The organism is Enterobacter hormaechei subsp. hoffmannii (assembly GCF_001729745.1).
Taxonomy (GTDB): domain Bacteria; phylum Pseudomonadota; class Gammaproteobacteria; order Enterobacterales; family Enterobacteriaceae; genus Enterobacter; species Enterobacter intestinihominis.
Window position 1 is genome coordinate 1,889,856 of record NZ_CP017186.1, and the last position, 230,686, is coordinate 2,120,541.

Sequence of the window (230,686 nt, forward strand, 5' to 3'; positions counted from 1 at the left end):
TTATTGGCATCGATGGGATTAGTCTGACCGTCGGTGAAGTGACGCCAACGCGTTTTTGCGTGCATTTAATTCCTGAAACGCTGCAACGTACTACGCTTGGCGCAAAAAAACTGGGGCAGCGCGTAAATATCGAAATTGATCCGCAGACCCAGGCGGTCGTGGATACCGTTGAGCGCGTGCTGGCGGCGAAAGAGGCGGCGATAATAAAGGCCGTGGAAGAAGAATAAAAAATAACCCCGGGTAACCGGGGTTATTTTTCAGCGGGCCACGCGCAGGCCGTGCTCAATCCCACGACTAAACACCACCTGCCACAGCTGTATATCCCGCGAGCGGAACGCACCCGCGCAGGCATTCAGATAATAGCTAAACATCCGTTTGAATCGTTCCGAATAGTTGTCGGCGATTTCAGGCCATGCAGCCTGGAAACGTTCATGCCAGGCCATCAGCGTGGTGTCGTAATCTGCGCCGAAGTTATGCCAGTCTTCCACAATAAAATGCGGTTCGCTGGCGTTCGCAATCTGGCGAACAGAGGGTAAACAACCATTCGGGAAGATATATTTGTTGATCCAGGGATCCACATTGTTATCGGTGCGTTTAGAGCCGATGGTGTGTAGCAGGAAAATTCCGTCAGGCTTCAGGTTATGGTCGGCGACGTCGAAATAAGTCTTGTAGTTCTTTGGCCCCACGTGCTCGAACATACCCACGGAAACAATCCGATCAAACTGCTCATTCAGGTCGCGGTAATCCTGAAGCCGAATATCGACATCCAGACCCAGACACCGTTCCTGTGCCATCTTCTGCTGTTCAGATGAAATCGTGACGCCGACTACGCTGACACCGTAATGTTTCGCCATAAACCAGGCAAGGCCGCCCCAACCACAGCCGATGTCCAGCACGCGCATGCCGGGCTGCAACTGCAACTTATCGCAAATCAGCTGTAGCTTATCCTGCTGCGCCTCTTCCAGGGTTGTCGCTTTTTTCCAGTATCCGCAGGAGTACTGCATTAACGGGTCAAGCATACGGCTGAAAAGATCGTTGCCCAGGTCATAATGCTCTTTACCGACGATCCACGCGCGCTTTTTACTTTGCAGATTGAACAGGCGGGCGGAGGCGATACGTAACGTATCTTTGAAATGACGAGGGAGCTGATTTTCAAGACCGGCGCGTAAAACGCTGGAGAAGAACATATCCAGCCGCTCACACTCCCACCAGCCGTCCATATAGCTTTCACCCAGCCCTAACGATCCCTCCTGTAACACGCGTTTGAAAAAATCGGGATGTTTAATCTGGGGGTCGGAGGGGGATGAGCCATTAATCGTAATGCCCGCACGTCCCAACAGTTCACTGACGATCCGGGACCAGTTATCGTCCGGAACGCTGACTTCTTCTATACACGATGAACTCATAGCTTCTCCATCACCTTGCTGTGATCAGAACCTTAAAACAGCGTAGACGCTTTTTTGGTTTGTGAGAAATCTCACGGTAAATGCCCGCGAGGCTAATATCCGACGTAGAACAGAGGAAGGGAGATAACCCTTGCCGAAATGCCTTCCATGGTAAAACGGGAGCGCTCCGGCTCCCGTTAACACTTAATATTTATCGTATTTAATCGAACCAAATTCAGTATAGGCCGCAAAATTTGGTGATTCAACAGAAAATTGTTAGCAACCTAATCAATGGTTTTTAACATAGTTTCCCGCGTAATCAGGCGTGCGACGTTTCTGTCTGCGCGTTTTCACTCTGCTCGCGATGGGCGGAGGACTGCATGCGATAACCCAATCCTGCCAGCACAACGGTGACCAGCATCACGCTGGTGGTGGTGAGCAGCGGGGTTGCAATCAACGCAGAGACCACGAGACTTGCCAGGAAGCACAGGCCAAGTTGCAGGGTATTTTGCAGCGCGGCAGCGCGGCCTGTCGCCTGCGGGAATGGACGCAGCGCCTGGGCTACAACGATAGGGTAGATGGCCCCGTTAGCGATCGCCATGACGCAGAACGGAATCAAAATTTCTGCAAGCCCGGCGCCGGGAATAAAGCCGACAGCCCAGGTCGCAATCACGCTTAGCGCATACAGCACCAGCAGCCAGGGCAGCATCTGCTGGCCTTCCCATTTTTGCAGCGCGGCGCGACAGCCATAGCCACCCACCAGGAAGGCGATGGTCTGTGGTACATAGCTCAGGCCGATAGCCGCCGGGCTGTAGCCCATGTCATGCAGAATGAACGGTGAACCGGTAAGCCAGGCAAAGAAGCTGGCAGAGCAGGCGGCATAAATCAGCACGTTACCGCGATAGGCTTTCGCCCGCAGTAAAGAGGTAAAGGTGATGGGCTTCGCGTCCGGATGCGTCTCTTTTTTATGCGCAGGTTTAAGCCCGAACGCGGGCAGCATCAGGACCAGCGTGATCGCAAAGAGCGTGGCGAAAATGGCCTGCCAGTCGAAATGCGCCAGGATCCAACTGCCCAGCAGCGGAGCGAGCGCCGGAGACAGGCCGACCAGCGGCATGATGGTGGCGAAGATGCGGTTAGTGCGTGAGGCGGGGTAGTAATCGGTCACCAGCGCCTGCCAGGTGACCGCTGCGGCACAGACGCCGACCGCCTGAATAAAGCGCAACACCAATAACCAGGCGGCATCGCGGACCCACATCATGCCCAGACAGCCTACGGCAAAAATCGCCAGTCCCAGCAACAGGACGGGCTTACGGCCAAAACGATCAGAGAGCGGCCCCCAGAGCAGTTGCGCAAAAGCAAAGCCGGCGAGGAACAAACTCAAACTGGCGCTGATGGCGGCGGCAGGGGTTTGCAAATCTTCCTGCATCGCGGCGAATGCGGGCAGATACATATCGGTCGCCAAAAAGCCCAGCACGCTTAAGCCGCCGAGCCAGACTAAAAATCCTTTCCTGGGTTGCACTGTTTTTTCTCCTGAGGAGGCAGGTGTACGTTGGCGCAGAGTGTAGGGAGTGCAAAGCGGCTTGTGAAACGCTAATATTTGGTGGGTGCATTCAAAAAATTTGCAGGCTAAAGATGTGGTCAGATTATTCCCTTGAAGTGGTTGATGCCGTGGCGCGTAACGGCAGCTTTACTGGTGCCGCCCAGGAGTTGCACCGCGTTCCCTCGGCTATCAGCTATACGGTGCGCCAGCTGGAAGCGTGGCTGGCGGTCCCGCTGTTCGAGCGGCGTCATCGCGACGTGGAGCTCACGCCTGCCGGCGCGTGGTTTTTGAAGGAAGGCCGGTCTGTTATCAAAAAAATGCAGATCACCCGTGAGCAGTGCCAGCAGATCGCCAACGGCTGGCGCGGGCATCTCGCTATCGCGGTGGATAACATCGTTAAGCCGGAGCGGACCCGGCAGATGATCGTCGATTTCTATCGTCATTTTTCCGACGTCGAACTGCGTGTGTCGCAGGAAGTGTTCAACGGCGTATGGGATGCGCTGGCGGACGGCAGGGCGGAGATGGCGATTGGTGCAACCCAGGCGATCCCGGTTGGCGGGCGCTACGCGTTCCGCGACATGGGCATGCTGAGCTGGACCTGCGTGGTCGCGCGCGATCACCCGCTGGCGGCGCTGGACGGGCCGCTGAGTGATGACACCTTACGCAACTGGCCCTCGCTGGTGCTGGAAGATACCTCCCGCTCGCTGCCCAAGCGCATTACCTGGCTGCTGGATAATCAGCGCCGCGTGGTTGCGCCGGACTGGGAGTCGTCAGCCACCTGTCTGAGCGCGGGGCTGTGCGTTGGCATGGTGCCGGTGCATTTTGCGCGCCCGCGCATCGACGCGGGAGAGTGGGTGGCTCTGACGCTGGAAAACCCTTTCCCGGATGCTGCATGCTGTCTGACGTGGCAGCAAAACGACGTCTCGCCCGCCATGGCCTGGCTGCTGGATTATCTGGGAGACAGCGAAACGCTGAACCGGGAGTGGTTGCGGGGACCAGCGTAGCTGGCCCCGTAAAGAGATTAACGTCGGTAGTCGCGGAACGGACCGTCGGCAACGGAACGGCGTTCAATCAGGCGCGGGTGGACCTCAATGGACTGGGACTGTTCTCGCTTGTTGACGATCCTGTCCATCAGCATATTGAAGGCCGTTTCACCCAGCGAATCTTTCGGCTGGTGAATGGTGGTCAGCGCCGGGGTAAAGAAACGGGCGTTGCGAACGTTATCATAGCCGATCACCGAGATGTCCTGCGGAACGCGCAGGCCGAGTTCATCCGCCGCGCAGAGCGCGCCCATTGCCATGATATCGCCGCCGCAGAACACAGCGGTAGGGCGATGCGGCTGGGAGACGATCTGCTGCATGGCGCGATAGCCCGACTCCGGCTCGAAATCGCCCTGGACAATCCAGTTTTCCGGCACGGTAATCAGCGCCTCTTCCATCGCTTTCATGAAACCGGCCAGACGGCCAGCACCGGTGTTACGCTCCAGCGGGCCCGGGATCACGCCAATTTCACGATGCCCGCGTTCTACCAGATAACGCCCGGCCATGTAGCCGCCTTCAAAGGCGTTATCAATAACAGAGTCGGTGAAGTCTGCGCGCGCCTCGCCCCAGTCCATGACCACCATCGGAATGTGGCGATACTCTTCCAGCATGGAAAGCACCGACTCAGGGTATTCAGAACACATGACCAGCAGGCCGTCGACGCGCTTTTGCGCCATCATCGACAGGTAAGCGCGCTGTTTTTCAATGTTGTTCCATGCGTTGCCCAGAATCAGGGTATAGCCTTTCTGAAAGCAGTTTTTTTCAACGGCTTCGATGATTTCAGCAAAGTAAGCCGCTTCACTGCTGGTGGCCAGCAGGCCAATCGATTTGGTGTGATTAACCTTCAGGCTACGGGCGACCGCACTTGGCGAGTAGTGCAGTTCTTTGATTGCTGCCCAAACGGCATTACGCGTCTCTTCTGCGACGAAACGCGTTTTGTTAATAACATGTGATACGGTTGTAGTGGAAACGTTTGCGCGTTTTGCTACGTCTTTAATTGTTGCCATTAAATGTCACTCCAGACCATATCCTAAGCTCCTGAAAAAAATGAAGGTAAACGTTTGCCTTCTCTCACCCTTATTACGCAAACATGAGTTGCGACACGCCGGGAAAACGACACAGGACGTCAGGAGGGGGTCAGTGGCCGGTACGCTAATAAATTTAGCGTGGAATTTTGTCCTATCTTGATGAAAAGGGGAAGAGGTAAAGTGGATATCCGTTTAAATCCTGGAAGATTTTTGACCTGAACTGTGTAAAAATGAGCAAGCTCACTTTTCGTAGGGTGAATAAAAGGAGAAAAATTGATGAGTACCGATCTGAAGTTTTCGCTGTTTACCACCATTGTTGTTCTTGCCCTGATTGTTGCGGGTGGTTTAACCGCTGCGCTGCACTGATTTAGGTGGAGGGAGAATTTTCTCCCTCGCTTGCCGCTATTGTTATCTTTCCGGCAAAAATCTTTTGCCAAAATGTTAACTTCTCATTTTTTGTGATTGATGTCATGCTTTTGACTTCTTAGTTCTGTGCCGGGTAACGGCACGGTATCCGGAGTTTATTCATGAAAATCAATTTTCCCCTGCTGGCCCTGGCGATTGGCGCCTTTGGGATTGGCACCACTGAATTCTCCCCGATGGGGTTATTGCCTGTTATCGCCCGGGGCGTGGACGTCTCTATCCCTGCGGCCGGTATGTTGATCAGCGCCTACGCGATCGGCGTGATGGTGGGTGCGCCGCTGATGACGCTGCTGCTTTCGCACCGCGCGCGACGCAATGCGCTGATTTTCCTGATGGCAATTTTTACTCTCGGAAATGTGCTTTCCGCGATTTCGCCGGATTACACCACGCTGATGCTTTCCCGTATTCTGACCAGCCTGAACCACGGCGCTTTCTTCGGGCTGGGCTCGGTTGTTGCCGCAAGCGTAGTGCCAAAACATAAGCAGGCCAGCGCGGTAGCCACTATGTTTATGGGCCTCACCATCGCTAATATCGGCGGCGTTCCCGCTGCCACCTGGCTGGGAGAAGCCATCGGCTGGCGTATGTCTTTCCTCGCAACCGCCGGACTGGGCGTGGTCGCGATGGTCGCGCTGTTCTTCTCGCTGCCGAAAGGAAGTGCGGGAGAACGTCCGGAAGTACGTAAAGAGCTGGCGGTGCTGATGCGTCCTCAGGTGTTGTCCGCGCTGCTCACCACGGTGCTGGGGGCAGGGGCGATGTTTACGCTCTACACCTATATCTCCCCGGTGCTGCACGACATAACCCACGCAACGCCACTCTTTGTTACCGCGATGCTGGTGCTGATTGGTGTCGGGTTCTCGATTGGCAACTATCTCGGCGGGAAATTTGCCGACCGCTCCGTCAGCGGGACGCTGAAAGGTTTTTTAACGCTGCTGATTGTCATCATGGTGGCGATCCCGTGGCTGGCGCGTAACGAAGTGGGCGCCGCGGTCGCCATGGTGGTGTGGGGCGCCGCAACCTTTGCCGTGGTGCCGCCGTTGCAGATGCGCGTGATGCGTGTTGCGCATGAGGCGCCGGGGCTTTCTTCGTCCGTGAATATCGGTGCGTTTAACCTGGGCAATGCGTTGGGGGCCGCAGCGGGCGGGGCGGTGATCTCCAGTGGTTTGGGTTACAGCTTTGTGCCGGTGATGGGGGCGATCATTGCCGCACTCGGCTTGCTGCTGGTGTTGATGTCCGGGCGTAAACAGCCAGAAGCGGTGTGTACGGCGGAATAAATAAAAACGCAGAAGGGTTGCCCCTTCTGCGTGTCCCTTATGCGGCGAAGTTCTTCGCAACAAATTCCCAGTTAACCAGTGCCCAGAAATGTTCCAGGTAGTTCGGGCGCGCATTACGGTAATCAATGTAATAGGCGTGTTCCCATACGTCCACGGTCATCAGCGGCGTTGCGCTGGTGGTCAGAGGGGTACCCGCATTAGAAGTGGAAACGATAGCCAGTTTGCCATCAGCCTCTTTTACCAGCCAGGTCCAGCCGGAGCCAAAGTTTTTAACGGCTGCGTCAGTAAATTTCGCTTTGAAATCCGCGAAACTGCCGAACGCGGCGTTAATCGCTGCGGCCAGCTCACCGGTAGGTTCTCCGCCTGCATTTGGAGCCAGGCAGTGCCAGTAGAAGGTGTGGTTCCACACCTGGGCGGCGTTGTTGAATACGCCACCGTCTGAACTGCGCACAATCTCTTCCAGCGTTTTGCCTTCAAAATCGGTGCCCTTGATCAGGTTATTCAGGTTGGTGACATAGGTCTGGTGGTGCTTGCCGTAATGGTACTCCAGGGTTTCCGCAGAAATGTGCGGAGCCAGGGCGTCTTTTGCATACGGTAGTGCAGGTAATTCGAACGACATTGCTACTCTCCTTATAGTTTTATACGTTGCCAATAACCCTACAGACAACAAGGACAGAATAGCAAATTGAAAGAGTATGCAAAAGAGGAACTTACCCCGCCACGGAGGCGGCAGGGCAGGGTCTAGCGAATGGTTTTTGGCGTCATCACTCGGCGCGCACCCACATAGTGGCGCACCCAATAATCTTCGCTGAGGGAGGTGATCTGTATGTCCTGACCGCTGCGCGGTGACTGGATAAATTTACCGTTACCCACATACACCCCAACGTGATCGGCCGTGCCGCGTCCCTGGGTGCGGAAGAACACCAGGTCGCCATTTTGCAGTTCGCCACGGTTTACAGGCGCGGCGTCGCGCAGATGGTACATCTCATTGGCGGTGCGTGGAATGCGAAACTTCACCAGATCTTTATAGGCATAATAAACCAGCCCACTACAGTCAAAACCGGTGCGCGGAGAGGTGCCACCCCAGCGATATGGTTTACCTATTTGCCCCATCAGTTTATTCATCGCCGTTTTTTGCGCTTTCTGCATACGCGCTTTATGCACGTCAGCCAGCTTCGTCACTTTTGCGCATTTCGTTTTATGGCCTTTGCGCACGGTGCATTTATCATTCACCAGGCTGGCGGTCGTGCGAGTGGTTTTGTGCGTGCCGGAACGGAGAGTTTTGGTTTTACTGGAGGCGGTCTTTTTGGTGTGAGCGGTGGTTTTCTTCTTTACTGTTTTGCTGGTGGTTTTTTTCTTACGTTCTGTGGTTTTTGCCAGATGCGTTTTTTGTACAGCAGAATGCCGCGCCTGTTCGGAGGCGTTCGCCGCTGGCGTAAATGGGAGTGTGGTAAACAGTAAAGCACAGAGCGTCATCGAGATTTTAGTTATCCGCGCCACTGGGCAGTCCCCTGATAAGTGCGAGCCAAAATACATACCCGCATGAGATTTACAAAACCAGTCGATTCTAATCCATAAAATCGGAATAAGTTAATAGCATTTTTCATTCAAAAAATGTGTTTCGTTAGCAAGTGCAAAAAAATTCACCATTCTGTCGCACTCTTGTTCGCTCCTTAAGCAAAACCGCACGGCGCGCAGCCTTAAACGTCATTATCAATGCAACTTTACGCGATAGCGGATAAAATAATGAGACGTGACAAAAATGTTATTTTCCGATGTCGGCCTGACCCGCTACAATGTCAGACTGATGCCGTAACAGAAGTTAAAGGAAGCAAGACATGAGCACCACTATTGAAAAAATTCAGCGCCAGATCGCTGAAAACCCGATTCTCCTGTACATGAAAGGTTCTCCGAAGCTGCCAAGCTGCGGCTTCTCCGCGCAAGCGGTTCAGGCGCTGTCCGCCTGTGGTGAGCGTTTTGCTTACGTTGATATCCTGCAAAACCCGGACATCCGCGCTGAGCTGCCAAAATACGCAAACTGGCCGACCTTCCCACAGCTGTGGGTTGACGGTGAACTGGTTGGCGGCTGTGATATTCTGATTGAAATGTATCAGCGCGGCGAACTGCAACAGCTGATCAAAGAGACTGCGGCGAAGTATAAAACCGAAGAGCCGGACGCAGAATAAGTTTTCTGCGGATATAAAAAAGCGACCACATTATGTTGGTCGCTTTTTTTTGTCCTGTGGGGCTGTTGATTACCCAGTCTACGATTGAAGATCGGCCTCGTCGCCCATCGGCAGCGGCCAGCCACCCAGACGTTTCCAGCGGTTGACGATCTCACAGAACAGCTCCGCCGTACGCTCGGTATCGTATAACGCGGAATGCGCCTGAGTGCCGTCAAACGCAATACCCGCCGTGATGCAGGCTTTAGAGAGCACGGTTTGCCCCAGCGCCAGGCCGCTCAGCGCGGCGGTGTCGAAGGTCACAAACGGATGGAATGGATTACGCTTTAGCGAGGCGCGCTCGGCGGCAGCCATGGTGAAGCTGTGATCGAACGTAGCGTTGTGGGCCACCATGATGGCGCGGCTACAGTCATTCTCTTTCATGCCTTTGCGCACCATTTTGAAAATGGCGTGCAGCGCCTCGTATTCGCTTACCGCCCCGCGCAGCGGGTTTGTCGGATCGATACCGTTAAAGGCCAGCGCCTCTGGCTGTAAGTTTGCCCCTTCAAAGGGTTCAACGTGGAAATGCAGCGTGGTGTCCGGTACAAGCCAGCCCTGTTCATCCATCTTCAGCGTGATGGCGGCAATCTCTAGCAGCGCATCGGTTTTAGCGTTAAATCCGGCTGTTTCTACATCAATGACAACGGGATAAAAACCACGAAAACGGTCGCACAGACCGGTAAATTGAGCGTTATCGGACATCAGGGTCTCTTACAAGGGGGAAAAAGCAGTGCGCATTATGGCAAATTTTGAGAGGGGATGCAGCAAAACAACGGGCGCATAGTGCGCCCTGCGGGATCAATTGCCCAGACCGCGACCAGCGTCTTTAGCTTCGATCAGTTCGATTTTATACCCGTCCGGATCTTCAACAAACGCAATCACGGTGGTGCCACCTTTAACCGGACCGGCTTCACGGGTGACGTTACCGCCATTGCTGCGGATACGTTCGCAGGCTTCAGCCGCGTTATCCACTTCCAGCGCGATGTGGCCGTAAGCCGTACCCAGCTCGTAGCTGTCCACGCCCCAGTTGTAGGTCAGCTCGATGACCGCTTCTTCAGATTCCGGGCCGTAACCGACAAACGCCAGAGAGTATTTATATTCCGGATTTTCGCTGGTGCGCAGCAGCTTCATGCCCAGAACGTTAGTGTAGAAATCGATGGAACGTTGCAGGTCGCCAACGCGCAGCATGGTGTGAAGTAGGCGCATAATTTCCTCATTAACCAGTGGAATGGATTATCTTTTTGAACAGAAACGATGTTTTAGTATAGCGGCGAAAGGTCGCCGCTATCAATGTACAAAGCGGGATTACAGTGAAGGGTAGTCGGTATAACCTTCCGCGCCGCCGCCATAGAAGCTTTCAGGGCGCTGCGGGTTCAGTTCGGCTTTCTTCTGCAAACGGGCAACCAGATCCGGGTTAGCAATGTAATCACGGCCAAAGGCCACGGCGTCGATCAGACCTTTACCGATCAGATCCTCGGCTTTCTCTGCCGTATAAGCGCCCGCCCCGATAATCACGCCGTGGAAGCGCTCGCGAACTTTCTGGCGGAAGGCTTCGCTGTAGGGCTTGCCGCCTGCCCAGTCCGGCTCGGACATGTGCAGATACGCGATACCGCGTTTAGCCAGCTCTTCAATCAGATACAGCGCATCCGCTTCTTCGTTCGGACCGTTGTCGACGTTCTGGAAGGTACCAATTGGGGAAACTCGAATACCAATGCGATCTGCGCTCCACTCATTACACACGGCATCTACCACTTCAAGCACCAGACGCGCGCGGTTTTCAACGCTGCCGCCGTACTGGTCGGTACGCTGATTGGAAGACGGTGACAGGAACTGGTGCAGCAGGTAGCCGTGCGCAGAGTGCAGCTCAACCAGGTCGAAGCCCGCTTCACGGGCGTTGGCGACGGCCTGACGGAAATCATTCACGATCCCCGGGATCTCGTCCAGCTCAAGCGCGCGTGGCGTGGTGGTGTCGACGCGAATAGCATTACCGTTTTCATCGCGCAGGGAAGTGCGGGTATTCGCATTCAGGGCAGAGGCAGAAACGGGCGCCTGACCGCCAGGCTGGATGCTGCTGTGCGAGATACGACCGGTGTGCCACAGCTGAACCGCAATACGGCCATCTTCAGCATGAACGCCTGCGGTGATTTTTTTCCACGCGGCGATCTGTTCCGGGCTGTGCAGACCCGGCGCACCGGCGTAGCCTTTGGCCTGGGCAGAAATCTGCGTGGCTTCGGAAATAATCAGGCCCGAGCTGGCGCGCTGACGGTAATACTCACCCATCAATGGCGTTGGGATATCTCCCGGCTCGATGCTGCGCAGACGGGTAAGTGGGGCCATAAACACGCGGTTTGGGGCAGTAACGGCACCCACTTTCAGTGGGGTAAATAGCTTTTCAGCGGACATAATGGCTCCTGAGTAGACCAGTCGACTAGTAAAAGGGTAAATAAAAACGCCGGCTACACGCCAGGCGCGGTAATACAGTTTTTCACATGCGCCAGCGCGCTTTCGAGCGGCACGGCGCTGCGAGACATTTTTGCCTGCAGGTTGGCGCCTAACCAGAGGGAATAGAGCACCTGTGCCTGCGTGAGCGGATCACCGGAGAAGGAGAGCGTTGTTTCATCGCGGCCTTTTTCCAGCGCCTGAGCCAGCAGAGCGATTACGCCGCTGGCCCCTTTATCAATGGCGGTGCGCATATCTTCGGAGAGATCGCACACTTCGGCAGACAGTTTTACCGTCAGGCACCCGCTGATGATGCCCTGCTGACAGAACTGCGTCAGCGTTTCCTGATAGTAGTTCAGAACACGATCCCGGTAGTCACCTTCGCCGCTGGCGAAGTGGGCTGCCAGGCGCTGATGGTAGCTGGCGTAGTGCCGCTCCAGCATGGCTACGCCAAACGCCTCTTTGGATCGAAAATAGTGATAAAACGATCCCTTAGGCACTTCAGCGGTTTTTAATAACTCGCTCAGCCCCATACCGGTAAACCCGCGATGCATGCAAAGGCGCTCGCCGGTAGCCAGCAAATGTTCTCGTGTATCGTGTTCTGTATGTCTGCTCATGCCTTTACTCTAATAGACCGTTCGGTCTAATGCAAGCCCGCTTAGCGACGACATTGCGACAAAATATCCAGCTGCGGCTGATAAACCACTGATTTCACGTCCATCATGCCCAGAACCGTGGCAAACAAATTGTCCTGTGAAACTGCCTCTTTTGCAGCATGGTTACGCAGGCAATCCGTGTTTACGCCGAAGTTTTTCGCATAGTCCGGGGAGAGCCAGAACATAAACGGAATATGCGTTTGCTGCTCCGGGGCCAGCATATACGGCGTACCGTGCAGGTAAATTCCGCTTTCGCCCAGCGATTCGCCGTGATCGGAGAGGTAAATGAGCGCTGTGTTCATACTGGCCTTCCGGGCTTTTAGCGCGTCGATGGTTCGGCTGAGCACGCTATCGGTATACAGAATCGAGTTGTCATAGGTATTGATCAGCGACTGATGATCGCAATCCTGAATTTCATTGGTATCGCAGGTTGGGGTGAATTTCCGGAAGCGGTCCGGGTAACGGTTGTAATAAGCCGGACCGTGGCTGCCCATCAGGTGTATCACCAGTACGGTATCCTGCTTTATTCCGTCCAGCACGTTGTCCAGGCGGTACAGGTTGACGTCGTCGATACAGGATTTGTCCTTACAGAACTGATCCAGTTTCCACTGGGTCATATCCGTGTGCGGCACACGGTCGCAGGCACCTTTACACCCGCCGTCATTGTCGCGCCACAGCAGGTTGAACCCGGCGTGGTTAAGCACATCGAGCAGTCCTTCCTGATGATGGGCGAGGTCCGCGTCATATTTTTTTCGCGTCATGCCGGAGAACATGCAGGGGACGGAAACGGCGGTTTCCGTGCCACAGGAGGAGGCCTGTGGGAAGTTGATGACATCCCGCTTTTTCAGCTCGGGGTTGGTTTCACGGGGGTAACCATTTAACGAATAGTTTGCAGCGCGGGAGGCTTCGCCCACCACCAGAACCAGCACGGTTTTCTTACGTTGGCCGGAAATCAGCGCCCCTTTATGGGCATCCTCGCCAATGCGGACCAGCGTCTGGTCGCCGGCAAACCAGCGCATTTTGCTGTACTTCACAACGGCGCTCACGTAGTTCGCCGGAGTGACCATTTTGACGATGCTTTTGTTATTGCGGAACAGCGAAGCATAGTCTTTATAGAACACTGCCGCGACGAGAATGATCACCAGCAGCGCACCGAGTATAGCGGCGAAACGTGTTAGCAGGGCATACCACCATTTTCCGGTTCGAATGCGCGTCAGGGCTAAGATGACGGAAGGGACCAGACCCGCGACGGCCAGCCACAGGATCAGCTGCGGCGTTACCAGGGCTGTCGCTTCCTGGGAGTTAGTCTCAAACACGTTCACAATCATGTTCTGATCGATAACCGCGCCATAGGTGTACATAAACCAGGTCGCGGCGGCGCATCCTATGGTCAGGGCAATCATGAGCGGCTTGCGAATAAAGGGAATATTCAGCAGGCTAAAAACAATGACCCAGCCGCAGAACAGAACCAGCGGCACACTGGCGGCAAAAAGCACGTCGTGCAGACGGGCAGGTGCGATAATTGACCAGCTGCGCTGGATAAACAGCGCATTGAACACGGTGAAGAAAAGCGCACAGGCGAGGGTAAATTTCGTATCGTTACAGTGTAACTTTTTAGTGAGCCACATGATGACCAGACCATTCATTATATCAATGCGGCGAGTATAAGAAGGGAAGATTAGCGAAACCTTAATGCCCTGTTTGTGACGGACACTCCTTGCATGCAGGCCATTTAGGGTCTTCACTGTAGGGAATAATGACGTTCTGGAGGTAGGTGTGGCAGAGCAACTGGAATTTTTCCCTGTCCAGAGCCCGTGCCGGGGTATTTGCCAGGTTGATGAACGAGGATACTGCCGTGGCTGCATGCGCACACGCGATGAACGTTTTAACTGGCAAAATTTCAGCGACGCGCAAAAGCAGGAGGTCTTACGGCTCTGCCGACAACGTCTGCTGCGCAAAATTCGTGCAAACAAAGCGGTTGAAACTGAAGAACCTCAGCAACCTTCACTGTTTTAGCAGGGTAATTGCGTATACTGGTGACATGACTTCCTTGAGGAAAATGTTATGGTTCAGCGTATTACCCTTGCCCCGCAGGGCCCGGAATTCTCCCGATTCGTTATGGGCTACTGGCGCCTTATGGACTGGAATATGTCTACGGTCCAGCTGGTGGACTTTATAGAAGAGCATCTCGATCTCGGGATCACCACCGTCGATCACGCTGATATTTATGGCGGCTATCAGTGCGAGGCCGCTTTTGGCGAAGCGCTGAAGCGTGCGCCAGCGCTGCGTGAACGTATGGAGATTGTGACCAAATGCGGTATTGCCACCACAGCAAAACCGGAGCATGCACTTGGGCATTACATCACTGACAGCGCGCATATCGTTAAAAGCGCTGAGCAGTCACTGGTCAACCTGGCCACCGATCGTATCGACCTGCTGCTGATCCACCGTCCCGATCCATTGATGGATGCGGATGAGGTTGCGGAAGCGTTCCTGACGCTACACCAGAGCGGCAAAGTGCGTCATTTTGGCGTGTCTAACTTCACCCCGGCACAGTTTGCGCTATTGCAGTCTCGCCTGCCGTTTACGCTGGCGACGAATCAGGTGGAGATCTCGCCTGTTCACCAGCCGCTGCTGCTGGACGGAACGCTCGATCAGCTGCAACAGTTACGCATTCGTCCGATGGCCTGGTCTTGTCTCGGCGGCGGTCGCCTGTTTAACGATGAGGCCTTCCAGCCGCTGCGAAACGAGCTTGAAACCGTGGCCCGCGAACTGAATGCGGAAAGCATCGAGCAGGTGGTTTACGCCTGGATCCTGCGCCTGCCGTCTAAACCGCTGCCAATTATCGGCTCCGGCAAAATTGAGCGCGTACGCGCTGCGCTGGTGGCTGAAGAGCTGGATATGTCGCGTCAGCAGTGGTTCCGCATCCGCAAGGCGGCTCTGGGCTACGACGTACCCTGAGTGCGTGGAGTCTGACTTTCCGGTGAAATCTGCGCCTCTGGTATAGACTTAAGGTGCAAAAAATAACCCGTGGAGGTCATATGAAGCGTTTTGCTCTGGCAGTGGTCACGCTGGTTGTTTGCGCAGGAGCGCAGGCAGCCAGCGAGGACGTTGAAATGAATCTCGTCACTTCTCAGGGAGTAGGCCAGTCCATCGGGACGGTGAAAATCACCGAAACCGATAAAGGGCTGGAATTTGCTCCCGATCTCAAGGCTCTTCCACCCGGTGAACATGGTTTTCACGTTCATGCCAAAGGCAGCTGTCAACCTGCAATGAAAGAGGGGAAACCTTCAGCCGCTGAGGCCGCTGGGGGGCATCTGGATCCGCACAACTCTGGTAAGCATGAAGGCCCGGAAGGTATGGGGCACCTCGGCGATCTGCCGGTGCTGGTGGTGAATAACGACGGTAAAGCCACCGATCCGGTTGTTGCGCCCCGGCTGAAAAAGATTGACGAGGTCAAAGGCAAGGCGCTGATGGTCCATGTGGGCGGCGATAACATGTCCGATCAACCTAAACCGCTTGGCGGCGGCGGGGCGCGCTATGCCTGCGGGGTGATCTGATCGCCAATTGTTCCGGGTGGCGGCGCCTGTTCAAGCTGTGACAGGGAGCAGTGCAGCCGCCAGATAATGGACGCCAGATCGCGGGCCGCAGGCTGATGGTGGTGCGCCAGAGCGTCGCAAATACGCTGAAGCTCGGCGAGCGTGACGCTCAGGGGGCGTTGCTGAACTCCGCGCTCGCTCATCACATCGCGGAGCATGGAAATACAATTATCGCGGACCTGCGAAAGCGGGTCGGAACGCGTCTCCCAGGCACGCAGCTGCCACACCACGTGCGAACAGTTCAGCAGCACCACGCCCCAGCGCAGTAGCCAGCGACGGGAGAGGGAATCCTGGCTGTTGTTCAGCTGGCTGACATGATGGTAAACCAGCGATTCATACTCGCTTTCACGCAGATGCGGGCTGCGACTCAGTTGATCGACAAAACCCCTGCGCAGCTCACGAATATGCCTGCGGCTTTTACGCGCATCCGAGCCCGGGCGTAGCACGGCGAAAGCCAGCCACGCCAGCCCCACGCCGAGGATCTTCGCCAGGTTATCATTGAGAAAACCAGCGTAATCGTAAACCGGAGGATTCGTTACAGAGATAAATGAGCCCATAAAAACAATCAACTGCCCCCACAGACCGGCCAGTTTTGGCATTTGCAGTTTGAGCAACTGCATGGTGGTTAACAGCGGGAACAGAAACAGCAGAAATTGCCAGAGGTCGGTTATCTGCACCATCAAACCAAATTTCACCACGAAGCTGAACAGCGACAGCAGTACCAGCGTACGCAGCAGAAGCGTCAGGGAATTAAACGGGGAAGCTGCGACGGAATAGAGCACGCAGCTGATTGCCGCAAGCGTCAGGGCTGCACTGCCCGCATCCCATTGGGTGGTGATGGCCCATGCGCCCACGGCCGTCAACGCGCAAAACGTACGAAAACCGCTCCACAGCGCCTCCATTGCGTCGGTATGGCGCGCCAGAGCTGGGCTACCGGGAACGGAAAATTCGGTGACGGGCGTGGCATTTTCGACGGCTTTTAACCAGCGGCTGCTGCGCAGATACAGGCGGCAGAAATAGTTCAGACGCTGCCAGAAGGCGCGGTGCCGGTAATCATATTCATCCGTTGGGGCGAGCGGCGCGATAATGCGGGCCACGGTATAGATATCGGCATCCGGACGCGCAAGGGCGGCGAGCAGCGCCTCGATAACTTCCCGGGTATGGGCTGGCGGCGCAGGCCAGTTCAGCAACATCCGGCGAAGGCTTGAGATCGCACTCGTCATCCGCAATTGCTGGTGCAGTAAATAGTTCAGGAGCGTGTTCTGGCGACGAAAACGGTAGTGGCTCCAGAATGCCTGGATGCGTAACAGGTTCATGGTCAGGATCTGGCCGATGACCTTTTCGTGTGCTAGACGGATGTTATCGCTGCTATCAGGCTGCCAGAGCAGGCTGGCATGTTCCAGCAAACGCGCGTGCATCGTTTTAAGGGCGGTGATAAGCGTAGTGCCATCCGAGGTGCTGGGCAGGATCATCATCATGACGCCGCCGCACAGAATGCCGACCATCACTTCACATACGCGTGCCTGGGCGATGTCCCATAGCTCGGTGGTATCCAGCACGTTGACGACCGGAAAGGCGATAATGGCTGCAGTGTAACCTGCCAGTTGAAACGCGTACGCAACGTTGTTGGTAAAATGGGCGCAGGCCCAGGTGCACAGCCCCAGCCATGCCGACATGCTTAACAGAAAGAGCCAGGGATCGTTCAGGGTATGGCCGGCAAGAAGCAGTGCAGCGGTCGCACCCAGCAGGCTACCCGCCACGCGCCCGAGGCTTTTACTGATAACGCCCCCGACGGTAGGGAAGCTGACGACCGCCGCAGAGGTCATCGCCCAGTAAGGCTCATCCAGATTCAGATAATAGGCAACCGTAAGCGCAAGGCACATGGCGATGCCGTTACGCAGCGCGTAACGCCACTGCGGCCGTGTCGCTTTTATCCACGGCGTATTGCGCCAGGAGAAAGCTCCCAGGTTCATCATCGCGATCCGATGGCGACGGTGCAGGTTGTGCCAGAGACCAGAGTAATGTCTTTCGGCAGTTGCTCTAACTCGACGCGAACAGGCACCCGCTGAGCCAGACGCACCCACGGTACGTTGGGTTTGATGTCAGGCACCAGACCAGAATCGGTTTCCACGCTCTGATCGTAAATTGCCCGACCTATGCTACTAACGTGACCCTGTAACGTCTCTGCACCGCTGTAAAGCGTGATCCGGGCAGGCGCACCCTCGCGGATATGCCGCAGCTTGGTCTCTTCAAAATAACCTACAACATAGAAAGAGTGGCTATCTACCAGGGCAAAGACCGGCTGGCCTGTGGTGGCGTAATCCCCCACACGGGTCGACAGGCTCGTGATCCATCCATCCACCGGAGCTTTGACAACGGTCTGGGTCAGTTGCCACTCGGCCTGTTTCAGCGTTGCCTCTGCAACCTTCAGGCTGGCCTGCATGGCTTTTACATTGATATTGGCGGTATCGAGATCTTCCGCAGAGATGTAATTCCTCGACAGATGTCGGCGACGTTCGGCTTCGTTATTGGCTTTTGCCAGATCTGATTGAGCTTTTGCGAGCTGCGCCTGGGCATTGAGCACCGCAATGTGGAAAGGGGTCTCATCGATGCGGAATAACACATCGCCCGCATGAACAAACTGGTTGTCCTTCACCAGCAGCGCGCTGATACTGCCGGACACCTGTGGCGTGATGCTGACCTGTTCTGCGCGGATCTTGCCGTCACGCGTCCAGGGCGACTGCATGTAATAATTCCAGAGCCACCAGCCGGCCATAAGCGCCAGCGCTAAAACGAAAAGAGTGGAAAAATATTTTAACGTTTTCAATGCTATTCTCACCACACGGTTAACACGGCAAGGCCAAGACAGACGGAAAGGGTAAACAGGGAGAGATCCATTAACATCGGGTGCCAGATTTCACCGGAATACATCCAGTCGCGCAGCAGACGATGCGCAATGAGCCAGATCACAAAACCGACCATCACGGCTTTAAACAGTGGCGGAAAGTAGACCGATGCGCCGACAATCAGATCCTGGAGGGGCAACCCTGCGGAGAGGGAAAAGAACGTCACAAGCAGTGATCCTTTGCAGTGGGGTGAGGGCCACAATGGCATATTTCAATGCGATGGCGCATTACCGTTCAGTGTAAATCATCCTTTCAGGAATGATGAATACCGTGATTGCATTTGTTTTGGCAATACAAATACTGCAAACTATTCTAAAATCACTATAATCACTTAGCAAGCTAATTATAAGGAGATGAAATTGGAATCGCCATTAGGTTCTGATCTGGCAAGGTTGGTACGCATCTGGCGTGCTCTGATTGACCATCGCCTGAAACCTCTGGAACTCACGCAGACGCACTGGGTTACGCTGCATAACATTCATCAGCTCCCGCCCGACCAGTCACAGATCCAACTGGCAAAAGCGATTGGCATTGAGCAGCCGTCACTGGTGCGCACTCTTGACCAACTGGAAGAGAAGGGACTTATCTCCCGACAAACCTGCGCCAGCGACCGTCGCGCCAAGCGGATCAAATTGACGGAAAAAGCGGCCCCGATTATTACTGAGATGGAAGCCGTCATTAGTAAAACGCGTGGGGAGATCCTTGAAGGTATTTCCCCCGCTGAGCTGGAGATGCTGATAGGACTCATCGCCCGTCTTGAGCAGAACATCCACGATCTGCAGTCTCGCGACTGACCGAACGTAAAGGCCTTGCGAAATCAAGGCCTTTCTTATTATCTGAACACCACCACCCGGTTGCGCCCTGTCTCTTTTGCCTCATACATGGCTTTATCCGCGCTCTCCACGCAGGTTTCCGCACTGGTTTCCGGCGAGGTTGCAGTGAATACGCCCATGCTGATGGTAATGGGTTCCGGCAGATGACCGCCGCTGCTGGCTTTATCAAACCCGCTCAGCTTGAGGCGAATGCGCTCGGCCACCTGCCGCGCGGCGTCTGAAGGGGTATTTGTCAGCATCAACACAAACTCTTCACCACCGATTCGGGCCGCGATATCCTGGGGGCGCACGGAATCCGTCAGCAGATTAGAGACGAACTGTAATACCTTATCGCCCTGCAAATGCCCGTAACAGTCGTTGATACGCTTGAAACGGTCAAGGTCGCTTACTACCACCGATACCGGGCGTGCCTCCGTTGCAGTGCTGAGGGCGTAGTTTAATGAATCATAAAAATAGCTGCGATTATAAAGACGGGTAAGCGGGTCGCGGATTGAATTTTGATATGACTGCTGGTATTTGACGTGCGAGTCACGATACAAATTAAAGACGTCGGAAAGCAAAATGAAAATAATCATTAATGTCGCGACAGTTTCGAATAACCGGGCGCGGTACCATGATACATCTTCTACGTATCCACCTAACAACAGCATTAACAGCGTGACGACATAACAGACGCATAAAAAATTGCCGCCCGCCCAGAACAAATTTCTTATCCGAGTCACGACCATCAGGGTGATTAATGTGACAACCCAAAGAATGACCAAAATGATGTTGATGGTCTGGCTCCAGAGAATCATGAACTGCCGGGTTTCATTATCCACAAGATCCAGGGTTAACGTCGTGGAATGGCTGGAATAGAACCACGCCAGCCAAAGCATGCAGCCCGTAAAGAGAGCCGATCCGACAACAATACCGATGTGGGTGCTTCGTGAAAGGGGGGAAACGCGAAGCGTATAAAGTAAGGCTGAGGCCATCATGAGCACCGCCATTAAGAGGTGTCGGAACATATAAAAGATCATCGCGTCATTATAGTTCGCCTCGTTGAACTGATAGAGATCCAGCCAGCCTGGAAAACTGGATAGCGTACCCACCATCAGCAGTGCTGAACCGGCAAAGGCTGACGCAATCGGAACGAGATATAGCCGTTTTTTATCACACCAGTATTTCATTGCCATAAAACAGGCGATAAACAGATGGAATACCAGAAGAAAAATAGTGAGCGTAGGGAAAAATAGCGGAGAGAATGAAGGAACCCATTCAACAAGTTTTATAAAACAACCTTGTAACACGGCAATGATAAAAATGCACCCAAGTGCAAAGGCCACAAAGCGGTTCATTACAAATCGACAGTTCGCAAGCATAGAATGTTAAAAAATTAAAAAGAGGAAAAAGAGAATCAGACGAGTCTAAAGGAGGGAAATAAAAAATACTTTGCGCAGGAACAATATCAGAGGGAATTAATTATACGCCGTGTGAATGTATTTTTATAAATACATTTTTTAAAATGATAGTTTTTGTAAATGGATGCGGCCCGAAAGGACCGCATCCGTCGGGATATTAACGCGGGGAGACGGTGACCTGGCTACCGTTGCTTGCCAGTACAACACGCTGGCCTGCAGAGAAGCGAGTATTACCCTGTTTCTGCACAACCATAATGGTGCTGCCATCGTCTTTACGGATTTCCAGCTCAACGCCCTGAGTTTTGTTCATCGCACCCTGAACGCCCTGACCCGCTACGCCGCCTGCAACTGCGCCTGCTGCGGTAGCCAGAGAGCGACCGGTGCCGCCACCAATGGTGTTACCCAGGAAACCACCCAGCACAGCACCACCGATTGCGCCCACGACGTTCGTGTCATCACCACCCTGAATCTGAACAGGACGGGCATTAACGATAGTACCGTAGGTCACGTTCTGTACCTGTTTAGCTTCAGAAGCACTATATACGTCGCCGGAGAGTGAATTGTCGTTCACACAACCCGCCAGTGTTAAACCAATCAGCGAAACGCCCAGTACACGTAAAATCATTTGACTCTCCTGTTCACCAAAAAACGCCCGGTTGGGGCATCCGTTATGGCTAAATTATATGGCATTCCTGACCACAGTTCATATCTTTGCATGCCGAATAGATAAATTTTACCTGAACGGGGCTTAACGGGACATAAACAAAAACCGTCTGTGCTACAGGTCTGAGATTGTTAAAAAATATTATCACCGGATAGCAAAGCAGCGTTATTTATGATGGAGTGGTTGCACTTAGCCCATGTAACGTAAGGAAAGCGCATGAAATCGGGTCGCTATATCGGTGTGATGTCTGGTACCAGTCTTGACGGTGTGGATGTCGTTCTGGCCGCCATTGATGAAAACATGGTGGCGCAGCAGGCAAGCCTGACCTGGCCTATTCCGGTCTCGTTAAAAGAAGAGATCCTGAGCATCTGCCAGGGGCAACAGCTGACGCTTTCCCAACTGGGCCAACTGGATGTGCGTCTGGGGGCGCTGTTTGCTGATGCGGTATTGGCCCTGATGCAGCAAGAAAGACTTCATCCGCAGGATGTCGTGGCAATAGGCTGCCATGGCCAGACCGTCTGGCATGAACCTGTCGGCGAGGCGCCGCACACGATGCAAATTGGCGATAATAACCAGATTGTGGCAAAAACCGGCGTGACGGTGGTGGGGGATTTCCGTCGTCGCGATATGGCCCTCGGCGGGCAGGGGGCGCCACTGGTTCCGGCATTTCATCAGGCGCTGCTGGCGCACCCGGTGGAGCGCAGAATGGTTCTGAACATTGGCGGGATTGCCAACCTGTCGATGCTCATTCCCGGGCAGCCCGTGCGTGGATACGATACCGGGCCCGGTAATATGCTGATGGATGCCTGGATCTGGCGTCAGAACGGTAAACCCTACGACAAAGACGCGCAGTGGGCCAGCCAGGGGAAAGTGATCCTTCCCTTGCTGCAAGCCCTGTTAAGCGATCCATTCTTTGCCCTGCCAGCGCCGAAAAGCACGGGGCGAGAGTATTTCAACTACGGCTGGCTTGAACGTCATCTGGCACGCTTCCCCGGCCTTGCGCCTCAGGATGTGCAGGCTACGCTGACTGAGCTTACCGCCGTGTCGATTTCTGAACAGGTGTTGCTCAGCGGCGGGTGCGAGCGTCTGCTGGTATGCGGAGGCGGAAGCCGCAACCCCCTCCTGATGGCACGCCTCGCCGCCCTGCTGCCGGGCACCGAAGTCACGACCACTGACGAAGCCGGGATCAGCGGAGACGACATGGAAGCGCTGGCCTTCGCCTGGCTTGCCTGGCGTACGGTTGCCGGTCTGCCCGGGAATTTACCCTCCGTCACCGGTGCGCGAGAGGCGAGCGTCCTCGGTGCTATTTTCCCGGCAAATCCGCGCCATAATCAGAGTTAACTGAAATTCAGCGGGAGGCATAACCCGTAAAATAGGGAAAAACAGGAGGGCGGTTAGGCCCTCCAGGACCAGGATAGTCTTCGGAATCTGCCCATGAAAAAACTTCTTCTCATTGCTGTACCTTTTCTTATGACCGGATGCAGCGTCTATAACCAGTTCGTTGAGCGTATGCAAACCGATACGCTGGAATATCGTTGTGATGAAAAACCGCTGACGGTGAAGCTGAACAACACTCGCCAGGAAGCCAGCTTTGTTTATGACAATAAGTTGTTGACGCTGAAGCAGGGGATGTCCGCCTCCGGGGCGCGTTACACGGATGGGATCTACGTCTTCTGGTCAAAAGGTGACAGCGCCACCGTCTATAAGCGAGACCGCATTGTGCTGAACAATTGTCAGCTGGAAAATCCGAAGCGTTGAGATTTTTGAAGGGGACGCGCACAATAGCGCCACCCAATCTCACTTTCAGCTAACGCCATGTCAGATAACGCCGAACTACAGCAAATTGCGCATCTGCGCCGTGAATACACCAAAGGCGGTCTGCGCCGCCAGGATCTTCCCGCCGAACCGCTGGTGCTTTTTGAACGCTGGCTGAAACAGGCCTGCGAAGCGAAACTGGCCGACCCGACGGCGATGGTCGTTGCCACGGTTGATGAAAACGGTCAGCCGTATCAACGCATCGTTCTTCTTAAGCATTATGACGAGAAAGGGCTGGTGTTCTACACCAACCTTGGTAGTCGTAAAGCGCATCACCTGGAAAATAATCCGCGTATTAGCCTGCTCTTCCCGTGGCATATGCTTGAGCGCCAGGTGATGGTTACCGGCAAGGCAGAGCGCCTCTCTACGCTCGAAGTGGTGAAATATTTCCACAGCCGACCGCGCGACAGTCAGATTGGCGCCTGGGTTTCTAAACAGTCCAGCCGAATCTCGGCCCGCGGCGTACTTGAAAGTAAATTCCTCGAACTCAAACAGAAGTTTCAGCAGGGTGAAGTGCCGCTGCCGAGTTTCTGGGGCGGGTTCCGCATCCCCATTGAGCAGATGGAATTCTGGCAGGGCGGTGAGCACCGCCTGCACGATCGCTTTTTATACCAGCGCGACAACGGTGGCTGGAAAATAGACCGACTGGCACCGTAATCCCCAAAATTTGTTGATTTAAGCGCTAGCGCACACCGCGCTGGCGCTTTATTCTATGGTCCTTTCGCATCAGGCGAAAAGTCGTGTACCGGCAAAGGTGCAGTCGTTTATACATGGAGAATTTGATGGCAAGCAGTAACTTGATTAAACAATTGCAAGAGCGGGGCCTGGTGGCCCAGGTGACGGACGAGGAAGCGTTAGCAGAGCGACTGGCGCAAGGCCCGATCGCGCTCTATTGCGGCTTCGATCCCACCGCTGACAGCTTGCATTTGGGGCATCTTGTTCCATTGTTATGCCTGAAACGCTTCCAGATGGCGGGTCATAAGCCTGTTGCCCTGGTTGGCGGTGCGACTGGTCTGATTGGCGACCCAAGTTTCAAAGCCGCTGAGCGTAAGCTGAATACCGAAGACACCGTGCAGGAGTGGGTGGATAAGATCCGTAAACAGGTTGCACCGTTCCTGGATTTCAACTGTGGTGACAACGCTGCGATTGCGGCGAACAACTACGACTGGTTTGGTGGCATGAACGTGCTGACGTTCCTGCGTGACATCGGTAAACACTTCTCTGTTAACCAGATGATTAACAAAGAAGCGGTCAAGCAGCGTCTTAACCGTGACGATCAGGGTATCTCTTTCACCGAGTTCTCCTACAACCTGTTGCAGGGGTATGACTTCGCCTGCCTGAACAAGCTGCACGGCGTGTCGCTGCAAATTGGCGGTTCTGATCAGTGGGGTAACATCACCTCCGGTATCGATCTGACCCGTCGCCTTCACCAGAATCAGGTGTTTGGTCTGACCGTGCCGCTGATCACCAAAGCAGACGGTACCAAGTTTGGTAAAACCGAAGGCGGCGCAGTATGGCTTGATCCGAAGAAAACCAGCCCGTACAAATTCTACCAGTTCTGGATCAACACGGCGGATGCCGATGTTTATCGCTTCCTGAAATTCTTCACCTTTATGGATATCGAAGAAATCAATGCGCTGGAAGAAGAAGACAAGAACAGCGGTAAAGCACCGCGCGCCCAGTATGTGCTGGCCGACGAAGTGACTAAACTGGTTCATGGTGAAGAAGGTCTGGCAGCGGCGAAACGCATTACGGCGAGCCTGTTCAACGGGACCCTGAGCGATTTAAGCGAAGAGGATTTCGAACAGCTTGCTCAGGATGGCGTGCCGATGGTGGAGATGGAAAAAGGCGCCGATCTGATGCAGGCGCTGGTGGACTCCGAGCTCCAGCCGTCTCGCGGTCAGGCGCGTAAAACCATCGCCTCTAACGCGATCACCATTAATGGCGAAAAACAGGCCGATCCGGAATACACCTTTACCGAGAACGACCGTCTCTATGGTCGCTACACGCTGCTGCGTCGCGGTAAGAAAAATTACTGTCTGGTCTGCTGGAAGTAATTAAAAGTACGCAGGGGCGTGGGAAACCACGCCCCTTTTGTTTTGACAGGGTTTGGTAAGTACAACATGAAGAACATCCTCGCCATTCAGTCCCACGTTGTTTTTGGACATGCTGGCAACAGCGCTGCGGAATTCCCGATGCGCCGCCTCGGGGCCAACGTCTGGCCCCTCAATACCGTCCAGTTCTCGAATCACACCCAGTACGGTAAATGGACCGGTTGCGTGATGCCGCCTTCGCATCTGACGGAGATCGTTCAGGGGATTGCGGATATCGACCAGCTTAAACGCTGCGATGCCGTACTGAGCGGTTATCTGGGTTCGGCGGAGCAGGGGGAACATATCCTCGGCATTGTGCGCCAGGTGAAAGCGGCAAACCCCGCGGCGAAATATTTCTGCGATCCGGTGATGGGACATCCGGAAAAAGGCTGCATCGTCGCGCCGGGCGTTGCGGAGTTTCATGTCCGTCATGCATTGCCTGCCAGCGATATTATTGCGCCCAACCTGATTGAACTTGAGATCCTGTGCGAGCATCCAGTCAACAGCGTAGAAGAGGCTGTACGCGCCTCTCGCGAGCTCATCGCCCAGGGGCCAGAGATTGTGCTGGTTAAGCACCTGGCACGCGCAGGGTTGAGCCAGGACCGTTTTGAAATGCTGTTGGTGACGAAGGATGAAGCCTGGCACATCAGTCGACCGCTGGTGGATTTCGGTACACGTCAGCCTGTCGGGGTTGGGGATGTGACCAGCGGTTTGCTGCTGGTGAAGCTATTGCAGGGCGCAAGCCTGCGCGATGCGCTGGAGCACGTAACCGCAGCCGTTTATGAAATCATGATTGCGACGAAGACGATGCAGGAATATGAGCTCCAGGTGGTCGCGGCGCAGGATCGCATCGCGAAGCCCGAGCATTATTTCAGCGCAACCCAATTGTAAGAGCAGGGATAGTGTAGGCCGGGTAAGCGCAGCGCCACCCGGCAATACAGCGCGCTCGGATTAATTCAACCCTTCTGCCTTCAGCGCCGCTGCAACCGCAGGGCGTGCCGCTACGCGTTCCATATACGACGCAATATGATCTAATCCTTCCAGGTTCAGCTTCACCGCGCGCGCCCAGCGCAGAACGGTAAACAGATACGCATCAGCAATGGTGAAACGCGCACCGCAGATCCACTGATCGTCTTTCAGTGATTCATTAATGTACTGCATCTTTTTCTCAAGTAACGCACGTACGGTCGGTTTGTACTCTTCCGGAGTATCCGGGCGGAACAGCGGCGTAAAGCCTTTGTGCAACTCGGTCGCGATGTAGTTAAGCCACTCAAGGGTTTTATAGCGAGAGATACTGCCTGTTGGTGCCAGCAGCTGACGATCAGGCACGTTGTCGGCCAGGTACTGCATTATCGCCACGCCTTCGGTCAGCAGCGTACCATCATCCAGCAGCAGGGCCGGAACCTGCCCTTTTGGGTTAATCGCAAAAAAGTCATCCCCGTTTTCCAGGCGCTTTTTCATCAGGTCAACGCCGTCCAGCGTGAAATCCTTACCGCTCTCGCGAAGGGTGATATGCGAAGCAAGAGAGCAGGCGCCCGGTTTATAGAACAGTTTCATCGGTAACTCCTTTTTGCTGAGGTTCCCGCTATGTTAGTGCGCGTTCAGATAAAAAAAAAGCCGCTAATCAATTAGCGGCTTCTGTTCAGTCGTTTCCCGATGACATTACGCGTTCGCGGTGTTGGTCGCTTTAGCGGATTTGTCGTCGTCCTGCGTCATACGATTGAGTTTTGGTGCGGTGAGCAGCATCAGCACGGCAATTACGGCTGTCGCGATACCAATTTGCATGAACACGGTGCCGTAGACGTTCAGGGAGACCAGCGGGTCGGTAACGTTGTCCGGTACCGCCATCAGGTTCGCAATCTTACCTGCAATGATGGCTGCGCCAGCGGTCGTCAGGAACCAGCTACCCATGATGAAGCCCATCAGACGCTGAGGGACCAGCTGTGCAACCATCGCCAGGCCCAGACCGGAGATCATCAGTTCACCGATGGATTGCAGCGCATAGCTCAGGATCAGCCAGTTAACAGACACGATACCCGCGTCGGTCGCGAATTTCGTCCCCAGCGGCAGCACCAGGAATGCGCCAGAGCACAGCACCATACCGATAGCGAACTTGTGCGGCATCGGCAGACGGTCGCCCATCTTGTTATAGATAGCGGCCAGAATCGGGCTACCAATCATGATCCAGAACGGGTTCAGTGCCTGGTACTGCTCCGGCTCGAACGCGATACCCAGGATGGAGTGCTCAACGTTGCGGATTGCGAAGAAGTTCAGGGACGTTGGCATCTGGCTGTACAGGACGAAGAAGATAATCGCTTCCAGCATCAGGATGAACGCCACAATCATCTTACGACGTGCGGCACCCTGCATCGCGAAGGCTTCTTTAGCGAAGATAATCACGATACCCAGCGCAACCACGGCCAGTACGGCACGTGCAATACCCTGGTTGTGCAGCAGCCAGGTAGCGACAGCGGCCAGGATCACAATGCCGACGATGGTTGCCAGCAGTTTGCCCATATGCACGGGTTCGAAGTCTGGTTTAGAACCATAATCTTTAACCCAGCTGCGGCAGAACAGGAAGTTCACAACGGTGATCAACATACCCACGAAGCTCAGCGCAAACGCTACGCTCCAGCCGAATTTCGCGGCCAGCCATGGAGTTGCCAGCATAGAGAAGAATGAACCGATGTTGATGGACATGTAGTACATGGTAAATGCACCGTCCAGACGCGGATCATCTTTGTTGTAGCAGGTAGAAAGCAGGGAGGAAGGGTTAGCCTTAAAGAGGCCGTTACCTACCGCGATGGTAGCCATGCCCATGTATACCACGCCCGCATCGTGCCCGGACCATGCAACCAGACCATAGCCAATCGCCAGAACAACGGCGCCCAGCATAATGACACGTTTCGTACCGAGAACTTTATCGCCTAACCAGCCGCCGATGGCGACCAGGCCATAGACCAGAGCGCTGAAGGACGAGAACAGCGTGATGGAATCGGCTTCGGACATACCCAGTTGCTTAACCAGGTAAACGGCCATAATCCCTTGCAGGCCGTAGTAGCCAAAACGCTCCCACAATTCGATAGAGAAAATGAGATAGAACGCTTTAGGCTGTTTGAAAGCGTTAAGACTTACGCTCTCATCTGTTGGTTTATTGTTTGCAGTAGACACATATACCTCTTTTTTTACATCCCATATTAACGGGGGTGTTCATAGCGTGATGACCGCAGTCCATCCGCTTTATAGTTATATTGGGAGGGGAAACGGCGGGTAATGTTCACTATCCAGCCCCATCTGGCAATACGTTTGTAATAATCTGTTACATTTAACTGTGGCGGTATAATCATCGGTTCACGCAAATGTTATGCAGCGTTAAATTTCATCCGTTGAGAATTGGTGGTTTTTTTCACTGTAAATGACCCTGATGAATGGCTGTATGGCGATATGTTCTGCTATTTTGGGTGAAAGGCAGTGATATAGCCCATATTCTGAAAAATGACTGGTCTTATATGCGGTGAGTAAAGGATGAAATCTTGTCTGGCAAAGGCGTGGAGAGGCTTTTAACAACAAAAATCCAACATCAAGTTATCAGAGTGATCGCGATCACAGATGTATAGAAATTTTTGGTGATGAAAAAACTATTAACCTGTTTGAGTGTTAAATATCCGCAGAATCGACAACACTTTATGGACAATGAGAGGGAAAATTACGGCCAAGGGAGAAGATATCAGAGCCCTTGTTTAATCTAAGGGCTTGAACAGTAACAAGTGGATGTACCTTCAGGGATAGACTTTTTCTTTGTATTCACAGAGATCTTCGATAATGCAGGAGCCGCAGCGTGGCTTACGTGCAATACAGGTATAGCGCCCGTGAAGGATTAGCCAGTGATGGCAATCCACCTTAAATTCCGCAGGGACCACTTTTAATAGCTTTTCTTCCACCTCTTCCACGTTTTTACCCGGCGCGAACCGGGTGCGATTAGAAACGCGGAAGATGTGAGTGTCCACGGCGATCGTCGGCCAGCCAAACGCCGTGTTGAGCACGACATTTGCCGTTTTACGCCCGACGCCTGGCAACGCTTCCAGCGCTGCGCGATCTTCCGGGACTTCACCGCCGTGCTGCTCAAGCAGGATCCGGCAGGTCTTAATGACGTTTTCGGCCTTACTGTTAAACAGGCCGATGGTCTTGATATAGGATTTTACCCCTTCAACCCCCAGCTCCAGCATAGCCTGCGGCGTATTGGCGACAGGGTAGAGCAGGGCCGTGGCTTTGTTGACGCTCACGTCAGTGGCTTGCGCAGAGAGCAGCACCGCGATCAACAGTTCAAACGGCGAGTTAAAATTCAGCTCTGTCGTTGGATGAGGATTCTCATCGCGCAGGCGCGTCAGGATCGCAATGCGTTTCTCTTTATTCATACTGCTTTCTCGGGGATCCCTTCCTGTACGCTGCGTTCAGCGGCGCGGCGTTTACGTTTTTCATCAATCAGGTATTTTAACGCCAGCATCATCCCAAGGCCAATGAAGGCGCCTGGCGGTAGCATGGCCAGCAGGAATGGGGTGTCCGTATGGAACACCTCGATACGCAGCGATTTCGCCCAGCCGCCAAGCAGCGCGTCCGCACCGTCGAAGAGCGTACCGTTGCCCAGAATTTCACGCAGAGAGCCGAGGACGAACATGGCGGCAGTCGCGCCCATGCCGATGGAAAACCCATCCAGCGCGGAAATTGCCGGGTTGTTTTTCACCGCGAAGGCTTCAGCGCGTCCCACGACAATACAGTTAGTCACGATAAGCGGAATGAAGATCCCGAGCGACTGGTACAGGCCAAATGCGTAGGCGTTAATTAGCATTTGCACGACGCTGACCACCGATGCAATGATCATGACATAAATCGGAATACGGATTTCCGATGGCGTCCAGCGGCGCAAAACAGAAATGGAGAAGTTGGTCAGGGTCAGCACCAGCGTGGTCGCCAGCCCCAGCCCGAGCGCGTTGGTGGCGGTAGACGTCACCGCCAGCAGCGGGCACAATCCCAACAGCTGTACCAATGCCGAGTTGTTCTTCCAGAGTCCCTGGACGATAACCTCTTTAACCTGGCTCATGGTCACTCCTCACAGGCGGAAAGATGATTGATCTGCGCGGGCAGCGTTTCGGCATACAGACCGGCGCGTTTGACGGCGTTGACGACCGCGCGGGGCGTAATCGTGGCGCCCGTGAACTGGTCAAACTCACCGCCATCTTTTTTCACCGCGAAAGCAGGATCGTCCTCGCCATGAATCATCTTACCGGCAAAGTGTAAAATCCAGTCGCTCAGGCGTGTTTCAATTTTGTCGCCAAGGCCCGGCGTTTCGTGATGTTCCGTCACGCGCGTACCCAGCACGGTGCCGGAAAAATCGCTGCCTACCAGCAGCTGAATTGCGCCAGAGTAACCGTCCGGCGCGGTGGCTTCCATGATGGCACCCACCGGGTTCTCGCCCTTACGGGCAATATAAACGCGGTGGCTTCCTTTACCGAGCTGCGGGGCCTGCACGACAAAGCAGCTTTTTTGCAGGTTATTATCATAGAAGTCTGATGGGATCACCTGATCGAACAACGCCTTTTGCTGCTTCATTGCCTGCTCTTCAATGGTGCTTTTCGTCAGTTCATTTACCAGCGCAGTCAGCCCGGTGAGGGCGGCGGCGAAGATCGCCAGCGTGACGCCGTGTTTTTGCATAGTCTTTAGCATGGCGTAACCCTTAGCGATGACCGTACACGCGTGGACGCGTGTAGTAGTCGATGAGCGGAACGGTGATGTTAGCCAGCAGTACGGCAAATGCCACGCCGTCCGGATAGCCACCAAAGCTGCGAATAAGCCAGACCAGCAAGCCCGCCAGCGCGCCGAAAATCAGACGACCTCGGTTGGTGGTAGAGGCGGTGACCGGATCGGTCAGAATAAAGAATGCCCCGAGCATGGTCGCGCCGGAGAGCAGATGGAGCTGCGGGCTGGCCAGTGACTCAGGTGAGATGACCCAGCCGAGCGTTGAACAGACGGCCAGCGTCACCAGGAAGCTCACTGGAATATGCCAGCGGATCGCTTTTTGTTGCAGCAGGAAGGCACCGCCCAACAGGTAGGCCAGATTGACCCACTGCCAGCCCGCACCCGCCAGTACGCCGCTGTAAATAGACGATTTCATCACCTGCTCGACGCTGTGGCCGGCACGCAGGGAGGTTTTGAAGGTATCGAGCGGGGTGGCCTGGCTGATGCCATCCACGCCCATGCGAAGCGCGTTCATATCCGCGCCCATCGCGGTGTGGCCAGTAAAGATAACGTTCAGGGCATCCATAAAGCCGGGCACCGTGGCGGCGATCTCATGCGGCGGCAGCCAGCTGGTCATCTGTACCGGGAAGGAGATCAGTAGCACCACGTAACCAATCATTGCCGGGTTAAACGGGTTATGGCCCAGCCCACCGTACAGCTGCTTGGCGATGATCACCGCAAATACCGTTCCCAATACTACCATCCACCACGGGGCGAACGGGGGAATGCTGATGGCAAGCAACAGGCCGGTCAACAGGGCGGAGTTATCGCTCAGGATGCGAGTCACCTCCATTTTGCGCAGCTTCAGGATCGCTGCTTCCGCTGCGACGGCACTGGCGCAACCCAGAACTAACTGGAAAAGCGTACCCCAGCCGAAAAACCAACACTGTACGGCAATACCTGGCAACGCGGCCAGGCACACCAGCATCATAATACGCGATGTCTGGCGCTGGTTATGGGTGTAAGGGGAACTTGCAATTCTGAAAACCATTTAATCCTCGTTAACGGCTTGCTGCGCGGCTTTCTTTGCCTGAACACGCGCAATCGCGGCGGCGACTGCGGCTTTGCGTGGATCGTCGTTGGCGGCCGCAGGCCGTTCGTCCTGCTGTGCCGCTTTTCGTGCTTTGGCACGGGCGATGGCCGCTTCAACGGCGGCTTTACGTGGGTCGACAGGCGCTTCACTCTCTTCGGCAGGCTGAAGCTGTGCCGCTTTACGTGCTTTGGCGCGGGCGATAGCGGCTTCAACGGCCGCCTTGCGCGGATCGGTCGCTTCCTGTTCAACCACCACTGTCTGCTGACCGGCTTTACGGGCTTTTGCCCTGGCGATAGCCGCTTCCACCGCCGCTTTACGCGGGTCTGTGTCGGCTTCCGGTTTGGCGTTTTGCGCCTTCTCCGCCTGACGTGCGCGCGCTTCGGCTTTACGCGCTTCGCGGGCGGCAATCGCTTCGCTATTGTCCGGCTTTTGGCCAGACACGATCGCCACCGGCTGAGCGGCAGTCGCGTTCTTCTCCCGCACACGGGCGAGGGCAGCGTTAATCGCATCCTGATCTTTCGCCGCAGGCTGCACGGCAGCCTGCTTATGGCGTTCCTGACGGGCTTGTTTCTCGCGCTCCAGTCGCGCCTGGCGCGCTTCGAAGCGAGCCTTCGCTTCAGCGGCACGTTTTTCTTCCATGGAGATAGCGTAGATTTCGGCTTTCTCCTGACGGAAGTACTGCACCAGCGGAATATTGCTTGGGCAGACCCAGGCACAGGCACCGCATTCAATACAGTCAGCCAGGTTATGCGCCTGGGCTTTATCGTGCAGCTGGCCTTTGCTGTACCAGTACAACTGCTGCGGCAGCAAGTCTGCCGGACACGCATCCGCGCAGGCGCTACAGCGTATACAACCTTTCTCTTCCTGCGTTTCGCCCATCTCCGTTGGGGAAGGGGCGAGCAGGCAGTTGGTAATCTTCACCACTGGCACATCCAGCCACGGCAGGGTAAAGCCCATCAGCGGGCCGCCCATAATGACCATCTGCTCGCTCCCCGGGCAGAAGCCAGCCTGTTCCAGCAGATGATGCACCGGCGTACCCAGACGCGCCCAGACGTTGCCGGGACGGGAGACGGACTCGCCGGTCAGCGTGACGACGCGTTCGGTCAATGGCTCTCCGTCAATCACCGCACGTTTCACCGCGTAGGCAGTACCCACGTTTTGCATCAGCACGCCGATATCGGACGAACGGCCCCCGTGGGGAACCTGTTTTCCGGTCAGGATCTGCGTCAGCTGCTTCGCCCCGCCGGATGGGTATTTGGTCGGGATCACGCGCAGGGCGATATCATGGCTGTCCGCCAGTACCGCACGTAGCATCGAAATGGCCTGCGGTTTGTTGTCCTCAATACCGATCAGCACTTCGCGGGGTTGCAGGATATGCGCAAGAATGCGAATACCTTCCACCACCTGCGCGGCACAGTCCTGCATCAGACGATCATCGGCGGTGATGTACGGTTCGCACTCGGCGGCGTTAATAATCAGCGTTTCGATTTTATCGCCGCCGCCGTGAAGCTTGGCGCCGGTCGGGAAGCCAGCGCCTCCAAGACCTGCTACGCCAAACTGATGAATGCGTTCAATCAGCGCTTCACGGCTGCGGGAACGGTAGTCGCTCCAGCCGTCACGATCGATCCAGAGATCTTCCCCGTCGGCTTCAATGATGACGCTCAGCTCAGACAACGCCGAGGGATGGGCAACGGTATGGGGGGCAACAGCCACCACCTTGCCCGAAGTCGGGGCATGTATCGGCAACATACGTCCACGACCAAAGGTCAGCGGCTGGCCGCGAAGGACGGTATCGCCTTCTTTCACGCACAGCTCGCCTTCCGCGCCGATGTGCTGTTTCAATGGCATCACGTAGCGGGTCGCCAGCGGAATTTGACGCAGCGGCGTACCGTTTGACTGGGTTTTCATTTCCGGGGGATGGATACCGCCGTCGAAGTCCCAGATCTTCTCTTTTCTGAAAGCAGAAAATAACTTAAGCATGTTGTTCCACAGGAATATTGCGAACCGGAATGGTCTGAAGATTCCATTTCCAGCTTTCGGTCGTCGTTTCAACCGGGCGGAGTTCTATACACTGCGTCGGGCAGGGGGCCACGCAGAGGTTACAACCGGTGCACAGGTCCGCCACAACGGTGTGCATGGCGCGGGTTGCGCCTACAATGGCGTCGACAGGGCACGCCTGAATACATTTGGTGCAGCCGATGCAGTTGGCTTCGTCGATAACAGCAAGGGCACGAACGGGCTCCTGCGCCTGTTCATCGCCGTCGACAGGCTGCGGATCGACATTCAGCAGGGCAGCTATTTTAAGCATGACCGCTTCGCCACCCGGCGCGCAGCGGTTGATCTTTTCTCCCTGCACGCCCACCGCCTCAGCGTAAGGACGGCAGCCAGGGTAGCCGCACTGCCCACACTGGCTCTGCGGCAAAAGCTCATCAATTTTTTCAACCACCGGATCGTCCTCTACCGCAAACCGGCGGGAGGCATAACCCAGAATGATGCCAAAGACGAGTCCCAGTACGCTGATGGACGCGATGGCAATCCAGATAGCACTCATTACAACTTCACCAGACCACTAAAGCCCATAAAGGCCAGAGACATTAAACCTGCGGTCACCAGAGCGATGGCGTTACCGCGAAACGGCGTGGGAATATCCGCCGCTGCCAGACGCTCGCGAATCGACGCGAACAGGACCATAACAAAAGAGAAACCGACCGCCGCGGAAAAACCGTACAGCGCCGACTGCATGAAATTATGCCCAAGGTTGATGTTGAGCAGCGCCACGCCCAGCACAGCACAGTTGGTGGTGATGAGAGGCAGAAAAATACCCAACAGGCGATACAGGGCAGGGCTGGTTTTACGCACTACCATTTCGGTAAATTGCACCACCACCGCAATGACCAGAATAAAGGACAAGGTGCGCAGGTAGAGCATGTCCAGCGGGATCAGGATCCAGGTATCAATCAGCCATGCGCAAATGGAGGCCATCGTCATCACGAAGGTGGTGGCCAGCCCCATGCCCATTGCCGTCTCCAGCTTTTTGGAGACCCCCATAAACGGGCACAGGCCAAGGAACTTCACCAGTACGAAGTTATTAACCAGCACAGTTCCGACAAAGAGCAGTAAGTAATCGGTCATTATTTAGCCTGAAATAAAAGAGCCGCCTATTATCGGATAAACGACAACAGGCCACAACAGGTTAACTGTAAGGTTATTACGGGTTAACGAAGGTCTTCTTAACGCGCGTCGACCGCTTGAAATAGGGCACCAGAAGCGCCGTCGCAAGCAACGGAAATAGTAGCTGGCGAACCGCCAGTGCATCAGAAACTGGCGAAAAAGCGAACGCTTTGACGGCAAGCAGCACGGAGACCAGCAGCCAGATAATGTAATGTTTCGGCACGCTTTTGCGGCGTTTGAAGAAGGCGATGGTCAGCCAAAGCGTGTAGTACCACATCGCGATTGCGAAAACGAACGACACAAACCACGTCGCAATATTGAGCGCACTCTGAGACATCAGTGTCTGGATAGCATGAGGAGTAACCAGTGCAGTGGTGTAAAGCAACAGCGCCAGCGAAGCGCTTAATAAAGCCACCAGCAGCCATGCCAGCGGGGCGATTAACCAGCCCCCAATTCTCTCTCCAGGCAATGCGGTCATACGCTCTCCCATAGTCTGCGCGAAATGTTATACAGAAATTTGCAGGGCGGAGAGTATATAACATTTCACGCCGAAGGCTACTTTCTTATACAACGTAACGCCAGACAGATTTAGGGACTTCCCCCACGTTGAACAGACGACCGCCAGAGACGAGTTCGGCGCGACGATGGTCAGCCGCGCGGTACATATTGATGATGTCCTGATTATCCGACAGCGTGTAGTTCAGATGGTCAAACAGTTTTTCCAGGCTTTCGAGGGAATTGATCTTGCGAAATTTTAATAAATAGTCCTGAACTGTCATATTAATAAGTTTCCATATAAAAGGGTAATACCCATAAAGGTAATGCGTTCGAATAATAAACGGATTAATAAAGACGTAAACTGTCCACTCGGGTAACGCGACGAAATTAGGAGTTTTCTTTGCGAAGATTCAGGCATCAGCAGATGCCTGGAAGAGAAGGGTAACCCCGTTCATTACGGCTGGCAATACGTTCCATGACGTAATGTGTCACGCTTTATGACGATGCGGCTTACTTTTGTTGAGCAACAGTAACAGGCTCCGGCGGCTGGTAGTTATCGATATGGCTGGCAATGCCGAGCAACACGACTGAAACGCCAAGGACAATCCATCCCGCTAATTCAATGATTCGATTAATTATTGATGACATATTTTGTGTTTGTAATTTATCCATAAATACAGATTACAAATGTTACAGCGGCCTTTTCGACAGAGCAAGCGCTTTGGGAACGATTCCCGGGCCCCATATACACACTTTAATGCGAGGTAACAAAAAAAGCTGTCGCGAGATGCTATTTTAACTCACAGGGCACATTATTAATCTGTGCGTTAAGCACAAGGCCAGTGATAAATAAGCGCACAGCGAGGGGGCATACGATGAGTGAAAACATCCGCGTCGGTCTTATTGGCTACGGGTACGCAAGCAAAACCTTTCATGCGCCGCTGGTTGCCGGCACGCCGGGAATGGAACTGGCGGCTATCACAAGCAGCGATGAAACCAAAGTCCATGCCGACTGGCCAGCCGTGCCGGTGGTAACGGAGCCTAAGCATCTGTTTAACGATCCTAATATTGACCTTATTGTCATTCCCACCCCTAACGACACCCATTTCCCCCTGGCGAAAGCGGCGCTGGAGGCTGGCAAACATGTCGTTGTCGATAAGCCTTTTACCGTGACGTTGTCACAGGCGCGCGAGCTGGATGCGCTGGCGCGAAGCCTGGGTCGGTTATTGTCGGTCTTTCACAACCGACGCTGGGATAGTGATTTCCTGACGATCAAAGCGCTGATAAACGAAGGCACGCTCGGCGAAATTGCTTTTTTTGAGTCTCACTTCGATCGTTATCGTCCGCAGGTGCGAGATCGCTGGCGCGAGCAGGCGGGACCGGGCAGCGGCATCTGGTATGACTTAGCGCCGCATCTTCTCGATCAGGCCGTTCATCTGTTTGGTCTGCCCGTAAGCATGACGGTCGATTTAGCGCAGCTCAGGCCGGGGGCGCAGACCACCGACTATTTCCACGCCGTTTTGAGTTATCCGCAGCGGCGCATTGTGCTGCACGGGACAATGCTTGCGGCGGCGGAATCGGCCCGCTATATCCTTCACGGGGCGCGCGGCAGCTATGTGAAGTTCGGCCTGGATCCGCAGGAAGAGCGCCTCAAAAATGGCGAACGCTTACCGCAGGAGGACTGGGGCTACGACATGCGGGACGGGGTGGTGACGCGTGCGGAGGGGGAGGTACTGGTTGAAGAGACGGTGTTGACCCAGCCTGGGAACTATCCGGCGTATTACGCCGCAATTCGTGACGCGCTGAACGGTTCAGGTGAAAATCCGGTTCCGGCGAGCCAGGCAATCCAGATTATGGAGCTCATCGAGCTGGGGATCGAATCTGCCAAACATCGCGCAACGCTCTGTCTGGCATAAGTGCCAAACGCTTTCGTAGGCCGGGTAAGCGCAGCGCCACCCGGCAGTAAAGAGGACTACTGAGCAACTTTATCGCGCAGCGCCTGTTTCTCTTCAGGCGTCAGGAAGGCGATCTCCAGCCCGTTGATTTGCGCCTGACGGATCTGCTCGCGGCTCAGCCCGGCCTGCGGCGCGGCGATGTTGTATTCGTGAATAATATCCACGCCCTGAACCGCCGGATCGTCCGTGTTCAGTGAAGCCAGCACCCCGTGTTCAAGGAAGGTTTTCAGTGGGTGTTGCGCCAGCGACGCCACTGTACTGGTCTGAATATTGGAGGTCAGGCAGGATTCGATCCCAATACGTTGTTCGGCGAGGAAATCCATCAGCGCGCGATCTTCAATGGCTTTCACGCCGTGACCAATACGTTCCGCACCCAGTTCACGAATGGCCTGCCAGATGCTTTCCGGCCCCGCAGCTTCGCCCGCATGAACAGTTATATGCCATCCTGCATCACGTGCGCGGTTGAAATGAGACAGGAACAGGCTGCCCGGGAAGCCCAACTCATCACCGGCCAGGTCGATGGCGGTGATCTGGTCGCGATGCGCCAGTAACGCTTCCAGCTCCTGAAGACAGGCCGCTTCACCGAAGGTACGGCTCATAATGCCGATCAAACGCGCCTGAACGTCAAAGGTTTTGCAGCCTTCACGCACGCCTTCAATGACCGCTTCAACCACGCCCGCTACGGGGAGACTGTGGGTCATCGCCATATAGCCCGGAGAGAAACGCAGTTCGACATAGTGCAGGCCGTTGCGAGCGGCATCTTCGATGTTTTCAAAGGCGACACGGCGACAGGCATCGAGCGAGGCCAGCATCTTCACGCCCCAGTCAAGCTTGCTCAGAAAACTTACCAGATCCGGCTCGTTCGACGTCACCTGGACATGGGGGATCAGGGTTTCAAGCGTTTCGGCAGGAAGCGTTAAATTGAACTGGCGACCAAGATCGAGAATAGTTTGGGCACGAATGTTCCCGTCGAGGTGGCGGTGAATATCAGTTAAAGGCAGGCGTGTATCAATCATGGTCGCACTCTTTGCTGGTTAAAGTGCGCCATATTATAAAAACAAAACGGGGGAAAAAGCTATTTGCGCAAGGGAATATTCCGTTGCGCAAATAATTTACAGCAGAGTGTTGATGCCAGCGATAAGGCGCTGAACGCCCTGTTCAAGCTTACTACGCGGACAGCCAGCGTTCAGTCGCACATAGCCTTTTCCTTCATCCCCATAAGTATATCCCGGCATGATGGCCACTTTTTGCTGTTCAATCAGCACGTTTTGCAGCGTATTGTCATCAATACCGAGTGGGCTGAGATCAATCCAGGCCAGATAGGTGGCCTCTGGCGGTTGCCAGTTGAGTGTCGGAAATGCAGCATTCAGTTCGTCAGCAATGTAGCGCAGGTTTTCTTCGAGATAGGCCCGCAGCGCGTCCAGCCAGGGTTCGCCCTGCCGGTAAGCAGCAATGTGCGCGGTCAGCGCCAGCACGGAAGGGGAAGAGAGTCCGTCCCGACCTTTTAATGCATTCAGATAGGCGTTACGGCTGTCGTCATCGGCGATAAGCCCCCAGGCGCCCGTCAGTGCCGGAATATTGAAGCTTTTAGAACCCGAGGTCAGCAGCGCCCATTTACCGTCCGCAACCTCATTCCACGGGGTATGGCGATGCGTGCCCCATACCATGTCCATATGAATTTCGTCGCTGATTACCGCCACATCATGACGGCTGCAAAGCGTTGCAATAGTGGCCAGCTCTTCCCGCGTCCAGACTTTGCCGGTCGGATTTTGCGGGCTACACAGCAGCAGAACCGTGTTTTCCGGTTTTGCCAGCGCCGCTTCCAGCGCGGCCATATTGCCGTCCCAGCCACGCGCCGTTTTCTGCATCGGCACGGAAACAACGGTACGCTGGTTGCCTTCAATGGCTTTATAAAAGGCATCGTAAGCCGGGGTATGAACCACCACACCGTCGCCAGGCGCGGACCATATGCGGATCAGCTCCGAGACCATATAAATGACCGACGGCCCATACACTACGGTTTCGGTATCAATCTGACTGTTAAAGCGTTGCCGGAACCAGTGCGCCACGGCAGCCAGAAATTCGTCATTTTTCCAGCGGCTGTAGCCAAACACGCCGTGGTTGATGCGCTGGTGCAGCGCATCGGTAATACAGGGAGCGGTGGCGAAATCCATATCAGAGATGGTGAAGGGCAGCAGGTCGGCAGCCCCAAAACGGTCAGCGACATAATCCCACTGGGTACACCAGGTGCCGTGTCGATCCACGACGGTAGAAAAATCAAACATGACGGTGCTCCGTAAAGTAAAACCCCCTCATGACGAGGGGGGCGAGGCATCAGGCTTCGACGGTTCGCATCAGGGTTGCCAGCTCATCCTTCACTGACTGTACCTGCGGGCCAATGACGACCTGCAAATTGTGTTGATTTAACTGTACCACGCCGATAGCCCGGTTAGCTTTAAGTGCATTTGTATCCACTTTGGACATGTCCGCCACCGACAAACGCAGGCGGGTGATGCAGTTATCCAGAGAGGTAATGTTATCCGCACCGCCCAGCGCCGCCAGAATAGCCGGCGTGTTATATCCGGATTTCCCAACGGTACCGGCCACTGCCTGTTCAACGCTGGTGGCCGTATCGGTATCGCGGCCAGGCGTTTTCAGGTTAAAGCGGGTGATGGCGAAGCGGAAGATCCCGTAGTAAACCGCGAACCAGATGGCGGCCACAACCGGCACCAGATACCACTTGGTGGACAGGCCGTGCAGGATACCGAATACCACGAAGTCAATCACGTTACCGTCAGTGTTACCGATGGTTACACCGAGCACAGCCATCACGGTGAAGCCCAGGCCTGTCAGTACGGCGTGGATGAGGTATAACACCGGTGCCACGAACAGGAACAGGAACTCGATAGGTTCTGTCGTACCGCCCACCACGCAGGCAATAACGCCGGAGATCAGCAGGCCTTTAATTTTATGACGATTTTCCGGGCGGGCGCAGTGGTACATCGCCAGCGCAGCGCCCGGCAGGCCGCCGAGGAAGGCAGGCATTTTCCCCTGAGAGAGGAAACGCGTCGCACTTTCAGAGAAGCCGTGCGTGGTCGGGCAGCTCAGCTGGGCCTGGAAGATGGTCAGCGCGCCGCTAACGGAATGACCGCAAACGTCCATAGTGCCGCCTGCTTCAGTAAAACGGATCAGGGCAACCAGGATGTGCTGTAAACCAAATGGCAGCAGCAGACGTTCACCCGTACCGAAAATCATCGGGCCGAAATCACCCGCGCCGTTGATAATGCGGCCAATACCGGTGATCCCCATGGCAAAAACCGGCCATATCAGAGGGATGATCAGACCAAACAGACCCATCACAACCAGCGTAATGATTGGCACAAAGCGGGTGCCGCCGAAGAAGGCCAGCGCATCGGGCAGGCGGATGTTATGAAAGCGCTCGTGCAGCATCCAGATGATCACTCCCGCGATCACGGCTCCAAGGATCCCGGTATCGATGGACTGAATTCCAATCACGCTCTGAATGTTATTGGCTTTCAGTACCGCCGCGTCGGTCGTGGGCAGGATCCCTTTGGCGGTCAGCCAGAAGTTAACCGCAAGGTTCATGACCGCATAGCCAACGAAGCCCGCAAACGCCGCCACGCCTTTGTTTTCGCGCGCCAGACCCAGAGGAATGGCGATACAGAACATTACCGGCAGGAAGCTAAAGGCAAAAGAGCCGACCTTGCTCATCCAGATGAAGATCGCCTGAAGTACCGGATTTCCGAGGAAAGGGATTAGGGTAATGACGTCATGGCTGCTTAACGAGCTGCCGATCCCCAGCATGATCCCGCAAAAAGAGAGAAGCGCCACGGGCAGCATAAAGGTTTTGCCCAGTTGCTGGAAAAACTCCCACAGCGATATTTTTTGTGCTGCTTTCGTCGTCATAAAACGACTCCTTAAATGGTAGAAAGAGATTTAACGACCGCGATGGGGCGAGAAGATAAAACGTTTTATCAAACTTTAGTGCGCGCTAAATCACATTCTCAGGCTTTTACTGGTAGTATAAAGATAACGTATTGATAAAACGTTTTAGCGATCTCATTATCAAGGAGTCACGCCACCACATGGCTGTAGCGAAAAAGATCACCATCAACGATGTCGCGCTGGCGGCGGGGGTTTCCGTCAGCACCGTTTCGCTGGTATTGAGCGGGAAGGGGCGCATCTCTCCTGCTACGGGTCAGCGCGTCAACGAGGCCGTTGAGCAACTGGGCTTTGTGCGTAATCGCCAGGCGTCGGCGCTGCGCGGTGGGCAAAGCGGGGTGATAGGGCTGATTGTTCGCGACCTCGCGTCGCCGTTTTATGCAGAACTGACCGCCGGGCTTACCGAGGCGCTTGAAGCGCAGGGGCGAATGGTTTTCCTGCTCCACGGTGGGCGCGAACCGGAGCAGCTGCTCTCCAGGCTGGATATGCTGCTGACGCAAGGGGTGGATGGGGTGATCGTGGCCGGCGCGTCCGGTGTGGGCAGTGAATTGTGTGAGCGCGCGGCGCAGAAAGGCGTACCGCTGGTGGTTGCGTCACGCGCCAGCTATCTCGACGAAGCCGATACCCTTCGGCCGGATAACATGCAGGCCGCGCAAATGCTGACCGAGCATCTTATTCATCGCGGCCATCAGCGCATCGCCTGGCTCGGCGGTAAAAGCTCGTCCCTGACGCGTGCGGAGCGGGTGGGCGGTTACTGCTCCACGCTCATCAAATACGGCCTGCCGTTTCACAGCGAATGGGTGGTGGAGTGTGAGTCCAGCCAGAAAAAAGCCGCCGAAGCCATCGGCACGTTGCTTCGCAACAGCCCGACAATCAGCGCGGTGATTTGCTATAACGATGTGATTGCGATGGGGGCGTGGTTCGGCTTGATCCGCGCCGGACGCCAGAGCGGTGAGGGCGGGGTAGAAACGTTCTTCGGCCATCAGGTGGCGCTGGGGGCATTTGCGGATGTCGGTGAAAATGCGCTAGACGATCTCCCCATCGTCTGGGCGACGACGCCGGCTCGTGAAATGGGGTACACCCTGGCAGACCGAATTATGCAGCGTATTGAAAATACGGACGTGCAGGCCGGGCATCAGATTGTGGCGGCGCGGTTAGTGACGGTGAAGTAATCTCCGCTGCACATCGCCTGGCAATAAAAAAACCCCTCATGCGAGGGGTTTTTCGTTTACTGCTGCGGTACTGCCGGCGGCGCTGCCGGCGGCGCTGCCGGTTCAGCCGGTGCCGGAATGCCCAGCGTCGGCATACCAAACATGCCGACAAAATCTTCCAGCGGCATTTTGTCGCCGTTGAGCGTTACCTGGCCATTAGCATATTGCAGGCTGGTGGAAATGGTGTTGTCTTCCACCTTCGTGATGCGGAACATCTGGCCCATCGCCGCCAGGCCTTTCACCTGTTGGTTTGCCAGTTTACCTGCATCTTCTTCACCATACCCTTCGAGTTTCGCAATCTGCGTCATGAACTCGGTTGCCATATCCATCGGGATGGTCAGCTTGCTGTCGAGCGATTTCACGCTGCGGTCAACTTCCTGCGCCAGGGTCTGCGGCTCGCCGGTCGCGGCCGCCGGATCCTTCAGGAACAGCGACAGGTTGAAGTTGGTTTCGCCTTTGTCGTTTTTCCAGCTCAGTGGCGCAACGGTAATTACCGGCTCGCCTTTCAGCAGGATCGGCAGGTTATTAAACAGCACGGCCATCGCCTGCTGCTGGTACGCCTGCGGGTTCTGTTGCAGGGCGGCATCGGTCAGCAGAGCCTGGCTCTCTTTACTGTATTTCTGGCTAAATTCGTGCCATGCCTGGCCGTCAATGTTGCCAATTTTCAGTGACAGCTTGCCGGTACCCAGGTCCTGATTCTGTACTTTCAGGCTTTTCAGGCTGTAATCCAGCTGGGTGTTGATGCTTTTACCGTCTTTGGAAACGTCAGACTTGCCGTCCAGATCCATGCCTTCCAGCACTGCCATCTCTTTACCTTCAATCGCAATGGCGATCTTATCGAGGCTCAGCTTCTGATCGCCAATACGCTCGTCAAAATCGGTCATACGGCTATTGCCGCTGGCTTTCAGGTTGTTGAAGGTAAGCTGAACCTTCTGGTTATATTCATTGACTGAATTCACCAGGCCGCTGGCGGCATCGCCGGTCAGAGAGACATTCTTGCCGTCGCGATCGGCATCAAGCTGGAAATTACCGCCGCTGAAGGCGACTTTATCGGTGCCTTGTTCGTAATTCAGCGCTTTCAGGTCGATGTCGGAACGCGTATCACCGGCATAGCTGATGCGGGTATTGATCTCAAACGGCGACTCATTTTTCGCCATATCGAAAATTGGCTTTGTCACCTCGTTATTTACCAGTACGGTTCTGGCGGATGCCATAGAGGGGATCAGGTTAAACTTTTTCAACTGCGCCAGCGGGAACGGACCGTGGCTGACCACTTCATCCAGTACCACGCTCTGGCCCGGTTTCAGCCAGGCGTTCTGATTGCCCGCTACCGGCTTCACCACCACCTGCATATGGCTGGTAAAGACGCCACGCTGGTAGTTCTGGTAGCTCAGCTCCAGACCTGCTTCAGGCGCGCTGCGCTTAATTTCGCTGTTTGCCTGTGCCATCATCTCTGCCAGACGGCTTTCCAGCTGTTTCCCGGTATACCAGGAAGCACCCGTCCAGATCACGCCTAAAGCAACAATCACTCCTACCGCTACGACCGATTTTTTCATTGCGATTATCCCTAAAATGAAACCAGGCGGTTAAAACCGCCTGGTGTTACAACGCCTGTTACTAGCTTAGCAAGAGTTGTTAAAAAATTCAGTAAGTCCCTAAAGCTTATTAAAAACGCGCGCCAGGCGACCAGTGCCGCTCACGAAGACAGGCGACTCGTTTGCCGGGACAAAAGCGGACTCCCCCGGTTTAAGCAGCAGACGCTCGCTACCGTTATGCAACGTCGCTTCGCCTTCCACACAGAACAGGATCGCGGCGCTCTCCTGTGCAATGGCGGTTTCGTCTGCGCTGAGGTCATGCAGGGAGAAGGCAAAATCGTCAACCGGAATCGGGAAGTCCAGCTCTGCGCCGTTTTTCACCGGCTGAGTAAGCAGCTCCGCAGCAGGTTTCGCCACGAACTTCACGTTGGCAACCAGCTCAGGGATGTCGATGTATTTTGGCGTCAGGCCCGCGCGCAGTACGTTATCGGAGTTAGCCATCACCTCCAGTGCCACGCCATTCAGGTAGGCGTGCGGGGTTTCAGCGAACAGGAACATTGCTTCGCCCGGGTTGAGCTTCACCACGTTCAGCAGCAGCGGAGAGAAGAGGCCGCTGTCGTCCGGATAAAACGCGGAAATTACGCGAATGGTGTCCCATGGCTCACCCTGCTGGCTGTTCAGCGCGGCTTTCAGCACCGCCAGCGCGTGGGATTTTTCCTCGCCCTGCATATTCAGCAGGCTGGCAAACAGCGCGCTCAGGGCTTCTGCGTTCGGGTTTTCCAGGAAGTGGGCGATCGCGTTGTGAGCCCCAGCGACCGGTTGCAGCAGGGATATGATCTCGGAAAACTCGCGGAAGGCATTCATCGCCAGGAAAGGGGTAAGGGCGAAAACCAGTTCCGGCTTGTGGTTAGGATCTTTGTAGTTACGCTCTGCGGCGTCTAACGGAATACCGGCGGCATTTTCTTTGGCAAAGCCCAGCTCAGAGGCTTTTTTGTTCGGGTGAACCTGAATGGAGAGCGGCTGGTCGGCGCACAATACCTTGAACAGAAAAGGCAGCTCACCAAAACGATTCGCCACTTTATCGCCGAGCAGCGCGGCTTTGTCGGCATCGATGACATCACGCAGGCTGCGCACCTGGCCGCTGGCATCTTCAATTTTTGAGCTGCTCTTCGGGTGCGCGCCCATCCACAGCTCTGCCATCGGCAGGTTGTCCGGGTTGGCGATACCGTAGAGATCCGTTAACGCAGTTTGACTTCCCCAGGCGTAGTTTTGCACTGAGTTGATGAGTTTTTGCATTATCAAGCCCTGATTCATATGTGGAATTAACTTCGCGTATTAAAGCAATAAACCGAATGGAAGTAACCTGCGGATGTAAAAAGTCGTACTAGTCTCAGTTTTTGTTAAAAAATTGTGTAGGATAAGCTGACTCGCTTTTAAGCCGGGCAGCGGAACATCTGCCCTGAATAAACAGACCGAAGCAGTAAGTGAGAGAACAATGTCGAATAAACCCTTCCATTATCAGGATCCTTTCCCCCTCAGTCAGGATCGGACCGAGTATTACCTGTTAACCCGCGATTACGTTTCTGTCTCTGAGTTTGAAGGGCAGGAGATCCTCAAAGTTGACCCGCAGGCGCTGACGCTGCTGGCGCAGCAAGCCTTCCACGATGCTTCCTTTATGCTCCGTCCGGCGCATCAGCAGCAGGTTGCCGATATTCTGAGCGACCCGGAAGCCAGCGAGAACGACAAATACGTTGCCCTGCAATTCCTGCGTAACTCTGATATCGCGGCGAAAGGCATTCTGCCGACCTGCCAGGACACCGGCACGGCGATTATCACCGGTAAAAAAGGCCAGCGCGTCTGGACCGGCGGCGGTGACGAAGCGGCGCTTGCGCGCGGCGTCTACAACACCTATACCGAAGACAACCTGCGCTATTCGCAAAACGCGGCGCTGGATATGTACAAAGAGGTGAACACCGGCACCAACCTGCCTGCGCAGATTGACCTCTACAGCGTCGACGGTGACGAGTACAAATTCCTCTGCATTGCCAAAGGCGGCGGTTCAGCCAACAAAACCTATCTTTACCAGGAAACCAAAGCGCTGCTTACCCCGGGCAAGCTGAAGAACTATCTGGTTGAGAAGATGCGCACCCTCGGCACTGCGGCCTGCCCGCCGTACCATATCGCGTTTGTGATTGGCGGCACGTCTGCTGAAAGCACCCTGAAAACCGTTAAGCTGGCCTCAACCAAATACTACGATGGCCTGCCAACGGAAGGTAACGAACATGGTCAGGCGTTCCGCGACGTGCAGCTTGAGCAGGAATTGCTGGCCGAAGCGCAGAATCTGGGGCTGGGCGCGCAGTTTGGCGGCAAATACTTCGCGCATGACATTCGCGTGATCCGCCTCCCGCGCCACGGTGCATCTTGTCCAGTGGGGATGGGCGTGTCGTGCTCTGCGGATCGTAACATCAAAGCGAAGATCAACCGCGACGGCATCTGGATCGAAAAGCTGGAGAACAACCCGGGCAAATACATCCCTGAAGAACTGCGTAAAGCGGGTGAGGGCGAAGCGGTACGCGTTGACCTGAATCGCCCGATGAAGGAGATCCTGGCGCAGCTTTCGCAGTATCCGGTTTCAACGCGCCTTTCCCTGAACGGGACGATTATCGTGGGCCGCGACATCGCCCATGCGAAGCTGAAAGAGCGCATGGACAACGGTGAAGGGCTGCCGCAGTACATTAAAGATCACCCGATCTACTACGCAGGCCCGGCAAAAACGCCTGATGGGTATGCTTCCGGCTCGTTAGGCCCAACCACGGCGGGCCGTATGGACTCCTACGTCGACCAGTTGCAGGCCAACGGTGGCAGCATGATCATGCTGGCGAAAGGCAACCGCAGCCAGCAGGTGACGGACGCGTGCCACAAGCACGGCGGCTTCTACCTCGGCAGCATAGGCGGCCCGGCAGCGGTGCTGGCGCAGGGCAGTATCAAGAGCCTGGAGTGCGTGGAGTACCCGGAACTGGGTATGGAAGCGATCTGGAAAATTGAAGTGGAAGACTTCCCGGCGTTCATTCTTGTGGATGACAAAGGTAACGACTTCTTCAAACAGATCCAGTCTTCCCAGTGTTCGGCGTGTGTGAAGTAATTCTGCAAATTGCCGGGTGGCGCTGACGCTTACCCGGCCTACATCCTCGTAGGTCGGGTAAGGCGCAGCCGCCACCCGACATCAAAAAGAGCGCACAAAGCGCCATAACGTTTCTCAGAAGTCATCAATACTTATCTCTTAAGCATGTGAGCAATCCCATCTTTGTTATCAAGGAGTAAGTAATGACAATGAATCGCCGCGAGAAAGACTCCATGGGCGCCATCGACGTCCCGGCCGACAAGCTATGGGGCGCGCAAACCCAGCGTTCGCTGGAGCATTTCCGCATTTCGACAGAGAAAATGCCCGTCTCGCTAATCCAGGCGCTGGCGTTGACCAAACGTGCTGCCGCCAAAGTTAATCAGGATCTGGGCCTGCTGGATGCCGATAAAGCCTCGGCCATCATCAATGCCGCCGACGAAGTGCTGGCGGGCAAACATCCCGACGAATTCCCCCTTGCCATCTGGCAGACCGGCTCAGGCACCCAGAGCAACATGAACATGAACGAGGTGCTGGCGAACCGCGCAAGCGAGCTCCTTGGCGGCGTGCGCGGCATGGAGCGGAAGGTTCACCCGAACGATGACGTGAATAAAAGCCAGAGTTCCAACGACGTGTTCCCGACGGCCATGCACGTGGCGGCCGTCATCGCTATCCGCGAGCAGCTTATCCCGCAACTCAACGTGCTCAAATCTACGCTTAACGAGAAAGCGCAGGCTTTCAGCGACATTGTAAAAATTGGTCGTACGCACCTGCAGGACGCCACGCCGCTGACGCTTGGCCAGGAGATCTCCGGCTGGGTGGCGATGCTGGAGCACAATCTTAAGCATATAGACAACAGCCTGCCGCATCTGGCGGAGCTGGCGCTCGGCGGAACGGCGGTTGGCACCGGGTTAAACACCCATCCCGAGTACGCGGTGCGCGTGGCCGAAGAGCTGGCGAAGATCACCGGGCAGCCGTTTGTTACCGCCCCGAATAAATTCGAAGCGCTGGCGACCTGTGATGCGCTGGTCCATACCCATGGCGCGCTGAAAGGGCTGGCAGCCTCGCTGATGAAAATCGCCAACGACGTGCGCTGGCTGGCCTCCGGCCCGCGCTGCGGCATCGGCGAAATCAGCATTCCGGAAAACGAGCCGGGTAGCTCCATTATGCCGGGTAAAGTAAACCCGACGCAGTGCGAAGCCATGACCATGCTGTGCTGTCAGGTGATGGGTAATGACGTTGCGGTCAACATGGGCGGCGCGTCGGGTAACTTCGAGCTTAACGTCTATCGCCCGATGGTGATCCACAACGTACTGCAATCGATTCGTCTGCTGGCCGATGGCATGGAGAGCTTTAACGAGCACTGCGCGGTGGGCATTGAGCCTAATCGCGAGCGAATCAGCCAACTGCTGAATGAGTCCCTGATGCTGGTCACGGCGCTAAACACCCATATTGGTTATGACAAAGCGGCCGAAATCGCTAAAAAAGCGCACAAAGAGGGGCTTACCCTGAAAGCCTCTGCGCTGGCGCTGGGCTACCTGACGGACGCCGAGTTTGATGCCTGGGTCCGCCCGGAAGCGATGGTGGGCAGCATCAGGTAATCACTGCGCCACATACAGGTGCAGCCGCGGGATAATCAGCTGTAGCGGCTGTGCCTGGGGTTTATAGCGATGCTGAACGTTTTCAGCATCGTAGTTCAGCAGTTCTCCGATATCCGGCACCACCGCACCCTGATCGGCATCGTAGAGCGCAATCAGCGGTGTCGGGCAGGCGTATTGCACCTGCTTTTGCTGTCCGGCATACCAGACACGAGCGATAGGCTGCACCTTCACCGGACGCTTTATTTTAAGACGGGTATCAGCCGGCAGGGAGGCAATGCTGTGGTACTCCTGCTCCAGCCGTTCAATCCACTGTTCCCGCGACCACGGGGCGACCGTTCGCGGCGATTTCAGGCTTTTCTCCAGCTGAGCCAGGATCTCGTCGCGCGTGAAGTTTTTAATGATGTGCTTGTTGGCCCAGCCGAAGCGCAGCGTGGCGGGGTGGCGCAGTACCGTCAGCGTACGGTAAGCATTCAGGGTGATCAGCCCCGGAAGCTGGCGATGCACCCATTCAAAACGGGCAGCCGGTGCCAGCCCGGACTCAACGGTCACGATTTTCTCGAAGGCGGCTTTCAGCGTATTAATATGCGTAATTTGCGCCTCAATGGCTTCACGCGTTGCGGTATCCGTTTGCAGACAGATGACGCCGGGCAGGCGAACGGCGGCCTTACTGCTGCGATTTTCGGACTGCTGCTGGATGAAAAGGCGGCGATAGTGCTGCAACGTCAGTTCCAGCGCCACTTTACCGATATGCTGCGTTACCTCAATGGTGTTCAGCGGGTCGTGTTCCGCGCCTTTCGCCACCTCGGGCAGGGAAAAGACGCGGGCGGCCAGCAGGCGGCAGCCCTGTAGTTGCGCCGTCAGGGTCAGTAACGCCTGCTCTATTTCCCGAAATGTGGTGTTAAGCCTTTCGATGAGATCGTAAGTCGCCATAATAGCCCTTAATTAGTTACAACATACTACTGATATAGCACAACACGCCGGGTCAGGCCAGCGTGCGGTTTAGTTCAGGCAGGTACGGGAAGAGGAATGTTGTGATAGATCGGCCAGCTAAAGACGAACCGGGCCCCGCCCAGCTCGCTCGCTTCGCAGCGAACCGAACCGCCCATCGCCTGGGCAATAGAACGGACAATAGCCAGCCCCAGACCACAGCCGCCGGTAGCACGGTCGCGGCTGGGGTCGAGGCGCACAAACGGCTCGAAAACTTTTTCACGCTCCGCTGGCTCAATACCGGGGCCATCGTCTTCCACACACAGAATTGCCTGGCTCCCCTGCAAATCTAAACCTATGCGCAGCGTGGTTTCGCTGTAGCGCATGGCGTTGTTCATCAGATTATCCAGCACGCGTTCCATCAGGCGCATGTCCAGCGCGCCGTACGCGCCGGGGGTAATGGCTGTAAGCAGTTTTCGCTGAGGGTTAACGCTCTGCACATCGTTAATATGCGTCTGTAGCCAGACGGGAAGATCCGGCGTACTGAGGTGCAACTCCGTCTGAGGCCGATCGAGGCGGGCATAGGTCAGCAGCTCTTCAATCAGCGCTTCAAGCTGGCCAATATCCCGATTGAGGGCCTGCGATTCTGCGGCGGTGAGGTTCTCGCTCATCTCCAGGCGATAACGCAGGCGTACCAGCGGAGTGCGCAGTTCATGCGCAATGCCGTCGATAAGCTGCTTCTTGCTGGCAATCAGGGCGTTGATGTTATCGGCCATCTGGTTAAAGGCAATACCGAGACGGTCAAAACTGGAACCACTGTCGAAATGTATGCGTTCAGTTAAATGACCCTCCCCAAAACGCTGTGCGGCGGATTCCAGTTTCAGCATGTCCTGCCAGTGCGGTCGCATCCAGATGAACACAGGGAAAGCGAGCGAGATGGCAATAAAGCCCAGCAGGGCGAGATCCAGCAGGCGCATCTGGTGCAGGTAATAGAGATAGGGCACTGGCCCGACGGCCAGGACATAGTGGCTGCGCGGAATACGCTGAATGAAGGTATATTTCTCGTCCAGGGCGACGATGTCTCCGTCGCGCAAACGCTGCATCGCCGGCGGCGCTAAATCAAAATCCTTCATGGGTTCGATACGCAGATCAAACGACAGATTCAGATCCAGCTCTTTTAACGTACGTGCCCAGTCATGCGGAGGAATTTCGCGCAGCTCGCTACGCATCAGGTAGAGCGAGCTTTTCATCAGATCGTCCAGGGATTGTCTGCCCGCACGCTCTGCGGTGAACTTATAGACCAGCCCGACCAGCATGGTCATCACCAGAAAGCAGACAAACAGCAGTAAATAAAACTGAACAAACAGCTTCTTCATTAATTTCACCGAAACAGGGGCTTCACTACACGTCTTTTACCAGCAGGGTCGCTATGGGCGCAAGTCAGGCATGATGCGTTGAAAAGGGGTAATCGTCGAAAGGTAATAAAACACGGCATCGCTTTATTCCATCAATGCCCGGGTAATCCGTTTACGCTTCGCTATACGAGTTTATTTGCGATTGAGAGTATTTGTGAATCAGAATAACAATAACAAAGGCCACCTGCGGGTGGCTTTATTTATGGCGTTTACCAGTGAGAGGTATCCGGCGCAAACGGTGCGACAAAGATACTTATCTTTGTAACCTGAACATTACCAACATTCGTTAATGTCTGGATTTGACTGTGCTGACAATCAGTGGATTCGTGGCAAACCCATGCGGACACTTACGCGCGTTGCAATGCACCGCGTAGGTACATATCTCCTCTTCCTGGTTTCGATTGTATGGGCAGGCCATCTTGTTTTTAATTTCACTCCATAACATCTCGTTGTAAGGGGAGATGTTGTATATCGATATTGGCTTGAAAACACCATTAATGAAGACGCCATTCTTTGTCGGATATATCCTATCGCCGGGGTACAAATAGACATCGCTTTCATACCAAATGATGAGTTTCAAGAACTTGAGTCCCAAGATGCTTGAATAAACGATTCCCGTGTTAGGACAAATTACCGAGCTAATGACTCTCCATGACATTGCTATACCTCGTTCATTAAATAATTGAGAGAGTATAAGGTTTAGCATGAGAATTAGATTTCTGCAAACACGTAAGCTATTGAAAAAGATCGATATTATTTATATGCTAACTATATCCCCTTTGTTTTCATAAGGATAAGATAATAATTTAGTCAATTGTAAAGTTCATTTTTAACACAATGTGCATTTAAGTGACGGATTTTTGATCGATAATGGTTCCTGAACTGCTGAATATATATTGTACTATAGCAATGAAATACATTAGAGCTACTTTTGTTTACGCGAAAAATGCACATCGAAATTGAACAGGTAAGAGGAATGTGATCAAGGGATATTTCATGACTAACGATGCATATAATCGAAAACTTACGACGTATACCGATAACAATCCTTATGCATCGCAAGTTATTTTTCGAAATTTACTGTGTAGTTTTTTTTCAGGTTTCCCATGCGTGCGGGGCAAACAGGTAGCCCTTATTACGTACGGTTTTAATGCGGTAGGGCTCGGTGGCGCTGTCCTGCAGTTTTTTTCGCAGGCGAGAAATCGCCACATCAACGCTACGATCCATTCCGTCGTAACTTACGCCGCGCAGATTTTTCAGCAATGCATCCCGGTCCATAATTTGCCCGGCATGAGTTGCCAGCTCCCACAGCAGGTCAAAATCTGCGGTTGAGAGCGCAATCAGCTCCCCGGAAAGCATAACCTGTCGGTTGACCGGGTCGATAGAAAGCGTGCCGAACCGCATCGCCTTATGCGGCGTTAAAGAGGGCGCAGGCGCTTCACGCTCAGCGCTGGCACGCTGACGCAGATGAAGGCGCAAACGGGCAAGCAGGACCGCCGGCGGCGTGGTTTTCAGGATGTAGTCATTCGCGCCCATCTCAAGGGACAGAATATGATTCATATCGCTGTCGAGAGAGGTCAGCAGCACGATCGGGCCGTCCCATTTCGCGCGCAGATCCCGGCAAAGCGTCATGCCATCTTTTCCGGGCAGCATAATGTCCAGCAACACCAGGTCCGGATTTTCGCGGGTGACGACGTCTTCAGCGCGATCGCCACGAGGTTCGACAACCACTTCAATATCATGTTTACCCAGATAAGCGGCGATCAATTGACCCACTTCGGGTTCATCTTCAACATAAACAATCTTATTCATACTACGTCTGTCATCGCGAAAAACGTCAACATACACCGCACAACCTTAACCTTCCATTAATCTTTCATAATTAGCCGGAGTTCCGTTATCCTGCACGGGAATGTTATTTGATTGTTAAGGGAAAAGAATGGGGCTGTTGATCAAAGCCGCGCTGGGTGCGCTGGTCGTGCTGCTGATTGGGGTGCTGGCTAAAACGAAGAACTACTACATTGCCGGGCTTATCCCGCTGTTTCCCACCTTTGCGTTAATCGCGCACTATATTGTGGCCTCTGAGCGGGGTATAGAGGCGCTGCGTGCCACCATTGTATTCGGGATGTGGTCAATCATCCCGTATTTCATCTATCTGCTGTCGCTGTGGTACTTCACCGGTTTTCTGCGTCTGCCCCTGGCGCTGGGCGGGGCGGTGGTCTGCTGGAGCCTCAGCGCCTGGGTGCTCATCTTCTTCTGGAGCCGCTTTCACTAGCGCAGCGGGCGGCCACCGTCCACGGCAAACGTCCTTCCCGTGACGTAACAGCTGGTCAGCAGATAATCGATCAGGTCGATCACCTCTTTCTCGCCGGGCGCAATTTTCATCAACGATTTGTTAAGCGCCTGCTGACGATACTCGGCATCATCGCCCTCGTTAAATAAAATCATCGCCGGGGCAATCGCGTTGACTTTTACCTCGGGGGCCAGCTTGCGCGCGAACGAGCGAGTCATATTATCCAGCGCGGCTTTGCTGGCCGCGTAGGCGATGTGTTTATCGCTGCCTCGCTCCACCACGTAATCGGTGAAATGGATAATGTCGCCTGCGGCATGGCCGTGTCCGCGTAGCAGATCCTGTAGGGCATGGTTGAGCAGATAAGGCGCATTAACGTGGATCTGCATCATGCAGGCGAGCGTTTCGCTGAGCGAATGTCCTGCTTTTTCAGGAAGCCAGGTACTGGCGTTGTGAATAACCGCCCGCAGCCCGGGGGTGGTCGATTTCACTTTTTCCGCGAAAGCAAGAATACCTTCATCCGTGGAGAAATCCGCCTGAATGCAGACGGCTCCGGCATGTCGTAGCCCTTCAATGGAGGGATATTCCGTGCGGTAACTGACGATAACCGGATGGCGAAGATTGAGAAAGTGATGGGCGAGGGCGAGGCCGATGCGACGGCCTGCGCCAGTGATCAATATTGGGCGTTGCTGCGTGTGTCCCATCGTAATCTCCTTTTCAGTTCAACAATGGGACAGGCGGCGCTATCCCATTAACATCCACGTTGCCGGTACGGCAGCGACTAACAGCAAACCTATCAACGCCATTTCGCGGCGCTTAAGGGCATTATCAAGCTGATGCGTACGGCGAGCGTAGATAAACACCAGCAGGCCTGGCGCGTAGAGCACCACGGACAGCAGCAGATGCATCGGGCCGGAAGCATACAATAACCATAGACCGTAAATACAGGCACCTACGCCTACCGCATAGTGTGCCGGGCGGGTCGCAATTTTTAGCAAATATGCGCCCACTAAGAAATAGGGTACCAGAATCATCTCGGAGGCGATGGTCAGCAGCGTGTTATAGTCCGAACCTGTGAGCCAGATCAGCACCAGACAGACCTGCACGCTGATGTTGGTGAGCCACAGAGAGGCCGATGGCGCACTGTTTTTATTCTGACGGGCAAACAGGCGCGGGAACGCTTTGTGCGTGGCGGCCAGGAACGGAACTTCCGCTGCCATAATGGTCCAGCTCAGGTACGCGCCGCAGACGGAGACAATCAAACCCGCCGCGATAACCACATCACCCCAGGGACCGAGCATTTTCACCATCAGCCCGGCCATGGACGGATTACGCATCTCCGCCAGTTCAGGGCGGGCCACCACACCGAGCGACAGCAGCGTCACCAGCAGATAAACGCCCAGCGCCGCCAGGACGGCCAGCAGCGTGGCGCGTCCCACGTCGCGTTTGTTACGCGCGCGGGCAGAGACCACGACGGCACCTTCAACACCGATGAACACCCACAGGGTAATCAGCATGGTATTTTTCACCTGCTCCCAGACGGGAACGCCCAACGCAATACCGCTGAAATCGAGCGTAAAGACATCGAGACGGAAGGCGAGGAAGGCCAGCACGACGAACAGGCCAAGCGGCACCAGCTTGGCCAGCGTCGCCACCAGGTTAATGCTGGCCGCGGTCTGAACGCCGCGCATAATCAACCAGTGAACAATCCACAGCAGCACCGAGGCGCCGACGATGGACTGCCAGGTATTGCCGTCACCAAACAGGCGCAGTTCGGGCGTATCGGTAAAGAAACTGAGCGCCGAGAAGACGATAACCAGATAGGAGACGTTGGCGATCACCGCGCACAGCCAGTAGCCCCAGGCGGAGCAGAAGCCAATCAGCTCGCCAAAACCTTCACGGGCGTAAGTGAATATTCCGCCGTCCAGATCCGGTCGGATACGCGTCAGCAGCAGCATGGCGAACGCCAGCAACAAAATCCCGACGCCGGTGATGCCCCAGCCAATCAGTAATGCGGCCGGGCTGGCGACGGCCGCCATGTTCTGCGGCAAACTGAATACGCCCGCGCCCAGCATTGAGCTCAATACAAGTGCAGTTAACGCACTCAGGCCAAGTTTCTTTTCCATTGGCTTCCTGTTATGAAAAGTCCAAATCCAGAATAATTATTTCGCTAAGGCGCATAAAAATGGTGGATCACGCTAAGGCGCGGGATTTTACGGAGTGTGACGGATGCATGCAATGACATGGGGCAGAAATCAGAAAAAAAGTAACAAAAAAGGCGGCACTGCGCCGCCTTTATGAAACCGTTTTGTTACTTGTACAGATCGGCACTGATGGTCAGGTTGTTGCCACGTTCCTGCCACTGGCGGGTGATGTGGTAATACTTCGCGCCTTTCTTCGCAGCACGCTTCGCCACCTGATAGGAGATTTCTGTCATGTTGCCATAGTTGCCCGTAAACTTGATGCTGTCGAACGGCACCATCTGCGCGGCAGTGGCTTTGTTCAGCTCTTCAATTTTCGTGCCGTCTGGTAACGTAACGGTATAACGACCGCCTTTGGTGGATTGGGTTTCAAAGAAACGACCCACTTCTGCGCTTGGTGCCGCAGACGTTGCTACGCCCGGAATTTCAACTTTCTTCGCTTCTTCACCGCCTTTTGCTAACGCAGCACGACCGGCTTCTGAATCCGCTGGAATCGCATCCGGGCTTTGCACTACGCGTTTTTTCGCATCTTGCTTATAGATGAAGGCGGTAATGCGCTGGTTTCCGCCCTGGTTGGCATCAACCTGACGCACGATATAAAACGCGTAAGCGCCTTTTTCTCTCGCGGCTTTGGTGATGGCATCGTTAACTTCAGGCTGGCTGCGGTAGAAGCCCTGAACGGTCACGGTGTCATACGGTTCCAGCTGAACAGCCTGATCTTTCGGCAGTTCAACAATGCCGTTAATCACGCGGTTTTTCTGTTCATCTGCCTTTGGGGCATTCTCTTTGTACAGCGCAACAGTCACGCGCTGGTTACCGCTGTTGCCCTGATCGGACTGGTCAACAACGTAAAACGAGGCAGCGCCGTTTTTATCGGCGGCTTTTGATGCGGCGGCGACGGCATCGCCAATGGAATTATACCGACCCACAATGACCGTATGGTCAAAAGGTTTTAACGCTGCCGCTTGCTCCGGCGTCAACTCTGTCGCAGCATTCGCTGACAGGGCGGTCGCGGAAAGAAGTGCGGACGCCAGGAGTGTGTTCTTAAGCTTCATAAAAATAATCCTTCGCCTTGCGCAAACCATGTACTGGTGTTGTTGTTAATTTGAGACGGTCCCGATTATGGCATTTAACACCCGTCGCTGTCTGCGGCATTTTTCACAGCCTGTGCTCAGCAAAGGACCTGATTCGATAACATTTTGTGATATGTGGAAAAAACAGGCGTTTCACAAGAAAAACTGATTAAGCATATGACTTTTACAAGTTAATTTAATGTTAATGAGTTGTTCTTTTATGGCGCTATATCATGTTTTTACCGCTTCGCTTGCGCGATTTATCGGTCCTGAAGGCGAATTTAAGGTAAATATCTCTGTCAGTGACCCCGATCGCTTATTTTTCACAGATAAAATAAGAAATAGTGTTTTCTGGCGGTAGATCACGGGCGCTATTTTCAGTAGGTTATAGAAAGTTTGTTACTGTTTTATTTTCCGGGGTTAATCATTCTCCGTCGTTATCGCGATGGTGAAAATTGATACGAACCGCGGGCAATTATCGACAAACCATCATCACAAACCGATGGAAGGGAAAACTATGCGTATTGGGGTACCAAAAGAACGGTTAGCCAATGAAACCCGCGTAGCGGCAACACCAAAAACGGTGGAGCAACTGCTTAAACTGGGTTTTACCGTCGCGATTGAAAGCGGCGCGGGCAAACTGGCGAGTTTCGATGACGAGGCCTTTATTCAGGCTGGCGCGGACGTAGTGGACGGTGCTGAGGTCTGGCAATCACCCATTATTCTGAAGGTAAACGCACCGGAAGAGAATGAAATTGAACTGCTGAACGCGGGCACGACGCTTGTGAGCTTTGTCTGGCCAGCCCAAAACCCGGAGCTGATGGAGAAGCTGGCGGCACGCGGTGTCACCGTGATGGCGATGGATTCCGTGCCGCGTATTTCGCGCGCGCAGTCTCTGGATGCGCTGAGTTCTATGGCAAACATTGCCGGCTATCGCGCCATTGTCGAAGCTGCGCATGAGTTTGGTCGCTTCTTTACCGGTCAAATTACGGCCGCAGGCAAAGTACCACCCGCGAAGGTGATGGTAATTGGTGCCGGTGTGGCAGGTCTTGCCGCTATTGGGGCCGCAAACAGCCTGGGCGCTATTGTTCGTGCGTTTGATACCCGGCCGGAAGTGAAGGAGCAGGTGCAGAGTATGGGCGCCGAATTCCTTGAGCTGGACTTCAAGGAAGAAGCGGGCAGCGGTGATGGTTACGCGAAGGTCATGTCTGAAGCCTTTATTAAGGCGGAAATGGCGCTCTTTGCGGCGCAGGCAAAAGAGGTGGACATCATTGTCACCACCGCGCTTATTCCGGGTAAACCGGCGCCGAAGCTGATCACCCGTGAGATGGTGGATTCCATGCAGCCGGGCAGCGTGATTGTCGATCTGGCGGCGCAAAACGGCGGTAACTGTGAGTATACCGTGCCAAATCAGGTCACGACGACCGCGAACGGCGTGAAGGTGATCGGTTATACCGACCTGCCAGGACGTCTGCCAACCCAGTCCTCTCAGCTGTACGGCACGAACCTCGTTAATCTGCTGAAGCTGCTCTGCAAAGAGAAAGACGGCAACATCACCGTTGATTTTGATGATGTGGTGGTGCGCGGCGTGACCGTGGTGCGTGAAGGGGAAATCACCTGGCCTGCACCGCCGATACAGGTTTCCGCTCAGCCTCAGGCTGCGCCGAAAGCGGCGCCTGAGCCTGCAGAACCAGCGAAACCTGCGTCGCCGTGGCGCAAATACGCCATCATGGCGCTGGTCATTATCCTGTTTGGCTGGCTGGCGGACGTCGCGCCAAAAGAGTTCCTTGGCCACTTCACCGTCTTCGCGCTCTCCTGCGTGGTGGGTTACTACGTCGTGTGGAACGTTTCCCATGCGCTGCATACCCCGCTGATGTCGGTTACCAATGCCATCTCCGGGATTATCGTGGTTGGGGCATTGCTGCAAATTGGTCATGGCGGCTGGATCAGCTTCCTGAGCTTCATTGCAGTGCTGATCGCCAGTATCAATATTTTCGGTGGTTTCACCGTGACTCAGCGCATGCTGAAAATGTTTCGTAAAGGCTAAGGGGTAGCATATGTCTGGAGGATTAGTTACAGCCGCATACATTGTTGCTGCAATCCTGTTTATTTTCAGTCTGGCGGGGCTTTCCAAACACGAAACGTCTCAGCAGGGAAATAACTTTGGTATCGCCGGGATGGCGATTGCGCTGATTGCCACCATCTTTGGGCCGGACACCGGCAACGTGGCGTGGATCCTGGTGGCGATGATCATCGGTGGTGCGATTGGTATTCGTCTGGCGAAACGCGTTGAAATGACCGAGATGCCGGAGCTGGTTGCTATTCTGCACAGCTTCGTGGGTCTGGCCGCGGTGCTGGTGGGCTTCAACAGCTATCTGTACCACGAACCGGGTCTGGAACCGATTCTGGTGAACATCCACCTGACCGAAGTGTTCCTCGGCATCTTCATTGGTGCGGTGACCTTCACCGGCTCAATCGTGGCGTTCGGCAAACTGCGCGGGAAGATCTCTTCCAAACCGCTGATGCTGCCTAACCGCCACAAGCTGAATCTGGCGGCGCTGGTCGTTTCCTTTGTGCTGCTGGTGGTCTTCGTGCGTACCGAAAGCGTAGGCTTGCAGGTGCTGGCGTTACTGGTGATGACCATTATCGCGCTGGCCTTCGGCTGGCATTTGGTGGCGTCTATCGGCGGGGCAGATATGCCGGTAGTCGTCTCCATGCTGAACTCCTATTCCGGTTGGGCAGCGGCGGCAGCAGGCTTCATGCTGAGCAACGACCTGCTGATTGTCACCGGTGCGCTGGTCGGTTCTTCCGGTGCGATCCTGTCTTACATCATGTGTAAGGCGATGAACCGCTCGTTTATCAGCGTCATCGCGGGTGGCTTCGGTTCTGACGGTTCATCAACCGGTTCTGATGAGGAAGTGGGTGAACACCGTGAAATCAGTGCGGAAGACACCGCAGAGATGCTGAAAAACTCGCATTCCGTTATCATCACCCCGGGCTATGGCATGGCGGTGGCGCAGGCGCAGTATCCGGTGGCGGAAATCACCGAGAAACTGCGCGCGCGCGGTATCAAGGTTCGCTTTGGTATTCACCCGGTGGCGGGGCGTCTGCCAGGCCACATGAACGTGCTGCTGGCGGAAGCGAAGGTGCCTTACGACATCGTGCTGGAAATGGACGAGATCAACGATGATTTCGCCGACACCGACACCGTGCTGGTCATTGGCGCCAACGACACCGTTAACCCGGCGGCGCAGGACGATCCGCGCAGCCCGATTGCGGGTATGCCTGTTCTCGAAGTGTGGAAGGCGCAGAACGTCATTGTCTTCAAACGCTCTATGAACACCGGCTATGCTGGCGTGCAGAACCCGCTGTTCTTTAAAGATAACACCCACATGCTGTTTGGCGACGCCAAGGCCAGCGTGGATGCGATTCTGAAATCTCTTTAATTCCGCTTCAACCTGACAAACCGCCCCCGGGGGCGGTTTCTTATTTCTGCGGTCAGCCATTCTCCTCTGTCTATACTTTACCCTTTGTGTAATACGAGGAGGTGTAATGCAATTTCTGTCCCGCTTTGACATCATCGCGCTGATGATGACGCCATCATTCTGGATTGGCGTCGCCACGGTAGTCTTTGTAACTCTGCTGGTGTACTGGCTGCTGACGCGCCTGATCGCCTTTGTTAAGAAAGGGATCACCACCTGGGGCGACAAGCATCCCACCACCAACCGGATGCGTTTTATCCTGACGGATATGCTTAACCGCACCAGCCGCTTCCTGCTTTTTGTCGTGGCGCTGCTGTTCAGCCTGCGTTTCGTCGACTTACCGGATCATCTCTTTGGTACCGTGAGCCACGCCTGGTTCCTGGTCTTCGCTATCCAGGTGGCGCTGTGGATGGATCAGGGGGTGGTGTCGTGGCTTCGTCACGTCATGCTGGCGCCGGGAAGCCATAAAAACCCGGTGACGCTGGTGATCACGGGGCTTATCCTCCGTGCCATTGTCTGGTCAGTGATGCTGCTGTCTATCCTTGCTAACGCGGGCGTCAACATCACTGCTCTGGTTGCCAGCCTTGGGGTAGGGGGTATTGCTATCGCCCTCGCGGTGCAAACGATCCTGAGCGACGTGTTTGCATCGCTCTCCATCGGTTTTGATAAGCCGTTCGAAATCGGCGATTTTGTGGTGTTTAACGATGTCGCCGGGACGGTAGAGCACATCGGCCTGAAAACCACCCGTATCCGTAGCCTGAGCGGGGAGCAGATTGTCTGCGGGAACGCCATCCTGCTGCAACAGACGCTGCATAACTACAAGCGGATGCAAACGCGCCGGATCGTCTTTACCTTCGGGGTCGCCAGCGACACGGCGCCGGAAAAACTGCGTTCAGTGGGTGATATGGTCAAACAGATCATTACCGACGTCGGGGAAACGAAGTTTGACCGCGCCCATTTCCTGGGCTTCGATCGCGATCGCCTGACCTTCGAGGTGGTCCATATCGTTAATACGGCGGATTACAACAAGTACATGGATATTCAGCAGGAGATCAATATTCGTATTCTGGAGGGGCTGAACCAGCAGGAGATCAAGCTGGCGCTGCCGAGCATGGTTCTGCACGCGCCCTGGATGAATGCTGGCGACGAGGCACCGGCGCAACGGTTGAGCGAAGCGCAATAAAAAAAGCCCGCCGTTACCGGCGGGCTTTCATTTTGGGGTCAATCGTCTTCCTCATCGTCCAGTTCAACCGGCGTCTGATACTGATCCGGCTTGATAACCAGAAGGTCGCAGCGAAGATGGTCGATCACCTGCTCGGCGGTATTACCCAGGAACGCGGCAGAAATACCGGTCCGGCCAATGGTGCCCAGCACCACAATCCCGGCCTGCAAATGCTCCGCCAGATCCGGAATAACCTCTTCCGGTAACCCTTTTTCTACGTGGGTCATGTTCTCATCGATACTGAATTTCTGGCGCAGCGCTTTCATGGCCAGCAGATGCTGACCGCGAATCGCATCGTTATACACGCTCGGGTCAAATTCAGGCAGCTCGATGGCGATATTGATTGGCGTAACCGGATAGGCTCCCACCAGATGGACTTCGGTATGGTTAACCTGGTCGGCAAGCTGAAGGGTCTCCTTCACCAGCTTCTCGTTCAGCGAATTGTGATAATCCTCTTCGCTGGCCAGATTGACCGCCACGACGGCTTTCCCGCCCTCAGGCCACGGCTGATCTTTCACCATCCATACCGGACAAGGGCATTTGCGCAGCAGGTGCCAGTCGGTCGGGGTGAAAATCACGGATTCCAGTTTGTCATGCTGGTGCGCCATTTTCAGCAACAGGTCATGCCCACCGGCCACCACTTCCTGAATAATGGCTTCAAAAGGACGGTTGTGCCAGACCACCTTGATATCGATAGGTACGCCCGCTTCCAGATAATACTTCGCCTGCTCGCGGATCCACGCGGTACGCTGGCTGATCACTCCCTGACGCATAGCGGTGCGCTCGTCAGGCGACAGAAGGGTGGTCATCTCGTATGAGAAGTCATAAATCGGCAAAAAGGCTTTAATTTTGCCACCAATCCGTTGATGTAAATACACAGCACGTCGTAATGCTGGCTGATCGTCCTGATTCGGATCGATAGCCACCAGCATATTTTGATACTTTGCCATACAGGTCTCCTTACTACTGTCACCACAGTCTGTAAGTAAAAGAGTAACCTATATATCTTGAATGAAACAGGGGGGAAGTTTTTGCCAGATCAATAATCATGAAAATTTATCGACCTGGCATAAGATATCCGGGAGAGTTATGCCACGTTACGTGAGTGACCCGCCAGAATGGCCAGCGCTTCACCGTTTTCAATGGTGATGTACTTACCTTTAACCGCCAGCATTCCGCTCTTCTGGAAACGACCCAGCAGACGGCTGATGGTTTCCACGGTCAGGCCCAGATAGTTACCAATATCGCCACGCGTCATGGTCAGACGGAATTCGCGTGGGGAGAAGCCACGTTCCGCGAAACGGCGGGAGAGGTTATAGATAAAGGCGGCCAGACGCTCTTCGGCATTCTTTTTGGAAAGCAGCAGGATCATATCCTGATCGCCTTTGATCTCACCGCTCATCAGACGCATCATCTGCTGTCGCAGGTTCGGCATCTTACCGGACAGATCGTCCAGCGTTTCAAACGGGATTTCACAAACCATAGAGGTTTCCAGCGCCTGAGCAAAGCTCGGGTGATGGCCACTGCCGATGGCGTCAAAGCCGACTAAATCGCCCGCCAGATGGAAGCCAGTGATCTGCTCGTCGCCCTGTTCGGTAATGGTGTAGCTTTTGATGGTGCCAGAACGGATAGCATAGAGCGATTTCAGTTCGTCTCCCGCTTTAAACAGCGTCTGCCCTTTCTGAATAGGCTTTTTGCGCTCGATGATATTGTCAAGCTGATCGAGTTCATGCTCATTCAGAGTAAACGGGATACAGAGCTGGCTGATGCTGCAATCCTGGCAATGGATAGCACAACCGCCAGACTGAATGCGTCGTATAATTCGCTTTTCCGGGATCATAGGTTTGCTCAAGCCTTAATTGATATTGGTCAATTTTAACATCTTTTTGGTAAGGACGTAAGTCTGGCAAACCCCCAATAAAGACAAGAGACGGCAGCGAGTTGCCATCTCCTTGAAATTCCACAGAATGATTAAGGATTATTAGCCTAACAGGAAGAAAATTAAGCACAAAAAGCCTGGGAATTACAGCAGAAAATACCCTTCGTGACGCAGCAGCCACTCTTTACGCTGTACGCCCCCGGCATAGCCGGTGAGGGTGCCGTTGCGCCCGATCACGCGATGGCAAGGCACCACAATGCTGACGGGATTTGAGCCATTCGCCGCACCGACTGCGCGCGCCGCGCCGGTACGGCCAAGCTGCTCTGCCAGCTGACCGTAGTGCATCACCTGCCCGCAGGGAATGTTACGCAGCGCCTGCCACACCTCGCGCTGAAAAGGGGTACCCGCCGTGGCGGTTGGCAGGGTATTAATAATGCTGAGATCGCCCTCGAAGTAGGCCGTCAGTTTATCGCTCAGCCCGCCAGGATTACGGGCTGTAATACGCTCGTAACCCTCGGCGCGATAATGAATGTTGAGCAGCTCAACCATCCGGTCGCTGTGCTCTTCCCACTCAACAGCGCGAAGATTGAACGCTTCATCCGCGATAACCCACAGCGGCCCCAGCGGTGTCGCAATCTTGTCTTCGAGTAATCTCAGCATCAGTATTCCTTAGTTCAGCCTCGGGTAAATACCCGGTCCAATCGGCAGACCGAGAAGATACCACGCCACCAGCATCACCAGCCATACCCCTAAGAAGATAAGCGGATAGGGCAAGACCAGCGAATAGTAGGTACCCAGCTTAGCCTCCGGTCTGTAGCGTTGCAGGAAGCCTAAAAACAGCGGAACGAAGGGTGACACGGGCGCCAGCGGGATCACCGAAGAATCGGCGACACGGAACAGGATCTGGGCGAACGCCGGATGAAAGCCGAGCATCATAAACATGGGGACAAAGATGGGGGCCAGAATCGACCAGATGGCCGACCCGCTGGCAATAAACATGCACAGCAGGGACGACAGCAGCGCCAGGCCGACAAACGCCGGAACCCCGCTCAACCCCGCCGCCTCCAGCGCGTCCGTCAGGCTCACGGCCATAAACTTGCCCATGTTGCTCCAGTTAAACATGGCCACAAACTGCGCCAGCGGGAACACCATCACGATAAAACCCGCCATCTCCTTCATCGGCTCGATCATCAGGTGCGGCAGATCTCCCTGACGGCGGATTTTACCGGTAGCGATGCCGTAGGCGAGCGAAACGACGAAGAAGAAGAGAATTATCAGCGGCACAATACCCTGAATAAACGGCGAGGGAAGTACGGTGTGTTTGATCGGATCGCGCAACACGCCATTCTCCGGCACCACCATCAGCGCCACAGCCGCAATGAACGCCAGCGAGACGATCCCGGCGACGCGCAGGCCGAACTGCTGCTCTTTGCTCAGCGTCTCCAGCTTTTCATCGCTCCGGCCTTCCCATTTACCCAGGCGCGGCTCAACGATCTTATCGGTAATCAGCCCCCCGACAATCGTCAGGACAATCACCGAACTGGCCATAAAGTACCAGTTGTCGATCACGCTGACGTGCATGGCCGCATCGATGGTGCTGGCAGCCTCCGTGCTGATGCCGGAGAGCAGCACATCGGTGGTCACGATAAGCAGGTTAGCGGTAAACCCACAGCCGACGCCTGCGATCGCCGACAGCAGGCCCGCAACAGGATGACGGCCAACGGCGAGGAAAATCAGCGCCCCCATCGGCGGCATGATCACCAGCGCCGCGTCGGACGAGATATGGCTGAAGAAGGCAATAAACAGCACCATATAGCTGGCATAACGCGCGCTGACGTGCGAGGCCATTTTCACCATCAGCGCGGGCAGCAGACCCACACGTTCGGCCAGACCCGCGCCTAACACCAGCGCCAGGATGGCGCCCAGCGGCGCAAAACCGCTGAAGTTTTTAATCACGTTCGGCAAAAACCAGTGCAACCCCTCCACGCTGAGCAGATTTTTTACGGCCACCATGCTGCCGTCGGCCGGGCTGCGCACGCTCACATCAAAGGCGGACAGCACGGCTGTCGCGACCATCAGGATGACAATTAAATAGATAAAAAGCAGGAAAGGGTGCGGCACTTTATTACCGATCCTTTCAACCCAGCCATAGAGCTTACCGGATGGGGAATGCGAAGGTATGGAAGACATACTCATGGGCGTTCCTCGGGACTGTTGTTGTGTTGTGTTGTGTTTTTTTATTTTAAAGGTGACGGTGTCACGTCCTGTGGGATCGGACACTCGTACGGTTTTTGTGTTATGTGTTGTTCAAATTCTTCCCGACATTTTCGCAGCAGGTCGGCATCCTGAAGCAGATGCAGCGCGGTCGCGCCCATCACTTTTCCGGCCAGCAGCATGCCTTTATGGGCAATAGAGGTACGCCCCTGCGCCACCAATTGCCAGGTATGCAGCGGGGTGCCGACGGTAAAACAGGGGCTAAAGCACTGTGCGACAGGCATCTTCCAGCTGACATCCCCCACGTCGGTGGAGCCAGCCAGCACGTTATCGGTGATGGCGTAAGGGGCAACTTCATCCACCAGCAGCGTCTCCTGATGGCGTCGGGCAAAAGCTTTTCCCTCTTCGGCTCCCGTTGCGGCAATGTTTTTCAGGCTGTTTTGCAGGTCGTTTGCCGTGAGCGTGGCGCGGATTTCACGGGCAAATTCGCGTTCTTCTTCCGTCCAGTCCGGCGTGCCGTAATGCTGCAATGCGCGGTACATGGCCGCTTCGAGCGTACGGTTCGGCAGATAGCTGGAGCAGGCTTTATCAAAGCGACACTCGACTGTGGTTTCGGTCATCATCGCCGCGCCCTGGGCGATTTTCTCGATGCGCGCGTAGATCTGCTGCGCATCGGCCATCTCCGGAGCGCGGATCAGGTACAGCACTTCTGCCTGAGCCTGCACCACGTTAGGCGAAATTCCGCCGGTATCGGTGATGGCGTAATGAACGCGCGCTTTTTCAATGATGTGTTCGTTGAGGAAGTTTGTGCCGGTGGTCATCAACGTCACGGCATCTAGCGCGCTACGTCCCAGATGTGGGGAGTTTGCGGCGTGGGCGGCGATCCCCTTAAACCGCCAGGCGGCCTGAATATTGGCCAGCGTGCTGACGTTAAACATCCCGGCAAAGGCTTCCGGATGCCAGGTCACGGCAGCGTCCACATCGTCAAATAATCCTTCACGCACCATAAAGGTTTTACCTGAGCCGCCTTCCTCGCCGGGGCAGCCGTAAAATCGTACCGTTCCGCTGCCGCCGTGCTGTTCCAGCCAGCTTTTCACCGCCACCGCACCGGCAAAGGCAGCAGTACCCAACAGGTTATGCCCGCAGCCATGGCCGTTAGCCCCCGGGGTGGCGGATTGCGCCGTCGCGCAGTGCGCCTGCTGGCTCAACCCGGCCAGGGCGTCATATTCGCCCAGAAGGGCGATAACGGGCTTGCCGCTGCCGTAGCTGGCAATAAAGGCGTTGGGAATGCCTCCGGCTTCCCGCATCAGGGTAAAGCCCTCGGCTTCCAGCGCGCTGGCAAGCCGTTCGGCGGACCAGAACTCTTCAAAGCGCGTTTCGGGATGATCCCAGATGTCGTCGGCAATATCGGTAAACGTCTGACATCGCGTGTCGATGGCATCAGCGATAAAAGCGTAGTTCTCCTGCATTACACACCTCGCGTCCACGGGAAATTAAGCGCAGTTCGCGCCAGTGTTTCGATGGCAACGTTCATCACCTGCTCATCAAAATCGAATTTTTCGTTGTGATGTCCGGCGCTCAGTTCGGTGCCGAAGACCATATACGAGGCCATGCCGCCGTTCTGCTGCACGCGGGCCATCATTAGCGTGGCATCTTCGGAGCCCGCAGGCGCTTTGACCTTATTAATGGCATGAGTCACGCCGGGCACCTGGCTTGCCTGTTCGCGCAGATAATCGACCCAGGCCGGGGAGGGGGCACTGGAGGTCGCCGCCCCCATCAGGTTTATCCCGGCTGTTACGCCGTAGAGCGCCGCCGCGCCGGTAATCACCGCCTGCGCGCGATCGAAGACATACTGATTAATGGCCTCGCTTTCGCCGCGGGTTTCAACCTTAAGCAACGCATCAGCCGGAACCACGTTGCGTCCGCTGCCCGCCTGCATGACTCCGACGTTAACCCGGGACGCACCTTCGCTGTGTGGCGCGATGCCATGCAGCGCGATTGCGGCCTGGGCCGCCGCGAGCAGGGCGTTACGGCCCTCTTCCGGTTTACCACCAGCGTGTGCGGCAACGCCGGTAAAGCGCACGTCAAATTTGGTGGTCGCCATGAAGTTATCGCTGCCGCAGATCACCGTCCCTTCCGGAACGCCGGTTCCAATATGAATGGCGGTAAAGTAGTCCACGTCGTCCAGCGCCCCTGCAGCGACCATAGCGCGGGCGCCGCGCGTACCCTCTTCGGCAGGCTGGAAGATCAGTTTGATGGTGCCGTTGAGCTGGGCTTCATGCTGCTTAAGCACCTGCGCCAGCCCCAGACCAATGGTGGTGTGGCCGTCATGCGCGCAGGCGTGCATCATGCCCGGGTTGCAGGAGGCAAAACCGTCGCGGTACGGCCGGTGGCTGTCGTCATGCGCTTCGCTCAGATCAAGCGCATCCATGTCCACGCGAAAGGCCAGCGTCGGGCCGGGGCGACCGGTATTCAGGGTCGCGACAATGCCGGTGAACCCGCCTTCGAACGGCGCGAGCCATTTTTCCGGTGCGCCTTGCGCGCGGGCGCGGGCAAATTCCCGCGCCAGGGTTGCATCATCGGGCAACCCCATCCGGCTTTCGGCATCCACGACATCGCGACCCATCGCCAGCTCGTAACCCAGCGAGTCCAGGATCTCCGAGACTTTCGCGGCAGTGCGAAACTCCACCCAGCCGGATTCCGCGAAATGGTGAAAATCGCGACGCCATGCGCTCAGTTGGGGGGCTAATGTGTGGATGTACTGCGCCAGTGCGTTCATATCTTTTCCTGTCATCATTAAAATATGTGAACTGCTTCACGCTGTGATAGTTTTTACTTATCACTAAGCGATTTTTCACAGTTTTAACCGTTCAGGAATTACCCTCGCACATCCGATTCCATTAAAGTAGATGACAGTTTCTTTACTCTGATAAACAACGGTTATCGGTCGGGCTATGTCATTCCAGATTAAATTTCATCAAATTAGGGCTTTTGTCGAAGTGGCGCGTCAGGGCAGTATTCGCGGAGCCAGCCGGGTGCTGAATCTTTCGCAGCCCGCGCTGACTAAATCCATTAAAGAGCTGGAAGAGGGCATGGCGGCACAACTGTTTGTGCGCCGGAGTAAAGGTGTCGCCCTGACCGAGTGCGGGGAAGGGTTTTATCACCGCGCTAATTTGATTCTGGAAGAGCTTCGCGCAGCGCAGGATGATATCCGTCAGCGTCAGGGGGAACTGACCGGGCAGATCAATATTGGGATGGGTGCCAGCGTGGCGCGCAGCCTGATGCCCGCCGTTATCTCCCGTTTTCATGCGCAGCATCCTCAGATCAAGGTGCGGATTATGGAAGGTCAGCTGGTATCAATGATCAATGAATTACGCCAGGGTGAGCTGGACTTTACCATCAATACCTATTATCAGGGGCCTTACGATCACGAATTTACGTTTGAAAAACTCTTTGAGAAACCTTTTGCGGTATTTTGTCGGGAAGGACATCCGGCGTTGGGGGCTACCTCTATTAATGAACTTCTTCATTATAACTGGACAATGCCAACGCCGCGGGGAAGTTATTATAAGCAGCTTGAGGATATATTTCATCATCGCTCGCAGATACCGCGTATTGGCGTCGTTTGCGAAACCTTTTCGTCCTGTATTAGCCTTGTCGCACAAAGTGACTTCCTGAGCGTGCTGCCGCAGGAGCTGGGCTGCGACCCGCTGCTGGCGCACCGGCTGGTCATGCTGCCGGTTGTGGAAACACTTCCCAGAGCGGCCTATTATTTAATTCAGCGCCGTGATGCACGCCAGACGCCCCTGGCTGAATCATTAATTACACAATTCAGAAGGGAAGCGAGAAAAATAGTTTTATCGTGAAATTGCCAAAGAAAAAATAGAGCCTGTCCGACATCAGACAGACCCTACAGTACACACAGCAGTGCGTCCTTTCGCAAATCCTGGGTATTATATCCATGAGGCAGGTATATTTAGGTATAACATCTTTCCTGAAAAAAGAAAGGCGGCACGTCATTGGTTTTACAAAATTTCAACGCAAATCACTTGTTTTAACTCTGCTGTAGTTTTAGTTAAGTAATATTTAAATAACTTTAATGGTAGCTATATATATTCATCAGATTAATATTTATCTTGCCCCTTGCGGTAAGGGTTATTGAGGCCCCTGCCCAGTGCAGGTATAGTACAAGCCCCGATGTGCCCGGAGGATTTCCATGAACCCTGACGACAAATCACTTTTTCTTGACGCCATGGAGGATGTCCAGCCCCTGAAACGCTGCACCGATATCCACTGGCAGCAAAGCCGTAATACCCGGGTTCGCCAGGAGATCGATACCGAGCAGCTCGACAACTTTCTCACACTGGGTTTCCTGGAACTCTTGCCGCTTGAAGAGCCGCTGATGTTCCAGCGCGAGGGCGTTCAGCAGGGCGTTATTGACAAGCTGCGCTCGGGTAAATACGCCCGACAGGCCAGCTTAAATCTGTTGCGTCAGCCCGCCGAACGCTGCCGCCAGATGCTGTACGCCTTCATTCGCCAGGCCAGCCGCGACGGTTTACGTAACCTGATTATCATTCACGGAAAGGGCCGCGAGCAGAATTCGCACCCGAACGTGGTGCGCAGTTATCTTGCCCGCTGGTTAACTGAGTTCGAGGACGTGCAGGCTTTCTGCGTGGCGCTGCCGCATCACGGCGGCAGCGGGGCATGTTATGTTTCACTCCGAAAATCCGATGAGGCGAAACAGGAGAACTGGGAACGTCACGCCAAGCGCAGCCGTTAACGGTAAGGCCTAGAACGTCTCCCAGTTTGTGTCACCTGAGGCACTGACCGTGGCGGGACGCAACAGTTGCGGTGCTTTTGTATTTTTTGGCCGCGGAGCGGTGTTTTCCTGCATGTTCAGCCGGAATGCCGCCACGGCCTGGCGCAGCTGTTCAGACTGATCTTCCAGCGCCGCCGCCGCCGTTGCCGACTCCTGTACCAGCGCGGCGTTTTGCTGCGTTACGCTGTCCATCTGCGAGACCGCCAGGCTGACCTGTTCAATACCGCGGCTTTGCTCGTCAGACGCCGACGAGATTTCAGCCATAATATCGGTTACGCGTGTCACGGCCGCGACGATCTCTTTCATGGTCGCACCCGCCTCGCTCACCTGTTCCGAGCCGGTATTCACCCGGCTGACGGAGTTTTCAATAAGCCCTTTGATCTCTTTTGCCGCCTGCGCGCTGCGGCTGGCCAGCGTCCGTACTTCGCCTGCCACCACCGCAAAGCCGCGGCCTTGTTCGCCGGCACGGGCGGCTTCAACCGCCGCGTTGAGCGCCAGAATGTTGGTCTGGAAGGCAATGCTATCGATAACGCCGGTGATATGCGCAATTTGCTGAGAACTGTCGGCAATGTCATTCATGGTACGCACTACATTATTCACCACCTGGCCGCCGCGTGCGGCGGTTTCAGACGCATTCTTTGCCAGCAGCGTCGCCTGACGAGCGTTATCCGAGTTCTGTTTCACCGTGGCCGTCAGCTCTTCCATGCTGGCGGCGGTCTCTTCCAGCGAGGCTGCCTGCTGCTCGGTTCGGGCGGAAAGGTCGTTACTCCCGGCGGCAATTTCTCCTGCGCCCGTGTAGATAGAATCTGTGCTGCCGCGCACGGCGCTGACGGTGCTGACCAGCGACTGTTGCATCTCATGCAGACCGGCGGCCAGCTGGCCCATTTCGTTGCGCCCGGTAATCGCGACGTTTTGCGTCAGATCGCCGCTCGCGATGGTGCGAATATGGTTCATGATGGCGTTGAGCGGTCTCAGGAGCAGGTGCTGTAAACCCTGCCAGATCACCACCAGCACGGCGATAACGGTCAGGAAGATCGCCGCCAGCGTCCACTGCATCTGGGTAAAGCTGTTCTGGTTCTCTTCGGCGGCGGCTTTCAGCAGCACGTTGTTTTCCGCGCGCCAGCGGGTATAGACCGCCTCCATCTCATCCTGCGCCTGCTGGGCGTCCAGGTCGCCATAGGCCTGATAGTTATCGGCGCGCAAGTACGCAATGGACAAGCGCATTACCTCGTGCATGTTCTTCCAGGCTTTCTGCATCTCTTCGGTGAGCGCGGCATTTTGCCCCTTCACCTGCGGAATCGCCTGCCAGTTTTTGTAATAGTCTTCGGCTTTGGCCAGCGAACCGTTCGCGGTGCCCAGCAGCGTATTGATTGCCGCGAGAGAGGCCGGGTCGCGCTGGTTTTTCAGGTAGCGGATCGCCACGCGGGTGACGGTAACGCGCGTTTTCACCAGGGTGTTCACACTGTCGCTCAGGCTCTCCTGCTGGGCATTAAGCAACCCGGAGTTCTGAAAGTTGTGACGATCGTTGTTAACGGCAGAGTAGAACAACCCTCCCGTGACAACTTGCAGCAGACAGAATATGGTGAGGGCAAAGATAATACCGGTAATCACGTGCAGATTTTTCAGCATGGCGGTCATCCGTAATAGAAGAGGCAGGGTTACATCAATACTATCGTCGTAGCGAATTTAAACTTTAATTTTACTATTGCTTAACTAATGGTTTCGTTGCGGAACCTGTTGTAAACCCGGATCATTTTTATGAGGAAGGTCAGCATGAGCAGCATAGATAAATGCGGAACATTCACGCTCGGAACGCGTACGGTTAAACGGTTTGGCTATGGCGCGATGCAGCTTGCCGGACCTGGCGTTTTTGGTCCGCCAAAAGACAAAAATGCGGCGCTGGCGGTGTTGCGTGAAGCGGTAGAGTCGGGGGTAAATCACATTGATACCAGCGATTTTTACGGCCCCCATGTGACCAACCAGCTTATCTGCGAGGCGCTTCATCCGTACCGGGATGACCTTACGATTGTGACCAAGATCGGAGCCCGACGCGGCGAGGACGCCTCCTGGCTGCCGGCGTTTTCCGCCCAGGAGCTGACGCAGGCGGTGCATGACAACCTGCGCAACCTGAAGCGAGATGTGCTGGACGTGGTTAACCTGCGGATCATGTTTAGCGCCCACGGACCAGCGGAAGGCTCGATTGCCGCGCCGCTAAGCACCCTCGCGGAGCTGCAACAACAGGGGCTGGTTCGCCATATTGGGCTGAGCAACGTCACCGCTTCGCAGGTGGCTGAAGCGCAGAAGATGGTTTCCGTGGTATGCGTACAGAACATGTACAACGTGGTGAATCGCGGTGACGATGCGCTGGTAGATTCGCTGGCGCAGCAGGGGATTGCCTGGGTGCCGTTCTTCCCACTGGGTGGTTTCACGCCACTGCAATCTTCCGGGCTACAGGCGGTGGCGGATTCACTGGATGCGACGCCTATGCAGGTGGCGCTGGCATGGCTGCTGCAACGCTCGCCAAATATCCTCTTGATCCCGGGTACTTCTTCGGTGGCGCATCTGCGTGAAAACCTGGCGGCAGCCGATCTGGTATTGCCGCCTGAGGCGCTGGAGACGTTAAATACGCTGGTAGAGTAACCCAGACAGCAGCAAAAGCCCGGGGGGATTTTTCGGGCTTTTGGTGTTTATGACACAATCTGATTCCTTTGGCGGTGAAGTGCTAACGCTTCCGCCACGATTTCCTGCTTACTTTTCCGTGTTTCATACGCAGTAATGCGGATGTACTCCATCAGCGCTGGATCGATGCGCGCACTTAACATCCTGAGATCGGCCTCCTTTGCTACACCGCGAGCAACACGCTTGTCGGGATAATCACGGGCTGGCATAGAAAACGTCCTCCAAAAATTGTCTTGTTAATTTGTGCTGTAAAATATGCGCTAGTCTTGGTGTAAAGTCAATGGCTAGTGAAGGCGCAGTGAATTACTGTTTGGATTTTCTGTGATTCAAGACTTCATTAAGTGATTTAATAGTGTTTGTATTGTCACTCTGTGAGTCCGCTTTGATGCGGAAAGTCACATTTTCAGTGCTGATAATGACGGAATGTTCAACGCACCAGACGCTCTAAAATTATTGATAATTTCTTCCTGAAACTTAACTCAGGTTTATCCCTGTGCTTATTCATGGTTATTGCTTAATTAAATCTTCTGTTTGAAGGCTCAGCTGTAAAAATCTGACGCTATAAGACCGGCCTTGGGGGAATCCTGATATTAATCCTTTAAGCAACTTCCGGCTGGTCATATATTCCAGCATAGGTGACGTAGTTAGCGATATTCGCTATTTTAACCCTGTTAAACCCATGTAATTTCGCTGGTTTTCATTTCTTCCGACATAATAGATTTTGTCTACGGTCTCTTTTTAATTTATGCTTCGCATACGAACAATTAGCGTTGTGCAGGGTTTTAACATCGTGGCAGTTAATAAAACCCTGCTTTATATAAAGTAATCAGGAGATTCATTTTTATGTCAGACAATAATCCCCGCCCATTGGGCTGGTTAGGCCCGTGGTGCCTGCTGGTGGGTGTGGTACTTCTTGTGACGGGGCTGTTTTTTGCCATCGGCGGTTTTAAACTGGTTTCCCTGGGGGGGAGTTGGTACTTTCTCATTGCCGGGGTTTTCACGCTGCTCTCTGCAATTCAGTTTTTCCGCCGCAAATCCTCTGCCGTAGGGCTGTTTGCTCTGGTGTTTCTTGGCACCCTGATTTGGGCATTTTTCGATGCCGGACTCGACTTCTGGCCCCTGGTTTCCCGATTAATGGTACCCGCCGGGCTGATGGTGCTGGCAGCAGCCACCTGGCCTGCATTGCGTAAGCGTGAAGGAAAACCGTCCTCTACGAAAGGGGCGATGGCGGTCTGCGCGGTCCTTATTATCGGCATGGGCGTCACCTTTGTTCAGATGTTTCAACCTCATCCGACCGTGCCGTTTAGCGGCGAAAAGCGCCCGCTGGTGCCGGTAAAAGAAGAGGCGAAACAGCAGAACTGGGATCACTACGGTAATACGGCTGGCGGTAGTCGCTTTGTGGCGCTGGACCAGATAACCCGTGACAACGTGAAAAACCTGAAACCGGTCTGGACCTACCATACCGGTGATATTCCGCAAAGTCCGGATGGCAATGGCGCAGAAGATCAGCAAACGCCGCTACAGGTAGGCGATCGTGTCTTCCTCTGTACGCCGCATAACAACGTGATCGCCGTGGATGCCGATAGCGGGAAAGAGATCTGGAAAGCGGAAATCAACGCTAAGTCTGCCATCTGGATGCGCTGCCGTGGCCTAGCGTACTTTGATGCCACCAAACCGCTGGCACAGCCAACGGTAGCCGGCTCCACACCGGTTCTGCCAGCGCAGGTCGCACCGGGCGCGGCATGCCAGCGCCGTATCCTGATGAATACCATTGACGGTAAGCTGATCGCGTTAGACGCCGATAACGGCAAATTCTGCCCGGATTTCGGCACTGACGGCAGCGTTAACCTGCATGAAGGAATGGGCGACGCGTCAGATCCAACCTATGTGTTGACGTCGGCCCCGACGCTGGCGGGTACCACGGTCGTGGTTGGCGGCCGCGTTGCGGATAATGTCAGCACCGATATGCCGGGAGGCGTAATACGTGGTTATGACGTGATCACCGGCCAGCTGCGCTGGGCGTTCGATCCGCGTAATCCGGATCCGAACTACGTTCTGAAGCCGGGCGAACACTACAAACGCAGCTCCGCAAACTCCTGGGCCCCTATGTCCTGGGATGCGTCGATGAATACCGTGTTTATCCCGATGGGAAGTTCCTCTGTCGACCTGTGGGGCGCTGACCGTATTCCGGAAGATCACAAATACGCCACCTCAATCCTCGCGCTGGATGCGACTACCGGGAAAGAGAAGTGGGTATACCAGACCGTGCATAACGACCTCTGGGATTTCGATATCCCGATGCAGCCGAGCCTGGTTGATTTCCCAACGAAAGAGGGCAACAAGCCCGCGGTGGTGGTGGGCACTAAAGCGGGGCAAATTTACGTTCTCGATCGCCTGACGGGTAAACCGCTCACTGAAGTGAAAGAGGTTCCGGTAAAACCAGCGGATATTCCACGTGAACAGTACCCGGCAACGCAGCCTCGCTCTGTGGGGATGCCGCAGATTGGCGCAGAAACCCTGAAAGAATCGGATATGTGGGGGGCGACGCCGTTTGACCAGCTGGCCTGTCGTATCAGCTTCAAATCAATGCGTTATGACGGTCTGTACACGATGCCGGGAACCGATATTTCCCTGAGCTTCCCGGGCTCGCTGGGGGGAATGAACTGGGGCAGTTTGTCCACCGATCCGAACAACCAGTATATCTTCGTCAATGACATGCGTCTGGGTCTGTGGGTTCAGCTGATTAAGCAAGATCCGCAGAGCGCGGTGGCAAATACGGGTGGTGAAGCCGTGAACGCCGGGATGGGCGCCGTTCCGATGAAAGGAACGCCTTATTCGGTCAACAAAAACCGTTTCATGTCACCGCTGGGCATTCCGTGCCAGAAACCACCGTTTGGCTCTCTCTCCGCCATTGACCTGAAAACGCAGAAAATCGTCTGGCAGGTGCCGGTCGGTACCGTACAGGATACCGGTCCGTTTGGGGTAAAAATGCGTATGCCAGTGCCTGTCGGTATGCCGACGCTGGGCGGTACGCTGGCCACGCAGGGCGGTCTGGTCTTCATTGCGGGAACCCAGGATTACTACCTGCGCGCCTTTGATTCCTCTACGGGGGAAGAAGTGTGGAAAGCGCGTCTTCCGGTGGGTAGCCAGGGCGGACCTATCAGCTATGTATCACCGAAAACCAGCAAACAGTACATTCTGATCTCTGCTGGCGGAGCACGCCAGTCGCCGGATCGTGGTGACCACGTGATTGCCTACGCGCTGGATAAATAACAGCGAAATAAGCAACCTGGCCCCGTCGAAGTACGGGGCTTTTTTTTGACTAAAAACCACGGATATGAAGAAAGCGGCGGGTCCGGTCAGCCCGTGAAAAGCACCCGCCAGCGACGGCGATGGCGAGTCATCTCGCGCCATAGTGCGATTATCTCGTCATGTTGCAGGGCATCAACAGCCTGCGGTGTTAACACCGGTAAACCATAGCGCTGGCGCAGGGCGGCTACTGCCGTGGCGCTGGCATTCATCGGTGACCGGATTTGCGTCGCCAGCTGCTGTCGCAATACGCTGAACGCCGTCTCATCGCACAGCGTCAGCTCACGCAAAAATTGTTTGCAGCAACCCAACAGGTTCACGGGAGAGCGGTCAGGCGACTGTAACGCCAGCAGCAGGCCATCGCGATCGGCAATACGCTGATAACGACAGCTGACCACGTAGCCAATCTGCTGTTCCACGCGCAGGCGCTGGAAAAATTGCGGTTCGCAGCATAACGCCAGCAGCCGCAGCGCGGCGAGCGACGCGCCCGGCGGCAGGGGAATAAACACCAGCAGCGCCGAATCCGCGCTGGCGTGCGGAATGTGTTCGATCCCGCCGGGACAACCGCTTAATGGCGTCGGCTTAGCGTTAACCGGCGCCCGGAGCAGGCCAAGCTGCCGGGCTAACCCGTGCGCGTGCGCGACGCTGCCGCCAACTAGCGCCGCCAGCCAGCCGTCTCGTGGCGGATCCGATGCCAGACGTTCAGGCAATTGCTGAAGCAGCTCACGGATGGCAATACCTTCTGGCACTGGCGTAAGAGCCGGGGCGGGGTGGGAGAGGCTATCGATTATCGCCCCGATGATGTGTTCCGCCGTCACCACGGCGTCAGGAAGCCGCAGGGTGAGCTGCCAGCTACCGTCAACCGTTTGCCACTCGCCGCTGCCGTCAATATGGCGCAGTTCAGCAAGAAGAGGGCGTAACTGTTTGCCCATCGCCACCCCCTGCGCCCGTTCCAGGCACGAATAAAAAGGCCTGCGCAGGATCAGCGTTGGCGGTTGTGTCTGCGCCGACAAATGCAGCAGCGGAGCGGCTTCTGACGTCGGGGCTGGCGTAACATACCTGGCAGTCTGCGGGTAGAAGGAAAACGCGATGGGGCTATCATCTGCAACCGGCTGGCGACGCCAATGGCTAAGCGGCAGAGCAAACCCCTGACTGGCGATAATTTCAGCGGTTTCAATTTTTTTGCAGGCCAGATACGAGGTGGGCGCCGCCAGTAAATCGGCACAAAAGGCAGAAAAACTTACGGGCGCCGCACCGGGCGCAAAACCGAACGCCCGCTGGCGCAGCTGCTCCAGCGTCGGCAGGGCGCTGAAACGCTGCTGTGCCAGCCGATAATAATGCCGCTGCTGCTCATCCGTCGTTTGCTGTAGCGCCCGTAGCCAGTGGGTAATATGCGGGTCACTCTCCTCGGGTCGTTCGCTATCAACCGTTAGCGCCAGCCAGCCGTTATCGTTATCCTGATAAAGCCAGTTCAGTGTGATATCTTCTGCCAGCCCTCGCGCCCGCAGCCCGGCAATCAGGCTTCCGGGGGCGTCGTCCAGTAAAAACTCCCGAAATAAGGTGACGTTGTCACTTTTTCGAATTAACGGACAACGCCACAGTGCGGGTCGCTCTGTCACTGCCAGCTGAAAATCTGCTTCAGCGCTAAGACGCAACGGGGGAGCGGTTTCAGGCATGCCACCAGAAGCAAAACCGGACGCAAACGTATGGGCAAGCTCGGCCAGCGCATCCAGCGTTTGCGGCCCTTGCAGCCACAATTGCAGGTGTCCGGCCACATAATAGCGCCGATGAAAGTCGCGCAACGCGGTTTGCAGCGATCCCGGGTCCTGCCCCAGAGAATCCTGGCTACCTACCTGAAAACGGCGAAAAACTGTGGGTTCTTCCATCGCGTGGCGTGCCGCCGCTTCGCGCCTGGCGGAATCATGCTGCTGGATGAGCCGGTTTTCCGCATCAATGACCGCCACTTCGCGCTGTATGTCATCGCATGAAAGCAGCGGCGCCTGCAACATATCCCGCAGCCGCGCGACGCCGTCGGACAGGTTATCGGCGGCCACATCGAAGAAAAATGCGCTGTGGCGAGCCAGCGTGGTGGCATTGACGCTACCGCCCTGACGCTGGACCCAGGCCATGAGTCGATCGTCGCCCTGATAGCGCTGGCTACCGCGGAACAGCAGGTGCTCAAGTAAATGCGCAAGACCGGCGAAGCGCGGTGGCTCGTGATGGCTTCCGGCACTCACGCGCGCCAGCGCCGCCGCGCGTGTCGCCTGCGGCTGATGCACCAGCGTTGCGCGTAAACCGCCTGCCAGCTCCACGATGCGGGTGGTCATTATCGCTACAGTTCCCGGGTTTTATAGATAAGCTGCGAACGGGTACGGTTGCGGAACTGAAGCTGGCCGATTTTCATGTCGCTACAGGCTGCTTCGCGTCGCGCGTCCAGAATTTTATGATGATGCGGCGATTTGCTGCACACCGGATCGGCGTTATCAGCATTCCCGGTGAGCATAAAGGCCTGGCAGCGGCAGCCGCCGAAGTCCTTCTCCTTTTCATCGCAGGAGCGGCACGGCTCCGGCATCCAGTCAAACCCGCGATAGCGGTTGAAGCCGAAAGAGTCATACCAGATGGATTCCAGACTCTGATCAAGCACCGAGGGGAACTCCACCGGTAGCTGGCGCGCGCTGTGGCAGGGCAGCGCCGTGCCTTCCGGGGTCACGCTGAGGAAAATCGACCCCCAGCCGCCCATACAGCCTTTTGGTCGCTCTTCGTAATAATCAGGGGTGACGAACAGCAGGTTGGTCAGATTGCCGCTGGCGGCCATTTTTTGCCGATAGTCGGCAACCACGCGTTCCGCTCGGGCAATCTGTTCCCGCGTCGGCAGAAGCCCCTGACGATTAAGGAACGCCCAACCGTAGAACTGGCAGGTGGCAAGTTCGACGTCGTCGGCGTCCAGTTCGATGCACAGCTCGATGATTTTATCGATCTGGTCGATGTTGTGCCGGTGCAGGACGAAATTCAGCACCATCGGGTAATCGCGCGCTTTGACCGCTTTGGCCATCGCCAGCTTCTGCTGGAAGGCTTTTTTATTCCCCGCCAGCGCGGCGTTGAGCACTTCATCGCTGGCCTGGAAGCTAATCTGGATATGGTCCAGACCGGCCTCGCTGAACGCGTCGAGCTTGCTTTCCGTCAGGCCAATTCCCGAGGTGATCAGGTTGGTATAAAAACCGAGATCGCGGGCGGCGCGGATCAGCTCCGGCAGATCTTTACGCGTCAACGGTTCGCCGCCGGAAAAACCTATCTGCACGCTGCCCATCGCCCGCGCCTGGCGGAAAACCTCAATCCACTGTTCAGTGGTCAGCTCCTGATCCTGCCGGGCAAAGTCCAGCGGGTTAGAGCAGTAAGGACACTGTAGCGGACAGCGATAGGTCAGCTCCGCCAGCAGCCACAGCGGTGGATTGACGGTGGGTTTATTCTGGCTCACGGAAAATAATCCACTTCTGTTGATAAGCGATTTGCAGGAATTCTACGACGTCGTCATCCACGCCGCCGGCTTCCGGGAACCGTTCGTTGAGTATGGCAATGATGGCCGCCGCGTCGCGTTGGCCATCGACCAGTTCGAGGATTGCGGCGGCGGTCTCATTGAGTTTAGCCATGCCTTCCGGATAAAGGATGACATGGCTGTCCTGAGCGGCTTCCCATTGCAGGCGATAGCCGCGACGAAAAGCGACGATGGAGTTTTTTTGCATGCTTATACCAGTCGGGTTGTGTGCCAGGCCGCTTTGTCGGTGACCGTGTGATAAGGCGGACGCTGTAGCGCGTAGGCCATGGTCATCGCGTCGAGCATCGACCACAGGATATCGAGTTTGAACTGAAGGATCTCCAGCATCCGATTCTGCTTTTCTGCGCTATCGCAGTAACTCTTCGCCAGCTCCAGACCGTGTTCAACGTCGCGGCTGGCCTGGCTGAGGCGGCTGCGAAAATAAAAATAGCCTTCCTCTTTGATCCACGGATAGTGCTGCGGCCAGCTGTCGAGACGCGACTGATGAATTTGCGGGGCAAACAGTTCGGTGAGCGAACTGCATGCCGCCTCCTGCCAGTTGGCGCGGCGGGCGAAGTTAACGTAAGCGTCCACGGCAAAACGAACGCCGGGCAGCACGTGGCGTTCGCTGATTAAGTCGTCGCGGCTAAGCCCTACGGCTTCGCCCAGCTGTAGCCAGGCTTCGATCCCGCCGTCATGACCGTTTCTGCCGTCGTGATCGAGGATCCGCTGCACCCATTTGCGACGCGTGTGCGGATCCGGGCAGTTCGCCATAATGGCCGCATCTTTCAGCGGGATCGTCGTCTGGTAATAAAACCGGTTCGCCACCCAGCCCTGGATCTGCTCGCGGCTGGCCTCGCCGTTATGCATCGCGATATGGTACGGATGGTGAATATGATAGTAGGCGCCTTTCGCCCGGAGGGCGTGTTCAAACTCTTGCGGCGAGAGCGTTTCACGAATGTGCATAGTTAGTCCTGAAGCGTGATGGTCATCCCGTCCCAGCTCACTTCAATTCCCTGCTGCGTGAGGGCGTGACGCTGCGGCGACTGCTCGTTAAGGATCGGGTTAGTGTTATTAATGTGAATCAGAATCTTGCGCTTTGCCGGCAGCGAGGCCAGCAGCGCCATCATGCCGTGTTCATCGCCGAGCGCCAGATGGCCCATATCGCGGCCGGTATTGCGCCCGACGCCAGCGGCCTGCAGTTCATCGTCCTGCCAGACGGTGCCGTCAATCAGCAGACAGTCCGCTTTTTTAAGCCACGGCAGGATGTCGTCATCGGGTTCACCGAGACCCGGCGCGTAGAACAGCGTCTGACCGTTGCGGCGGTTTTCGATAAACAGCGCCACGTTATGCCCCGGCAGCGGGCGGTCGCGCCACGGCGAATAGGGCGGTGCGTTACTGGCGATGGGGACAGCGGTAAACTGCAAATCAGGGCAGGCTTCCACGCTAAAGGCGGTGAGCGGTGCGATCGGATGATGAATCAGGCCGCCGTTCCAGTGCCGGAGCATGGTAAAAATCGGGAATCCGCTGGAAAGATCTTCATGCACCTCCGGCGTACACCATACCTGATGCGGGCACCCTTCGCGCAGGCTGAGCAGCCCGGTGGTGTGGTCAATCTGGCTATCGGTGAGAATAATGCCGCCAATATGCGTGCCGCGCAGAACCTCTTTCTTATTCAGTTCTGGCGTATGGGCAATCTGCTGGCTGATATCGGGCGAGGCGTTACACAGTATCCACTCTTCGCCGTTATCGCTGACGATGATCGACGACTGGGTGCGGGGGGTCGCCTGAAGGGTACCGTTGCGCAAACCCTGACAGTTGGCGCAATTACAGTTCCACTGAGGGAAACCGCCGCCGGCGGCGGAACCGAGGACTTTAATAAACATGAAGATAGGCCAGGTAGTAAAACAAAAATGCCCGCACGGATGGCGGGCTGAGCGATTAGCGGTTGGAAATGTACAGCGTCACTTCCAGGCCAAGACGTAAATCAATAAAAGCAGGTTTCTTCCACATCGTTTTTTCCTCTTTAAAAATGCAGCACCAACACCATTGTTTGTGCCAGTTTTGTGATGGTCATCAAATAATGCGTCACAGTGGGGCAAAGCTCAACCCGAAAGATGTAAGGAATTAACGTAACGTTTACAACGTAACCTATTGTTGCCAAACATTTTGCAATACCTTTTGCCAGTTGCCCCACAGCAGCTTATTCAGCACAAATTGATCATAGCCGCTGTCACGCAACGCGCTGATTAGCCGCGGTAAACCACTCACATCATGCAAATCATCAGGTAACGTAATGCCGTCAAAATCGGAGCCCAGCGCAACATGATCTTCGCCCATGATGTTAATAAGATAGTCGATATGGCGAACGATTGTGCTCAGCGGGGTATCGCTATCGCGTTTACCGTCGGCGCGCAGAAAGGCGTTGCCGAAATTGACCCCTGCCACGCCGCCGCTGTCGCGGATAGCCAGCAGTTGCCGATCGGTCAGATTACGCGGTTGCGGGCACAGCGTATGGGCGTTGGAATGGGTGGCGACCAGCGGTGAAGAGGAATGACGAGCAGTATCCCAGAACGCCTTTTCATTCATATGAGAAACGTCAATCAGCATGTTCAGGGCGTTAGCGTGCTTAATGAGGGCGATACCCTCTGCGGTAAGCCCTGGGCCGCTGTCCGGGCTGCCGGGAAACGCCCCGTTAACGCCGGTGCCAAAACGGTTAGCAATGTTCCAGAAAGGCCCAATGCTGCGCACGCCAGCGGCATAGAAAGCCTGTAGATCGCCACCCTCGCCGTCAAAACCGCCCGCACCCTCAATATGCGCCACCATCGCCAGCACCTTATCCTGACGGCAGCGTTCGATATCTGCCGCGCTCAGGCACAATCGCGCCCGCCCATCGGAGTGTGCGACAAGCTGCTTGAGGATCGTCAACTGCTGCCAGAGAATGTCGATCGGTTGCCACGGCTCGCTGGCGTAGTGCGGCGCCATGCGGGCGATATACTCCTGCGGCGGCACGAACAGCGCGAACAGCCCGCCGGAAAATCCGCCTTGCTGCATGCGCGGATAATCGAGGTGTCCGTTCTCAATGCCGGAAAAGAAGGCCGTTACCGGATCCTGGCGATGATGAAGCCATAAATTAAGCAACAGGTCATTGTGACCATCAAAAATCGCCATAGCGCATCCCACTGTTTTTTATTGCTGCGAAAGTTGCCTGGCACGATAACCGATTTGTCCGGTCCGGCAAGGAGAAACTTACAACTTAGCAGCAATTGTTAATAACGCTTAACCCTGAGGAGATCCGCACATCATATTGCGTGGCGAGATAAGAGCATTTCCCGTTCCATCTGCGATTGCATCGCGTACGTTCCCTGAGCTACCGGGCTACGCTATACTTCGCCACTTTGAGTTATGCGTGGCAGGTAACGAAATATGCGGGAGAGCATTAATTTTATTTTCGTGGTGCTGTCTTTCACGGCACTGATTATGCTGATGCGCTTTTTCATCAGGCGTATTCGGCATCCAAAGCGCATCGTTGCCGACAGCCGGGGAATGAAAAAAATCTCTACCCATCCTTCCTGGTTTGGCGGATCGTCAGGTAAAACCTATTTTTATGATGAGCAGTATTTATACGAGGTCATAAATAGCGTCACCCGTAAAATTGAGCTGGCCGCTATCGTAAAAATTAAGCCGGGCTCGACAGTGGTAAATAACAGGCGGATCTGGTCTGTGAGCTATCTTGAGGGAACCCGTGAAAAACAGGTGCAATTTTATAATAATCTGACGGTGTTTAATCAAAACTTTGCTGCGTTTTTAGAGGCTGTAAAACGCGTGAATCCTGAAGCCGATATTAAGGCCGTCTCCTTGTTCAATCTGTGACTGGAATACATTACCTTTATCTTTCTGACTGCCCATACGGCAGGTATGGGCAGTAAAGCCGCCGATATTACTTCTTCTTGTTCATCATCGCCTTGAGATCGGCAAAGGGGTTAAACGTGGCGACACCCACGTCTTTTTGCGCATCCTCACCTGCGACAACGGTGGTGCCATACTGATCCGCTTCGGTGTACTTTGAGTGTTCGTGGTCATGGCAAAACAGGCACAACAACTCCCAGTTACTGCCATCTTCCGGATTATTGGTGTGATCGTGGTCGATATGGTGGACCGTGAGTTCACGAAGATTCGAATACACAAACTCCCGCGAGCAGCGTCCACAGACCCACGGGTAAATTTTTAGCGCTTTTTCACGGTAGCCGCTTTCCAGCCGTGCGTAGTTTTTGGGAATCAGAGCCATTGCTGATGTTACCTGTTAAAAAAGAGAACAGTTCACACTATATCCCATTTTGAGATGCCAGGAGAATGCCTCCTCTGCGGGAAGGCAGCGTGCGATTTGCGTATTTCTGTCAGTTTATTTGAAGCATTCCGTTAAATAATCACCATTTATTCTCATCGGTTAATGCGTAGAGTAGGGATAACGCAATGCTTTATCAGGATACTCCACTATGAAAAAGATCGGATTTTTGTCGTTTGGTCACTGGACGCCGTCTTCCCAGTCCGGCACGCAAACCGCAGCTGACACGCTGCTACAGTCCATCGATCTGGCTGTCGCCGCTGAAGAGCTGGGCGCGGACGGGGCTTATTTCCGCGTGCACCACTTTGCCCGCCAGCTCAGTTCGCCATTCCCCTTGCTGGCTGCGATAGGCGCGAAAACCAAACGCATCGAAATCGGTACGGGCGTGATCGACATGCGGTACGAGAATCCGCTGTATATGGCGGAAGATGCTGGCGCGGCAGATCTCATCTCCGGCGGGCGATTACAGCTTGGTATCAGCCGGGGCTCCCCGGAGCAGGTGATTGATGGTTGGCGTTATTTTGGTTACGTGCCGCAGGACGGGGAAAACGAATCTGATATGGCGCGCCGCCACACTGAGGTACTGCTTGATGTATTACGCGGTGAAGGGTTTGCGAAGCCTAACCCACAGCCGATGTTCCCAAACCCGCCGGGATTGTTGCGTCTGGAGCCGCATTCAGAGGGCTTACGCGATCGTATCTGGTGGGGGGCTGGCTCCAATGCAACGGCAGTATGGGCGGCAAAACTGGGGATGAACCTGCAAAGCTCAACGCTGAAAGATGATGAAACCGGCGAGCCGTTCCATATTCAGCAGGCAAAACAGATCCGTGCCTACCGACAGGCCTGGGCCGAGGCAGGGCATACCCGTCAGCCACGCGTTTCGGTCAGCCGCAGTATTTTTGCCCTGATGGACGATCGCGACCGGATGTATTTCGGTTCAAGCCGCAATGAGAGCGACAGCGTTGGCTATCTGGATGAGAAAACGCGGGCCATTTTCGGACGCAGCTATGCCGCAGAGCCAGACAAGCTGATTGAACAGTTGAGAAAGGATGAAGCGATCGCGGAAGCGGATACGCTGTTGCTTACCGTGCCGAATCAGCTGGGCGTGGAATACAACGCACATGTGATCGAGTCCATCCTGAAACATGTCGCACCGGAAATGGGATGGCGCGATCGCAATGCGTAATCTGGCCCTCTGGTATCGCCGGTTTGGTGAGCCTGAATCGGTACTGCAAGCGGAAACCACACCATTGTCACCGCGACAGCCGGGAGAGATACGTGTGCGCATGCTTTTTTCTCCGGTGAACGCCTCCGATCTCATCCCCATCACCGGGGCATATCGCCATCGCACGCCGCTGCCCGCAATAGCCGGTTATGAAGGGGTCGGAATAGTGACCGAAACGCCCGCCGCTTACCCGGCGCTGCTGGGCAAGCGGGTCCTGCCGTTACGGGGGCAGGGAACCTGGCAGCGCTATGTCGACTGCCCGGTGGCGTATGCGGTTCCCGTCCCGGACGACGTCGACTCGCTTCTTGCCGCGCGGGCGTATATCAACCCGCTTGCCGCACAGATGATGCTGGACCGCTATCCTCCGGTCGGGAAAACGGTGCTGCTCACCGCTGCCGGTTCTGACTGCGCCGTTCTGCTCGGGCAATGGGCACGCCAGGTGGGTGCAGAGGCGGTTTACGGGATCCATCGCTCGCCCGTGCACGCTCAACGTCTGGCTGAAATGGGGATCGTCCCGATTGCGCAAGATGATACGGCCGCCGTCAACGCTGCCGCCGCGCAAGCGGAGGTGGTGTACGACGCCACGGGCGGCAGCCTGGCGGAGGCGATCCTGAGCGTGATGCTCGAAACCGGTACCTTTGTCTGCTACGGGCTACTCTCCGGGCAGACCTTCCGGCAGCAGCGGCCGTTGCCGCGCGTGGCGTGGTTTCACATTCGTAACTATCTGGACGCGCTGAGCGCTGAGGCGTGGCAGGCGGAGTTTCGGCGCATCTGGCCTAAACTGCGCGCCAGCCAGTGCAGCGATGTTACCCTCTACCCGCTGTCGGAATGGCAGCGGGCAGTGGGCAACTACCGCGAAGCGGGAAGAACGGGCAAGCCTATGCTGTCGATGGACAATTAATCGGCCTTATGGCTCATGTCGCTCAGCAGTACAGCGATACTTTGTCCACCGGCGGTCTGCTCCAGGCCAATTTTGACAATAATTGTCAGCGGAACGGAGAGCAGCATGCCGACAGGCCCGAGCAGCCAGCCCCAGAAAATCAGGGACAGGAACACAACAAGAGTTGAAAGCCCCAGCCCGCGTCCCATTATCCGTGGTTCGAGAATGTTCCCGAAGACAAGGTTAATCACCAGATAGCCTGCCAGCAGAATCAGGGCATCATACAAACCGCTGAAAACCAGCACCTGAAGGATAGGGGGGATCGCCGCCAGCACGGAGCCAATGTTAGGAATATAGTTGAGCGCAAAGGCCAGCAGCCCCCAGACGAAGGCAAAACGCACATCCAGCGCGGCAAGCATCCCCCAGACCACTAATCCCGTCACCAGGCTGATGGCCGTTTTCAGCACCAGATAGCGTGAAACGCTGTCGAGCGCGCGCTGAATAGCACCCATTCCCTCTACCGGACGCACCATGATGTGCTGGAGTTTTGCAGGCAGCTGTGGAACTTCCAGCAGCATAAACACAACCGTCAGGAACAGCAGGAAAATCGAGGTCATGGCGTTGGAGAGCTGTGCCAGCAGGCTGGTGACAATCGTCATGGCGGCATTCGGATCGATGTATTTAAGCAGTTCCTCAACCGAGACTTCGATACCCGCGCGTTGCAGCCAGGGTTCAATTTGTAGCAGCGGGGTCGCCAGGGAAGAGCGGTATGTCGGCAGCGTCCGCGCCAGCTCGTTCAGGGAGGTTCCCAGATAGGCGACTAACAGCACCATCGCAACGATAATAATACTGATAAGCAGGCTTATCGCCAGCACACGCGGGATGCGCAGCCGCACCATTCGCTGCACCAGTGGATTGAGGATCACCGCGATAAAAAGCGCCAGGATAAAGGGCACGATGATATCGGCCGCAAAACGAACGCCGGTCAGAATGATCACCAGCATGCCCAGCATGATGACGATCTTAAGCCCGTTGAGGGTGATAATGGGTTTGGCCATGGACGTTCCTGAACAGTTTTTTATTTATAATAGAGGGGAAAGCAGATTAAAAAAACTAACCAAAATCAAACAGACTGGGTAAAGAAATGAAAAGGCTTTGAGTAAATTCCTGGCTTATGATACAAATCAGGCGTGTTCAACTACTGAGGACAATTTTCATCCGCAAAGACGAGAAGCAACACCGCGGATAATTGTAATTTTATGGACAATTTGTTCAGGACGTATTTTTCAAACAACTCTGCTCTGTTTTCTACCTCCCTCTGCACGCTTTCCGGTGAACAACACTGGCGTTCCGCGCTATAGTCACGTCTTCTGCCTGAGCTGGCGCTATGCGCTTAGCTAACTGATTTAATTCCCACTTTTTTGGTTTGCTGTTCGCAGCGAGCCTCGATGGATTATATTCTCAAGCAGGAGAAAAACATGTTTTACTGGATTTTATTAGCTCTGGCTATCGTTGCTGAAATTACTGGCACCTTGTCGATGAAATGGGCGAGCGTGAGTGACGGCAGCACCGGATTTATTTTGATGCTGGTCATGATTACGCTTTCCTATATATTCCTCTCTTTCGCGGTTAAAAAAATCGCGCTGGGCGTGGCATACGCTTTGTGGGAAGGTGTTGGTATTTTATTGATTACGCTGTTCAGCGTCATGATATTTGATGAAACCCTGACGACAATGAAAATTGCCGGGCTGACGACCCTGGTCGCAGGTATCGTGCTGATTAAATCGGGTACGCGCAAACCAGCCAAACAGCAGAAGGAGCAGACCCATGCAGCAGTTTGAATGGATCCACGCGGCCTGGCTGGCTTTCGCCATCGTTCTGGAAATTATTGCGAACGTCTTTCTGAAGTTCTCCGACGGTTTTCGTCGCAAAGCCTACGGCCTGTTATCGATTGCCGCGGTTCTGGGGGCGTTTAGCGCCCTGTCGCAGGCGGTGAAAGGCATCGATCTGTCCGTGGCCTACGCGCTGTGGGGCGGCTTCGGTATTGCCGCCACCTTGGCGGCAGGCTGGATTATGTTCGGGCAGCGTTTAAACCATAAAGGCTGGATAGGGCTGGTATTACTGCTCGCTGGCATGATCATGATTAAACTGGCCTGAGTGACCTACTGCTGCGCCAGGGCTTCCAGCCGGTCGCGAAAACCGGTCACCGCCAACGCTCGGTTATCGGCGCGCCAGCGGTCTTTCGCTGCCGGAGCAGAACTCTGAACGCCAATCAGTTGCCAGCCGTTAACGGTTTTTAACATCAGGGGCGATCCGCTATCACCCGGTAGCGTATCGCACTGATGCGAAAGCACGCTGTTTTGCGCCCAGCCCGTCACCACGCAGTCCGTATGGGTGTACAGCGAATCGAGGTGATCAACAGGGTAGCCTGACTGCGTCACTTTTCGATCGGCGGCTTTCAGGGCGGCGGTGAGCGCGTCTTTGTCACCATTAAAGAGCGGTAGCGGAGCGATCCCGGACGGCGGGTAACGTAAAACGATCAGACCGAAATCCCAGGAGGCCGCCCCGGGCGGCACAATCCAGCCATCGCCATCCGGTTTCAGGCGTTTCCCGAGCGACGGATCCACCCGCCCCTCAATACCGTGAATTTCGTAGCGCCAAATCCCTTTCTGCGAGACAAAGCGCAGGGCGATCGCTTTATCCGGTTTGCCTTCGGGCGGCATTAACAGGCAATGACCCGCCGTCAGCGCAAGGCGTGGCGTTATGAGAGTTGCGGTACATAGATTGCCGCTGGCGGTTTCCAGTTGCCCGATGGCATCCCAGGGCGCTTCGGTAGGATCGGTGACACGCGTACGATCGTCATGACCAAAAAACAGCGTCTTTACCTCTTTGGCGCTGATGGCGTCATCGTCGCCCTCATCCGCATGTGAAAAGCCTGCAAAAAGGCTAAACGTTCCCAGTAACAACACAACAGATTTACGCATATCACACTCTGGTGGGGGTAATTATGATTATTAAAAGTGAACCCTATGAAAATACTATAGACGCGACGGCGAGAAAGTGGGAGTAAAATCAGCGTGCTACATTCAGGAAAGATAAAAGTGGCTGGCGATGAGCGCGCATAAAATTAGCAGGATAAGAATGAACTCAAACCGATAGCGCCGCAGCATACGCCCTCCGGATAAAAAAACGGCGCTGACCGCAATCCCGTTCAGCGCCGGTTTACCAACGTGCCCCGAAGGGCACGGTTAAGCTTGTACTCTTACGCTGCTGGCTGTGCAGCAGGTTTAGCCGCTTCGTGTTTTGCCGCTTTTTTGTGATGCTTTTTAGCCGCCTGGGCTTTCTGCTCTACCGCAGGTTTTGCCGCTTTTTTGTGGTGCTTTTTCGCGGCCTGCGCTTTCTGTGCTGCCGCTGGTTTAGCCGCTTTGTGATGTTTTTTATGGTGAACCGTTTTGGCCGGAGCAGCGGTGGATGCAGCAGGCGCTGCGGTGGCGGTAGTTTCAGCCGCGAATGCAGCGGAAGAAAGACCCATAGCAGCGGCAACAACCAGAGCTAATACTTTTTTCATTTTCATACCCTCGAATTTGGTTTTTCATTTAACCCCACTGCGGGGCCGTTGAAATAACTATATCCCTGTAAATTCGGGGTTTCCGTGAGTGATTGGTATCGGCTTGTAACCATATGTACAACGCCGGGGTGGCCCCCGGCGCGTTCGTTTACAGGTAGCGGGACGTCAGGTGTTCGCGGAAGTAGCGGATATTCAGATCTTCACCTGTGGCCTGGGTGATGAGCTGCGACGTGCTGAAACGGCTGCCGTGCTGCCAGATATTCTGACGCAGCCAGTCAAACAGCGCCGAGAAATCGCCCCCGGCAATGGATGCCTGCAACCCGGGCAGCGCAGTTTTGGCGGCATGAAACAGCTGTGCCGCATACATTGCCCCCAGCGTGTAAGACGGGAAGTAGCCAAAACCGCCGTCGGTCCAGTGTATGTCCTGCATACAGCCGTTGCGGTAGTTATCTTTGGTGGATAATCCAAGCCAGGCCTGCATTTTCTCATCCCATAACGCGGGGATATCATCCACTTCGATTTCGCCATTGATCAGCGCGCGCTCAATCTCATAGCGCAATACCACATGCGCCGGATAGCTCACTTCATCTGCGTCAACGCGGATGTAGCCCGGTTTCACGCGCTGATTCCAGGCAATAAAATTCTCTTCACTGAATGCCGCCTGGCTGCCGAAACGGGCATGGACCGCCGGAAGCAAATGCTTCAGGAAAGCCTCACTGCGGCCCAGCTGCATTTCAAAGAACAGACTTTGGGATTCATGGATCGCCGTAGAGCGCGCCAGCGCAACGGGCTGGCCGTCCCACGCTCGCGGAAGGTTTTGCTCGTAGCGGGCATGTCCGGTTTCGTGGATCACGCCGAAAAGCGCGCTGAGCAACTCGTCTTCATCGTAACGCGTGGTGATACGCACATCTTCCGGAACGCCGCCGCAGAACGGGTGGGCGCTAACGTCCAGACGACCGCCGTTAAAATCGAAGCCAAGCATTTTCATCGCTTCCAGGCCCAGCTCGCGCTGCGTGGCGGTCGGGAAGGGACCCTGTGGCGGAACGAACGATCGTTGAGCCTGTTTTTCCACAACCTTTGCCAGCAGCTCCGGCAGCCAGGACTTCAGATCGCCGAACAGCACGTCCAGGCGAGCGCTGGTCATGTCGGGTTCAAAGATATCCAGCAGCGCGTCGTAAGGCGTGCAGCCTTTAGCCTCGGCGCGCAGGCGGGCCTCTTCACGACTGAGCTTCACCACCTCTTTCAGGTTGGCTGAAAAGCCCTGCCAGTCGTTGGCCGGACGCTGAGTACGCCAGGCGTGTTCACACCTGCTGCCCGCCAGCGATTTGGCCTCTACCAGCGATTCCGGCAGTAAAGTGGCCTGCTGGTAGTGGCGCGTCATTTCACGCAGGTTGGCCTGCTCAACGTCGTTCAGATCTTCTTCTGCCGCCGCCGCCAGCCATTCACCCACTTTTTTATCGGTCAGGATCTGATGTTGCAGGACGCTCATCTCCGCCAGCGCTTCACCGCGCGCGGCGCTGCCGCCGGGCGGCATCATGGTAAACATGTCCCAGCTGGCGATGGAGGAGAGGTGAGAGAAGCGGGAGAGACGCTGGAAGGTGCGGGTGAGTTGTTGATAGTTATTGTTTTTCATGAAGTCCTCGTGTCTGAATCAGCCGATGACAAAAAATTAGCATCGGCTCGATTTAAACACGAAGAGGGCTGAATGTTAATGCAGTCGTTTATGCAGGCTCGCGCCCACCAGCAGTGCCGCACACAACATCAGCGCGATAAATCCGCCCACGCCGTTCCAGCCGTAGTTATGCCAGAACACCCCGCCGAGAGTCCCGGCAATGCTGGAACCGAGATAGTAACTGAACAGATACAGAGACGAAGCCTGACCTTTAGCGCGGCGCGCGCGTGGGCCAATCCAGCTGCTAGCAACAGAATGCGCGGCAAAGAATCCCGCAGAGAAGAGCAGCATTCCGGCAAAAATCAGCCACAGGGAAGAGACAAGCGTCATCAGCAGCCCGAACAGCATCACGGCTGTGGACACCAGCATCACCGGACCACGGCCGAAGCGCGCGGTCATGGCGCCCGCTTTTGGCGAACTCCACGTCCCGGTGAGATACGCCACAGAGAGCAAACCCACCAATGCCTGGCTAAGATGCCACGGTGAAAGCATCAGCCGGTAGCCAATATAGTTAAACAGCGTGACAAATGACCCCATCAGCAGGAATCCCATCAGAAATAGTCGCGGCAAACCTTTGTCGCGCCAGTGCAGACGGAAGTTGATAAACAGTGTTTTCGGACGCAGAGAAGTCGGGCGGAAATGGCGCGATTCCGGCAGGATTTTCCAGAACATCAGCGCCGAAGCGAGGGCGAAGCAGCCGATTACGGCCAGCGCAATGCGCCAGTTAAAGAAATCGGTAAACACACCGCTGAGCAGGCGTCCGCTCATCCCGCCGATAGAGTTCCCGCTAATGTACAGCCCCATGGAGAAGGCCACGAAGCTTGGGTGGATCTCCTCGCTGAGATAGGTCATCCCGACCGCCGCCACGCCGCTGAGGGATAACCCAATCAGCGCGCGCATGACCAGAATGCCGTGCCAGCTGGTCATCATGGTGGACAGCAAGGTACACACGGAGGCCAGCATTAACGCCGTTACCATGACCTGCTTACGCCCGATGGCATCTGAAAGTGGCCCGGTGAACAGCAGACCGATCGCCAGCATCCCGGTTGAAATGGAGAGCGAAATACTGCTGCTGGCTGGCGACACGCCAAATTCATGCGACAGGACCGGCAGGATCGGCTGAACGCAGTAGAGCAGGGCGAAAGTGGCGAGACCCGCTGAAAAGAGCGCCAGCGTGACGCGCATAAACTGGGGGGTACCACGTTTTATAAACTGAACCGGCTGCGGTACTGCGGGTAAATCATCAATGTCGCTGGCCGGCGCGATATCAACGGTCGTTGTACGGCTCACACATAATCCTTGCTTAATCTTCCCCGTGGTTTCTGGTGACGGGTATGACCACAAGATTAGGGTAGGAAAATGTAAATATTCTGTCTAATATATTAATAATCTCAAATGATACTTTAAAAATATGAATATCGAGCTGCGCCATCTGCGCTATTTTGTCGCCGTCGCTGAAGAGCTCCATTTTGGTCGTGCTGCGGCAAGGCTGAATATCTCCCAGCCACCGCTGAGCCAACAGATCCAGATCCTTGAGCAGCAGGTTGGGGCGCGTTTGCTGGCGCGAACCAACCGCAGCGTGAGCCTGACGGCGGCGGGAAAACAGTTTCTCGCCGATAGCCGACAGATCCTGAGTATGGTGGTGGACGCCGCCGCCAGAGCTGAACGGCTTCATCTCGGGGAGACGGGAGAGCTGCGCATCGGGTTTACCTCGTCGGCCCCATTCATCAGCGCTGTTTCACAAACGCTATCCTCGTTTCGCAGTAACTTTCCGGATGTGCATATTCAGACGCGCGAAATAAATACCCGGGAGCAAATATCGCCGCTTAATGAAGGATCGCTCGACCTGGGGCTAATGCGTAACACGCAGTTGCCTGATACCCTGGCGTGGCAGGTGATCCTCCGCGAACCGCTGATGGCGATGATCCCCCGGGATCACCCGCTCGCCGCGCAGCATAGCGTCACGCTGGCTGAACTAGCGAAAGAACCCTTTGTCTTTTTTGACCCACAGGTGGGTACCGGATTGTATGACGATATTCTTGGTCTGATGCGGCGATATGGCCTTGTCCCGACTATCGCGCAGGAAGTGGGGGAAGCCATGACGATCATTGGTCTCGTTGCCGCAGGACTTGGCGTGTCGATTCTTCCGGCCTCGTTTAAACGGGTACAACTGCCGGAAATGCGCTGGGTGAATATTGCCGAGCAGGATTCGGTCTCGGAGATGTGGCTGGTGTGGTCTAAACATCATGAACAGAGCCATGCGGCACAGCGTTTCAAAGAACAATTAATTACCGCTTCTCACGGGCGTTATTTATAGGGAAAAGCGGGCTAAAATGTGCAGTAAATCACATGGCTAAGTAAAAATTTGACGTCAGCCATTGAAGTGCTTCACCATAGCCCTCAGTTTATTTCGAAGCTCGAAAATAAGGGAGTACGAGGTGGTTGCTGATAGTCAGCCAGGGCATATCGATCAGATCAAGCAGACCAACGCGGGCGCCGTTTATCGCCTGATTGATCAGCTGGGTCCGGTTTCGCGTATCGATCTTTCGCGCCTGGCACAACTGGCACCCGCCAGTATTACCAAGATTGTCCGCGAAATGCTGGAAGCCCATCTGGTTCAGGAGACAGAAATTCAGGAGCCGGGCAGCCGTGGCCGTCCGGCGGTAGGGCTGGTGGTGGAAACGGAAGCCTGGCACTACCTGTCGCTGCGAATTAGCCGCGGGGAAATCTTCCTCGCGCTGCGCGACCTCAGCAGCAAGCTGGTGGTGGAAGACCGGCTGGAACTCCCGCTTGATGCAGAGCAACCACTCCTCGATGCCATTCTGACCCACATCGACCAGTTCTTTATTCGTCACCAGCAGCGCCTTGAACGTTTAACGGCGATTGCGATCACCCTGCCGGGAATTATTGATACCGAAAATGGCATTGTGCACCGCATGCCGTTTTATGAAAACGTCAAAGAGATGCCGCTGGGCGACGTGCTGGAAAACCACACCGGTGTGCCGGTCTACATTCAGCATGATATCAGCGCCTGGACGATGGCGGAGGCGTTATTTGGCGCTTCCCGGGGCGCGCGCGACGTGATTCAGGTGGTGATTGATCACAACGTTGGCGCAGGTGTGATCACCGACGGGCGTCTGTTGCATGCTGGCAGCAGTAGCCTGGTGGAGATTGGCCATACGCAGGTCGATCCGTACGGAAAACGCTGCTACTGCGGTAATCATGGTTGTCTGGAGACGATTGCCAGCGTCGAAAGCGTGCTGGAGCTGGCGCAGGTGCGGCTCAGCCAGTCAATGAGCTCCACGCTGCACGGTCAACCGTTGAGCGTCGAGGCATTGTGCACTGCGGCAAGGCAGGGCGATCTGCTGGCGAAGGACATCATTACCGGCGTGGGCAATAATGTCGGACGCATTCTGGCCATTATGGTGAACCTGTTTAACCCGCAAAAAATACTGATCGGCTCCCCGCTCAGCCAGGCGGCGGATATCCTCTTCCCGGCGATTTCCGCCTGCATCAACCAGCAGGCGCTTCCCGCGTACAGTAAAAACATCGTGGTGGAAAGTACGCAATTTTCCAACCAGGGTACGATGGCTGGCGCCGCGCTGGTAAAAGATGCGATGTACAACGGCTCGTTACTGATTCGTTTGCTTCAGGGCTAACTCTTTTCCATAGATGTACGAAAAATTGCGCTATCTCAAGCCGGGTAGCGCACGCTTCCCGTAGACTTTCCCCACTGAATTATTTACCTGGTTTATATTTTTTGAAGCATACCCAAGAGGTGGAATGAGTCATGCTTAAGCGTTTCTTTATTACTGGTACGGATACGTCTGTCGGGAAGACCGTCGTATCCCGCGCGTTACTTCAGGCCCTGGCGGCAAGCGGTAAACGCGTTGCAGGATACAAGCCGGTAGCAAAAGGCAGTAAAGAGACGCCAGAAGGGCTGCGCAATAAGGACGCCCTGGTTCTGCAAAGCGTCTCGTCTCTGGAACTGCCTTATGATGCCGTCAATCCTATCGCGTTAAGCGAAGAGGAAAGCAGCGTCGCTCACAGTGGGCTTATCAACTACAGTCTGCTCTCTGATGGCCTGGCAAATCTGAGTGAAAAGGTTGATCACGTTGTCGTTGAAGGGACCGGTGGCTGGCGCAGCCTGATGAACGATTTACGTCCCCTTTCCGAGTGGGTGGTGCAGGAGCAGCTGCCGGTGATTATGGTCGTGGGCATTCAGGAAGGGTGCATCAACCATGCCTTGCTGACGGCGCAGGCTATCGCTAATGACGGCCTGCCACTGATTGGTTGGGTGGCGAACCGTATTAACCCGGGCCTTGCGCACTACGCAGAAATCATCGACGTGCTGAGCAAAAAGCTGCCTGGCCCGTTGGTAGGCGAACTGCCTTATCTGCCCCGCGCCGAGCAGCGCGAATTAGCGCACTATATCGATCTCTCGGCTTTCGGCGGTATGCTGGCCGTAGATCGAGTCGTGGCGTAGCGTTCTCGACAATACCGACGCCACAACACAGGCAACCAGCAAACCGGGAAGTAAAAAATACTGCCCGGTCATCTCACATACCATCAAGGCCGACATGATTGGCGCATGCGTTGTGGCGGCGAGCAGCGTCGCCATACCCGCCAGCCCAAGCAGGATCGCCGTCTCAGAGCCAGGAAACCACAGCGCAAAGATCTGCGCAAACAGCATTCCCGTTGCCATACCAACGAACAAGGTTGGCGTAAACACGCCTCCCGGTGCGCCGGACCCGCTGCTTGCCAGCACCGCCAGGAGCTTGCAGATAAAGACGCCGGCAATTACCGACAGCAGCGGCGGCGACTGCAAAAACGCCTGAACCACGCTGTAGCCATTCCCCCATACCTTCGGCGTCAGCAGCGACAGCAGCCCGACGATCAGACCCCCCAGCGCCAGCTGCCACGATGGTGAGAGTTTGAGACGCAGAAAAAGAGAATGGCTGAAAGCCATTAGCCACATCAAAAGCGGGCCGCACAGCCCAGCCAGCAGACCCACGCCAACGATCAGGAAATAATCCACCGCCGTAAGCATCTCGCTGAGATGGACATCATAAAGCGTATTCGCGCCGGGACTTAACAGGCGCGTGGTCAGCAGGGCCACCACAGCGGCAATCACCACCGGGCCGAGGGAGGCCAGCATAAGTGTGCCAAACAGGATCTCTGCGATAAACAGGCTGCCCGCCAGCGGCGCATGATAGGCGCTGGCCATCCCGGCGGCGGCACCGCAGGCGATCCACAGTTTCCATTCGGATTTCGGCGTACAACGTTGTGCAAAAAAGGAGGCAGCGAGGGCGGCAAGCAGGATCATGGCGCCTTCCCGGCCGATGGCGCTGCCGCTGGCGACCACCAGCAACGAGGCGAGGGATTTCACCAGGCTGGCGCCGTAATCAAACTGGCCATCACCCGTCTCCAGCGCCTCCATATAATCGGTCGGGGCGTGGGGACGTTGTGCCGTCATGCGCTGCCATCCCCACAGTAGCACTCCCGCGGCCAGACCACCCAGCGCAGGCGTGAGCGCCCGCCGCCAGGGCGATAACGCGGCAGCGGCGTTCACCAGGCTTCCGCTTTCGTTGCTGAGAAACAACCACTCCAGCAGATACATGCTGTGGCGGAACACCGCAACGGCCAGCGCTGCCAGCACGCCGGTGACGGTAGCAATCAGGAGACGGCGAAACATCGCGCGGATGTCGGGGTATGCGTGAAGACGTTGCATGAAGTCGTGATTAACGGGGACGATACGATATTGTGGCGGGAAAACGTGAGGTTAGCAAAAGGTATGCGTGCGGAAAAAGGCCGGGCAGTACCCGGCCTGAATGCTTAACTCTCGCTATGAATATTCAATGCCCGGCGCGTACGCCCGGAACTCAAATACTCCGCAATATAATCCTGGGATATCTCGCCGTTATAGCGTCCGTCCTCGTCCACAATCGGCATCCAGCTGGTGTTGCTCTCATACAGGCGAGAAAGCACCACGCGCAGGTTATCCTCGGCCTTACCTGTCATGCGGAACGGATGCAGAATATCACCGCAGCTGCCGCTGGCATTACGCGCTTCGCGGCGCTTCACAAAGCCCAGCGGTTTGCCGAGATCATCAACCACGGTAATGGCGCGAATATCGTTGTCATCCATGGTGGCGAAGGCCTCTGGCAGCGGCGTCGATTCGCGTACCGTAATCGTCGGCTGCTGGTCGGTGACGTCGCCCGCGGATACCAGCAGCAGGCGTTTTAACGTCCGGTCCTGACCAACAAACGAGCCGACAAATTCATTGGCGGGTTTCGCCAGCAGCTCGTCCGGGCTGGCGCACTGAACAATACGCCCCTGACGGAAGACGGCAATACGGTCGCCCAGCTTCAGCGCTTCGTCAATATCGTGGCTCACCAGCATCACGGTCTTTTTCAGCTTGCGCTGCATCTCCAGGAACTGGTTCTGGATCACCTCACGGTTAATCGGGTCAACCGCGCCGAATGGTTCATCCATCAGCAGGACCGGAGGATCCGCTGCCAGCGCGCGGATGACGCCGATACGCTGCTGCTGACCGCCGGACATTTCGCGCGGATAGCGGTGAAGGAATTTATGTGGATCCATTGCCACCATATCCATCAGCTCCTCGGCACGGGATTTACAGCGCGCTTTGTCCCAGCCCAGCATGCGCGGCACGACGGTAATGTTCTCTTCGATAGTCATGTTCGGGAACAGGCCAATCTGCTGGATCACGTAGCCAATGTTGCGGCGCAGGGTCACGGTGTCCATCCCGCTGGTGTCTTCGCCGTTAATCAGGATCGTCCCGCTGCTTGGCGTAATGAGACGGTTAATCATCTTCAGGGTAGTGGTTTTCCCGCAGCCGGACGGGCCGAGCAGCACGCACATTTCCCCTTCAGGCACGTTCAGGTTGACGTTGTCGACGGCCTTAAACGTCTGGCCGTGCTTCTGTGAAAATTGTTTGGTGAGGTTTTCCAGTTTTATCATTATCGAATCCCCTTCGGAGTCAGTACCACCTGCAAACGGTGCAGCAACCAGTCGAGCACAATCGCTAAAAGACAAATCATCAGCGCGCCCGCAATTAACATACGAATATCACTCCCGCCAATACCGTTAAGCAGCAGCAGGCCCAGACCGCCCGCGCCAATCACGGCAGCAATCGCCATGACGCCGATGTTCATCACCACGGCGGTGCGGATGCCGCCAAAAATCACCGGCAGCGCCATTGGGATTTCCACCCAGCGCAGACGCTGCCAGAAGGTCATGCCGATGCCGCGTCCCGCTTCGCGCAGGCCGGGTGGCAGGCTGTCGAGCGCCGTGTGGGTGTTGCGCACAATCGGCAGCAGTGAATAGAGGAACACCGCCGTAATCGCGGGCAGGGCGCCAATGCCCTGACCGATCAGCGAAAAGAGCGGGATCATCAGGCCGAAAAGCGCAATTGACGGGATGGTGAGCACAATGGTGGCAATCCCCAGCACCGGCGTTGCCAGCCATTTATGGCGGACAATTAAAATGCCCAGCGGCACGCCAATAACAATCGCCAGGCCCACGGCGAGTGCCACCAGCCAGAGGTGTTGCAGCGTCAGGGTTAAGAGATAGTCCCAGTTGTCGAGAATATAGTGAATCGTCTCCATAGCGCCTCCTACAGCAACTGTTTGCTACGCAGGAAATCACGGGCGACCTGCTGCGGTGACTGATGGTCGATATCAACCTTCTTATTCAGTTCGGTGATAACGTCGTTGTTGAGCTGGGCTGAGAGGGTGTTCAGCGCCTCCTCCAGCCCCGGGTTAGCCTCCAGCGTGTCTTTTCGAACAACTGGCGTCACGGCGTAACTCGGGAAGAAGCCTTTATCGTCTTCCAGCACTTTAAGATCGAAGCCCTTCACGCGCCCGTCGGTGGTGTAGATCAGCCCGGCATCGACAAACCCGTCGCGCACCGCGTTATAGACCAGCCCCGGATCCATCTGGCGGATCTGCGGGCGGTCCAGCTCCATGTTGTAGGCCGCCTGCAACGGTTTCATCCCGTCGCTACGCCCGGCAAATTCCAGGTCAAGGCCCAGCAGCCAGTTGTTATCTGGATCGGTTTTACGGATCTGCTCAATCTTTGCCACCATCTCAGACATGGTATTGATATGTTCAGCCTCGGCGCGCTTGCGCTGCATGGCAAAGGCATAGGTATTGTTCATATCGGCAGGTTTAAGCCACACCAGACCGTGCTTTGCGTCGAGGCGTTTCACCGTCTCGTATGACTCCTGCGGCGACATGCGTTTGTTGATATGGTTGAAGATGATCAGCGACGTGCCGGTGTACTCCCAGGTCATATCAATCTGCTTGTTAATCATCGAGTTACGGGAAATCACCGTCGCAATATTAGTCTGCGGCTGCACCTGAAATCCTTTCTTTTGCAGATACTGTACGGTCATGGCCGAGAGAATGTGCTGCTCGGTAAAGCTCTTTGTTGCCAGGATCAGCGGCGCGGCGAGCGCCTGGCTGGTGAAGAGCGCGGCGGCGCACAGCGCCGTCAGGCCGGAAAACAGTCTCATAGAAGCTCCTTGTTATAATTATCGCGCGAGATGCGGGCTCAGTAGTCGACCCAGTGCCGCCAGCAGCGTATCCAGAATCAGGGCGAACAGGGCGGTGGCCGCCGCGCCCAGGATCAGCGTCGGGAAGTCATTCAGATAGATCCCCGGGAAAATCAGCTCGCCGTAGCTGCTGGCGCCAATCAGGAATGCCAGCGGTGCGGTACCGACGTTAATCGCAGTGGCAATGCGAATACCGGAAAGCATCACCGGCCAGGCGTTAGGAATTTCGACCTGATGCAGGCGCTGCCATTTGGTCATGCCGATGCCGTTTGCCGCTTCCAGCAACGACGCGGGAACAGAGCACAGCCCGGCATAGGTGTTACGCACAATTGGCAGCAAAGAAGCGAGAAAGAGGGCGATAATGGCCGGTTTATCACCGATGCCAATCACCACCATCGCCAGCGCCAGAACGGCCAGCGGCGGCAGGGTGTTGCCCACGTTAAAGATTTGCATCACGTATTCGGCGATACCCCGTGCCGCCGGACGGCTCAGCAGAATACCGCTTGGAATGCCCACCAGCAGGGCAAAGAACATTGATGAAAAGACCAGAATCAGGTGCTGTTGACCGAGGTAGAGCAGGTCAACCTGGCGCGCCTTAATCGTCTCCAGTCCAATTCCCCAGGTGAGGAGAGCGAGGACCACGATAATCGCGCCGACAAAAAGCAGCGAACGTTTAAGTAATGGGTGCATTGCGGTGTGTCTCCCTGTGCGCATGCGTTATAGCAACCACCTGTTGCGGTTGCCTGTTGTTATGCCATGTTTCGGCAGGGGTACTTCACCTATAGCAAGCGAAACGGAAGGGTTCCAGCAAAGGGGGTAAAACAGTAACCCTATGAAATTAGTGACAACCTGAGTTAAGCCTTATGGCGTAAGGGCTGTCAGTGGGAAGGCAGAATAGTCTTAAAGAAGCACGCCTCAAGTGACAACGTCACTTGAGGCGTGCTGATCACCCTATCGACTAAGCGCGGCGCGTACCTTTCGAACGCGCCACGAGATACGAACGATTGAAAAGGCGGCGATAAACACCAGCATCAGGCCCAGTGCCAGCATCGCGTGGAATCCAAACTCTCTGAAGAGGATCAGCCCCGCAATCCCGCCGGTAATAAACGAGAAAAGGGTGGTTAAATGGGTTTTGAGCTGGCTCTTTTGCGCGGCCGTGTCTTTGGAATAATCCCGGCGCAGCATGGCGACCATAACGGAGGCCAGCGAAATGCCGGCATCGGTCAGCGTGCCGGTAATGTGCGTGGATCTCACCCGACCGCCGGAAAGCTGAGTTGAGGTGGAGTTATGAATTCCCATCAAACCGCACAGGAAAAGAATAATCTCCTGATTCGTGGCGAAGGAGTGAAAATACATTTCATAAAGGGATACCCCGGCAAGTAATAGCCCTTCAACAAATAAAACCTGGCTGAATATCAGCCTGACGTTATGGATAATTCCCCAGATAACAATAATCCGCGCAACAATGGCGCCAGTGACAAACGACAGAATAATGGCGCCAAAAAAAAGAATATCACTGAGATCGGTGGAGGAAACTTCGCTGGATAACTGCGATGTATTACCCGTCATATGAGAGGGGAAAAAGCCGAACGCGCCCAGCGCAATGGCATTCAGCAGTCCCGCGGAGGTCGCCAGCCAGAGTGCAAGACGACGATCCTCCTGATGCGTTCGTTCTTTCTTTAATTTAATCAGCAAAGAATACCTCCAGTTTGAGCTTTGCCTGACTTCTCAAGCTAACAAAGCGATGTCGCCGACTGACCAGGATATTGCTTAATTATTATTTCAACGGGAGGTATTCGAGGTTTTGTAATTAAATAAAATAACCCTGTTAATATAATGCCTTATTGCAGATGCCACGAGCAGACTTACGGGCAAAAATACTGTCCCAGTGTGCATGCTCGCTGTAGCGGGATGGGATTTGATTCAGTGTAGACATAGGTGTCATTCACGACGATGAGAAGAGATGCCCCCGTGATTTCCGGGGGCTTAGAGTGTTATTTCAGACTGGTTTTGAAGAACTGCTCAAACTGCGCGAACGGGATTTTTCCTGCGACGTTATCGTAGAGATCAACATGGTTTGCACCGGGAACAATCACCAGCTCTTTCTCTTTGCTGCCGACGGCCTTGAACGCATCCTCCGCAAAATAACGAGAGTGTGCGTTTTCACCGGTCACAATCAGCGTTGGGATAGTGATCTCCCCGGCATAGCTCAGCAGCGGCATATTCATAAAGGATAACGGCATGGTCGCAGTCCACGCGCCGGTGGAGTTTACGGAACGGGCATGGAAACCGCGCGGCATACGGTAGTAATCATAGAACTCTTTCAGTACCGGATGCGGATCGGTGGGCAGTGCTTCCGGCAGAATGCGCTCGGCCGCCGTCACCTTGCCATTCTCATCGACATTAATATCGTGGCCGCCATGGGCGAAAGTGCCGCTTTCAGCATCTTTCCAGCGCTGCGCGTTCAGATACTGCAACACGGCCCGACGATCGGCCGCTGAATAGCGATCTTTCCCGTTGCCCACGCCGTGACCCATCGCGCGGCTCATATCGTACATTACGCTGGTGGCGACCGCCTTCACGCGGGTATCCATGGATGCCGCGTTCAGCGCCATACCGCCCCAGCCGCAGATACCAAGAATGCCGATACGGTTACGGTCGACTTCTTTCTGTAACCCCAGGAAATCCACAGCGGCGCTAAAGTCTTCGGTGTTGATGTCAGGGGAGGCAACGTTACGCGGCTGGCCGCCACTTTCCCCCGTGTAGGATGGGTCGAAGGCCAGGGCCACGAACCCCTGCTCAGCCAGAGTCTGGGCGTACAGACCGCTGGATTGTTCTTTAACCGCGCCGAACGGCCCACTGACAGCTATCGCCGCCAGTTTATGGTCGCCGTTGTTCCTGGGAATGTACAGATCGCCTACCAGAGTGATCCCGTACCGGTTCTGGAACGTCACTTTGCGGTGGTTGACTTTATTGCTCTCGGCGAAGGTTTTATCCCAGGTTGTCACCATCGAAACGGGGGCGTTAGGATTTAGCGTTTCTGCATAACTCATTGTTGTCACTCCACTTAATGATGCGCATAACAGCAGCGCAACGGACAGTTTTTGGGTGAATGTTTTCATAAGAGGTACCGTGTGTTGTTGTAATGAGGCCATTATAGTTAGCAGAAATAATGCTGATTAGAGGCCGAAAGCTGCTAGGATTAATATCATTTTGTTATGAATTGACGAAGCATGATGGCGAAGCGGGAAAACTATAATGAGCTGTATCTCTTTATCCAGGTGGTGCGGGAGGGAAGCTTCACGGCAGCCGCACAGCGGCTCGGGCTGGCGCAATCCGGCATCAGCCGATCGGTTCGCGAGCTGGAAGAGCGGCTGGGCGTGCAGCTTCTGGTGCGTACTACGCGCAAGCTGTCGCTGACACACGCCGGGGAACAGCTTTACCAGACCGCCGGCTCCGCCTTTGATGCGCTTGATACCGGGTTGACCAGACTGGCGCATTACCGCCAGACGCCGTCCGGCACGGTGCGCATTAATGCCAGCCAGCACGCCATCGAGAAATGTCTGCTGCCAAAGCTCGCTATCTTCAAACAGCGTTACCCGGATATCCGTCTGGAATTGATGAATGAGAGCCGGTTCGTGGATATCATTGCCGAGCGATTCGACGCGGGCGTCCGGCTGGGGCCGGAGGTGGGACAAGGAATGATTGCGGTGCGCATCACGCCCGATATGGAGATGGCTGTGGTTGCCGCACCGGCGCATTTTCGGCGCTATGGTTTCCCGCAGACGCCCGCCGATCTGGATGCTCATCCCTGCATTGCCTACCAGTTTGCAGACGGTAACCACTATCAATGGGAGCTTGTTCAGGACGGGAAACGAGTTACGCACCGGCCTGAGGGGCAATGGGCCTTTTCCGACAGCTACATGGAGGCCGAAGCGGCCCGGCTGGAACTCGGGCTGGCCTATGTCCCGGTTGAGCTGGTGTCTGACGATCTGGAGCGTGGCACGCTTATACGCGTCTTACAGCGCTACAGCCTGCGGATGGAAGGGCTTTACCTCTATTATCCGCACCGCAACGTGTCCCCGGCGCTGAGAGCGGTTATTGATACGTTGAAAATTTAAGGCAGCCTCTGCTCGACGGTCTATACAGCTCCTGGGTTTGTGGTACGCTACTATTTTATATAGCGCTGCTTAATTAAGGCAAAGAAATGACAAAAATAACGCCAGAATATACGGCTGTAGACTTATCGAGTTGGGCAAGGAAAGAACATTTTGAAGTCTTTCAGAGCTTTGCTCAATGCACGATTAACCAAACGGTTCAGCTGGATATCACTGCGCTGCTGAAACATATCAAACAGGTTGGCTGGAAATTTTATCCTTCGATTATTTCCCTTATTTCGACAGTCGTTAACCGCCATTCTGAGTTCCGTATGGCTATGAAGGATAATGAGCTTGTAATATGGAATGAGGTGCATCCCAGCTATACCCTTTTCCATAAAGAGACGGAGACGTTTTCATCATTATGGAGTCACTTCGACGGGAATATTCATCACTTTCAGAACGTTTATGCAGAAGACGTTTCTCGCTATGGTGATAATCTTGCCTACTGGCCTAAAGAAGAGTATCGGGAAAATATATTCTTCATATCGGATATTCCGTGGGTCAGTTTTACCAGTTTTAATATCAACGTGGCTAACATGCAGAACTTTTTTGCGCCCATGTTCACGTTTGGAAAATACTTTAACCAGGATGGAAAAGTCTTGTTGCCTTTCGCCGTTCAGGTTCATCATTCTGTCTGTGATGGTTTCCATGTGGCCAGACTAATCAACGAGTTGCAAGAGTTGTGTGATAATTTACCGCACTATTAAGCCGCGAGCCGTTTCCGGCCCGCGGCAGCAGGACAGGTGATGAGTCGTTCTGACGATCAGGCGGCTTTGACGGCCCGGATTTTTTTGCTGCTATCCGCCTCCTCTGGCGCTGTTTTATCCGTTGCAGCATTGAGCTCGGGAAGCTTGCTGGTACGCAGGATATGCTGCACGGACTCTTTCTGCTCGGCAAGATACAGACCAAGGTTTTCCGCCTGCGTTTCATCCATCTGCATTCCGCTTTGCAGCAGCCAGTCGGTGAACGCTTCTGCCATGTCGAGCAGTTTGTCGTGAGCGTCAGCCTCTTTCTTACTGGCAAAAGTCATTTTCTCTTCACCTTTTCTTACGACCACGAATTTTGTTTCAACAGCCATTTTGCACCTCCAGTACTGTAATTATATACAGTATAGCAGTTCCGGATCTGCGTTGCAGCAAAAATGTCCGAACCTGGCTTACACAACGGATGTACAAGCCAGGAGCTGTTATCGGTACAGCGTTTTTTCTGCAATCGGGATCAGCAAAGTGGACTGCCATTCTGCCAGCGTCAGCTGGGCAAGTTTACCCAGCGCCGTATAGAACGGATGGGCCGCGTTTTCAACGAATACGCTAAGGAAACGCGTGCTCCACGGCAGCAGATGCCAGGCCATAAGCTGGTCGCGTTCTGTGTCGCGACCGTTCTCGGCAAGCCATGCCGCCAGCATCAGCAACGTTCCGAAGTGATCTTCCGGCTCATTCTGCTGCATCTCAAAGGCGATATGGTTTTCACACATCCACTGGCGCAATGCAAGGGTCGAATCGCCAAACAGCACGGACTCGCGATCGAGCCAGACGGAGCCCCACGGGGGGGCGGGCAGAGCATACGGGCCAATAAACAGACGCTGCCAGGCGTCTTTCAACGCTTCGTCCGACGGGTTCTTAAACATACTGGCCACGGGCTGCAGGCTTTCCTGCGCCAGCGGCCAGTCCTGCACCCAGTCACCTGCGGTCAGGGCACTCACCAGCGGTGCGGTCTGCTCGCTGTCCGGGGCAAAATAAAACAGCGCGCCCAGTACCCGGGCGCTGAACGCGAACGATTCGCGGTGTGAGACGTCATTCATTACAACTTTCCTTACTTGTGCGCGGGGGCAGCCCGCGCACCTGTGTTAACCTGCAATTGCTAACCCTGCGGTCATATGCAAACCATAAAATAGCCCACGGCCAATCATTTCACCCACCGCCACCAGCACGAAACCTGCAAACAGGCCGAGCGTTTTCGGTTCCTGACGACGAATAAGTGGACAGATCCAGCAGCCTAAACCCGCCGCCAGCAGCGCGATGCGCCATACCTGAAGCGAACCATAATCCGGCAGCAGGGCGTTAGCCTGCTGGATAGAACTCTGGATCGTCCCCAGCGTATTGCTTTGCAACACGACGACCGCCACGCAGGCGATGAGTGCCAGTACGCTGACAGACGCGGCAAGGGTACTTTTGTATGTCACGTTTGCGACCCGCAGAAGCAGCGCGGCCAGCATCGGGCCAGTAAGAGCCATCGTCAGGAAGAAGGCCAACGTGGTGTAGCCCGTATACCAGGTCGGAACGGTATCGATCTGATAGACCCGGGTCATAGCCCAGACAAAAACGACACCCAGGAGCTGGCTGACAACCATCCAGATTTTGCCTAAAGCTGGGGGCATTTTACCGATAACCGACACCAGCCACCAGAAACCGCCCACGGCAAAGAAGATCGAACCCGCCGCGATCTCATTACTCAGCGCTGACGCTCCCACGCGGTTAAGCGAGTTGAAGGCGCGCAGCGGGGAGCCAAGATGCAGTACCGAGGCCATAAACCCAATACCCATTACCAGCCAGAGAAAAAACAGGCTGCGCACGATGCGTATTCTGGCCTTGTCATCACGTTCATTCAGCCAGGCGAAGCCCATCACGATTAATGCGCCAGCCACGCACTGCCCGAAAACGGTGAAGATCACCAGCGGCCATTCATGCCATCCACTTCCCATCTCACACCTCCTTCGGGTTTGCCAGGTAGCCGGTGGTATCACCCGTCGGACGGCTGTTGGCGTTAGGTTTAATCACAATACTCGGCTTCGTGAAGTGCGCAGACGGCAGCGGCGCGACCGCAGCAAGCTGGCCGTGTTTTTTGCGCAGCTCTTCAATCGGGCCAAAGTCCAGCGCGCGCAGCGGGCAGGACTCGACGCAGATGGGCTTTTTTCCGTCCGCCACGCGGCTGTGGCAGCCGTCGCACTTGGTCATGTGGCCTTTAGCCGCGTTATACTGCGGCGCACCGTACGGGCAGGCCATGTGGCAGTAGCGACAGCCGATGCAGACATCCTCGTTCACCACCACAAAACCGTCGTCTCGCTTGTGCATTGCCCCGCTCGGGCAGACCTTAGTGCAGGCCGGATCTTCGCAGTGGTTGCAGGCAATCGACAGGTAATAGGCGAAGACGTTCTGATGCCAGACGCCGTTATCCTCCTGCCAGTCGCCGCCCGCGTATTCATAAATACGACGGAAGCTGACGTCCGGGGTCAGATCTTTGTAATCCTTGCAGGCCAGCTCGCAGGTTTTACACCCGGTGCAGCGGCTGGAATCAATAAAAAATCCATACTGGGTTGTCATCGGTTAATCCTTATGCCTTCTCGATCTGCACCAGGTTCGTGTGCTGCGGATTGCCTTTCGCCAGCGGTGACGGGCGGTGTGTGGTCAGGGTATTGATGCAGGAGCCGTGATCGACACGATCGCCGTTCATGTTGGCGTCATGCCAGGCGCCCTGGCCCATCGCGCTCACACCAGGCATAATGCGCGGGGTGACTTTGGCGGCAATGCGCACTTCGCCGCGATCGTTAAACACGCGCACCGTGTCACCGTTTTTAATGCCGCGCTTCTCGGCGTCTACAGGGTTAAGCCACACCTCCTGGCGACAGGCGGCCTGGAGCACATCCACGTTGCCGTAGCTGGAGTGGGTACGGGCTTTAAAGTGGAAACCGAACAGTTGCAGCGGGAATTTGCTGCGCTCGGGCGCGTCCCAGCCTTCAAAGGTTGAGGTATAGACCGGTAGCGGGGTGATGGTTTCGTCTTTTTGCAGTTCCCAGGTTGCCGCAATATCCGCCAGCTTGCTGGAGTAGATCTCGATTTTCCCCGACGGGGTTTTCAGCGGATTGGCATCCGGATCGTCACGGAATTTTTTATAGGCCACAAAATGTCCATTTGGATCTTTGCGCTTATAAATACCCATTTTTTTCAGCGCGTCGTAGGACGGCAGCAGCGGATCTTTGGCAACCATTTTGGCGTAAAGGTAGCGCAGCCACTGCTCCTGCGTACGGCCTTCGGTGAATTTCTGATAGACATCCGGTCCGAGACGTTTCGCTACTTCGCTCATGATCCAGTAGATGGGTTTGCGCTCGAACTTCGGGGCGGTAACCGGCTGGAGGAAAATCAGGTATCCCATGTTGCCGGCGTAATCGTTGGGGATGATATCTTCCTGCTCAACGGTCATCAGGTCCGGCAGGACAATATCGGCATACTTCGCGGACGAGGTCATGAAGTTGTCGATAACGACGATCGTTTCGCACTTACTCTCATCCTGCAAAATGTCGTGAGTTTTGTTGATATCAGAGTGCTGGTTGATGATGGTATTACCCGCATAGTTCCAGATGAACTTGATCGGCACATCCAGCTTATCCTTACCGCGTACGCCGTCGCGCAGGGCGGTCATCTCCGGTCCACGCACGATGGCATCCGTCCAGCTGAAGCAGGAGATTTGCGTTTTCACAGGATTTTCCGGCAGCGGCATACGTTCGATGGTGATGGTGTAGGTCGATTCGCGCGCGCCGCTGTTGCCGCCGTTAATGCCGACGTTGCCGGTCAGGATCGGCAGCATGGCGATGGCGCGGGATGTCTGCTCGCCGTTGGCCTGACGCTGCGGGCCCCAGCCCTGGCAAATGTAGGCCGGTTTTGCCGAACCGATTTCACGGGCCAGCTTAATGATGCGATCGGCAGGAATGCCTGTAATGCGCGACGCCCATTCCGGGGTTTTCGCGGTTCTGTCATCACCCTGGCCGAGAATATAGGCTTTGTAATGACCGTTAACAGGTGCGCCTTCCGGCAGGGTTTTTTCGTCATAACCTACGCAGTATTTATCGAGGAAGGGCTGATCGACGAGGTTTTCATTAATCAGCACCCACGCAATACCTGCCACCAGTGCGGCATCGGTGCCCGGACGAATCGGGATCCACTCGTCTTCGCGGCCTGCGGCGGTGTCGGTGTAGCGCGGATCGATAACGATCATTCGTGCGTTAGACCGTTCACGTGCCTGTTCAAGGTAGTAAGTGATCCCGCCGCCGCTCATGCGCGTTTCTGCCGGATTATTGCCGAACATCACCACCAGTTTGGTGTTTTCGATATCCGATGTACTGTTGCCGTCGTTGCTGCCGTAGGTGTAGGGCATTGCGCAGGCGATCTGCGCGGTGCTGTAGGTGCCGTAGTGGCTGAGGAAGCCGCCGTAGCAGTTCATCAGGCGTGCCACCAGCGAGGCGTAAGGGGAGGAGCGGGTGATATTGCCGCCGACAATTCCGGAGGAGTAGTTAATGTAGACCGCTTCGTTGCCGTATTTTTCGACCACGCTTTTCAGGCTCGCGGCGATGGTGTCCAGCGCTTCTTCCCAGGTGATACGTTCAAACTTGCCTTCTCCGCGTTTGCCCACGCGTTTCATCGGATAGTTCAGACGGTCTGGATGATTAATGCGACGGCGAATTGAACGGCCTCGCAGGCAGGCGCGAACCTGATGGTTGCCGTAAACATCCTCGCCGGTATTATCCGTTTCAACCCAATAGACTTCGTCATCGCGAACGTGCAGACGTAGCGCGCAGCGGCTACCGCAGTTTACCGAGCAGGCGCCCCAGACGACTTTATCTTCCGCTGGCTGAATAGCGGTCTGCACTGCGGCGGCGGCGCTTTTCAGACCAAAAGGCAATGCGATCCCACCGGCGGCAAGCGCCAGAGATCCTATGGCAGTAGATTTAACCAGAGTTCGACGGCTTATCCCGTCGTGATGTTCAACTTCGGACATAACTCACCCCATCATTGTTAATAATTATTTTCACCCGTGACTACAACCGGGCTAATGATGGGGGGAGTGTTACTTATTTAGAGGTATTAAATATTAATCCTCGTCAACTCAGGGGAATTGAGTGGGAAAATCATTGCGGCTCAGCGGGTGCATTCTCTTGCGTACCTGCGCCGCTCACCGGGTAGTTGCCGCTACTGGTGCGGGTGTACAAAATTTTGAAAGTATCGTTGGCACAATGCCCAACGACCTGCGCATCCGGCTGATCGGCCTGATCGTTCGGGACGATGTTCAGGGTAAAGCCAGACTCCGGTACGCCGTTGTTGATAATCTTCTGCTGAATGTCGCTTTTCACGCGCTCGCAGGAGTCCGGGGCCGCAAGAAGAGCGGGTGAAGCACTCATTAACAGCAGGGCGGTAATCCAGGGTAACCGTTTCATCTGTAGCTCCTTTTCACTGTGTAGACTGTAAGCATAGCAGGGTTAGGGTAAGCTTTTGTTTTTGTGTCTCTCTTTCTGAATTGTCCTGGAGCCGTAATCATGTTGAAGAATGTTAGATTATCCTTTGCCCTGATCGATTATTTGATTCAATAAAGGAGTTATGGCTCTTCGATAACGGTGGCGAAGCTTTGCAGCTAACGGCCTTTCCCGCATAAGTAAATTCCAAATTTTTTTCTTTTTGGCATCCAGCATGGCATCACCTTTTGATTCATTAATTGTTGAAACATTGGCTTCTTCGGAAAGGCGTACTGGATAAGGTACTATAGAGTGAATTTTAGCCAGTGATAGGTCTTCGAATAAACTCCATTTATCGGCAACCATCCATACAGGATAAAGGTTATCCAGAAGGCTTCTAGCAGCTTTTTGATTGATAATGTATGCATGAGTAGTCGTGGCATGCTGAGTCTTATGTATATTATATGAGCCGAAAATGTGTTTGAACGGTTTTTTGTAATATTTATTGACCCGACTCAGAAGAAGAATCTCAGGTTTTGTTTTGCTGAGCGTAACGCTATTAAGTATCTCACGCAGATCGCTGTTTAGTACAACATCATCCTCAAGGATAAGAGCGGCGTCGATATTTTCATCTATTATTCTTTTGTATATTTTTTGATGGCTTAATGCACAACCCACTTCTCCCGGGAGAAAAGCATAATTTGTCTCCCGTGTGACATTTCTTAGTTCAGTTTCAGTCATTTTTCGACCATCTACTGCTTCAATAAACTCGTATGCAATGTTCAATTCGGACAATTGACATTCCATTTTCGCACGACGTTCGAGCGAGTGTTTGAGATTGACTATAAAAGTTCTCATCCTTTTAGCGTTCCTTAAAGACTTAATAGCTGGGCCAAATTCATACATTTTACCAGTATTCGAACCAATTCAACATCGCTACCATACTATTTGCTACTATGAGTGCCACAATCCTTTCATTCTTTTGGTAAATGACGTGAATAAATACGCAGCGATAACGCTACTGGCAACGGTACTGGTGGGATGTGACAACAACACCGCGCCGCTGTCATTTACGCCGGAGATGGCGAGCTTTTCGAACGAGTTTGACTTTGACCCTCTGCGCGGGCCGGTGAAAGATTTTACCCAGACGCTGTTGAACGATAAGGGTGAAGTCTCTAAACGCGTGACCGGAACGATGTCGTCGGAGGGGTGTTTCGATACCCTTGAACTGCACGATCTGGAGGCTAACACGGGCGTTGCGCTGGTGCTGGATGCTAACTACTACGTCGATGCGGAAACCCAGCAGCAGAAGGTGAAGTTGCAGGGAAAATGTCAGCTGGCGGAACTGCCGTCTGCCGGCCTGACGTGGGACACCGACGATAACGGGTTTGTGGTTGCCGCGCACAGCAAAGAGATGGAAGTGAAGTACCAGTATGATACCGACGGCTACCCGCTCGGTAAAACCACGGTCTCCGGCGACCAGCGTTTATCGGTCAAATCGATGCCGTCGAAAGATCTGCGTAAGCGCATGGATTATACGGCGGTAAGCCTGTTGAACGATAAACCGATGGGCAATGTAAAGCAGAGTTGCGATTACGATCGCCACAACAACCCGGTGAGCTGCGAGCTGGTTATCGTCGATGACAGCGTTAGACCTGCCATTGAGCGCAACTACACCATCAAAAACAGCATTGAATATTATTAAGAATAATACCGCGCAGGTTACTGCGCGGTGGGTTTAAGCAGGTTGGCGGAGGAGGATTTATGCCCGGCCAGATGCTGATGCTGGAAAATGCACATGCGGATGGTGTTACGGTATTCGCCATTAATAAAGAACTCATGGATCAGTTCACCTTCCACCATAAAGCCGAGCTTACGGTAGATATGAATCGCTTTTTCGTTCTCTTTATCGACGATGAGGTAAAGCTTGTAGAGATTCAGGACGTTAAACCCATAATCCATCGCCAGCTTTGCCGCCCGCGACGCAAGACCTTTCCCCTGGTGCTCCGGTGAAATAATGATCTGAAATTCCGCCCGACGGTGAACATGGTTGATCTCAACCAGTTCAACCAGCCCGGCTTTCTCACCTTCGCACTCCACCACAAACCGGCGTTCACTCTGATCGTGGATATGCTTATCGTAGAGATCGGACAGCTCGACGAAGGCCTCGTAAGGCTCTTCAAACCAGTAGCGCATTACGCTGGCATTGTTGTCGAGCTGGTGGACAAAGCGTAAATCTTCGCGCTCCAGCGGACGGAGCTTTACGTCACACGGCATCGACATTACGGTGCTACCGTGCGGCCAGTGCGACGATCCAGACAGCGCAGGGTGTTAGGCTCCCAGTAAGCGTTGACGTTGGCACTTTGCTGGCATTTGTCGCGGGCATCAAACGCGACGTCTTCTTTATCCCACTCTTTTTCCACGCGCTTATTCACTTTCTGACGCAGGCTGCGGGTGTCATTCCATTGTTCTTTGTCCATGGCAGCATTCTGGCGGCTTTGCGCGCTGTCACCAGACTCAATGATGAGTTTGCTGGTTTCGGCTGATGCCGTTGCGGCAAAGGCGAACGAGGACAGCGCCAGTGCGGCTGTCAGACAAAGGCGTTTGCTTAATGTAGTCATAGCGTTTCCTTTAAACGGGTGCAGACAATCGGATTACCCCGTTGGATTCTACACCAATCCGAAAGGGTGTCATACCCGCGCGGCAGGTATGGGAACGATGAGAGCATTATCGCGTATGATGTCTAAATCAATCCTCACGAAACGAGAAAAATGTTCAAAACGACGCTGCTTTTTTTCGCGACCGCGCTGTGTGAAATCATCGGATGCTTTTTGCCGTGGCTCTGGCTAAAGCGGGGCGCTTCCGCGCTGCTGCTGATCCCGGCGGGTGTGTCCCTGGTCCTTTTCGTCTGGCTGCTCACCCTGCATCCGGCCGCTAGCGGGCGGGTTTATGCGGCCTACGGAGGGGTGTACGTCTGTACTGCGCTGGTGTGGCTGCGCTTTGTCGATGGCATCAGGCTAAGCCTGTATGACTGGGCAGGCGCGCTGGTTGCCCTGTGCGGCATGTTGATCATCGTGGCCGGCTGGGGACGCGCATAGTCGTCCTCATAGTGTGATCGCCCGCTGATTTTTCGATCGTTATACTTGTATGGTAGTAGTGTAGTTGCGTAAATTTCCTGCATCACAACGAGCGATGTAAGGAAATGGATTATGAAGATTGTCGGGGCTGAAGTATTTGTCACCTGCCCGGGGCGTAACTTTGTCACCCTTAAAATCACCACCGATGAGGGCATTGTCGGCCTGGGTGATGCCACGCTTAACGGACGTGAACTTTCCGTTGCCTCCTACCTGAAAGATCACCTGTGCCCTCAGCTGATTGGCCGCGATGCGCACCGCATCGAAGATATCTGGCAGTTCTTCTATAAAGGCGCGTACTGGCGTCGTGGCCCGGTCACCATGTCAGCGATTTCTGCCGTGGATATGGCGCTGTGGGACATCAAAGCGAAAGCCGCGAACATGCCGCTCTATCAACTTCTGGGCGGAGCCTCCCGGGAAGGGGTGATGGTTTATTGTCATACCACCGGGCACACCATTGACGACGTACTGGAAGATTATGCCCGTCATAAAGAGATGGGCTTCAAGGCTATTCGCGTGCAGTGCGGCGTGCCGGGGATGAAAACCACCTATGGTATGTCTAAAGGAAAAGGGCTGGCGTATGAGCCTGCAACCAAGGGCGACTGGCCGGACGAGCAGCTTTGGTCCACCGAGAAATACCTCGACTTTACGCCGAAACTGTTCGACGCAGTGCGCAGTCAGTTCGGCTTCAACGAACATCTCCTTCACGACATGCACCACCGTCTGACGCCCATCGAAGCGGCGCGATTCGGCAAAAGCATTGAAGAGTACCGCCTGTTCTGGATGGAAGATCCGACTCCCGCTGAAAACCAGGAGTGTTTCCGCCTGATCCGCCAGCACACCGTCACGCCCATTGCGGTGGGGGAAGTGTTCAACAGCATCTGGGACTGCAAGCAGCTGATTGAAGAGCAGCTCATTGACTATATCCGCGCCACCATAACCCATGCGGGCGGCATCACCGGGATGCGTCGCATTGCTGACTTTGCCTCACTCTACCAGGTGCGCACCGGCTCACACGGCCCGTCGGATCTGTCGCCGATTTGCCACGCCGCGGCGCTGCATTTTGACCTGTGGGTACCGAACTTTGGCGTGCAGGAGTATATGGGGTATTCAGAGCAGATGCTGGAAGTGTTCCCGCACAGCTGGCGCTTCGATAACGGCTATATGCACCCGGGCGACAAGCCAGGGCTGGGCATTGAGTTTGATGAGAAGCTGGCAGCGAAATACCCGTACGAACCGGCCTGTCTGCCGGTGGCCCGTCTGGAAGACGGCACCCTCTGGAACTGGTAAACGAGGAGCGAATGATGAAAAGCGTAGTGATCCAACAGCCGAATGCGCTGGTGATTGAGGAGCGTCCTCTCCCGTTGCCGGACGCAGGCGACGTCCGCGTCAGAATTAAACTCGCCGGTATCTGCGGTTCAGACAGCCATATCTATCGCGGGCATAACCCGTTTGCGAAATACCCGCGGGTAATCGGTCACGAGTTCTTTGGCGAAATAGACGCGGTTGGCGAAGGCGTGGAGAGCACCCGACTGGGCCAGCGCGTGTCTGTTGATCCGGTGATCAACTGCGGACACTGCTACCCGTGTTCCGTCGGAAAACCGAACGTTTGCACCTCGCTGGTGGTGCTGGGCGTCCACCGTGACGGCGGCTTCAGCGAATACGCCGTCGTGCCGGCGAAAAATGCCTGGCACATTCCGGATGCGATCCCTGACAAACACGCGGTGATGGTTGAGCCCTTCACCATTGCCGCCAACGTGACGGGGCAGGCGAAACCCACCGAACAGGACGTGGCGCTGATCTACGGCGCAGGCCCGATGGGGCTGGTCACCGTGCAGGCGCTAAAGGGCGTTTACAAGGTGAAGCAGGTCATCGTGGTGGATCGGATTGATGAGCGGCTGGGGATGGCGCAACGCAGCGGCGCAGACTGGGTCTTCAACAACAGCGAGCACTCATTACAGGCCGCGCTGGATGAAAAAGGCATCAAGCCGACGTTAATCATCGATGCTGCCTGTCATCCATCCATTTTGCAGGAAGCGATTACGCTGGCGTCTCCGGCGGCGCGCATCGTGCTGATGGGCTTCTCCAGCGACCCGAGCCAGATCGTGCAACAGGGGATCACCGGCAAAGAGCTGTCGATCTTCTCTTCGCGCCTGAATGCCAACAAATTTCCGGTGGTCATTGACTGGCTGGAAAAAGGGCTGATCGACCCTGAAAAACTGGTCACCCATACATTTGACTATCACCACGTTACAGACGCCATCGAACTGTTTGAAAAAGACCAGCGGCAGTGCTGTAAAGTCTTGCTCACGTTCGACCAATAATAATTCACGCGGTTAAGAGCCTGCGAAGACAGGCTCTCAGTGGTACGCATCTTACCTTGCAGAGATAGCCATTATGACTCAAGCACAACCTCAAAGAAGTACGTCAGACCTGGTGAAAGCCGCCGTATCCGGCTGGCTGGGCACCGCCCTGGAGTTTATGGATTTTCAGCTCTACTCCCTTGGCGCCGCGCTGGTATTCCATGAAATTTTCTTCCCTGAACAGTCCGCGGCCATGGCGCTGATCCTGGCGATGGGGACCTATGGGGCAGGCTACATCGCGCGTATCGTCGGGGCATTTATCTTCGGCAGAATGGGCGACAGAATTGGCCGCAAAAAGGTGCTGTTTATCACCATCACCATGATGGGAATCTGCACCACCTTAATCGGCGTGTTGCCGACCTACGCGCAGATCGGGATTTTCGCACCGGTGCTGCTGGTGACGCTGCGTATTATTCAGGGGCTGGGCGCGGGGGCAGAAATCTCCGGCGCAGGTACCATGCTGGCGGAGTACGCGCCGAAGGGTAAACGCGGCATCATCTCCTCGCTGGTGGCCATGGGAACCAACTGCGGGACGCTGAGCGCCACGGCGATCTGGGCCGTGATGTTCTTTGCCCTCGATCGTGAAGAACTTATTGCCTGGGGCTGGCGCGTGCCGTTCCTCGCCAGCGTGGTGGTGATGATCTTCGCCATCTGGCTGCGTATGAACCTTAAAGAGAGCCCGGTGTTTGAGAAGGTTAACGACGCTGAAACCATTGCGCCGGTTGCTGCGCAGGATACCTCGGTCGGCGCGATGTTTAAGAGCAAATCGTTCTGGCTGGCGACGGGGCTGCGCTTTGGTCAGGCCGGCAACTCAGGTTTGATTCAGACTTTCCTTGCCGGATATCTGGTGCAGACGCTGTTGTTTGATAAGGCGATCCCAACCGATGCGCTGATGATCAGTTCGATTCTCGGCTTCCTCTCCATCCCGCTGCTGGGCTGGCTGTCCGATAAAGTGGGGCGCCGTCTGCCGTATATCCTCCTTAACATTTCAGCCATTATTCTGGCTTACCCGATGCTGTCGATTATCGTCGATAAGAGTTACGCGCCGGGCGTGATTATGCTCTCTATCATCGTTATTCATAACTTTGCGGTGCTTGGGCTGTTCGCGCTGGAAAACATCACCATGGCAGAGATGTTTGGTTCGCGGAACCGCTTTACCCGCATGGCCATTTCGAAAGAGGCGGGCGGGCTGGTAGCCGTAGGCTTTGGTCCGGTGCTGGCGGGGATCTTCTGCAACATGACCGGGTCCTGGTGGCCGATTGTGGCGATGCTGGTAGCGTATTCGCTGATTGGGCTGGTCTCCGCGTTGCTGATGCCGGAAGTGCGCGACCGCGATTTGAGTGAAGCCGAAGATGCTGCGGAGGCTCCTCATAAGGACTCGGTAGCGTACGGCGCGCTCTCTTCACGCCGCTAGTGGTTTACATCTTGCGTTACCTGTCACACAACTTTTTACTGATGTCACACCACATGGCGAAAAGTTAATGTAAATCAAGATCTGAAAACGATGTATCAGTATGGTTAATGGCAGCGTTTTTTGACTCCGACTGCCATTCTAGTTGGTGTAGTCAGCAGGCGCTGCCGCTCTTAAAAGGAAGCGGCAGTGGATCACAGCTTTCATTAATTAACGAGTCTCAATCATGGAAAACCGGTTATTACAGGCGAAGGCAACGCATCCTCAATACGATCGCGACAGCCTCAAGGCACGCATTGTTCATTTAGGGTTTGGCGCGTTTCACCGTGCGCACCAGGCGGTGTACACCGATATACTCGCCGCAGAACAGGGCAGCGACTGGGGTTACTGCGAAGTTAACCTGATTGGCGGCGAACAGCAGATCGCCGATCTGAAGGCACAGGATAACCTTTATACCGTGGCAGAGATGTCTGCCGATGCGTGGACGGCGCGCGTGGTCGGCGTCGTCAAAAACGCGCTGCATGCGCAGATCGACGGGCTGGAAACCGTGCTGGCGGCGCTGTGCGAGCCGCAGGTCGCCATTGTTTCCCTGACCATCACCGAGAAAGGATATTGCCACTCCCCGGCAACCGGACAACTGATGTTCGATCATCCGTTAATCGTTGCAGACCTGCAAAACCCGCATCAGCCTAAATCTGCGCCGGGCGTGGTGGTTGAGGCGCTGGCGCGTCGCAAGGCGGCGGGGCTACCGGCATTCAGCGTGATGTCATGCGATAACATGCCGGAGAACGGCCACGTGATGCGCAATGTGACCTGTGCCTACGCGCGCGCCGTAGACGGCGAACTGGCGGACTGGATCGAAGCGAACGTCACCTTCCCGTCAACGATGGTGGACCGCATTGTGCCCGCCGTCACGGCTGATACGCTGGATAAAATCGAACAGCTGACTGGCGTACGCGATCCGGCAGGTGTCGCCTGCGAGCCGTTCCGCCAGTGGGTGGTGGAAGATAATTTTGTTGCCGGACGCCCCCAGTGGGAAAAGGCCGGTGCGGAGCTGGTTTCTGATGTCATTCCGTTTGAAGAGATGAAGCTGCGAATGCTTAACGGCAGCCACTCGTTCCTGGCCTATCTCGGCTATCTGGCCGGTTATCAGCACATTAACGACTGCATGGAAGATGAACATTATCGCGCAGCCGCGCATGCGCTGATGCTGATAGAGCAGGCGCCGACGTTGAAAGTGCGGGGCGTGGATTTGGGTCGTTATGCCGACCAGCTGATTGCGCGTTACAGCAATCCGGCCCTGCGTCACCGCACCTGGCAAATCGCCATGGACGGTAGCCAGAAATTGCCGCAGCGCATGCTCGATTCCGTGCGCTGGCACCTTGTCCACCAGAAACCTTTCCCGCTGCTGGCCCTGGGCGTGGCGGGCTGGATGCGTTATGTCGGCGGTGTGGATGAGCAGGGTAACGCGATTGAGGTGAGCGATCCACAGCTGGCGGTGATTCAGGCGGCGGTAAACGGTAGCGCTGAAGGTGAAAGCCGCGTTAGCGCGCTGTTGGGCATTGAGGCTATTTTCGGTAACGAGCTGCCGAAGGACACGGTATTCGTGGCTGCCGTCATGCAGGCCTATCAAACGTTGCTGCAAAAAGGCGCGAAGGCCACGGTTGCTGAGTACGCCACCCGGCTTTAACGCTTTGACATGCCGCCGTTCGCGGCGGCATGTCGGGGCACAGCTTAGTGCATCCCCAGGCGAATCAGCTCAATCGGTTCGAACTTACCTTCGCATCCTTCCACTTCAACCGTTTTACCACGACGCACCTGCTCGGCATTAAGGCCGTCGCTGTGGATCGCTTTAATCACGCCGAACTGACCTGTGCCGCTAATCATGACGCGGCTGCCAGTGGTGATTGCATTTCGGTTACGGTCGTATGTCATCATGGTATTTTCTCCTCTCGCACTTATCCGTTACGGCGCTAATTCAACGGCTGCCGTTCACGGGGCACTATTAATACGCCTCTCTTAAACAGAATTATTTGCTTTTGATCAAGCTCACACTTTTTTCTTATTTCCTGATGGCGTTGACGGTTCAGGACACCGCTTTACAAAGCGGACAGTTATTTTCCTTAATTGATAGTTTCCAGACGCAAGTGTTTAGGCTTTGTTTATATCCACAATGCCATTCTGGAGGCAGAAAATAACCCTTCATCGGAAAAGGAGTCAGGCTTATGTATAAGAAAATTTTGATGCCTGTTGACGTGTTTGAAATGGATCTAAGCGATAAAGCGGTACGCCACGCGGTCAACCTCGCGAAATCGGAAGGCGCGACGATCACCCTGGTCAACATTCTTCCTAACAGCAGCCGTTCGTTACTGCGGGGGTTCAATGCCGATATTAAGAAGTTCGAAGAGTATATGACCGCCGAGTCGGATAAGAAGATGAAGGCACTGAAACGGCTCTTTGATATGTCCCCGGAAAATATTGATTGTGAAGTACGTTTCGGCAACGTACGCGATGAAATCATCCAGCTCAGCAAAGAGGGGAAATATGACGTTATTGTTATCGGATCAAGAAACCCGAGCATGACAACACATCTGCTGGGCTCGAATGCTGAAACTATCCTGCGCTACGCCACTATTCCGGTATTAGTGGTCCGCTAATCACTTCGCCGCAACCGAAAGGGGGCGGCGAAGCTTTATTCTTCGCTAAACCACTCGCGGTTTTCCTGACGGATTAACTGAACTGACTCGCTAATTTCCTGGAGGTGAAGCGTCATCGCTTTATCTACGGCTTCCACGTCGCGTTTTTCCAGTGCGCTGAAAATATCGTGATGCTGGCGCAGCAACATCTCTGGCGGAGAAACATGGTCGAGGCTCATGTAGCGCACGCGGTCGATGGTAGCTTTGATGTTTTCGACGGTATCCCACGCGAGCTGGCACTCGGCTATCTGCGCCAGTTTCTGGTGAAATTCGTCGTCCAGCTGGAAAAAGTCGTTCAGCTGTTTGCGGTCGATGGCAATGCGTTGCTGATGCAGGTTTTGCTCCAGCAGGTAGCACTGGTTATCGTTGATGAGCGACGCGGCGCGACGCACAACGGCGCACTCAATGGCCTGGCGAACAAAACAGCCATTCCGTACCTGCGAAAGCGAAATTTTATTTACATAGCTGCCGCGCTGAGGGCGGATCTGGATAAGGCCGTTTTCTGCGAGCTTAATAAACGCCTCGCGCACGGGCTGACGGGAAACGTCAAAACGTACCGAAACCTCTTTTTCTGAGAGTGGCGTTCCCGGTGGGATCAGGCAGCGAACGATATCACGGCGTAAGATGCGATAAATTTGCTGATTTACAGGCTGGGTAGGATTAAGTTGCGATTCAGCGGCCATGGGTTGTGATTTCTCAGAGAGTTAACCTGAACATACTACCATTCTTTTAACCGTCATCACATACCCGGCCCGCAGGCCGGGAAGGGTGAATTACCCGCGATGCACGCTGAGTCCGGCATAGGTCTGGCTGACGGGCATCATCTCAACCGTGTTGATGTTGACATGCTTCGGCAGCGTCGCGACCCACCAGACGGTTTCGGTGATATCTTCCGGCGTCAGCGCATTCGCATTTTCATAGGTTTTATCCGCTTTCGCGTCATCGCCTTTGAAACGCACGTTGGAGAATTCCGTTCCACCGACCAGACCCGGCTCAACATCGGTCACGCGGATCGCGGTACCGTGCAGGTCGGTGCGCAGGTTCAGGCTGAACTGGCGTACAAAGGCCTTGGTTGCGCCATAGACGTTGCCGCCCGCGTAAGGCCAGCTGCCTGCGGTGGAACCGATATTAATGATATGACCACGATTACGTTCAACCATGCCCGGCAGCACGGCGCGGGTCATGTACACCAGGCCTTTGTTGTTGGTGTCGATCATGTTCTCCCAGTCTTCGACGTTGGCTTTGTGGGCAGGCTCCATGCCCAGCGCCAGGCCAGCGTTATTGACCAGCACGTCGATTTCACGCCATTCGGCAGGCAGGTTGGCAATCATCTCTTCAATGGCGGCGCGGTTGCGCACGTCCAGCTGTGCGGTCAGGATGCTGTCGCCCAGCTCGTCTTTCAACTCCTGGAGACGCTCCTGACGACGACCCGTTGCAATCACCTTATGTCCGTTGGCGACGAAGCGACGCGTGATGCTTTCACCAAAACCTGCTGTCGCCCCGGTAACTAATATAATCATCTCACTGTTCCTCAACGCTTTTTGTGTTGTACTACCATAGCACGCACTCGGGCAGATCGTTAAGGCAACATTTGTATGACGCCATTGCAGGCCGGAGCAGGCTGGCCTACTCTGGTGAGAAATACCGTGCTCAGGAGTAAACGATGTCGGTCAACAACCCTTTCTTTGACGTTAGCCTGCTGCCTTATCAGGCTCCGCGTTTTGATGTGATAGAAGACAGCCACTATCGCCCGGCGTTTGATGAAGCAATGCGCCTCAAGCGTGCAGATATTGACGCGATTATCGCGCAGAGCGCCGTGCCGGACTTCAACAACACCGTGCTGGCGCTGGAAAAGAGCGGGGCCATGCTGTCGCGCGTCAGCAGCGTGTTCTTCGCCATGACGTCCGCACACACCAACGATTATCTTCAGGCACTGGACGAGCAGTTCTCCACCGAACTGGCCGGGCTGGCGAACGATATCTGGCTAAACGATACGCTTTTCGCCCGCGTGGAAGCCGTCTGGCAGGATCGCGACACGCTGGATGCCGAATCCCGCCGACTGACGGAGGAGACGTATCAGCACTTTGTTCTTGCGGGCGCGCGTCTGAACGCCGATGAAAAAGCCGAGCTGAAATCTCTGAATACCGAAGCCGCCACCCTGACCAGCCAGTTCAACCAGCGCCTGCTGGCGGCGAATAAGGCGGGAGGGCTGGTGGTGGATGATGTTCACCAGCTTGACGGACTCAGTGCGGAGGAGATGGCTGCCGCGGCTCATGCTGCCGCAGAAAAAGGGCTGACGGATCGCTGGCTGATCCCGCTTCTGAATACCACGCAACAGCCCGCGCTGGCGGCGCTGTCTCTGCGCGAGACCCGTAAAAAGCTGTTTAGCGCGGGCTGGGAACGCACTCAAAAAGGCGACGAAAACGATACGCGCGACCTGATCCTTCGGCTTACCGCGTTGCGGGCAAGACAGGCGCAACTGCTCGGCTTTGATAACTATGCCAGCTGGAGCATTGCCGATCAAATGGCGAAAACGCCGGATGCCGCGCTCGAATTCATGCGCGGGATAGTTCCTGCGGCGCGCAGCAGGGCCGCGCTGGAGCAGGCGGATATTCAGAAGGTCATTGACGACGAGCAGGGCGGTTTTACGGTGCAGGCCTGGGACTGGGCGTTTTATGCCGAACGCGTGCGTTCAGCGAAATACGCGCTGGATGAGTCGCAGATCAAACCCTATTTCGCGCTCAATACCGTGCTGGAAGATGGCGTATTCTGGACCGCCACGCAGTTGTTCGGTATCCGCTTTGTCGAGCGTTTCGATATTCCGGTTTATCACCCGGACGTTCGCGTGTGGGAGATTTTCGACCACACGGGTGAAGGCATGGCGCTGTTCTACGGCGACTTTTTCGCGCGTGATTCCAAAGCGGGCGGGGCGTGGATGGGGAATTTTGTTGAGCAGTCTTACGAGTTTGCCGCGCGTCCGGTGATTTATAACGTCTGCAACTATCAAAAACCAGCGAACGGGCAGACCGCGCTGATCTCCTGGGATGATGTGATTACCCTGTTCCACGAGTTTGGCCATACGCTGCATGGCCTGTTTGCCAGCCAGCGCTATGCCACGCTTTCAGGCACCAACACGCCACGTGATTTCGTTGAATTCCCGTCGCAGATCAATGAACACTGGGCCAGCCATCCGCAGGTGTTTGCGCACTTTGCCCGCCATTATCAAACCGGCGAGCCGATGCCGGATGCGCTGCGGGAAAAAATGCTCAATGCGACCCAGTTTAATAAGGGTTATGACATGACGGAACTGCTGAGCGCCGCGCTGCTGGATATGAACTGGCACGGCATTCATGAGCCCGTTGAAGACGTGGAAGCCTTTGAAGCCGCCGCGTTGAAAAAAGAAGGGCTGGATCTTCCAGCCGTACCGCCGCGCTATCGCAGCAGCTATTTTGCTCATATCTTCGGCGGCGGCTACGCGGCGGGCTATTACGCCTATCTCTGGACGCAGATGCTGGCGGACGATGGCTATCAGTGGTTTGTCGAGCAGGGTGGTTTAACGCGCGAAAACGGACAGACATTCCGCGAGGCGATTTTGTCGCGCGGCAACAGCACTGATTTAGCTGAACTTTACCGGAACTGGCGCGGGCACGATCCGAGGATCGAACCAATGCTGGAGAATCGTGGATTGAGTGTTTAAGGGCTTTTTAGTGTGGAAACAGAACCGGGCGCGATGCCCGGTTTTTTGTTCGATTTTTTCTTCCCCGAAACTCCTCCAAATTCCTCCCCAAAGTGAATCCTTAAATTCTGCGAAATTTGCAGGATAACTTTCTTATGGCTGCCCCTATATATCAGGGCGAACGACTGGGCAGCTTCCTGCTGCGCCAATGGAGAGGGAATTAATTGTGGAACGTACCCGGGGCTGGAGTGGCGCTGCCTGCGAGGAAAGGTGAATAGGCTGCCCAGTAAATAAAGAGGTTATGGAAACTTGAATACATTACAGTTCATCAGGATTGTTCGATACGCTGATCCCGATCTTGATCAGACTTAAAATCATCAATGCCAGTACCATTGCCACGATAGTAGAGATGATAAGCGTTGTCATAAAGGCCCCCTTTGTGAGTATATCTTTTAGACTGTTTGAATCAAAAAATGTTCCGAGTCCTAAAAAATATATGACATTAGACAGGAATGTATCGTCTGCTAAATGAAAAAAAAGCCTACGCCAGGTAGGCAATACTGATAATTCCTAATTGTTTTAATAATGCTTGTTACTGAAGGTTATCCGCAGTGTTGGTAGAAGATATTGAAGCTTATAGATACTTCCTGGCTGCATCTAATATTTCCTGAGATGTAAGCTCTCGATCTGATGCAACATAGACAACTTCATGGTCACCTGTTAAAGAGGGAAAACCGGCTGACATTATCGGAAGGTTTATCCCTTCTCCATTAGGGTATTGTTCGCGTATTGATGTCACGCCCTTAAGTACGGTGATTACTTTACCTGGTTTACCATTAAAGAAAATAATTACTTTTTTCATGTATCACCATGTATTTCAGGGAGTTTTATGGCCCAGGGTTGTTCGAAAGGGGTTGATTTATTGACGTTTAGTTACCTCTTTCGAAATTAAAACAAGCAATATTCTGCCTTAACGTGTACTGTAGCAGTCCATTTGTACTGGAGAAGCTTATGTCTGCACGTAAAAACACGCAATTCCGCCGAAATTATTTAGTCAAATGCCCTTGTCCAAACTGCACAAGAGACTCGGAGCATAGTTACAATCGTGTACAAAAGGGAGCTCAACTGGTTTGCCCTTACTGCAACGCGTTGTTCAAATCCCCTCAACATTACTAAAAAATCTCATATAATAACTAAGAAGTGATGCTTTTGGAGGCTGCCTAACCTCTTACGCACTTTAATATTTTATAAGCAGTTAGTTTCTGCTTTGAGACTATTCATGCAGCAGTCCTGCATTTCATCACATCGGTCAGCAAATTTGACGGTGCTGTAAATATGCTGGCCTGTTGTAATGATATTCGCAAACGATAAATGACGCTTCTGATTATTTAATTCACAGAAGCTTAAGCGGTTATTGAGGGGGGTTATTTATCGCAAAGCGTAACATTTGCAGCTGTCGGACCTTTGGTACCGGCAATGACAGCAAATTTAACTTTTTGGCCTTCAAAAAGAGTTTTGAATGTCTCTCCCTGTAGAGAAGAAGAGTGAACAAGGATATCTTTACTTCCATCGAGTGGGGAGATGAAGCCAAAACCCTTATCATCGTTAAACCACTTAACAAGACCTATCATTTTTGATGACATAAAAACTCCACTTGAACACTTAAAAGTTACAAGTTCATGAAAAGAAACGCATGATGGCATACGTATGGACTCAAGAGGAGGGGATATCAGAGATAGCACCTGGTTATGAGGACTACTTTGGAAAAGTCAGATTCACATTGCATCGAACCAACCGCATCATTAAGGCACGTGTAGATCTTTTAAGCAAATCTTATTTTAGCCATCTGGGAGGCCATACAGATTAGATTAGCCAATCCAAATTTTTCCTGTGTCGTCAAATTTGATTTATAGCAAGGAAATAATTTGTCCCGTAAAATGACAGGAGTTGTCAAAGGTTTTGACTTCAATAGAGGGAAGGGTTTTATTATCCCATCTAAAAAGTGCAGGTCTAACTAAGATCAGATTTGATTTCTATTTGCTCTATCAAATTCCTCCCCTGGTTTTTTACATTTCCTACTGTACGCGTTACCGCATGCCAGACGAACTTATCGGTGGGCACTGCACCATCTGAAGCTATCTCTTCAGCTTCTTTCCCGCCAACATGCTGTCGCATCCACTCGCGTGCCGCTTCTGGTGACAAAACCAGTGGCCTGCGGTCATGAATGTCGACGAGGCCTTTATCAGCCGCAGACGTCACAATCAGAAATCCCTCGGCTTCATCGCCGCGCTCAAACGGTGTGCTTCCGATCGCCGCCATAAAGATTGGCTGACCGTCGGCCCGGTGGATGAAGTAGGGTTGTTTCTTGTCACCTGACTTCTTCCATTCGAACCATCCATCGGCAAAACAGATCGCCCGGCCATGTTGCCACAGAGGTTTAAACATTCTGCTGGTGGCCGCGGTTTCTACACGTGCGTTAATCAGTGGTGCTTTGTCCCACCATCCAGGTGCGTAGCCCCAGAACACCGGATCGAGGTGCAGTAGTTCGTCGCGTTCGCTCAGCAGCAGGACTTTGGTACCGGGCGCGACGTTGTACCGGCCAATGGGGGCCGGGTCATACGCGATGTCGCGATCGCCTTCGTCGGCAAGGTAGGCCAGGTATTCTTCACGGGTTTGGGCTTGTGCAAAGCGTCCACACATAGAAACCTCCAGTCGGATGTCATACTCAAAGTATAGGGCAGGGATAAGATGACTTGATCGACATGCAAAAGCTGTATCTTGTACAAGATAACGCGAGAAAATGGGCAGAAATTCCGGGAGGCGTTTTTATCTTGCGGGCACGATCCGAGAAATGAACCGATGCTGGAGAACCGCGGGTGAGTGATTAAAGGCATTACTGGCTGAAAACAGAACCGGGCATTGCGCCCGGTTTTTCCCCGGTGGGCTGGTATTTGTTAACCTTGTTACTCTTGCGTCAGCCACATGTCCGACTCTTCAAACATTTCCTCAAGCATACGGTTCAGCTTTTCCCGGTCGCTTTTGCTGGCATCGCTATTCAGGCCATTCGCCTGCATTGGCTTAACCGTCACGCTGGCATCAGGAAAAATCCGGTGCACACGTTTTGTCAGTTCAGCCAGAATTATCTCCCTGGCTCCCTCCAGCCCCTGTACGTTTCGCTTGTCATAAACCAGTTCAACAAACATTATTTTTTCCCTATGAATATTAATTGTGCGATTCTGTCTGCACGTAAAAATACTACTGTATATGGGTACAGTCAAACGGCATTCCGGCTAAAGAAATGCCATGCCGCTCTTCACCTTGTTTATGTTGATGACAATCTATTCATTTAGCCTTTAAAACGAGCAGTCGAAGCGTTTAATCGTAAAATTTACAAAAACCATAATTTGAAGCCAGAGAGAAACTTACAAACGAAACGGTGAAGGTTTAAACAGTCGCTACGGTTCAGCTGCCTTGCGCGTGCTTTAAAACAAAACTACTGTATATAAAAACAGTGTTAGAGGTATGCGTAATGGAATTTATCAGACCTACAGAACTGCGTGAGATTATCGCGCTTCCACTTTTCAGCGATTTAGTTCAGTGCGGATTCCCAAGCCCGGCTGCCGATTATGTGGAGCAGCGCATTGATCTTAATGAACTTCTGGTTGCCCACCCCAGCTCGACGTATTTCGTTAAAGCCGCGGGTGATTCAATGATTGAAGGGGGAATAAGCGACGGCGATTTACTGGTGGTCGATAGTTCCCGAACGGCTGAGCACGGCGATATCGTCATCGCCGCGGTGGAAGGGGAATTCACCGTTAAGCGCCTGCAACTGCGGCCTAATGTTCAACTCAATCCGATGAACAGCGCTTATTCACCGATTATCGTTGGCAGTGAAGACACGCTGGACGTTTTTGGTGTGGTCACTTTTATTGTTAAATCGGCCAGCTGATATGTTTGCGCTCTGTGATGTGAATTCATTCTATGCATCATGCGAGACGGTATTCAGGCCAGATTTGAGAGGCCGACCGGTGGTTGTCCTCTCAAATAACGACGGTTGCGTGATAGCGCGCAGCGCAGAGGCCAAAGCCGCTGGCGTTACCATGGGGGCGCCATACTTTAAGCAGAAAGACCTGTTCCGGCGCGCCGGCGTGGTTTGCTTCAGCAGTAACTACGAACTTTACGCTGACATGTCCAGCCGGGTAATGACCACGCTGGAAGAAATAAGCCCTCGCGTCGAAATATATTCCATTGATGAGGCCTTTTGTGATCTCACCGGGGTTCGTAATTGCCGGGACCTGACTGATTTTGGCAAGGAGATCCGCGAAACGGTTTTGAAGCGTACGCACCTGAAGGTCGGCGTTGGCATAGCCCAGACGAAGACGCTGGCGAAGCTGGCAAATCACGCGGCGAAGAAATGGCAGCAGCAGACGGGTGGGGTGGTTGATTTATCCAATATCGACCGCCAGCGCCGGTTGTTGGCTATCGTGCCTGTAGAGGACGTATGGGGCGTGGGCAGGCGCATCAGCAAGAAGCTCAATGCGATGGGTATCAAAACGGCGCTGGATCTCTCAGAGCAGAGCACGTGGATTATCCGCAAGCACTTCAATGTAGTGCTGGAGCGAACGGTCCGGGAGCTGCGCGGCGAGCCGTGCCTCGATCTGGAAGAGTTTGCACCGACAAAGCAGGAGATCGTCTGTAGTCGGTCATTCGGTGAGCGCGTGACAGAATACGAGCAGGTGCGCCAGGCTATATGCAGCTATGCGGCCCGTGGCGCTGAGAAGTTACGTGGCGAGCACCAGTATTGCCGCTTTATCTCGGCGTTCGTAAAGACCTCTCCGTTCGCTCTGAACGAACCCTATTACGGCAACAGTGCCTCAATGACGCTTTTCACACCCACTCAGGACTCCCGCGACATTATCAACGCCGCGGTAAAGTGCCTCGACAAAATCTGGAAGGAGGGTCACCGCTACCAGAAAGCCGGCATTATGCTCGGGGACTTCTTCAGCCAGGGCGTTGCCCAGCTCAATTTGTTTGACAACAGCGCGCCGCGTGCCGGAAGTGAAAAGCTGATGGAAGTGCTGGATCGTCTGAACGCGAAAGATGGAAAGGGTACGCTTTATTTTGCCGGGCAGGGCATACAGCAGCAATGGCAGATGAAGCGTGAAATGCTTTCACCGCGGTATACGACCCGGTATTCAGATTTACTGAGAATTCGATGAATGTTAATGGCTGTTTTGTGCCAGAAGCGGACATTGATATAAATGGCAATTGATCAAACGCCAGCCCCTTTACTTTGTCCTACAGGATCTCAACCACTTCAAACTCTTCTGCGATCAACTCCATATCTTCAGAAAAATGGCCTTCGCGGCTGAAAAATCTCTGATGCTCTTTCTGCCAGTATTTAAATGGTGTTCTTAAACGGAACGTACGCCAGTTTGCCGGATGGTTTAATAAAAACTCTCCTGGCGTGTCTGCGCGAATGTACTACTTTCAGTAAAGTGACTTTTACAGGGAGGGTCAATGAAACCATTATCGCTTTTATTATTGTCGAGCCTGACGTTAGTGGGTTGTGGCGCGAACAATACCCCTTCAAATACGCCTGTTCCGGGTGTAAAAACCTCCGTCGGGACGAGCACGCTTGAAGCCGGTGCTCAGCTTATCCAGTCCCGTCCGCCCATTGATGCAATGAGTGCCTACCTTGACGGTTTCCATTTTTATAGCGGGGATAAAAATGGCCAGATGGAAGCCCATCATTATGTAACCGTGTTGAATGAAGACGTGATGCAGGCGGTGATCTACGACGGTAACACCAAAGATGCCCGTTTAATGGGCGTTGAGTACATCATTAGTGAGCGTTTGTTTAACACACTGCCGCCGGAAGAAAAAAAATTGTGGCACAGCCATCAATATGAAGTGAAATCCGGCAGCCTGATTGCTCCAGGTTTACCTGCAGTGGCTGACAAAGCATTGATGAGCAAAATTGTGAATACCTACGGCAAGACCTGGCATACCTGGCACACCGACCGCGATAAAAAGCTGCCGCTCGGCATTCCGGCACTGATGATGGGCTTTACCGGGGAAGGGCAGTTAGACCCTAAACTTCTGGCGGACAGAGATCGACGCTTTGACGTGAGCACGCAAGCCATCAAAGAAGAACGTAAGGATATTGTAGCGCACCCAGTTGCTAAGGGAGCGGATGCCTGGCAACGTGGTGAAGAGATCCAGCTTAAGCGGGTTAAAGGTTCAGGTGAGCATGGCCAGGGCGACACAAGCCATTTTTGATATCAAAAGCCTTCAGGAATACCCCGGCAACGCCGGGGACAGGGCCAGTCCTATTATTTTCTCGTCCTCAGACATCAGAAACGCCAGGTGGCTGAAAGAGTACCTGCGATCGAGTCATAGCCAGAACGAAACATTTCGCTTTCAACCCCGATGCCCAATTCGACATCAGCGTTGATTTTATAGCTCATACCTGCCTTAACACCCAGAGTGTCACGACCAGTCACCTGATTCCTGGAACTAAACCCTGTGCTTCGATAGTTGGCGAAAGAGGCTTGTTGCACTACGTTGCCATCAAGCAGTTCATGATCCCAGCTGAGCTGCAGCTCAGCTGCGAACGATGCCCCTGAAGCGAGGGGTACATTCCAGTTACCATTCACCCCGATACTTGATCTCAGAGAATCGAAGGTCTGCGAACCCAGCATCAGTCGGCTGCCGTCATTGCCGCTTTCCTTCACGCCGGGACGATGTAATGTGGTGTAATTCAATGACGTTACCGGTCCGGCGTTCACATTATTATTCAGCGCCCATCGATAGCCTCCGCCGGCCGTAACAGAACCTGACAATCCGGTCCAGGTGGCATGGTGGCTTGCTCCGTAAGTTTCTACATTAATGTTTCTGTCCAGCCAGCTGTCTTCAATACCCAATCGGCCAGTGCCGAATAAATACATTCCTTCGGACCTTTCAGCGCCGTAACGAGCATGAACACCCAGATCGAAAGCAGTGGTTTTCCCGGTTGCGGTTTCTGGTGATTTCACCGTCACCGACTGACCGCTGACCGCACCATGAAAGCCATACATCCAGTTGTGATTCTCATCGTTTTGTTTTTCAGCACCGAATACAATGCCATAACTGCTGGCGTCGTACCCTACACTGTCACCCTGACGCTGTTGCCAGAAGCCGCCGCCAAAGGGTATGGCAAAGCTGCGCCATTCGCCTTCCGTCAGTTGCTTCGGCATAACCACAGGATTTGGCCCGCCAACGATCCGCGCTATCTGCTGTTCACGCTGCAGGGAACTTGCGAACATGGCGCTGTAGGCGCCCGCAGAAAGTTGCGGCAAGGCATTGCTGATACTCCCGCCATCAGTGGCTGAGAAATCCAGAGTACGGTACAGCGGTTGTATATCCGACTTAGCTTCCGCCACAATTTTATCCAGCGCTTGCCCTACCTGACGCGCATTAGTGTCCTGCGCATACCGGCTGTATGCGTTTGAAGCGCGCAGCATTGAGAGCTGCCAGCCATTCTTTCCCTGTGGCGTTGTTTGCAGCGTTAGCGTGGGTGAACGGAGCACGCTGTTCACCGCACTGAAATTGCCGTCGGAAGCGTCCGTTTTTAGCAAATCTTGCGTATTCAGACGCCAGTTTGTTGCGTACCAGTCCGGCTGCGGCGCAAACGTCAGTTGACCGTCAAATTGTGCGTGACCGTCCACTTGCAGAGTATCATGCCTGCCGCGCCCGTCGACTTCCAACAACAACTGCCCGGTATTCCCCTGTGATAAGCACCGGATATATTGATTTGCCCAAGTGAATTACCCGGCGCAAGGATCCCGTTATTTACAAAGCGGCCTTCCTCATTAAGCGTATAGCTGGCGTTGCCGGACAGGCTGGCACCTGGCGCGATAGTCATGCTGTAAATCTGAAAATCGCCATTAAGCGAGGTTTTCCCTCCGTGCGCGTCCAGTGCCAGATTATTGATACCTTCAATGTTTCCGCGGTACGTAAAGCTGAAATCAGCATCGGCAGCTTCCGTCGCTTGCCCGTACGCATTGGCCTTCCGACCGAAGGTAAGCAGCGTTAACCGCTGTTGGCCATAGTCATCCCGCTGGGCGTAGTCCGAATAAATATCACCCTCCAGCCGGGCACCCGTTAATATATTTATATTACCGACCAGCGCGTTCGGTGATATATAAATCGCCGCGCCTTTACCGGCAACCCGTCCGCTGATGTCGGCATTGTCTACCAGCGCTCCCTGCAACTCGGGTAATAACGCATCGTAATAGCCGTCCACGATATGAAGCCAGGATCCGCGATAGTCCACCTCGTTACCCAGGAGGTTATTGCCAAAATCAAAACTGATACCGACGCCACTGGCTCCCAGTGCCTGAACGTCGCCACGTTGAATAAGGCTGTGCTGTTTACCGTAGGCAAACATCACTCCACGGCCATTAACGCCATCGGCGTATATCCGTACACCGGGATCGATGCTTAGGGAGTTATTTTGCCCATCTATACGGATGCCCGCGCCGCCAGCCCCTGATGTCAACAGGTCCGCTTGTTGAAAGATATGGTTATTACTGCCATACACATGCAGGCCAACTCCCAGATTAGCGGTATTGTATTGACCAGCCAGATAGCCATCCGCCTGCTGATTACGCTGAAAATAGCCATTGCGGTTAACGAGCGTTTGCCCGTTGCCATATAGCGAAAAACCGAAAAAGTTACGCCGGTCAATCTGATATCCCATATCCTGCAGCAACGCCAGTTCCGCTTCCATAAACGTGGTGTAATTGCGGTAGTTCTGATGGCTCATCATGCTGTTTTTCAGCTCGATATGGCTCATGTAGTTATCATCGACCGAGCCGTCGTCTGCTAACATTTTCACCGGCACGCCAGGCATGGCGCCTGCAAGGACTTCATCCACATGCCTGCCGGTGAAATAGCCTTTATCAAGCCGTACATCAAAGCCTTGTGGATCCCATCTGTTATTGCATCCATTACACAATATTACTTGCCCTGGCCGGGCAGGATTGCCACGGTCATCGCGCAGATGGCTGGTCCAGGAGCCAAAAGGCACGGTATCAAAAGCAGGCGTGAATGTGCCACTTCCTTGCAGATCGGTAACCATATTGGATATTCCCAGTCCATGTGCCAGCTCATGAACAGCGACGCTGACCAGATCGGCCTTTCCAGTGCGCGGCAATTGCGCGGGCACATAGGGAACGTTATCAAAATCCAGTTTGCCCATGATGAACTGGGCGTGGGAACCAAAGGTCAGCTCTCCGGTATCAATGCCGTTCAATGCGCCTTGCAACTGCGTCAGACTTATAATGCCGTCGGTAACTGAATCGCTGGAACCTGCGGCATTCTCGTCGTTAAACGTCCCCACATTGATAATGGCAGGCAGTTGCCCCGGGCTGGGGGTAATAACCTCAGCCCAGTAACGCATAGCATCGAGTATTTTTTCTTTTTGTTGCTGGCCAAGATCCCAGGTTGACTCAGACGCATTCGGCCAGTCCGGCATAAAGGGGCCGTCGCCAACATTAAAGAAACGCACTTCAAATACCGCAATATTATGTGGGTTATAGACCAGATAGCTTTCTTCTGCATACGGATTATTACTGACAAATAAACCCGTTAATGCAGCCGTCATAAAAACCCTTTTCATATTAACCATCCATGTGTGAAAAAATAATGTTTACGTCCGTCAATATAAATTCACATCTGAGCTCAATGAATCATAAACAAATATAATAATTATCGATGTGGTTTGATAATTTAGAATAACGAGTGACCTTGCCCTGTGATAGCCTCGTTTTTCAGGATTTTATAAACGGTGGAGCGGGCGATCCCGGATTGAGAAACCGGGTCCCGGTGAACAGGAATGTACCGACATATGCAGGGGAAATAACGGATAGGGTATGGTGTCGTGGCATAATCGACATAAGCGTGAGGCTTTACTGTACTTCACGACACCAAAAACTATCAGATCGCTTATCAATCAAAGCCAGCGAGAGCGTTTGAGCCGAAGCCACAGTAATACACAGGCTCCCAGCGTGACAGCGACCGTAGCCGGATAACCAAAGAGCGTCTTCAGTTCCGGCATATGGTCGAAGTTCATACCATACATGCTAAAGACTACCGTCGGGATCACGAGGATGGCCCCCCAACCGGCCAGTTTCTTCACGACTTCGTTTTGCTGCACTGAAACCAGTGCCAGGTTAACGTGCATCGCGCTGCTTAGCAGCTCACGCATGTCATTTACATCCGTTACTACATGGCTTGCGTGATCCTGAATATCTCTGAAATACGCCCTGAGGGGTTTTGGAATAAGTTCTTCATGAATGCGGATAAGCTCTGTACAGATTTCTTCTACTGGCTGAGCGGCGTTGCGAAGCCCGAGTAGATTACGGCGGAGGGAATACACGTCCTGAATAGCTTCACGGTCAAATTCACTGTGAAAAAGTGTCGCTTCTATATCACCAATTTTGGTGTTGAGGCGCGCAGTCAGCTCTGCATAACTGTCAACAATAAAATCCAGAATACAGTAAAGAGGATAAGCCGGACCGTACGAAAGCATGTCCGGGGCCTCAGCAGCACGGGCGCGTATAGGTGCATAGCTCACTGAAGCACCATGGCGCACCGTAATAAGGAAGTTTCGGCCCACAAACAAATGCGTTTCGCCAAACTCAATATTGTCGTCCTGTCCACTGACGGTTTTTACAACGATAAATGCCGAGCTGCCATAACGCTCTATTTTAGGCCGCTGATGTGCATTAAGCGCATCCTCAACGGCCAGATCGTGCAGACCGAACTCCTCCTGGACTTTGTACATAAACGCAGGTTCAGGCTGCCAAAGCCCCAGCCAGATAAACGCATCGGTATCCTGGATGACTTCACTGATATCCTCAATATCTACGGTTTCGGCGGGGTGGCCTGAACGGTAGACCATACAGTTAACAATCATTTCCTGACTATCCCTTAAGCATGTGTCTAAGAAGCTTAACCATTTCCGTTAAATTTCCAAATTTTTATGCCGGCAGGTTTTAACATGTTGAATACTCAGAAAGGTCATGTTCACGCGTCGTTCAATCCGGGCACTGACTCTCCAGCCATTGACCGACGACGGGCCATAATTTCTCCGCACATCGCGTACGAAAAAATCCCATATGCCCAATGGACGAAAGACCAAACTCTGCGTGCCGTATCTCGCAGCGTTCTATTTTTGCTTGTTGCACCGGCTCCATCAGCCGCGCAATAGCTTCACGGTTAGCCCAGGGATCGTCATCAAATCCCATTACCAGCACGGGTAGGGTGATCTCACTAGCCCGCTGGCGTGCATTCCAGTGTGGATCATCGTAGAAATATCCAGGCATTGCGCTCCAGCGCCCCCATTGAAGCATGACTGGTGCCGGTAAATCTTCACCCAGCCCCAGGCGCCTGGCAGGCATGTAACCGAAGATACGGCACAGAATCGGAGCCAGAACACGTAATACGCACCAGACACGCACCTTTTCTGTAGTGCGTTTGATGGTGCTCGTCACCCCGGCATGTGAGGCTACAATGACCGCAGCTTGCAGGGCGTGGGTGGCTGTTGAAAGCAGAACGGCATGCCCGCCCACACTGTGTCCTACCGCCAACAGGCTAAGCCCTGGAAAATGTGCTTTAGCCCAGGCGGTTATACATCCGACGTCCTGGTCGATCCAGTCAGACATCGAAACGCGGTAAGTACGGACCCGCCCGGATTTAGAGAGGCCGGTGCCGCGATAATCGTATGTGAGGACGTTGAATCCTCTGTTAAAAAGATATTCTGCGAATCCCTTATAAAATCCCTGTACAACCGCCGTTGCCGGATGAAGGAGCACTATCGCTTTGGCATCGCTTCTTTCCCAAATTGTGGCTGCCAGAAATCCACCTTCATTGACGGGTATTATGACTGAACGCATTCATAGAGCCTTATTTATGTGGTCATACCAGTTATGCCTGAATTAAATCTAGCCTTTACTACCCCATCTGGCGATTTTTTTTTACACCCCAGCGTTCGTCCCTCGCTCAAAGCAGACAATAAACCTCGCCCGAGCGTTTTTAGCGAAACACACTGCCTTATGGGCTCAACGTGAGGAAGGGGACTCGCCGGATAAACGCCCCTTTAAAAAATCCTCTTCTATACTCAGTTACGTTTAGGGAAATATGCCGCCGTTTTTCACGTCGCGTTGTTTTAATAGCCATTGCACGCGCGAACAGCAGGGACATATATCCACGAAAACGCCTTAATGTTGGTCCATTTTGCATTTTTTAGAGGGGGATTCCTGGTATGTTGCATTCTCAATCTTCGCGCGTCGGCACTATTTTGCTGCTGTTGGCCGCGGTTATAGGCTTCGCGGTGGCGCTATACGCCTGGTGGACGCCGCTTACCGGCGTCACAGGCACCATTGGCGCACTGGGCGTGGCCATTGCCAGCGCGGTGCTGGCGATACTGATCTTTGTGTTACGTGCGGCATCGGGGCGCGGGGCGCGTGTTTTCCTGATTATTGTCACCCTGGTGGTGTTGGCGGGTATTGGTTTTGCCGCCGCGCTGCTGCACCAGTACATCATAACGGCAGCCATGGTGGTCGGCCTGATTGGTCTGATTATGCTGAGCAGCCATTCCGCCCGTTACAACCATTCCGTCAGAACCTGAGGAGCCGCCCGTGCATAACGATAAGCATTATCCCTTCATAAAAGTCAGCATGACGGCGCTGGCGCTGCTGGTCACCCCGTTCGCGCTGCAGGCGCAGGATAAAGCCGCTGAGGCCTCTCAGGGGACCCAGGAATCACTGAATATTGATGCGGCCGATCAGCAGGCGCCTGGAACCACAAAAACCACAGACGATGCCTCAACCGGTAGCGGTGACGGAAAGAAAGTCGCCTCGGCCAGCCAGCCAGCGACGCCGCTGGTGCCCGGCACGCCAACCTGGGACAGCTTCCACGGCCAGCTTAACGCGCAGAAATACAGCCCGCTTACCCAGATCACGGCGGATAACGTCAGTAAATTAACGAAAGTCTGGGAGTTCCATACCGGCGACGTCTCGGATGGTAAAGGTGATACGCCAGCGACCGTGTGGTCCGCAACGCCCATTTTCGCTAACGACACGCTCTACATCGGTACCCCTTTCGATCGCCTGATTGCGCTGGATCCGGGCACGGGTAAAGAGAAGTGGCACTATGACACCAAATCGTCGCGCAAGGCACTGACCCAGCCGGTGCTGAAAAACCGCGGCGTTTCCTACTGGCAGGCCAAAAATCCGGTGAAGGGAGAGGCGTGCCAGAAGATGGTCTATATGGGCACCGTTGACGGCAAGCTCTTTGCGCTGGACGCCGATTCAGGCAAACCGTGCAGCGGCTTTGCGGACAACGGGGTGCTGGATCTGAATCAGTGGAACACCGTTAACGCCAAGTATCCGCTCTCTGTCCTGCAACCGCCAACCGTCGTCGGCAACCATCTGCTGGTGGGTTGGGCCGGGAAAGACTGGGCCTATGCCGAAGCGCCTCCGGGTACCGTATTTTCTGTCAACGCCCAGACCGGCAAGCTTGAATGGACCTTTGAGGCGATACCGGCAGAGATCCGCAAGCGTACCGGTACCGCTAACGTCTGGACGCACATGTCCGCCGATGAGGCCAATGGGCTGGTCTATCTCCCGGTCTCATCGCCGTCTCCCAACTATTGGGGCGGCAACCGCGTCGACGCAATTCCGCTTGGCACCTCCACCACCGCGCTGGACATCAACACCGGTAAAGTGGTCTGGTCCCGTCAGTGGGTACACCACGACGTCTGGGATTACGACATCAACTCTGCCCCGACGCTGATGGATATCACCGTAGACGGCAAGCAGATCCCGGCGCTGGTTCAGGCCACCAAGCAGGGCTTCCTGTTTGTGGTTAACCGCCTGACCGGGGAGGACGTATGGCCAATCGAAGAGCGTCCGGTTCCGCAGGGTGATGGTTCGGTCCAGGGCGAAGTTCTCTCGCCTACACAGCCGTTCCCGACCAAACCTGCGCCGCTGCTCGACCAGTCGAAAAAGCCGGAAATCTGGAAGCTGGCGGATATCGTCGGTGGCGGCCAGTGCTCTCGCCTGTGGGATAACCTGACCTATGAGGGAATGTATACTCCGCCTACCACCAAAGGCGAAGGTACGCTCACCTATCCCGATAGCGCCGGCGGCGTGCAGTGGGGCGGGGTGGCGTTCGATCCGCAAAAACAGATCGCCATCGTCAACACCTCGCATATCGTTCAGTACGTGAAGCTCTACAGCCGTGAGGATTACGATAACGCGGACAAAGACTCCGGCAACGAAAGCGGCTTTGCCCCACAGGAAGGCGCCCCGTACGGTATGCGTCTGCTGGTGGCGAGCAACTGGCTGGGCATGCCGTGCTGGCAACCGCCGTTTGGTGAAATCGTGGCGATAGACATGCACACGGGCGATGTGAAATGGCGTCGTCCGGTTGGCGCCTCACAGCAGTATGGCTTCTTCATGCCGGAAAGCTGGGGTTCGCCTACCATTGGTGGCCCGGCAGTGACGGCGGGTGGCGTGATCTTCATCGGTGCTTCAATGGATGCCAAAGTGCGTGCCTACTCGGTAGAGAGCGGTGAAGAGCTGTGGTCCGATCAGGCAGAAGCTCCAGCGGTAGCGAACCCGTCCGTGTATGAATATAAGGGTCGGCAGTATGTGGCCTTCGTGGCTGGCGGGAACACGATCCTGAAGGATCAGGTAGGCGATCAGGTGGTTGTCTACGCGTTGCCGGAATAATTCATCAGGAAGGTGAAATAAGCGTGGGGCCTGCGGGCCCCACTTTATTTTGCAGTAGTCGTTTCACCGACGCGCTTATTTATCGGCTGATGCGCCAGCACGCGTTGACATCTGCTCGGCGGACTTCAGATGCTGCTCAACGACCGGCGTGTGCTCGTTGGCCAGAGCCTTCACATCCGGATCGTCAATTTTACTGGCGTCGCTCTTAAGCTTCGACAGCACCTTCTCGTGGTCCTTCACGCCAGCATATTCCATATACATTTTGTCAAAAGCGTCACCGCGCTGGTTTTCAAGCCTTGAGTTCAGGGCTTTATGGGCGACGTCTGGCTCGGTCGGCAGCTCTACGCCCTTTTTCTGGGCAACGGCCTGCACTTTGGTCAGGGCGGCGCCGTGGTCGTCGACCATTTTCTGGGCGAATGTTTTCACTTCACTGGTCTGGGCCTTGTCCAGGGCGAGCCTGGCGGCGGCGACTTCGTTGATATTGGCCTGCGCCATGTCCTTCAACGCTTTCTCGTCGCCGGAGCTGAGTCTGGCGTCCGGTTGAGCCTGGCCCGCAGCGTTAGTTTGCGCGGCGCTTGTCGTCTGGGCTTGTACGCCAACGGTGCTGAACATTGCTGCAACTGCTGATACGGCTAGCAGCCTTTTCAGGGTTTTACTCGTGTGCATATTGTTCTCCTGATGGTCATGGTACAGGTAAGTTTCGGTTACCTTACGCGCAACCGGGCAGATAAATGCTAACTGCACAGGTCAGTATAGTAGATGAACCTGCTGTAATCGCAGGTTGCGTCAGAGAGGGCAGGTAATAATGCTCAACGAGGCGACGCTTATCGCTCAGTCTCTCTACGACATTGGCACGGATCATTCCCATATTTGATGCTAATGTTAAATAGATAGATTTATTAACAGGAGGAATGATATGAAAAAAGCACTATTAGGGAGTGTATTGGCTTTAACAGTTGCAAGCTTTGGCGCATCTGCGGCAGATATGATTTCCAAAGATGAAGCGCACCACTTCAAACTTGAATACCTGGGCAATGTATCTGTAGGGGCTTCAGGTGGACAAATTTCTTCACCTTCAGATCTTCATCAAAAACTCTCGAAACTGGCAGATGAGAAGGGCGGGAAATACTATGTCATCATCGCTGCTCGAGAGCATGGCCCTAACTTCCAGGCCGTAGCAGAAGTCTTCAAATAATCTTTCCGAATAACGCAGAAACCCGCTCATGGCGGGTTTTTTGCTTATAGAGAGCAAAAAAAATGCCCCTGGTGCGGGGCGAGTTTGAGTCAAATCTTTTCTTATGTTTATGTGCTCTAAGGCGTTGGCACAATAACAGCTTATTCAAATAATGCAATCTAAATGCATATTTAAATGCAATGGCCCCATCTGCTGCTCATCTCAAGGTGAAGGCAGCATACGTAACGCAGATAGTCTACGCTTTACATAGGGTTATGGTTAAAACCAGTTAGATACTGGAAACAGTAAACGGCCGCAAGAGGTAAATATGAAAGTTGACGCAATGACGCAAAAGGCAGAGGAAGAAATTTCAGCGCTTATAGCCAAAAAAATTGCAGAATTACGAAAAAAAACAGGGCAGGAAGTATCTGAAATTGAGTTTATCGCTCGTGAGGCCATGACAGGCCTGGAGGGGTATGAAGTAAAAATCAAACTCCTGTAAGCGTTTCTTCCTGAAATGGTCGCTCAATTCTTGCCGCAAAAGAGAACCGGGCATGGTGCCCGGTTGTTTTATGGATAATCAACGTCTTTATGAGCGAATAAACGTCAGGATATCGGCATTTATGGTATCTGCATGCGTGGTATGCATCCCATGCGGGAAGCCTGGATAGATTTTTAGCTCGCTGTTTGCGAGCAGCTTATCCTGAAGAAGGGAGGCATTTTTATACGGGACGACCTGATCGTCATCACCCTGCAACACCAGGACGGGAACGGTGATAGCTTTGAGATCGTCCGTCTGGTCGGTTTCTGAAAATGCCTTAATGCCATCATAGTGGGCTTTGGCGCTACCGATCATACCCTGACGCCACCAGTTCTGGATTGTTCCCTGCGAAACCTCTGCTCCGTCTCGGTTAAATCCATAGAAAGGACCGCTGGCGACGTCGAGGTAAAACTGGGCGCGGTTAGCGGCCAGCGCCTGGCGGAAGCCGTCGAACACCTCAATGGGCGTACCGCCGGGGTTCGTGTCTGATTTTACCATCAGCGGAGGAACGGCGCTGACCAGTACCGCTTTGGCCACCCGCCCCTGAGGCTGGCCGTACTTCGCAACGTATCTGGCGACCTGGCCTCCGCCGGTGGAGTGGCCGACGTGCACGGCATTACGCAAATCAAGGCTTTCGACCACGGCTGATGCGTCGGAGGCATAATGATCCATATCATGACCTTCACTCACCTGATCGGAACGACCATGACCACGACGGTCGAGGGCGATGACGCGGAAGCCTTCTGCAAGGAAAAAGAGCATCTGGTTATCCCAGTCATCGGCGCTCAGCGGCCAGCCGTGATGGAAAACGATCGGCTGCGCATCCTTCGGACCCCAGTCTTTGTAATAAATACTGACACCATCTTTCGTTGTTACGAATGCCATATTTCAGACTCCTCTGCTAATGGCAACATGTGTGAAGGCTAAGTAAATAGCCCAGCATTTAGGGACGTAATAAAACTGACTTATATTAATCTTATTACTGATATATCCGCTTAAAGTGTAGAAGGGTTCCAGAAAACAGTTATAGATTAATTTTGTATGGTCATTATTTATTTTTAAACGAAATATCCCCTAAACCAGCCGGGGCACTGTGTTATTTTTCTCGGGTGGTGAATCCCCCTGTGCGGAGGGGCTAAACAGCACGTGTAGCTTAGGCAATCAGTAGCGGGTCAAGGTGGCTGACCAACGACTCACCGGGAGGCACCCGGCACCACACATACGTTAAAGCTTGTATCTCGCTAAATTTATTAGGGATGGTGTATGAAGTTGGGCTTTTTGGCTGGAGCAGTGCTGGCAACCTGGTTGTCTTTAACCTACCCGACGCAAATGAGAGCTGTTTTTGAACAACTGGTTACGATAGTGCAGCAAATCACGCAGCCTTCAGCAGAGCCTCATTCTGATATGGTCACACCGGAACAGTCATATCCTTGATTGTTATATTTACGATGAACGTTACCCATCGTAATAGTTAACCTGTGCTTATTTTTCTGATGGGCTTATTATTGGCCGGGCAGAGGTTACCGCCACCCGGCCTGACGGTCTTAAACGATCGCGTTAGGGCACGCTTCGCCCTTATCAAGCTGCTGTAAATTCCCCAGCGTGGTTTCCGAAATACTGATCAGCGCTTCGGCGGTCAGAAACGCCTGGTGGCCGGTGAACAACACGTTGTGGCAGGCCGACAGGCGACGGAACACGTCGTCCTGAATCACGTCGTTAGATTTATCCTCAAAGAACAGATCGCGTTCGTTCTCATACACGTCCATACCCAACGCGCCGATTTTTTGCGTTTTCAACGCTTCGATAGCGGCCTGAGAGTCGATCAGTCCGCCGCGGCTGGTATTGATGATCATCACGCCGTCTTTCATCTGGTCGAACGCCGACTGGTTAAGCAGGTGATAGTTTTCAGGAGTCAGCGGGCAGTGCAGGGAGATAACATCAGACTGCGAGAAGAGCGTTTTCAGATCGACATACTCCACGCCCAGCTCCAGCGCAGCGGCGCTTGGGTACGGATCAAACGCCAGCAGGCGCATGCCAAATCCTTTCAGGATGCGTAGGGCGGCCACACCAATTTTGCCGGTACCGATCACGCCTGCGGTTTTACCGTACATGGTAAAGCCAGTCAGCCCTTCCAGAGAGAAGTTGGCATCACGGGTACGCTGATAGGCACGGTGAATACGACGGTTGAGCGACATCATCATCCCGACGGCATGTTCTGCCACGGCTTCCGGAGAATAGGCCGGAACGCGAACAACCTTCAGACCCAGCTCTTTGGCGGCATCGAGATCGACGTTGTTAAAGCCCGCGCAGCGCAGGGCAATGTATTTCACGCCCTGTTTTTTCAACTCTTCCAGTACCGGTCGGCTACCGTCATCGTTAACGAAGATACACACGCCTTCGCAGCCGTGGGCGGTTTTAGCCGTCTTTTCAGTCAGCAGAAAGTCGAAAAATTCAAGATCGAAACCGTACGTCTCGTTAACATGTTGCAGATACTTTTTGTCGTACTGCTTTGTGCTATATACCGCGAGTTTCATAAGACTTTCTCCAGTGATTTTGGAACCACGTTAGCATGTTTAAAATTATCTTACAATTTTTCAAAATTCATTGAAATCAATAAGTTCTATGAATTATTGTAGAGCATCTACTCTTAAAAATGGCATTACCTTCAACTGACTGGCTAAACATGCGACAATGAGCGGCAAGAACGGCTTATTTATTTCGCAAAATCAGGATATTAACTGCCCATGAAGGGTAAATACAAAGCCGCAATCGCGCTATTACTGCTGCTATTTCTTGTGCCGCTGACGCTGCTGATGACGCTCGCCCAATGGGTGCCCACGCTCGCGGGGATCTGGCTTCCCGTTGGAACACGCATCGCATTTGAAAAAAGCCCACGGCTCACGCGCCACGCCCTGATCATCCCCGATCTCCGTTATCTGGTAGAAGAGTGCGAAATTGCCCGCGTGGAAAACGTGACCCTGTCACACCCCAGCCGCTGGGATCTGGATATTGGCGCACTTGAACTTAACTCTGTCTGCCTGAGCAAATTACCGCAATCGGCGCCGTCTACGGTGGCGCCGAAAACGCTGGCGCAGTGGCAGGCCATCCTGCCCAACACCTGGCTGACCATCCACCGTTTTACCCTTTCTCCCTGGCAGCAATGGGAGGGTGAGCTGCATGCCTCACTCACGCCAGCCCGCCAGGACATCACCTATAAAGGCGAGCAGGTGAGCATTAAGGGGCAGTTGCGCGGCCAGACGCTCTCCATCAGCCAGTTCGATGTGCAGCTTCCGGACCAGTCGCAGCCCGTGAAGCTGGTCGGTGAATTTACCCTGCCGCTGGTGCCGGACGGCGTACCGGTGAAAGGGCATACGGTCGCGACCTTTAACGTGCCACAGTTATCCTCGCTGGTCGATGCCGATCTGGACTGGGAGGATAATCAGGGCCAGCTGGTGGTTATGGCTCGGGACAACCCCGATCCGCTGCTCGATTTACCGTGGCAGATCACCGCTCAGCAGTTGACCATCAGCGACGGGCGCTGGAACTGGTCAGCCTCCGGTATGCCGATGAGCGGTCGCATCGGCCTGAAGGTGGATAACTGGCAGCAGGGGCTGGAAAAAGCCACCTTCACGGGGCGGCTCAACGTGCTGACCCAGGGGGACGCGGGTAAGGGCAACGCGGTGCTGAATATCGGTCCCGGCTCGCTCAGTATAGAAAACAGCGCTATGCCGCTGCACCTGAGCGGGGAAGCCAAGCAAAACGATCTGATCCTGTATGCCAGACTCCCGGCGAAGCTGACCGGCAGCCTTTACGATCCGCAGCTTACGTTTGAACCCGGCGCACTATTGCGCTCGCGCGGACGCATCATTGACTCGCTGGATATCGATGAGATCCGCTGGCCGCTGGCGGGCGTGAAGCTCACGCAAAAGGGCGTGGATGGCCGCCTGCAAGCCATTCTGCGGGCGCATGAAAACGAGATGGGCAATTTTGAGCTGCATCTGGACGGCCAGGCTAACGACTTTTTACCGGACAACGGTTTGTGGCAGTGGCGCTACTGGGGTAAAGGGAACTTCACGCCGATGAACGCGCGCTGGGATGTCCGGGGAACCGGGGAGTGGCGCGACAACGTTATCGAACTGACCGATCTTTCCACGGGGTTCGACAAATTGCAGTACGGCACGATGCTGGTCAGCAAGCCACGCCTGGTGCTGGATCACCCGGTGCGCTGGTCGCGGGACCCGGATAACCCCACCTTTAGCGGCGCGCTCGCGCTCAATGCCGGGCAAACAAGCTTTTCAGGCGGAAGCGTGCTGCCGCCGTCCGTTTTGACCTTCAGCGTTGACGGGACAGACCCGACGGTGTTCCAGTTTAAAGGGAATCTTCATGCGGATGACATCGGCCCGGTCCAGGTGAATGGACGCTGGGACGGCGAACGCCTCCGCGGTCAGGCCTGGTGGCCAAAACAGTCTCTTACAGTGTTCCAGCCGCTGATCCCGCCAGACTGGAAAATGACCCTGCGCGGCGGCGAAATGTACGCGCAGGTGGCTTTCTCAGCGGCCCCCGACCAGGGGTTTGAGGCCGGGGGGCACGGGGTGCTGAAAGCGGGCAGCGCGTGGATGCCGGATAACGAAATCAACGGCGTTGATTTTGTTCTGCCGTTCCGCTTAAGCCAGGGCACCTGGTCACTGGGCACGCGCGGACCGGTAACGTTACGAATTGACGAGGTGAAAAACCTGGTCACAGCCCGAAATATCACCGCGGATCTTCAGGGCGATTATCCCTGGACCGAAGCGAACCCGCTCCTGCTCACCAACGTGAAGGTGGAAGCACTCGGCGGGAAAATCACCATGCAGCAGTTGAGAATGCCGCAGCACGATCCGGCTTTACTGCGCGTGGATAATATTTCCTCCAGCGAACTGATAAGCGCGGTAAATCCGAAGCAGTTTGCCATGTCCGGCCCGGTGAGCGGCGCGCTGCCGTTCTGGCTGGACAATGAGAAATGGATCATTAAAGATGGCTGGCTGACCAACCCGGGGCCGATGACGCTGCGCATCGACCAGGACACGGCGGATGCCATTGTGAAAGACAACGTGGTTGCCGGGGCGGCGATCAACTGGCTCCGCTATATGGAAATTTCGCAGTCGTGGACAAAACTCAATGTGGATAATCTGGGTGTGTTAACCATGCAGGCGGCCATTAAAGGCACCAGCCGCGTCGAGGGCAAAAGCAGTTTCGTTAACCTGAATTACACCCATGAAGAGAACATTTTTACCCTCTGGCGCAGCCTGCGCTTTGGGGACAATCTGCAAACATGGTTTGAGCAACATGCGGCGATACCCCTTCTCCGCGGTTCGACAGGCAAGGAAAGTGAGGAACAACAATGAAAAAGAGGGCTGGTGTACTCACCGTGGCCGTCGTCGCGCTGCTGTCAGGCTGCACGCCGCGCATTGAAGTGGCGGCGCCCAAAGAGCCGATCACCATCAACATGAACGTGAAAATCGAGCATGAAATCCATATCAAGGTGGATAAAGACGTCGAAGCCCTACTGAAATCCCGCAGCGATCTGTTCTGAGGATGCCATGAAACGATTAGCTCTGATGTTACTGGCGCTGGGGATGAACGTTCACGCCGCCACGCTTACGCTCAACGATGCGCGCACCCAGGGGCGCGTAGGGGAAACCCTGAGCGGCTATCTTGCGCCCGTTCAGCACGACGCTGAAACCCTGGCGCTGGTGAACCGTATCAACGCCGCACGCACGGAAAGTTACCAGCAGCTTGCTGACAGCAATAATTTGCCCGTCGACGAGGTGGCGAAAATGGCGGGGCAAAAGCTGGTGGCCCGCGCGCAGCCGGGTGAGTACGTGAAGGGGATTAACGGCAAATGGCTGAAAAAGTAACTAGCGGTAACGCTTACGGTATTCGCCCGGCGAAACCCCGAAACGCTGCTTAAAGGCGGTGGAAAAATGGCTATGGTCGGTAAAGCCCCAGCTGTAGCCAATGCCCGCCAGCTTTTCGTCATCGCCGATGGAACGCAGCGCCTGAGCGCATAAATCGAGGCGACGGTTCTTAATATACTGCGCCACCACCAGCCCTTTCCCGGCAAACATGCGGTACAAGCTACGCACGGACATGCCGCTCTCTGAGGCTATCCACTCCGGTCTTAACGCCTCCGACTGAATATGATCGTCAATCAGGGACAGAACGTGGCGGAACTGACGCTCCTTGCGCGGCAGCACCTCGTCATGCTGCTGGAAGGCCGGACGCAGCAGACACACCATCGCCTCCAGCGCCGCTTCGCTTTCACTGGCGCTGAGATCGGCATTGCCCATGCTCTCCTGTAACAGTCGGTAGCTCAGCTGTACGGTAGGCAGACTGCGGGAGAGGGGCAACGCGCACCTCACTTCCTGAAAACGCGCGTGTTGCTCAATGATTTGTCGCGGGAGCAGCAGCGAAATCTGGCGGGAACGCTCCTGCCAGTAAATTGAGCACGGGCGGGAGGCGTCAATCAGCGTGATATCCCCGGCTTTCAGCAGCGCGCGCTGGTCGTCCTGTTCGATTCCGGCGCTGCCTTCCAGCTGAAACACGGTGTAGAACCAGGCATCGTTGCCGTTTTTGATCTCCTGACGGGTGCGAAACAGGTTAACGCCTGCGGCGGTCACCGTGCTCAGCTTCAGACTTTGGGTGTAGCTGGTTTCCAGTTCGCCGAGAAACGCCCCCTCTAACGGACGTGCCGCAAAGCGCCCACAAACCTGGTTAATTTGCGCCAGCCACTGCTGAAAATTGTCCTGTTCGCTTGCACATGCCATTGATTTTCTCGCTGAACCGTCACTGTTTTCGCATTGTTGCATTTATGTTGCATTTTGTCAGGCCTACGAGGCTGACTATAGGAAAGAACACTCAACGGTTACAGCGATATAAGCGGGAATTATCACGATTTGCGGAGCCTGTCACAGCTGGCAAAGCGAATGTCACACAGACAAAAGCAGGAATGCGAATCCCCTCTTAGACTGCATACACACCCTGCGAAGCATAACGAAGGAGTATCCTATGTCCGAATCACACGTCGCCGTCCTGCCTGGCGTGCAGCAGTTTTTAGATCGCCAGCACGGCCTGTGGATCGAAGGGCGTCAGGCGGCATCCGATAGCGAAAAGCGTCTGAACGTCTATAACCCGGCGACCGGAGAGGTCATTGCCTCCACCGCCGATGCCAGCGTTGATGATGTCGATCGTGCGGTGATGTCTGGCTGGCGCGCCTTTGTCGCCCGAAGCTGGGCCGGGCGGCTTCCCGCAGAGCGGGAACGCATCCTGCTGCGGTTTGCGGATCTGGTGGAACAGCATGGCGAAGAGCTGGCACAGCTCGAAACCCTGGAGCAGGGGAAATCGATTAACATTTCCCGCGCCTTCGAGGTGGGCTGCACCCTGAACTGGATGCGCTACACGGCAGGGCTGACCACCAAAATTGCCGGTAAAACCCTCGATCTCTCGATTCCACTGCCGCAGGGCGCGCGTTATCAGGCGTGGACGCGTAAAGAGCCGGTTGGGGTCGTGGCGGGGATTGTGCCGTGGAACTTTCCGCTGATGATTGGCATGTGGAAAGTGATGCCCGCGCTGGCGGCAGGTTGCTCCATCGTGATCAAACCCTCGGAAACCACGCCGCTCACCCTGTTACGGGTGGCGGAACTGGCGAGCGAGGCGGGGATCCCGGATGGCGTTTTCAACGTGGTGACCGGCAGTGGCGCCGTCTGTGGCGCCGCACTGACCTCGCACCCGCGCATTGCCAAAGTGAGCTTTACCGGATCGACGGCGACGGGCAAGCAGATTGCCCGCGCGGCGGCGGATACGCTAACGGGCGTGACGCTGGAACTGGGCGGCAAAAACCCGGCCATCGTGCTGAAAGATGCCGATCCAGCGTGGGTGATTGAAGGGCTGATGACCGGCAGCTTCCTGAATCAGGGGCAGGTCTGCGCGGCCAGTTCACGTATATATATTGAAGCTCCGCTGTTCGACACGCTGGTCAGCGGCTTTGAACAGGCCGTGAAATCCCTGAGCGTCGGGCCGGGCATGTCGCCGGATGCGTTTATCAACCCGCTGGTGTCGCGCGCCCACTGCGATAAGGTCCAGGCGTTTCTGGATGAGGCGAAGGCGCACAATGCGGAGCTGATCGCCGGGAACCGGGGGCCAGACGGCAAAGGCTATTACGTTTCGCCAACGCTGGTGGTCAACCCGGATAATCATCTGCGACTGACGCGTGAAGAGGTCTTCGGGCCGGTGGTGAATCTGGTCCGTGTAGCTGACGGGGAAGAGGCGCTTCAGCTGGCGAACGACACTGAATACGGCTTAACGGCCAGCGTCTGGACGCAGAACATCAGTAAAGCGCTGGAGTACACCGACAGGCTACAGGCCGGAACCGTGTGGGTTAACAGCCACACGCTGATAGATGCCAACCTGCCGTTCGGCGGCATGAAGCAGTCTGGCACCGGGCGCGATTTCGGCCCCGACTGGCTGGATGGCTGGTGTGAAACCAAGTCGGTGTGTGTGCGGTATTAAAAAAACGCCGGGTGGCGGCTACGCCTTACCCGGCCTACGGGATCGAGGAAAAAGGTTGGTTTGTAGGCAGGGTAAGCGCAGCGCCACCCGGCGTAACTTACAGCGACCACCGATTCCGCCCGGCCTCCTTCGCCCTGTACAGCGCCGCATCGGCGCGGGCGATGATTTCCGCCCCGACTGGCTGGACGGCTGGTGCGAAACTAAGTCGGTGTGTGTGCGGTATTAAAAAAACGCCGGGTGGCGGCTACGCCTTACCCGGCCTACGGGATCGAGGAAAAAAGTTGGTTTTGTAGGCCGGGTAAGCGCAGCGCCACCCGGCGTAACTTACAGCGACCACCGATTCCGCCCGGCCTCCTTCGCCCTGTACAGCGCCGCATCGGCGCGGGCAATGATTTCCGCCCCGACTGGCTGGACGGCTGGTGCGAAACTAAGTCGGTGTGTGTGCGGTATTAAAAAAACGCCGGGTGGCGGCTACGCCTTACCCGGCCTACGGGAGCAAGGAAAAGGTTGGTTTTGTAGGCCGGGTAAGCGCAGCGCCACCCGGCGTAACTTACAGCGACCACCTATCCCGCCCGGACTCCTTCGCCCGATACAACGCCGCATCGGCGCGGGCGATGATTTCCGGGCCGGCCAGTCCTGGGGTATAGCCGGCAATGCCCATACTCACCGTCACACATTCACTCACCTTCGACGCGCTGTGCGCAATGGCTGCGGTGCGCAGGCCAGCCTGGATCCGCGCGGCGACTTTCTCAGCAACGCTTTCTTCACAGTCAAAGAGGATCACGACGAACTCCTCACCACCGTAGCGCGAAACAACATCCTCTGGCGTGCGCACCGAGGAGGTCAGCACCTCCGCGACCCGCGCGAGACACGCGTCTCCTGCCTGGTGACCATAGGTGTCGTTATACAGTTTGAAGTAGTCGACATCCAGCATCAGGACCGTGAAGCGTTTGCCTTGCTCCACCGCGTTTTCCAGCACCAGCTCCATCGCCCGGCGGTTGGCCGTTTTCGTCAGCGGATCCTGATGGGCCAGCGCATCCAGCCGCGAAATTAAACGCTGATTCTGCTGGTTGCGACGCCAGGCCTCTTCAAACCAGCTCAAGAGGATGTAGCGTCCGCAAACGAGAATGAACGTGAACACCACCCACAGCCCGGCAAAGCGAAGGTTCATCTCCTGATTCAGCAGCATGCTGGCAACGGGCATGGTGATCCACAGCGGCGCGATAAAGCACACCAGCCCCACCGGATGAAAATAGAGCGCGGTCATACCGGCCATCAGCAGGGTAACGAATATCGGCCAGGGATGAGGAAGCTGTATCACGTTGATAAACCAGTAACAACTTATCGACCATAGCAGGCTACACATTAACAGCACGGCGCTGACGCCGCGGATGTGGCGCCAGGCCATTATTACCAACGCCACGGAAAGGATGACTACCCCCAGCATGGAAGCGTCAATCATCTGTGTGAGAGGTGGGCTGACGTGTAAGAGGGTATCAATTTGGCCGAACAGGGAATTGCGCAGCAGGATCATTAGCGCAAAGCTCGCGTTGACGAAGGCGAGCCACGGCAGGTTCATGGCCAGCCCGTGGACAACCATGGCGTTACGGGTCGGCCAGGTCGCGGGCTCCGGAGTGGCGTTGTGTCTTTTTTCCATGAGAGAGAATGTCCCTGTGGCGGGCGGAAAGACCGCCCGCGAGTGCATGCCTTTACGGGGTCACAATGTTAAACCAGAATTCAAATTTATCCATGTAACCGAGCATGGCATCGAGTTTTGCGGCATCGCCCGTCACTTTGATATCGCCATTATCCTGAGCCTGTTTAAGCGTCACTTCTTTCAGGATGATTTTATTCAGCGTATCGCGGTTGAGGGTCACGGTCGCGTCAGCATCCTTCGCTTCGGCGTTCGCCGTGTGGTTCAGCACGCCATTTTCCAGCTCCAGCTTGTATTTGCCGCCGTCGCTGCCGAGGTCGATGTTAAACACCGATTTTGCATCTGCTGCTTTTTCACCATTGATATGCACCGCCAGATAGTCAAAGAACATTTCTGGCGTCATTGCGCGCACGGTATCCGGGCTGGCGGTATTCGGGGTGGGACCTTTCACCACGCCGTTACGCAACTCCTGCGCGCCGGTCAGGTAGAAGTTACGCCATGGGCCGGATTCAGCCTGATAACCCAACTGCTCCAGGGCATCCGCTTCAAGGTTACGTGCGGCCTGGTTGTTTGGATCGGCGAATACCACTTTGCTGACCACCTGAGCCACCCAGCGATAGTTGCCCTGGTCAAAATCGGTTTTAGCTTTACTCAGGATGGCATCCGCGCCTCCCATATACTCCACAAATTTCTTCGCGGCTTCTTCAGGCGGCAGTTCATCCAGGGTCGCGGGGTTGCCGTCAAACCAGCCTAAATAGAGCACGTAGGTGGCTTTGACGTCATGACTGACTGAACCGTAATAGCCTCGGTTGGCCCAGGTATTGGCCAGGGAGTTCGGCAGCTTGAAGTTGGCGGCGATCTCGTCACGCGTCAGCCCTTCATTCGCCATGCGCAGGGTCTGGTCGTTGATGTAGCGGTAGAGGTCGCGCTGGCTTTTCAGCAGGTTAACCACATTCTCGTTGCCCCAGGTCGGCCAGTGGTGCTGCGCCATGATAACTTCGGCCTTATCACCCCAGCGTACAATTGCCTGGTTGATGTATTTCGACCATGGCAGCGGTTCACGAATTTTCGCACCGCGCAGGGAGTAGGTGTTGTGAAGGGTATGGGTGACATCTTCCGCAGACTCGATCAGCTTTTTCTCTTCGATATACCAGAGCATCTCAGAAGGCGCTTCGGAGCCCGGCGCGAGCATAAAATCATAGGTCAGGCCATCGATCACCTCTTTCTGACCATCTTTCTCGATGATATTGGTCGGGGCAATCAGGGTCACCGTCCCGGCGGAGGTGGTGGTGCCGAGCCCCGCACCCACCTGGCCTTTCGCATCCGGCTTCAGCAGGTTGCCGTACATATAGCTGGCGCGGCGGCTCATGACGTTACCCGCCATGATATTTTCCGCGACGGCGGCCTCCATAAATCCGGCTGGCGCGTAGACTTTAACCTTGCCGGACTTCACGTCGGCTTCGTCCACCACGCCGCGCACGCCGCCATAGTGGTCAACGTGGCTGTGGGTGTAAATAACAGCGACGACAGGTTTCTTGCCGCGATTTTTATAGTAAAGATCCATCCCGACTTTGGCCGTCTCCGCCGACACCAGCGGGTCGACCACGGTAATGCCTTCTTTACCTTCAATAATGGTCATGTTTGACAGGTCGAGGTTACGGATCTGGTACACGCCCTCGGTGACTTCAAACAGGCCGCTGATGTTAATCAGCTGGGACTGACGCCATAAGCTCGGGTTAACCGAATCGGGCGCTTTATCGCCTTCCTTGATAAAGGCGTACTGCTGTGGATCCCAGACGGTGTTGCCTTGCTCCCCTTTGATAATTTCCTGAGGTAGCGGGGCGATAAACCCTTTGTGGGCATTGGTAAAATCGGTGTTATCAGAGAAAGGAAGCTGGTTGAAGAGTGCGTTGTTGGCCTGCTGAGTTGCTGCGGTTGCATCCTTAGGGGCTTCTGCGGCCCAGGCTGAACTGGCGGAAATGAAAAAACCGGCCAGCGCAAGGCTTCTTACTATCTCATTGACTTTCATCCTAAAACCTCTCGGTTATGTATAGCGTTGTTCATGGATACTTCGATATCTACAAAATGTTTCAGATGTTGCAAAAGCATTAAGCGAAGTAACATTAACTATAATCGGGGAGTGGTATTCAGCAAGAAAGCGAATGAAAAACCGGGCATCGTGCCCGGTCAACGTGTTATTTCTGCTCTTTTTTCTTGCCGAGCGTTGGCGTCTCGTCAAAGAAGTTCCACGGCTTGAGTAACGTGTGCACCCATTCCGTCGGCATTATCGGCCACTCCTCGGCGCGGGCGACATGGGTGGTGCCGGTGGTCATCCAGATGACGTTATCCTGGTCGTTCAGCGACTCGTTATCTTTGCTGTACTGGCCTAGGCCCGTATCGTGCGTGGAACGGTTCGGGTATTTTCCCTCCGGGTACATCTCGTCGGGATGGTAACGCGTCACCCACAGCTGTTTATCCATAAAGCTCAGGCGGTGATAAATCCACTCGTCCGGGGCAAACTTCGCGCCCGTCGCCACCGGGTGTGTGCCCCCCGCGTAAGGGATGATCTGATACGAGACCGGGTTGCCCATGCGGTTCTCTTTGCTGGTGTTGCTCAGCAGGCGGATGGTGCCCGGATCAAACTTTTGCGCCGCCTGCTGTTCAGTATCAATATCATACTGATTCACCTGCATGGTGCTGGTGCGCGGTCCGCCAGCGGTGTTCGGTTTGACGTCCGGATCCATGGCCACCAGCTTGTTGTTGATGCCGTCCACGTCCATATCCAGACGGAAGTTGTAGATGTGCTGGTGGGTGGTGCCGACAATATTATGGTCGATCAGCGTACCGTATCGGGTGTCATCCTTCGCGGTGGCATCATGCATGGTTTTCGTCTGCACGCCTTTCACCGCTTCAATGCCCGTGGCCCCTGCATCAATGCCGATGGTGCCGTTTTCGTGGAATACCCAGTCGAAGATATAATCGTAGTTACCCACGGTGCTGACCCAGCGCACCACCAGCTCGCGGCGCTCGGTGCTGACGTTGGGTTTACCTAACTCCTGATGCTTATACTCCGGCCCGGCGTAACGCTCGAAAATGGCGATCGCCCGGGGGATCTCCATTGGCGCACCGGTATAGTCCGGGATGGTTTCGTTGAGCATCACGGCGTTAGACGGAACATCCTTGCCGCGCACCAGCGGGGAGGTCAGGGTACCCATGCCGTAGTCGCCGGAGTCCAGGTAGGCCTTAAAGTACCAGCCGATATCCGGGTCGCCGTACGGCACAATCATTCCGCCGAGCGATCCCTGATACATCACCTGTCGCTTTTTGCCGTTGTCGTTATAGGTCACGGTGGAGATCATCGGGCCGACGCGCGAGTCCAGGCTCAGATGAAAATCCCAGTTCTGCCAGTGCACCATATCCCCGGTAATGGTGTAGTTCTTGCCTTCCGGCTCGATAATCTCCAGCGGTTTTTTCACCGTTTCAACGCGGTCACGGCCATCATAAGGACGCGGGGTGAGCGGCACCGGCACGACCGGGCCTTCCTCAATCTTCTGGATTTTCTTCTGCTCAAGATCCACCACCGCAACCAGGTTTTCGATCGGGTGCGCCCAGTAGTTACCGTCGCCCACGTCGAGATAGCTGATCACTTTCAGCAGGCGGTCTTCCTGTTTCAGCCCATCCTTGCCGTCAAAAAAGCCGACGGTAAGCGGGGTGGTGATCACTTTCTTCGGATCGGTAATGCCGCGCTTTTTCAGCACGGCGGCAAACTCCGGGCTTTCATTGATGATCTGCTGCACGGTATTGAAGTCATCCAGCAGCACCATGCCGTGCGCGTCTTTGATCGGCTCCCAGCGGAGGATCTTTTTGTCCTTCAGATCCACCCGGCTTTCGATGATGCGTTTGCCGTCAAGCATAATGATATTGGCCTGGCGGGGCGCATCCACCGCCGTGCCGTTAAGCACGAAGTCCCAGACTTTGGCTTTTTCTGGCTCCGCCAGCGCAATCTGGGTAAAGCGGGTATTGGGTTTAAAATCCGCAGAGGCTTTCACAATGGCTACGGCCTGGTTGATTTCATCAGCGGTCAGCGCGTTTAACGGGTGGGGGCGTTTTTCAACCTGGAATGTCTGATCAAGACCGGACTGAAAGACATCGTTGATAAAAGTCTCCGGGATATAGGCCTTATTGTTCTTCATCACCACGGGCACCTGGAGCGTCAGCGGTTTGCCGTTAACGATGGCGGTGTTGGCGCCGGGTTTGACCTTCACAAAGGCACCGTCTTTAGCGATGGTGAACATCTGGGCGTAATCATCCCACTGCACGTCCGCGCCAAACGCCTGAAGCGTTTTATCCATCGGGACCATATGCGCCTCGCTGCCGTGAGCGTAAACAGGGGATTGCCAGGCGCAACAGAGCGCAACGGCCATGGCCAGTGCCGTTCTACGGGCAAAAAAAGAAGAATTGCTTCCCATCGCAGACCTCATCTTGTTGTGTTTATTGTGTTGTGTCAGCCTTATCCTGACAGGCGCGCACGAAAAACGTTTGCCTGCATCTGCCAGGTTGTTTGTCAGTCTTGCCAGGTTAAAAAAAGACCGGGGGTGCATCACACCCCGTGAAAGTGAAAGTGTGCTTCAGTAAGGTGAACTGTCGAGATGAATGCAGACATCGAAACCTACCGTCGTGAACGAATAAACCGTACCGCGAACGCGAAGATAAATGTCTCCATTTTTAATTGCCACTGAAGCTTTATCATCATCGGTGATCATGACGGGATTGATATTCTTAATGTTAGACATGAATTCTTCCGGACTTTTTTTCGCATCAAAGAGATAAATATGAGACCTGTTTTTAGACAGTGAGCCCGTCTCAACCTGGGTGATGTAAAGAGTTAAACGATCGTTAACCTTGATCTTTTCCTGCAAATTTTCATACACGGTAAAAAGATCGCGGAAAGGGTATGCAATGAATATGAGAAAACTAAAGATAATAATTCCAGCTCGCCAGTTAAAAACCCGAACGTCGCGCATAATCTATTCCTGCCCTTATCCATAACTGATCGACTGGATCATCACCGTAATTATTATTGTTCTGGAATTTTGCAAATTCGGCAGGATCGCTTGCCCCGGCAAGAATCTGTGCAGTGCCTGCCCCCCGGAGCAGAATTCCCTCAGGAATGCCTGCTGCCGCACCAACGGCACCGTAATGAAAATTGCCAAAATTGGCATACTCTGCACGGCCTTGTTTATAATCCCAGGGACCATGGTTTCTGACCATTTGATAAAACCATATGTAGGTCATTAATGAGGGGCCACCATGAAATCGCGCTATTATCATGTGGCTAACGACGTCCACGCCAGGTGGTGCAAAGGATGCAATATTATAGGGTGTTGAATAGGAAGGATTTCGCATATTTAACGCTCAGCCCAACAGTCTGCAAACTGTATATTACCATCGCAATATGTCCATGTTATTTTATCATAGCGTAGTTCCACGACTTCAAGATGATTATGTTTTTCTTTCGTCGGGTCTTTAATGTCATGCATCAATGGCGTAACGGAAACGACGCGAATATTATCGAGACGCATATTGTAATATTCTACTTCCTGTCCGGCGTCATTAATGCGATACCACCTGAACTCGGCCGTTTTAAGGGTTTGGCCAGTCGCAACGGCTTTCATCAGGTAAGGGGAGGAGGAATCGATTTCTTTTTGAAATACGACTGGGGCATGGTTACGTTTACTGGTAATTTTCCCGGTCAATGGATCGGTTGGGAGGCGAAGATTGTGTGTAAAGCCAGTGACTTCAATGCTTCCCTCACGGTAACAAACATCCACCGAGCCTGTAATTTTTGTACCACCATCGTCAGTCAAGAAAAGGTAAACAGGAATTGCCATAGTCTGTTAATCATCCATGTAATTTAACGCGGGAATATTCCCGGCGATAAATAATAACTATGCTAACTATACGGTCAATTTGCTTAGTGTTTCCGGTTGTAACTTATCCAAACCAGGCAGACTGGATGGTTCGATTAATCAAAGCCAACCAGTCCCTGTATTACCTTCCGTTTATTTTGATGCGCTCAAACACTCCAGGCAGCAAGGTTAATGCCATTGCTTTGATTAAAAGTCACCCTGCTGGCGCACCACCAGCGTCAGGATGGAGTAAAGCGCCACGGCCTGCTGATGCTGGTTGAAGATCTCCACCGCCCATTCCACCACGCCCGTCGGTTTTTCCTCGGCAGTGCGCTGTTTCTTCAGCGTTTTACGTTTACAGGTCAGGCGCACCTGAATGGTATCGCCCGGCTTGACCGGCTCGATAAAGCGCAGGTTTTCCATGCCGTAGTTGGCAATGACCGGCCCAACCCCGGCATCGACAAACAGCCCCGCCGCGGCGGAAATCAGGAAATAACCGTGTACCACGCGCTCGCCAAAAATCGACTCCGCCGCGCCAATTTTGTCCATATGGGCATAGAAATGATCCCCGCTCAGGCAGGCAAAATTCACGATATCCGCTTCCGTCAGGGTACGACGCGGGGTCAGCAGGCTGTCGCCCGGCTGTAACTCCTCGAAGTATTTACGGAACGGATGAACGCGATCTTCCAGCACCTCCGCGCCACGGACCCACTGTTTGCCGATGGCGGCGAGCATGGAAGGGCTGCCCTGAATGGCCGTGCGCTGGAGATAGTGCTTCACCGCACGCAGGCCGCCCAGCTCCTCGCCGCCGCCCGCACGTCCCGGGCCGCCGTGCACCAGCTGCGGTAGCGGTGAACCGTGGCCGGTGGATTCTTTCGAGGATTCCTGGTTGAGGATCTGAATGCGTCCGTGGGCGCGCGCGGCACCGGCAATAAATTGCCGCGCCACGTTTGAATCTGCCGTGACCAGCGTTCCCGCCAGGCTGCCGCCGCCCGCCCGCGCCAGCTGCATGGCGTGTTCACTGTTGCGGTACGGCATCAGGGTGGCGACGGGGCCAAAGGCTTCGGTGGCGTGAACGGCCGGAGTTTCGTCCGGCTGCGGGCAGAACAGCAGGGTGGGCGGGAAGAATGCGCCAGCCGCCTGCATATCGGCTTTACCACCCAGACGGATCTGGCAGCCCGAGGCAAGCAGATGATCGACTTTTTCCTGCACGTCAGCACGTTGCTCACTGTTGACGAGAGCCCCCATCTTCACCCCTTCCTGGGCCGGATCGCCGACGACCACGTTCTCCAGCCGCGCAATCAGCGCCTGGCTGACGGCTTCAACCTGCGCTTCCGGCACGATGATGCGGCGGATGGCGGTACATTTTTGCCCGGCTTTGGCGGTCATCTCGCGCACCACTTCGCGAATAAACAGCGCAAACTCCGGCTGCTCCGGCGTCACGTCCTCACCCAGCACGCAGCAGTTAAGGGAATCTGCTTCCATGGTAAACGGAATGGAATGCGCGACGATATTCGGATGTACGCGCAGGCTCTGCCCGGTGCTGGCCGACCCGGTAAACGTCACCACGTCCTGGCTGTCGAGCTGGTTCAGCAGATCGCCCGCGCCACCACAGATCAGGCTGATGGCGCCGTCCGGCACCAGTCCGCTCTCGACGATCGCTTTCATCATCGCCTGAGTCACCTGCGCGGTGGCGGTGGCGGGCTTGATGATGGCGGGCATCCCGGCAAGCCAGGTGGGTGCGAGCTTTTCCAGCATCCCCCAGCACGGGAAGTTGAACGCGTTGATATGCACCGCCACGCCGGATTTCGACGTTAACACGTGACGTGCCGCAAAGCCGCCTTCCTTCGACAGCGGGATCAGCTCATCCTCCGGCCACAGGGTATCGTCCGGCAGCTCACGGCTGCCGAGGCTTGCGTAGGTGAAGAGGGTGCCGATACCGCCTTCAATATCTACCCAGCTGTCGGCCTTCGTCGCGCCGGTCTGGGCTGACAGGGCATAAAACCGATCCTTCTGGCTCAGAAGATGTTTGGCTACCGCCTTCAGCATGGCGGCGCGCTCGATAAAGCTCATTGCGCGGAGCGCTTCTCCGCCGTGTTCAATGGCGTAACGGCGCGCGGCCGCCATATCCAGCCCTTCGCTGGTGACTTCAAATAGCGTTTCCCCGCTGATGGCGTGGGTGATGGTGCGCTCGCGGCCCCGGCCTGATTGCCAGGTGCCGGACAAGAAGCTGGCTAACTGCTGCATTTCTTCTCTCCAGGTGTTTCGTGATTTCACTATAAATAGTTTGATCGCGAATCATAAAAAGCAAGCTGAGTTTTAATGAATTGTTAACGTTGTGATCTCTATTGCTTAGCCTGACCACCCGAAAGCCTTGTGTAATCGGCCTTTCATGAAAAGGCTTGCGAGCGTCGTCACAAAATAAACAAACGCTTCTTGGGGTTATATTTAACCTTTGTGTAACTTTTAAGAAACCAAATGATTCACCAATATGCTGTTTTTGGTGATTTAACGAATCACAAAGGTGGTTATGTGACGCAAGAACAACGCTTTGAGCAACGCATCGCACAGGAGACGGCCATCGAGCCGCAGGACTGGATGCCGGATGCCTATCGCAAGACGCTGATCCGCCAGATTGGACAGCACGCCCACTCTGAGATTGTCGGCATGCTGCCGGAAGGAAACTGGATCACCCGCGCGCCGACGCTGCGCCGGAAAGCCATTCTGCTGGCGAAGGTTCAGGACGAAGCCGGACACGGCCTGTACCTCTACAGCGCGGCAGAAACGCTGGGCTGCGCCCGGGAGGACATCTATCAAAAGATGCTCGACGGCAAGATGAAATACTCCTCCATCTTCAACTATCCGACCCTGAGCTGGGCCGATATCGGCGTCATTGGCTGGCTGGTGGACGGGGCGGCCATTGTGAACCAGGTGGCGCTGTGCCGTACGTCTTACGGCCCGTACGCCCGGGCGATGGTGAAAATCTGTAAAGAAGAGAGCTTCCACCAGCGTCAGGGTTTTGAGGCCTGCATGGCGCTGGCGCAGGGCAGCGAAGCACAGCGGCAGATGTTGCAGGACGCCATCAACCGTTTCTGGTGGCCCGCGCTGATGATGTTCGGACCCAACGACGACAACTCCCCAAACAGCGCCCGCAGTCTCGCCTGGAAGATCAAACGCTTTGGCAACGATGAGCTTCGCCAGCGCTTCGTGGACAACACGGTGCCTCAGGTGGAGATGCTCGGCATGACCGTGCCGGATCCCGACCTGCGTTTCGATGAAGAGAGCGGCCACTACCGCTTCGGCGAAATCGACTGGCAGGAATTTGACGAGGTGATCAACGGGCGCGGGATCTGCAACCACGAACGTCTGGCCGCAAAACGTAAAGCCTGGGACGACGGCGCATGGGTGCGTGAAGCCGCTCTGGCCCACGCGGAAAAACAACGCGCCCGCCAGGCCGCATAAGAGGAATCAACCATGAGCAATGTTTACTGGCCGTTATACGAAGTTTTTGTCCGTTCGAAGCAGGGGCTGTCGCACCGCCATGTGGGCAGCCTTCACGCTGCCGACGACCGCATGGCGCTGGAAAACGCGCGCGATGCCTATACCCGCCGCAGCGAAGGCTGTTCCATCTGGGTGGTGAAGGCGAGTGAAATCGTCGCCTCCCAGCCGGAAGAGAGCGGGGAGTTTTTCGATCCGGCGGAAAGCAAGGTCTACCGCCATCCGACGTTTTACACCATCCCTGATGGCATTGAGCATATGTGAGGTTGGGGATGAACAACGTATCTGCTTATGCCCTGCGTCTGGGTGACAACGGTCTGGTGCTCTCACAGCGTCTGGGCGCCTGGTGCGGCCATGCGCCGGAGCTGGAAATTGACCTGGCGCTCGCCAATATCGGCCTTGATCTGCTCGGGCAGGCGCGCAATTTCCTGACCTACGCCGCTGAACGGGAGGGTAAGGGTGATGAAGACACCCTGGCCTATGGCCGCGATGAGCGTCAGTTCCGCAATTTGCTGCTGGTGGAACAGCCAAACGGCAGCTTCGCCGACACCATTGCCCGTCAGTATCTGATGGATGCGTGGAACGTGGCGCTCTACGAGCGGCTGATCCACAGCAGCGACAGTCAGCTTGCCGCCATCGCGGCAAAAGCCATTAAGGAGGCGCGCTATCACCTGCGCTTTAGCCGCGGCTGGCTGGTGCGGCTGGGGGACGGAACAGAAACCTCCGCACAAAAAATGCAGCAGGCGGTGGATAGCCTGTGGCGCTTTACGGCTGAACTGTTCGACGCTGACGAGGTCGAGCTGGCGCTAATTGATGACGGCGTGGCGGTTGATCCGCGCGACCTGCGGGACCCGTGGGAGCGCGAAGTGTTTGCTGGCCTGGCGGAAGCCACCCTCCGCGTGCCCGAAGAGGTGGCGTATCGCACGGGCGGTAAGAAGGGGCTACATACCGAACACCTCGGGCCGATGCTGGCAGAGATGCAGTATCTCCAGCGCGTTTACCCCGGCCAGCAGTGGTAAAGGAGGACGCCATGCAACGCCTCGTCGACATCGCGCCTGCACAAATCCCGCAGATTTGGGCGCTGTTAAGCCAGATCCCCGACCCGGAAGTGCCGGTGCTGACCATCACCGACTTAGGCATGGTGCGCAGCGTGAAGGCGCAGGGGGAAGGCTGGATCATCGGCTTCACGCCAACCTATTCGGGCTGTCCGGCAACGGAGCATCTGCTGGGTGCGATCCGCGAAACTCTGACCGGGAACGGCTTTTCCCCGGTACATATTGTGCTGCAACTGGAGCCCGCCTGGACCACCGACTGGATGACCGACGATGCCCGCAGGCGCCTGCGGGAATATGGCATCAGCCCGCCTGTCGGCCATAGCTGCCATGCCCACGTTCCCGCGGAGGTGAGCTGCCCGCGCTGTGCAAGCACCGATACCTCGCTCATCAGTGAATTTGGTTCCACGGCCTGCAAAGCGCTCTACCGCTGCAATACCTGCCGTGAGCCCTTCGACTATTTCAAATGTATTTGAGGCTGCCATGACAACGTTTCATTCATTAACAGTGGCAAAAGTGGAACCTGAAACCCGCGACGCGGTGACCATTACCTTCGCGGTGCCGCAGGCGTTACAGGAGGCGTACCGCTTCCGTCCCGGTCAGCATTTGACCCTGAAAGCCAGTCCTGGCGGGGATGAACTGCGCCGCTGCTACTCCATCTGCCGGAGCACCGCGTGCGGTGAGATCAGCGTGGCGGTCAAAGCTATCGAGGGCGGACGTTTTTCCCGCTATGCCCGGGACGAAATCAAACCGGGCATGGCACTGGAGGTGATGGTGCCCCAGGGGCATTTTGGCTACCAGCCGCAGGCCGAACGCGAAGGCCACTATCTGGCGATTGCCGCCGGGTCCGGGATCACCCCGATGCTGGCGATTATGTCCGCTACGCTGGCCACTGAAGCCCACAGCCACTTCACCCTGATTTACGGCAACCGCAGCAGCCAGAGCATGATGTTCCGCCGGGCGCTGGCGGACCTGAAAGATAAATACCCGCAGCGTTTGCAGCTGATCTCCATCTTCAGCCAGGAGACGCTCGACAGCGATCTGCTCCATGGCCGTATTGACGGGGAAAAGCTCCAGGCGCTGGCAAAAACGCTGGTGAATTTCCGCCAGTACGATGAAGCCTTCATCTGCGGCCCGTCGGCGATGATGGACGAGGCTGAGGCGGCGCTGAAAGCGCTGGGTATGCCGGAAAAAGCGATCCATCTTGAACGCTTTAACACGCCGGGAACCCCCGTTAAACGGACAGTCAGCGTGCAGGCCGACGGGCAGAAGGTCACCGTCCGTCAGGACGGGCGCGACAGGGAGATCACCCTGACGGCGGACGACGAGAGCATTCTTGACGCGGCCCTGCGTCAGGGGGCGGATCTGCCTTACGCCTGCAAGGGCGGCGTGTGCGCCACCTGCAAATGCAAAGTGCTTCGCGGGGAGGTGGACATGGCGACCAACTACAGCCTGGAGCCGGACGAGCTGGCCGCAGGCTATGTGCTGAGCTGTCAGGCGCTGCCGTTAACCGCTGACGTTATCGTCGATTTTGATGCGAAGGGGATGGCATGAGCGAACTGATTGTCACCCGTCATGGCCGCGTGTTGCAGCTGACGCTTAACCGTCCGGCGGCGCGCAACGCGCTCAACAATGCCCTGCTCACGCAAATTGCGGAGCAGCTTGAAGCCGCCGCCGCGGATGCGGAGATCGCCGTCTGTGTGATTTACGGCAACGAACGCTGCTTTGCCGCCGGGGCCGATCTCAACGAAATGGCGGAGAAAGACCTGCCCGCCACACTGAACGATATCCGCCCGCAGCTGTGGGCGCGGATAAACGCCTTCACCAAACCGCTGATTGCCGCCGTGAACGGCTACGCGCTGGGGGCAGGCTGTGAGCTGGCGCTGCTCTGCGACGTGGTGATTGCCGGTGATAACGCCCGCTTTGGCCTGCCGGAAATCACCCTCGGGATCATGCCGGGCGCAGGCGGCACACAGCGGCTAATCCGTAGCGTGGGCAAATCGCTGGCCAGCAAAATGGTGCTGACGGGCGAAAGCATCACGGCGGTTCAGGCGCACAGCGCCGGGCTGGTCAGCGACGTCTACCCGGCCTCGCTGACGCTGGAGTACGCCCTGAAGCAGGCGGGGCTGATGGCGCGCCACTCGCCGCTGGCGTTACAGGCGGCGAAGCAGGCGCTTCGCCAGTCGCAGGAAGTGCCGCTTCAGGCCGGGCTGGCGCAGGAGCGTCAGCTGTTTGCGCTGCTCGCGGCCACCGACGATCGCCGGGAAGGCATCAACGCCTTTTTACAGAAACGCACCCCAGACTTTAAAGGACGCTAATTGTGGAATTTATTCTGAGCCATGTTGAGCAGGGCGTAATGACCATTACGCTGAACCGCCCGGAGCGCCTGAACAGCTTTAACGACGTCATGCACCAGCAGCTTTCCGAATGCCTGAAGCAGGCCGAGCGCGATGACGCCATCCGCTGCCTGCTGATCACCGGGGCAGGACGCGGTTTCTGCGCCGGGCAGGATCTCAACGACCGTAACGTGGACCCGACCGGCCCCGCGCCGGATCTGGGCATGTCCGTTGAGACTTTTTACAACCCGCTGGTGCGCCGCCTGGCAAAACTGCCGAAGCCGGTGATTTGCGCGGTTAACGGCGTGGCGGCGGGGGCAGGTGCCACGCTGGCCCTCGGCTGTGACATGGTGATTGCGGCCCGTTCAGCCAGCTTTGTGATGGCCTTCAGCAAGCTCGGGCTGGTACCGGACTGCGGCGGAACCTGGCTGCTGCCGCGCGTGACCGGACGCGCCCGCGCCATGGGGCTGGCATTGCTGGGCGACAAGCTCAGCGCCGAGCAGGCACAGGCCTGGGGAATGATCTGGCAGGTGGTGGACGACGAGCAGCTCTCCGCCACCGCACAGCAGATGGCGCTGCATTTTGCCTCGCAGCCGACCTATGGCCTGGGCTTGATCAAGCAGGCAATCAACGCCGCCGAAACCAACACCCTCGACGCCCAGCTTGATCTGGAGCGCGACTATCAACGTCTGGCCGGACGCAGCGACGACTACCGGGAAGGCGTCAGCGCGTTCCTGGCAAAACGCGCGCCGAACTTTACGGGGAAATAAGATGGTGAATATCCATACGGTCGCCGTCATTGGCAGCGGCACCATGGGCGCCGGGATTGCCGAAGTGGCAGCCAGCCACGGTCATCCGGTTCTGGTGTACGACATTGACGCTGCGGCGATTTCCCGCGCCGTCGACGGCATTCGCCAGCGGCTGTCCTCTCGCGTTGCGCGCGGAAAACTCTCTGCCGACGCCGGGGAACAGATCCTCGCCCGCCTGACGCCGGTGACGAATATCGGTGCTCTGGCGAAAGCCGATCTGGTGATCGAGGCGGCCTCCGAGCGGCTTGAAGTGAAAAAGGCGCTGTTTACCCAGCTGGCAGAGGTTTGCCCGCCGCAGACGCTACTCGCCAGCAATACCTCGTCTATTTCCGTTACCGCGATTGCGGCGGAGATAAACCACCCTGAACGCGTCGCCGGGCTGCACTTCTTCAATCCTGCCCCGGTGATGAAGCTGGTGGAGGTGGTCAGCGGGCTGGCGACCTCACCCGAAGTGGCCGATGCGCTGTGCGAGCTGGCGCTGAGCTGGGGAAAGCAGCCGGTACGCTGCCAGTCCACACCGGGGTTTATCGTCAACCGCGTAGCGCGTCCTTTCTACTCGGAAGCCTGGCGCGCGCTGGAAGAGCAGGTGGCAGCGCCCGAGGTGATCGACGCCGCCCTGCGAGACGGCGGGGGTTTCCCGATGGGGCCGCTTGAGCTGACGGACATGATTGGTCAGGACGTCAACTTTGCCGTGACCTGCTCCGTATTTAACGCCTTCTGGCAGGAGCGTCGTTTTTTGCCGTCGCTGGTGCAGCAGGAGCTGGTGCTGGCGGGGCGTCTGGGTAAGAAAAGCGGGCAGGGCGTTTACCGCTGGCAGGAGGACAAACCCGCCGTCAGCTGGCTCGCCCCGGTCAGCCACAGCTTCAGCCCGATGCGCGCACAGCGAAGAAGTGACGTTGTCACGGAAATTGACGATCTGTTGCTGATCGAAACGCAGGGTGAAACCGCGCAGTCGCTGGCGCTGCGCCACGGCTGTCCGGTGGTGGTGGTCGACCGCATCGAGCGGGATGTGGCCGTTATAGCCGCCGCGCCCGACAACCCGCACGCCGCCACGCAGAAAGTCATTTACTGGTTGCAGCACCAGGAGAAACGTGTGGTCCAGATTGCGGATTACCCCGGCCTGCTGATCTGGCGCACGGTGGCGATGATTGCCAACGAAGCGCTGGATGCCCTGCAAAAAGGGGTCGCCAGTGAGCAAGACATCGATACCGCCATGCGCTTAGGGGTCAACTATCCCTGCGGCCCCATCGCCTGGGGCGAGCGCCTTGGCTGGCAGCGTCTGTTAACGCTGCTGGAGAACCTGCAACGTCACTACGGCGAGGAACGTTATCGCCCCTGTTCACTGCTGCGCCAGCGTGCGCTTCTGGAGAGTAGTTATGAGTCATAACGCCTGGCATAACGCCCGCGCGATGTACGAACGGGACGCCTGCGCGCAGGCGATGGGGATGGACATTATCGAGATGGGCGAGGGCTACGCGGTGGTGACCATGACCATCACCCCGCAGATGCTTAACGGGCATAAAACCTGCCACGGCGGACAGCTATTCTCGCTGGCCGATACCGCCTTTGCCTACGCCTGCAACAGTCAGGGGCTGGCGGCGGTGGCCTCAGGTTGCGCCATCGATTTTCTGCGTCCGGGCTTTGCTGGCGATAAGCTGACCGCTACCGCGCGGGTGAAGCATCAGGGCAAACTGACCGGCGTCTACGACATCGAAATTCAGAATCAACAACAGAAAACCGTCGCTCTTTTTCGCGGGAAATCCCACCGCACCGGCGGCAGTGTGACAGGAGAAGCCTGATGCGTAACGCATTTATTTGTGAGGGTGTGCGTACCCCGGTCGGTCGCTACGGTGGAGGATTATCCAGCCTGCGTGCCGATGACTTAGGGGCCGTTCCGCTGCGTGCGCTGCTGGCGCGTTACCCGCAGCTCGATCTGGAGCGCATAGATGACGTGATCTTCGGCTGCGCAAATCAGGCCGGAGAGGATAACCGCAACGTGGCGCGCATGTCGTCGCTGCTGGCCGGGCTGCCGCAGACCGTTTCCGGTACCACCATTAACCGCCTGTGCGGCTCCGGTCTGGATGCCCTTGGCTTTGCGGCGCGCGCCATTAAGGCCGGGGATGGCGATCTGCTGATCGCCGGTGGCGTCGAATCCATGTCCCGTGCGCCGTTCGTGATGGGTAAAGCCACCGCGGCGTTTCAGCGTCAGGCGGAGATCTTCGATACCACCATCGGCTGGCGATTTGTGAATCCGCTCATGCATCAGCAATACGGAACTGACAGCATGCCGGAAACGGCAGAGAATGTAGCGGAATTGTTAAATATAAGCCGTGCCGATCAGGACGCATTTGCCTTGCGCAGCCAGCAGCGCACCGCGCTGGCGCAGCAGAATGGCGTTCTGGCGCAGGAGATAATCCCGGTACAGGTAACGGGGAAAAAAGGCGCGGTAACGGAAGTGAGCGTAGACGAGCATCCGCGCGCCGAAACCACCCTTGAACAGCTTGCCGCGCTGAAAGCCCCGTTTCGCAAGAACGGTGTGGTGACGGCGGGGAACGCCTCTGGCGTCAACGACGGGGCGGCGGCGCTGATTATCGCCAGCGAGCCGATGGCGCTTGCCCAGGGGTTAACCCCGCGCACCCGCATTGTGGCCATGTCGACCGCGGGCGTCGAGCCGCGTCTGATGGGATTAGGCCCGGTTCCCGCCACCCGTAAGGTGCTGGAACGTGCCGGACTCAGTATCACCGATATGGACGTCATTGAGCTTAACGAAGCCTTCGCCGCACAGGCGCTGGGGGTGCTGCGTCAGCTGGGCTTGCCGGATGACGCGGAGCATGTCAACCCGAACGGCGGAGCGATCGCGCTAGGTCATCCGCTGGGAATGAGCGGTGCCAGACTGGCGCTGGCCGCGAGCAATGAATTGCACCGACGCGGCGGGCGCTACGCGCTGTGTACGATGTGCATCGGTGTGGGTCAGGGCATTGCCATGATCCTTGAGCGTGTTTGAGCGAACAATAATGTGAGTACCCTGCGATGATAAATACAAAAAAGCTTGATCCGATCGAAACCGCGTCCATTGATGAATTGCAGGCGTTGCAGACCGCGCGCCTGAAGTGGACGCTGAACCACGCCTACAACAACGTTCCGATGTACAAACGCAAGTTTGATGCCGCGGGCGTTCACCCTGACGATTTCAACGAGCTGGCGGACCTGCAAAAATTCCCGTGCACCACCAAGCAGGATCTGCGCGACAACTACCCGTTCGATACCTTTGCGGTGCCGATGGAGCAGGTGGTGCGTATTCACGCCTCGTCGGGCACCACCGGAAAGCCGACCGTGGTGGGGTATACCCAGAATGATATCGACAACTGGGCCAATATCGTCGCCCGTTCCCTGCGCGCCGCCGGGGGCAGCGCGAAGGATAAAATTCACGTCGCCTACGGTTACGGGCTCTTCACCGGCGGGCTGGGGGCGCACTACGGTGCAGAGCGTCTGGGGGCGACGGTGATCCCGATGTCCGGCGGCCAGACGGAGAAGCAGGCGCAGCTGATCCGCGATTTCCAGCCGGATATGATCATGGTGACGCCCTCTTACTGCCTGAACCTGATCGAAGAGCTGGAGCGTCAGATGGGCGGTGATGCCAGCGCCTGTTCCCTGCGCGTCGGCGTGTTTGGCGCCGAGCCGTGGACGCAGGCGATGCGCCGCGAAATCGAGAAACGGCTGGGCATTACCGCGCTGGATATCTATGGTCTCTCTGAGGTGATGGGGCCGGGCGTGGCGATGGAGTGTCTTGAAACCGCTGACGGTCCGACCATCTGGGAAGATCACTTCTACCCGGAGATCGTCAACCCGAATGACGGCACGCCGCTGGCCGACGGCGAGCAGGGCGAACTGCTGTTCACCACGCTGACCAAAGAGGCGCTGCCGGTGATCCGCTACCGCACCCGCGACCTGACGCGCCTGCTGCCGGGTACCGCACGCACCATGCGCCGGATGGATCGCATCAGCGGGCGCAGCGACGACATGCTCATCATTCGCGGCGTTAACGTCTTCCCGTCACAGCTGGAAGAGGAGATCGTTAAGTTCGAACATCTTTCGCCGCACTATCAACTGGAGGTGAACCGCCGCGGGCATCTTGATTCACTTTCGGTGAAGGTCGAGCTGAAACAGAGTAGCTTAACGCTGACGCATGAACAGCGTTGTCAGGTCTGCCATCAGCTGCGTCATCGGATTAAATCGATGGTGGGGATTTCAACCGATGTGATGATCGTTAACTGCGGAAGCATACCGCGATCCGAGGGTAAAGCCTGCCGGGTGTTTGATTTGCGTAAGGTTGCGGCTAACGGATGAGGGATCTACACAAAATAATGTCTGCATCGACGGCCCCCTCTCCCTTGAGGGAGAGGGCTGGGGTGAGGGGGAAACCCCAAATTCCTATGCTATGATTCATCCGGGAAAAAAATAACAACAGAATGAATCACATGAATAAACTTGATGCCTTTATCCAGCACGCAGTCAGCTCTGTTCCCGTCAGCGGAACGTCGCTTATCTCCTCGCTGTATGGCGACGCGCTTTCCCATCGCGGCGGAGAGATCTGGCTCGGCAGCCTGGCGGCCCTGCTGGAAGGGATGGGATTCGGGGAGCGCTTTGTGCGCACCGCGCTGTTTCGCCTCAACAAAGAGGGCTGGCTGGACGTGTCCCGCATTGGCCGCCGCAGCTTTTACCGTCTCAGCGACAAGGGGCTGCGTTTGACCCGACGCGCGGAAAATAAAATCTACCGTGCAGAATTGCCGGCGTGGGATGGTAAATGGCTGCTACTGCTTTCCGAGGGGCTGGATAAAACCACGCTCGCGGACGTGAAAAAACAGCTCATCTGGCAAGGGTTCGGCACGCTGGCGCCGAGCCTGATGGCCTCGCCGTCGCAGAACCTCGCGGACGTGCAGTCGCTGTTGCATGACGCGGGCGTGGCGGAAAACGTCATTTTCTTTGAAGCTCATTCGCCGCTGGCTTTGTCACGCGCGGCATTACGATCCCGCGTGGAAGAGTGCTGGCAGCTGACCGAACAAAACGCGATGTACGAAACGTTTATCAACTCGTTCCGTCCGCTGCTGCCGCTGCTGAAAGAGGCGTCGCCCGAGGATTTAACCCCGGAACGCTGCTTCCAGATCCAGCTGTTACTCATTCATTTTTATCGTCGCGTGGTGCTGAAAGATCCGCTGTTGCCGGAGGAGTTACTCCCGGCGCACTGGGCGGGACAGAGCGCGCGACAGCTGTGCATTAACATCTACCAGCGCGTGGTAGCGGGAGCCCTGGCGTTTGTCAGTGAGAAGGGGGAAACCTCCGTCGGCGAGCTGCCCGCGCCCGGCACGCTTTATCACCAGCGTTTTGGTGGTCTGAATATCACATAAGGAGAGGGTATGCCTGTTTATCAAATTGATGGTCTGACGCCGGTCGTGCCTGAAGAGAGCTATGTTCACCCGACCGCGGTGCTGATTGGCGACGTGATCCTCGGCAAAGGTGTTTACGTAGGCCCCAACGCCAGCCTGCGCGGTGATTTTGGCCGGATCGTGGTGAAAGACGGCGCGAACATTCAGGATAACTGCGTGATGCATGGTTTTCCGGAGCAGGACACGGTGGTGGAAGAGGACGGGCATATCGGCCACAGTGCGATCCTGCACGGCTGCATTATCCGCCGTAATGCGCTGGTGGGGATGAATGCGGTGGTGATGGACGGAGCGACGATCGGCGAAAACAGCATCGTCGGGGCGGCGGCGTTTGTGAAGGCCAAAGCGGAAATGCCTGCGAATCACTTAATCCTTGGCAGTCCGGCGAAAGCGATTCGTGAGCTAAGCGCGCAGGAAATAGAGTGGAAAAAGCAGGGCACGCGGGAGTATCAGGTGCTGGTGGATCGCTGTAAGCAGACGCTGCATCAGGTAGAGCCGCTGCGGGAAGAAGAGCCCGGACGAAAACGGCTGGTATTCGATGAGAACTTACGGCCCAAGTCGGCTGGCCGGGATAATTAACCATTTCTTGCCTGCGAAATAATGCAATGGCATAGGGATGCGTTAACGCGCAACAAATACCCTTTGGGGATAGTGTATAATTGAACGTTTCAGACCTGCATTCATAAAGGGATTTTGTTACCCTGACGCAGATCACGCCTCTCATTCAGAGCGGTCAATGCGTTTATGGAAGACACTATATGAGTGAAAACGACACTATCCCAAAGCAGTCCAAAAGCCAGATTAACAAAGCGGTATTTTACACATCTGCTTTGTTAATTTTCCTTCTTGTCGCCTTTGCCGCGATTTTCCCTGACGTTGCCGATAAAAACTTTAAGCTACTGCAACAGCAAATATTCACCAACGCCAGCTGGTTTTACATTCTTGCCGTCGCGCTGATTTTAATGAGCGTGACGTTCCTCGGCTTGTCCCGCTACGGCGATATTAAACTCGGGCCCGACCACTCCCAGCCTGACTTCAGCTACCACTCCTGGTTCGCCATGCTGTTCTCGGCGGGGATGGGGATCGGCCTGATGTTCTTCGGCGTGGCGGAGCCGGTCATGCACTACCTTTCCCCGCCGGTGGGGACACCTGAAACGGTCGCTGCGGCCAAAGAGGCCATGCGGCTGACATTCTTCCACTGGGGGCTGCACGCCTGGGCTATCTACGCCATCGTTGCGTTGATTCTGGCGTTCTTCAGCTACCGCCACGGCCTGCCTTTGACGCTTCGTTCGGCGCTTTATCCGATTATCGGCGACCGTATTTACGGCCCGATAGGTCATGCGGTGGATATCTTCGCGGTAATCGGCACCGTATTTGGCGTGGCGACCTCGTTAGGTTACGGCGTTTTACAGGTCAATGCCGGGCTGAACCACCTTTTTGGCGTGCCCATCAACGATACCGTGCAGGTGATCCTTATCGTCCTGATTACCGGGCTGGCGACCATTTCTGTGGTGTCCGGTCTGGATAAAGGCATTCGCATTTTATCAGAGCTCAATCTGGGGCTGGCGGTACTGCTGCTGGTGCTGGTGTTGTGCCTGGGGCCAACCGTACTCCTGCTGAAATCCTTTGTGGAAAATACCGGCGGATACCTGTCCGAGCTGGTGAGCAAGACGTTTAACCTGTACGCTTATGAACCGAAATCCAGCAACTGGCTGGGAGGCTGGACGCTGCTGTACTGGGGCTGGTGGCTGTCCTGGTCGCCGTTTGTCGGGATGTTCATTGCCCGTGTGTCCCGCGGCAGAACCATCCGCGAGTTCGTGACCGGCGTGCTGTTTGTCCCGGCGGGCTTTACCCTGATGTGGATGACGGTGTTCGGCAATAGCGCCATTTACCTCATCATGAACAAGGGAGCGTCCGATCTGGCGAATACCGTCCAGCAGGACGTGGCGCTGGCGCTGTTTAATTTCCTTGAGCATTTCCCGTTCTCTTCCGTGCTGTCATTTATTGCCATGGCGATGGTCATCGTCTTCTTTGTGACCTCAGCCGACTCCGGGGCGATGGTGGTGGATACCCTCGCGTCCGGCGGCGAGGCCAATACCCCCGTCTGGCAGCGCATCTTCTGGGCCGCGCTGATGGGCGTAGTCGCTATCGCGCTGCTGCTCGCGGGTGGGCTGAGTGCGCTGCAAACCGTGACCATCGCCAGCGCGCTACCGTTCTCGATGATCCTGCTGGTCTCAATCTATGGGTTGCTGAAGGCGCTCCGACGCGATTTGACCAAACGCGAGAGCCTGAGTATGGCCACGATCGCGCCGACAGCGGCCCGTAACCCCATTCCGTGGCAGCGCAGACTGCGTAACATCGCATACTTACCTAAACGCTCCCTGGTGAAACGCTTTATGGAAGAGGTGATCAAACCGGCCATGGTGCTGGTGCAGGATGAACTGAATAAGCAGGGAACGCAGAGCCATATCAGCGACGCGTCGGACGATCGTATTCGCCTTGAGGTGGATTTAGGCAATGAGCTGAATTTCATTTATGAAGTCAGGCTGCGTGGCTATAACTCGCCGACCTTCGCGCTAGCGGCCATGGAGAATGATGAGAATCAGGCAGAACAGCACCGGTACTATCGGGCAGAAATCTACCTCAAGGAAGGTGGGCAAAATTACGATGTGATGGGCTGGAACCAGGAGCAGTTAATTAACGATATCCTGGACCAGTATGAAAAACATCTGCACTTCCTGCACCTGGTGCGTTAATCAGCCAGCCCCTGAAGCATTCGCTTCAGGGGCGTAATTTAATACGCCTCCGGCAGCGGACGGTCTATCGACACCAGCTTTCCGCGCTTCATGGTGATATAGCCCCCGGCTTTAAGATCCGCCAGCACGCGAAAGACATGCGTTCGCGACAGGTTAGTGCGCTTGATGATAAACAGCGCCAGACCCTCATTCTCTCCCGTGTGGGTTTCCTGCCGATAAAGATAGCGATAGAGCATGGGTTTAATGGTCTGGTAGCTGGTGACCTGCCTGCGTTCGTTATGCAGGTCGATGGTGAATATCGACATATAGGTCAGTATGGTGGCCAGCGCCTGCATGCGCTCAGGCCCACCCTGGAAAAATATCTGGTCGAAGTCGGCCCAGGATATTCTCACCAGTTTCACCCTGGCACTGCTGCGATATTCATACTTCGCCAGTGGACAATACCTTTCCATTAACCCGATCGGCATATACTCAATAGTATTGCCAATATTCAGCCCATCATCAGGCATTAATATCGTCAGTGACCCTTCAGTACAAAAATAAATATAGCCAGGTTCAACGGTGAGTTTTTTATTTGCGGCAACGGTTAAGACCTCGCCTTTACAAAGCATTTGCGGAAAAAATTGCCCAATATTGAGTTGCTGATAATAGGTATGGATATCCTGAAAATTCACGCTAAGCCTCTCCCCGCAACGTCTGCTATGGTAGCGAGTATAGCAGCAATAGCCCACGGATTACGAATCGATAAATAACCAGTCCCATATGGGACTATGAAGGGAAGGTATTCTGGTTAGAATGGTCCTCAATGAGTTCGCATTAAAATTATCCGCCACAATTAAATATCGCTGGCGGCGCAATTAATCTATGAGGCCATTTAATGAAATTAACGATAATCGCTAAACATCTGGCGCTGGCCGGTGTGTTGACGTCGCTGTCGCTTTCCGCGTTTGCGGAAGTACAGCCGCAGGATGCCACTCCTACAACCCAGCAGGCTAATAACGCCCTGTATAACAAATTACCGTTTGCCGATAAAACCGACTTTGAAAATGCCCATAAAGGCTTTATCGCCCCGCTGCCGCAAAACATGATCAAAGGCGAGCAGGGGAACGTTATCTGGAACCCGGCGAAATATGATTTCGTCAAAGAGGGTGAAAAAGCCCCGGATACGGTAAACCCGAGCCTGTGGCGTCAGTCACAGTTGATCAACATTGGCGGGCTGTTTAAGGTCACCGACGGCGTGTATCAGATCCGTAATCTCGATCTCTCCAACATGACCATCATTGAGGGCGAGAAGGGCATTACCGTTATCGACCCGCTGTTAAGCGCTGAACCGGCGAAAGAAGCGCTGGATCTCTACTATGCAAACCGCGGCAAGAAACCGGTCGTCGCTGTGGTGATCACCCACAGCCACGTTGACCACTATGGCGGCCTGCGCGGCGTGGTTGACGAAGCTGACGTCAAGTCTGGCAAAGTGAAAATCTACGCGCCGGATGGCTTTATGAAAGAGGCGGTTTCCGAAAACATTATGGCCGGAAACGCGATGAGCCGCCGTGCGAGCTATATGTACGGCAACCTGCTGAAGCCGGATGCAAAAGGCCAGGTGGGTGCAGGCCTTGGCACCACCACCTCTGCGGGTACTGTCACCCTCATCCCGCCGACCGACTACATTACCCATACCGGTCAGGAAGAAGTGATCGACGGCTTGACCTACGACTTTATGATGGCGCCGGGTTCAGAAGCTCCGTCGGAGATGCTGTGGTACGTCAAAGAGAAGAAAATGATCGAGGCCGCAGAGGACGTGACCCATACTCTGCACAACACCTACTCCTTGCGAGGCGCGAAAATCCGCGACCCGCTGGCCTGGTCGAAGTACATTAACGCCGCCATTGAGCGCTGGGGCGCGGACGCGGAAGTGATTATTGCGCAGCACCACTGGCCGACCTGGGGTAACGAGAATATCGTCAAGCTGATGAAAGGCCAGCGCGATATGTACCGCTACATCAACGACCAGACCCTGCGTATGGCCAACAAAGGCCTGACTCGCGATGAGATCGCCGCAGAATTTAAGCTGCCGGAATCGCTCGAGAAACAGTGGGCAAGCCGCGGTTACTACGGCTCCGTTAGCCACGACGTCAAAGCCACTTACGTGTTTTATCTCGGCTGGTTCGACGGCAACCCGGCAACCCTCGACGAGCTGCCGCCTGAACAGGCTGCGAAGAAGTTCGTGCAGTACATGGGCGGCGCTGATGCCATCATGCAGAAAGCCAAAGCGGATTATCAGCAGGGTAATTACCGTTGGGTTGCTCAGGTGGTCAGCAAAGTGGTCTTTGCCGATCCTAACAACCAGGCTGCCCGTAATCTGGAAGCCGACGCGCTTGAGCAGTTAGGTTACCAGGCGGAAGCGGGCACCTGGCGTAACTTCTACCTGACCGGCGCGCAAGAACTGCGTAATGGCGTGAAGAAGCTGCCGACGCCGAACACCGCCAGCCCGGATACCGTGCGAGCGATGACCCCGGAAATGTTCTTCGACTACCTGGGTGTGCACATCAACGGGGTGCGGGCCGGTAACGCGAAGGCGGTCTTCAATGTCGATCTCGGTAAGGATGGCGGCAAATACAAGCTGGAGCTGGAAAACGGCGTGCTGAACCATACCGCCAACGCGCAGGCGAAGGATGCCGACGCAACTATCGCGCTTGACCGCACCACGCTGAACAACATCATCCTTAAGAAAGAGACGCTGAAGCAGGCGATGGATAAAGGTGACGTGAAGGTGAGCGGAAACGGGGCGAAGCTGGAAGAGATGCTGAGCTACATGGACAAATTTGACTTCTGGTTCAATATCGTAACGCCATAAGTTCAGGTTTCATCCACATAATCCTGGCGCCTTAGAAATAAGGCGCCATTTTTTTATTCACGCATCGCCAGCGCGCTGGCACTTGCCGGATCGAACAGCGAAATACTCTCGATCTGATCAAGCATGATCACCTTACGGAAATCCATAGCGCTTTTTGGCTCTGAGTCGAGCGTAACCTCATGCTCGGCGTACCATTTGCTGTAGTTGTGCTCAATACACAGCTGCATGTTCTCCCCGTCGCGATAGCCGCTCAGCATCGGGATAAGCACGATATTGGCGGTTTTTTCATACTCCAGCGTGGCGGTATGGATCATGCCAATATAAATTCGCCGCGACTTCAGCGTGACGTGCGCAAGTTCACCTTCCTCCATGCACTGATAGAGCAGTTGTTCAATCCCGCTCGATTGTGCCAGCCGCTTGTAGAGCTTTTTCCGGCCTTCGCCGTCCAGCCGCGCGCTGCCGGCCCAGTTCGAACGATAGAGACAAAACAGGATCGCAAAGGCCAGCATCACCACGACCGGAGCCTGAATCCCTAAAAAGCTCCAGTTCATAAAATCAATTTGCCAGTCGGCGTATTTTGCGGACGTGAAATGGAACGTGTTGTCGGCGGCCGAGAGGGCGAACAACAGCAGCCAGAGCAGGCCGGTGGCGATCACGCCCTGTAAAACGAAAATGCAGCCATACAGCGCCACAAGGAAATAGACATCCCAGCCGAATGAACGCTTAATTTTGAACCGGGTTGAGAGATCGCGGCTGGTGTACCAGTAGCCGCATACCATCAATACCATGAATATTGCCGTTCCCATTTCAGGCCCTCTTCAGCGCGTTGACATGGCGCAGAAAGTCCTGCCGAACCTCGTTACTTTTGTAGTTAACCGAGGCGTTTCCATCCTGATCGATGATGATGCGGTCGCCATCCTCTACGGCTTCGATAATTTCCTGGTGACTCATAACCTGCAACAAGGATTCCGGGCTGGAAAAGAGCGCCATCAGTAAATTTTTCATCGCGTGACATCCTTATGAATTAAAAGGATAAGTCTGGAAGATAAATGGCACCTTTGCCTTAAGGTTATCCCTAAAAAATAACGGCACGGCGGTGAGAATCTGCTTTTGACTCAAATTGGCACCTCAGGGAAAGTTTTTAAAGTACTGAATTAAAAGAGGTATAAAAAATATAACTGCACAAACTTGGACAAATAACGCTAATTGTGTAAGTTTTAATTATGCGATTTCGCTACGTTGTTTACAGCCAGGATGTGACCCATGAGCACGTTGCCGTCCGTCATCAGTCGATTCGTTGATTATTACGCCACGCTGGATACCCAGCCACCTTCGGCGCTGGCAAAGATTTATCGCGCTGATGTCACGCTTATCGATCCCTTTGGCGAACACAGCGGGTTGTTCGCGATTCAGCGCTATTTCACTCACCTGCTGGCTAACGTCCAGCGGTGCCGCTTTACCGTCGATGCACCCTTGCAGCAGGGCGATCGCTTTGTTGTTACCTGGATGATGCACTGGTCGCACCCGCGTATTGCCCGGGGGGCAATGCGCCAGCTGCCGGGCTGCTCTGTGGTAGACATGCGCGACGATCGCATTGTTCGCCAGCGGGATTACTACGATGCCGGAGAGATGATTTACGAACATCTTCCGGTGCTCGGCTGGGCCGTACGCGGCGTGAAGCGGAGAGTGAAATCATGAAAACGGTTCTGATCACCGGCGCAAGCTCGGGCATAGGGGCCGGGCTGGCGAAATCGTTTGCCGACGATGGTTACCGGGTGATTGCCTGCGGGCGCGATGCGCAACGTCTGGCAGCTGTGCATCAGCACAGCCCCAACATTACGGTGCGCCTGTTCGATATGACAGACAGGGACGCCTGTCGCCAGGCGCTGGCGGACTGTGCTGCCGACACGGTGATTCTTTGCGCCGGAACCTGCGAGTATCTCGACCGTGGCGAGGTGGATGCCGCGTTGGTGGCGCGGGTCATGACCACCAATTTCATGGGGCCGGTAAACTGCCTTGCGGCGTTGCAGCCGCAGCTGATATCCGGCAACCGCGTGGTGCTGATCAGTTCGATGGCGCACTGGCTTCACTTCCCGCGAGCCGAAGCCTATGGCGCCTCTAAAGCGGCGTTAACCTGGTTTGCTGAGACGCTGCGCCTCGACTGGGAGCCGAAAGGGATCGCCGTCACGGTCGTTTCACCTGGTTTTGTCGACACGCCGCTGACCCGAAAAAATGATTTCCCGATGCCGGGCCGGGTCAGCGTGGAGGACGCCGTCCATGCCATTCGTCGCGGTCTGGCAAAAGGGAAGGATCATATCGCGTTTCCCGCCGGGTTTAGCCTGGCGCTGCGCCTGCTCTCCGGTCTGCCCGATATACTTCAGCGCGCACTGCTGCGCAGGATGGTGCGACCATGAAGATCGCGATTATCGGCAGCGGTATCGCCGGGTTAACCTGTGCCTGGCGGCTCGCCGGACATCATCAGGTCACGCTGTTTGAAGCGCAGGCCACGCCGGGCGGTCATACCGCAACGGTGGATGTCGACACGCCGCAGGGCAACTTTGCCATCGACACCGGTTTTATTGTCTACAACGACCGCACCTATCCGCGCTTCATGGGGCTGCTGAGCGAACTGGGCATCAGCGGGCAAAAAACGCAGATGAGTTTTTCGGTGCATAACCCGCAGAGCGGGCTGGAGTACAACGGCCACACGCTGACGTCGCTGTTCGCCCAGCGTCGTAATCTGTTAAACCCTGCCTTCTGGACGCTGCTGAAGGAGATCGTGCGCTTTAACCGGCTGGCGAGACAGACGCTCCGGGGTGACGTCAGCGAGTCCGCCACGCTGGAGACGTTCCTGCACCAGCACCGCTTCACGCCTTTTTTTGGGCGTCACTACATTCTGCCAATGGGGGCGGCTATCTGGTCATCCTCGCTCCAGGAGATGAAACGCTTCCCGCTGCCGCTCTTTTTACGCTTTTTTGAAAACCACGGTCTGCTGGACATTACCCATCGTCCGCAGTGGTACGTGGTGCCGGGCGGCTCCCGGGAGTACATCCGCGCGATGCTGGACAAGCTTGGCAATCGCCTGACGCTGCACCTCAATGCGCCGGTGCAGCAGGTTATTCGCCACGATCGCGGGGTTGATATAACGCGTGAGGGCGTAACAGATAACTTTGATCAGGTGATCTTCGCCTGCCACTCCGCTCAGGCGCTGGCGATGCTCGCCAGCCCAACGCAGGCTGAACGTGAGGTGCTGGGTGATATCGGCTGGCAGCGTAACGAGGTGGTGCTTCACAGCGATCCGCGCTGGCTGCCGGTGCGCAAGCGCGCGTGGGCGAGCTGGAACTACCGCCTCAGCGAGCAGGATCGGGCCAGCGCCTGCGTCACCTACAACATGAATATCTTGCAGGGACTGCCGCCGGGTAGCCCGCTGTTTTGCGTCACCCTCAACCCGGAAACGCCGGTGGAAGAACGCTATGTGCTGCGCCGCTTTGTCTATGAGCATCCGCTTTTTAACCCGCAAAGCTGGCAAGCCCAGGCCCGACGCGGAGAAATAAACGGTCGCCAGCGGAGCTGGTTCTGCGGCGCGTACTGGTACAACGGCTTCCACGAAGATGGGGTACGCAGTGCGCTGGATGTGGTAAACGCCATCGCGGCCGGGGAGGGCAACTGAGATGAACAGCTGCCTTTACCACGGCACATTGCGCCATCGCCGTCTTTCGCCAAAAGCGCACCACTTTACCTATAGCGTCTTTATGGCCTGGCTCGATCTCGATGAGCTGGACGCGCTGCCCTCCGTCGGTGTGCGCCGTAACCGCGTTGCGCCCGCGGCATTTTATGATGCGGACTACCCGCTGGGCACGCCGCTCAAAGAGCGCGTCCTTGAGCGTCTGGAAAATCTGACCGGCGAACGCCCGGCGGGGCGGGTCATGCTTCTAACCCAGCTGCGTTATTTCGGCTTTCATTTTAACCCGGTCAATTTTTACTACTGCTTTGACAGGGAAGACACCCTGCGCTGGGTTCTCGCCGAAGTCCGCAACACGCCGTGGAATGAACGACACTACTACGCGGTAGCGGGGCGGGACGCCCCGCCGACGGAAAAAGCGTTTCACGTCTCGCCCTTTAATCCGATGGACATGGTCTACCACTGGCGCTTCAACAGTCCGGCCAGCACGCTGCGCATGCATATCGAAAACCATCAGGAGACGAAGGTGTTTGATGCCACTCTGACGCTGCGCCGGGAGCCGCTGACGCGCGCAGCGCTGCGGTCGCTGCTGGCGCGGATCCCGTTGATGACCCTCAAAACCGTTTTCGCCATTTACTGGCAGGCGCTCAGGCTGTGGCTGAAGCGCGTGCCGCTGCATAACCATCCCCTAAGCAGGAGTGAACGCTCATGACCGATCCCGTCTTTGCGCTTGAACCCGATTTCCCGCGCAACGTCCGCGTCGCGCGATGGCTGCTTTTTCGCCTGCTGAACGGGCTGCGCGGCGGCTCGCTGACGCTGCGTGAAGGCGCCCAGACGTTCCAGTTCGGCGACGCCTCCGCCGCGCTTCACGCTGAGGTGCAGGTACTCGCTCCGGGCGTCTACTGGCGCATTCTAACCGGGGGCAGCCTCGCCGCGGCACAAGCGTGGATAGATGGCGACTGGGAGACGGCCCACCTGACGCCGCTGCTGGAGCTGATAGCGCGCAATAGCCAGATCCTCGGGCAACTGGAAAAAGGGTTTCGCCTGCTCGGGAAACCGGTAGAGCGGCTACGGCACTGGATGCGGCGCAACTCCCGCGCGCAGGCACGGGAAAATATTGCCGCCCATTACGATTTGGGCAACGCCTTTTACGCCCATTTCCTTGATGAACAACTCCTTTACTCCAGCGCGCTGTTTACCGGGGAAGAGCAGGATCTGGCAGCGGCTCAGCAGGCAAAAATGACCAGGCTGTGCGACCAACTGGCGCTCACCGCAAACGATCATCTGCTGGAAATTGGTACCGGCTGGGGGGCGATGGCGGAATATGCCGCCCGTCATTATGGCTGCCGGGTAACAACTACCACGCTATCGCAGGAGCAGTACCACTGGGCCACCGCGCGGATCGCGCGGGCAGGTTTACAGGATCGCGTTGAGGTGCTGCTCTGCGACTACCGCGATCTGACCGGAGTGTACGATAAGCTGGTGTCGGTTGAGATGATTGAAGCCGTCGGCCAACGCTACCTGCCAACGTTTTTCCGCACCTGCCAGGCGCGTCTGCGTCCGGGCGGGCGGATGGCGATTCAGGCCATCACCATTCAGGATCAGCGCTATCGCGACTACAGCAAAAGCGTCGATTTTATTCAGCGCTACATCTTCCCCGGCGGCTTTTTGCCCAGCATCACCGCCATGAATGAACTGATGACCCGCCATACCGATTTTGTCGTGCGTAACCTCTTCGATATGGGGCCGGACTACGCCCGCACGCTGGCGCACTGGCGTCAGCGCTTCGTTCACGCCTGGCAGGAGATTGAAAAGCTCGGATTTGATGACCGTTTCCGTAGGATGTGGCTGTACTACCTCGGCTACTGTGAAGCCGGGTTTAACGCCCGCACCATCAGCGTGGTGCAACTGACTGCGGAACGCGTATGAAGCGCTACGGGCAGGTCTTTCTGCTGGCCATCGGGTTTGATCTCTACTGGACGCTGGTGGTGCTGTTTCGCGAGCAGGGGCTGGTCATCTGGATCGCGCTGGCGCTGATTGCCTGGCTGTTGTTACCGCCATCACACCGGGTATACGCCCTTGTGCTGGCGGCGTCGGGCGCGATGCTGGACGCCCTCTGGGCGCTGACGGGGTTGATTTCATTCACTGGCACGTCTCTGATGCCGCTATGGATGGTGGCGCTGTGGCTGATGTTTGCCACCGTCTGGACGCAACTGACCCGCACGACCACCTTGCCGGGCTGGCTGCTGACGGCGCTGGCGACCCTGGGCGGGCCGCTGGCCTACCTGTTTGGCGAGCGTCTGGGGGCCATCACGTTCCTGGAGCCGACTTTTATCGTCGTCAGCTGGATGATCCCGGGCTGGCTGGTGCTGATGCTGTTTTTCCACCTGCTGATGGGGAGACAACAATGAGACATCTGTTACTCGCGCTCGCGCTAACCGTTATGGCCTGTAACGCGCAGGCGACTGACTGGCTGAGCTGGCGCAAGGTAGGCGATGCCACCCTCACCTGGGGGCCGTTTACCGTTTATACCTCTCAGCTGCTGACGCCCGACGGCAGCTATACAGGAACAGACAGCGATAACGCGCTGATTATCACCTATGCCCGGGATATCGATGGCGACGACCTGGTCGAGGCGACCCGCGACCAGTGGCAGGCGCAGGGCATTTTGCAGCAGGAGCCGCAGAGTGAAGCCTGGCTGCGGATGCTAAAAGCGCTCTGGCCCGACGTCACGCCCGGCGCGCAGCTCGCGTTTGTGGTTAATAACGGTCAGGGGCAATTCTGGTATCGCCCCACGGCGTCGCAGAAAAAATTTACGCCCCTCGGGCCGCGCCAGTCGGCAGCGTTTAGCTCGCGCTTTCTGGCGATCTGGCTCGATCCCCGCACCGAGTATCCTGAACTGCGTCAGCAGTTAATCGGAGGACCACAATGAAACGATTCCTGTTAATGGCGCTTACACTGACAATGCTGGTGGCCGGGTGCAGCACAGAAGTGACCGAGTATCGTCAGCAGCAGCCAAGGCTTGATATTTTCCACTACTTCCAGGGCAAAACCGAGGCGTGGGGGATGGTGCAGGACCGCGGCGGTAAGCAGATCCGCCGTTTTCACGTCGAGATCGCCGGAGATGTTATCGGCGATACGCTGACGCTGAACGAGCATTTTGTCTATGACGACGGCGAGAAGCAAAAGCGCGTCTGGCATATCCGCCGCATTGGCCACGATCGTTACGAAGGCACGGCGGGTGACATAGAAGGTGTCGCGACAGGTCAGGTTTCGGGCAACGCCCTTAACTGGCGCTACAGCATGAACGTGAAGGCGGACGGCAAAACCTGGCTGCTGAACTTTGATGACTGGATGTATTTGCAGGACAGCACCCGTCTGTTCAATAAAACCGAGTTGAAGAAATTTGGCGTCACCGTCGCCACGGTGACGCTGTTCTTTACCCGCAAAGAGGGCGGTTAATCCTCTTCGGGCTGAGGTTTACTGCTTGAGTAGATGAAGAAGAGCGCGATACTCAGGCAGACCACGGCCCCGAAACGGCTCGCTGAAAACGGAATGGCTTCATTGTTCAGCCAGCCAAAGTTATCAATCAGCATGCTCATGGCCAGCTGACCCAGGATCACCGCTACCGTGGCAACGGCGGTGCCGATACGCTGCACCGCGAGCACCATAATCACGATATAAGGGACGCCGCACAGGGCGCCCAGAAGCTGCCACTTGGGCACATCCATCAGGCTGACCGCCTGTTTCGGCTCAAAAAAGAAAATGAGCAGGGCGGTTACCAGCGCGCCGACGGAAAAGGTCAGAAACGCGCTTTTGAATACCCCCACGCTGCTGCCTAATTGCCCGTTAATGGCAGCCTGAATGCTCAGTGTCGCGCCGCCAATCACCGCCAGAATAATCATAATCACTGTCATAACGTTACCCCTGCGCCACGAGAATGAGCGCGGCGATGATAAATCCCAGCGCAATAATGCGTTTTGTATCGATCCTGCGGTGCGGCGTACCCAGCAGGCCATAGTGGTCAATAATCAGGCTTTTAAAGACCTGGCCTGCCAGAATGCCGATCATCGTCATAGCAATACCGATCGCTGGCGTGGCAATGGTGAGAATGATGACGTAGACCGGGCCGAGCACGCCGCCCAGCAGGTGCCATGACGGCTGCGCAAAAAATGAGGGACTGTTGCGGGGGCTGAAAAACAGCATCAGCAGAAACGTCAGCCCGGTTCCCACGCTAAATATGCTGAACGCCGCCCACAGGTCGCCCACCTCCGCGCCCAGCGGCCCCAGCAGCCCGGCTTCCACGGACAGCCCCATGCCGCCGGCAATCACCAGTAAAATTAAAATAATGTGCATAACGCTTTTTCTCCTTTTTCCAGGCGGAGAAGATTACGTCTGAACATCATTGAGAAAAATGCCATAATGCAGGAAACACCTGTGCAGGAAATGCATTAATGATGGATGCCGGACATATAAGCGTTCGCGCGCTGCTGATCTTCATCGACGTTTATGAAACGCAGAATTTTTCCGTGGTGGCGAGGCGGGAAGGGATTTCTGCGTCGCAGGTTTCCCGCATGATCCACCAGCTTGAGGACGCCCTCGGGCAACAGCTTTTCTACCGCAACACGCGGGCGATTATGCCCACAGAGAGCGGGCATCTTTTTGTGCGCTATGCCCGGGCGATGGCCGGAAATCTGGAGGATGCGCGACGCGAGCTGGATGAACGCGCCCGCGAGCCGTCGGGCACGCTGCGTATCAATGGCCCGGTCTTTTTCGGACAACGGCACATCGCGCCGGGCCTGCCGGGGCTTCTGGCGCGTTATCCTCGTCTCTCCATTGAACTGACCCTCACCGACGATTTTATCGATCCGCACCGCGACGCCGCGGATGTTATCTTCCGCATCGGCGCGCTGACGGACTCCTCGTTTCACGCCCGGGTGTTCGGTCAGCAGTTCTACCATCTGGCGGCCTCGCCGGACTATCTGCAAAAACATGGCGCGCCCGACGGGCCGGACGATCTCAGTCGTCACCACTGTCTGGTTTACCGCGGTTCGTCCGGGCCTAACCGCTGGCTGATCCGGCAGCCGGGCGAGGCCTGGGTTCACTATCCCATCGTACCGCTGATGACTTCCAATAACGCGGAAACGCTCCTGATTGCGGCGCTGGGCGGCATGGGCGTTGTGCTTTTCCCGGACTGGATGGTGAGCGAACGGCTCAAAAGCGGTGAGCTGGTGGCACTGCTGCCGGAAATGGAGTGTTCAATTAATACGGAGCCACTGACGATTGCGGCGATTTACCCGAACGCGCGTCATCCGCCCCTGAACGTCAGGGCGGTGATTGACTACTATATTGAGCGGTTCGGTACGCCGCTGTACTGGCAAACCTGAAGGTTAGCGGGCAAGCTCGCGACGGATAATGTCAGTCCCGGCGCTTAATGCCTTCAGCTTACCGTTGGCGACCTGGCGGGAAAGGGGAGCCATGCCGCAGTTGGTGGACGGATAGAGCTTGTCTGCATCCACAAACTGCAACGCCTTGCGTAGCGTATCGGCAACCTCTTCCGGCGTTTCGATGGTCTGGGTGGCAACATCAATTGCCCCGACCATCACTTTTTTACCGCGGATCAGCTCCAGCAGATCCATCGGCACGCGCGAGTTCTGGCACTCCAGCGAGATGATATCGATCTTTGAGGTCTGCAACTTTGGAAACGCCTCTTCATACTGGCGCCACTCGGAGCCGAGCGTTTTTTTCCAGTCCGTATTGGCTTTGATGCCGTACCCGTAGCAGATATGTACTGCGGTTTCGCATTTCAGCCCTTCAATGGCGCGCTCCAGCGCGGCGATGCCCCAGTCATTCACTTCGTCGAAAAAGACGTTAAAAGCAGGTTCGTCGAACTGAATAATGTCAACGCCGGCCGCTTCCAGCTCGCGGGCTTCCTGATTGAGAATTTTTGCGAACTCCCAGGCCAGCTTTTCGCGGCTTTTATAGTGAGCATCGTATAGCGTGTCGATCATGGTCATCGGGCCAGGCAGCGCCCACTTGATCGGCTTGTCCGTCAGCTGGCGAAGGTATTTCGCGTCGTCTACAAACACCGGTTTCTGGCGCGCCACCGCGTCTACCACGGTCGGCACGCTGGCATCGTAACGGTTACGGATCCGCACCGTCTGACGATTTTCAAAATCCACGCCGCTGAGATGTTCAATAAAGGTGGTGACGAAATGCTGGCGGGTTTGTTCCCCGTCGCTGACGATATCAATCCCGGCGCGAATCTGTTCATCCAGAGACAAACGCAGCGCATCCTGTTTCCCTGCCAGTAATTCCTCATCCTGGAGTTTCCACGGCGACCAGAGCGTTTCCGGCTGCGCAAGCCAGGTGGGTTTCGGCAGGCTGCCAGCCGTCGATGTCGGGAGCAATGTTTTCATAAGAAGAACCTTTTATTCGTATTAAATTAAAGCGTGAAGTGATGAGACCACTGCTCAAGAAGGGTTTTATAGGGTTTGATGAACCGCTCTTCGGTATATTTACCCTGTTCAATGGCCAGCCGGCTGCGCTCTTCACGGTCATAAACGATTTTTGTTAATGAGTGATCCTGCTGATTCAGGTCGGGCTGATAGCACTGTCCCGCAGCGGAATTGGCATTGTAAATTTCTGGTCGATAGATCTTCTGGAACGTCTCCATGGTGCTGATGGTGCCGATCAGTTCCAGATTGGTGTAATCACGCAGTAAATCGCCGGTGAAGAAGAAGGCAAATGGCGCGACGCTGTTTTCCGGCATGAAATAGCGAACCTTGAGGCCCATCTTCGCGAAGTACTGTTCCGTTAGCGACTCGCCGTCCGGCTGGTACTCATACCCCAGCACCGGGTGGTGGTTACCGGTACGACGATAGGTGTCTTTGCTGGAGACGCTCAGGCAGATCACCGGCGCTTTTTTAAAGTTCGCCTGATATTCCGCAGAATGAATGAAGCTTTTAAAGATATTGCCGTGCAGCTCGCCAAAATTCTCGGGGAGGGTAAAACGGGGCTGATCTTTATTATGCTCCAGCAGCAGGACGCTGAAATCATAGTCACGAACATAGGATGAGAAGTTATTCCCGACGATGCCTTCGATGCGCTCGTGGGTCTTTTTATCCACGATCGTCGTTTGCAGAATTTCGATGGCCGGGAAAGTAAAATCGCCGCCGATATTCATATCGACTGAAATAATCTCCAGCTCGACGGCATAGCGGTCGGCTTTCGGGTTATCCCAGCTCGCCAGCGCGTTAAAGCGGTTGTGGATCATCACCAGCGTATTGCGCAGGTTCTCCTGACGCTTCTCGCCACGCGCCAGGTTGGCGAAGTTGGTGGTGGTACGCGTGTTTTCTGACGGGTTATAATTTTCATCAAAGCAACTGCGCTTAAGGGTAAATGTGAAAGCCTGACTCATTTGGTTATGCATCCTAAGTTCATGTTGCCTAAACGTTATCAATGCATAATTTATGCCTGAGCCACTGGCGCAGGGGAAGTGACTTAATTTCACTGCGTCATGAGGGTTCTTCATGAACTGCGCGATTCAGGTATAATCCCCCGACATTTCCAACCGGTTTAAACGATCATGACAAAACTCACCCTACAAGAGCAGATGCTGAAAGCGGGCTTAGTCAGCAGTAAAAAGATGGCGAAGGTTCAGCGCACGGCGAAAAAATCCCGCGTCCAGGCTCGCGAGGCGAGAGAGGCTGTTGAAGAGAATAAGAAAGCCCAGCTGGAGCGTGATAAGCAGCTGAGCGAACAGCAAAAACAGGCGGTGCTGGCAAAAGAGTTCAGGGCGCAGGTGAAGCAGCTGATTGAGATGAACCGCATCACCGTGGCGAAGGGCAACATTACCTTTAACTTTACCGATGGCAGCCTGATCAAAAAAATCGACGTCGATAAGCAGACGCAAACCCAGCTGATCAACGGTCGCCTGGCGATTGCCCGACTGGTGATTAACGCGAATGGCGACTGTGATTACGCGATTATCCCGGCGGTGGTGGCGGATAAAATTGCCCAGCGCGATGCTGACAGCATTGTGCTTAACAGCGCGCTGAGTCAGGAAGAGCAGGACGAAGACGATCCGTACGCAGACTTCAAAATCCCTGACGATTTAATGTGGTAAACCTCGTTCAGAATGGCGCGGCGTGACGGGCATTCATGGTCTCGCCGCTCAGCGGATGAATAAAACTCAGAACGCTTGCATGCAGCATCAGCCGGGGCGTTTCTTCCGCCCCCGGCCATTCCAGACCCCCATACAGATCGCACCCCAAAATAGGGTGGCCTAACTGCTGGCAGTGAATGCGCAGCTGGTGGGTGCGCCCGGTCTCCGGGGTAAGCTCAACCCGCGTCAACGGCATTGTCGTATCCTGGTAAATACGTTCCATCACCCGATAGCGGGAGCGAGCGGGCTTACCGGTGCGGGCACAGATCGTCATCAGCGGAAACAGCGCCGGATCTTTGGTAATCGGGGCATCCACGGTCCCTTCGTCCTGTTCCACATGTCCGCACAACAGGGCGGTGTAAACCTTGGTCACGGCGCGCTGGCTGAACTGGTGGCAAAGCGCGGCGTTAATCGCTTTGTTACGTGCAATCACCATCAGACCCGAAGTGCCAAAATCAAGACGATGCACCAGCGTGCAGCCGGGAAAGGTTTGCACCAGACGGTGGTGGACGGAATCGCGGTTTTGCGGATTTTTCCCGGACAGGCTGAGCAGACCTGAGGGTTTGTTGATCAGCAGCAGATGCTCGTCCTGCCAGAGGATCTCAATGTCGTCGTGACAGGGTGGTGCAATAAACGTATCGATAATGACAGACATCAGGCCGCCGGGCTGGAGAGTGGGTGCGGATGATAACGAAATACGGGGGAAAGAAAAACCCTCCCACCGGGCGGTGAGAGGGGGAAAATTTAGGCTGCGACCAGGCTGTCGATAGCGGCTTTCGCGTCGGTCTGCGCTTTGGTGGCTACTTCCGGGCCGTAAGCGATACCTTCAGCGAACACGAAGTTCACGTCGGTAATGCCGATGAAGCCCAGGAACAGCGTCATGTACGGTGCGACCAGATCGGTAGGGGTATCTTTGTGAATACCGCCGCGGCTGGTCAGGACGATAGCGCGTTTACCTTTCACCAGACCTTCCGGGCCGTTCTCGGTGTAACGGAAGGTTACGCCAGCGCGCGCCACCAGGTCGAAGTAGTTCTTCAGCTGCGTAGGAATGTTGAAGTTATACATTGGAGCGTTGATCACGATAACGTCGTGGGCCTGCAACTCAGCAATCAGCTCGTCGGAGAGCGCCAGGGCTTCCTGCTGACGTGGGGTGAGAGGCGCATCGCTCGGACGCAGCGCGCCAACCAGCTCGCCGTCCAGCACAGGAATCGGGTTTGCCGCCAGGTCACGCACGGTGATTTCATCCGCGCTGTGCTGTTCACGCCACTGTTCAACGAAATAGTCAGCCAGCTGACCAGACTGTGAATACCCTGCCAGAATACTGGATTTCAACACTAATACTTTGCTCATGGGAATTTCCTGTTTTGTATTTGATTGAGGGGGTTGCCCCGTTGCTTGTTGACACTTTATTCACAATCCTGCCACAGGGATAGCGCAATATATCGAAGCCTATGTTCGAATTTTTTGAATAAGGCGCGAAAAGCACTGATGTGGTACTCTATAGCAATCATTAAAAAGAGATTTTATCCGGCAGTGCACTGCCCGTTAACGCTATGACAGAACAACAGAAATTATCCTTCCCGTTGCTGATGCAACAGCTTGATTCGCTGATGCTGCGCGATAAACAGCGGTTTGCGCGCCGTCTGCACGGCGTTAAGAAGGTTAAAAATCCTGATGCACAACAGGCCATTTACCAGGAGATGGCCAAAGAGATTGAACAGGCGGCAGGGAAAGTTGTGCTGCGTAAAGCCGCACGCCCGGAGATTACCTATCCGGAAAACCTGCCCGTCAGCCAGAAAAAACAGGACATTCTTGAGGCCGTGCGCGACCACCAGGTGGTGATCGTCGCGGGGGAAACCGGTTCAGGTAAAACCACTCAGCTGCCGAAGATCTGCATGGAATTAGGCCGCGGGGTGAAAGGGTTGATCGGTCACACCCAGCCGCGTCGTCTGGCGGCGCGCACCGTGGCGAACCGTATTGCCGACGAGCTGCAAACGGAGCCGGGCGGCTGCATCGGCTACAAGGTGCGATTCAGCGACCACGTCAGCGATAACACCATGGTTAAGCTGATGACCGACGGTATCCTGCTGGCGGAAATCCAGCAGGATCGTCTGCTGATGCAGTACGACACCATTATCATCGATGAAGCGCACGAGCGCAGCCTGAACATCGACTTCCTGCTCGGCTACCTGAAAGAGCTGCTGCCCCGGCGTCCGGATCTGAAAATCATCATCACCTCCGCGACCATCGACCCGGAGCGCTTCTCAAAACATTTCAATAATGCGCCGATCATTGAAGTCTCAGGCCGAACCTACCCGGTTGAAGTGCGCTATCGCCCGATTGTTGAAGAGGCGGACGATACCGAGCGCGACCAGCTTCAGGCCATCTTCGATGCCGTCGACGAGCTGGGCAACGAGAGTTCTGGCGACATTCTGATCTTCATGAGCGGCGAGCGTGAGATCCGCGATACCGCCGATGCGCTCAGCAAGCGCGATCTGCGCCATACCGAGATCCTGCCGCTGTACGCGCGCCTGTCCAACAGCGAGCAGAACCGCGTGTTCCAGCCGCACAGCGGGCGCCGCATCGTGCTGGCGACCAACGTGGCCGAAACCTCGCTGACCGTACCGGGCATTAAATACGTGATCGACCCGGGTACGGCGCGCATCAGCCGCTACAGCTACCGAACCAAAGTTCAGCGTCTGCCGATCGAGCCGGTTTCGCAGGCGTCAGCTAATCAGCGTAAGGGCCGCTGCGGCCGCGTGTCGGAAGGGATCTGTATTCGTCTCTATTCGGAAGACGATTTCCTGTCGCGCCCGGAGTTTACCGATCCGGAGATCCTGCGAACCAACCTGGCATCCGTTATCCTGCAAATGACCGCGCTGGGGCTGGGCGATATCGCCGCCTTCCCGTTTGTGGAAGCGCCGGATAAGCGCAATATTCAGGACGGGGTGCGGCTGCTGGAAGAGCTGGGTGCCATTACCACCGACGAGCAGGCGACGGCCTACAAGCTAACGCCGTTGGGCCGCCAGCTTAGCCAGCTGCCGGTCGACCCGCGTCTGGCGCGCATGGTGCTGGAGGCGCAAAAACACGGCTGCGTGCGCGAGGCGATGATCATCACCTCGGCGCTCTCCATTCAGGATCCGCGCGAGCGTCCGATGGACAAACAGCAGGCGTCGGATGAAAAACACCGTCGCTTCCACGATAAAGAGTCCGATTTCCTCGCATTCGTAAACCTGTGGAACTACCTCGGCGAGCAGCAAAAAGCGCTCTCTTCGAATCAGTTCCGCCGTCAGTGCCGGGTGGATTTCCTCAACTACCTGCGCGTGCGCGAGTGGCAGGATATCTACACCCAACTGCGCCAGGTGGTGAAAGAGCTGGGCATCCCGGTGAACAGTGAACCGGCGGAGTACCGCGAAATTCATATTGCCCTGTTGACCGGCCTGCTGTCCCATATCGGGATGAAGGATGCGGATAAACAGGAATTTACCGGCGCACGCAACGCGCGTTTCTCCATCTTCCCGGGCTCCGGTTTGTTCAAGAAGCCGCCGAAGTGGACCATGGTCGCCGAGCTGGTGGAAACCAGCCGTCTGTGGGGGCGTATCGCCGCGCGTATCGATCCAGAGTGGGTTGAGCCGGTGGCGCAGCACCTGCTGAAACGCTCGTACAGCGAGCCGCACTGGGAGCGCGGGCAGGGCGCAGTGATGGCGACGGAAAAAGTCACCGTTTACGGCCTGCCGGTGGTTGCAGCGCGTAAGGTTAACTACAGCCAGATTGACCCGGCGCTGAGTCGCGAGCTGTTTATCCGCCATGCGCTGGTGGAAGGCGACTGGCAGACGCGCCATGCGTTCTTCCGCGAAAACCTCAAGCTGCGCGCCGAGGTGGAAGAGCTTGAGCACAAGTCCCGCCGCCGCGACATTCTGGTGGACGACGAGACGCTGTTTGAGTTTTACGACCAGCGCATCAGCCACGATGTGATCTCGGCGCGCCATTTCGACAGCTGGTGGAAGAAAGCCAGCAAAGAGACCCCGGACCTGCTCAACTTTGAAAAGAGCATGCTGATCAAAGAGGGCGCGGAGTCGGTCAGCAAGCTCGACTACCCGAACTTCTGGCATCAGGGCAACCTGAAGCTGCGTCTGACCTATCAGTTTGAGCCGGGCGCGGATGCCGATGGCGTGACGGTGCACATTCCGCTGCCGCTGTTAAACCAGGTGGATGATAGCGGGTTTGAGTGGCAAATTCCCGGCCTGCGCCGCGAACTGGTCATTGCATTAATCAAATCCCTGCCTAAACCAGTGCGGCGCAACTTTGTACCGGCGCCGAACTACGCCGAAGCGTTTTTAGGCCGCGTCACGCCGCTGGAACTGCCGCTGCTGGACGCACTGGAGCGTGAGTTCCGACGCATGACCGGGACCACCATTGACCGCGACGACTGGAACTGGGATCAGGTGCCCGATCACCTGAAAATCACATTCCGCGTAGTGGACGATAAAAACAAAAAGCTGCTCGAAGGCCGTTCTCTGACGGAGCTGAAAGAAGCGCTGAAAGGTAAAGTCCAGGAGACGCTCTCTGCGGTGGCCGATGACGGTATTGAGCAGAGCGGGCTGCACATCTGGAGCTTTGGTCAGCTTCCGGAAAGCTATGAGCAGAAGCGCGGGAACTACAAGGTGAAAGCCTGGCCCGCGCTGGTGGATGAGCGCGACAGTGTGGCGATTAAGCTCTTTGACAATCCGCAGGAGCAACAGCAGATGATGTGGCGCGGGCTGCGTCGCCTGCTGCTGCTTAACATCCCGTCGCCGATTAAGTATCTGCACGAGAAGCTGCCGAACAAAGCCAAGCTGGGGCTCTACTTTAACCCGTACGGTAAGGTGCTGGATCTGATCGACGACTGCATCTCCTGCGGTGTGGACAAACTGATCCACGAGGCGGGCGGTCCGGTCTGGACGGAAGAGGGCTTTGCTCAGCTTCATGAAAAGGTGCGCGCGGAGCTGAACGACACCGTGGTGGAGATTGCCAAACAGGTCGAGCAGATCCTCACCGCCGTGTTCAATATCAACAAGCGGCTGAAGGGGCGGGTGGATATGACCATGGCCCTGGGTCTGTCGGACGTGAAGGCGCAGATGGCGGGGCTGGTGTATCGCGGCTTTGTCACCGGCAACGGCTTTAAGCGTCTGGGTGATACGCTGCGTTATTTGCAGGCGATTGAGAAGCGTCTGGAGAAAATGGCGGTCGATCCGCATCGCGATCGAGCGCAGATGCTGAAAGTCGAAAACGTGCAGCAGGCGTGGCAGCAGTGGCTCAACAAACTGCCGCCAGCGCGTCGCGATGATGACGACGTGCGGGAGATCCGCTGGATGATCGAGGAGCTGCGCGTCAGCTTCTTCGCCCAGCAGCTCGGTACGCCGTATCCCATTTCGGATAAGCGTATCTTGCAGGCGATGGAGCAGATCTCCGGCTAAAATCATTGCCCGGTGGCGCTGCGCTTACCGGGCCTACGGGAGAACATGCAGGCCGGGTAAGGCGTAGCCGCCACCCGGCTTTTTTATCGTTCCACCATCGCTAGCGTAAACCCATCCCACCCCTTAACGCCCACCGTTTGCAGCGCGGTGGCGGTTAAGCGTGGGTTATCTCCAGTCATCTCGATAAACTTCCGTACCCCCTGCACGCGTGCATCGTCGCTTTGCCCGTTAACCACCTCGCCGTCGCGCACCACGTTATCGCCGATTATGACCGTGCCGGGACGGGAGTAGTGCAGCGCCCACTCCAGGTAGCCGGGATTGTTTGGCTTATCGGCATCAATAAAGATCAGGTCAAAGGGCGGGACGTCACCGAAATTCTCGAGCGACTTTAGCGCCGGGCCTGCAATCAGTTCGATACGATCGCTGAGTCCCGCAAGGTGAATGTTCTGGCGTGCAACAGCGGCATGTTTCGGGTCCGCTTCAAGCGTAATCAGCTTTCCATCCGGCGGCAGGGCGCGCGCCATGGGGGTATCGCCAGAGGCGAAATGTAGGCCGGGTAAGGCGTAGCCGCCACCCGGCATGTTTTCACGCACTGACCCAACCGCCGCCCAGCGCTTTATACAAATCAATTTGCGCCAGCAGCAGGTTGTTTTTCACCTGTACCACGCTGGTCTGCACCGAGAACAGCGTGCGCTGTGCATCGAGCACATCCAGATAAGAAGAGTACCCGTTGCGGTAGCGGTTTTGCGCTATCCGCAGCGTCTCCTGCGCGACCGCCTGCTGAGCCAGCAGCTCGTTAAGCTGTTCCTGATAACGGGTGATGGCATCAAGGCTGTCATTCACCTCGGCAAACGCATTACGTACGGTTTTTTCGTAGCTGTACAACGCCTGATTACGCTGAGACTGGGAGATATCCACCTGTGCATTCAGCGTCTGTCGGTTCAGCAGCGGCGCAAGAATACTGCCGCCCACGCTCCAGAGCTGGAGGGGGTTATCCAGCAATCCCGACAGCGTGCGATCCTGCACCGATCCTGTGGCCGTGAGGTTGATCGACGGCAGCAGGCTGGCACGCGATGCCGCCAGCGTCGCGTCCGCCGCAATCAGCTGACGTTCAGCCTGGACGATATCCGGACGCCGGTTCAGTAACGTCGACGGCAGTTGGGAGGGCAGTTTCAGCGGCGTCAGGGCATCAAAGCTTTCACCGCGCGCAACGTTACCCGGGTTGCTGCCCAGCAGCAGGCTAAGCGCATTCTCCTGCTGCGCAATCTGGTGCTGAAGCAGTGGAACCTGAGCGCGGGTGGCGCGCAGCTCAGAATCCGATTGCATCAGCTCAAGGCGAGAGCTGTATCCCGTCTCAAACTGTCGTTTAGCAAGGTTGAACGCCTCTTCACGCGATTTCAGCGTGGACTGGGTAACGCGAAGCTGTTCATCCAGCGACAGGAGAGTGACGTATCCGGAGGCCACCGACGATGCGACCGTGAGATCTGCCGCCGCGGCCGCCGCCTTTTGTGCCTCCAGCGACGCTTCGGCGGCACGGGAGGTGCTGCGGTTTACCCCCCAGATATCCACGTCGTAGCTGGCGGTCAGGCTGCCTTTGTACAACGTACCGTATACCGGAAGGCCTGTGGCGGCGGACTGCGAGCGCGCGCGCGTCCCGGTCACGCCCGCGTCAAGCGACGGGAACAGGCTGCCGTCGGCGGCGTATACCCGGGCCTGATACTCATTAATCCGCTCGCGGGCAATCAGCACGTCGCTGTTGTTCTTCAGCGCCTGATCCACATAGTGATTCAGATTGCTGTCGTGGAAATTACGCCACCAGAGCTGCTCTGTCGGGCTGGTTGGCCCCGACGTCGCGCGCCACTGGGCCGGGATGTGCAGGGACGATTTGGCGGGCTCAACGTCAACCGACTGGCAACCCGCAAGGATAGCCATCATCAGCAGGCCGGCTATCGGGCGAAGCGTCATTGTTTCGCCTCCCGCGTGTCGATGGTGACCTGCACCGACATGCCAGGGCGCAGCAGCCGGTACGCCTCCGGCTCACCGAGTACCTCAATGCGTACCGGGATGCGCTGGGCGATTTTAACAAAGTTGCCCGTGGCGTTATCCGGGGTGATAGCGCTGAACTCGACGCCTGTGGCCGGGGATATGCTCTCCACGCGGCCCTGATAGGCTTTATCGTTTAACGCATCGACGGTGAATTTCACCGGCTGTCCGACGCGTAAATTCGCCAGCTGCGTCTCTTTGATATTGGCGATCACCCAGTGCTGCGGCGGGACCAGCGTGGTAAGGTGCGTCCCGGCGGTGACGTACGCTCCCAGACGCACCGCAATCTGCCCGAGCTGACCGTCACGCGGCGCGACAATGCGGGTGTTTTGCAGATCGATCTGCGCAAGCTCCAGCGCGGCTTTCGCATTTTGAACGTCCGCTTCCAGCGAAGCGCGATTGACGATAACCGTTTGTAGATCCTGGCGCGACATCTCAAGCGTTGCTTTCGCCTGGTCGATATCGGCGCTCCCCTGGGCGGCACTGGCCAGCGCCGCATCGCGCTCGCGAATGGACAGGGAGCCGTCTGCGGTCAGATCCTTCACGCGTTTCAGATCCGCCTGGGTTTTCAGACTTTGGGCACGGGCGTTTTTCAGTGCCGCTTCGTTTTTGGCAATCACCGCTTCCGCGCTTTTACGCTGTTGCAGGTTGTTGTTCAGCGCAGCAATTTTCATTGCCAGCTGCGCCTCGGCCTGATGGACGCGCTGGCGATAGATCCGGTCATCAATCTGCAACAGCAGGTCGCCTTTTTTAACCTGCACAAAATCCTGAACATGGACCTCAGTAATGTAGCCGTTGACTTGCGGACTGATGAACGTGGTCTGGCCGCGCACGTAGGCGTTATCAGTAAACTGGGTATGACGCGTGAACGGGGGCAACTGCCAGGCATAAAGGATCACCAGCACCCCGACAATGCCGATAGCCGCGGCGGTGAAAATGGAAACGACGCGTACATTTTTGCGGGTGTTGGCCTGCTCTTTGGCGGCATCCTGCTGACTCATAACTTCTCCTGAAAAATAGTCATTACTTATTGCCAGTGGCGTTCTTAAGGGCCATACGGGCGGTGATGCGCAGGCGCAGCAAGCGCCATAAAATCCAGACCAGCGTGGCTGTGGCAATGCTCGCCGTCAGGAGATAAGTATCGTTGTAAGCCAGAATGTTTGCCTCAAGCGTCGTCACCGTCTGAAGCTGAATAATGGCCTGGGTTCCCAACAGGGAACTGTCGCCAACCAGGCTTTTATACATCTGGGTGTAAAGCTGAATGCGTTCGTTCACCAGCGGGTTGAGGGTGGTGAGCTGGTCAGCCAGCAGGCTGGAATGGTACTTCTCGCGCCAGGTCTGGAAGGTACCAAGGATTGCAGAACCCAGCAGGCCACCAAGGTTCTGACTCATGCCAAACATTACGGAAAAGCTGACCAGATTGCGTGGATCGGCGATCACCCCGCCAATGGCGGCCAGCATCGCAGGGGCGAGGAAGAAAGCGCTGCCGAAACCAAGCAGGAACTGGCTGAACATCAGTTGATCCGGCCGGGTCAGGTTGTTGGACTGGCTGTCCAGCAGCGAAGCAACAATCATCAGCGCCAGCGAGGTGATAATCGGCCAGGCCAGCTTAGTGGGTTTGATCGTCAGACAGCTGGTGACGATACCGCAGACGATTCCGGCGAAAATAGACCACGCCAGATGGGTCATCTGTTCATTCTGTAGGCCCGCATATTGCAGCCAGCCGATGACGCCGGTGTTCTGTTCCGCCAGTACGATGCGGATCAGCAGCATAATCAACCCCAGGCGTACGATGCTGCCGCTGGACAGCCAGCGGGTATTGAGCAGCGGGTTGCTGCGGTTATGTTCAAAAACGATTGCACAGACAATTAGCACCAGCGAGAGAGCCAACGCCCAGCCGATCCACGGTGTTTCAAACCACCATTCCAGACGCCCTAGCGACAGAACCGCGCACAACAGCGCCATACCGGGCGCAAGCAAAAAGAAGGTGATGAAATCTTTCTTCTCGAAAACTTTGCGTCGATCGCCCGGGGGCAGTTTCAGCACCATCACGCAGGCCAGTGAGATCAGGGCCAAACCCAGCTCGAAGAAGTACAGCCCACGCCACTCATCAAGCTGCAACAGCTCGGTGGAGAACAGCCGCGCCAGCGGTATCGCCAGCGACGAACCGGTAATGCCGATGGTCAGCGCCTTCAGTCGGTGCTTCGCGGGCCAGGCCTGTATCTGGTAATAAATGCCGAGCGAGCTGAGCGCGGCGGCGACCATCCCGTGTGCCGCCCGTACCATCAGCGCCGAGCTGAGATCGTTCACAAACAGGTGAAAAAAGGTGACCAGCACATACAGCACCAGGAAGCCTTCCGTAAACGCGCGCAAACCGTACTGCTGGCGAAACTTTACCAGCAGCAGGTTGATGGAGACGTTGGTCATGACATAGACGGCAGGCAGCCAGGCGATTTCAGTCGACCAGGCGCCGAAGGTGCCTTGCAGATTTTGCAGATTGGCGGTGACGACCGCGTTACCCAGCGCCCCGGTCAGACACACCAGCAGGCCGACCACGCCATAGGCGATCCGTTTCGACGTTGGATGTTCCGGGGTGGAAGGGGAACCCAGCAGAGCGGGTTTCTCGTGTGGCTGCCACTCGCGAGGAGCATAAGGATCGCGTTGGGGCAGGCGCATAACGGGGTTTACCTTTCAAAATGTTGAATTGTGAGCGGGCTAATGATTCTACGGCTGACGCAAATCATAATTCAAGTGAATACGAATATTGTATGTTAATCAAATGTGGAGGGAATGATGAAGAAAAAGTGCGGCTCGCGAACGGAGCCGCAATAATATTATCGCTGTTCCGGCTGCGCCTGAAGGTGGCGTTCACGGTTGATGCGGCTGGCACAAAAAATTGCAATGAGGGAGATAGCGACCGTCACGCCCAGATACCAGGCCACGGGTACCCAGTCGCCGTCGTATTTCGCCAGCAGTCCGGTAGCTATTAGCGGTGCCGTTCCGCCCGCCAGCGCGGCCCCAAGTTGATAACCCAGCGTGATACCGGTGTAGCGAACGTTGGCACTGAAAATTTCAGAGCAGAGCGTGCCGAGAACTGCCGTCACCGGTGCCCACAGTACGCCAAAAGCGATAACGGTCGCGAGCACAATTCCCCAGGTGGTACCGGTATTCAGCAGCATAAACCAGGGCACGATAAACAGGCCGAGCACGAAGACACTGACGGCGTACATACGCTGGCGGCCAACCCTGTCGGAGAGCAGCCCCATCAGCGGGATCATGATAGTGGCGACCAGTGCGCCAAGAGTTACTGCCTCCAGCGCCTGGGATTTCTGATAGGTCAGGGTGGTAGTGGCGTAGCTCACCACAAACGTGGAGAAAATATAGAACGGTGCTGTCTCCACAACCTTAAGCCCGGCGGCAATTAGCACTTCACGCCAGTGGTGTTTTATGGTGTCGCGCAGCGGGGCTTTCGCAACCTGGCCGGATTTTTTCACTTTCTGGAAATCAGGCGTTTCGTCAATATCTTTCCGGATCCACAGCCCCAATATTACCAGCACGGAACTGAGCAGGAACGGAATGCGCCAGCCCCAGGAGAGAAAATCCTCTTCGCTGAACAGCGTCATTAGCGAGACGATAAATGTCGCCATCAACATGCCGATGGTAACGCCCGCCTGCGGAATACTGCCGAAGAAGCCTTTGCGTTTTTCTGGCGCATACTCGTAAGCCAGCAGCAGCGCGCCACCCCATTCACCGCCGATACCCATCCCCTGAATAATACGCATCAGGATCAGCAACGCGGGCGCCCACATCCCGATCATGTCGTAGGTGGGCAGCAGGCCAATCATCACGGTTGCACCTCCCATCAATGAAAGGGTGAGGACAAGCGTTTTTTTGCGACCGATACGATCCCCGATATGTGCAAAGAGAACGCCGCCAATGGGGCGAATAAAGAAGGTCAACGAGAAGGAGAGATAGGAGAGGATCAGCCCGATTACCGGGTCGACCATCGGAAAGAAAATCTTGTTAAACACCAGCGCGGCAGCGGTGCCATAGAGAAAATAATCAAACCATTCAATAGAACTTCCCGTAAGACTGGCAATTAATACCTTTTTGTTTTTCCGCAATACCGTTGTCGTGCTCTCATGTTGTGTCATGACTCAAAACTCCGCCACGTGGATGATAATAGAGGTGTTACCTGGCGCGCTTCAGGTGCAACCTGTCGGTGTGTAATGGTTGTGAAATTGTTAAGCAACTTAGGGTTGGATGTTACGTTTGGCAAGTCAGCCAGAACTAAAACGGGTCAGATCACGATGGATTAAGCAGCAACTGGTGCTTTTTCAGCACGCTGTTGTGGCAGGATGTGTTGAAGGGCAGATAATCAAAAGCACAAACCCAGGGTGCAACCCAATTGTTTTTGGATGTTTCTGGTTATTTCATCAAAATGACAAATATGCAGTGTAATGAGCACCTCGGCTTTCAGAGTGATCTCCTTTTCAACCCCGTTGTGTGAAGTACTCTAAAGATTAATGCTGTAAGGAGGTAACGATGACAATGGCACTTTTCCCCTGTCTGCCTGGCACAACCCTCGACGCCGTGAATACCGTTGGGGCGTGGCTTGCTCAGGACGACTATCAGGACAACCAGCCCGTTGATCTGGTGATTCTGGCGGGTAACGCGGTGATACCCGCGATTGATGCTGCCTGTAAAATCGCGGCTGAACAGGGGGTTCCTCTGATCATCAGCGGCGGGATCGGTCACTCGACGACCTTCCTCTACGCCGCGATTGCTAAGCACCCCCGCTATAACAGGATACCCACCACCGGGCGGGCTGAGGCGGCTATTCTGGCCGACATCGCCCGTGAATTCTGGAACATTCCGGCTGAGCATCTTCACGTTGAGGATCAGTCGACCAACTGTGGCGAAAACGCCCGCTTCAGCCGGGCGTTGATGAAACAGTCCGGACTGAACGCCGCCCGGGTGCTGGTAGTGCAGGACCCGACGATGCAGCGTCGCACAATGGCTACGTTTGCCCGCGTTTGCCGCGACGAGGCTGCATCGCCCGCATGGATGAGTCATCCCGGCCTGACGCCCGTGCTGCAAAACAGTGACGACGGTCTGGCGTTCAGCGGCCCGGTCGAGGGGTTATGGCCGGTAGAACGTTACCTGTCGCTGGTGCTGGGTGAATTTCCGCGACTCAGGGACGACATCAACGGCTACGGTCCGGCGGGACGTGATTTCATTGCCCATGTCGATATCCCTGCCGACGTGGACGCCGCGTGGCAGATCCTGCGAAACGACGTCATTCTCACCGACGCGCTGGTGAGCCGTTCTCTGCTGTAATGCTCTTGCCCGTTTGCGCCATCTTTTACGCAAACGGGCAGCCTTTGTTGCCGATTTGTGATTTTTGAAACGGGCTGACCCGTTTCTTTTATGAGATATCTCACAAAAACAGACTCATAGAGTAGGCAATTGCCCCGGTAATTATAGTTTTTAACATTAAGTTTACTTGTTAAAAACAGTGTGATTACAGGAGCAGGTTATGACAGTACCCGTACAACATCCTATGTATATTGATGGACAGTTTGTTGCCTGGCAGGGTGATGCCTGGATTGACGTGATCAATCCGGCCACGGAAGAGGTCATTTCCCGTATTCCCGACGGCACCGCCGAGGACGCCCGCAAGGCCATTGACGCGGCAGAGCGCGCGCAGGCTGGCTGGGAGGCGCTGCCTGCCATTGAACGCGCCAGCTGGCTACGCAAAATTTCCGCCGGGATCCGCGAGCGCGTCAGCGAAATCAGCGCGCTGATTGTGGCCGAAGGGGGCAAGATCCAGCAGCTGGCGGAAGTGGAGGTTAACTTTACCGCTGACTATATCGACTATATGGCCGAGTGGGCGCGCCGTTATGAAGGGGAAATCATTCAGAGCGACCGTCCGGGCGAGAATATTCTGGTGTTTAAGCGCGCCCTTGGCGTCACCACCGGCATTCTGCCGTGGAACTTTCCCTTCTTCCTGATTGCCCGTAAGCTCGCTCCTGCGCTAATCACCGGCAACACCATCGTTATCAAACCGAGCGAATTTACCCCAAACAACGCCATTGCGTTTGCCAAAATCGTCGACGAGATTGGCCTGCCGAAAGGCGTCTTCAATCTGGTGCTGGGCCGCGGTGAAACCGTCGGACAGGAGCTGGCCGGGAACCCGAAAGTGGCGATGGTCAGCATGACCGGCAGCGTCGGGGCGGGTGAAAAGATCATGGCTGCGGCTGCGAAAAACATCACCAAAGTGGGGCTGGAGCTGGGTGGTAAAGCCCCGGCCATCGTGATGGACGATGCCGACCTCGAGCTGGCCGTGAAGGCCATTGTGGATTCACGCGTCATCAATACCGGACAGGTGTGTAACTGCGCGGAACGTGTCTATGTTCAGAAGGGGATCTACGACCGCTTTGTGAATCGTCTGGGCGAGGCAATGAAAGCCGTCCAGTTTGGCAATCCGGCTGAGCGAACGGATATTGCCATGGGGCCGCTGATCAACGCCGCCGCGCTGGAGCGTGTGGAGCAGAAGGTGGCGCGCGCGGTGCAGGAAGGGGCTAAAGTGGTCCTTGGCGGTAAAGCGGCAGAGGGCAAAGGGTATTTTTATCCCCCAACGCTGCTGCTTGACGTACATCAGGACATGGCCATCATGCACGAAGAGACCTTTGGCCCGGTGCTGCCGGTGGTGGCTTTCGACACCCTGGAAGAGGCCCTGAAAATGGCCAACGACAGCGACTACGGTTTAACCTCGTCTGTATATACGCAGGATCTGAATGTCGCCATGAAAGCAATTAAAGGGCTTAAGTTCGGCGAGACCTACATTAACCGTGAAAACTTTGAAGCGATGCAGGGCTTCCATGCGGGCTGGCGGAAATCCGGGATCGGCGGGGCGGATGGCAAACACGGTCTGAATGAGTATTTGCAGACGCAGGTAGTCTATTTACAGTCGTAATCAGGAGCCCCCTCCATGCGAGATAATGTGTGCACTGAGCAGTTCCCTCGCCCCTTTGGGGAGAGGGTTAGGGTGAGGGGAACATACGGCTCTGGTGGTCATTCCGTTCACTTTAGGTTCCTTGCTACTCTGTAACAAAATGACCGGTGAACGTGCCAGGGTGGCTCAGTCGCCACCACCCTGGCTCCCGGCGGTAAATCGCCGCTTCGCGGTCCCTTCGGCTTATTCCTTCCGGCTTATCGGGGACGGGCGGAGGTAACATCCCTGTAAAGCCCGCCCTCTCGGCGCATCCCTGCGCCTCGCCCCGGCCGGAAGGCAAACGCCTCAGCGATTTACAGCCGGACCTGGGCATCGCTGTAATCCCTCCGTTATTCTGAAGGCACGTTAATGCTTCTGATTTCAAATAACTGGGAATACTCGGCCCTCCGTAAAAGGGGGTTCACATTTTCAGGAAAGGTGGTTATGTTGGCGCGATAACTGTTATTTATCGGGAAACAACATGCGCACAAAATATACGGGTCTGCAAATCAGCATTCACTGGCTGGTTTTTCTGTTAGTGATTATGGCCTATTGCGCCATGGAGTTCAGAGGTTGGTTCCCGCGAACCGATCGTCCGCTTATTAATATGATCCACGTTTCCTGCGGGATCAGCATCCTGGTGCTGATGGTGGCGCGCCTGTTTATCCGCCTGAAATTCCCGGCTCCGCCCATTCAACCGAAACCAAAAGCGATGATCACCGGGCTGTCCCATCTGGGGCATCTGGTTATCTACCTGCTGTTTATTGCGCTGCCGCTGATCGGCATGGTGATGATGTATAACCGGGGAAATGACTGGTTTGCGTTTGGCCTGACGATGCCGCATGCGGCGGAGGGGAATTTTGACCTGGTGGATACGCTAAAAGCGTGGCACGTATCGCTGGCGAATCTGGGGTATTTTGTGATTGGTTTGCACGCCTTTGCCGCGCTGATGCATCACTATTTCTGGAAAGACAATACGCTGCTTCGCATGATGCCGAAAAAGCGTCAGTGACCGATAATGCCCTGCCAACCCGCAGGGCATTTTTTTTGCGGCTTATTGCAGTTGCGCGCGCTCCTGCGCCGTTAAATCCAGTTCCTGAGTTGTACCCGTTTCTGAAGATTTTACCGCCGCTTCCAGCACCGCCATCACCGCCAGGGCTTCCACCGGATGGACCGGATTGTCAATCTTGCCGTTCAGGGCATCGCGCACGTTTATATAGTACTGCCGCTGGTCGCCTTTTGGCGCAGGGATAGCGCTGGCTTCACCCTGGGCATTAAACAGCACCATAGCGTCGCTGTCCTCACCCCAGCTTTCACTACCCGGAATGACGCCTGCCAGAAGCTGGGCTTCCTGCTGATCGATGCGCGCTTTCACCACGCTGGCCTTATCGCCGTGGACGGTAAAGCGGGCAACGCCGCCTGCCACCAGCATGCTGCAATGGAGGACCACTTTGTGTTCAGGATAGTTCAGCACCACGTGCGCCCAGTCGTTAATTTCCGCACCGTCACGCAGGGTGGCGATGTTGCCCTGTACCGACAGCGGCAGACCAAAAAGCTGTAGCGTCTGGTCAATCATGTGCGGGCCTAAGTCGAACCACAGGCCACTGCCGGGAACATTTTGCTCTCTCCAGCGCACGCGAACCTCCGGGCGGAAACGATCGATATGCGATTCAAAGTGTTTTACCTTGCCGATACTGCCTTGCTCAATCACCTGCTTAATGCCGAGAAAATCGCTGTCCCAGCGGCGGTTATGGAAGACAGAGAGCAGGCGTTGTTTTTCTTGCGCAAGCGCAATCAAATCCCGCGCTTCCTGCATATTGAGCGTAAACGGCTTATCCACCACTACGTGCTTGCCGGCGTTGAGCGCCAGGGTGGCCAGCGGCGCATGGGTCGCGTTAGGGGAGGCGATAACCACCAGGTCGATATCCGGGTGCTGAATAGCCTCTTCAGGGGTGGCAACAACGAGGACATTCGGCAGATCGCGTTTGACCTTTTCTTCATCCCGGGATGAGACCACCGCCAGCTTCAGGCCGTCGACGGACTGGAACAGCGGGGCATGAAACGTCTTACCCACAAAACCATACCCGATCAGCGCAATATTCATTGTCTTCACTTTATTCATGACCTTCTCCACGTTAATGCGCGCAAACGGTAACCTGCACGGCGCTATGGTCCCCGAGCTCTGCCCAGGGACGATCTAAAAACAGTTGATGAATCTGGGATAACCCTGAAACCAGATAAGGTTCGCACTGGTTGAGTTTCAGATGATCGGCGACTACCCAGTGCGCCTGGCTTGCGGCCAGCATGGCACGCTTCACCTCGGCATCCGCCTCCTGACTGGCGCTCAATCCGAGCTCGGCATGAATGGCGCATGCGCCAAGGATGGCGATATCCGCCCGGTAGCGAGAGAGCAGCGAAAGGGTGGCGCTTCCGGCAAACAGGCGCTGTTTCTGATCCCACTTTCCACCAAGCAGGATCAGACCGATATCTTCCCGATCGCTAACCTGCTGGGCGATATCAAGAGAAGGGGTGATGATGGTCAGCGGTCCCTGCAGGAAAAAGGCAACGGCCAGAAGTGTGCTTCCGGCGTCGAGAAAAAGCGTCGAGCCCGCAGGTACGCACTGCGCAACCTGTTTACCCAGCCGCTGCTTGATTTCAGGCAGTAAGGTATTCCTGCTAACTCGGTTCATCGTCGAGAGATTCAGCGCGATGGCGCCGCCATGGTTTTTTTGCGCCAGTCCCTGTTTTTCCAGATCGGTCAGATCGCGACGGATGGTATCCGCCGAAACCTGCAACTTTTCTGCCAGCTCAGTGATGCTGGCCTGGCCTTGTTCAGTAATAATTTCAAGTACATATTTTTGTCTGGCGGTTTTATGCATGGGTGCAGTATCCTGCAAAATGTCGCAATACTATGCAGTTTACAGCATTTTACAGGAAAGGGAATCGTAACAGGAGGGGGATGTTGTCCAAAAACAGTTTAATAAGGTGAATATTGAATTAGCATTAATCAGTCATCAAAAACATGTATGTATCGTTTAGACCTGATGTTAACGCTATGTTTTACATAGAAATTTGGTTAAAGCTACCGAATAAGGAGTTCGAATAAGAATATAAAACCAGATTATAAATATAAATTGGTGCTTATATCTATTGGATATTCTTTTTAAAGTAAAATAATTTAATATTAATCAGCGAATGACTTAAATTGACAGTTCTTTGAAAATCTTTGTGTCTGATTCGAGATGAAATAAACGCAAAAATGTACATCAAGGTGTTTCAGAATTTTCCTTAAATTACAGAGGGTTTATATGATTCAGCGTAAACGCATCTAATAGCCATTTGTCCAGAAATCCCATCTTTTTTCTTATTTGTAACACCACATTAACATTACGGATGTGGTCGCTCATATCACATTTTGTTATGCTGCGAATCAATAAATATTTAAGTAAATTCTTAAAAGAAAAAAAGAGATTGAACGGCTCTCATCTCAATTGAAATGGGTGTGGTCGACTATTGGCGGAATTTATCAAACAGGAGTGGGGCAAATAGGGTGAATTATTTGTACCTCTTCCTGGTAATTATTTAGCCATCACCTGAAGTCCGGGGGTATTATAAAGATGAAATGCAATAACAGGATGCTCAGATTATCTGCTTCCCTGACCTTAATTTCACTGGTGGTGACTGCGGCTCATGCAACTAACGGTCTGGTAGGGATATCTCCCGTTGCGGCAATGACGATGAAAGAAAGTATTCTTTTCGCTCTTGACCGCGACCCGTCGGTGAGTCAGCAGGCTGCACAGCTGGGGATTGGCCAGGCACAAATAGACGAAGCGCGTAGTGGCTGGATGCCACAAATAGCCTTGAACGGGAGTACGGGTCACAGCCAGACCACCGATTCGAGCGGCTCGTTGCGAAATTCCGCAGCCTGGGGGCTGAGCCTGACGCAGCTTGTGTACGATTTTGGCAAGACCAATAACAGCATCAGCCAGTCTTCAGCTCAGCGTGACAGCTATCGCTACCAACTGATGAGCACGATGTCTGCCGTCGCGGAAAAAACGGCCCTCAGCTATGTGGAAGTGAAACGCTACAGCGATCTGCTACAGGCGGCAACAGAGAACGTGCAGGCGCTTAAAAACGTTGAGCAGCTGGCAAAACTCCGCGCCGATGCAGGCGTAAGCTCCACCTCTGATGAGCTTCAGACCCGCACCCGTATTGCCGGAATGCAGGCGACGGTAGAGCAGTACAATGCGTCACTGAACAGCGCCCGCGCGCGGCTGGCGGTATTGACTGGCATACAGACTGAACGCTATTCACCGGTTCCGGGAGGTCTGGCCGTGGAGCCGGATTCTCTCAATCGAATTGATTATTCACTGATCCCAACGGTGATGGCCGCGCAGAACATGGAGCGTTCAGCCCAGTACGGCGTAGAAACCGCGAAGTCACAGCACTGGCCAACCTTAAGCCTGAAAGGGGGCCGCACCCGGTACGAGTCTGATAATCGCGCGTACTGGGATGATCAGATCCAGCTCAATATTGATGCACCGCTTTATCAGGGCGGCGCGGTCTCGGCGCGCGTCCGTCAGGCCGAGGGCGCAAGGGCAATGGCATCGTCTCAGGTCGATCAGGCCCGTTTTGATGTCCTGCAAAAAGCCTCCGTCGCACAGGCCGACTGGACCGGGGCGCAAGGACGTATGGAGGCCGGAAAACGTCAGCTGGAAAATGCGTTGCGCGCCCGCGACGTCTACAAAAATGAATATACCCTGAGCAAGCGCAGCATTAACGATCTGCTCAGCGTGGAGCAGGATGTCTGGTCTGCCACCTCAGCGAAAATAATGGCTGAATACGATGGCTGGAGCGCGGCGATTAATTACGCCTCCGCGGTGGATAATCTCATGCCGCTTATCGGAATAGAGAAAAACGCTGCCGCGAAATTACCTGATTTGAGTTAAAAAAGGCGCGCCTTTCTGCGCGAAATAAGTCAGACAATAATGGGTGGTTTTTCCCAGGGATTGTTACATCCCTCTGGTGGACATAACCACAGGAATACGCGCACCTGCAAGGAGAAGAATATGAGTAACGCAAAAGTTGTTGATGTTATCATTCGAAAAACGGCAGAAAAAACGAAATTAACCGGTGAAGGGAATCTCTCGGTCTCTATTTCATCGCCGAGCGTGATTGAAATTCAGGGTTCTGCTCAGGACGTGGTGCGTTATGTCCGCCAGGGGAATGACCTCCTCATTTATATGAAAGATGGCAGCGTGATCCGCTGCAATAATTATTTTGCCGAAGACACGGAAACCCATAATCATTCCGAACTGGTATTTAACGATAACCAGGAGTTGACGCATATTTCATTTGCCGATGCCGGGGAAGCATCAGGCGTTGCCGCCACCGAATTAACCGCCCAGGCTGCACCCATTAGCAGCATTGAACCTTTTCTGGAGCAGGGAAGCGTCTTAAGCGATGCGCCGTGGGGCTGGATTGCCGGAGCGGCGTTGGGAGGCGGTGCGATTGGCGCACTGCTGGCTCACGGCGGTGACGGCGAAACCAAAACAAAAGTTATTGATAATACGAAAGAAGTCGAAAGCGCCACGCCAACATTTTTGCTGACGGATAACGCGGGTGACAAGCAGGGGGTGCTGAGTGCAAAAGAGGTCACGGATGATAACACCCCAACCTTCAGCGGTATCGGGCAGCCGGGCGCGACCATTCAGGTTAAAGACAGCAGCGGCAGCACCATCGCCAGCACCATGGTCGCAAAGGACGGCACCTGGACGGTAACACTTCCGACCCAGGCGGAGGGGGAACATACCTGGTCCGTCGTCCAGATCGACGGCAGTAAAACGACCTCTGCGGGCAGTATTACCGTAACCGTTTCTACAGCGGATGCCAGCGTGACGCTCGCCACCACGGCGGGCGATAACGTGATCAACGCCAGCGAGCAGGCCGCTGGCTTTACGCTGTCCGGCACCAGCAAAAACCTGGCGCAGGGAACGGCGCTTACCGTCACGCTGAACGGTAAAACCTATTCCGCAGAAGTGGGGGCAAACGGCGCATGGAGCGTGAAGGTGCCTGCTGCTGACGCGCAGGCGCTGGGCGATGGTACCTGGACGGTCAACGTCAGCGGCAAAGACGCGGCGGGCAACACCGTGACCGGCAGCCAGACGATTGGCGTCGATACCGCTGCGCCAGCGATTTCTGTCGACACGATCGCCCAGGACAACATCATCAACGCGGCTGAACATAATCAGCCGCTGACGCTGACCGGAAAAACCGATGCGGAAGCGGGCCAGATTGTGACGGTCACGCTGAACGGCAAAAATCACACGGCGACCGTGGGCAGCGACGGCACCTGGTCCGTTACGCTTCCGGCCAGTGAAGTACAGGCGATGGCTAACGGCGAGCACACCCTGACGGCAAACGTCAGCGACAAAGCGGGTAACGGGGCCTCCACCACCGCCGATTTCACGGTCGATACCGTAGCGCCAGTGGTCACTATCAACACTGTCGCGGGCGACGACATTCTGAACACCAGCGAGCAGGGGCAGGCGCAGATTATTTCCGGCCAGGCGAACGGCGCGGCGGCGGGCGACGTTGTCACCGTGACCGTTGGCGGCAAGACCTTTACCGGTGTCGTCCAGGCGGACGGCAGCTGGAGCGTCGGCGTGCCAGCCTCTGTCATTGGCGCGCTGGGTGAAGGTAGCCACAGCATTTCGGTCTCCGTGACCGATGCGGCGGGCAACACCAGCAGCGCGACGCACGGCATTACGCTCAGCGGCAACCCGCCGGAATTTACTCTTGACCCCATCAGCCAGGATAACGTCCTGAATGCGCTGGAGGCCATGCAGCCTCTGAGCCTGAGCGGGACCAGTAATCTGCCGAACGGCAGCGCTGTCACCGTGACGCTGAACAACGTTAACTATCAGGTCACCGTTGAGAACGGTAGCTGGTCCGTTCAGGTGCCGGTCTCCGACGTGCTGGATCTGGCGAATACCCTTTACACCGTGAGCGTCAGCGGCACCGACAGCGTGGGTAACAGCGGCTCCGCCGAGGCGAATCTGCTGGTCGATACCGCGCTGCCGCAGGTGATCCTCAACACCTTTGCCGGGGATAACCTGGTCAATAACGCCGAAGCGGCGGTTGACCAAACCCTCAGCGGACGCGTCACCGGCGCGGCGGCGGGCGATACCGTCTCTGTCACCGTGGGCGGCAAGAGCTACACCGCGACGGTTGGCAGCGACCTGAAATGGAGCGTGACCATCCCATCGGCCGACCTTCAGGCGTTTGGCGACGGCGAGTTAACCTTCAGCGCCTCTGTCACCAATGCGCACGGCAACACCGGCACCGGCGAACGTGATATCAACATCAACGCCGAACTGCCGGGCCTGCGCGTGAACACGATCTCTGGCGATGACGTGATTAACGCCATCGAGCAGCAGCAGGATCTGGCCGTGACCGGCTCCAGCACTCATCTGGCCGAAGGCACACAGATCACCGTCACCATCAATAATGTTGAATACGTCACCACGGTTAACGCCAGCGGCAGCTGGCAGATTGGCGTGCCGTCAGCGGACCTGCAGGCATGGACGGCGGGAGGCATGACCGTCAGCGTCAGTGCGGAAGATGCCTGGGGCAACACCGTGGCGGCTGAACACCCGATCGAGCTTGACCTGAACGCGGTGGCCGTCACCATCGATACCGTAACCACTGACGATATGCTCAACGCGGCGGAAAAAGGCGCGGATGTCACGCTTTCCGGTCAGACGCAGGGCGTAGAGGCCGGGCAGACCGTGGTGGTGAAATTCGCGGATCAAACCTTTACCGCACAGGTGCAGCAGGACGGCTCCTGGCGCCTGACCGTTCCGGCGAGCGCGATGGAAACGCTGATCGACGGGCGGGCGCAGGTGAGCGTCAGCGTGACTAACGTCAACGGCAACAGCGCGGACGCCTCACGCGTGGTGATTATCGATACACAGCCGCCAGCCATTACGCTTGATAACCTGACCGACGACAACATCATTAATGCGGCAGAAGCGCAGCAGGATCTGGTGCTCAGCGGCAGCACAACCGCTGAAGCGGGCCAGACGGTCACCGTGACGCTGAACGGTAAATCTTACCAGACCACGGTCCAGGCGGACGGTCGCTGGCAGTTGAACGTGCCTGCCGCCGACGTTGGCGCGCTGACCGATGGCAATGTCACCGTCACGGCCACCGTCAGTGACGTGGCGGGCAACAGCAGCAGCGCGGACCGCGTTGGGCTGGTGGATGCCACCGAACCGCAGGTGACCATCAACGATTTCGTCACCGACACCAACACCGTTAACCAGCTGGCCCATTCACAGGCGCAGATCCTGAGCGGCTCCGTCACCGGCGCGGCGGCGGGTGATTTGGTCATCATCACCATCAATAACGTGGACTACACCACCGTGGTGGATGCGGCGGGCAACTGGAGCCTCGGCCTGCCTGCGTCCGTCGTTCAGGGGCTGACGGACGGCACCTGGACCATTAACGTCTCCGTGACCGATCGGTCCGGCAACACCGGCAGCAGTTCAGTGGATGTGGTGGTCAATACAGTCACGCCTGTAATCGGTATTAATACGCTGGCAGCGGATGACGTGATCAATGCGGCAGAGAAGGGCGAAGATCTGCTGCTTTCCGGTACCAGCAACCAGCCGGAAGGAACCACCATCACCGTTAATCTGAACGGTATCAACTATGCAGCCACCACCGACGCCAGTGGCAACTGGAGCGTTACCGTACCCGCCTCTGTGGTGAGCGCGCTGGGTGAAGCCAATTACACCGTGACGGCGAGCGTCACCGATAATGTGGGCAACAGCGCCTCTGCCACGCACGATGTGCTGGTGGACAGCTCGCTGCCGGTTGTTACCCTCAACAACGTCGCGGGCGACAATATCGTTAACGCGGCGGAAGTGGCCGCAGGGCAAACCCTGACCGGGAAAGTATCGAACGCGGCATCGGGCGATACCGTCACCATTATCATCGGCGGGCAGACATACACGGCTACCGTACAGGACGATCTCACCTGGAGCCTGCCGTTAACCCAGAGTCAGTTAACCGCGCTCGGCAACGGCGACCTGACCGTCTCGGCCAGCGTGACGAACGCGCACGGTAATACCGGATCGTCTTCCCTGGATGTCACCATTGACGCCCAGTTGCCCGGCCTGCGCATTGATACCGTCGCTGGTGACGACGTCATTAACGTTATTGAACACGCGCAGAACCTGGTTATCTCCGGCACCAGCACCGACCTGGCGGCGGGTAGCACCGTCACCGTGAGCATCAACGGCAAGAGTTATTCCGCCTCGGTACTGGCGGACGGCACCTGGCAGGCTGCGGTTCCGGCCGCGGACGTCTCCCGGTGGGCGGATGGAGCGCTCACCATCAGCGCCAGCGCGCAGGATACCTCCGGCAACCCGGTGAACATCGGTACCGTGGTGGATGTCGATCTCGCCCCGGTGGCGATAAGCATCAACAGCGTGACGGATGACAACGTGCTGAACGCGGCAGAAAAAGGCCAGGATCTGGTGCTGTCCGGCTCCTCCTCAAACGTTGAAGCGGGCCAGACCGTTACCATTATCTTTGCGGGTAAAACCTGGACCACGATGGTCGATGCCAACGGCGACTGGACCTGCACCGTACCGGCTGCCGATCTGAGCGGCCTGAAGGACGGCGACGCCAGCGTACAGGTCAGCGTCACCAACGTGAACGGCAACGCGGCCTCTTCCTCGCAGGCATTCAGCGTCGATACCGCCGCGCCAGCGGTCACCATCAACACCATCAGCGGCGACAACATGCTGAATGCGGCAGAGGCGGCGCAGGATCTGACCCTGAGCGGGACGTCTACTGCCGAAGCAGGCCAGACGGTCACCGTGACCTTCAACGGCAATCAGTACACCGCCCAGGTGCAGGCGAACGGCAGCTGGACGCTGGACGTTCCGGCGGCGGATCTGGCGGGGATCGCCGACGGCAGCGCGGCGGTCACGGTGACCGTGTCCGATAAAGCGGGCAACCCGGCCAGCGCGGGGGCGTCCGTGCTGGTCGACACTACCGTGCCGCAGATTACCTTCAACATTGTGGCGGGCGACGACATTGTTAATATTGCCGAGCACGGCCAGGCGCTGATTGTCACCGGCAAGGTGACGGGCGCGCAGGCGGGCGATGTGATTACCCTGACCCTGAACGGCAAAGACTACACCGCGATGCTGGATGCGTCCGGCAACTGGAGCGTGGGCGTTCCGGCGACGGACGTGGGCGCGCTGGCTAACGGCGATCAGACGATCTCCGCGACACTCACCGATAAAGCGGGCAACAGCACCAGCGCGACGCACGCGTTTGACGTCTCCCTGACCGCGCCGGTGATTGCCATCAATACCCTGGCGGTTGACGACGTGATCAACGCGACCGAAAAAGGTCAGGATCTGCTGGTCTCCGGCACCAGCAACCAGCCGGACGGGACCCGCATCACCGTAACCCTGAACGGTATCAGTTACGCCGCCACCACCGATGCCAGCGGTAACTGGAGCGTCACCGTTCCGGCGGCAAACGTCTCGGCACTGGGCGAAGCGAGCTACAGCGTGACGGCCAGCGTGACCGATACCGCGGGTAATAGCGCGAACACCAGCCATAGCGTGCTGGTCGACAGCGCGCTGCCGCAGGTCACCATTAATGCAGTTGCCACCGACGACGTGATTAACGCAGCGGAAGTGGCTTCCGGACAAACCCTGAGCGGGAAAGTGAGCGGCGCGGCGAGCGGTGACACTGTCACGATCGGTATCGGGGGCAACACCTATACCGCGACGGTTCAGGACGATCTGAGCTGGTCGGTTAACGTGGCATCTGACGTCTTAACCGCTATCGGTAACGGCGATCTCAACGTAACAGCGAGCGTGACCAACGGCCACGGCAACACCGGCACCGGCGAGCGCGACATTACGATTGATGCCAGCCTGCCGGGCCTGCGCGTGGATACCGTGGCAGGCGACGATGTGATCAACAGCATCGAGCATACTCAAAACCTGATTATCACCGGCTCCAGCGACGGGCTGGCGAGCGGATCGGCGCTGACGGTCACCGTCAACGGCAAAACCTACGCGGCAACCGTGCTGGCGGACGGCACCTGGACGGCGGCTATTCCGGCGGCTGACGTCGGCGCGCTGAGCGCAGGTACAGTCACCGTGACCGTTGACGGCCAGAGCGCGGCGGGTAATCCGGTTTCCATCAGCCATGACGTGAAGGTGGATCTGGCGCCGGTCGCCATCAGCATCGACGCCATCGCTACCGACGACGTGATTAACGCAGCCGAGAAGGGTGCGGATCTGGTGCTGTCCGGCTCGACCACCAACGTGGAAGAAAACCAGACCGTTAATATCATTTTCGGCGGTAAGACCTATAGCGCGACGGTGGATGCCAGCGGCCACTGGACGGCGACCGTACCGTCTGCCGATTTGGGCGGACTGAAAGACGGCGACACCAGCGTGCAGGTCAGCGTCACCAACGTAAACGGCAACAGCGCCTCTGCGGGCCGCGAGTACAGCGTGGATGCCACCGCGCCGACGGTGTCGATTGAAATCGTCAGCGACAACAACATCATCAATGCTGCCGAAGCGCAGCAGGATCTGGTCATCAACGGCGTCTCTGACGCGGAAGCGGGCCAGACAGTGACCGTGACCCTGAACGGCGAGAATTACACCACCACCATGCAGGCGAATGGCAGCTGGAGCGTCACCGTACCGTCTGCGGATGTCGGCGCGATTGCCGACGGCGATTACACCATCACGGCAGCCGTCCAGGATAAAGCGGGTAACCCGGCCTCGGCGGATCGCGATGTGCTGGTGGATACCACGGTGCCACAGCTGACCATTAACGCCGTTTCCGACGACGACGTGATCAACAGCGCCGAGCATGCGCAGGCGCTGATTGTCACCGGTTCCGTGACCGGTGCGGCGGCGGGTGACGTGGTGACCGTCACCATCAATAACAAAGATTACACGGCGACCCTGGACGCTTCCGGCAAGTGGAACGTGGGCGTGCCTGCGGCGGACGTGAGTGCTCTGACTGCCGGGGATCACACCATCACCGCGGCGCTGACCGATAAAGCCGGAAACAGCAACAGCACAACGCACGAGGTTGAAGTCAACCTCACCGCGCCGGTGCTGACCATCGACACCGTGTCCGGTGACGATGTGATCAACAACACCGAGAAAACCCAGGATCTGACCATCACAGGTACGGCTTCCGGGCTGGCGGCGGGCGCGGTGGTGACCGTGATGCTCAACGGCAAAGCGTACAGCGCCACGGTAGCTACCAATGGCCAATGGACTACAACCGTTCCGGCGAGCGAGGTGGGGCAACTGGGTGAAGCGCTTTACACCGTGTCGGCCTCCGCGACGGACAGCGTCGGCAACAGCACCAGCACCTCGCACACCGTGAACGTGGAATCCGTTCTGCCGGGCGTGATTATCAACACCGTGGCAGGTGACGACGTCATTAACGCGGCGGAGCTGGCAACCGGCCAGACCATCAGCGGTAAGGTGGTGAATGCCGAAGCGGGTAACACCGTGACCGTGACCATTGGCGGCAACAGCTACACCGCAACGGTGCAGAGCGATCTCACCTGGTCCGTGAGCGTGCCGGAGTCTGTGCTGACCGCGCTGGGCAACGGCGATTTAACCGTGTCAGCCAGCGTCACCAACGGCGTGGGCAATAGTGGAACGGGCGAGCGCGAAATCGTGATAGACGCGAATCTGCCGGGCCTGCGCGTGGACACCGTGGCGGGCGATGACGTGATTAACAGCATCGAACACGGGCAGAATCTGATTATCACGGGTTCAAGCGATGGCCTGACGGCGGGTACGGCGCTGACCGTCACCGTAAACGGTAAAACCTATGCGGCTACCGTGCTGGCAGACGGCACCTGGAGTGCGGCGATCCCTTCTGCGGACGTGAGTGCCCTTGCCGCAGGCACGGTCACCGTGACCGTTGAAGGCCAGAGCAGCGCGGGCAATCCGGTGACTATCAACCATGATGTGACGGTGGATCTGGCAAACGTCGCCATCAGCATTGACGCCATCGCTTCCGATGACGTGATCAACGCCGCCGAGAAGGGCGCGGATCTGGTGCTCTCCGGCACCACTGCGAACGTGGAGGAAAATCAAACCGTCACCATCGCCTTCGGCGGCAAGAACTACACCGCCACGGTGGACGCTGAGGGTAAATGGACCGCCACGGTGCCATCTTCGGATCTGACCGGTCTGAAAGAGGGTGATGCCAGCGTGCAGGTAAGCGTCACCAACGTGAACGGCAACAGCGCCTCGGCGGGCCGCGAGTACAGCGTGGATGCTACCGCGCCGTCCGTGACCATCAACATGATTGCCACAGACGATATCCTGAACGCCACGGAAGCGCAGTCTGACCTGGCAATCTCCGGCACCAGCACCGCCGAAGCGGGCCAGACGCTTACCGTATCGCTGAACGGCAAAGATTACACCACAACCGTCAGCGCGAACGGCAGCTGGACGCTGAACGTTCCGGCGGCGGATCTGGCAGGATTAACCGACGGCAGCGTGACGGTAACTGCCTCAGTCAGCGACAAGGCGGGTAACCCGGCGTCGGTGGACCACAACCTGACGGTGGACGTCACCGTTCCGACTGTGACCATCCACACCGTGGCAGGCGACGACGTGATTAACGTGGCTGAACACAAGCAGGCACAGATTATCAGCGGCTCCGCCACTGGCGCGGCGGCGGGCGATAAGGTCACCGTCACGATCGGCGGCCAGACTTACACCACCGTGCTGGACGCGGCGGGTAACTGGAGCGTGGGCGTTCCGGCAAATGTGATTTCAGGCCTCAGCGACGGTACGGTGACCGTCACTGCGTCTGTCACCGACGCGGCGGGCAACACCGGCAGCGGCACGCATAATGTGACCGTCGATACCGGTCTGCCGTCGGTCAGCTTCAACGCCATCAGTGATGACAACGTCCTGAACGCCGTTGAAAAAGGGCAGGACCTGAGCGTCAGCGGCACCAGCGCCAACCTGACGGAAGGCACCGTGGTGACCGTAATTCTGAACGGCAAAAACTACACGGCGACAACTGCGGCAGACGGCACCTGGAGCCTGACGGTTCCGGCGGCGGATCTGGCCGGTCTCGGTCAGGCCAGTTACACCCTGAACGCGACCGCCACCAACGGCGTGGGCAACAGCGTGAGCAACACCGCGAACCTGCTGGTGGACACCGCGCTGCCAACCGTCACCATCAACACCGTGGCGGGCGACAACGTCATCAACGCGGCGGAAGTGGCGGCAGGTCAGACCCTGAGCGGCACCGTGGCGAATGCCGAAGCGGGCAACACCGTGACGGTGACTATCGGCGGCCACAGCTACACCGCAACGGTGCAGAACAATCTGTCCTGGTCCGTGAATGTGCCGTCTGACGTGCTGACAGCACTCGGCAACGGCAGCCTGAGCGTGACGGCAACCGTCACCAACGGCCACGGCAACACCGGGACCGGCGAGCGCGAGATCGCTATCGACGCTAACCTGCCGGGCCTGCGCGTGAATACCGTGGCGGGTGATGACGTGATCAACACCATTGAGCACGCGCAGAACCTGATTGTTTCAGGCTCCAGCGACGGGCTGGCGCCGGGCACGGCGCTGACGGTTACCGTCAACGGTAAAGATTACGCGGCAACGGTACTGGCAGACGGCACCTGGCGCGCGGCGATCCCGTCCACCGACGTGAGCGCGTGGCCGGAAGGCACCGTGAAAATCAGCGTTACCGGCGACAGCGCGGCGGGTAACCCGATCACCATCAGCCACGATGTGACCGTGGATCTGGCTACCGTTGCCATCAGCATCAATGCGCTTGCCACCGACGACGTGATTAACGCGGCGGAGAAGGGCGCGGATCTGGTGCTGTCCGGTGCGACCACCAACGTGGAAGCCGGGCAGACCGTGACCATCAGTCTGAACGGCAGGATCTACACCACCACCGTGGACGACAGCGGCAACTGGACTTACACCGTGCCGTCAGCGGATCTGGCTGGCCTGAAGGATGGCGACGCCAGCGTGCAGGTGAGCGTCACCAACGTGAACGGCAACAGCGCGTCTGCGGGCCACGAGTACAGCGTGGATGCTACCGCGCCGTCCGTGACCATCAACACGATTGCCACAGACGATATCCTCAACGCCACGGAAGCGCAGTCAGACCTGGCAATCTCCGGCACCAGCACCGCCGAAGCGGGCCAGACGCTGACCGTGTCGCTGAACGGCAAAGATTACACCACAACCGTGAGCGCGAACGGCAGCTGGACGCTGAACGTTCCGGCGGCGGATCTGGCAGGATTAACCGACGGCAGCGTGACGGTCACTGCCTCAGTCAGCGACAAGGCGGGTAACCCGGCATCGGTTGATCACACTCTGACGGTGGATGTGACCGTTCCTGGGGTGACCATCCACACCGTTGCAGGTGACGATGTGATTAACGCGGCTGAACACAATCAGGCGCAGATCGTCAGCGGCTCCGCCACCGGCGCGGCAGCGGGCGATAAGGTCACCGTCACGATTGGCGGCCAGACTTATACCACCGTGCTGGACGCGGCGGGTAACTGGAGCGTGGGCGTTCCGGCCAGCGTCATTTCAGTCCTCAGCGACGGCACCGTGACCGTCACTGCGTCTGTCACCGACGCGGCGGGCAACACCGGCAGCGGCACGCATAATGTGACCGTCGATACCGGTCTGCCGTCGGTCAGCTTTAACGCCATCAGCGATGACAACGTACTGAACGCGGTAGAAAAAGGGCAGGACCTGAGCGTCAGCGGCACCAGCGCCAACCTGGCGGAAGGCACCGTGGTGACCGTAATTCTGAACGGTAAAAACTACACGGCGACAACTGCGGCAGACGGCACCTGGAGCCTGACCGTTCCGGCGGCGGATCTGGCGAGCCTGGGCGAAGCCAACTACACCCTGAGCGCGACCGCCACCAACGGCGTGGGCAACAGCGTGAGCAATACCGCGAACCTGCTTGTCGACACCGCGCTGCCAACCGTCACCATCAACACAGTGGCGGGCGACAACGTGATTAACGCGGCGGAAGTGGCTGCGGGGCAGACCCTCAGCGGCAGGGTAACGAACGCTGAGGCGGGCAACACCGTGACGGTGACCATCGGCGGCAACAGCTACGCCGCGACGGTGCAGAGCGATCTGACCTGGTCCGTGAACGTGCCTGAGTCGGTTCTGACGGCGCTGGGCAACGGCGATTTAACGGTGTCAGCGACCGTCACTAATGACCATGGCAATACGGGAACGGGCGAGCGCGATATCACTATCGACGCCAGCCTGCCGGGGCTGCGCGTGGATACCGTGGCGGGCGATGACGTGATCAACAGCATTGAGCATGGTCAGAATCTTATCGTCACTGGCTCAAGCGATGGGCTGGCGGCGGGCACTACGCTCACCGTGACCCTGAATGGCAAGACCTATGCCGCGTCGGCACTGGCAGACGGCTCCTGGACCGCGGCGATCCCGGCGGCAGACGTGGGCGCTCTGGCCGCAGGCACGATGACCGTCACCGTAGCGGGCCAGAGCGCGGCGGGCAATCCGGTCTCCATCAGCCACGACGTCACCATCGATCTGGCAGCCGTGGCGATCAGCATCGATGCCATCGCCACCGACGACGTGATTAATGCGGCGGAGAAAGGCGCGGATCTGGTGCTATCCGGCAGCACATCCAATGTGGAAGAGAACCAGACCGTGACCATCATCTTTGGCGGCAAGTCTTACACCGCCAAAGTCGATGCCGACGGCAACTGGACGGCGAACGTGCCTTCCTCGGATCTGGCGGGTCTGAAAGACGGCGACGCCAGCGTGCAGGTGAGCATCACCAACGCGCACGGCAACAGCGCTTCGGCGGGCCGCGAATACAGTGTAGATGCCACCGCGCCAACCGTGACGATTGACACGGTCGCAGGCGACAACGTGATCAACGGCAGCGAAGCGGCTGCGGGCGTGGCCATTTCCGGCACCACCACGGCGGAAGTCGGTCAGACGGTAACCGTAACCTTCGGCGGGAACAGCTACACCGCGCAGGTTCAGCAGGGCGGCGTCTGGAGCGTTAACGTGCCGGGCACAGACCTGTCCGCCCTGGCGGATAACGGCTACACCGTGCAGGTGAGCGTGAGTGACGCCGCGGGTAACCCGGGCAACGCGGGTAAAGCGATTACGCTTGATACCACGCCGCCGACCGTCAGCTTTAACGTCGTGGCGGGTGATGACGTCATCAACAGCGTGGAGCACGGGCAGGCGCAGATCGTCAGCGGCACCGCAACCGGCGCCAGCGTCGGCGATAAGCTGATTATCACCATCGGTTCGAATCAGTACACCACCACCGTTGACGCCAGCGGTTACTGGAGCGTGGGCGTTCCGGCCAGCGTGATTTCCGCACTGGCCGACGGCACCGTAACCCTCAGCGCGACTATCACCGACAGCGCAGGCAACAGCAGCACTCAGACCCATGACGTGGTGGTAAATACCGCATCGGTCGCGCTGACCGTCAACACCCTCAGCGGTGATGACGTGATCAATGCGGCAGAAGCGGGCGCGTCGCTGGTTATCAACGGTTCCAGTGCGCAGTTCGCCAGCGGCACGCAGGTCACTATCACCCTGAATGGTAAGAGCTATACGGCCACCATTCAGAGCGACGGCGCCTGGCAGACCACCGTTCCGGCCGCCGACGTGGGCGCTTTGGCCGACGGCGCGAGCTACCAGGTTTCTGCTTCGGCGCAGGACAGCGCCGGGAACAGCGCCTCGGCGACGCATACCATCAGCGTGGACACCACCGCGCCGGTGATTAGCGTGAACACGTTGTCGGGCGACGACGTGCTGAATGCGGCGGAAGCTCAGCAGCCGCTCACCGTACACGGCTCTTCCAGCGCGGAAGCAGGCCAGACGGTGACCGTCACGCTGGGCGGAAAAACCTACACTGCGCTTGTCGGCAGCGATGGCACCTGGACGCTGGACGTTCCGGCGGCAGACCTGGTCGCACTGAGCCAGGGTGCGCTGACGGTGACCGCCGTGGTCAACGATAAAGCCGGTAACAGCGGCCAGACGACCCATACCTTAACGGTCGATACCGTCGCACCAGCCGTCACCATCAGCACCGTGGCCGATGACGATATCGTCAACAACGCCGAGCAGCTGGCGGGGCAGACTATTAGCGGGACCACCACCGCGGAGCAGGGCCAGACGGTGACCGTCTCCTTCAACGGGCACAGCTATCAGGCGACCGTTGGAGCAGACGGTTCGTGGTCGGTCTTCGTGCCGGGCCGCGACTTCCTCGGCCTGAGCGATGGGGATTACACCATTACGGCTACGGTGAGCGATAAGGCGGGTAACCCGGGCAGCGCAACACACGACGTGACGCTGAACGGCGACGTGCCGACCATCGTCATTAACACCTTTGCCCAGGACGATATCGTCAACGCCGCCGAGCACGGCACGCCGCTAATTGTCAGCGGCACCACCGACGCGCCTGCGGGCCAGACGGTGACCATTACGCTTAACGGTAAAACCTACACGGCTACTGTTCAAAATGACGGCACCTGGAGCTATACGGTCGGCAGCGCAGACGTGACCGCGCTGGCGGACGGCGGTTCGTACGTGATTAACGCGCAGGTGAGCAACGCCATCGGCAATAGCGCCAGCGATAACCACACCGTTACCGTGGATCTCACCGCACCGTCAATGGGGATCAGCATTGATTCCCTGCAAAACGATACCGGCCTGAGCGCGAGTGACTTCATCACCAACGATAAGCAGGTGGTGGTGAACGGTTCGCTATCGGCGCAGCTCGGCAATAACGAGAAGGCGCAGATCAGCCTGGACGGTGGTTCAACCTGGATTGACCTGACCGTGACCGGCACCACCTGGCGCTACACCGATGGGCGTACCCTGACGGACGGGACGTACCCGTACCAGGTGCGCGTCATTGATAACGCGGGCAACGTCGGGGCAACGGACAGCCAGGACGTGGTAATCGATCTGACGAAACCTGCGGCGACGAGCATTACCGTGGATTCCGTCTCGCAGGATACCGGCCTGTCCGACAGCGACTTCATTACCAGCGACAACCAGATTAGCCTGAAAGGGACGCTCGGCGCGGCCCTGGGCAGCGGCGACCACGCGCAGATCAGCCTGGACGGTGGCGCGACCTGGACTAACGTGAGCGTCAGCGGTCTGAGCTGGACCTACGTTGATGGCCGCACGCTGGCCGACGGAGACTACAACTACCAGCTGCGGGTGATTGACGACGCGGGGAATATCAGCGCCACCACCAGCCAGGTGGTGACCATTGATACCGTCGCGCCGGACGCCAGCAAAACGATCGCTATCGACAGCATCAGCGACGATACCGGCCTGAGCAGCAGCGACTTTATCACCAATGATACCTCCCTGACGCTGCACGGCTCGCTCGGCGCAACGCTGGCCGACGGCGAATATGCCCAGATTAGCATCGACGGCGGAGTCAGCTGGCAGAACGTGATCGTCACCGGCAACAGTTGGTACTACGTGGACGGCCGCACGCTGGGTAACGGCACCTATGACTACTATGTGCGGGTAATAGACATCGCGGGTAACATTGGTGGGTCGGCATATCAGAAGGTGACCGTGGACCTGGTGGCGCCTGATAGTGCGATTACCGTCAGCATTGACAGTATTTCAACCGATACGGGCTATAGCGACAGCGACTTCCTGACTAATGATACGTCACTGACTATCAATGGTTCGATTGGTGCGCCGCTTTCCAGCGGTGAATATGTGCAGATCAGCGTCGATAACGGTTTGACCTGGCAGTATGTCACGATGAATGGCAACCGCTGGAGCTTCATCGATATCCGCGATTTGCCTGAAGGGGAACATACCTATCAAGTTCGGGTTGTAGATTTAGCGGGGAATACAGGCGCAACGGCTGAGCAGGTGGTTACCGTCGATCTGACGCCGTCTAACACCGCAGCGACAATTATTAGCTATACGGATGAGGTAGGCTCATCACGCGGTGAGTTTAGTGCTGGCACGACAACAGACGATCGTTTGCCTGTGCTAAACGGCACGTTGTCTTCCTCGCTTTTGACCGGCGAGCTGGTGCGTGTGTATCGCGCCGACGGCACCTTGCTTGGCGAGGCTGACGTAAACGGTACTTCCTGGTCCTTCGCCTTGACGGATCCGCTGGTAGATGGAGAAAAAGGGGAATTTTATGCGGTCGTTGTCGATGCCGCTGGAAATGAAACCACACCTTCACCTGTGTTTGATTTCACCGTTGATTTGCAAATGTATGTAGAGGTGCAGGATACCCTGGATACCACGCCGATTATCACCGGCCGCGTTGACTTCGAGATCCTCGATGGTGAATACGTTGAAGTGACGGTCAACAATGTGGTTTACAGTTCTCGCAATGGCGTTGTCGTTGTTGATCCTAAGAACAGTACCTGGTACGTGCAGATCCCTGACGCAGACGCCCTGGCGCTAGGCACATATGATGTCAAGGCTGCACTTTACAAAGCTGACGGCACGCAGATCACGGCGGATGACTCCGCGAACGAGCTGACGGTATCACCGACGCCGGAAATAAGTTTTACCTCGACCGCAGCCTCTTCGCAGGATACGGGCACGGCACTGACTCTGGCTGAAGATGGCTCATGGAGGATCCTCAGCAATTCTACGGTCTTTACCCAGAACGCAACCAGTTCGACGACGTTAGGTTCATTCAGCTCCGTCGCAATCAGTGGTCCGGACAGACAGCAGCAATCAACATTTGTCGACTTTGACCGTGATGGCCTGATGGATATCCTCGGTGCAGATACCAGTTATGCAAATGGCCAGCAGTCTTTCAAATACAATGCGGACGGCACCTACACCACCTTCCAGGTGGGTTCTAATGGCGTTGCGGGACAGACAAATGATGTCAATGGCAATACATGGAGTTGGTACGGCGGCGTAATGGGCATTGATATTGATGGGGATGGATTTGTCGACATGGTATACGGCGATGGATCTCCAAACGATTCCAACGCACCGGGTGGCTATGATACGCAAATCGTAATGAACACGGACGGCACTATTATCGGTTTTGACAAAAGTGGTGCTTATGTTGAAACCGCTACAACCCAGGATGGGGTGGCATCGACCAACAATAACAATGCGCAAATGAGCCGCGATCTCTCTGGCGTGGATCTCAACAATGATGGCTATGTCGACATTGTGTATCACGGGACGGTAGGCACCAACTATACCTCAGGCGGAGGCTCCAGCAGTGCGAATACCCGACTGGTGGTCGCGACCAATGGCGTGGATGCAAACGGTAATTATACGCTGACCAATACCCAGATTGTGACGGGGGTTTTCTATGGAAATCAGGGTACGACGAGTAATTATTACACCACTATGACCTGGGCCGACCTTAACGGCGATGGCTATATGGATCTCTTTGTGGGAGGGCTAACCGGTCAGGGTAACGCCACCAGTGCCGTTTTCTACAACGATGGTGCCGGGAATTTAACCGCGGCGGCTAACGGTGTGGGAACCGGGTCGAATGTTCAGACCTTCGGCGACAGCGTAAACAGCATGACCTCGCTGGCGGTGGACTGGAACGGTGATGGCAAGATGGATCTGATCGAGATTGCGGGCGCAGCGGGCAGCACAGTTGCCACTAACGCCAACAATATCGGCATGCTCTGGCTCAACAATGGTGTGAACGCCGGTACAGGGCAGGTTAACTGGTCATCGCAAACGCTGTTAACGGGCGCAAATCAGGGCAGCACTAACGTCACCACGGGAGCACTAGCGCTCGACCTTGATTATGATGGCGATCGCGATTTAGTCGTGTTCCGCGCGGCGGGTGGCAAGACGGAGTACATCGAAAATACCAGTACCATCAACGATGGAACCAGCATCATTCTGCGTATTTCTGACGCCAACGGTATTAACGCCTTCTATGGTAATACGGTACTGCTGGTAGACGAGAGTACCGGTAAAGTTGTTAGTTCACAGGTCCTTAACCCGCAGGGCGGCGTGAACATGAACGATTCGACAGGGCTGGTGTATTTCTACGGTCTTGATGCGAGCAAGTCTTACAGCGCTGTACTGCTTTCTAATGCTAATGACTTTGGCGGTGTTTCGTCCGTCAGTTTCGACTCTTCCGGGACAACGAATACCATCGAGAACGTCAACGCTTCCTGGGCGGGACTCAAAGCGGTAGAGAAGAACCATGCCTATGTATTGACCGCAGAAAATGGGGATGCAGTCGTTGATAGCGCCCAGGCCGCAACGGATGGAAGCAATTCAGTAGGTATTGTAGGAACAGGTTACAACGACACGCTATACGCAACGGCCGGTACGCATATTTATAACGGTGGCGGCGGTAGCCGCGTGGTATCCGATGTGAACGTCTGGACCGCCGAAGGGGGAATGGATATTGTCGATTACAAGCTCGCTGGTTCGACAGCGCTGAATATCGATCTCAGTAAGACCGGTATGCAAGATACAGGTTTTGGTTCTGCACGGTTTGTCAACATTGAAGGGCTGGCTGGTGGAAATGGTGACGATGTCTTTACAGGCAATACCGCGGATAACTTCTTTGAAGGCCGCGGCGGTAACGACACCTTCAACATCGGCAGCGGCGGTCAGGACACGCTGCTCTATAAGCTGATCAACGCGTCTGACGCGACGGGCGGCAACGGTAGCGATGTGGTGAACGGCTTTACCGTCGGTACCTGGGAAGGGACGGCAGACACGGACCGCATCGATCTGCGCGACCTGCTTTCCGACAGCGGCTATACCGGCACCGGCTCGGCGAGCTACGTGAACGGCGTGGCGACGCTGGACAGTAGCGCGGGCAACGTTGCTGACTACATCCGCGTGGTGCAGAACGGCAGCAACACCGAGATCCAGGTTGACCTCGACGGGACGGGCGGCCAGTTCTCGCCAACCACCCTGGTGACGCTGAACGGCGTGCAGACGGATCTGGCGACGCTGCTGGCAAATCATCAATTGTTAATTGCGTAAAACAACGCCGCGGGGAGCGATCCTCGCGGCTTTTTGCGTTTCTTTACATTAATAGCCATAACCCTCTATTTCACAAGATTATTTTGCGGGCTCGTTTAGGTAACGTTCGATTTCTAATCATCTCGCAAAGGTATCATTTCAGTGCGAAATCATCGCCCTGAACAGGACGTAGCATTATGAAGACACATCCACAGTACGAACCCTGGTTGCAGGGCATGCTCATCATCGCTAAGCACTATCGGCTGGATTTTTCGGCGGAGCATGTTCGGGTCACGATTAACCATGAAAGCCAGTCTTCGCGCCAGCTGGTGCTGGAGGAGATGGCGCGCCAGCTTGGGCTGGGGATGCGTTGGGTAGCGGCGGAAGCCGTATCGCTCGACCCGTGGCGCTTACCGCTGCTGGCGGAGTTCACCGGCGGGCAAATCGCGGTCATCAACCGTATGGACAACGAAGGGAACATCAGCGTGCAGTTCAGCGGCGACGGCGGCCTGGAGACGACGCTGACGCGTGACGAACTCGGTTCGCGGTTAAAAGGGCTGATGGTGCTGCGTCCCCTGGAGTCCACGCCGGATGCGCGCGTGGATGATTACATCAAACCCTATGAGAAAAACTGGTTCTGGCAGCTGGCGCTGAAAGACTGGCGTCGTTACAGCGATATTATGCTGGTGGCGCTGGTCGCCAACGTGCTGGCGCTCTCCGGCATGGTCTTTTCCATGCAGGTGTATGACAGGGTGGTGCCGTCCCAGTCGGAGGCCACGCTGTGGGTGCTGTTTGGGGGCGTGATGATCGCTATCGTGTTTGAATTCATCATGCGCATGCTGCGGGTGCATATTTCGGATGTGGTAGGGAAACGCGCCGACCTGCGTATTTCCGAGCGCGTGTTTGCCCACGCCCTGCGGATTAAAAACGGCGCACGGTCGAAATCGACCGGGTCGTTTATCGCCCAGATCCGCGAGCTGGAGTCGGTGCGGGAGCTGATCACCTCCACCACCATTGCAGCCATCTCCGATCTGCCGTTCTTCCTGCTGTTCGTCTTCATTCTGTGGATGATTGGCGGCCCGCTGGTGCTGGTGGTGCTGCTGGCCGTGCCGCTGCTGCTCATTCCCGGCCTGCTGGTGCAGCGCCCGCTGGGAAAACTCTCCAGCGAAGGGATGCGTGAATCGGCGATTCGTAACGCCACGCTGGTGGAAGCGGTGCAGGGGCTTGAGGACATCAAGCTGATGCGCGCCGAGCAGCGGTTCCAGAACCAGTGGAATAACACCAATGACGTTGCCGCCAGCGTCGGCATGAAACAGCGCTGGCTGACGGGGCTGCTGCTGACCTGGACCCAGGAGGTGCAATCTATCGTCTACGCCGTGGTGCTGCTGGTGGGCTGTTACCTGGTCATCAGCGGCGACATGACCACCGGTGCGCTGGTGGGCACCTCGATTCTGGCGTCCCGCACCATTGCGCCGCTGTCGCAGATTTCCGGCGTGCTCTCCCGCTGGCAGTCAGCAAAGGTGGCCCGCAAGGGACTGGATGACCTGATGCAGCGTCCGATTGACGATCCCCTGCACGGCAAAAAAGTGCATAAAGCCCACCTGCGCGGTGATTATCAGCTGGACGACGTCGGGTTTTATTACGACGAAGAAGAGAAGCTCACCGTGCTGAACGTCAGCAAACTGCACATTCGCGCCGGGGAGCGCGTGGCGGTGCTCGGGCGGAATGGTTCGGGGAAAAGCACTTTGCTGCACCTGCTGGCGGGAATGCAGGAGCCACAGCAGGGCAGCATTTTGCTGGACGATATTGCTCTCAATCATCTTGACCCGGCTGACGTACGCCGCGATATGCAGCTGCTCAGTCAGCAGGCGAGGCTGTTCTTCGGCTCCGTACGCGACAACATCCTGATGGGTAATCCGCTGGCGACAGACGAGGAAATCCATCAGGCGTTGGTCAATAGCGGCGCGCTGGAGTTTGTGCGCAAGCAGAAAATGGGGCTGAACACCATCATCAACGAGGGCGGAATGGGGCTTTCCGGCGGGCAACGTCAGGCGCTGCTGCTGGCCCGCGCGCTGATCACCTCGCCGAATATTCTGCTGCTGGATGAACCCACCGCCTGGCTGGATGAGGTCAGCGAGAAGCAGTTTATCCAGCATCTGCACCAGTGGCTCGGTAAGCGCCGGACGCTGGTGGTGGCGACGCATCGTCTGCCGATTCTGGACCTGGTTGACCGCATCATCGTGCTGGAAAACGGCAAAGTGGTGATGGATGGCCCTCGTGATGCCATTTTACGCCAGCACGGAATGGCCCCGCAGCAGGCGCCGCAGCGCACGGTTAGACTGAAAACGGAGGGCGTGGCATGAATGATTTCTCCCGCTTTAATAGCCGACTGAAGGAGCCCCGCCTGCCGCGATCGTCGCTGGTGGCATGGTCGCTGTTTGCCCTGCTGGTGGTGTTTATTACCTGGGCCAGCCTGTTCCAGCTGGATGAGGTCACTACGGGCAGTGGCAAGGTGATCCCGTCCTCCCACGAGCAGGTGATCCAGTCCCTGGAAGGGGGGATTATCCACAGTCTGATGGTGCGCGAAGGCGATATCGTCGAGCGTGGTCAACAGCTTGCCCAACTGGACCGGACGAAAACCGAGTCCAGCGTGCTTGAGAGCGAGTCTCGATTAAATGCTGCGATGGCGACAGCCGCGCGTCTGAATGCTGAAGTGAACGACACCGGGCTGACATTCCCGGCAGAGCTGGATGACGACGTTGAGCTGGTTAAACAGGAAACGGCGCTTTACCAGTCTCGTCGCGAAAGCCTTGAAAAAGGGCTGGCGGGTTTACGCCAGGGAGCGGATCTCGTGCAGCGTGAACTGGCATTAACGCGCCCGCTGGTGACGCAGGGGGCGGCCAGTAAGGTCGAAGTCTTACGCCTTGAACGCCAAAAAAATGAGCTGGAGAGCAAAATCACCGAGATGAAAAACCAGTACTACGTTCGCGCCCGCGAAGAACTGGCGAAAGCGAACGCGGAAATCGAAGCGCAGCGTTCGGTGATGAAAGGGCGCGAAGACTCACTCACCCGCTTAACGTTTAATGCGCCGGTGCGTGGCATCGTGAAAGACATTGACGTGACGACGGTTGGCGGGGTGATCCCGCCGAACGGCAAACTGATGAGCCTGGTACCGCTTGATGACCAGATGGTGATAGAAGCGAAAATCTCGCCGCGCGATGTCGCGTTTATCCATCCCGGGCAAAAAGCGCTGGTGAAAATCACCGCTTATGACTACTCCATTTACGGCGGGCTGGAGGGGGAGGTGACGATGATTTCACCGGATACCCTTCAGGACGAGGTGAAACGGGATGTTTATTATTATCGCGTTTATATCCGTACAGACAGTAACCATCTGACTAACCGGCAGGGCAAGGAATTCCCGGTGTTTCCGGGCATGATAGCTACGGTTGATATCAAAACCGGCAGTAAATCCGTCATTGATTATCTGCTGAAACCGTTAAATAAGGCAAAAGAGGCGCTGCGCGAGCGATAAAAAAGGCGTTCAGCAAGCCGAACGCCCGTCAGATCAGAGTGTAGACGTCATGTTGACAGCATGGCGTCGTTCTTTTGGCACCACATTGATGTAATGTGTGACATAGGCAAAATATAAACCGGCATAATTTTCGACAAGTTCGATAAATGCCGGGTAAATGGACATCCGGCCATCGCCGCGATCTTTAAGATAACCTGCCTCCTGTGCCGATTTGATAATGCGGTTGACGTGAATACGCGAGACGAAAAATTCTTTTGCAAGTGTGCTGGCTGAATACGCTATTATGGCACCGTATGCTGTTTTGTTTTTAATGGCCTGCAAATAGAGATAGAGCATAATCATTCGGCCACCATCCTTATCAATAAATAAACCCACCTCCGGAAGTACTTTACTGAATGTTAATCCGCGGAAAAGGTATTCTGCGGCGCGCCGGAAAAAGTTGTGCCTGAGTGTGTCATTGTCCAGAAGATTAACATTAATGTTGAATGTCGGATAAAGAATGCTAACAGGCGTGAACGCCCCGGACATATAGCGTTTAAGCTCATCCAGTCCTTTTTCCGTAGGCGCGATTTTTGTTTTTCGCCGATCTTCGGTACAGCGCCAGGTCTTAATTCGCCCGGTGGTTTTAAGTATGGTGATGATCGCAATAACGCTGTTAGGGCTGGCGATATTATAGCGTGAGCACAGTGCCTTAATCTCCGAGACCGACTCAGCCTGATTGCCAAAAACAAAACAACATATTGAGAGTATTATATTGAACCGTGATTCCTGAAGCATCGTTTTGTAGAACAGGGGTTGTTTTTTATAAATGGCGTCATTGATTCTGTAGTGTTCTATTATAGCTTCACTAAATCGCGGGTTGTTTTTAATGACATCCCGTCGATGTAGCAAAGCTCTGGATGAGATGTGATTATCCATAGCATTTTCTCTTTTTTGTCTGAGCCGATGAGAAGAAGTGTCCGGACTTCTTTTTCGGAATTTTCATTATACCTTGAGAAAGTCCTGGTTACTGTTGTTATATGAAAAGAAAATGATATTTATGCTGCATATGGATGAGTCGGTTGATTAACGCAAAGATGTTCATGTGCATAACATTGATAACGGTTTATTAACCAAATGGGGTGCGGTAAAATTATTCAATGCGACAAGGAATATTGGCTTTAATTACATATGGGAATGATGTTTGTATTCTCAGGAGCAGGTTATGTCTCAAAATTTACCTTCTGTGCAAGGTACTTGCTACAAGCAACGGTTTGTTATTTCAGCCTGCGGTTTCACTTTTGAAGGGTATAGCCTGCTTCTGAAATCTCGAGGCGTACACGCCACGCGACTCCATTTTGAAGAGGATGAAATATGTTCCGTTGACGTTGAAAAAATCATGGAAAATCAATCGCCCGAGGTTTCGGTTTTCCTTGGTCGTGACGTTGCTACTTTTCTTGAAAGCCTGAAGCGCTTGGTATCCGTTCTGAATGCACTGCCGGTGATTTGCAGGGTCACCCTGTATGGTGCACTACCTGAGCGATGGCTTAATGCAACGTTGAGAAGTCTCGTTAATAATACAAAAAAGCTTTCCACGATCAGGGTAGAGAATATTACAGAAATAATGGGCTTTGTAAAAAATGAGCCAGATGAGCGTGCTGGCCCTTCACGCTTGTTGCGTAACGTACCGGACAAGGAGGGTAAAGAAAATTTGCATGGGTTAACACATCGCGAGTTAACCGTGCTACTGAATTTCTATCGGGGTATTTCCATAAAAGAGCAGAGTAAGAGGTTAGGGCTGTCAGATAAAACTATTTATACCCATCGCAAGGTGGGTTTGGGTAAATTATATATTATCAGAGTATGGTTTAGCGACTCTCGCGTTTTCAGAGATGAGGTTTGTGCAGGAAAAAATAAAACAAAAGTGTTTTCGGAAACGGAAATAGATATATTACAAGCGTTACATAAACGGGAAATCTTTGCGGCTTATCAAATTATCACTGATAGTGATAAAAAAGGAGTTGGATTTGAAATCCTGCTGCGCTGGCATAAAAAAGGTGAGATCCTGAAGCCAGCCTATTTTCTGGGAGGGATAAAAAATAGTGACATATGGCTCAAGCTAACGGCGTTAGTCATCCATGCGGCCGTATCAGGTATCAATAAATACAATGGAAAATATTATTTTTCAGTTAACATTCCTCCTCAACTTGCTTCGGGAAACGCGCTGCCGGGGATGGCCAAAAAGGCCGTCGAA

General features: G+C 55.6%; 206 protein-coding genes and 3 pseudogenes (2 of these 209 only partly in view). 91 read left to right on the forward strand and 118 right to left on the reverse strand.

Annotated elements, in window-relative coordinates; translation table 11 throughout:
• Nucleotides 1–227, forward strand: the 3' portion of a protein-coding gene (locus BFV65_RS08920) for a riboflavin synthase (RefSeq protein ID WP_038415940.1). It extends 415 nt beyond the left edge of the window; 227 of the gene's 642 nt are visible here — the last part of the coding sequence; its start codon lies off the left edge, out of view; its stop codon occupies nt 225–227.
• Between the two features lie 30 nt (nt 228–257).
• On the opposite strand, the gene cfa is transcribed toward BFV65_RS08920, so the two are convergent.
• Nucleotides 258–1,406 (reverse strand): cyclopropane fatty acyl phospholipid synthase, encoded by a 1,149-nt coding sequence (gene cfa, locus BFV65_RS08925; protein WP_069596489.1) that lies wholly within the window; start codon nt 1,404–1,406, stop codon nt 258–260.
• 298 nt (nt 1,407–1,704) lie between these two features.
• Nucleotides 1,705–2,904 (reverse strand): purine nucleoside transporter PunC, encoded by a 1,200-nt coding sequence (gene punC, locus BFV65_RS08930; RefSeq protein ID WP_069596490.1) that lies wholly within the window; start codon nt 2,902–2,904, stop codon nt 1,705–1,707.
• Between the two features lie 113 nt (nt 2,905–3,017).
• Between punC and punR the strand changes: the two genes are divergently transcribed.
• On the forward strand, nt 3,018–3,929 hold the full coding sequence (punR, locus tag BFV65_RS08935; RefSeq protein ID WP_022647895.1) for a DNA-binding transcriptional activator PunR: 912 nt from the start codon (nt 3,018–3,020) through the stop codon (nt 3,927–3,929).
• A gap of 17 nt (nt 3,930–3,946) precedes the next feature.
• Here punR and purR read toward each other — a convergent pair whose 3' ends face one another.
• Entirely contained in the window at nt 3,947–4,972 is a 1,026-nt protein-coding gene (gene purR, locus BFV65_RS08940; protein WP_006809011.1) for an HTH-type transcriptional repressor PurR, read from the reverse strand.
• Nucleotides 4,973–5,269: 297 nt separating this feature from the next.
• Between purR and cydH the strand changes: the two genes are divergently transcribed.
• A complete protein-coding gene (gene cydH, locus BFV65_RS23090) occupies nt 5,270–5,359 on the forward strand; it encodes a cytochrome bd-I oxidase subunit CydH (protein ID WP_003857632.1) in 90 nt (29 codons plus the stop codon).
• 161 nt (nt 5,360–5,520) lie between these two features.
• The gene (locus BFV65_RS08950) at nt 5,521–6,687 is read left to right on the forward strand and encodes an MFS transporter (RefSeq protein ID WP_023299945.1); all 1,167 of its coding nucleotides are present in this window, start codon (nt 5,521–5,523) and stop codon (nt 6,685–6,687) included.
• A gap of 37 nt (nt 6,688–6,724) precedes the next feature.
• On the opposite strand, the gene sodB is transcribed toward BFV65_RS08950, so the two are convergent.
• The gene (sodB, locus tag BFV65_RS08955) at nt 6,725–7,306 is read right to left on the reverse strand and encodes a superoxide dismutase [Fe] (RefSeq protein WP_017693553.1); all 582 of its coding nucleotides are present in this window, start codon (nt 7,304–7,306) and stop codon (nt 6,725–6,727) included.
• A gap of 122 nt (nt 7,307–7,428) precedes the next feature.
• On the reverse strand, nt 7,429–8,187 hold the full coding sequence (locus BFV65_RS08960; RefSeq protein ID WP_069596491.1) for a C40 family peptidase: 759 nt from the start codon (nt 8,185–8,187) through the stop codon (nt 7,429–7,431).
• 338 nt (nt 8,188–8,525) lie between these two features.
• Between BFV65_RS08960 and grxD the strand changes: the two genes are divergently transcribed.
• The gene (gene grxD / locus BFV65_RS08965; RefSeq protein ID WP_003832760.1) at nt 8,526–8,873 is read left to right on the forward strand and encodes a monothiol glutaredoxin 4; all 348 of its coding nucleotides are present in this window, start codon (nt 8,526–8,528) and stop codon (nt 8,871–8,873) included.
• A gap of 78 nt (nt 8,874–8,951) precedes the next feature.
• On the opposite strand, the gene rnt is transcribed toward grxD, so the two are convergent.
• From rnt to eptA, 5 genes are all read right to left on the reverse strand, one after another.
• Nucleotides 8,952–9,611 (reverse strand): ribonuclease T, encoded by a 660-nt coding sequence (gene rnt / locus BFV65_RS08970; RefSeq protein WP_003857625.1) that lies wholly within the window; start codon nt 9,609–9,611, stop codon nt 8,952–8,954.
• 96 nt (nt 9,612–9,707) lie between these two features.
• Nucleotides 9,708–10,115, reverse strand: a complete 408-nt coding sequence (gloA, locus tag BFV65_RS08975) for a lactoylglutathione lyase (RefSeq protein ID WP_022647898.1) — start codon at nt 10,113–10,115, stop codon at nt 9,708–9,710.
• Nucleotides 10,116–10,214: 99 nt separating this feature from the next.
• Nucleotides 10,215–11,312, reverse strand: coding sequence for an alkene reductase (nemA, locus tag BFV65_RS08980; protein ID WP_023299948.1), 1,098 nt, complete (start codon nt 11,310–11,312; stop codon nt 10,215–10,217).
• 53 nt (nt 11,313–11,365) lie between these two features.
• Nucleotides 11,366–11,965 carry a TetR/AcrR family transcriptional regulator gene (locus BFV65_RS08985; protein WP_069596492.1) on the reverse strand — a complete coding sequence of 200 codons (600 nt, stop codon included), beginning with the start codon at nt 11,963–11,965 and terminating at the stop codon, nt 11,366–11,368.
• A 41-nt stretch (nt 11,966–12,006) separates the two neighbouring features.
• Nucleotides 12,007–13,632, reverse strand: a complete 1,626-nt coding sequence (gene eptA / locus BFV65_RS08990; RefSeq protein ID WP_063149322.1) for a phosphoethanolamine transferase EptA — start codon at nt 13,630–13,632, stop codon at nt 12,007–12,009.
• A 148-nt stretch (nt 13,633–13,780) separates the two neighbouring features.
• Here eptA and BFV65_RS08995 point away from each other — a divergent pair, with 148 nt between their 5' ends.
• The 3 genes from BFV65_RS08995 to sodC all read left to right on the forward strand — a co-directional run bounded on the left by BFV65_RS08995 (nt 13,781) and on the right by sodC (nt 15,564).
• The gene (locus tag BFV65_RS08995) at nt 13,781–14,020 is read left to right on the forward strand and encodes a DUF1289 domain-containing protein (RefSeq protein WP_023299951.1); all 240 of its coding nucleotides are present in this window, start codon (nt 13,781–13,783) and stop codon (nt 14,018–14,020) included.
• Nucleotides 14,021–14,068: 48 nt separating this feature from the next.
• Complete coding sequence (locus BFV65_RS09000; RefSeq protein WP_069596493.1) at nt 14,069–14,965, forward strand: aldo/keto reductase; 897 nt, start codon at nt 14,069–14,071, stop codon at nt 14,963–14,965.
• 80 nt (nt 14,966–15,045) lie between these two features.
• Nucleotides 15,046–15,564, forward strand: a complete 519-nt coding sequence (gene sodC, locus BFV65_RS09005; RefSeq protein WP_023299953.1) for a superoxide dismutase [Cu-Zn] SodC — start codon at nt 15,046–15,048, stop codon at nt 15,562–15,564.
• On the opposite strand, the gene BFV65_RS09010 is transcribed toward sodC, so the two are convergent.
• The 3 genes from BFV65_RS09010 to BFV65_RS09020 are packed head-to-tail and all read right to left on the reverse strand — an operon-like array spanning nt 15,543 to nt 18,675.
• The gene (locus tag BFV65_RS09010) at nt 15,543–17,576 is read right to left on the reverse strand and encodes an FUSC family protein (protein ID WP_069597096.1); all 2,034 of its coding nucleotides are present in this window, start codon (nt 17,574–17,576) and stop codon (nt 15,543–15,545) included. The genes sodC and BFV65_RS09010 overlap by 22 nt on opposite strands.
• Nucleotides 17,576–18,436, reverse strand: a complete 861-nt coding sequence (locus BFV65_RS09015; protein WP_046620168.1) for an efflux RND transporter periplasmic adaptor subunit — start codon at nt 18,434–18,436, stop codon at nt 17,576–17,578. Before BFV65_RS09015 ends, BFV65_RS09010 begins: the two co-directional genes overlap by 1 nt.
• Before the next feature lie 2 nt (nt 18,437–18,438).
• Entirely contained in the window at nt 18,439–18,675 is a 237-nt protein-coding gene (locus tag BFV65_RS09020) for a DUF1656 domain-containing protein (RefSeq protein WP_022647907.1), read from the reverse strand.
• Between the two features lie 187 nt (nt 18,676–18,862).
• Here BFV65_RS09020 and slyA point away from each other — a divergent pair, with 187 nt between their 5' ends.
• A complete protein-coding gene (slyA, locus tag BFV65_RS09025; RefSeq protein WP_032623345.1) occupies nt 18,863–19,303 on the forward strand; it encodes a transcriptional regulator SlyA in 441 nt (146 codons plus the stop codon).
• Nucleotides 19,304–19,341: 38 nt separating this feature from the next.
• Here slyA and BFV65_RS09030 read toward each other — a convergent pair whose 3' ends face one another.
• Together BFV65_RS09030 and slyB are read right to left on the reverse strand one after the other, a co-directional pair.
• Nucleotides 19,342–20,703, reverse strand: a complete 1,362-nt coding sequence (locus BFV65_RS09030; RefSeq protein WP_032622180.1) for a sensor domain-containing diguanylate cyclase — start codon at nt 20,701–20,703, stop codon at nt 19,342–19,344.
• 196 nt (nt 20,704–20,899) lie between these two features.
• Nucleotides 20,900–21,367 (reverse strand): outer membrane lipoprotein SlyB, encoded by a 468-nt coding sequence (gene slyB / locus BFV65_RS09035; RefSeq protein ID WP_022647910.1) that lies wholly within the window; start codon nt 21,365–21,367, stop codon nt 20,900–20,902.
• A gap of 255 nt (nt 21,368–21,622) precedes the next feature.
• Between slyB and anmK the strand changes: the two genes are divergently transcribed.
• The 5 genes from anmK to pdxY all read left to right on the forward strand — a co-directional run bounded on the left by anmK (nt 21,623) and on the right by pdxY (nt 26,205).
• On the forward strand, nt 21,623–22,747 hold the full coding sequence (gene anmK / locus BFV65_RS09040) for an anhydro-N-acetylmuramic acid kinase (RefSeq protein ID WP_032624364.1): 1,125 nt from the start codon (nt 21,623–21,625) through the stop codon (nt 22,745–22,747).
• 93 nt (nt 22,748–22,840) lie between these two features.
• A complete protein-coding gene (mliC, locus tag BFV65_RS09045; RefSeq protein WP_022647912.1) occupies nt 22,841–23,164 on the forward strand; it encodes a C-type lysozyme inhibitor in 324 nt (107 codons plus the stop codon).
• A gap of 57 nt (nt 23,165–23,221) precedes the next feature.
• On the forward strand, nt 23,222–23,878 hold the full coding sequence (pdxH, locus tag BFV65_RS09050) for a pyridoxamine 5'-phosphate oxidase (protein WP_063841782.1): 657 nt from the start codon (nt 23,222–23,224) through the stop codon (nt 23,876–23,878).
• Between the two features lie 125 nt (nt 23,879–24,003).
• Nucleotides 24,004–25,278 carry a tyrosine--tRNA ligase gene (tyrS, locus tag BFV65_RS09055; RefSeq protein WP_038415949.1) on the forward strand — a complete coding sequence of 425 codons (1,275 nt, stop codon included), beginning with the start codon at nt 24,004–24,006 and terminating at the stop codon, nt 25,276–25,278.
• Between the two features lie 66 nt (nt 25,279–25,344).
• The gene (gene pdxY, locus BFV65_RS09060) at nt 25,345–26,205 is read left to right on the forward strand and encodes a pyridoxal kinase PdxY (RefSeq protein WP_022647914.1); all 861 of its coding nucleotides are present in this window, start codon (nt 25,345–25,347) and stop codon (nt 26,203–26,205) included.
• Between the two features lie 60 nt (nt 26,206–26,265).
• On the opposite strand, the gene gstA is transcribed toward pdxY, so the two are convergent.
• The 12 genes from gstA to blr form a co-directional block, all read right to left on the reverse strand.
• Nucleotides 26,266–26,871 (reverse strand): glutathione transferase GstA, encoded by a 606-nt coding sequence (gene gstA, locus BFV65_RS09065; RefSeq protein ID WP_023299960.1) that lies wholly within the window; start codon nt 26,869–26,871, stop codon nt 26,266–26,268.
• A 105-nt stretch (nt 26,872–26,976) separates the two neighbouring features.
• On the reverse strand, nt 26,977–28,485 hold the full coding sequence (dtpA, locus tag BFV65_RS09070; protein ID WP_023299961.1) for a dipeptide/tripeptide permease DtpA: 1,509 nt from the start codon (nt 28,483–28,485) through the stop codon (nt 26,977–26,979).
• A 608-nt stretch (nt 28,486–29,093) separates the two neighbouring features.
• On the reverse strand, nt 29,094–29,729 hold the full coding sequence (gene nth / locus BFV65_RS09075; RefSeq protein ID WP_015570668.1) for an endonuclease III: 636 nt from the start codon (nt 29,727–29,729) through the stop codon (nt 29,094–29,096).
• Nucleotides 29,726–30,412, reverse strand: coding sequence for an electron transport complex subunit E (locus BFV65_RS09080; RefSeq protein ID WP_003857592.1), 687 nt, complete (start codon nt 30,410–30,412; stop codon nt 29,726–29,728). The genes nth and BFV65_RS09080 overlap by 4 nt, the downstream gene beginning before the upstream one ends.
• A 2-nt stretch (nt 30,413–30,414) precedes the next feature.
• Entirely contained in the window at nt 30,415–31,035 is a 621-nt protein-coding gene (gene rsxG, locus BFV65_RS09085; protein ID WP_022647917.1) for an electron transport complex subunit RsxG, read from the reverse strand.
• Between the two features lie 10 nt (nt 31,036–31,045).
• A complete protein-coding gene (gene rsxD, locus BFV65_RS09090) occupies nt 31,046–32,098 on the reverse strand; it encodes an electron transport complex subunit RsxD (RefSeq protein ID WP_022647918.1) in 1,053 nt (350 codons plus the stop codon).
• Nucleotides 32,099–34,120, reverse strand: coding sequence for an electron transport complex subunit RsxC (gene rsxC, locus BFV65_RS09095; RefSeq protein WP_023306013.1), 2,022 nt, complete (start codon nt 34,118–34,120; stop codon nt 32,099–32,101).
• Nucleotides 34,113–34,691 (reverse strand): electron transport complex subunit RsxB, encoded by a 579-nt coding sequence (rsxB, locus tag BFV65_RS09100; protein ID WP_023306014.1) that lies wholly within the window; start codon nt 34,689–34,691, stop codon nt 34,113–34,115. Before rsxB ends, rsxC begins: the two co-directional genes overlap by 8 nt.
• Nucleotides 34,691–35,272, reverse strand: coding sequence for an electron transport complex subunit RsxA (gene rsxA, locus BFV65_RS09105; RefSeq protein WP_057059814.1), 582 nt, complete (start codon nt 35,270–35,272; stop codon nt 34,691–34,693). Before rsxA ends, rsxB begins: the two co-directional genes overlap by 1 nt.
• Before the next feature lie 76 nt (nt 35,273–35,348).
• A complete protein-coding gene (locus BFV65_RS09110) occupies nt 35,349–35,789 on the reverse strand; it encodes a DUF2569 domain-containing protein (protein WP_015570663.1) in 441 nt (146 codons plus the stop codon).
• Nucleotides 35,790–35,874: 85 nt separating this feature from the next.
• The gene (gene ydgT, locus BFV65_RS09115) at nt 35,875–36,090 is read right to left on the reverse strand and encodes a transcription modulator YdgT (protein WP_000217941.1); all 216 of its coding nucleotides are present in this window, start codon (nt 36,088–36,090) and stop codon (nt 35,875–35,877) included.
• Between the two features lie 229 nt (nt 36,091–36,319).
• On the reverse strand, nt 36,320–36,445 hold the full coding sequence (gene blr, locus BFV65_RS09120; RefSeq protein ID WP_151884424.1) for a division septum protein Blr: 126 nt from the start codon (nt 36,443–36,445) through the stop codon (nt 36,320–36,322).
• A 239-nt stretch (nt 36,446–36,684) separates the two neighbouring features.
• Between blr and BFV65_RS09125 the strand changes: the two genes are divergently transcribed.
• A complete protein-coding gene (locus tag BFV65_RS09125; RefSeq protein WP_023306015.1) occupies nt 36,685–37,725 on the forward strand; it encodes an oxidoreductase in 1,041 nt (346 codons plus the stop codon).
• A 56-nt stretch (nt 37,726–37,781) separates the two neighbouring features.
• Here BFV65_RS09125 and add read toward each other — a convergent pair whose 3' ends face one another.
• The 3 genes from add to malX all read right to left on the reverse strand — a co-directional run bounded on the left by add (nt 37,782) and on the right by malX (nt 41,691).
• Complete coding sequence (gene add, locus BFV65_RS09130; protein ID WP_022647922.1) at nt 37,782–38,780, reverse strand: adenosine deaminase; 999 nt, start codon at nt 38,778–38,780, stop codon at nt 37,782–37,784.
• Between the two features lie 96 nt (nt 38,781–38,876).
• The gene (locus tag BFV65_RS09135) at nt 38,877–40,049 is read right to left on the reverse strand and encodes a MalY/PatB family protein (protein WP_069596494.1); all 1,173 of its coding nucleotides are present in this window, start codon (nt 40,047–40,049) and stop codon (nt 38,877–38,879) included.
• Between the two features lie 49 nt (nt 40,050–40,098).
• Nucleotides 40,099–41,691, reverse strand: a complete 1,593-nt coding sequence (gene malX / locus BFV65_RS09140) for a maltose/glucose-specific PTS transporter subunit IIBC (RefSeq protein WP_023299967.1) — start codon at nt 41,689–41,691, stop codon at nt 40,099–40,101.
• Nucleotides 41,692–41,870: 179 nt separating this feature from the next.
• Between malX and BFV65_RS09145 the strand changes: the two genes are divergently transcribed.
• Entirely contained in the window at nt 41,871–42,899 is a 1,029-nt protein-coding gene (locus BFV65_RS09145; protein ID WP_023299968.1) for a Mal regulon transcriptional regulator MalI, read from the forward strand.
• Between the two features lie 56 nt (nt 42,900–42,955).
• Here BFV65_RS09145 and BFV65_RS09150 read toward each other — a convergent pair whose 3' ends face one another.
• Both BFV65_RS09150 and manA read right to left on the reverse strand, forming a co-directional pair.
• Complete coding sequence (locus tag BFV65_RS09150; RefSeq protein ID WP_069596495.1) at nt 42,956–44,494, reverse strand: YdgA family protein; 1,539 nt, start codon at nt 44,492–44,494, stop codon at nt 42,956–42,958.
• Between the two features lie 99 nt (nt 44,495–44,593).
• Nucleotides 44,594–45,769 (reverse strand): mannose-6-phosphate isomerase, encoded by a 1,176-nt coding sequence (manA, locus tag BFV65_RS09155; RefSeq protein WP_058646300.1) that lies wholly within the window; start codon nt 45,767–45,769, stop codon nt 44,594–44,596.
• 199 nt (nt 45,770–45,968) lie between these two features.
• Here manA and fumA point away from each other — a divergent pair, with 199 nt between their 5' ends.
• Both fumA and fumC read left to right on the forward strand, forming a co-directional pair.
• The gene (fumA, locus tag BFV65_RS09160; protein ID WP_069596496.1) at nt 45,969–47,615 is read left to right on the forward strand and encodes a class I fumarate hydratase FumA; all 1,647 of its coding nucleotides are present in this window, start codon (nt 45,969–45,971) and stop codon (nt 47,613–47,615) included.
• Nucleotides 47,616–47,797: 182 nt separating this feature from the next.
• Nucleotides 47,798–49,192, forward strand: a complete 1,395-nt coding sequence (gene fumC / locus BFV65_RS09165; protein ID WP_069596497.1) for a class II fumarate hydratase — start codon at nt 47,798–47,800, stop codon at nt 49,190–49,192.
• Here fumC and tus read toward each other — a convergent pair whose 3' ends face one another.
• From tus to rstA, 4 genes are all read right to left on the reverse strand, one after another.
• Complete coding sequence (gene tus, locus BFV65_RS09170; RefSeq protein WP_022647930.1) at nt 49,193–50,122, reverse strand: DNA replication terminus site-binding protein; 930 nt, start codon at nt 50,120–50,122, stop codon at nt 49,193–49,195.
• Nucleotides 50,123–50,196: 74 nt separating this feature from the next.
• Entirely contained in the window at nt 50,197–51,495 is a 1,299-nt protein-coding gene (gene rstB / locus BFV65_RS09175; protein WP_063145994.1) for a two-component system sensor histidine kinase RstB, read from the reverse strand.
• A gap of 325 nt (nt 51,496–51,820) precedes the next feature.
• Nucleotides 51,821–52,240 (reverse strand): anti-adapter protein IraM, encoded by a 420-nt coding sequence (gene iraM / locus BFV65_RS09180; RefSeq protein ID WP_048966459.1) that lies wholly within the window; start codon nt 52,238–52,240, stop codon nt 51,821–51,823.
• 389 nt (nt 52,241–52,629) lie between these two features.
• Nucleotides 52,630–53,346 carry a two-component system response regulator RstA gene (rstA, locus tag BFV65_RS09185; RefSeq protein ID WP_032671147.1) on the reverse strand — a complete coding sequence of 239 codons (717 nt, stop codon included), beginning with the start codon at nt 53,344–53,346 and terminating at the stop codon, nt 52,630–52,632.
• 127 nt (nt 53,347–53,473) lie between these two features.
• On the opposite strand from rstA, the gene BFV65_RS09190 reads away from it, so the two are divergent.
• Nucleotides 53,474–53,809 (forward strand): GlpM family protein, encoded by a 336-nt coding sequence (locus tag BFV65_RS09190; RefSeq protein ID WP_022647934.1) that lies wholly within the window; start codon nt 53,474–53,476, stop codon nt 53,807–53,809.
• Here BFV65_RS09190 and folM read toward each other — a convergent pair.
• The 3 genes from folM to ydgH all read right to left on the reverse strand — a co-directional run bounded on the left by folM (nt 53,806) and on the right by ydgH (nt 57,080).
• Nucleotides 53,806–54,528, reverse strand: a complete 723-nt coding sequence (gene folM, locus BFV65_RS09195; RefSeq protein WP_022647935.1) for a dihydromonapterin reductase — start codon at nt 54,526–54,528, stop codon at nt 53,806–53,808. The two genes, BFV65_RS09190 and folM, sit on opposite strands and share 4 nt — an antisense overlap.
• Before the next feature lie 39 nt (nt 54,529–54,567).
• Nucleotides 54,568–55,950, reverse strand: a complete 1,383-nt coding sequence (locus BFV65_RS09200; RefSeq protein ID WP_063841947.1) for an amino acid permease — start codon at nt 55,948–55,950, stop codon at nt 54,568–54,570.
• A 185-nt stretch (nt 55,951–56,135) separates the two neighbouring features.
• Nucleotides 56,136–57,080: a DUF1471 family protein YdgH gene (gene ydgH, locus BFV65_RS09205; protein WP_022647937.1), complete on the reverse strand. Its 945-nt coding sequence runs from the start codon at nt 57,078–57,080 to the stop codon at nt 56,136–56,138.
• 535 nt (nt 57,081–57,615) lie between these two features.
• Between ydgH and pntA the strand changes: the two genes are divergently transcribed.
• The 3 genes from pntA to BFV65_RS09220 all read left to right on the forward strand — a co-directional run bounded on the left by pntA (nt 57,616) and on the right by BFV65_RS09220 (nt 61,763).
• Nucleotides 57,616–59,145 carry a Re/Si-specific NAD(P)(+) transhydrogenase subunit alpha gene (gene pntA / locus BFV65_RS09210; RefSeq protein WP_069596498.1) on the forward strand — a complete coding sequence of 510 codons (1,530 nt, stop codon included), beginning with the start codon at nt 57,616–57,618 and terminating at the stop codon, nt 59,143–59,145.
• 10 nt (nt 59,146–59,155) lie between these two features.
• Nucleotides 59,156–60,544, forward strand: coding sequence for a Re/Si-specific NAD(P)(+) transhydrogenase subunit beta (gene pntB / locus BFV65_RS09215; protein WP_022647939.1), 1,389 nt, complete (start codon nt 59,156–59,158; stop codon nt 60,542–60,544).
• 106 nt (nt 60,545–60,650) lie between these two features.
• The gene (locus BFV65_RS09220; protein ID WP_022647940.1) at nt 60,651–61,763 is read left to right on the forward strand and encodes a mechanosensitive ion channel family protein; all 1,113 of its coding nucleotides are present in this window, start codon (nt 60,651–60,653) and stop codon (nt 61,761–61,763) included.
• A 38-nt stretch (nt 61,764–61,801) separates the two neighbouring features.
• Here the strand turns inward: BFV65_RS09220 and uspE are convergent, their stop codons facing one another.
• The 6 genes from uspE to BFV65_RS09250 form a co-directional block, all read right to left on the reverse strand.
• Nucleotides 61,802–62,752, reverse strand: coding sequence for a universal stress protein UspE (gene uspE / locus BFV65_RS09225; protein ID WP_003857535.1), 951 nt, complete (start codon nt 62,750–62,752; stop codon nt 61,802–61,804).
• 137 nt (nt 62,753–62,889) lie between these two features.
• A complete protein-coding gene (gene fnr / locus BFV65_RS09230; protein WP_000611906.1) occupies nt 62,890–63,642 on the reverse strand; it encodes a fumarate/nitrate reduction transcriptional regulator Fnr in 753 nt (250 codons plus the stop codon).
• 183 nt (nt 63,643–63,825) lie between these two features.
• Complete coding sequence (ogt, locus tag BFV65_RS09235) at nt 63,826–64,341, reverse strand: methylated-DNA--[protein]-cysteine S-methyltransferase (protein ID WP_069596499.1); 516 nt, start codon at nt 64,339–64,341, stop codon at nt 63,826–63,828.
• Between the two features lie 9 nt (nt 64,342–64,350).
• Nucleotides 64,351–65,877, reverse strand: a complete 1,527-nt coding sequence (gene abgT, locus BFV65_RS09240) for a p-aminobenzoyl-glutamate transporter (RefSeq protein ID WP_069596500.1) — start codon at nt 65,875–65,877, stop codon at nt 64,351–64,353.
• 41 nt (nt 65,878–65,918) lie between these two features.
• Nucleotides 65,919–67,364, reverse strand: a complete 1,446-nt coding sequence (locus BFV65_RS09245) for a M20 family metallopeptidase (protein WP_069596501.1) — start codon at nt 67,362–67,364, stop codon at nt 65,919–65,921.
• Entirely contained in the window at nt 67,364–68,674 is a 1,311-nt protein-coding gene (locus BFV65_RS09250) for a M20 family metallo-hydrolase (RefSeq protein ID WP_045308490.1), read from the reverse strand. The genes BFV65_RS09245 and BFV65_RS09250 overlap by 1 nt, the downstream gene beginning before the upstream one ends.
• A gap of 175 nt (nt 68,675–68,849) precedes the next feature.
• Between BFV65_RS09250 and BFV65_RS09255 the strand changes: the two genes are divergently transcribed.
• Both BFV65_RS09255 and smrA read left to right on the forward strand, forming a co-directional pair.
• Complete coding sequence (locus tag BFV65_RS09255; protein WP_046620072.1) at nt 68,850–69,761, forward strand: LysR family transcriptional regulator; 912 nt, start codon at nt 68,850–68,852, stop codon at nt 69,759–69,761.
• A gap of 350 nt (nt 69,762–70,111) precedes the next feature.
• Nucleotides 70,112–70,675: a DNA endonuclease SmrA gene (gene smrA, locus BFV65_RS09260; protein ID WP_023299979.1), complete on the forward strand. Its 564-nt coding sequence runs from the start codon at nt 70,112–70,114 to the stop codon at nt 70,673–70,675.
• Nucleotides 70,676–70,684: 9 nt separating this feature from the next.
• Here smrA and tcp read toward each other — a convergent pair whose 3' ends face one another.
• Nucleotides 70,685–72,343: a methyl-accepting chemotaxis citrate transducer gene (tcp, locus tag BFV65_RS09265; protein WP_023299980.1), complete on the reverse strand. Its 1,659-nt coding sequence runs from the start codon at nt 72,341–72,343 to the stop codon at nt 70,685–70,687.
• 144 nt (nt 72,344–72,487) lie between these two features.
• On the opposite strand from tcp, the gene BFV65_RS09270 reads away from it, so the two are divergent.
• Nucleotides 72,488–73,354 (forward strand): aldo/keto reductase family oxidoreductase, encoded by an 867-nt coding sequence (locus BFV65_RS09270; RefSeq protein WP_023299981.1) that lies wholly within the window; start codon nt 72,488–72,490, stop codon nt 73,352–73,354.
• 47 nt (nt 73,355–73,401) lie between these two features.
• Here the strand turns inward: BFV65_RS09270 and BFV65_RS09275 are convergent, their stop codons facing one another.
• A complete protein-coding gene (locus BFV65_RS09275; protein ID WP_023299982.1) occupies nt 73,402–73,602 on the reverse strand; it encodes a hypothetical protein in 201 nt (66 codons plus the stop codon).
• A gap of 634 nt (nt 73,603–74,236) precedes the next feature.
• On the opposite strand from BFV65_RS09275, the gene BFV65_RS09280 reads away from it, so the two are divergent.
• Entirely contained in the window at nt 74,237–76,666 is a 2,430-nt protein-coding gene (locus tag BFV65_RS09280; protein WP_069596502.1) for a glucose/quinate/shikimate family membrane-bound PQQ-dependent dehydrogenase, read from the forward strand.
• A gap of 86 nt (nt 76,667–76,752) precedes the next feature.
• Here BFV65_RS09280 and pqqF read toward each other — a convergent pair whose 3' ends face one another.
• The 7 genes from pqqF to BFV65_RS09310 all read right to left on the reverse strand — a co-directional run bounded on the left by pqqF (nt 76,753) and on the right by BFV65_RS09310 (nt 83,405).
• Nucleotides 76,753–79,029, reverse strand: coding sequence for a pyrroloquinoline quinone biosynthesis protein PqqF (pqqF, locus tag BFV65_RS09285; protein ID WP_069596503.1), 2,277 nt, complete (start codon nt 79,027–79,029; stop codon nt 76,753–76,755).
• Nucleotides 79,030–79,034: 5 nt separating this feature from the next.
• Nucleotides 79,035–80,177 (reverse strand): pyrroloquinoline quinone biosynthesis protein PqqE, encoded by a 1,143-nt coding sequence (gene pqqE / locus BFV65_RS09290; RefSeq protein WP_045308495.1) that lies wholly within the window; start codon nt 80,175–80,177, stop codon nt 79,035–79,037.
• The gene (gene pqqD / locus BFV65_RS09295) at nt 80,164–80,442 is read right to left on the reverse strand and encodes a pyrroloquinoline quinone biosynthesis peptide chaperone PqqD (protein ID WP_003857508.1); all 279 of its coding nucleotides are present in this window, start codon (nt 80,440–80,442) and stop codon (nt 80,164–80,166) included. Before pqqD ends, pqqE begins: the two co-directional genes overlap by 14 nt.
• 2 nt (nt 80,443–80,444) lie before the next feature.
• Nucleotides 80,445–81,200 (reverse strand): pyrroloquinoline-quinone synthase PqqC, encoded by a 756-nt coding sequence (gene pqqC, locus BFV65_RS09300; RefSeq protein WP_069596504.1) that lies wholly within the window; start codon nt 81,198–81,200, stop codon nt 80,445–80,447.
• A gap of 2 nt (nt 81,201–81,202) precedes the next feature.
• Nucleotides 81,203–82,120 carry a pyrroloquinoline quinone biosynthesis protein PqqB gene (gene pqqB, locus BFV65_RS09305; protein ID WP_023306096.1) on the reverse strand — a complete coding sequence of 306 codons (918 nt, stop codon included), beginning with the start codon at nt 82,118–82,120 and terminating at the stop codon, nt 81,203–81,205.
• A 55-nt stretch (nt 82,121–82,175) separates the two neighbouring features.
• Nucleotides 82,176–82,247, reverse strand: coding sequence for a pyrroloquinoline quinone precursor peptide PqqA (gene pqqA, locus BFV65_RS22395; protein WP_002905689.1), 72 nt, complete (start codon nt 82,245–82,247; stop codon nt 82,176–82,178).
• Nucleotides 82,248–82,385: 138 nt separating this feature from the next.
• Complete coding sequence (locus tag BFV65_RS09310; protein WP_038415974.1) at nt 82,386–83,405, reverse strand: dipeptidase; 1,020 nt, start codon at nt 83,403–83,405, stop codon at nt 82,386–82,388.
• 255 nt (nt 83,406–83,660) lie between these two features.
• Here BFV65_RS09310 and BFV65_RS09315 point away from each other — a divergent pair, with 255 nt between their 5' ends.
• Nucleotides 83,661–84,107 carry a hypothetical protein gene (locus BFV65_RS09315; RefSeq protein WP_032624342.1) on the forward strand — a complete coding sequence of 149 codons (447 nt, stop codon included), beginning with the start codon at nt 83,661–83,663 and terminating at the stop codon, nt 84,105–84,107.
• Between the two features lie 67 nt (nt 84,108–84,174).
• Here the strand turns inward: BFV65_RS09315 and yajD are convergent, their stop codons facing one another.
• Complete coding sequence (gene yajD / locus BFV65_RS09320; RefSeq protein ID WP_006808895.1) at nt 84,175–84,522, reverse strand: HNH nuclease YajD; 348 nt, start codon at nt 84,520–84,522, stop codon at nt 84,175–84,177.
• A 208-nt stretch (nt 84,523–84,730) separates the two neighbouring features.
• Between yajD and BFV65_RS09325 the strand changes: the two genes are divergently transcribed.
• Nucleotides 84,731–85,765, forward strand: coding sequence for an LLM class flavin-dependent oxidoreductase (locus BFV65_RS09325; protein WP_023299989.1), 1,035 nt, complete (start codon nt 84,731–84,733; stop codon nt 85,763–85,765).
• On the forward strand, nt 85,758–86,705 hold the full coding sequence (locus BFV65_RS09330; protein WP_069596505.1) for a zinc-dependent alcohol dehydrogenase family protein: 948 nt from the start codon (nt 85,758–85,760) through the stop codon (nt 86,703–86,705). The genes BFV65_RS09325 and BFV65_RS09330 overlap by 8 nt, the downstream gene beginning before the upstream one ends.
• On the opposite strand, the gene BFV65_RS09335 is transcribed toward BFV65_RS09330, so the two are convergent.
• The gene (locus tag BFV65_RS09335; RefSeq protein WP_003857467.1) at nt 86,702–87,742 is read right to left on the reverse strand and encodes an AI-2E family transporter; all 1,041 of its coding nucleotides are present in this window, start codon (nt 87,740–87,742) and stop codon (nt 86,702–86,704) included. The genes BFV65_RS09330 and BFV65_RS09335 overlap by 4 nt on opposite strands.
• 132 nt (nt 87,743–87,874) lie before the next feature.
• Between BFV65_RS09335 and BFV65_RS23550 the strand changes: the two are divergent.
• The 3 genes and pseudogenes from BFV65_RS23550 (at nt 87,875) to mdtI (ending at nt 88,841) form a co-directional block, all read left to right on the forward strand.
• Nucleotides 87,875–88,045, forward strand: a pseudogene (locus BFV65_RS23550) (protein YdgV).
• Nucleotides 88,046–88,162: 117 nt separating this feature from the next.
• Nucleotides 88,163–88,525 carry a multidrug/spermidine efflux SMR transporter subunit MdtJ gene (gene mdtJ, locus BFV65_RS09340; protein ID WP_032624865.1) on the forward strand — a complete coding sequence of 121 codons (363 nt, stop codon included), beginning with the start codon at nt 88,163–88,165 and terminating at the stop codon, nt 88,523–88,525.
• Nucleotides 88,512–88,841 (forward strand): multidrug/spermidine efflux SMR transporter subunit MdtI, encoded by a 330-nt coding sequence (gene mdtI / locus BFV65_RS09345; RefSeq protein WP_022647960.1) that lies wholly within the window; start codon nt 88,512–88,514, stop codon nt 88,839–88,841. Before mdtJ ends, mdtI begins: the two co-directional genes overlap by 14 nt.
• Before the next feature lie 5 nt (nt 88,842–88,846).
• Here mdtI and BFV65_RS09350 read toward each other — a convergent pair whose 3' ends face one another.
• The 5 genes from BFV65_RS09350 to BFV65_RS09365 form a co-directional block, all read right to left on the reverse strand.
• Nucleotides 88,847–89,668 carry a trypsin-like serine peptidase gene (locus tag BFV65_RS09350; protein ID WP_058678026.1) on the reverse strand — a complete coding sequence of 274 codons (822 nt, stop codon included), beginning with the start codon at nt 89,666–89,668 and terminating at the stop codon, nt 88,847–88,849.
• Nucleotides 89,669–89,770: 102 nt separating this feature from the next.
• A complete protein-coding gene (gene ydgU / locus BFV65_RS23555) occupies nt 89,771–89,854 on the reverse strand; it encodes a small membrane protein YdgU (protein ID WP_057979992.1) in 84 nt (27 codons plus the stop codon).
• A gap of 92 nt (nt 89,855–89,946) precedes the next feature.
• Entirely contained in the window at nt 89,947–90,252 is a 306-nt protein-coding gene (asr, locus tag BFV65_RS09355) for an acid resistance repetitive basic protein Asr (RefSeq protein ID WP_022647962.1), read from the reverse strand.
• A 148-nt stretch (nt 90,253–90,400) separates the two neighbouring features.
• Nucleotides 90,401–91,885 carry a carboxypeptidase M32 gene (locus tag BFV65_RS09360; RefSeq protein ID WP_058678027.1) on the reverse strand — a complete coding sequence of 495 codons (1,485 nt, stop codon included), beginning with the start codon at nt 91,883–91,885 and terminating at the stop codon, nt 90,401–90,403.
• Nucleotides 91,886–91,960: 75 nt separating this feature from the next.
• Nucleotides 91,961–93,214 carry a multidrug efflux MFS transporter YnfM/SxtP(Kp) gene (locus tag BFV65_RS09365; RefSeq protein WP_022647964.1) on the reverse strand — a complete coding sequence of 418 codons (1,254 nt, stop codon included), beginning with the start codon at nt 93,212–93,214 and terminating at the stop codon, nt 91,961–91,963.
• Nucleotides 93,215–93,335: 121 nt separating this feature from the next.
• Here BFV65_RS09365 and BFV65_RS09370 point away from each other — a divergent pair, with 121 nt between their 5' ends.
• The 3 genes from BFV65_RS09370 to bioD all read left to right on the forward strand — a co-directional run bounded on the left by BFV65_RS09370 (nt 93,336) and on the right by bioD (nt 96,410).
• Entirely contained in the window at nt 93,336–94,241 is a 906-nt protein-coding gene (locus BFV65_RS09370) for a multidrug efflux transcriptional activator YnfL/SxtR(Kp) (RefSeq protein WP_069596506.1), read from the forward strand.
• A gap of 121 nt (nt 94,242–94,362) precedes the next feature.
• A complete protein-coding gene (gene mlc, locus BFV65_RS09375) occupies nt 94,363–95,583 on the forward strand; it encodes a sugar metabolism global transcriptional regulator Mlc (protein ID WP_022647966.1) in 1,221 nt (406 codons plus the stop codon).
• A gap of 131 nt (nt 95,584–95,714) precedes the next feature.
• On the forward strand, nt 95,715–96,410 hold the full coding sequence (bioD, locus tag BFV65_RS09380) for a dethiobiotin synthase (RefSeq protein ID WP_015570628.1): 696 nt from the start codon (nt 95,715–95,717) through the stop codon (nt 96,408–96,410).
• On the opposite strand, the gene clcB is transcribed toward bioD, so the two are convergent.
• The 7 genes from clcB to BFV65_RS09415 form a co-directional block, all read right to left on the reverse strand.
• Nucleotides 96,345–97,655 (reverse strand): voltage-gated ClC-type chloride channel ClcB, encoded by a 1,311-nt coding sequence (clcB, locus tag BFV65_RS09385; RefSeq protein WP_069596507.1) that lies wholly within the window; start codon nt 97,653–97,655, stop codon nt 96,345–96,347. The two genes, bioD and clcB, sit on opposite strands and share 66 nt — an antisense overlap.
• Before the next feature lie 104 nt (nt 97,656–97,759).
• On the reverse strand, nt 97,760–98,908 hold the full coding sequence (gene osmV, locus BFV65_RS09390) for an osmoprotectant ABC transporter ATP-binding protein OsmV (RefSeq protein WP_022647969.1): 1,149 nt from the start codon (nt 98,906–98,908) through the stop codon (nt 97,760–97,762).
• Nucleotides 98,908–99,555 (reverse strand): osmoprotectant ABC transporter permease OsmW, encoded by a 648-nt coding sequence (gene osmW, locus BFV65_RS09395; protein WP_022647970.1) that lies wholly within the window; start codon nt 99,553–99,555, stop codon nt 98,908–98,910. The genes osmV and osmW overlap by 1 nt, the downstream gene beginning before the upstream one ends.
• 8 nt (nt 99,556–99,563) lie before the next feature.
• Nucleotides 99,564–100,463, reverse strand: a complete 900-nt coding sequence (osmX, locus tag BFV65_RS09400) for an osmoprotectant ABC transporter substrate-binding protein OsmX (protein ID WP_069596508.1) — start codon at nt 100,461–100,463, stop codon at nt 99,564–99,566.
• Between the two features lie 18 nt (nt 100,464–100,481).
• A complete protein-coding gene (osmY, locus tag BFV65_RS09405) occupies nt 100,482–101,192 on the reverse strand; it encodes an osmoprotectant ABC transporter permease OsmY (RefSeq protein ID WP_022647971.1) in 711 nt (236 codons plus the stop codon).
• A 261-nt stretch (nt 101,193–101,453) separates the two neighbouring features.
• Nucleotides 101,454–102,197 (reverse strand): YoaK family protein, encoded by a 744-nt coding sequence (locus BFV65_RS09410; protein WP_045621656.1) that lies wholly within the window; start codon nt 102,195–102,197, stop codon nt 101,454–101,456.
• Nucleotides 102,198–102,496: 299 nt separating this feature from the next.
• A complete protein-coding gene (locus BFV65_RS09415) occupies nt 102,497–103,624 on the reverse strand; it encodes an alpha/beta hydrolase (RefSeq protein ID WP_071892828.1) in 1,128 nt (375 codons plus the stop codon).
• A gap of 114 nt (nt 103,625–103,738) precedes the next feature.
• On the opposite strand from BFV65_RS09415, the gene BFV65_RS09420 reads away from it, so the two are divergent.
• Both BFV65_RS09420 and catA read left to right on the forward strand, forming a co-directional pair.
• Nucleotides 103,739–104,623: a LysR family transcriptional regulator gene (locus BFV65_RS09420; protein WP_038417031.1), complete on the forward strand. Its 885-nt coding sequence runs from the start codon at nt 103,739–103,741 to the stop codon at nt 104,621–104,623.
• An 86-nt stretch (nt 104,624–104,709) separates the two neighbouring features.
• Nucleotides 104,710–105,369 (forward strand): type A chloramphenicol O-acetyltransferase, encoded by a 660-nt coding sequence (gene catA / locus BFV65_RS09425; RefSeq protein WP_023300000.1) that lies wholly within the window; start codon nt 104,710–104,712, stop codon nt 105,367–105,369.
• A 56-nt stretch (nt 105,370–105,425) separates the two neighbouring features.
• On the opposite strand, the gene BFV65_RS09430 is transcribed toward catA, so the two are convergent.
• The 7 genes from BFV65_RS09430 to BFV65_RS09460 all read right to left on the reverse strand — a co-directional run bounded on the left by BFV65_RS09430 (nt 105,426) and on the right by BFV65_RS09460 (nt 111,788).
• Nucleotides 105,426–105,740, reverse strand: a complete 315-nt coding sequence (locus tag BFV65_RS09430; RefSeq protein ID WP_058678032.1) for a YebG family protein — start codon at nt 105,738–105,740, stop codon at nt 105,426–105,428.
• Nucleotides 105,741–105,848: 108 nt separating this feature from the next.
• On the reverse strand, nt 105,849–106,463 hold the full coding sequence (gene dmsD, locus BFV65_RS09435; RefSeq protein ID WP_069596509.1) for a Tat proofreading chaperone DmsD: 615 nt from the start codon (nt 106,461–106,463) through the stop codon (nt 105,849–105,851).
• A 45-nt stretch (nt 106,464–106,508) separates the two neighbouring features.
• Nucleotides 106,509–107,363, reverse strand: coding sequence for a dimethyl sulfoxide reductase anchor subunit family protein (locus BFV65_RS09440; protein ID WP_069596510.1), 855 nt, complete (start codon nt 107,361–107,363; stop codon nt 106,509–106,511).
• 1 nt (nt 107,364) lies between these two features.
• Entirely contained in the window at nt 107,365–107,982 is a 618-nt protein-coding gene (locus BFV65_RS09445; RefSeq protein WP_022647979.1) for a DMSO/selenate family reductase complex B subunit, read from the reverse strand.
• A gap of 10 nt (nt 107,983–107,992) precedes the next feature.
• Nucleotides 107,993–110,431 (reverse strand): selenate/tellurate reductase subunit YnfE, encoded by a 2,439-nt coding sequence (ynfE, locus tag BFV65_RS09450; RefSeq protein WP_069596511.1) that lies wholly within the window; start codon nt 110,429–110,431, stop codon nt 107,993–107,995.
• Between the two features lie 130 nt (nt 110,432–110,561).
• A complete protein-coding gene (locus BFV65_RS09455) occupies nt 110,562–110,867 on the reverse strand; it encodes a DUF1161 domain-containing protein (RefSeq protein WP_003857424.1) in 306 nt (101 codons plus the stop codon).
• Between the two features lie 117 nt (nt 110,868–110,984).
• Nucleotides 110,985–111,788: a glycosyltransferase family 25 protein gene (locus BFV65_RS09460; protein WP_080340108.1), complete on the reverse strand. Its 804-nt coding sequence runs from the start codon at nt 111,786–111,788 to the stop codon at nt 110,985–110,987.
• Nucleotides 111,789–111,876: 88 nt separating this feature from the next.
• Here BFV65_RS09460 and BFV65_RS09465 point away from each other — a divergent pair, with 88 nt between their 5' ends.
• Nucleotides 111,877–112,587, forward strand: a complete 711-nt coding sequence (locus tag BFV65_RS09465; RefSeq protein WP_069596512.1) for a YnfC family lipoprotein — start codon at nt 111,877–111,879, stop codon at nt 112,585–112,587.
• A 17-nt stretch (nt 112,588–112,604) separates the two neighbouring features.
• Here BFV65_RS09465 and speG read toward each other — a convergent pair whose 3' ends face one another.
• Both speG and BFV65_RS09475 read right to left on the reverse strand, forming a co-directional pair.
• A complete protein-coding gene (gene speG / locus BFV65_RS09470) occupies nt 112,605–113,165 on the reverse strand; it encodes a spermidine N1-acetyltransferase (protein WP_023300006.1) in 561 nt (186 codons plus the stop codon).
• Nucleotides 113,165–113,503 carry a DUF1283 family protein gene (locus tag BFV65_RS09475; protein WP_023300007.1) on the reverse strand — a complete coding sequence of 113 codons (339 nt, stop codon included), beginning with the start codon at nt 113,501–113,503 and terminating at the stop codon, nt 113,165–113,167. The genes speG and BFV65_RS09475 overlap by 1 nt, the downstream gene beginning before the upstream one ends.
• Nucleotides 113,504–113,653: 150 nt before the next feature.
• Here BFV65_RS09475 and BFV65_RS09480 point away from each other — a divergent pair, with 150 nt between their 5' ends.
• From BFV65_RS09480 to BFV65_RS09500, 5 genes are all read left to right on the forward strand, one after another.
• Nucleotides 113,654–113,980, forward strand: coding sequence for a YnfA family protein (locus tag BFV65_RS09480; RefSeq protein WP_069596513.1), 327 nt, complete (start codon nt 113,654–113,656; stop codon nt 113,978–113,980).
• Between the two features lie 111 nt (nt 113,981–114,091).
• On the forward strand, nt 114,092–115,306 hold the full coding sequence (manD, locus tag BFV65_RS09485) for a D-mannonate dehydratase ManD (protein ID WP_023300009.1): 1,215 nt from the start codon (nt 114,092–114,094) through the stop codon (nt 115,304–115,306).
• Nucleotides 115,307–115,320: 14 nt separating this feature from the next.
• Nucleotides 115,321–116,340, forward strand: a complete 1,020-nt coding sequence (locus BFV65_RS09490) for a Zn-dependent oxidoreductase (RefSeq protein ID WP_048965753.1) — start codon at nt 115,321–115,323, stop codon at nt 116,338–116,340.
• Nucleotides 116,341–116,413: 73 nt separating this feature from the next.
• The gene (locus tag BFV65_RS09495; RefSeq protein WP_069596514.1) at nt 116,414–117,793 is read left to right on the forward strand and encodes an MFS transporter; all 1,380 of its coding nucleotides are present in this window, start codon (nt 116,414–116,416) and stop codon (nt 117,791–117,793) included.
• 223 nt (nt 117,794–118,016) lie between these two features.
• A complete protein-coding gene (locus BFV65_RS09500) occupies nt 118,017–119,480 on the forward strand; it encodes a mannitol dehydrogenase family protein (RefSeq protein ID WP_069596515.1) in 1,464 nt (487 codons plus the stop codon).
• A gap of 44 nt (nt 119,481–119,524) precedes the next feature.
• Here BFV65_RS09500 and ydfZ read toward each other — a convergent pair whose 3' ends face one another.
• Complete coding sequence (gene ydfZ, locus BFV65_RS09505; protein ID WP_003857405.1) at nt 119,525–119,728, reverse strand: putative selenium delivery protein YdfZ; 204 nt, start codon at nt 119,726–119,728, stop codon at nt 119,525–119,527.
• Between the two features lie 287 nt (nt 119,729–120,015).
• Between ydfZ and BFV65_RS09510 the strand changes: the two genes are divergently transcribed.
• Nucleotides 120,016–120,447 (forward strand): universal stress protein, encoded by a 432-nt coding sequence (locus BFV65_RS09510; protein ID WP_023300013.1) that lies wholly within the window; start codon nt 120,016–120,018, stop codon nt 120,445–120,447.
• 35 nt (nt 120,448–120,482) lie between these two features.
• Here the strand turns inward: BFV65_RS09510 and BFV65_RS09515 are convergent, their stop codons facing one another.
• On the reverse strand, nt 120,483–121,169 hold the full coding sequence (locus BFV65_RS09515; RefSeq protein WP_003857403.1) for a GntR family transcriptional regulator: 687 nt from the start codon (nt 121,167–121,169) through the stop codon (nt 120,483–120,485).
• A gap of 90 nt (nt 121,170–121,259) precedes the next feature.
• A complete protein-coding gene (gene ydfG, locus BFV65_RS09520) occupies nt 121,260–122,006 on the reverse strand; it encodes a bifunctional NADP-dependent 3-hydroxy acid dehydrogenase/3-hydroxypropionate dehydrogenase YdfG (RefSeq protein WP_038415990.1) in 747 nt (248 codons plus the stop codon).
• A 143-nt stretch (nt 122,007–122,149) separates the two neighbouring features.
• On the opposite strand from ydfG, the gene dcp reads away from it, so the two are divergent.
• Nucleotides 122,150–124,183: a peptidyl-dipeptidase Dcp gene (gene dcp, locus BFV65_RS09525; RefSeq protein WP_069596516.1), complete on the forward strand. Its 2,034-nt coding sequence runs from the start codon at nt 122,150–122,152 to the stop codon at nt 124,181–124,183.
• Nucleotides 124,184–124,480: 297 nt separating this feature from the next.
• On the opposite strand, the gene BFV65_RS23510 is transcribed toward dcp, so the two are convergent.
• Entirely contained in the window at nt 124,481–124,588 is a 108-nt protein-coding gene (locus tag BFV65_RS23510; RefSeq protein ID WP_022647993.1) for a YnaM/YnfT family protein, read from the reverse strand.
• Between the two features lie 208 nt (nt 124,589–124,796).
• Nucleotides 124,797–125,024, reverse strand: coding sequence for a hypothetical protein (locus BFV65_RS22400; RefSeq protein ID WP_071788017.1), 228 nt, complete (start codon nt 125,022–125,024; stop codon nt 124,797–124,799).
• Nucleotides 125,025–125,173: 149 nt separating this feature from the next.
• On the opposite strand from BFV65_RS22400, the gene BFV65_RS23365 reads away from it, so the two are divergent.
• Nucleotides 125,174–125,338 carry a YnfU family zinc-binding protein gene (locus BFV65_RS23365; RefSeq protein ID WP_213083702.1) on the forward strand — a complete coding sequence of 55 codons (165 nt, stop codon included), beginning with the start codon at nt 125,174–125,176 and terminating at the stop codon, nt 125,336–125,338.
• A 248-nt stretch (nt 125,339–125,586) separates the two neighbouring features.
• Here BFV65_RS23365 and BFV65_RS09530 read toward each other — a convergent pair whose 3' ends face one another.
• The 3 genes from BFV65_RS09530 to BFV65_RS09540 all read right to left on the reverse strand — a co-directional run bounded on the left by BFV65_RS09530 (nt 125,587) and on the right by BFV65_RS09540 (nt 127,365).
• Nucleotides 125,587–125,805 carry a cold shock domain-containing protein gene (locus BFV65_RS09530; protein WP_022647994.1) on the reverse strand — a complete coding sequence of 73 codons (219 nt, stop codon included), beginning with the start codon at nt 125,803–125,805 and terminating at the stop codon, nt 125,587–125,589.
• A gap of 367 nt (nt 125,806–126,172) precedes the next feature.
• Nucleotides 126,173–126,862: an SOS response-associated peptidase gene (locus tag BFV65_RS09535; protein WP_023306122.1), complete on the reverse strand. Its 690-nt coding sequence runs from the start codon at nt 126,860–126,862 to the stop codon at nt 126,173–126,175.
• 263 nt (nt 126,863–127,125) lie between these two features.
• Complete coding sequence (locus BFV65_RS09540; RefSeq protein ID WP_006808847.1) at nt 127,126–127,365, reverse strand: DinI family protein; 240 nt, start codon at nt 127,363–127,365, stop codon at nt 127,126–127,128.
• Between the two features lie 326 nt (nt 127,366–127,691).
• Between BFV65_RS09540 and BFV65_RS09545 the strand changes: the two genes are divergently transcribed.
• Both BFV65_RS09545 and BFV65_RS09550 read left to right on the forward strand, forming a co-directional pair.
• Nucleotides 127,692–128,111, forward strand: a complete 420-nt coding sequence (locus BFV65_RS09545) for a translesion error-prone DNA polymerase V autoproteolytic subunit (RefSeq protein ID WP_022647996.1) — start codon at nt 127,692–127,694, stop codon at nt 128,109–128,111.
• 1 nt (nt 128,112) lies between these two features.
• The gene (locus BFV65_RS09550) at nt 128,113–129,381 is read left to right on the forward strand and encodes a Y-family DNA polymerase (RefSeq protein ID WP_069596517.1); all 1,269 of its coding nucleotides are present in this window, start codon (nt 128,113–128,115) and stop codon (nt 129,379–129,381) included.
• 79 nt (nt 129,382–129,460) lie between these two features.
• Here BFV65_RS09550 and BFV65_RS23100 read toward each other — a convergent pair.
• Nucleotides 129,461–129,565: pseudogene (locus BFV65_RS23100) on the reverse strand (ASCH domain-containing protein); the annotation flags it as partial.
• A 117-nt stretch (nt 129,566–129,682) separates the two neighbouring features.
• Here BFV65_RS23100 and BFV65_RS09555 point away from each other — a divergent pair.
• The gene (locus BFV65_RS09555) at nt 129,683–130,444 is read left to right on the forward strand and encodes an OBAP family protein (protein WP_023300017.1); all 762 of its coding nucleotides are present in this window, start codon (nt 129,683–129,685) and stop codon (nt 130,442–130,444) included.
• A 74-nt stretch (nt 130,445–130,518) separates the two neighbouring features.
• On the opposite strand, the gene BFV65_RS23370 is transcribed toward BFV65_RS09555, so the two are convergent.
• The 4 genes from BFV65_RS23370 to BFV65_RS09570 form a co-directional block, all read right to left on the reverse strand.
• Nucleotides 130,519–131,871: an autotransporter outer membrane beta-barrel domain-containing protein gene (locus BFV65_RS23370; RefSeq protein ID WP_236724046.1), complete on the reverse strand. Its 1,353-nt coding sequence runs from the start codon at nt 131,869–131,871 to the stop codon at nt 130,519–130,521.
• The gene (locus BFV65_RS23375) at nt 131,838–133,826 is read right to left on the reverse strand and encodes a hypothetical protein (RefSeq protein ID WP_236724047.1); all 1,989 of its coding nucleotides are present in this window, start codon (nt 133,824–133,826) and stop codon (nt 131,838–131,840) included. Before BFV65_RS23375 ends, BFV65_RS23370 begins: the two co-directional genes overlap by 34 nt.
• 333 nt (nt 133,827–134,159) lie before the next feature.
• Nucleotides 134,160–135,125 carry a magnesium and cobalt transport protein CorA gene (locus tag BFV65_RS09565; protein ID WP_023306124.1) on the reverse strand — a complete coding sequence of 322 codons (966 nt, stop codon included), beginning with the start codon at nt 135,123–135,125 and terminating at the stop codon, nt 134,160–134,162.
• A gap of 121 nt (nt 135,126–135,246) precedes the next feature.
• Entirely contained in the window at nt 135,247–136,104 is an 858-nt protein-coding gene (locus BFV65_RS09570) for an alpha/beta hydrolase family protein (protein ID WP_069596518.1), read from the reverse strand.
• A gap of 368 nt (nt 136,105–136,472) precedes the next feature.
• Between BFV65_RS09570 and BFV65_RS09575 the strand changes: the two genes are divergently transcribed.
• Nucleotides 136,473–136,838 carry a hypothetical protein gene (locus BFV65_RS09575; RefSeq protein ID WP_023300020.1) on the forward strand — a complete coding sequence of 122 codons (366 nt, stop codon included), beginning with the start codon at nt 136,473–136,475 and terminating at the stop codon, nt 136,836–136,838.
• Nucleotides 136,839–136,848: 10 nt separating this feature from the next.
• The gene (locus tag BFV65_RS09580) at nt 136,849–138,945 is read left to right on the forward strand and encodes a pyrroloquinoline quinone-dependent dehydrogenase (protein ID WP_022648004.1); all 2,097 of its coding nucleotides are present in this window, start codon (nt 136,849–136,851) and stop codon (nt 138,943–138,945) included.
• Between the two features lie 75 nt (nt 138,946–139,020).
• On the opposite strand, the gene BFV65_RS09585 is transcribed toward BFV65_RS09580, so the two are convergent.
• Entirely contained in the window at nt 139,021–139,611 is a 591-nt protein-coding gene (locus BFV65_RS09585; RefSeq protein WP_069596519.1) for a DUF4142 domain-containing protein, read from the reverse strand.
• 250 nt (nt 139,612–139,861) lie between these two features.
• Here BFV65_RS09585 and BFV65_RS09590 point away from each other — a divergent pair, with 250 nt between their 5' ends.
• On the forward strand, nt 139,862–140,140 hold the full coding sequence (locus BFV65_RS09590) for a YdgH/BhsA/McbA family protein (RefSeq protein ID WP_003857380.1): 279 nt from the start codon (nt 139,862–139,864) through the stop codon (nt 140,138–140,140).
• A gap of 307 nt (nt 140,141–140,447) precedes the next feature.
• Nucleotides 140,448–140,621: a GnsA/GnsB family addiction module toxin gene (locus BFV65_RS09595; protein ID WP_022648006.1), complete on the forward strand. Its 174-nt coding sequence runs from the start codon at nt 140,448–140,450 to the stop codon at nt 140,619–140,621.
• Nucleotides 140,622–140,708: 87 nt separating this feature from the next.
• On the opposite strand, the gene BFV65_RS09600 is transcribed toward BFV65_RS09595, so the two are convergent.
• A complete protein-coding gene (locus tag BFV65_RS09600) occupies nt 140,709–141,545 on the reverse strand; it encodes an alpha/beta fold hydrolase (RefSeq protein WP_022648007.1) in 837 nt (278 codons plus the stop codon).
• Between the two features lie 659 nt (nt 141,546–142,204).
• On the reverse strand, nt 142,205–143,194 hold the full coding sequence (locus BFV65_RS09605) for a 2-hydroxyacid dehydrogenase (RefSeq protein ID WP_003857375.1): 990 nt from the start codon (nt 143,192–143,194) through the stop codon (nt 142,205–142,207).
• A 210-nt stretch (nt 143,195–143,404) separates the two neighbouring features.
• On the opposite strand from BFV65_RS09605, the gene BFV65_RS09610 reads away from it, so the two are divergent.
• The 3 genes from BFV65_RS09610 to BFV65_RS09620 are packed head-to-tail and all read left to right on the forward strand — an operon-like array spanning nt 143,405 to nt 146,557.
• The gene (locus tag BFV65_RS09610) at nt 143,405–146,044 is read left to right on the forward strand and encodes a YdbH family protein (protein ID WP_069596520.1); all 2,640 of its coding nucleotides are present in this window, start codon (nt 143,405–143,407) and stop codon (nt 146,042–146,044) included.
• Nucleotides 146,041–146,232, forward strand: a complete 192-nt coding sequence (locus BFV65_RS09615; protein ID WP_003857369.1) for a YnbE family lipoprotein — start codon at nt 146,041–146,043, stop codon at nt 146,230–146,232. The genes BFV65_RS09610 and BFV65_RS09615 overlap by 4 nt, the downstream gene beginning before the upstream one ends.
• Before the next feature lie 7 nt (nt 146,233–146,239).
• Nucleotides 146,240–146,557 (forward strand): YdbL family probable chaperone protein, encoded by a 318-nt coding sequence (locus BFV65_RS09620; RefSeq protein ID WP_022648010.1) that lies wholly within the window; start codon nt 146,240–146,242, stop codon nt 146,555–146,557.
• On the opposite strand, the gene feaR is transcribed toward BFV65_RS09620, so the two are convergent.
• Nucleotides 146,558–147,466: a transcriptional regulator FeaR gene (feaR, locus tag BFV65_RS09625; protein WP_023300024.1), complete on the reverse strand. Its 909-nt coding sequence runs from the start codon at nt 147,464–147,466 to the stop codon at nt 146,558–146,560.
• A gap of 241 nt (nt 147,467–147,707) precedes the next feature.
• Here feaR and BFV65_RS09630 point away from each other — a divergent pair, with 241 nt between their 5' ends.
• The gene (locus tag BFV65_RS09630; RefSeq protein ID WP_022648012.1) at nt 147,708–149,207 is read left to right on the forward strand and encodes an aldehyde dehydrogenase family protein; all 1,500 of its coding nucleotides are present in this window, start codon (nt 147,708–147,710) and stop codon (nt 149,205–149,207) included.
• A gap of 550 nt (nt 149,208–149,757) precedes the next feature.
• On the opposite strand, the gene BFV65_RS09635 is transcribed toward BFV65_RS09630, so the two are convergent.
• From BFV65_RS09635 to paaZ, 7 genes are all read right to left on the reverse strand, one after another.
• Nucleotides 149,758–150,864 (reverse strand): GGDEF domain-containing protein, encoded by a 1,107-nt coding sequence (locus tag BFV65_RS09635; RefSeq protein WP_069596521.1) that lies wholly within the window; start codon nt 150,862–150,864, stop codon nt 149,758–149,760.
• A 52-nt stretch (nt 150,865–150,916) separates the two neighbouring features.
• Nucleotides 150,917–152,890, reverse strand: coding sequence for an alkyl/aryl-sulfatase (locus BFV65_RS09640; protein ID WP_022648014.1), 1,974 nt, complete (start codon nt 152,888–152,890; stop codon nt 150,917–150,919).
• 166 nt (nt 152,891–153,056) lie between these two features.
• Nucleotides 153,057–155,330 (reverse strand): primary-amine oxidase, encoded by a 2,274-nt coding sequence (gene tynA / locus BFV65_RS09645; protein ID WP_069596522.1) that lies wholly within the window; start codon nt 155,328–155,330, stop codon nt 153,057–153,059.
• 159 nt (nt 155,331–155,489) lie between these two features.
• Nucleotides 155,490–155,885, reverse strand: a complete 396-nt coding sequence (locus BFV65_RS09650) for a hypothetical protein (protein WP_022648016.1) — start codon at nt 155,883–155,885, stop codon at nt 155,490–155,492.
• On the reverse strand, nt 155,863–156,156 hold the full coding sequence (locus BFV65_RS22410) for a polymorphic toxin type 44 domain-containing protein (RefSeq protein ID WP_236724048.1): 294 nt from the start codon (nt 156,154–156,156) through the stop codon (nt 155,863–155,865). The genes BFV65_RS09650 and BFV65_RS22410 overlap by 23 nt, the downstream gene beginning before the upstream one ends.
• A 113-nt stretch (nt 156,157–156,269) precedes the next feature.
• Nucleotides 156,270–156,752, reverse strand: coding sequence for an Hcp family type VI secretion system effector (locus tag BFV65_RS09660; RefSeq protein WP_022648017.1), 483 nt, complete (start codon nt 156,750–156,752; stop codon nt 156,270–156,272).
• A gap of 225 nt (nt 156,753–156,977) precedes the next feature.
• Nucleotides 156,978–159,017 carry a phenylacetic acid degradation bifunctional protein PaaZ gene (gene paaZ, locus BFV65_RS09665; protein WP_069596523.1) on the reverse strand — a complete coding sequence of 680 codons (2,040 nt, stop codon included), beginning with the start codon at nt 159,015–159,017 and terminating at the stop codon, nt 156,978–156,980.
• A gap of 285 nt (nt 159,018–159,302) precedes the next feature.
• Between paaZ and paaA the strand changes: the two genes are divergently transcribed.
• The 14 genes from paaA to BFV65_RS09735 all read left to right on the forward strand — a co-directional run bounded on the left by paaA (nt 159,303) and on the right by BFV65_RS09735 (nt 172,662).
• Complete coding sequence (gene paaA, locus BFV65_RS09670) at nt 159,303–160,232, forward strand: 1,2-phenylacetyl-CoA epoxidase subunit PaaA (RefSeq protein ID WP_003857355.1); 930 nt, start codon at nt 159,303–159,305, stop codon at nt 160,230–160,232.
• Between the two features lie 12 nt (nt 160,233–160,244).
• Complete coding sequence (gene paaB / locus BFV65_RS09675) at nt 160,245–160,532, forward strand: 1,2-phenylacetyl-CoA epoxidase subunit PaaB (protein WP_003857353.1); 288 nt, start codon at nt 160,245–160,247, stop codon at nt 160,530–160,532.
• An 8-nt stretch (nt 160,533–160,540) separates the two neighbouring features.
• Nucleotides 160,541–161,287 carry a 1,2-phenylacetyl-CoA epoxidase subunit PaaC gene (gene paaC / locus BFV65_RS09680; RefSeq protein WP_023314089.1) on the forward strand — a complete coding sequence of 249 codons (747 nt, stop codon included), beginning with the start codon at nt 160,541–160,543 and terminating at the stop codon, nt 161,285–161,287.
• Between the two features lie 11 nt (nt 161,288–161,298).
• Entirely contained in the window at nt 161,299–161,796 is a 498-nt protein-coding gene (gene paaD, locus BFV65_RS09685) for a 1,2-phenylacetyl-CoA epoxidase subunit PaaD (protein ID WP_022648021.1), read from the forward strand.
• A 7-nt stretch (nt 161,797–161,803) separates the two neighbouring features.
• Nucleotides 161,804–162,874 (forward strand): 1,2-phenylacetyl-CoA epoxidase subunit PaaE, encoded by a 1,071-nt coding sequence (paaE, locus tag BFV65_RS09690; RefSeq protein WP_063149991.1) that lies wholly within the window; start codon nt 161,804–161,806, stop codon nt 162,872–162,874.
• Nucleotides 162,871–163,638 carry a 2,3-dehydroadipyl-CoA hydratase PaaF gene (gene paaF, locus BFV65_RS09695; protein ID WP_022648023.1) on the forward strand — a complete coding sequence of 256 codons (768 nt, stop codon included), beginning with the start codon at nt 162,871–162,873 and terminating at the stop codon, nt 163,636–163,638. The genes paaE and paaF overlap by 4 nt, the downstream gene beginning before the upstream one ends.
• Nucleotides 163,638–164,426, forward strand: a complete 789-nt coding sequence (gene paaG / locus BFV65_RS09700; protein ID WP_108367520.1) for a 2-(1,2-epoxy-1,2-dihydrophenyl)acetyl-CoA isomerase PaaG — start codon at nt 163,638–163,640, stop codon at nt 164,424–164,426. Before paaF ends, paaG begins: the two co-directional genes overlap by 1 nt.
• A 1-nt stretch (nt 164,427) precedes the next feature.
• Nucleotides 164,428–165,852 carry a 3-hydroxyacyl-CoA dehydrogenase PaaH gene (gene paaH / locus BFV65_RS09705; RefSeq protein WP_069596524.1) on the forward strand — a complete coding sequence of 475 codons (1,425 nt, stop codon included), beginning with the start codon at nt 164,428–164,430 and terminating at the stop codon, nt 165,850–165,852.
• Complete coding sequence (paaI, locus tag BFV65_RS09710; protein ID WP_023300032.1) at nt 165,842–166,264, forward strand: hydroxyphenylacetyl-CoA thioesterase PaaI; 423 nt, start codon at nt 165,842–165,844, stop codon at nt 166,262–166,264. Before paaH ends, paaI begins: the two co-directional genes overlap by 11 nt.
• Complete coding sequence (gene pcaF, locus BFV65_RS09715; RefSeq protein ID WP_022648027.1) at nt 166,264–167,469, forward strand: 3-oxoadipyl-CoA thiolase; 1,206 nt, start codon at nt 166,264–166,266, stop codon at nt 167,467–167,469. The genes paaI and pcaF overlap by 1 nt, the downstream gene beginning before the upstream one ends.
• A 26-nt stretch (nt 167,470–167,495) precedes the next feature.
• Nucleotides 167,496–168,812, forward strand: a complete 1,317-nt coding sequence (gene paaK / locus BFV65_RS09720; RefSeq protein ID WP_069596525.1) for a phenylacetate--CoA ligase PaaK — start codon at nt 167,496–167,498, stop codon at nt 168,810–168,812.
• Between the two features lie 122 nt (nt 168,813–168,934).
• A complete protein-coding gene (paaX, locus tag BFV65_RS09725) occupies nt 168,935–169,870 on the forward strand; it encodes a phenylacetic acid degradation operon negative regulatory protein PaaX (RefSeq protein WP_069596526.1) in 936 nt (311 codons plus the stop codon).
• A gap of 9 nt (nt 169,871–169,879) precedes the next feature.
• Nucleotides 169,880–170,485: a phenylacetic acid degradation protein PaaY gene (gene paaY, locus BFV65_RS09730; RefSeq protein ID WP_023300036.1), complete on the forward strand. Its 606-nt coding sequence runs from the start codon at nt 169,880–169,882 to the stop codon at nt 170,483–170,485.
• Nucleotides 170,486–170,664: 179 nt separating this feature from the next.
• Entirely contained in the window at nt 170,665–172,662 is a 1,998-nt protein-coding gene (locus tag BFV65_RS09735) for a BCCT family transporter (protein ID WP_023306141.1), read from the forward strand.
• Between the two features lie 38 nt (nt 172,663–172,700).
• Here the strand turns inward: BFV65_RS09735 and BFV65_RS09740 are convergent, their stop codons facing one another.
• Nucleotides 172,701–173,336, reverse strand: a complete 636-nt coding sequence (locus tag BFV65_RS09740; protein WP_023300038.1) for a helix-turn-helix domain-containing protein — start codon at nt 173,334–173,336, stop codon at nt 172,701–172,703.
• 203 nt (nt 173,337–173,539) lie between these two features.
• Here BFV65_RS09740 and BFV65_RS09745 point away from each other — a divergent pair, with 203 nt between their 5' ends.
• Nucleotides 173,540–175,516: an alkyl/aryl-sulfatase gene (locus tag BFV65_RS09745; protein WP_022648033.1), complete on the forward strand. Its 1,977-nt coding sequence runs from the start codon at nt 173,540–173,542 to the stop codon at nt 175,514–175,516.
• Nucleotides 175,517–175,569: 53 nt separating this feature from the next.
• Here the strand turns inward: BFV65_RS09745 and BFV65_RS09750 are convergent, their stop codons facing one another.
• Both BFV65_RS09750 and BFV65_RS09755 read right to left on the reverse strand, forming a co-directional pair.
• Nucleotides 175,570–176,322, reverse strand: coding sequence for a hypothetical protein (locus BFV65_RS09750; RefSeq protein WP_022648034.1), 753 nt, complete (start codon nt 176,320–176,322; stop codon nt 175,570–175,572).
• A 1-nt stretch (nt 176,323) separates the two neighbouring features.
• Complete coding sequence (locus tag BFV65_RS09755) at nt 176,324–176,521, reverse strand: hypothetical protein (RefSeq protein ID WP_022648035.1); 198 nt, start codon at nt 176,519–176,521, stop codon at nt 176,324–176,326.
• A 258-nt stretch (nt 176,522–176,779) separates the two neighbouring features.
• Between BFV65_RS09755 and BFV65_RS09760 the strand changes: the two genes are divergently transcribed.
• The 8 genes from BFV65_RS09760 to BFV65_RS09795 are packed head-to-tail and all read left to right on the forward strand — an operon-like array spanning nt 176,780 to nt 182,660.
• Complete coding sequence (locus tag BFV65_RS09760; protein ID WP_069596527.1) at nt 176,780–177,214, forward strand: nuclear transport factor 2 family protein; 435 nt, start codon at nt 176,780–176,782, stop codon at nt 177,212–177,214.
• Nucleotides 177,211–177,930 (forward strand): SDR family NAD(P)-dependent oxidoreductase, encoded by a 720-nt coding sequence (locus BFV65_RS09765; protein ID WP_063201482.1) that lies wholly within the window; start codon nt 177,211–177,213, stop codon nt 177,928–177,930. The genes BFV65_RS09760 and BFV65_RS09765 overlap by 4 nt, the downstream gene beginning before the upstream one ends.
• The gene (locus BFV65_RS09770) at nt 177,927–179,186 is read left to right on the forward strand and encodes an NAD(P)/FAD-dependent oxidoreductase (protein WP_069596528.1); all 1,260 of its coding nucleotides are present in this window, start codon (nt 177,927–177,929) and stop codon (nt 179,184–179,186) included. The genes BFV65_RS09765 and BFV65_RS09770 overlap by 4 nt, the downstream gene beginning before the upstream one ends.
• Before the next feature lies 1 nt (nt 179,187).
• Nucleotides 179,188–179,910 carry a DUF1365 domain-containing protein gene (locus BFV65_RS09775; RefSeq protein ID WP_069596529.1) on the forward strand — a complete coding sequence of 241 codons (723 nt, stop codon included), beginning with the start codon at nt 179,188–179,190 and terminating at the stop codon, nt 179,908–179,910.
• Nucleotides 179,907–181,127 (forward strand): SAM-dependent methyltransferase, encoded by a 1,221-nt coding sequence (locus tag BFV65_RS09780; protein WP_023300042.1) that lies wholly within the window; start codon nt 179,907–179,909, stop codon nt 181,125–181,127. The genes BFV65_RS09775 and BFV65_RS09780 overlap by 4 nt, the downstream gene beginning before the upstream one ends.
• Nucleotides 181,124–181,609 carry a DUF2878 domain-containing protein gene (locus BFV65_RS09785; RefSeq protein WP_023300043.1) on the forward strand — a complete coding sequence of 162 codons (486 nt, stop codon included), beginning with the start codon at nt 181,124–181,126 and terminating at the stop codon, nt 181,607–181,609. Before BFV65_RS09780 ends, BFV65_RS09785 begins: the two co-directional genes overlap by 4 nt.
• Nucleotides 181,606–182,130, forward strand: a complete 525-nt coding sequence (locus tag BFV65_RS09790; protein ID WP_069596530.1) for a chalcone isomerase family protein — start codon at nt 181,606–181,608, stop codon at nt 182,128–182,130. Before BFV65_RS09785 ends, BFV65_RS09790 begins: the two co-directional genes overlap by 4 nt.
• Nucleotides 182,127–182,660, forward strand: a complete 534-nt coding sequence (locus BFV65_RS09795; RefSeq protein ID WP_069596531.1) for a DUF3833 domain-containing protein — start codon at nt 182,127–182,129, stop codon at nt 182,658–182,660. Before BFV65_RS09790 ends, BFV65_RS09795 begins: the two co-directional genes overlap by 4 nt.
• Here the strand turns inward: BFV65_RS09795 and BFV65_RS09800 are convergent.
• Nucleotides 182,657–183,115, reverse strand: coding sequence for a DMT family transporter (locus BFV65_RS09800; protein ID WP_022648044.1), 459 nt, complete (start codon nt 183,113–183,115; stop codon nt 182,657–182,659). The genes BFV65_RS09795 and BFV65_RS09800 overlap by 4 nt on opposite strands.
• Before the next feature lie 4 nt (nt 183,116–183,119).
• Nucleotides 183,120–183,554 (reverse strand): DMT family transporter, encoded by a 435-nt coding sequence (locus BFV65_RS09805; protein WP_003857304.1) that lies wholly within the window; start codon nt 183,552–183,554, stop codon nt 183,120–183,122.
• 98 nt (nt 183,555–183,652) lie between these two features.
• On the opposite strand from BFV65_RS09805, the gene BFV65_RS09810 reads away from it, so the two are divergent.
• Nucleotides 183,653–184,585 carry a LysR family transcriptional regulator gene (locus BFV65_RS09810; RefSeq protein WP_046621637.1) on the forward strand — a complete coding sequence of 311 codons (933 nt, stop codon included), beginning with the start codon at nt 183,653–183,655 and terminating at the stop codon, nt 184,583–184,585.
• A 3-nt stretch (nt 184,586–184,588) separates the two neighbouring features.
• Here BFV65_RS09810 and BFV65_RS09815 read toward each other — a convergent pair whose 3' ends face one another.
• Nucleotides 184,589–185,617: a methionine synthase gene (locus tag BFV65_RS09815; protein ID WP_069596532.1), complete on the reverse strand. Its 1,029-nt coding sequence runs from the start codon at nt 185,615–185,617 to the stop codon at nt 184,589–184,591.
• Between the two features lie 26 nt (nt 185,618–185,643).
• Nucleotides 185,644–186,618 (reverse strand): DUF1852 domain-containing protein, encoded by a 975-nt coding sequence (locus BFV65_RS09820; RefSeq protein WP_069597097.1) that lies wholly within the window; start codon nt 186,616–186,618, stop codon nt 185,644–185,646.
• A gap of 168 nt (nt 186,619–186,786) precedes the next feature.
• On the opposite strand from BFV65_RS09820, the gene BFV65_RS09825 reads away from it, so the two are divergent.
• Nucleotides 186,787–187,326, forward strand: a complete 540-nt coding sequence (locus tag BFV65_RS09825; RefSeq protein WP_022648048.1) for a DUF2058 domain-containing protein — start codon at nt 186,787–186,789, stop codon at nt 187,324–187,326.
• A gap of 7 nt (nt 187,327–187,333) precedes the next feature.
• Here BFV65_RS09825 and BFV65_RS09830 read toward each other — a convergent pair whose 3' ends face one another.
• Both BFV65_RS09830 and azoR read right to left on the reverse strand, forming a co-directional pair.
• A complete protein-coding gene (locus BFV65_RS09830; protein WP_069596533.1) occupies nt 187,334–188,020 on the reverse strand; it encodes an RluA family pseudouridine synthase in 687 nt (228 codons plus the stop codon).
• 89 nt (nt 188,021–188,109) lie between these two features.
• The gene (gene azoR / locus BFV65_RS09835) at nt 188,110–188,715 is read right to left on the reverse strand and encodes an FMN-dependent NADH-azoreductase (protein ID WP_022648050.1); all 606 of its coding nucleotides are present in this window, start codon (nt 188,713–188,715) and stop codon (nt 188,110–188,112) included.
• Between the two features lie 203 nt (nt 188,716–188,918).
• On the opposite strand from azoR, the gene hrpA reads away from it, so the two are divergent.
• Nucleotides 188,919–192,821, forward strand: coding sequence for an ATP-dependent RNA helicase HrpA (gene hrpA, locus BFV65_RS09840; protein ID WP_069596534.1), 3,903 nt, complete (start codon nt 188,919–188,921; stop codon nt 192,819–192,821).
• Between the two features lie 83 nt (nt 192,822–192,904).
• On the opposite strand, the pseudogene BFV65_RS09845 reads toward hrpA, so the two are convergent.
• The 5 genes and pseudogenes from BFV65_RS09845 to BFV65_RS09865 form a co-directional block, all read right to left on the reverse strand.
• Nucleotides 192,905–193,345 (reverse strand): annotated as a pseudogene (locus tag BFV65_RS09845) (O-methyltransferase); the annotation flags it as partial.
• A 61-nt stretch (nt 193,346–193,406) separates the two neighbouring features.
• Entirely contained in the window at nt 193,407–194,786 is a 1,380-nt protein-coding gene (locus BFV65_RS09850; protein ID WP_069596535.1) for an efflux transporter outer membrane subunit, read from the reverse strand.
• Nucleotides 194,783–195,865 carry an HlyD family secretion protein gene (locus BFV65_RS09855; protein ID WP_022648054.1) on the reverse strand — a complete coding sequence of 361 codons (1,083 nt, stop codon included), beginning with the start codon at nt 195,863–195,865 and terminating at the stop codon, nt 194,783–194,785. The genes BFV65_RS09850 and BFV65_RS09855 overlap by 4 nt, the downstream gene beginning before the upstream one ends.
• Before the next feature lie 22 nt (nt 195,866–195,887).
• Complete coding sequence (locus tag BFV65_RS09860; RefSeq protein WP_022648055.1) at nt 195,888–197,540, reverse strand: MFS transporter; 1,653 nt, start codon at nt 197,538–197,540, stop codon at nt 195,888–195,890.
• Nucleotides 197,541–197,698: 158 nt separating this feature from the next.
• Nucleotides 197,699–199,018: an MFS transporter gene (locus tag BFV65_RS09865; RefSeq protein ID WP_032624298.1), complete on the reverse strand. Its 1,320-nt coding sequence runs from the start codon at nt 199,016–199,018 to the stop codon at nt 197,699–197,701.
• A 391-nt stretch (nt 199,019–199,409) separates the two neighbouring features.
• Here BFV65_RS09865 and BFV65_RS09870 point away from each other — a divergent pair, with 391 nt between their 5' ends.
• From BFV65_RS09870 to cybB, 3 genes are all read left to right on the forward strand, one after another.
• Nucleotides 199,410–200,204, forward strand: coding sequence for a YdcF family protein (locus BFV65_RS09870; RefSeq protein WP_022648057.1), 795 nt, complete (start codon nt 199,410–199,412; stop codon nt 200,202–200,204).
• A 199-nt stretch (nt 200,205–200,403) separates the two neighbouring features.
• A complete protein-coding gene (aldA, locus tag BFV65_RS09875) occupies nt 200,404–201,843 on the forward strand; it encodes an aldehyde dehydrogenase (protein WP_032624297.1) in 1,440 nt (479 codons plus the stop codon).
• A gap of 499 nt (nt 201,844–202,342) precedes the next feature.
• Nucleotides 202,343–202,873 carry a cytochrome b561 gene (gene cybB / locus BFV65_RS09880; RefSeq protein ID WP_069596536.1) on the forward strand — a complete coding sequence of 177 codons (531 nt, stop codon included), beginning with the start codon at nt 202,343–202,345 and terminating at the stop codon, nt 202,871–202,873.
• A 42-nt stretch (nt 202,874–202,915) separates the two neighbouring features.
• Here the strand turns inward: cybB and BFV65_RS09885 are convergent, their stop codons facing one another.
• Complete coding sequence (locus BFV65_RS09885; protein WP_069596537.1) at nt 202,916–203,983, reverse strand: oxidoreductase; 1,068 nt, start codon at nt 203,981–203,983, stop codon at nt 202,916–202,918.
• A gap of 13 nt (nt 203,984–203,996) precedes the next feature.
• Nucleotides 203,997–204,740, reverse strand: a complete 744-nt coding sequence (locus BFV65_RS09890; protein ID WP_069596538.1) for a DeoR/GlpR family DNA-binding transcription regulator — start codon at nt 204,738–204,740, stop codon at nt 203,997–203,999.
• A 756-nt stretch (nt 204,741–205,496) separates the two neighbouring features.
• Between BFV65_RS09890 and BFV65_RS09895 the strand changes: the two genes are divergently transcribed.
• From BFV65_RS09895 to BFV65_RS09910, 4 genes are all read left to right on the forward strand, one after another.
• Nucleotides 205,497–206,810, forward strand: a complete 1,314-nt coding sequence (locus tag BFV65_RS09895; RefSeq protein WP_223862012.1) for a TolC family outer membrane protein — start codon at nt 205,497–205,499, stop codon at nt 206,808–206,810.
• A 120-nt stretch (nt 206,811–206,930) separates the two neighbouring features.
• Complete coding sequence (locus BFV65_RS09900) at nt 206,931–224,939, forward strand: Ig-like domain-containing protein (protein WP_069596539.1); 18,009 nt, start codon at nt 206,931–206,933, stop codon at nt 224,937–224,939.
• Between the two features lie 176 nt (nt 224,940–225,115).
• Entirely contained in the window at nt 225,116–227,281 is a 2,166-nt protein-coding gene (locus BFV65_RS09905) for a type I secretion system permease/ATPase (RefSeq protein WP_069596540.1), read from the forward strand.
• A complete protein-coding gene (locus BFV65_RS09910; protein ID WP_022648066.1) occupies nt 227,278–228,453 on the forward strand; it encodes an HlyD family type I secretion periplasmic adaptor subunit in 1,176 nt (391 codons plus the stop codon). Before BFV65_RS09905 ends, BFV65_RS09910 begins: the two co-directional genes overlap by 4 nt.
• 33 nt (nt 228,454–228,486) lie before the next feature.
• On the opposite strand, the gene BFV65_RS09915 is transcribed toward BFV65_RS09910, so the two are convergent.
• Nucleotides 228,487–229,371, reverse strand: a complete 885-nt coding sequence (locus tag BFV65_RS09915; protein ID WP_023300064.1) for a hypothetical protein — start codon at nt 229,369–229,371, stop codon at nt 228,487–228,489.
• Between the two features lie 286 nt (nt 229,372–229,657).
• On the opposite strand from BFV65_RS09915, the gene BFV65_RS09920 reads away from it, so the two are divergent.
• Nucleotides 229,658–230,686, forward strand: partial view of an EAL domain-containing protein gene (locus BFV65_RS09920; RefSeq protein ID WP_069596541.1) — the 5' portion only. Its footprint extends 429 nt past the window's final position; the window shows 1,029 of its 1,458 coding nt (coding positions 1–1,029); the start codon lies at nt 229,658–229,660; the stop codon falls past the right edge of the window.

Excerpts from the sequence above, each read along its gene's own strand:
- BFV65_RS09795 (WP_069596531.1), top strand. The coding sequence starts at position 182,127 with ATGAAACGATTCCTGTTAATGGCGCTTACACTGACAATGCTGGTGGCC.
- BFV65_RS09895 (WP_223862012.1), top strand. The coding sequence starts at position 205,497 with ATGCTCAGATTATCTGCTTCCCTGACCTTAATTTCACTGGTGGTGACT.
- manD (WP_023300009.1), top strand. The coding sequence starts at position 114,092 with ATGAAGATTGTCGGGGCTGAAGTATTTGTCACCTGCCCGGGGCGTAAC.
- BFV65_RS09150 (WP_069596495.1), bottom strand. The coding sequence starts at position 44,494 with ATGAAAAAATCGGTCGTAGCGGTAGGAGTGATTGTTGCTTTAGGCGTG.
- BFV65_RS09610 (WP_069596520.1), top strand. The coding sequence starts at position 143,405 with ATGAAGGGTAAATACAAAGCCGCAATCGCGCTATTACTGCTGCTATTT.
- fumC (WP_069596497.1), top strand. The coding sequence starts at position 47,798 with ATGACAATGAATCGCCGCGAGAAAGACTCCATGGGCGCCATCGACGTC.
- BFV65_RS09860 (WP_022648055.1), bottom strand. The coding sequence starts at position 197,540 with ATGCGCCTGCCCCAACGCGATCCTTATGCTCCTCGCGAGTGGCAGCCA.
- anmK (WP_032624364.1), top strand. The coding sequence starts at position 21,623 with ATGAAATCGGGTCGCTATATCGGTGTGATGTCTGGTACCAGTCTTGAC.
- BFV65_RS09430 (WP_058678032.1), bottom strand. The coding sequence starts at position 105,740 with ATGGCTGTTGAAACAAAATTCGTGGTCGTAAGAAAAGGTGAAGAGAAA.
- azoR (WP_022648050.1), bottom strand. The coding sequence starts at position 188,715 with ATGAGCAAAGTATTAGTGTTGAAATCCAGTATTCTGGCAGGGTATTCA.
- pqqD (WP_003857508.1), bottom strand. The coding sequence starts at position 80,442 with ATGCAAAAAAACTCCATCGTCGCTTTTCGTCGCGGCTATCGCCTGCAA.
- BFV65_RS09615 (WP_003857369.1), top strand. The coding sequence starts at position 146,041 with ATGAAAAAGAGGGCTGGTGTACTCACCGTGGCCGTCGTCGCGCTGCTG.
- BFV65_RS09820 (WP_069597097.1), bottom strand. The coding sequence starts at position 186,618 with ATGAGTCAGGCTTTCACATTTACCCTTAAGCGCAGTTGCTTTGATGAA.
- BFV65_RS09870 (WP_022648057.1), top strand. The coding sequence starts at position 199,410 with ATGACAATGGCACTTTTCCCCTGTCTGCCTGGCACAACCCTCGACGCC.
- manA (WP_058646300.1), bottom strand. The coding sequence starts at position 45,769 with ATGCAAAAACTCATCAACTCAGTGCAAAACTACGCCTGGGGAAGTCAA.
- BFV65_RS09790 (WP_069596530.1), top strand. The coding sequence starts at position 181,606 with ATGAGACATCTGTTACTCGCGCTCGCGCTAACCGTTATGGCCTGTAAC.
- pqqB (WP_023306096.1), bottom strand. The coding sequence starts at position 82,120 with ATGTTTATTAAAGTCCTCGGTTCCGCCGCCGGCGGCGGTTTCCCTCAG.
- BFV65_RS09415 (WP_071892828.1), bottom strand. The coding sequence starts at position 103,624 with ATGAAAACATTCACCCAAAAACTGTCCGTTGCGCTGCTGTTATGCGCA.
- BFV65_RS09660 (WP_022648017.1), bottom strand. The coding sequence starts at position 156,752 with ATGGCAATTCCTGTTTACCTTTTCTTGACTGACGATGGTGGTACAAAA.
- nth (WP_015570668.1), bottom strand. The coding sequence starts at position 29,729 with ATGAATAAAGAGAAACGCATTGCGATCCTGACGCGCCTGCGCGATGAG.
- paaB (WP_003857353.1), top strand. The coding sequence starts at position 160,245 with ATGAGCAATGTTTACTGGCCGTTATACGAAGTTTTTGTCCGTTCGAAG.
- rnt (WP_003857625.1), bottom strand. The coding sequence starts at position 9,611 with ATGTCCGATAACGCTCAATTTACCGGTCTGTGCGACCGTTTTCGTGGT.
- mliC (WP_022647912.1), top strand. The coding sequence starts at position 22,841 with ATGAAAAAACTTCTTCTCATTGCTGTACCTTTTCTTATGACCGGATGC.
- osmV (WP_022647969.1), bottom strand. The coding sequence starts at position 98,908 with ATGATAAAACTGGAAAACCTCACCAAACAATTTTCACAGAAGCACGGC.
- cfa (WP_069596489.1), bottom strand. The coding sequence starts at position 1,406 with ATGAGTTCATCGTGTATAGAAGAAGTCAGCGTTCCGGACGATAACTGG.
- BFV65_RS09190 (WP_022647934.1), top strand. The coding sequence starts at position 53,474 with ATGGGGCTGTTGATCAAAGCCGCGCTGGGTGCGCTGGTCGTGCTGCTG.
- BFV65_RS09280 (WP_069596502.1), top strand. The coding sequence starts at position 74,237 with ATGTCAGACAATAATCCCCGCCCATTGGGCTGGTTAGGCCCGTGGTGC.
- paaD (WP_022648021.1), top strand. The coding sequence starts at position 161,299 with ATGCAACGCCTCGTCGACATCGCGCCTGCACAAATCCCGCAGATTTGG.
- asr (WP_022647962.1), bottom strand. The coding sequence starts at position 90,252 with ATGAAAAAAGTATTAGCTCTGGTTGTTGCCGCTGCTATGGGTCTTTCT.
- folM (WP_022647935.1), bottom strand. The coding sequence starts at position 54,528 with ATGGGACACACGCAGCAACGCCCAATATTGATCACTGGCGCAGGCCGT.
- hrpA (WP_069596534.1), top strand. The coding sequence starts at position 188,919 with ATGACAGAACAACAGAAATTATCCTTCCCGTTGCTGATGCAACAGCTT.
- tynA (WP_069596522.1), bottom strand. The coding sequence starts at position 155,330 with ATGGGAAGCAATTCTTCTTTTTTTGCCCGTAGAACGGCACTGGCCATG.
- BFV65_RS09775 (WP_069596529.1), top strand. The coding sequence starts at position 179,188 with ATGAACAGCTGCCTTTACCACGGCACATTGCGCCATCGCCGTCTTTCG.
- BFV65_RS09275 (WP_023299982.1), bottom strand. The coding sequence starts at position 73,602 with ATGCCAGCCCGTGATTATCCCGACAAGCGTGTTGCTCGCGGTGTAGCA.
- mdtI (WP_022647960.1), top strand. The coding sequence starts at position 88,512 with ATGCAGCAGTTTGAATGGATCCACGCGGCCTGGCTGGCTTTCGCCATC.
- osmY (WP_022647971.1), bottom strand. The coding sequence starts at position 101,192 with ATGCACCCATTACTTAAACGTTCGCTGCTTTTTGTCGGCGCGATTATC.
- sodC (WP_023299953.1), top strand. The coding sequence starts at position 15,046 with ATGAAGCGTTTTGCTCTGGCAGTGGTCACGCTGGTTGTTTGCGCAGGA.
- BFV65_RS09360 (WP_058678027.1), bottom strand. The coding sequence starts at position 91,885 with ATGAAAAACAATAACTATCAACAACTCACCCGCACCTTCCAGCGTCTC.
- ynfE (WP_069596511.1), bottom strand. The coding sequence starts at position 110,431 with ATGTCCGAAGTTGAACATCACGACGGGATAAGCCGTCGAACTCTGGTT.
- BFV65_RS09830 (WP_069596533.1), bottom strand. The coding sequence starts at position 188,020 with ATGTCTGTCATTATCGATACGTTTATTGCACCACCCTGTCACGACGAC.
- BFV65_RS09805 (WP_003857304.1), bottom strand. The coding sequence starts at position 183,554 with ATGCACATTATTTTAATTTTACTGGTGATTGCCGGCGGCATGGGGCTG.
- ydfG (WP_038415990.1), bottom strand. The coding sequence starts at position 122,006 with ATGATTATATTAGTTACCGGGGCGACAGCAGGTTTTGGTGAAAGCATC.
- fnr (WP_000611906.1), bottom strand. The coding sequence starts at position 63,642 with ATGATCCCGGAAAAGCGAATTATACGACGCATTCAGTCTGGCGGTTGT.
- BFV65_RS09850 (WP_069596535.1), bottom strand. The coding sequence starts at position 194,786 with ATGACGCTTCGCCCGATAGCCGGCCTGCTGATGATGGCTATCCTTGCG.
- BFV65_RS09480 (WP_069596513.1), top strand. The coding sequence starts at position 113,654 with ATGTTCAAAACGACGCTGCTTTTTTTCGCGACCGCGCTGTGTGAAATC.
- iraM (WP_048966459.1), bottom strand. The coding sequence starts at position 52,240 with ATGCTAAACCTTATACTCTCTCAATTATTTAATGAACGAGGTATAGCA.
- BFV65_RS09865 (WP_032624298.1), bottom strand. The coding sequence starts at position 199,018 with ATGACACAACATGAGAGCACGACAACGGTATTGCGGAAAAACAAAAAG.
- ydgU (WP_057979992.1), bottom strand. The coding sequence starts at position 89,854 with ATGCTGCGGCGCTATCGGTTTGAGTTCATTCTTATCCTGCTAATTTTA.
- tus (WP_022647930.1), bottom strand. The coding sequence starts at position 50,122 with ATGGCGACTTACGATCTCATCGAAAGGCTTAACACCACATTTCGGGAA.
- osmW (WP_022647970.1), bottom strand. The coding sequence starts at position 99,555 with ATGGAGACGATTCACTATATTCTCGACAACTGGGACTATCTCTTAACC.
- BFV65_RS09310 (WP_038415974.1), bottom strand. The coding sequence starts at position 83,405 with ATGGCGATTTTTGATGGTCACAATGACCTGTTGCTTAATTTATGGCTT.
- BFV65_RS09605 (WP_003857375.1), bottom strand. The coding sequence starts at position 143,194 with ATGAAACTCGCGGTATATAGCACAAAGCAGTACGACAAAAAGTATCTG.
- pqqC (WP_069596504.1), bottom strand. The coding sequence starts at position 81,200 with ATGCACATTCGTGAAACGCTCTCGCCGCAAGAGTTTGAACACGCCCTC.
- BFV65_RS09255 (WP_046620072.1), top strand. The coding sequence starts at position 68,850 with ATGTCATTCCAGATTAAATTTCATCAAATTAGGGCTTTTGTCGAAGTG.
- BFV65_RS09810 (WP_046621637.1), top strand. The coding sequence starts at position 183,653 with ATGATGGATGCCGGACATATAAGCGTTCGCGCGCTGCTGATCTTCATC.
- BFV65_RS09245 (WP_069596501.1), bottom strand. The coding sequence starts at position 67,364 with ATGCAGGAGAACTACGCTTTTATCGCTGATGCCATCGACACGCGATGT.
- fumA (WP_069596496.1), top strand. The coding sequence starts at position 45,969 with ATGTCGAATAAACCCTTCCATTATCAGGATCCTTTCCCCCTCAGTCAG.
- BFV65_RS22410 (WP_236724048.1), bottom strand. The coding sequence starts at position 156,156 with ATGACCTACATATGGTTTTATCAAATGGTCAGAAACCATGGTCCCTGG.
- cydH (WP_003857632.1), top strand. The coding sequence starts at position 5,270 with ATGAGTACCGATCTGAAGTTTTCGCTGTTTACCACCATTGTTGTTCTT.
- tyrS (WP_038415949.1), top strand. The coding sequence starts at position 24,004 with ATGGCAAGCAGTAACTTGATTAAACAATTGCAAGAGCGGGGCCTGGTG.
- BFV65_RS09000 (WP_069596493.1), top strand. The coding sequence starts at position 14,069 with ATGGTTCAGCGTATTACCCTTGCCCCGCAGGGCCCGGAATTCTCCCGA.
- BFV65_RS09220 (WP_022647940.1), top strand. The coding sequence starts at position 60,651 with ATGCAATTTCTGTCCCGCTTTGACATCATCGCGCTGATGATGACGCCA.
- pcaF (WP_022648027.1), top strand. The coding sequence starts at position 166,264 with ATGCGTAACGCATTTATTTGTGAGGGTGTGCGTACCCCGGTCGGTCGC.
- aldA (WP_032624297.1), top strand. The coding sequence starts at position 200,404 with ATGACAGTACCCGTACAACATCCTATGTATATTGATGGACAGTTTGTT.
- BFV65_RS08950 (WP_023299945.1), top strand. The coding sequence starts at position 5,521 with ATGAAAATCAATTTTCCCCTGCTGGCCCTGGCGATTGGCGCCTTTGGG.
- BFV65_RS09250 (WP_045308490.1), bottom strand. The coding sequence starts at position 68,674 with ATGAACGCACTGGCGCAGTACATCCACACATTAGCCCCCCAACTGAGC.
- BFV65_RS09540 (WP_006808847.1), bottom strand. The coding sequence starts at position 127,365 with ATGTTTGTTGAACTGGTTTATGACAAGCGAAACGTACAGGGGCTGGAG.
- BFV65_RS09145 (WP_023299968.1), top strand. The coding sequence starts at position 41,871 with ATGGCTGTAGCGAAAAAGATCACCATCAACGATGTCGCGCTGGCGGCG.
- BFV65_RS22400 (WP_071788017.1), bottom strand. The coding sequence starts at position 125,024 with ATGAAAAAAGTAATTATTTTCTTTAATGGTAAACCAGGTAAAGTAATC.
- BFV65_RS09635 (WP_069596521.1), bottom strand. The coding sequence starts at position 150,864 with ATGGAAAAAAGACACAACGCCACTCCGGAGCCCGCGACCTGGCCGACC.
- BFV65_RS09575 (WP_023300020.1), top strand. The coding sequence starts at position 136,473 with ATGTTGCATTCTCAATCTTCGCGCGTCGGCACTATTTTGCTGCTGTTG.
- pqqF (WP_069596503.1), bottom strand. The coding sequence starts at position 79,029 with ATGACCACCCGCATCGTGGAGCTGGCAGGCGGTTTACGCGCAACGCTG.
- BFV65_RS09825 (WP_022648048.1), top strand. The coding sequence starts at position 186,787 with ATGACAAAACTCACCCTACAAGAGCAGATGCTGAAAGCGGGCTTAGTC.
- BFV65_RS09510 (WP_023300013.1), top strand. The coding sequence starts at position 120,016 with ATGTATAAGAAAATTTTGATGCCTGTTGACGTGTTTGAAATGGATCTA.
- paaK (WP_069596525.1), top strand. The coding sequence starts at position 167,496 with ATGATAAATACAAAAAAGCTTGATCCGATCGAAACCGCGTCCATTGAT.
- paaC (WP_023314089.1), top strand. The coding sequence starts at position 160,541 with ATGAACAACGTATCTGCTTATGCCCTGCGTCTGGGTGACAACGGTCTG.
- tcp (WP_023299980.1), bottom strand. The coding sequence starts at position 72,343 with ATGCTGAAAAATCTGCACGTGATTACCGGTATTATCTTTGCCCTCACC.
- BFV65_RS09535 (WP_023306122.1), bottom strand. The coding sequence starts at position 126,862 with ATGTGTGGACGCTTTGCACAAGCCCAAACCCGTGAAGAATACCTGGCC.
- BFV65_RS09585 (WP_069596519.1), bottom strand. The coding sequence starts at position 139,611 with ATGCACACGAGTAAAACCCTGAAAAGGCTGCTAGCCGTATCAGCAGTT.
- BFV65_RS09555 (WP_023300017.1), top strand. The coding sequence starts at position 129,683 with ATGAAACCATTATCGCTTTTATTATTGTCGAGCCTGACGTTAGTGGGT.
- BFV65_RS09770 (WP_069596528.1), top strand. The coding sequence starts at position 177,927 with ATGAAGATCGCGATTATCGGCAGCGGTATCGCCGGGTTAACCTGTGCC.
- BFV65_RS09315 (WP_032624342.1), top strand. The coding sequence starts at position 83,661 with ATGCGGGAGAGCATTAATTTTATTTTCGTGGTGCTGTCTTTCACGGCA.
- BFV65_RS09460 (WP_080340108.1), bottom strand. The coding sequence starts at position 111,788 with ATGTATGAATTTGGCCCAGCTATTAAGTCTTTAAGGAACGCTAAAAGG.
- smrA (WP_023299979.1), top strand. The coding sequence starts at position 70,112 with ATGAACCCTGACGACAAATCACTTTTTCTTGACGCCATGGAGGATGTC.
- BFV65_RS09595 (WP_022648006.1), top strand. The coding sequence starts at position 140,448 with ATGAAAGTTGACGCAATGACGCAAAAGGCAGAGGAAGAAATTTCAGCG.
- BFV65_RS09125 (WP_023306015.1), top strand. The coding sequence starts at position 36,685 with ATGAGTGAAAACATCCGCGTCGGTCTTATTGGCTACGGGTACGCAAGC.
- BFV65_RS09855 (WP_022648054.1), bottom strand. The coding sequence starts at position 195,865 with ATGAGTCAGCAGGATGCCGCCAAAGAGCAGGCCAACACCCGCAAAAAT.
- BFV65_RS09515 (WP_003857403.1), bottom strand. The coding sequence starts at position 121,169 with ATGGCCGCTGAATCGCAACTTAATCCTACCCAGCCTGTAAATCAGCAA.
- BFV65_RS09500 (WP_069596515.1), top strand. The coding sequence starts at position 118,017 with ATGGAAAACCGGTTATTACAGGCGAAGGCAACGCATCCTCAATACGAT.
- BFV65_RS09620 (WP_022648010.1), top strand. The coding sequence starts at position 146,240 with ATGAAACGATTAGCTCTGATGTTACTGGCGCTGGGGATGAACGTTCAC.
- BFV65_RS09335 (WP_003857467.1), bottom strand. The coding sequence starts at position 87,742 with ATGGCCAAACCCATTATCACCCTCAACGGGCTTAAGATCGTCATCATG.
- BFV65_RS09640 (WP_022648014.1), bottom strand. The coding sequence starts at position 152,890 with ATGAAAGTCAATGAGATAGTAAGAAGCCTTGCGCTGGCCGGTTTTTTC.
- BFV65_RS09270 (WP_023299981.1), top strand. The coding sequence starts at position 72,488 with ATGAGCAGCATAGATAAATGCGGAACATTCACGCTCGGAACGCGTACG.
- BFV65_RS09910 (WP_022648066.1), top strand. The coding sequence starts at position 227,278 with ATGAATGATTTCTCCCGCTTTAATAGCCGACTGAAGGAGCCCCGCCTG.
- BFV65_RS09760 (WP_069596527.1), top strand. The coding sequence starts at position 176,780 with ATGAGCACGTTGCCGTCCGTCATCAGTCGATTCGTTGATTATTACGCC.
- BFV65_RS09565 (WP_023306124.1), bottom strand. The coding sequence starts at position 135,125 with ATGATTGTTAACTGTATGGTCTACCGTTCAGGCCACCCCGCCGAAACC.
- sodB (WP_017693553.1), bottom strand. The coding sequence starts at position 7,306 with ATGTCGTTCGAATTACCTGCACTACCGTATGCAAAAGACGCCCTGGCT.
- BFV65_RS09900 (WP_069596539.1), top strand. The coding sequence starts at position 206,931 with ATGAGTAACGCAAAAGTTGTTGATGTTATCATTCGAAAAACGGCAGAA.
- osmX (WP_069596508.1), bottom strand. The coding sequence starts at position 100,463 with ATGAGACTGTTTTCCGGCCTGACGGCGCTGTGCGCCGCCGCGCTCTTC.
- BFV65_RS09570 (WP_069596518.1), bottom strand. The coding sequence starts at position 136,104 with ATGCGTTCAGTCATAATACCCGTCAATGAAGGTGGATTTCTGGCAGCC.
- BFV65_RS09885 (WP_069596537.1), bottom strand. The coding sequence starts at position 203,983 with ATGAATAAAGTGAAGACAATGAATATTGCGCTGATCGGGTATGGTTTT.
- BFV65_RS09735 (WP_023306141.1), top strand. The coding sequence starts at position 170,665 with ATGAGTGAAAACGACACTATCCCAAAGCAGTCCAAAAGCCAGATTAAC.
- paaF (WP_022648023.1), top strand. The coding sequence starts at position 162,871 with ATGAGCGAACTGATTGTCACCCGTCATGGCCGCGTGTTGCAGCTGACG.
- uspE (WP_003857535.1), bottom strand. The coding sequence starts at position 62,752 with ATGGCAAAGTATCAAAATATGCTGGTGGCTATCGATCCGAATCAGGAC.
- BFV65_RS09455 (WP_003857424.1), bottom strand. The coding sequence starts at position 110,867 with ATGAAACGGTTACCCTGGATTACCGCCCTGCTGTTAATGAGTGCTTCA.
- BFV65_RS09440 (WP_069596510.1), bottom strand. The coding sequence starts at position 107,363 with ATGGGAAGTGGATGGCATGAATGGCCGCTGGTGATCTTCACCGTTTTC.
- BFV65_RS09630 (WP_022648012.1), top strand. The coding sequence starts at position 147,708 with ATGTCCGAATCACACGTCGCCGTCCTGCCTGGCGTGCAGCAGTTTTTA.
- mdtJ (WP_032624865.1), top strand. The coding sequence starts at position 88,163 with ATGTTTTACTGGATTTTATTAGCTCTGGCTATCGTTGCTGAAATTACT.
- BFV65_RS09915 (WP_023300064.1), bottom strand. The coding sequence starts at position 229,371 with ATGGATAATCACATCTCATCCAGAGCTTTGCTACATCGACGGGATGTC.
- paaH (WP_069596524.1), top strand. The coding sequence starts at position 164,428 with ATGGTGAATATCCATACGGTCGCCGTCATTGGCAGCGGCACCATGGGC.
- BFV65_RS09370 (WP_069596506.1), top strand. The coding sequence starts at position 93,336 with ATGAATATCGAGCTGCGCCATCTGCGCTATTTTGTCGCCGTCGCTGAA.
- clcB (WP_069596507.1), bottom strand. The coding sequence starts at position 97,655 with ATGCAACGTCTTCACGCATACCCCGACATCCGCGCGATGTTTCGCCGT.
- malX (WP_023299967.1), bottom strand. The coding sequence starts at position 41,691 with ATGACGACGAAAGCAGCACAAAAAATATCGCTGTGGGAGTTTTTCCAG.
- speG (WP_023300006.1), bottom strand. The coding sequence starts at position 113,165 with ATGTCGATGCCGTGTGACGTAAAGCTCCGTCCGCTGGAGCGCGAAGAT.
- punR (WP_022647895.1), top strand. The coding sequence starts at position 3,018 with ATGTGGTCAGATTATTCCCTTGAAGTGGTTGATGCCGTGGCGCGTAAC.
- BFV65_RS09890 (WP_069596538.1), bottom strand. The coding sequence starts at position 204,740 with ATGCATAAAACCGCCAGACAAAAATATGTACTTGAAATTATTACTGAA.
- BFV65_RS09650 (WP_022648016.1), bottom strand. The coding sequence starts at position 155,885 with ATGCGCGACGTTCGGGTTTTTAACTGGCGAGCTGGAATTATTATCTTT.
- BFV65_RS09530 (WP_022647994.1), bottom strand. The coding sequence starts at position 125,805 with ATGTCATCAAAAATGATAGGTCTTGTTAAGTGGTTTAACGATGATAAG.
- BFV65_RS09030 (WP_032622180.1), bottom strand. The coding sequence starts at position 20,703 with ATGCTTGCGAACTGTCGATTTGTAATGAACCGCTTTGTGGCCTTTGCA.
- BFV65_RS09600 (WP_022648007.1), bottom strand. The coding sequence starts at position 141,545 with ATGGCATTCGTAACAACGAAAGATGGTGTCAGTATTTATTACAAAGAC.
- ydgT (WP_000217941.1), bottom strand. The coding sequence starts at position 36,090 with ATGACAGTTCAGGACTATTTATTAAAATTTCGCAAGATCAATTCCCTC.
- ydgH (WP_022647937.1), bottom strand. The coding sequence starts at position 57,080 with ATGAAGCTTAAGAACACACTCCTGGCGTCCGCACTTCTTTCCGCGACC.
- BFV65_RS09590 (WP_003857380.1), top strand. The coding sequence starts at position 139,862 with ATGAAAAAAGCACTATTAGGGAGTGTATTGGCTTTAACAGTTGCAAGC.
- BFV65_RS09545 (WP_022647996.1), top strand. The coding sequence starts at position 127,692 with ATGGAATTTATCAGACCTACAGAACTGCGTGAGATTATCGCGCTTCCA.
- BFV65_RS09550 (WP_069596517.1), top strand. The coding sequence starts at position 128,113 with ATGTTTGCGCTCTGTGATGTGAATTCATTCTATGCATCATGCGAGACG.
- BFV65_RS09475 (WP_023300007.1), bottom strand. The coding sequence starts at position 113,503 with ATGACTACATTAAGCAAACGCCTTTGTCTGACAGCCGCACTGGCGCTG.
- BFV65_RS09490 (WP_048965753.1), top strand. The coding sequence starts at position 115,321 with ATGAAAAGCGTAGTGATCCAACAGCCGAATGCGCTGGTGATTGAGGAG.
- rstA (WP_032671147.1), bottom strand. The coding sequence starts at position 53,346 with ATGAATAAGATTGTTTATGTTGAAGATGAACCCGAAGTGGGTCAATTG.
- pntB (WP_022647939.1), top strand. The coding sequence starts at position 59,156 with ATGTCTGGAGGATTAGTTACAGCCGCATACATTGTTGCTGCAATCCTG.
- BFV65_RS09445 (WP_022647979.1), bottom strand. The coding sequence starts at position 107,982 with ATGACAACCCAGTATGGATTTTTTATTGATTCCAGCCGCTGCACCGGG.
- gstA (WP_023299960.1), bottom strand. The coding sequence starts at position 26,871 with ATGAAACTGTTCTATAAACCGGGCGCCTGCTCTCTTGCTTCGCATATC.
- rsxC (WP_023306013.1), bottom strand. The coding sequence starts at position 34,120 with ATGCTTAAGTTATTTTCTGCTTTCAGAAAAGAGAAGATCTGGGACTTC.
- nemA (WP_023299948.1), bottom strand. The coding sequence starts at position 11,312 with ATGTCCGCTGAAAAGCTATTTACCCCACTGAAAGTGGGTGCCGTTACT.
- BFV65_RS09495 (WP_069596514.1), top strand. The coding sequence starts at position 116,414 with ATGACTCAAGCACAACCTCAAAGAAGTACGTCAGACCTGGTGAAAGCC.
- rsxD (WP_022647918.1), bottom strand. The coding sequence starts at position 32,098 with ATGGTTTTCAGAATTGCAAGTTCCCCTTACACCCATAACCAGCGCCAG.
- BFV65_RS09765 (WP_063201482.1), top strand. The coding sequence starts at position 177,211 with ATGAAAACGGTTCTGATCACCGGCGCAAGCTCGGGCATAGGGGCCGGG.
- BFV65_RS09080 (WP_003857592.1), bottom strand. The coding sequence starts at position 30,412 with ATGAGCCAGGTTAAAGAGGTTATCGTCCAGGGACTCTGGAAGAACAAC.
- feaR (WP_023300024.1), bottom strand. The coding sequence starts at position 147,466 with ATGGCATGTGCAAGCGAACAGGACAATTTTCAGCAGTGGCTGGCGCAA.
- BFV65_RS09750 (WP_022648034.1), bottom strand. The coding sequence starts at position 176,322 with ATGGGAACGGCAATATTCATGGTATTGATGGTATGCGGCTACTGGTAC.
- purR (WP_006809011.1), bottom strand. The coding sequence starts at position 4,972 with ATGGCAACAATTAAAGACGTAGCAAAACGCGCAAACGTTTCCACTACA.
- BFV65_RS09755 (WP_022648035.1), bottom strand. The coding sequence starts at position 176,521 with ATGAAAAATTTACTGATGGCGCTCTTTTCCAGCCCGGAATCCTTGTTG.
- BFV65_RS09745 (WP_022648033.1), top strand. The coding sequence starts at position 173,540 with ATGAAATTAACGATAATCGCTAAACATCTGGCGCTGGCCGGTGTGTTG.
- ogt (WP_069596499.1), bottom strand. The coding sequence starts at position 64,341 with ATGCTGAGATTACTCGAAGACAAGATTGCGACACCGCTGGGGCCGCTG.
- BFV65_RS09330 (WP_069596505.1), top strand. The coding sequence starts at position 85,758 with ATGCGTAATCTGGCCCTCTGGTATCGCCGGTTTGGTGAGCCTGAATCG.
- BFV65_RS09420 (WP_038417031.1), top strand. The coding sequence starts at position 103,739 with ATGGCGAAGCGGGAAAACTATAATGAGCTGTATCTCTTTATCCAGGTG.
- BFV65_RS09010 (WP_069597096.1), bottom strand. The coding sequence starts at position 17,576 with ATGAACCTGGGAGCTTTCTCCTGGCGCAATACGCCGTGGATAAAAGCG.
- BFV65_RS09800 (WP_022648044.1), bottom strand. The coding sequence starts at position 183,115 with ATGACAGTGATTATGATTATTCTGGCGGTGATTGGCGGCGCGACACTG.
- rstB (WP_063145994.1), bottom strand. The coding sequence starts at position 51,495 with ATGAAGAAGCTGTTTGTTCAGTTTTATTTACTGCTGTTTGTCTGCTTT.
- BFV65_RS09200 (WP_063841947.1), bottom strand. The coding sequence starts at position 55,950 with ATGGAAAAGAAACTTGGCCTGAGTGCGTTAACTGCACTTGTATTGAGC.
- paaY (WP_023300036.1), top strand. The coding sequence starts at position 169,880 with ATGCCTGTTTATCAAATTGATGGTCTGACGCCGGTCGTGCCTGAAGAG.
- rsxB (WP_023306014.1), bottom strand. The coding sequence starts at position 34,691 with ATGAGTGCTATCTGGATTGCCATCGCGTCCATCAGCGTACTGGGACTC.
- paaX (WP_069596526.1), top strand. The coding sequence starts at position 168,935 with ATGAATCACATGAATAAACTTGATGCCTTTATCCAGCACGCAGTCAGC.
- grxD (WP_003832760.1), top strand. The coding sequence starts at position 8,526 with ATGAGCACCACTATTGAAAAAATTCAGCGCCAGATCGCTGAAAACCCG.
- pdxY (WP_022647914.1), top strand. The coding sequence starts at position 25,345 with ATGAAGAACATCCTCGCCATTCAGTCCCACGTTGTTTTTGGACATGCT.
- eptA (WP_063149322.1), bottom strand. The coding sequence starts at position 13,632 with ATGTGGCTCACTAAAAAGTTACACTGTAACGATACGAAATTTACCCTC.
- BFV65_RS09785 (WP_023300043.1), top strand. The coding sequence starts at position 181,124 with ATGAAGCGCTACGGGCAGGTCTTTCTGCTGGCCATCGGGTTTGATCTC.
- abgT (WP_069596500.1), bottom strand. The coding sequence starts at position 65,877 with ATGAGTATGTCTTCCATACCTTCGCATTCCCCATCCGGTAAGCTCTAT.
- pntA (WP_069596498.1), top strand. The coding sequence starts at position 57,616 with ATGCGTATTGGGGTACCAAAAGAACGGTTAGCCAATGAAACCCGCGTA.
- cybB (WP_069596536.1), top strand. The coding sequence starts at position 202,343 with ATGCGCACAAAATATACGGGTCTGCAAATCAGCATTCACTGGCTGGTT.
- BFV65_RS09135 (WP_069596494.1), bottom strand. The coding sequence starts at position 40,049 with ATGTTTGATTTTTCTACCGTCGTGGATCGACACGGCACCTGGTGTACC.
- BFV65_RS23365 (WP_213083702.1), top strand. The coding sequence starts at position 125,174 with ATGTCTGCACGTAAAAACACGCAATTCCGCCGAAATTATTTAGTCAAA.
- BFV65_RS09110 (WP_015570663.1), bottom strand. The coding sequence starts at position 35,789 with ATGACCGCATTGCCTGGAGAGAGAATTGGGGGCTGGTTAATCGCCCCG.
- BFV65_RS23375 (WP_236724047.1), bottom strand. The coding sequence starts at position 133,826 with ATGAAAAGGGTTTTTATGACGGCTGCATTAACGGGTTTATTTGTCAGT.
- bioD (WP_015570628.1), top strand. The coding sequence starts at position 95,715 with ATGCTTAAGCGTTTCTTTATTACTGGTACGGATACGTCTGTCGGGAAG.
- paaE (WP_063149991.1), top strand. The coding sequence starts at position 161,804 with ATGACAACGTTTCATTCATTAACAGTGGCAAAAGTGGAACCTGAAACC.
- BFV65_RS09325 (WP_023299989.1), top strand. The coding sequence starts at position 84,731 with ATGAAAAAGATCGGATTTTTGTCGTTTGGTCACTGGACGCCGTCTTCC.
- slyA (WP_032623345.1), top strand. The coding sequence starts at position 18,863 with ATGAAATTGGAATCGCCATTAGGTTCTGATCTGGCAAGGTTGGTACGC.
- add (WP_022647922.1), bottom strand. The coding sequence starts at position 38,780 with ATGATTGATACACGCCTGCCTTTAACTGATATTCACCGCCACCTCGAC.
- paaI (WP_023300032.1), top strand. The coding sequence starts at position 165,842 with ATGAGTCATAACGCCTGGCATAACGCCCGCGCGATGTACGAACGGGAC.
- catA (WP_023300000.1), top strand. The coding sequence starts at position 104,710 with ATGACAAAAATAACGCCAGAATATACGGCTGTAGACTTATCGAGTTGG.
- BFV65_RS09780 (WP_023300042.1), top strand. The coding sequence starts at position 179,907 with ATGACCGATCCCGTCTTTGCGCTTGAACCCGATTTCCCGCGCAACGTC.
- BFV65_RS09350 (WP_058678026.1), bottom strand. The coding sequence starts at position 89,668 with ATGCGTAAATCTGTTGTGTTGTTACTGGGAACGTTTAGCCTTTTTGCA.
- paaZ (WP_069596523.1), bottom strand. The coding sequence starts at position 159,017 with ATGCAGCAGTTAGCCAGCTTCTTGTCCGGCACCTGGCAATCAGGCCGG.
- BFV65_RS09905 (WP_069596540.1), top strand. The coding sequence starts at position 225,116 with ATGAAGACACATCCACAGTACGAACCCTGGTTGCAGGGCATGCTCATC.
- dcp (WP_069596516.1), top strand. The coding sequence starts at position 122,150 with ATGTCGGTCAACAACCCTTTCTTTGACGTTAGCCTGCTGCCTTATCAG.
- BFV65_RS08985 (WP_069596492.1), bottom strand. The coding sequence starts at position 11,965 with ATGAGCAGACATACAGAACACGATACACGAGAACATTTGCTGGCTACC.
- rsxG (WP_022647917.1), bottom strand. The coding sequence starts at position 31,035 with ATGCTAAAGACTATGCAAAAACACGGCGTCACGCTGGCGATCTTCGCC.
- BFV65_RS09815 (WP_069596532.1), bottom strand. The coding sequence starts at position 185,617 with ATGAAAACATTGCTCCCGACATCGACGGCTGGCAGCCTGCCGAAACCC.
- slyB (WP_022647910.1), bottom strand. The coding sequence starts at position 21,367 with ATGATTTTACGTGTACTGGGCGTTTCGCTGATTGGTTTAACACTGGCG.
- yajD (WP_006808895.1), bottom strand. The coding sequence starts at position 84,522 with ATGGCTCTGATTCCCAAAAACTACGCACGGCTGGAAAGCGGCTACCGT.
- rsxA (WP_057059814.1), bottom strand. The coding sequence starts at position 35,272 with ATGACCGATTACTTACTGCTCTTTGTCGGAACTGTGCTGGTTAATAAC.
- dmsD (WP_069596509.1), bottom strand. The coding sequence starts at position 106,463 with ATGAATGACGTCTCACACCGCGAATCGTTCGCGTTCAGCGCCCGGGTA.
- BFV65_RS23510 (WP_022647993.1), bottom strand. The coding sequence starts at position 124,588 with ATGACAACGCTTATCATCTCTACTATCGTGGCAATGGTACTGGCATTG.
- ydfZ (WP_003857405.1), bottom strand. The coding sequence starts at position 119,728 with ATGATGACATACGACCGTAACCGAAATGCAATCACCACTGGCAGCCGC.
- gloA (WP_022647898.1), bottom strand. The coding sequence starts at position 10,115 with ATGCGCCTACTTCACACCATGCTGCGCGTTGGCGACCTGCAACGTTCC.
- pdxH (WP_063841782.1), top strand. The coding sequence starts at position 23,222 with ATGTCAGATAACGCCGAACTACAGCAAATTGCGCATCTGCGCCGTGAA.